Source organism: Kitasatospora acidiphila (assembly GCF_006636205.1).
Classification (GTDB): Bacteria; Actinomycetota; Actinomycetes; order Streptomycetales; family Streptomycetaceae; genus Kitasatospora; species Kitasatospora acidiphila.
Map to the genome: position 1 here is coordinate 1,368,268 of NZ_VIGB01000003.1, position 228,520 is coordinate 1,596,787.

The following is a 228,520-nucleotide window of genomic DNA, read 5'->3' on the forward strand; positions in this document are numbered from 1 at the left end:
CGCGCGGTGCTCTACCGCTACCGGTTCACCACGCGCGCCGAGCGGCGGGCCAGCGGGGCCTGGTGGCACCGGGAGCCGCTGCGCACGTACCTTGCGCCGATGGGGTCACTGGACTCGTAGCACCGGCTTGCCGAGCGCCGCCCGCTGCTCCAGCAGGGCCACCGCCTCGGCGGCGCGTTCCAGGGGGAACTCCACGCAGACCGGACGGACCTTGCCCGCGGCGAGCAGCCGCCACAGCTCGGCACGCACCTCGGCGACCAACTCCGGCCTGTTTCGGGCGAGTTGCCCCATGGACAGCCCGGTGACGGTGGTCATCGAACCGAGCACCGCGCCCGCGTCCAGGGTGCCGCCGTATCCGGCCAGGGTGACCAGCCGGCCGAACGGGCGCAGCGCGGCAAGCGCCTTGGGCAGCACCGCGCCGCCGGCGCCCTCCAGCACCAGGTCGACCGGCGCTCCCCAGCCCTGCTGGTCGTAGCCGATCACCTCGTCGGCGCCCAGACTGCGCAGGAAGTCGGCCTTGCGCTCGGGCGCCGACGTCGCGGCCACCACCCGGCTCGCGCCGAGCGCCTTGGCCAGCTGCACGATCAGGTGGCCGACCCCGCCGGCGGCGTTGGTCACCAGCACCTCCTGGCCCTGCTCGATCTCCCCGATCCGCAGCGCGGCGAGGGCCACCAGGCCGCCGTGCACCAGCCCCAACGCCTCGGCGGCGTCGGCTTCTTCGGGCACGGGGGTGATGGCCGCCGGCATCGCCACCAGCCGGTCCGCGAACACCTCGGCCGCGATCCCGCCGACCCGCCGGCCCACCTGGTAGCCGGTCACTTCGCTGCCGACCGCCTCGATCCGCCCGACGAAGCCCCCGCCCGGCGAGCCGGGCAGCGGGGCGCCGCCGGCCGCGTCGAGCATCTTGAGGAGCATCAGGCTGACGCCTGCCACCTCGGTGCGGACCAGCACCTCGCCGGGCCCGGGTTGCGGTGCGGCCACCTCGTCCAGCCGCAGCACCTCGGCCCCGCCGTACTGGTGAAACCTGACCTTGCGCATGGTGCGCCCCCCCTTTCGTTGGTGATCCCAACGATAGCAGAATTCATTGGGGCCTCCAATGGTTTTAGGATGACCCCATGGTTGACCCCGCCGCCCCCGCGACCGACGCCCCGTTCACCCGCCTGCAGACCCTCCCCAGCTGGTTCCTCGGCCGGGCCGGCGCACTCGGCCACCGCCTGGTCGCCGACGCCCTCGCCGAGGAGGAACTCAAGCTCGGCCACCACGCCGTGCTCTGCGCCGTGGCCGAGTTCGAGCCGCTCGCTCAGGCAGAGCTGTCCCGCACGGTGCGGATCGACCCCAAGGACATGGTCGGCATCATCAACGATCTGCAGGCCCGGGGCTTGATCGTGCGCGGCAAGGACCCGCGCGACGCGCGCAAGAACGCCATCACCCTGGCACCGGAGGGCGCGGAACTGCTGGCGCGACTGCGGTCACGGACGGACGCGGCCAACGAGGAGCTGCTGGCACCGCTCGACCCGGCGGAGCGGCAGATGCTGCTGGCGCTGGTGGCCAGGGTGATCGACGGGCGCACGGGGTGAGGTGGCCCGAGGCCCTGGAACAGGCCTCTCTCGACATCAAGTATCTTGACATCAAGAATATATTTCGACAGGCTGCTCCGCGAACGATCTGATCGGGGGTAGCGATGCGCGCTAAGAACGAAGGACTGCTGGCCCAACTGCGCCGGCCACCGGGTGGGCGGGACGCCCGGCTGATGCTGACCGCACAAGCCGTGGACCGCACCGGCACCGGCGTCTGGGCGGCCGCCTCGGTGCTCTACTTCACCTTCGTCGCCCACTTGGACGCCCGCCAGGTCGGCCTGCTCCTCGGCGTCGCCGCGGTGGCGGGCATAGCCGGCTCCCCCATCGCCGGGCGCCTGGCCGAACGCCAGCCCGTGCGGCGGCTGTTGATGGCCGGCCACCTGCTGCGGCTGGTCACCGTGGCGCTGATGCTGGTCGCGCACAGCTTCGGCGCCCTGCTCGCCCTGGTGGCGATCACCAGCCTGGGTGAGCGCTCGGCGAAGACCCTGGAGATGCTCTTCGCAACCCAAGTCGCGGGCGAGCAGCGGGCCGTGTACCAGGCGCTGTTCCGCAGCGTCGCCAACGCGGGCTACGCGGTGGGCGCGGGCATCGCGGCAATCGGGCTGGCGATCGGGACGGTTGGCGCCTACCGGGCGCTGATCCTCGCCGACGCGCTCTCGTTCGTGGCGGCGGCGCTGCTGGTACGACTCACCAGCCCCGTGCCGGGGGCCTTGGCCCACGCCGCACCCGCTGACCAGCCGGCGCAGGGCCCCAACCCCTGGCGCGACCGCGGCTACCTGCTCTTCGTCCTGCTCGACATCGCCATGAACCTGGACGACGCGGTGCTCAACGTCGGCCTCCCGCTCTGGCTGATCCACCACACCCGCGCCCCGCACGCCTTCGTCCCGGCGTTCCTCATCATCAACACCGTCCTGGTGGTCGCCCTCCAACTCCGCTTCTCCACCTGGGCGTCCCGCACCACGCGCCGCCCGGCCACCTCCGTCGCCCTCATCGGCCTTGCCATGCTGGCCTGTTGCGCCCTGATCGCGCTCACCACGGGCGCCGGCGCCTGGACCGCCGCCATCGCCCTGTCGGCGGCCGCCGTCCTCACCACCCTCGCCGAACTCCTGCGCTCCATCAGCTCCTGGGAGTTGGCCGTCTCCCTCGCCCCCACCCAGTCCCGCGCCTCCTACCTCGGCGTCGCGGGCATGTCCCAGTCCATCGAGAAGGCCGCCGGTCCGCTGCTGCTGACCGGCGCCGTCTTCGCCGGCGGCCCGGTGGGGTGGCTGGCACTGGGCGGTGCGCTCGCGGGGCTGGGCGTGCTGCAACGGCGGGTCTGCTTGCGGCGGTTGGGCGCGATGGCCGGGGTGGCGGTGGGCCGGCCCGTAGCGGTGGAGGCTTGACGGCGAGTTCGCGCGGGTGCGGCGGGATGACCGGATGCTGCATGATCGAACACTGCTGGCCACGGTAGCGACGGGGAGGGCCGACGGGCATGACCACTGGCATGGACAGCGCCACCGAGCAAGCGTCGGCGGAGCCCGCCGATCGCGCGGTGTCGCGGCGGCGGGCGCTGCGGCTCGGGGGCGGCGTGGTGGGCGGCGCTGTGCTGCTCGGGGCCGCCGCCGGGGGCGGGATGCTCGCCGGGTGGCTGCCCGGCGGGGTGGCGCTGAAGAGGGTGCTGGGGCTGACCGGGACGGACGGCACGGTGCCGGACGTGGCGCCGGGGCCGGTGCACATCGAGCAGGTGCGCTCGGCGGCCCGGAGTCGGGAGGTCACGATGGTGACGATGCTGCCGCCCGGCACCGCGGCGAGCACCGACCTGCCGGTCTGCGTGATGCTGCACGGGCGTGGGAACGACGCGCGGGGCATGGTGGCGCTGGGGACGCCGCGCTTCCTGGCGGCCGCGGTCAAGGCCGGCGTGCCGCCGTTCGCCGTCGTCGCACTGGACGGCGGGGACGCCGGCTACTGGCACCAGCGCTCCCCGGGCGACGGCGACGACCCGCAGGCGATGCTCCGCGAGGAGCTCCCCGGCTGGCTGCACGCCCGTCAACTGCCCACGCCGCGCGCCGCGTTGGGCATCTCCATGGGCGGCTCGGGCGCCCTGCAGTACGCCATCGGGCGCACCGCGGGCGGCCGCAACCTCGACGCCGTGGCACTGCTCAGCCCGGCCGTCTTCCGCACCTGGGCGGACGCCCGCACCACCGGCGGGTACGCCGACGAGGCGGACTGGCGAGCCCACGAGCCGACGCTCCGCCTCGACGGGATGCGCACCGGTTCGCTCGGCGTGTGGTGCGGCCAGGAGGACCCGTTCTGCCCGGCCGCCCGCGAGGTCGCACGGCAGGCCCGAGCCCGCGAGGGGCACTTCCCCGACGGGGAGCACACGGACGGCTTCTGGCGGCGGGTGCTGCCCGACGCGCTGACGCTGCTGGGGCACACCCTCGCCACCGCCTAGGGCGCGAAGAGGGTGCTGGCCAGGGCCACGCTGACGGCGGTGCCACCGGCGATGCTCAGCAGGGCGTTGCGGCGCCACAGGTGCAGCGCGACGGTGACGGCCAGGGCCGCCAGGGGTGCGGCGGCGGCATGCGGCCGGGACAGCGGAACGTCGCGCAGGCAGTAGACGAAGAGGATCACCATGACACCGGCGGGCATCCGGGCGCTGAGGTACCGGACGATCGCGCTGGCGCGCAAGGGTGCCAGGACGGTGAAGGGCAGGGCCCGCAGCGCCCAGGTGATGGCGGCCGGGACGGCGACGGCCAGCAGCAGGTAACGGGTGTCAGGCATCGGAGGGCCTCCGGCGGGTGGCGAGGTGTCGGACCAGGAGAGCGGCGGTGAACAGGGCGAAGGCCAGCGGCAGCATCTGCCCGGGGAGCACCAGTCGGGCAGCCAGCGCGCTGAGCAGCGCGAGGACGGGCGTGGGCAGGTCACCGCGCTGCTCCTTGACGGCGTCGAGGGCCAGCACGGTGAACAGCGCGGTCAGGGCGAATCCCAGTCCGGTGACGCTGTCGGGCACCACTGAGCCGAGCAGTGCGCCGACGGCGGCGCCGCCGGCCCAGTACACCTGCATGAACAGTTGCAGCCACAGCAGGCGCGCGCCGGACCAGGAACGGGCCTGCGGGCCGGTGGCCAGGGCGTACGCCTCGTCGGTGAGGGCGAAGGTGCTGTAGCCCCTGGCCAGGCGCCCGCGGACGCGGTCGAGCGGGAAGGACAGCGCGTAGAACACGTGGCGCACGTTGACCAGCAGGGCGGTCAGCGCGACCGTCGCCAGGGGCGCCGCCGCGAGCACCAGGCCGACCAGGAGGAACTCGAACGAGCCGGCGTAGACGACAGCGGTGGACAGGCTCGCGAACCACCACGGCAGGCCGGCGTGGGTGATGAGCACGCCGAGCGCGAGGCCGAGCGGCAGCAGGCCCAGTCCCACGGAGGTGGAGTCCTTCAGCGCGGCCACGGCCTCGGACCGCCGTCGGGGCGGTGGAGCGGGAGCCGGACGAGAGGGATCGCATGCAGCTACCGGGAACGCGGTCATACTGAAACTTTAGACGGATTTACGCCACATATGGTTGCTGATTGTTCCCGTAATATGGGCCTGTGAGCAATGAAATCAGCCTTGACGCGATCGACAAGGACATTTTGTTTCACCTGCGCCAGGACGGGCGGCTGACCAACGTGGAACTGGCCAAGCGGGTCGGCCTGACCCCGCCGCCCTGCCTGCGCCGGCTCAAGCGGCTGGAGGACGCCGGGGTCATCAGCGGCTACCGCGCCGTCATCAACCCGGAGGCCGTCGGCCGCGGCCTGGAGGTCATGGTGGACGTCGAGGTCTATGCCAACGACCTCAAGACCATCGAGACGCTGGAGGAGACGCTGGCCTCCTACGAAGAGGTCACCGAGCTGCGCCGGATGTTCGGCCGCCCCGACTACTGCCTCCGGGTCGCCGTCGCCGACCACGCCGCCTACAACGCCTTCCTCACCAGCAAGCTCACCGGCCTCCCCGGCATCCTGCGCGTCGAATCCCACCTGACCATGAAGAAGGTCAAGAGCAGCGACTGACCGCTGCCCCTGAAGGCAGCTGCCCGCCGCGACCCGTCACCCGTCACCCGTCACCCGGGCAGCGAGTCCATGAACGAACTCACCGAGAACACCGCCTTCCCCGCCCCCGCCGGCCCGTAGCCGGGCGGCGAGGAGAGGCCGAACTCCGCCAGCGTCGCCCGGTAGGTCTGCAGCAGGCGGATGTGGTACTCCAGCGGCGCGCCCTGCGGGTTGGCCTTGCCCAGCGGGGTGGTGGGCTCGGGGCACCAGGTGGTGAAGCGCGGGACGATGCCGTGGGACATGAAGAACCGCAGCCCCTCCCGGGTGGAGGCGATCGCCTCGTCGACCGTCGTGAAACCGAAGGGCTGGGCCATCTCCACGCCCGCGACGAAGTTGGGGATCACATTGGCGGCGCCGAACACCTCGGCCGAGTCGAGGATGCGGCGGTGCCACTCCGCCCGGCCGACGTAGCGCTCCTTGCCGGGGCAGTACAGCTCGAACAGCCGCTTGTCCCACACCTCGAAGTTCGGGTGGTAGATCCGCACCCCGTAGTCGTGGAACCGCTGGACGTCGTCGCGCGGCAGCGCCTGCGCGACCACCTTGCCGATCCACCGCCCGGGGAAGCGGGATTCGATCGCCTCGGCGTACTGACCGTAGAAGTCGGCCTCGTCGCGGCCGCCGACCTGGGAGGTGATCGCACCGCCGGTGAGGGTGTACGCCTGCGAGGTGCGGCCGGTGTCGTGGCGGTCGATCAACTCCAGGGCCTCCAGCACCTCTTCGACCGGCTTGACGCCTGTGTAGGGGCGGCCGGCCGCCTTGTGCTGGCGCCAGTTGTGGTTGATGTCGCAGTACTGGCACTCCTCCTTGGCGCCGAAGTACTGGCAGACCCGGAAGACCGTCAGGTAGATCAGGTAGCCCCACTGGATGGTCGGGGCCACCTCCATCACGGACTTGCCGTTGGCCAGGGTGTGCCGGTAGTAGTCCGGCATCGGGGGCAGGCCCACGTCCGCGATCCGCACGCCGTCGAGGTGGAGGCCGAGCGTGCCGTCCTCCCCCGCGCCCACCCGGTAGGGCGAGTCCGGGTTCACCCGCACCGACACCACCGTGCGGCGCAGCTCGTACGGCCCGCCGGTGAGCACGATCTCCTCGGGCGGCCGGTTGAGCGCGGCCGCACCCAGCTCGGGCAGGGTGCGGTGGTCGAAGGAGAAGATGAAGTACGACTTCGGCTTCACCTCGCCCGCGCCGCCGCCGTCCGTGCTGCCGCTGAGCGCCGACTCGTCGAAGGCCATGCCGCCGCGCAGCAGGTCCTCCTTGATGACGGCCTCCCGGGGCACCTCCGGGTACCGCTCCATCAGGTCCTCGACCAGCTCGGTACGGCTGCGGCCCTGCTCCTCCGGGATCCCCAGGCGGATCTCCATGCGCTGAACTCCCCACTCACGGAACTTGGTTCATCCTGCCGACCAGGTGCCCCGCGACGCCTCGGCCCGTGGTCCCGAACCACGCTACGCCTGCGGTCCTAGGCACCCGCGGCCAGGGACACGCCGGCGAGCAGCATCGTCGTCGCGACCACGCCGTCCAGGACGCGCCAGGACGACGCGCGGCGGAAGAAGCCGGCGAGCAGGCGGGCGCCGAAGCCCAGCGCGGCGAACCAGCAGAGGCTGGCCAGCGCGGCGCCGATCGCGAACTGCCAGCGGTGCGCGCCGTAACCGGCGGCGACCGCGCCGAGCAGCAGGACGGTGTCGAGGTAGACGTGCGGGTTGAGCCAGGTCATCGCCAGGCAGCTCAGCACCGCGCGGCGACGGGAGTGGACGGCCGGGCCGCCGCTGTCCAGGCTGGCGGCGCGGAGCACCCGGCGGGCGGCGAGCAGCGCGTAGCAGAGCAGGAAGGCCGCGCCCACCGCGCGCACCGCCGTCAGCGCCGCCGGCCAGGCCGTGACGACGGCGCCGAGCCCGCCCACCCCGCAGGCGATCAGCACCGCGTCGGAGGCCGCGCAGATCGCGACGACCGGCAGCACCGCCTCCCGTCGTACGCCCTGGCGCAGCACGAAGGCGTTCTGCGCTCCGATGGCGACGATGAGTGACATGCCGGTCCCGAATCCGGCCGCGGCGGCGGTGAGTGCGCTTCCCATGCGGGCCACCGTAGGGAGCACCCAGCGCTAAGGCCAGATAAAGATTTTTACGTATCATTAGCACCCGTGAAGACCGAGCTGCCGTACGACCTGGTCCGCACCCTGCTCGCGGTGGTCGACGAGGGCACCTTCGACGCCGCAGCGGCCGCGCTGCACGTGACGCCGTCCGCCGTGAGCCAGCGGATCAAGGCGCTGGAGCAGCGCACCGGGCGGGTCCTGCTCACCCGGAGCAAGCCGGTGCGGCCGACCGGGTCCGGGCAGATCGTGGTGCGGTTCGGCCGCCAGCTGGCCCGCCTGGAGGGCGACGCCCGGAGCGCCCTGGGGATGGATGCCGAGGGGGTGGGCCCGTCGTGGCTGCCGATCGCGGTCAACGCCGACTCGCTGGCCACCTGGTTCGTGCCGGCGCTGGCCGCGCTCGCCCGGGAGGCCCGGATCCACGTCGACCTGCGGCGGGAGGACGAGGCGCACACGACCACCCTGCTGCGCGCGGGTGAGGTGATGGCGGCGGTCACCTCCTCGCCGGACCCGGTGGCGGGCTGCTCGGTGCGCCGGCTCGGCGCGATGGAGTACCTTCCGCTGGCCACACCGGAGTTCGCCGCCCGCCGGCTCGACGGCGACCCGGCACTGCTGCTGCCCCAGGCACCGGTGGTCGTCTTCGACCGCCGCGACGATCTGCAGGATGCCTTCGTCCGTGAGTTGACGGGCGGTCAACCGGCCAGCGCGCTGCGGCACTTCGTGCCGTCCTGCGAGGGGTTCACGGACGCGGTCACGGCCGGGCTGGGCTGGGGCCTGGTGCCGCGCAGCCACGCCACTGCCCGGCTGGGCAGCGGCGCGCTCGTGGAGTTCCTGCCGGGCCGCACGGTCGAGGTCCCGCTCTACTGGCAGCAGTGGCGCCTCGATTCGCCCGCCCTGGCCACCGTCGCCGCGGCGGTCGCGGCGGAGGCGGCCCGGGCGCTCCTGGCTTAGCGAAGGCAGCGCCGAGGCGGCGCGGGCGGGTTCACCACTGCCCGAAAGGGACGTTCGTGCGCGCCGCAGTGGCGGGGCGCGGGTACCGCGGGCATGCTGGCCCCCTTCACGCAACCCACCGCCCGAGGAGCCGAGTTGTCCCTGCTGTCCACCCACCGCACGCTCACGTCCGCAGCCGTGGCCGTCGCCGCGCTGGCGATCTCCTGCGGCGCGGCCACGCTCCTGAGAGCGATCGTTCGAGAGTTCCCCGCAGGCGGGTCAGGCGCAACCCGTTAGATTCACTTCTTGAAGGCTCAACTGACGAGAGCATCCGGTTTTCCCGGCTATGCTCACTTCGATCAGTTGATAGGAACAACGGTGTTGCCTGTTGCGTTCACTGTCTGAACGACAAGCGCACCCATATGTTCGTCAGGCACAAGGAGTTCAGGTGACCACCAGCAGCGCTCCGGTGCGGTCGGCCGGCAGGCCCGCCGCATCGGACCACCTCGGCCACGTCATCTTCATCACGGCGGCAGCCGCGATGGGCGGGTTCCTGTTCGGCTACGACAGCTCCGTGATCAACGGTGCGGTGGCCGCGATCCGCGAGAAGTACAGCGTCGGCTCCGGCGAGCTCGCCCAGGTGGTCGCCGTCGCGCTGATCGGCAGCGCGATCGGTGCCGCCCTGGCCGGCCGGATGGCCGACCGACTGGGCCGGATCCGGGTGATGCAGATCGCCGCGGCGCTGTTCACCGTGAGCGCGGTCGGCTCCGCGGTGCCGTTCGCGCTCTGGGACCTCGCCCTCTGGCGGGTGCTGGGCGGCATCGGCATCGGCATGGCCTCGGTGATCGGCCCCGCCTACATCGCGGAGGTGGCACCGCCCGCCTACCGCGGCCGGCTCGGCTCGTTCCAGCAGGCCGCGATCGTGATCGGCATCGCCGTCTCGCAGCTCGCCAACTACGGCATCCTGCAGGCCGCCGGCGGCAACCAGCGCGGCCATGTGCTGGGCCTGGAGGCCTGGCAGCTGATGCTCGGGGTGATGGTGATCCCGGCCGTGCTCTACGGCCTGCTCTCCTTCGCCATCCCCGAGTCGCCGCGGTTCCTGATCTCCACCGGCCGGATCGACCGCGCCAAGGCCGTCATCGCCGAGGTCGAGGGCGCCGGCGGCGACCTGGACGCCCGGGTCGCCGAGATCGAGCACGCGATGCGCAGCGAGCACCGCTCCACCTTCCGGGACCTGATCGGCGGGCGCTTCGGCCTGCTGCCGATCGTCTGGGTGGGCATCGGGCTGTCGGTCTTCCAGCAGCTGGTCGGCATCAACGTCGCCTTCTACTACTCCTCGACGCTGTGGCAGTCGGTGGGCATCAACCCGAGCTCGTCGTTCCTGTACTCCTTCACCACTTCGATCATCAACATCGTCGGCACCGTGGTCGCGATGATCTTCGTCGACCGGATCGGGCGCAAGCCGCTGGCGGTGGTCGGCTCCGCGGGCATGGCGATCTCGCTCGCCCTGGAGGCGTGGGCGTTCTCGTACCGCACCGGCGCCGACTCCGCGCTGCCGCACGGTCAGGGCATGCTGGCGCTGATCGCGGCGCACGCCTTCGTGTTCTTCTTCGCGCTCTCCTGGGGCGTGGTGGTCTGGGTGATGCTCGGCGAGATGTTCCCCAACCGGGTGCGCGCCGCCGCGCTCGGGGTCGCCGCGGCTGCCCAGTGGATCGCCAACTGGCTGATCACGGTGACCTTCCCGACGCTGTCGGACTGGAACCTGTCGGGCACCTACGTCATCTACGCCGTCTTCGCGGTGCTCTCGATCCCGTTCGTGCTGCGGTTCGTGCGGGAGACCAAGGGCAAGTCGCTGGAGGAGATGGGCTGATCGCCCACGGAATGCAGGGGCGCCCCGGGGCGGATTCGGCCCGGGGCGCCCCTGCATTCCGTGGACCGGGCCGACTGCCCGACCGTGCGTCACCCGCCTGGCTCGCTGAAGGATGTGAGGGCAGGTCAGCCCGGCAAGTTGGTGCCCGAACTCAAGATCAACTGGTAGCCGACGTTCCGCTATGATCACCGCACGTCAGCGAGGAAGTCGGCTGACGGGGGACGGAGACGTTCCGTCGGTGCTGTTCGCCATGGTGCGGAGAGTCGTGTGGTCAGGTCCGTCGATGCCCGCCACACGCCGTACGTGGTCGCCGAGAACACCGACACCGACCGAGCGGTTCCGAGTCCTACCTCGTACCTCCAGAAAGGCACCACCATGCGCGCGCGCAAGGCCATATCGTCCCTCGTGATCACCGGGCTCACCACCCTGGGCATGGCCGTGGCGGCCCCGGCCGCCCACGCCGGAGGCTACGGCTGCGTCGGCAGCGAGACGTCCGCGAGCCCGCTCACTGTGCCGGACCGCTACGGGAACGTGGCGGGATACATCCACGAGTACTTCGACGGCACCGACAACTGCGCCGTCTTCGTGAAGTCGCAGTACTACGGCACGCCGACCTACATGGAGCTCACGCTCTACAACGCCTCCGGCCCCGGCAAGCCCGACAACGGCACCTACAGCTACTACGCCGGCCCGGTCAAGGTCAACGGCGTTGGCTCGTGCGTCCAGGAGTTGATCGTGGAGGACTACCCGGGCAGCTCCTATGACGTCAACTACTGGACCCCGCAGCACTCCTGCGGATGACGGCCACGGCCGGTCGAGGCACCTCCCACGATGAACCCGCGGGCGGTGCCGCCCGGCAGTGCCGAGGTCCGGCACGGACCGCACGGCCGGGGCCGGCCCGCTGAGCCGTCTGGCGGCTCGGTGACCGGCGCGCCCGTGCGGGTGCGGTGCGTCCCGGGGGCGGCCACGAACGCGTGAACTCGTAGACGGCGGTGGCGATCCGGCAGCGGATCGCCACCGCCGTTCGCTTCTGCGATTGAACGCCTGGACCGCATCTAGGCGTTCATCAGCGCTGCTGGCAGTTGGGGCACCAGAAGAGGTTGCGGGCCGCATGCGCCTCGGTGCGCACCTCGGTGCCGCAGACCAGGCAGGCTCGGCCGGCCCGGCGGTAGACGTAGACCTCGCCGCCGTGGTCGTCGACCCGGGGCGGCCGGCCCATCGCCTCGGGGGTGTGGTCGGGGCGGACGGTGTCGATCCGGCCGATCGCCGCACCCTGGCGCATCAGCTCGACCAGGTCGCCCCAGATCAGCTCCCACTCGGCGCGGGTCAGGTCGCGCCCCGCGCGGAACGGGCTGACGGTGTGCCGGAACAGCACCTCGGCGCGGTAGACGTTGCCCACGCCCGCGAGGATCTTCTGGTCCATCAGCAGGGCGGCTATCGTGCTGCGGCTGCGGGCGATCCGCTGCCAGGCCCGCTCCGGGTCGGCGTCGGTGCGCAGCGGGTCCGGGCCGAGCCGGGCGTGCACCGCGTCCTTCTCGGCCGGGGTGAGCAGCTCGCAGGTGGTGGGGCCGCGCAGGTCGGCGTAGTGGTCGTCGTTCACCAGCCGCAGCCGCACCATGCCGACCGGCTCCGGGGCCGGCGCCGCGCCGAAGGTGAAGCCGCCGTAGAGGCCCAGGTGGATGTGCAGCCAGCCGGCCGGGAACCCGAGGAAGAGGTGCTTGCCGTCGGCCTCGGCCTGCTCCAGCGGCTGGCCGTCGAGCAGCTTGGCGCCGTCGGCGAACCGCCCCTGCGGGCTGGAGACGTCGACCGGGCGCCCGCCGAACAGCCGCCGGTTCTCGGCGGCGAGGCGGTGCAGGATGTGGCCTTCGGGCATGACGGGCAGGGCTCTTTCGGTCGACGAGTGGCGGTCAGCGAACCGGCTGGCCGGCCAGGCGGGCCGAGATCGCCCGGTCCAGGGCGGCGGCCGTGGCGGTCACGTCCAGCTGGGAGTTGTCGATGATCGGCAGGCCGGAGTTGAACCAGCCCGCCATCCGGCCGTGGATCAGCGCCACCTGCTCGTCGCTCAACCGCCGGGTGCCGGAGCGCCGGGCGTTGCGGGCCAGCACGGTGTCGAGGCTGGGCAGCAGCACCACCGGGATCATGCCCGGGCCGATGTGCCGCTTCCAGCCGCCGAGCCCGATCGCCGGCCGGTCCGGGAAGACCGCGTCGTCGATGATGCACGAGATGCCGTTGGCCAGGTAGTTGCGGCAGGCGAAGCCGCAGGTGCGGCGGGCCAGCCGGTACTGTGCCTCGGTGGCGCTGCTCCAACCGGACTGCGGGTTGGCGAAGCCCGCCTGCACCCACTCGCGGACGTCGTCCAGGCTGATGTGCGCGGTCGGCATCGCCCGGCGCTCGGCCCAGTGCCGGGCCACCGTGGTCTTGCCGGCGCCGGCCGGCCCGATCAGCAGCACGGCGAGTGGCCCCGCGCTCTGCGCCAGGCTGTGCGCCGGGAGTTGCACGGGGGCGCCGGTGGGCATCACGAAGTGCCCGGTGCTGCCCGGCGGCACCGCGACGCTGGGCGCGGTGGGGCGGCGGGCGGGGGTGAGCGCCGGGGCGGCGGCGTGGGCGGGCGCGAAGGCGCGGGCGGGCACGGGGGCGAGCGCCGCGCCACGGGTGGGCGCGGGGGCGGCGACCCGGGCCAGGGCAGCGGGGGGCGCGGCGGGGGTGGGTGCCGGGGCAGCGGCCGGGGCTGGTCCTGGAGCTGGGGCAGCAACGGGAGCCTGGGGTGCGGCGGGAGCCGGGGCCGGAGCAGCAACGGGCACCGGAGCAGCCGACGGTGGCTGGGGCGCAGCGGGAGCAGGCGCCGGGGCCGGAGCAGCAACGGGCACCTGGGGCACGGCGGGAGCCGGAGCAGCCGACGCCGGGGCCGCCGGCGGCGGCGCGGCGGGACTCTCGGGCGGGCTCGCGGGCGTGGCCGGCGCCGTGCTCGGCGGGGGCGGCACCGGCGGCTGACCCACCGTCAGGCCTCTGGGGTCCGACGGCAGTGCGCCGACCACCGGCGGCACGGTCGGGGCCACCGGCGGGGCGGGGGGAACCGCGGGAGCAGCAGGCACGGGAGCCAGGCCCTCGTCACCTGCGCCGGCGGGCGCCAGGGGCAGGACCGGGAGGTCGCGCACCGTGGGCGGCCCCTCGTCACCGGCGACTGCGGGCGCCGACTGCGGCGGGCTGCTAGGGGCCGGCGGCTGGGGTTCGGCATCCTGGCGCGGCGGCATCGGCGGCGGACTCGCCGGGCGCGGGGGCACTCCCCCGCCGTACTGCTGCGACACGACACGCACCTCCCGTTGGGGAGACTACACGGCGTCACGGCGGCGAGCCCAGTCCGCCTCCGGGCCGCCGCCGGCCCGCGGCGGCCGACGGCTCGCGCGTCCGCCCAGCTCAACGCCGACCGACCGCTCCCCGCCGCGCCGCCCGAGCACCGCGCCTCGGCGTCGGCGTCGCGCCAACTCCCCCGTCAACGCTGCGTCAGCTGCTCCGCCAGCGCCCGCAGTGCCAGCTCGTACGAGCCGATGCCGAAGCCGGCGATCGTCCCGGAGGCGATCGCGGCGATCACCGAGGTGTGCCGGAACTCCTCGCGGGCGTACGGGTTGGAGATGTGCACCTCGATCAGCGGCGCGCTCCGCTGCGCGGCGGCGTCCCGCATCGCGTACGAGTAGTGCGTGAAAGCACCGGGGTTGAGGACCACCGGGGTCTTCTCGTCGGCCGCCCAGTGCAGCCATTCGACCATCTGCTGCTCGGAGTTGGTCTCCTTGACCTCCACCTCGAAGCCGAGCTCGCGCCCCAGCTTGGTGCAGCGCTCGACCAGGTCGGCGTAGGAGGTGGACCCGTAGACGTCGGGCTCCCGGCTGCCGAGCCGGCCGAGGTTGGGGCCGTTGAGGACCAGTACCCGCTGACCGAAGGGCTGCGTCACGACGACACCTCCGCGTAGGCGGCGACCAGCAGCGACGGGTCGGGGCCCTCCAGCACCGAGGTCTTGGCCAGGCCGTCGAGCACGATGAAGCGCAGCAGGTCGCCGCGCGACTTCTTGTCGACCTTCATGGCGTCCAGCAACTTCGGCCAGGCGTCCGCCCGGTAGCTGAGCGGCAGGCCGACCGAGCCGAGCACGGTGCGGTGGCGGTCGGCGGTGGCGTCGTCCAACCGCCCGGCCAGGCGCCCGAGTTCGGCGGCGAACACCATGCCGATCGAGATCGCGGCGCCGTGCCGCCACTTGTACCGCTCATTGCGCTCGATGGCGTGGCCGAGGGTGTGGCCGTAGTTGAGGATCTCGCGCCGGCCGGCCTCCTTGAGGTCGCCGGAGACCACGTCGGCCTTGACCTGGACCGCTCGCCGGATCAGCTCCACGGTGTGCGGCCCGGCAGGGGTCTTGGCGGCCTCGGGGTCGGACTCGACCAGGTCGAGGATCACCGGGTCGGCGATGAAGCCGCACTTGATGACCTCGGCCAGGCCGGAGACGTAGTCGTGCTTGGGCACGGTCTCCAGGGTGGCGAGGTCGGCGAGCACGCCCACCGGCGGGTGGAACGCGCCGACCATGTTCTTGCCCTCGGCGATGTTGATGCCGGTCTTGCCGCCGACGGCCGCGTCCACCATGCCGAGCAGCGTGGTGGGCATGGAGATCCAGCGCACCCCGCGCAGCCAGGTGGCGGCGACGAAGCCGGCCAGGTCGGTGGTGGCGCCGCCGCCCAGGCCGACGATCACGTCGCTGCGGGTGAAGCCGGTTTGGCCGAGCACCGACCAGCAGTAGGCGGCGACTTCGGCGTTCTTGGCGTCCTCGGCGTTGGGCACCTGGAGGGTGATCGCCTCATAGCCCTCGGCAGCCAGGTCCTCGCGGATCGCGTCGCCGGTGGCGGCCAGCGCCTCCGGGCAGACCACCGCGACCCGCCGGGCCTGCGGCCCGATCAACCTGGGCAGCTCGCCCAGCAGTTGATGGCCGATCAGCACGTCGTAGGGGTCGTGGCCGGCCGAACCGCCGACGTGGATGGTGACGGTGTCGCTCATGCTCAGTTCAGCTCCAAGGATTCCAGCACGGCTGCCGCGACCTGCTCGGGAGTGCGGCCTTCGGTGGTGACCACGGCGGCGGCGACCTCCAGGTAGAGCGGCCGGCGGCGCTCCATCAGTTCGCGCCACTGCTGGCGCGGGTTGACCGCGAGCAGCGGGCGCGGCGCGTCCAGGCCGACCCGCTTCACGGCGTCGGCGAGCGCAACCTCCAGGTACACCACCGGACGGCCCTTGAGCAGGGCCCGGGTGGGCTCGGCCATCACGGCCCCGCCGCCGAGCGCCAGCACGCCCTGATGGTCCGTCAGGGCGCTGGCGACGGCGGCCTTTTCCAGCTCGCGGAAGTGCGGTTCGCCGTCGTCGACGAAGATGTCGGCGATCGGCTTGCCCGCGGTGGCGACGATGTCGTCGTCGGTGTCCCGGAAGCCCGTGCCGAGGTGGTCGGCGAGCAGCCGCCCGACCGTGCTCTTCCCGGCGCCGGGCGGGCCGACCAGGACGACAACCGGACCCCCGATCATCGGATGATCAGGTTGTCGAGGTACCCCTGCACATTGCGGCGGGTCTCGGTGACGTGGTCGCCGCCGAACTTCTCCAGCACCGCGTCGGCCAGCACCAGCGCCACCATCGCCTCGGCGACGATGCCGGCGGCCGGCACCGCGCAGACGTCGGAGCGCTGGTGGTGCGCCTGGGCGGGCTCACCGGTGCGCACATCGACGGTGCGCAGCGCGCGCGGCACGGTGGCGATCGGCTTCATCGCGGCGCGCACCCGCAGCAGCTCACCGGTGGACAGGCCGCCCTCGGTGCCACCCGAGCGGCCGGAGGCGCGCTTGACGCCGTCCGGGGTCGGGATGATCTCGTCGTGCGCCTGCGAGCCGGGGATCCGGGCCAGCTCGAAGCCGTCGCCGACCTCGACGCCCTTGATCGCCTGAATGCCCATCAGCGCGGCGGCCAGCTTGGCGTCCAGTCGGCGGTCCCAGTGGACGTGCGAGCCGAGGCCCACCGGCACGCCGTACGCCAGCACCTCGACCACACCGCCGAGGGTGTCGCCGTCCTTGTGGGCCTGGTCGATCTCGGCGACCATCCGCTTGGAGGCGTCGGCGTCCAGGCAGCGCACCGGGTCCTCGTCGAGCCGGGCCTCGTCGGCGGGCAGCGGCAGCACCCCGGCCGGGGCCTTGGCGGCGCCCAGCTCCACCACGTGGGAGACGATCTCGATGCCGCAGACCTCCTTGAGGAAGGAGCGGGCGACGGTGCCGAGCGCCACCCGGGCCGCGGTCTCGCGGGCGCTGGCGCGCTCCAGGATCGGCCGGGCCTCGTCGAGCGAGTACTTCTGCATGCCGGCCAGGTCGGCGTGGCCGGGGCGGGGGCGAGTGAGCGCCTCGTTGCGGGCCAGGCCGGCCAGCACCTCGGGGTCGACCGGGTCGGCGGCCATCACCTGCTGCCACTTGGGCCACTCGGTGTTGCCGACCATGATCGCGACCGGGCTGCCCAGGCTCTGGCCGTGCCGGACACCGCCGAGGAAGGTCACCTCGTCCTGCTCGAACTTCATCCGCGCGCCGCGACCATAGCCGAGCCGGCGGCGAGCCAGCGCGTCCGCCACATCGGCGGTGGTCACCGGCACACCGGCAGGCAGGCCCTCCAGGGTGGCAACCAGGGCGGGACCGTGCGACTCTCCCGCCGTCAGCCAGCGCAACGTACCCAAGGGTGCTCCTTCATCAGCGATCCGAGCCCGAGACCTACGCCCGGCCGGGCTCCTGTGGGCTCCTGCTCCGAGCCCCGGCTCCGATCCTTTCACGTTCGCGAACGCGGAAGTGCGCAGGTCCGGGTGGCGGACGCGTTGTCCGGGTGACGGACACCGCGGCGCTCATTCCGTGATCGCGGCGCTCCTTCGGTGATCAAAGCGGGGCGTCCGTGCCGAAAGCCCCTGGCGTTCGTCGAATCATCGGGCAAAATGGAAGGCGGACCGCCATCCTGCGGCCACCGGACGAGACGCGCCGTACCCGGACTGACAAGACGACGCAGCCGTCAGGAGGATGCCGTATGGAACAGGCCGTTCAGATCTTCGGGTCGATCCTGATCCTGATCCCGTTCGCCCTCGCCCAGTGGGGCCGGATCAGCGCGCGTTCCAAGCCCTATCTGCTGCTCAACCTGTGCGGCTCGGCGATCCTCGCCGTTCTCGCCGCGCTCACCTCGCAGTGGGGGTTCCTGCTGCTGGAGGGCGTCTGGGCGATCGTCTCCGCGCACAGCCTGGTGGCCTTGGTGCGCGGCCGGGAACCGCGCGCCACGCACTGACCGCCGCGCTGGTGGCGCCCCCCAGCGCCGCGCCGTCAGCGCTCCCCCAGCGCCGCCTCGCCGGCCGCCCGCATCGCCGCGAGCGGACCCTGCGGCACCCCGGTGAACCGCTCGAACTGCAGCACCGCCTGATGCACCAGCAGGTCGAGCCCACCCAGCACGGTCCCGCCGCGGGCCGCGCAGGCCGCGGCCAGCGGGGTCGGCCACGGGTGGTAGAGCACGTCGAAGAGCGCGCCCGGGGTGGCGGTCAGCTGCTCGGCGAAGGCGTCGGTGGCACCCACCGGGGTGGTGGACACGGTCAGCGGGGACTCCAGTGCCGCCGCGCTGTCCGCCCAGTCCGCGGTCTCCACCGCGACCCCGATCCGCTCCCCCAACTCCCGCATCTCCCGGGCTCGTTCGGGCGAGCGCAGATACACGGTCAGCGGGCCGTCGGTCAGTTGGGCGAGCGCGGCCAGCGCCGAGGAGGCGGTGGCGCCCGCGCCCAGCACGGCGGCCCGCTCCACCTTCTCGATGCCGCGCTCCCGCAGCGCCGCGACCAGTCCGGGCACATCGGTGTTGTCCCCGGTGCGCCGCCCGTCGGCCTCGAACACCAGGGTGTTCACGGCGTCCACCGCCAGCGCCGTCTCGCTCACCTCGTCCAGCAGCGGGATCACCGCCCGCTTGAGCGGCATGGTGAGCGAGAACCCGGCCCAGCCCCCGGGCTCCAGCCCCGCCACGAACCCGGGGAGCCCCGCCTCGTCCACCTCGAACCGCTCGTACCGCCAGTCGTCCAGCCCGAGCGCCCGGTAGCCGGCGTTGTGCAGCACCGGGGAGAGCGAGTGCGCGATCGGCGAGCCGAGCACGGCGGCGCGGTGGCGGATGGTCACGGTGTGCCCACTTCTGTTCCGGCGTTTGCTACTTGGACTTGCAGGTGGTGTGTACCGCGTCGAAGGCCATGTTGTTCTGGGCGCAGTACTGCTTCACGTTGTTCGCGAAGTCGTCCTTGTTGGCGGAGAACCGGGTGTCGGTCGAACTCATCGCGATCCAGTACACCCAGTCGCCCTGCGGCGGGTTGAGCACCGCCTTGAGCGCGTCCTCACCGGGGTTGGAGATCGGCGTCGGCGGCAGGCCCGGGTTGACGTAGGTGTTGTACTTGTTGGAGCCGTCGCGGATCTGCGCGTCGGTGAGCTGCTTGGAGCCGACCGAGTACTGCAGCGTGGTGTCCAGCCCCAGGGTGTGGTTGGTGACGCTGGTGGTCAGGCGGTTGTACATGGCCCGGGCCATCTTGCCGAAGTCGGCCGTGTTGTTGCCCTCGGCCTGCACGATGCTGGCCTCGGTGATCACGTCGTAGGCGGTCTTCAGGCCGATCTTCTGGGCGCCCGCGTCCAGGCCCAGCTGGTTGTACTCGTTGACCGCGTTGGTCACCATCTGCTTCAGCAGGTCCTCGGGCTTCATGCCCTGGCTGACCGAGTAGCGGGTCGGCCAGAGGAAGCCCTCGATGTTGCCGTTGGCGTACTGCGGCAGGCCGAAGTTGTTCATGTTCGCCTTGGCCGCGGCCGCGGTGGTGCCGTCGGCCAGCTTCAGCTTCTTGTCGACCAGCTTGTAGGTCTCGGCGGCGGTCTTGCCCTCCGGAATGATCAGGGAGTCACCGCCCGCCTCGCTGACCATCTGCGCCACGGCGGCGTCGCCGGACATCTGGCTCGCCATGATGTAGTAGCCGGGCTGCAGCATCTTGCCGGCCCGGTTGTACGCCGCGGTGAACGCGCCGACGCTCTTCACCACACCCGCATCCTGGAGCACCTTGCCCATGTCGGAGGCGGTGGCGCCGTCCTGGATCTGGACCTGCACCTTGCCGCTGCCGCTGCCCGTGTAGTCCGCCGGCGGGCCGAAGTTGCTCTGGTAGAAGCCGTAGCCCCACCAGCCGGCGCCGCCCAGGCCGCCGAGCAGCACCAGGGCGACCAGCAGGCAGGCACCGCCGTTGCGGCGGCCGGACTTCTTGCCCTTCGCCTTGCGCTTGGCTGCATCCTCGTCGCTGTCGTCCCGGTCGCCGAGGAACGACGAGCGCTCCCCGTCCTGCTCCTCGGACTCCGCGTCGACGTACTCGTCCTCGGCGTACTCGCCCCCGGAGTACGCGGCGGACTCGTCGACGTACTCGTCCTCGGCGTAGTCGCCGGTCCCGGCCGGGTTGTCCAGGGCGGCGGCTTCGGCCTCCCAGTCGATGCCGTCCGGGCCCGGGCCCGCGGGTACGGTCTGCTGCTGGGCCGGCTGGCCCGGCATGGTCTGCCGGCCGGGCATCCCCTGCGGGTGCGGCTGCTGCGGGTAGCCGCCCTGCTGGGGCGGCATCGGCTGCTGCGGGAACGAATCCTGCGGCGGCAGCCCACCCTGGTGCATGCCCCCCTGCTGGGGCATGGCACCCCGGTGCGGCATCCCGCCCTGCTGGGGCATGACGTCCTGGTGCGGCATCCCGCCCTGTTCGGCATAACCCGCTTGCTCGGGATAGCCCGCCTGCTCCGGGTACCCCGTCTGCTGCGGGTAGCCCGCCTGCTGGGGGTATCCGGGGACCTGCTGGTACTGCTGGTAGCCGCCCTGCTGCTGCGCCCACTGCTGTTGCTGCTGGGCGTGCGCGTACGGATCCATCGGCACGTAGGCCTGCTGCTGCCCGTACGGGTCGGCCCCCTGAACGGGGTACTGGCCGCCCTGGCCGTACGGCTGCTGCTGCTCCGGCTGGCCCGGGTAGGCCACCCCGTCCTGGGCGATCGGCTGCTGCGGTTGCTCGCCGTAACCGGGATCCCCGGAGTGCCACGGCTGGGAGCCGTAGCCCCGCCCCAGATCAGTCATCGATTCCCTTAGGCCGACGGAGACGGACGGTTCTGATCGGTGATCGGACCGGCCGTCCGGGACGGCGTCCCGGCAGTACCTCGAACCGGCGTGCTAGCGCAACGCCTGAGGGGAGACGTTACCGTACCGCACTGGTCACCCGAATTTCCGTGCGCGCGGCCATCTTTCGATGTGAGTGCCATGTGTCGGTTGTGATCAACTTCCGTCGGGTCGCGCGGACGGATTGTGTGCCCACCGAAGGACGGATTGTGTGCCCACCGAAAGGCGTGAATTTCGCCGAGACCCCACCGCTTTCACTCACTGTCCGTGAAGCGCGAAAGAGGGGCCCGGCCGGACGCGTCCGGCCGGGCCCTCACCCAGCACCTTACGGCACGATGATCAGCTGATCGGGTCGACACTCTCACCGGGCGGGCGACCGCTCACCCGTTCGGTCTCCAGCGCGGCCTGCAGGATCACCACGGCGGCGGCCTGGTCGATCGCCGAGCGGCCCTTCTTGGCCTTCACCCCGGAGGCCCGCATGCCGGCGGCCGCGGTGACCGTGGTCATCCGCTCGTCCACCAGCCGCACCGGCACCGGCGCCAGCAGCGCCGCCAGCCGGCCCGCGTAGCCGCGCACCTTGGCGGCGGCCGGCCCCTCCTTGCCGCTCAGCGAGCGGGGCAGGCCGACCACCACCTCCAGGGCGTCGTACTCCTCGACGATCTGCTTGAGGCGCGCCTGGGAGCGGCCCCCGGCGGGGACCGTCTCCACGGGCGTCGCGATCAGCCCGTCCGGGTCGCAGCTGGCGACCCCGATCCGGGCGTCACCGACGTCGACGGCGATCCGCCGCCCGCGCCGGAAGACCCGCTCCTGCTCCTCCATCAGCTGGCGCGCTCCGCGACCAGGGCCCGCACGGCCGCGATCGCCTCGCCGACGGCAGCCGGGTTGGAGCCACCGCCCTGGGCGACGTCGTCCTTGCCGCCACCGCCGCCGCCGAGCGTCTTGGCCGCGGTGCGGACCAGCTCGCCGGCCTTGATGCCGCGGGCCCGGGCGTCCTCGTTGGTGGCGATGACGGTGAGCGGGCGGTCGTTCGCCACGGTGAAGGCGGCGACCACGGCCGGGCGCGAGCCCAGCCGGCCACGGATGTCGAGCACCAGCTTGCGCAGCTCGTCCGCGCCGGTGCCGTCAGCCACCTGGGCGGCGACCAGGGCCACGCCCCGGACGTCCTCCGCCGCGTCGGCCAGGCCCGCGGCGGCGGCCAGCACCTTCTCGGCGCGGAACTTCTCGATCTCCTTCTCGGCGTCCTTGAGCTTGGCGAGCATCCCGGAGATCTTCTCCGGCAGCTCCTCCGGACGGCCCTTGACCAGCTCGGTCAGCTGGGAGACCACGGTGTGCTCGCGGGCCAGGAACTTGTAGGCGTCCACGCCGACCAGCGCCTCGACCCGGCGCACGCCGGAACCGATCGACGACTCGCCGAGCAGCTTCACCAGGCCCAGCTGGGCGGTGTTGCCGACGTGCGTGCCACCGCAGAGCTCCTTGGAGAAGTCACCGATGGTGACCACCCGGACCTGGTCGCCGTACTTCTCGCCGAACATCGCGATGGCGCCCTGCTTGCGCGCCTCGTCCATCGTCATCACCTCGGCGGTGACGTCGAGTTCGCGGGTGAGCACCTCGTTGATCTTCTGCTCGACGTCGGTCAGCACGCTGCCGGGCACGGCGGACGGCGAGCCGAAGTCGAAGCGGAAGCGGCCGGGCGCGTTCTCCGAACCGGCCTGGGCGGCGGTCGGGCCGAGCGCGTCACGCAGCGCCTGGTGGGTCAGGTGGGTGGCCGAGTGGGCGCGCGAGACGGCGCGGCGGCGGTCGGCGTCGATGGTGGCGTACGCGGCGGCGCCGAGCACCACCTCGCCGAAGAGCACCCCGCCGGAGTGCACGATCACGCCCGGCACCGGCTGCTGCACGTCGCGGACCTCGACGACCGCGCCGGAGTCCAGCCGGATCCGGCCGTGGTCGGCGAGCTGGCCACCGCCCTCGGCGTAGAACGGGGTGCGGTCGAGGATCAGCTCGACCTCGTCGCCCTCGGTCGCGGCCGGGGCCGGCGAGCCGTTCACCAGCAGGCCGACCACGGTGGCCTCGCCCTCGGTGGCGGCGTAGCCGGTGAAGACGGACGCACCGGCCCGGTCCGCCACCTCGCGGTAGGCGGCAACGTCGGCGTGGCCCATCTTCTTGGCCTTGGCGTCGGCCTTGGCCCGGTCCCGCTGCTCCTGCATCAGGCGGCGGAAGCCGGCCTCGTCGACGGCCAGGCCCTGCTCCTCGGCCATCTCCAGGGTCAGGTCGATCGGGAAGCCGTAGGTGTCGTGCAGCTTGAACGCCTGCTCGCCGCTGAGCGCGGCGTGGCCGCCCTGCTTGGCCTCGGTGACCGCGGCGTCCAGCAGGTTGGTGCCGCTGCGCAGGGTCTGCAGGAAGGCCGCTTCCTCGGCGACCACGACGGTCTCGATGCGCTTGCGCTCGGCCTCCAGCTCCGGGTACTGCGGAGCCATGGCCTTGATGGCGACGTCGATGAGCTCCTTGGCCACCGGCTCGGTGGCGCCCAGCAGCCGCATGTTGCGGATCGCGCGGCGCAGGATGCGGCGCAGCACGTAGCCGCGGCCCTCGTTGCCGGGGGTGACGCCGTCGCCGACCAGCATCAGCGCGGTGCGGATGTGGTCGGTGACCACGCGCAGCGAGATGTCCGCCTTGTGGTCGTCGCCGTAGGTGTGGCCGGTCAGCTCGGCGGCCCGGTCCAGGATCATCCGGCTGGTGTCGATCTCGAAGAGGTTGTCGACGCCCTGCAGGATGGCGGCGAGGCGCTCCAGGCCGAGGCCGGTGTCGATGTTCTTACTCGGCAGGTCGCCGAGGATCTCGAAGCCGTCCTTGCCGTCGCCGTGGCCGCGCTCGTACTGCATGAAGACCAGGTTCCAGATCTCCAGGTAGCGCTCGCCGTTGACCGCCGGGCCGCCCTCCTCGCCGTAGGCCGGGCCGCGGTCGTAGTTGATCTCGGAGCACGGGCCGCAGGGGCCGGGCACGCCCATCGACCAGAAGTTGTCCTTCATGCCGAGGCGCTGGATGCGCTCCGACGGCACGCCGATGACGTCCCGCCAGATCAGCTCGGCCTCGTCATCGTCCTGGTAGACGGTGATCCAGAGCTTCTCCTTCTCCAGGCCGTAACCGCCGTCCGCCACGGGGCTGGTGAGCAGCTCCCAGGCGAACTTGATGGCGCCTTCCTTGAAGTAGTCGCCGAAGGAGAAGTTGCCGCACATCTGGAAGAAGGAGCCGTGCCGAGTGGTCTTGCCGACCTCCTCGATGTCCAGCGTGCGCACGCACTTCTGCACGCTGGTGGCACGCGAGAACTGCGGCTTGACCTCGCCCAGGAAGTACGGCTTGAACGGCACCATGCCGGCGTTGACCAGCAGCAGGGTGGGGTCGTCGGCGACCAGGGACGCCGAGGGAACGACGGTGTGGCCGCGCTCCTCGAAGAAGCGCAGCCAGCGGCGGCGGATCTCTGCCGACTCCATGAGTGGTCCTTCCGGTTAAGGGTGCTGGCCCCGGCGCTGTTCCAGCTGGCGGGGCGTTGACGCGATGATCTGGGGGGTGGGGGTGGTACGCGACGGAGGCAGGGCGGCCGCAGGCGAGCCTGGGGCCGCCTTGATAGCTCGGCCCGCGATCGGCCGGCGGGTGTTCCCGGCCGCTCGGCGCGGCGGCTCCACCACCGCGGTGCCCTCCAGGCCGAGGTCGGCCCGCAGCTGGTCCTCGCGCTCGGCCATGCCGGCGCGCACGTCCTGGGCGAACCGGCGGGCGGCGTCGCCGAGCTGCAGGGCGCCGCGCGCGGCGGTGCCCGACAGGCTGTCAGGGGTGAGCCGGTGGGCGGCCTCGTTGGCCTTGTTCATGGCCCAGACGGCGGCGCCGGCGCCGACCGTCATCCAGAAGATGCGTCGTACCACGGTGTGTCAGCCCTTCACCGCTCGGCGGACCCGGCTCAGCAGCCCGCGCTTGGGGGCCGTGGCGGCCTTCACCTCGGCGCGGATCAGCCGGGCCAACTCCTCGCGCTCCGAGCCCTGTTGAGGCAGCGACAGACCGGTCTGCTGCCGGCTGACGGCCTTGCGGACGCCGTAGCTGAAGGCGGCCATCTTCACCAGCGGGCCACCCAGGGTGGCGGCGACGGTGGAGGAGAGCGCATTGGCGTTGGCGGCGGCGTCCTGCACATTGGCGGTGATGTCGTCGACCCGGACGAGCTGCTCCTGGGCGCTGTGCACCGCGTCGGCGGCGTCGTGCAGCAGCGGGACCGCCTGCTCGGTGACGGCGCTGACCAGCACCGTGGCCTCGCGGAGCACCTTGGACAGGCGCACCAGCACGACGGCCAGCAGCGTCACCAGGACGACCCAGCCGACGGCCACCAGCAGCCCGGCCAGCTCTGAGACGGACACCGCGTGCTCCCTTCACTCCTCAGATGGAAACCCTATCGCGCCCGGGCGCCGGTTCCCGACCGGTATATGCACTGGCGAGGCGCTTTGGGCCCGACCCGGGCGGCGTAACCTACCGGCCGGTCACCTCGTTGGGCCGCCCGGGGCACCGGACGGCGGGCCCAGCACACTTGGAGGGCCGGTGGCACAGCAGAGCACGCTGCGGCGTGGGAACCTGCCCGCGGAACTGACCAGCTTCATCGGACGGCACGCCGAACTGGCCGCCCTGGCAGCGCTGTTGACCGGCCCGCGGCTGGTCACCGTGACCGGCCCCGGCGGCGTCGGCAAGACCCGGCTGGCGCTGCGCGCGGCGGCCACCGCGGCCGAGGACGCCTACCTGGTGGAGATCGGCGAGCTGCAGGATCCGCTGCTGCTGGGCCACGCGGTGCTGGAGGCGCTGGGGCTGACCGACGGCACTGCCCGCCCGCCGCTGGAGGTGCTGGTGGAGCAGCTGGACGGGCGGCGGCTGCTGCTGGTGCTGGACGGCTGCGAGCATCTGGTGGCGGCCTGCGCGGAGTTGGCGGGCACGCTGCTGCGGGCGCTGCCGGGGCTGCGGGTGCTGGCGACCAGCCGGGAGGCGCTGCGGATCGGCGGCGAGCACCTGCTGCCGGTGGTGCCGCTGCCGGTGACCGCGCCGCCGGGGACGCTGCCGGCGGCGGTGCGGCTGTTCTGCGACCGGGCGGCGGCGGTGCTGCCCGGCTTCGAGCCGCGCGGCGAGCGGCAGCGGGCCGAGGTGGGCACGCTCTGCCGACGCCTGGACGGCATCCCGCTGGCGCTGGAGCTGGCGGCGGGCCGGCTGCGCTCGCTCTCGGTGGGGCAGATCGCGCTGCGCCTGGACGACCGGTTCGAGCTGCTGACCGACGGGGATCGCGGCGCGCTGCCGCGGCACCGGACGCTGCGCACCGCGATCGGTTGGAGCCATGAGCTCTGCACCATGCAGGAACGTTTGCTCTGGGCCCGGCTCTCGGTCTTCGCCGGCTCCTTCGACCTGGAGGCCGCCGAGCACATCTGCGCAGGCGACGGGATCGAGGCCGACGAGGTGGTCGACCTGCTCCGCGAGCTGGTCGCCAAGTCGGTGCTGCTCCGCGAGGAATACGCGGGCGCGGTCCGCTACCGGCTGCTGGACACCCTGCGCGACTACGGCGCCGGCTGGCTGCGCGGCAGCGGCGCCGAGTACGGGCTGCGCCGCAGACACCGGGACTGGTACCTGGGGCTGGCCTCCTGGGGCGAGGTCGAGTGGTTCGGGCCGCGCCAGGCGGAGACCGCCGAGCGGACCGCGCTGGCACACAGCAACCTGCGGGCCGCGCTGGAGTTCTGCCTGGGCGAGCCGGGCGAGGAGCAGGTGGCGCTGCTGCTGGCCGGCACCCTCTGGTACTTCTGGGTCGGCTGCGGGCACCTCGGCGAGGGCCGGCACTGGCTGGAACGGGCGCTGGCCCTGGACCGGGCGCCCACCGCGGCCCGGGCCAAGGCGCTCTGGGTGACCGGCTACACCGCCACCCTGCAGGGCGACCGGGCCCGCGCGGAGCCGCTGCTGCAGGAGTGCCGCAGCCAGGCGCTGGCCACCGGCGACGACCGGGCGCTGGCGTATGCGCTGCACCGGCTCGGCTGCTCGGCGCTGATCGGCGACGAACCGGCCCGGGCCGCCGAGCTGTTCGAGCAGGCGCTGCGGCACTACGAGACGGCCGGCGAGCTGAACAGCAATGTGCTGATGGCGATGTTCGAACTGGGCCTGGCCCAGCTCTTCCAGGGCCGGGTGACCGAGGGCGAGGAGTACATGGCCCGGGTCCGGGAGATCTGCGAGGAGCACGGCGAGCAGTGGGCCTACGCCTACGGCCTCTATGCGCGGGCCTACTCGCAGTGGCTGGTCGGCGAGGCCCGGCAGGCGCGGGCCTTCGCCCGGGAGAGCGTCCGGCTGCACTACGGCTTCCGCGACCTGGTCGGGCTGGTGCTCGGCCTGGAGCTGCTGGCGCTGCTGGAGGCGGACCGCGGCGAGCTGGTGGAGGCCCGGGTGCTGCAAGGCGCGGCGCACCGGATCTGGCAGGCCGTGGGGGTGCCGCTGTTCGGCTCGGCGGACTTCAACGCCCCGCACCACGAGTGCGCGCGGCGGGCCCGGGCGGGGCTGAGCGAGCAGGAGTTCCGCGCGGCGTTCGAGCGCGGTGCCCGGCTGGAGCTGGCGCAGGCGGTGCACCGGGCGCTGGACCGGGCCGCGGAGCTGCCGACCGAGCGGGACGACGACGGCGACGGCGAGTCGGACTGCGTGCTGCTCGACCGGGTGAGCGGGCTGGGCCGCCACCAGGCCTGAGCACCAAAGCGCCGACACCAGGCCTGGGCGAAAGAGCGCCGGCACCAAGCCTCGACGAAAAAGCGGCGGACCCCCGCCGCCCGAAGGCGACAGGGGTCCGTGGCGCGAAGGGCGCTACCCGCGGATCAACGCGAGTAGTACTCGACGACCAGCTGCTCGTCGCAGATCACGGGGACCTCACGACGCTGCGGCAGACGGTCCAGGCGGAAGGCCAGGGCCTTGAGGTTGACCTCGAGGTACTTCGGGGTCTGGCCCTCACCCGCGTAGCCACCCTCACGGGCGACCTGGAACGGGACCTTCTCCTTGGACTTGTCCTTGACCGTGACGACGTAGCCCGGCTTCATCTGGAACGACGGCTTGTTGACCTTGCTGCCGTTGACCTGGATGTGGCCGTGCACGACCATCTGGCGGGCCTGGTAGATGGTCCGGGCGATGCCCGAACGCAGCACCAGAGCGTCGAGACGGGTCTCGAGCTCGGCAACCAGGACCTCACCGGTCTTGCCCTCGGCCTTGCGGGCACGGTCGAAGGCGCGGGCCATCTGCTTCTCGCTCAGGTCGTACTGGGCGCGCAGACGCTGCTTCTCGAGCAGACGGACCTTGTAGTCCGAGTTCTGCTTGCGGCCACGGCCGTGCTGGCCGGGCGGGTACGGGCGGGCCTCGAAGTACTTGACGGACTTCGGGGTCAGCGGAACGCCAAGAGCGCGAGCGATCTTGACCTTCGGGCGCTTCTGGTTCGCCATGGAACCGGAACCTCTTTCGTTCTGTGAATACGGCTGTCACCAGGTGTTGACGGAGGTCGCCTCTCGCGGCCCGGAGAAAACCATCCGGGGATGGTCAGCCGCCTCCGGGAGCCGGGCACGATGTGCTTGCACACGTAGCACTGGGTGCTACGTGACACCGAAAACGGTGCGCGACGCTCCTGGTGGCTCCGCGAACGGAGCCACTGGCCACTGCCCCGCTGGTGCGGCCGGTCGACACGATGGCCGCCGGACCCGGGACATGGCACTTCGAGCGAGTATACCCGGTGGTCGATCACCCGTCGGACCGGGCGGTCACTCACCCTTCAGCTTGCCCCTGGTCCACTCCACGACGTCCGCGTAGCGGGCCTCGCCGCCGTTCCTGGTCGGGTGGTAGTAGGCCTTGCCGTGCACCGTGTCGGGGGCGTACTGCTGGGCGGCGATCGAGCCGGGCAGGTCGTGCGGGTACTGGTAGCCCTTGCCGTGGCCGAGCTTGCCGGCGCCGCCGTAGTGCGCGTCCCGCAGGTGCGGCGGAACCGGGCCCGCCAGGCCCTGCCGCACATCGGCCAGGGCGCTGTCGATGGCCAGGTAGGCGGCGTTGGACTTGGGGGCCAGGGCCAGCGCGATGGCGGCCTGGGCCAGGATGATCCGGGCCTCCGGGAAGCCGATCATGGCCACCGCCTGGGCGGCCGCCACCGCGGTGGGCAGCGCGGTGGGGTCGGCCAGGCCGATGTCCTCACTCGCCGAGATCATCAGCCGGCGGGCGATGAACCGCGGGTCCTCCCCCGCCTCGACCATCCGGGCCAGGTAGTGCAGGGTGGCGTCCACATCGCTGCCGCGGATCGACTTGATCAGCGCGCTGGCCACGTCGTAGTGCTGGTCGCCGTCCTTGTCGTAGCGGACCGCGGCCTGGTTGACGGCGGTCTCGGTGACCGCGAGGGTGATCTCGGCCAGGCCCTGCTCCAGCGCGGCGCCGGCCGCCGCCTCCAGCGTGGTCAGGGCCCGCCGGGCGTCACCGCCGGCCAGGCGCACCAAGTGGTCCTCGGCCTCCTGCCCCAGCGCCACCGAACCGTCGAGGCCGCGCTCGTCGGCCACCGCGCGGCGCAGCAGGGCCCGGATGTCGTCATCGGTGAGCGACTGCAGGGTGAGCAGCAGCGAGCGGGAGAGCAGCGGGGAGATCACCGAGAAGTAGGGGTTCTCGGTGGTGGCGGCGATCAGGGTGACCCAGCGGTTCTCCACGGCGGGCAGCAGCGAGTCCTGCTGGGCCTTGGAGAAGCGGTGGATCTCGTCCAGGAAGAGCACGGTCTCCTTGCCGCTCATCCCGACCGCCCGGCGAGCGCCCTCGATCACCGCCCGGACCTCCTTGACCCCGGCGGTGATCGCGGAGAGCTCGACGAACCGGCCCTCGACGGCCTGGCTGATCACATGCGCCAGGGTGGTCTTGCCGGTGCCGGGCGGGCCCCAGAGGATCACCGAACTGGTCGCCGCCGGGCCCTTGGCGCCGGCCACCAGGCGGCGCAGCGGTGAGCCGTCCTTGAGCAGCTGGCGCTGGCCCGCCACCTCGTCCAGGGTGCGCGGCCGCATCCGCACGGCCAGCGGCGCCCGGCCCGGCTCGGCGGCCTGGTGCTGCTCGGCGGCGGCGGTGAAGAGGTCCGGTTCGTCCACCCCGCCACCCTAATGCGCGCCACCGACAGGGCGCGGGGACGACCGCTACTGGCCGCCCTGGGAGCTGTAGAGCGCCAGCAGGATCAGAACGAGGACGATGAGCACCGCCTCGGCGAGCGCCGGCCCGGCGACATAGCCGGTAGCCACCCAGGGCCGGGCCTACTCGGTGTCCGCGTCCAGCACCGGCGCCGTCCAGCTGCCGCCGACCTCCGGGCCGCCGCCACCTCGCGCCGGAACCGGCCCAGGAACTCGGCGTCGGCCGCCAGTTCCGCCTTCACCCGCTTGACCGCCACGGTCCGCCCGCCCGGGCTGCGCCCGAGGTACACCTGCCCCATCCCGCCGGCGCCCAGCCGCCCCAGCAGCCGGTACGGCCCGACCGTCGCCGGATCCCCCGCAACCAACGGTTGCATCCGCCCTGTCCCCCGTGAACGGCCCGAGTGCCGGGCACGATCATCTCGGCGGGCCATCCTCGGCACAAGTCGGCAGGTGGCGCTCAGCGTCGGCCCCGCCGCTCCAGCTCGGCGGCGTGGTCCGGGACGTACTTCTGCAGGTCGCGGGGCGGGCGCTGGTAACCCTCGGAAGCCGGTCGGGGCGGCAGCGACACCGGCGGCTTGGTCACGTCGGTGTAGGGCAGGGTGGAGAGCAAGTGGGAGATCATGTTGATCCGGGCCCGCCGCTTGTCGTCGCTTTCCACCACGTACCAGGGCGAGCGGGGCGTGTCGGTGTGGATGAACATGGTGTCCTTGGCCCGGGAGTAGTCCTCCCAGTGGTTGATCGACTCGGTGTCCATCGGGGAGAGCTTCCAGCGGCGCATCGGGTCGTTCAGCCGGGAGTGGAAGCGGCGCTCCTGCTCGGTGTCGCTGACCGAGAACCAGTACTTGCGCAGCTCGATGCCGGCCTCGATGAGCATCAGCTCGAAGATCGGGCACTGGTGCAGGAACTGCCAGTACTCCTCGTCGCTGCAGAAGCCCATCACCCGTTCGACGCCGGCGCGGTTGTACCAGCTGCGGTCGAACAGCACGATCTCGCCGGCGGCCGGCAGCTGCTCCACGTACCGCTGGAAGTACCACTGTCCGCGCTGCCGCTCGGTCGGCGCGGGCAGCGCCACGATCCGCGCGACCCGGGGGTTGAGGTACTGGGTGACCCGTTTGATGGCCCCACCCTTGCCGGCCGCGTCCCGCCCCTCGAAGACCACCACCAGCCGCACCCCTCGGCCCGCACCCACTCCTGGAGCTTCACCAACTCCTCCTGGAGGTACAGCAGTTCGCCCTCATAGAGCTTCCTGGGGAGGCGGGGCCGCTGGGCGGGGGCTTCGCTCACGTGGCGTCTCCAGGGGAACCGGTGCTGATGATCCCTCAGATTAAGCCGGATCATCGGCTCCCGCCTGTTGGCTGCCCGCTCAGCCCCGCAGCAGCCTCCCGGGGTCGAGGTCCAGCGGGAACGGGTCCGCCAGGCCGGTGCTCTCGCCGACCTGGACCAGGCGGTCGCGGTAGGCACCGAGCTCCAGCCGCCCCAGGTAGAGGCGCGGCGCGGGATCGAGCTCGACCCGCCAGTAGTGGGGGATGCCGGCGGCGGCGTACAGCGAGGGCTTGAGCCGCTTGTCGGCGACCCGGGTGGACGGCGAGGCGATCTCGATGGCCACCGCGACGTCGTGGGCGCTCAGCGTGGTTCCGGCCCTGTCGGCCGCGGCAGCATCGGCGATGACCAGGTCGGGGGTGAGCAGGCCGTCGGGGATGACGACGTTGACCGCCTGAAGTACCTCGAAGGGGGCACCGGCCCTCTTGATGGCCGCGACCAGGAGCATGGCGAGGCTCAGGTTGGTGCGCTGGTGCGGAACACCGGGGTTCGGGCTCATCAGCAACGCCCCCCGACGAGCTCGATCCGGTTTCGGGAGTCCTCGGGCAGCGCCAGAACGTCATCCACGGTCCAGGGCCCGCTGTGGTCAGCGGCCGCAACGCTCACGGTCCTTTCACCTCCTCCGAGTACCTACCCACACTGTCCCCTGGACGGGGCCCGAGGCGGTACCGGCTCACAGTGCCACCTCGATAACGACAACTGGTGATGACCCGTCACGGTCGGACGGGTCATCACCAGCAGTGGATCAAGCGAACGCGGATCAGCCCTCGGCGCCGCCCGCCTTGGCCTCGGCGGCGGCCGCCTTCGGCTGGGCGTCCACGCCGGCCTCCTTGCGCTGGGCGGGCGTGATCGGGGTGGGCGCGCCGGTCAGCGGGTCACCGCCGGTGGACGTCTTCGGGAAGGCGATGACGTCGCGGATGGTGTCGTAGCCGCCGAGCAGCGTGACGATCCGGTCCAGGCCGAAGGCGACACCGCCGTGCGGCGGCGGGCCGTAGTTGAAGGCGTCCAGCAGGAAGCCGAACTGCGAGGCCGCCTCCTCCTCGGAGAGGCCGATCGCGTCGAACGCCCGCTTCTGCACCTCGCGCTGGTGGATACGGATCGAACCGCCGCCCAGCTCCGAGCCGTTGAGCACCAGGTCGTAGGCGTTGGACAGGGCGCTGCCCGGGTCGGTGTCGAAGGTGGCCAGCGACTCGGCGGTGGGCGCGGTGAACGGGTGGTGCACCGCGTGCCAGCCCTGGAACTCGCCCTTCTCGTCCTCGATCGGCTCGAACATCGGGAAGTCGACCACCCAGAGGAAGGCCCACTGCGACTCGTCGATCAGGTCGCAGCGGCGGCCGATCTCCAGGCGGGCGGCGCCCAGCAGCTCCTGGGAGGCGGTGCGCTTGCCGGCCGCGAAGAAGATCGCGTCACCGTTCTTGGCGCCCGCGGCGGCGGCCAGGCCGGCCAGGTGCTCCTCGGAGAGGTTCTTGGCGACCGGGCCGCGCAGCTCGCCGGTCTCGGCGTCGATCAGCACGTAGGCCAGGCCCTTGGCGCCGCGCGCCTTGGCCCAGTCCTGCCAGGCGTCCAGCTGCTTGCGCGGCTGCGAGGCGCCGCCCGGCATCACCACGGCGCCGACGTACGGAGCCTGGAAGACCCGGAACGAGGTGCCCTTGAAGTACTCGGTGAGGTCGGTGAGTTCCTGGCCGAACCGGACGTCCGGCTTGTCGGAGCCGTAGCGCGACATCGCGTCGGCGTAGCTCAGGCGCGGCAGCGGGTTGGGGAGCTCGTAGCCGTGAACCTCGCGCCAGATGGAACCGACGATCTTCTCGCCGAGGGCCAGGATGTCCTCCTGGTCGACGAACGAGGCCTCGATGTCCAGCTGGGTGAACTCCGGCTGCCGGTCGGCGCGGAAGTCCTCGTCGCGGAAGCAGCGGGCGATCTGGTAGTAGCGCTCCATGCCGGCCACCATCAGCAGCTGCTTGAACAGCTGGGGCGACTGCGGCAGGGCGTACCAGGAGCCGGGCTGCAGGCGGACCGGGACCAGGAAGTCGCGGGCGCCCTCGGGAGTGGAGCGGGTGAGGTACGGCGTCTCGATGTCGAGGAAGTCGTTCTCCTCCATCACCCGGCGGATGATGTTGTTGACCTTGGAGCGCAGCCGCAGCGCCTTGGCCGGGCCCTCGCGGCGCAGGTCCAGGTAGCGGTAGCGGAGCCGGACCTCCTCGTTGACGGTGCCCGGCTCGTACTCGGCGACCTGGAACGGCAGCGGCGCGGCCTCGGAGAGCACCTCGATCTCGCTGACCACGACCTCGACGGCGCCGGTCGGGATCTCCGGGTTCTCGTTGCCCTCGGGGCGGACCCGGACGTCGCCGACCACCTTGACGCAGTACTCGGCGCGCAGGCCGTGCACCGAGTCGAGGTCGCGGACCACGACCTGCACGGTGCCGGAGGCATCGCGCAGGTCGATGAAGGCCACCCCGCCGTGGTCGCGGCGGCGGGCGACCCAGCCGGCCAGGGTGACGGTCGCTCCGGCGTGCTCCGCGCGGAGGGTGCCCGCGTCGTGCGTGCGGATCACAGCTGCTTCTCCTTCAGGGTGGTGACGAGTGCTTCGAGTGCGACGGCGGTCTGCTCGCCGGTGGTCAGGTCCTTCAACTGCACGACGCCCTCGGCGAGGTCGCGGTCGCCCGCGATCAGGGCGAACCGGGCGCCGGAGCGGTCGGCGGACTTCATGGCGTTCTTGATGCCCTTGACGCCGAAGGCCAGGTCGGTGGCGACGCCGGCCCGGCGCAGCTCGGTCACCTTGGCGAAGAGCAGGTTCTTGGCCTCCTCGCCGAGCGCCACGGCGTAGACCGAGGTGGCCGGGGGCACGTCCAGGGTGATCCCCTCGGCCTCCAGGGCCAGGTAGATCCGGTCCACTCCCAGGCCCCAGCCGACCGACGGCAGGGCCGGGCCGCCGAGCATCTCCGACAGGCCGTCATAGCGGCCGCCGCCACCGATCGCGGACTGCGCGCCGAGGCCGTTGTGCACGAACTCGAAGGTGGTGCGGGTGTAGTAGTCCAGGCCGCGGACCAGCTTGGGGTCGTCGGTGAAGGCCACCCCGGCGGCGGTCAGCAGCGAGCGGACCTGCTCGTCGTAGGCCTTGCAGTCCTCGCACAGGAAGTCGCGCAGCAGCGGGGCGCCGGTCAGCTGGGCCTGCACGGCCTCGCGCTTGTCGTCCAGCACCCGCAGCGGGTTGATCTCGGCGCGGTTGCGGGTGTCCTCGTCCAGGTCGAGGCCGCGCAGGAACTCCTGCAGCGCGGCCCGGTAGACCGGGCGGCACTGCTTGTCGCCCAGGCTGTTGATCAGCAGCCGGTAGTCGGACAGGCCCAGCGCCTTGAACGCGTCGTCGGCCAGGATGATCAGCTCGGCGTCCAGCGCCGGGTCCTCGGCGCCCAGCGCCTCGGCACCGACCTGGGAGAACTGCCGGTAGCGGCCCTTCTGCGGGCGCTCATAACGGTAGAAGTTGCCCGAGTACCACGCCTTGACCGGCAGGTTGCCGGCCTTGTGCAGGTTGCCCTGGAGCACCGCGCGGACCACCGAGGCGGTGCCCTCGGGGCGCAGTGCCAGCTCCTCCTTGCCGCGCTTGGTGAGGGTGAACATCTCCTTGGTGACGATGTCGGTGGACTCGCCGACGCCGCGGGAGAAGAGCTTCAGGTCCTCGAAGACCGGGGTCTCGATGTAGCCGTAGCCGGCCCGGCGCAGCGGGGCGGCCAGCGCCTGACGGACCGCCAGGAAGGTCGCCGACTCGGGCGGGAGCAGGTCGTAGGTGCCCTTGGGGGCGGTGAAGGTGCTCAACGTCTTTTCCGTCACATTCCTCGTCGCGGGGCCGCGGACGGCGGCGCCGCCTCCGCTGCCTGCCTGAGGTAGGGGTTGGCGGCGCGCTCGCGGCCGATGGTGGTCTGGGCGCCGTGGCCGGACAGCACCACGGTCGAGTCGTCGAGGGGCAGGCAGACCCGGGCCAGCGACCGCATGATGTCGGTCAGGCTGCCGCCCGGGAGGTCCGTGCGCCCGATGGAGCCGGCGAACAGCAGGTCGCCCGAGAAGAGGACTGGCGGGACCTCTTCGGTGGCGGGCGTCCGGAACGTCACCGACCCCTTGGTATGGCCGGGCGCATGGTCGACGGTGAACTTCAGGCCGGCCAGCTCCAGTTCGGTGCCGTCGCCGAGCAGCCGCAGGTCGTCCGGCTCACCGATGGTCAGCTCGCCCATCAGCGGCATCCCGATGGAGCGGCCGAGCGCCTTCTCCGGATCGGTGAGCATGTACCGGTCGTCGGGGTGGATGTAGGCCGGCACGCCCTTGGCGTCGCAGACCGGGACCACCGAGGCCACGTGGTCGATGTGCCCGTGGGTGAGGACCACGGCGACGGGCTTCAGCCGGTATTCGCGGATCATGTCCTCGACGCCGGCCGCCGCCTGGTGCCCCGGGTCGACGATCACGCACTCCTCGCCCGCCGCGGGCGCCACCAGGTAGCAGTTGGTGCCCCAGGCTCCGGCGGGGAATCCGGCGATCAACACGGCTGTCCTCAGGTCGTGGGGTCCCCCCGGCCGGAGGCTGGGGGCGGGCAAGGGGGCGGAAACTCCGTCACCGCAGCCTACCGGCGGTAAGGCGCCCGTTGCGAACCGGATTGGCGCCGCGCCGCGAAGGCGGTGCTCCGAAGGCGCCGAGGAGGTGGTTCGTGGGCGGCGCTGCGCGCTTCTCACGGGGTTCTTAGCCTTCGGGTCCCTACACTTGGCGGCTGGTGGATGCGATGATCCGCCCGACACATCCACACTTCCCGTGCAGCACGGCATCCCCTAGGAGAGACGGCTCGGTGGTCACCAGCGAACAGCGGCGGCGGCAGCTCGCCCGCGAGAAGTACGAGCGGCAGCAGGAGAACCGGGCCGCGGCCGCGGCGGCGACCAAGCGCCGCAACGCCATCATCGCCGGCTCGGTGGCCGTGGTGGTGATCGCCGGCGCCAGCCTGGCGGCCTCCGGCGCCTTCTCGTCGGACCCGAAGAAGCCCTCCGCCGCGCCCGCCGCCGTCAAGGGCTGCACCAGCCCGGCGCCCGGCGCGCCGAACAACAAGCAGTGGTCGACCGAGCCGACGATGAACATCGACCAGAAGGCGACCTACACCGCCTCCCTGGACACCAACTGCGGCGCGGTCACCTTCACCATGGACGCGTCCAAGGCTCCGCACACGGTCAACTCGTTCGTCTTCCTGGCCGGGCAGAACTACTTCGACCACACCAAGTGCCACCGGCTCACCACCCAGGGCATCTACGTGCTGCAGTGCGGTGACCCGACCGCGAGCGGCTCCGGCAGCCCGGGCTACAAGTTCACCGACGAGAACCTGACCGGCGCCACCTACCCGGCGGGCACCGTGGCGATGGCCAACTCCGGCCCGAACACCAACGGCAGCCAGTTCTTCCTGGTCTACAAGGACACCCAGCTGCCGCCGAACTACACCCCGTTCGGCAAGATCACCGGCGGCCTGGACCTGCTGAACAAGATCGCCGGTGCCGGAGAGAACGACGCCAACGGCCCGGGCGACGGCTCGCCCGACCAGACCGTGGTCTTCAACACGGTGACCACCACCAAGAGCTGAGACCGGCGGCGGGAAATCGACCCGGCCCGGATGCGGACAGCACCGGGCCTGGTCCCCTATGTTGCTGTTGTATAGGGTTCCCTGACCCGCTTGCCGTCACCCGCGGCAGCACCGCGAGCACTCAGGGCGGGCAGGAACGGCGGACCATCGGTCCGCCGCACATTCAACTGTGGACGACGGACCCGCGCCCCAGGCGGTGGCGGGACGTCATGTGGAGGAGGCGCTGTGAGCAGCGACCCGTGGGGCCGTGTCGACGAGCAGGGGACCGTCTACGTCAGGACGGCCGAGGGCGAACGCGTCGTCGGCTCCTGGCAGGCAGGCTCCCCGAGGAGGCTCTCGCCTACTTCGAGCGCAAGTACCAGGGCCTGTCCGCCGAGATCGGCCTGCTGGAGCACCGGGTCCGCAAGACGGACCTGGCCGCCAAGGAGGCCCTGACCGCCCTGGACCACCTGCGTTCCCAGGTGGCCGAGCACCACGCGGTCGGCGACCTGGACGCGCTCGCCAAGCGGCTGGACACGCTGGCCGGAGAGATCGAGTCCCGCCAGGTGGAGCGCAAGGCGGCCCGGGCCAAGGCCGCCGACGAGACCCGGTCGGCCAAGGAGGCGCTGGTCGCCGAGGCCGAGCAGCTCGCCGAGTCCACCCAGTGGCGCGAGGCCGGCGACCGGCTGCGGGCCCTGGTGGACACCTGGAAGGGCCTGCCCCGGCTGGACCGCAAGAGCGACGACGAGCTGTGGCACCGCTTCTCGCACGCCCGCTCGGTCTTCTCCAAGCACCGCAAGGCGCACTTCGCGCAGCTGGACTCGGAGCGCGAGCAGGCCCGGCAGATCAAGGAGCGGCTGGTCGCCGAGGCCGAGGCGCTCTCGGACTCCACCGACTGGGGCGACACCGCGGCCCGCTACCGCGACCTGATGGCGCAGTGGAAGGCCGCCGGGCGCGCCCAGCGGGACGCCGAGGACGAGCTGTGGGCGCGGTTCCGCGGCGCCCAGGACGTCTTCTTCCAGGCCCGCTCGGCGGTCTTCACCGAGCGGGACGCCGAGCAGTCGGCCAACCAGAAGCTCAAGGAGGCGCTGGCGACCGAGGCGGAGGCGATCCTGCCGATCACCGACCTCAAGGCGGCCAAGGCGGCACTGCGTGACGTCAGCGAGCGCTGGGAGGCGATCGGCCATGTGCCGCGCGACGCCAAGCCGAAGCTGGACGGCCGGCTGAACGCGGTGGAGCGGGCCGTCCGCGAGGCCGAGGAGGCCGAGTGGCAGCGCTCCAACCCGGAGGCCAGGGCGCGGGCCACCTGCATGACCAGTCTGCTGCAGGCGGCCGTGGACAAGCTGCAGGGCGAGCTGGACAAGGCCCGCGCCGCGGGCAACGCCGGCAAGGTCGCCAAGCTGGAGGGTGAGCTGGCGGGCCGTCAGGCGCTGCTGGACCAGGCGCTCAAGAGCCTGCAGGAGTTCAGCGACTGACGTCGCGTCAGCGGTTGACGAGAGGGGCCCCGCCGCGGCGGGGCCCCTCTCGTCATGCGGTCACCGGTTGCTCGTGCGGTCGCTACTTGCGGGCCGAGGTGACCCGGTAGACGTCGTAGACGCCCTCGACGCCGCGCACCGCCTTGAGCACGTGCCCCAGGTGCTTGGGGTCGCCCATCTCGAAGGTGAAGCGGCTCATCGCCACCCGGTCCCGGGAGGTCTGCACGGCCGCCGACAGGATGTTGACGTGCTGGTCGGAGAGCACCCGGGTGACGTCGGACAGCAGCCGGGAGCGGTCCAGCGCCTCGACCTGGATGGCCACCAGGAAGACCGAGGACTGGGTGGGTGCCCACTCGACCTCGATCATCCGCTCCGGCTGCTGGGTCAGCGAGTCCACGTTGACGCAGTCGGCGCGGTGCACCGAGACGCCGTTGCCGCGGGTGACGAAGCCGACGATCGGGTCGCCCGGCACCGGGGTGCAGCAGCGGGACAGCTTGACCCAGACGTCGTCGACGCCCTTGACGATGATCCCGGGGTCGCCCTTGGCCCGGCGGCGGCGCTGGGCCCGGCCGTCGTGGCTGGGCACGGTGGCGGTCTCGGCGAACTCCTCGGTGGCGCCCTCCTCGCCGCCGAGCGCCTGGACCAGCTTCTGCACGATCGACTGGGCGGAGACATGGCCCTCGCCGATCGCCGCGTAGAGCGAGGAGATGTCGGGGTAGCGCATCTCGTGCGCCAGGGTGACCAGCGAGTCGCCGGTGAGGATCCGCTGGATCGGCAGGTTCTGCTTGCGCATCGCCCGGGCGATGGACTCCTTGCCCTGCTCGATCGCCTCCTCGCGGCGCTCCTTGGAGAACCAGGCCTTGATCTTGTTGCGGGCCCGGGGGGACTTGACGAAGGTGAGCCAGTCGCGGGACGGTCCGGCGCCCTCGGCCTTGGAGGTGAAGACCTCGACGGCGTCGCCGTTCTCCAGGGTGGATTCCAGCGGCACCAGGCGGCCGTTGACCCTGGCCCCTATGCAGCGGTAGCCGACCTCGGTGTGCACCGCGAACGCGAAGTCCACCGGGGTGGCCCCGGCGGGCAGGGCTATCACGTCGCCCTTGGGGGTGAAGACGAAGACCTCGTTGTTGGACAGGTCGAAGCGCAGCGACTCCAGGAACTCGCTCGGGTCCTCGGTCTCCTTCTGCCAGTCGAGCAGCTGGCGCAGCCAGGCCATCTCGTTGACCGCGCCGGCCTTGTCCTCCTTGCGCACCTGGTTCGGGGTGTCGGTGCGGACCTTGGAGGCGCCGGCCACCGCGCGCTGCTTGTACTTCCAGTGCGCGGCGATGCCGTACTCGGCGCGGCGATGCATGTCGAAGGTGCGGATCTGCAGCTCGACGGGCTTGCCCCCGGGGCCGATCACCGTGGTGTGCAGCGACTGGTACATGTTGAACTTGGGCATCGCGATGTAGTCCTTGAACCGGCCGGGGACCGGGTTCCAGCGCGCGTGGATGGTGCCGAGCGCCGCGTAGCAGTCGCGGACCGTGTCGACCAGGACCCGGATGCCCACCAGGTCGTAGATCTCGGCGAAGTCGCGACCGCGGACGATCATCTTCTGGTAGACCGAGTAGTAGTGCTTCGGCCGGCCGGTGACCGAGGCGGAGATCCGGGCACCGCGCAGGTCGCCCTGCACCTGGTCGATCACGGTGGCCAGGTACTCGTCGCGCTTGGGGGCGCGCTCGGCGACGAGCCGCACGATCTCGTCGTACATCTTGGGGTAGAGGATGGCGAAGGCCAGGTCCTCCAGCTCCCACTTGATGGTGTTCATGCCCAGCCGGTGCGCCAGCGGGGCGTAGATCTCCAGGGTCTCGCGGGCCTTCTTCTCCTGCTTCTCCCGCTTGAGGTAGCGCATGGTGCGCATGTTGTGCAGGCGGTCGGCGAGCTTGATCACCAGGACTCGGGGGTCCTTGGCCATCGCCACGACCATCTTGCGAACCGTTTCGGCTTGCGCAGCCTCGCCGAACTTGACCTTGTCCAGCTTGGTGACGCCGTCGACCAGCAGCGCGACCGAGTCGCCGAAGTCCTGGCGCAGCGTCTCCAGGCCGTAGTCGGTGTCCTCGACGGTGTCGTGCAGCAGGCCGGCCATCAGCGTCGCGGCGTCCATGCCCAGCTCGGCCAGGATGGTGGCGACGGCCAGCGGATGCGTGATGTACGGGTCGCCGCTCTTGCGCTTCTGACCGCGGTGCCAGCGCTCGGCGACCGTGTAGGCGCGCTCGATGTCGCGCAGCAGGGCCGGGTCGGCCTTGGGGTCGTTGGCCCGGATGGTGCGGAACAGCGGCTCGAGGACGGGGTTGTGCGTCGCGGTGCGCTGGCCGCCGAAGCGGGCCAGCCGGGCGCGCATGCCGCCGCTGGTGGAGGCCTGGCGCAGCGCGGGTCCGACCGCTCGGGCCAGACCGGAGGGGGGCGTCGGCCGTGCCGGGGTGGCGCCGGGCGGCGTGGTCTTCTGACCCGCCGGCTGACTGGTGGGCGCGGCGGCCGTGGGCACAACCTCGTCGGGCAAGGACACTCCTCGGTACGACCGGATGAACCTTCATGGTACCGAGCGCGCCGGGCCGATGTTCGGTCGGCCGAGCCCGGACATGCCGAGAGCGGCGACCGCTCGTCGCGGTCGCCGCTCTCGGTCACACGGGTGTGTCAGACCGTGACCAGGGTGTCCAGCGGAGCGCCCCCCAGGTGCGGGGTGAGCCGCTCGCGCCCGTCCAGGAAGCCGAGCTCCATCAGCACCACCACGCCGACCAGCCGGGCACCGGCCTGCTGGACCAGGTCCAGCGAGGCGCCGATGGTGCCACCGGTGGCCAGCACGTCGTCCACCACCAGCACCGGCTCGCCGGGCTCGAAGGCGTCGCACTGCACCTCGAGGGTGGCTGAGCCGTACTCCAGGTCGTAGGACTTCTGGAAGACCTCGCCGGGCAGCTTGCCCTTCTTGCGGATCGGCACGAAGCCCAGCCCGGCCGCGAAGGCCGCCGGGGCGGCCAGCACGAAGCCGCGCGCCTCCAGGCCCACCACCTTGGTCGCCCCCAGCTCCTTGGCCCGCTCCGCCAGCGCCCGGGTGAGCGCGCCGAAGGCCTCGGCGTCGGCGAGCAGCGGGGCGATGTCCTTGAACAGCACCCCGGGCTTCGGGTAGTCGGGGACGTCCCTGATCCGGCTGTTGAGCAGGTCGGCCAGGGCGGCGATGTCGGTCACGGGGGTTCCTCTTCGCGATTCAGCGCTTGCCGGACGGCCGGCCCTTGCCACGGGCCCGGCTGACCGGCTGGTTACGCTGACCGACCATACCGGCCGCGGCGACACTGTCCTCGACCGCCTCGTCGGCCTGCTCCTCCACCGCATCGGCGGTGCTGCCGACCGCGGCGGCCGCCTTGGCGTCGGCCGCGCGCCGCTGGGCGACGCGCTTGGCCAGCGCCCGCATCTGCGGGGTCTGCTCCTTGAGCTGCGCCAGCAGCGGGGTGGCGACGCAGATCGAGGAGTAGGCACCGGCCGACAGACCGATGAACAGCGCCAGCGAGATGTCGTTCAGGGTGCCGGCGCCGAGCAGGCCACCGCCGATGAAGAGCAGCGCCGCCACCGGCAGCAGGGCCACCACGGTGGTGTTGAGCGAGCGGACCAGGGTCTGGTTGAGGCCCGCGTTGGCCGCCTCGCTGTAGGTGCGCTTGTTCTGCTTCTCGAGGTCCTTGGTGTTCTCCTTCACGGTGTCGAAGACGACGACCGTGTCGTAGAGGGAGTAACCGAGGATGGTGAGGAAGCCGATCACGGTACCGGGGCTGACCTCGAAGCCGACCACCGCGTAGACGCCGATGGTGATCACCAGGTCGTGGATCAGCGCGACCAGTGCGGCCAGCGCCATCCGCCACTCGAAGGCGATCGCCAGGTAGGCGGTGACCAGGACCATGAAGATGACCAGGCCGAGCAGCGCCTTCTGGGAGATCTCGTGGCCCCAGCTCGGGCCGACCACCTGGGCGTCGATGTTGGCGGCCGGCACGTCCAGGTCGCTGGAGAGCTGCTTGACGACGGCGTCCGAGGACGCCTTCTCCTGGGCGCTGACCTGGATCCTGATCTTGCCGTCACCGGTGGACTGCACCTGCGAGGTGGAGTCACCGATGATCTTGTTGATGTCGTCCTGCGCCTGGCTGACCGTCAGGCCGGGCTTGGCGACGGTGTAGACCGAGCCGCCCTTGAACTCGATGCCCAGGTGCAGCCCGACCGTCGACAGTCCGACGATCGCCACCAGGGCGATGACCCCGGAGATGCTGTACCAGAGCTTGCGGCGGCCGACGAAGTCGAAGCTGACCTCGCCCTGGTAGAGACGGTGGCCGAGGTTGCTGAAGCGTGACATTGCGTCAGGCCTCCTTGACGGCGGCGGAGGTGGTGGAGCGACGACGGCTGCTGCGCAGCGGCGGGCGGGCGCCCAGGCGCTTCGGGTCGAGGCCGGACCACGGGTGGCCGTTGGCGAAGAACTTCCGCCGCGCCAGCAGGGTGATCAGCGGCTTGGTGAAGAGGAAGATCACCACGACGTCCAGCAGGGTGGTCAGGCCCAGTGTGAACGCGAAGCCCTGGACCTTGCCGACCGACACGACGTAGAGCACCGCGGCACACAGGAACGAGACGAAGTCCGAGACCAGGATGGTGCGCCGGGCCCGCGGCCAGGCACGCTGCACGGCCGGGCGCAGCTGGGCGCCCTCGCGGACCTCGTCGCGGATCCGTTCGAAGTAGACGATGAACGAGTCCGCTGTGATGCCGATCGCGACGATGGCACCGCAGACCGCCGGCAGGTCGAGCGCGAAGCCGATGCTGGCGCCGAGCAGCGTCATGATCGAGTAGGTCAGGATGGCGGAGACCACCAGACCGGCGATCGAGACCAGGCCCAGGCCGCGGTAGTAGACCAGCGAGTAGAGCACCACCAGGGCCAGGCCGATCGCGCCGGCCAGCAGGCCCGCGTGCAGCTGGTCGCCGCCGAGCGCGGCGGAGACGGTGGTGACGTCGCTCTTGGTGAAGTCCAGCGGCAGCGCGCCGTAGCTGAGCACGTTGGCCAGGCTGCTGGCCTGCTCCTGGGTGAAGGAGCCGGAGATCACCGCGTTGCCGCCGGTGATCGACTGCTGCACGTAGGGGTGCGAGACGACCTTGCCGTCCAGCACGATGGCGAACTGGTTGGCCGGCGCCTGCATGCCGGCCAGGGTGCCGGTGGTGGTGGCGAAGTCCTTGGAGCCCTTGTCGTTGAAGGTCAGCTGTACCTCCCAGCCCTGGGCGCGCTGGGTGTCGTAGCCGGCCTGGGCCTTGGAGACGTCGGCGCCCTTGACCGCGACCGGGCCGAGGGCGAACTTGTACCAGATCTTCTGCTCGGCGTCGTAGGAGCAGGCGACCGCGTTCTTGGTCTCGTCGGTCTGGTAGTCCTGGCGCTGGCCCGCCTGCGAGCAGTCGAGCGCGGCGAACTGCTGCTGCAGCTCCGGCGGGACGGTGCCCTCGGTCGGGGTGGTCGGCACCGGCGGCAGGGCCGGGGCGCTGGCGGCGGCCGAGCCCGAGGCGGCGGCCGACGGGGCGGCGGAGCCGGAGCCGGTGGCGGCAGCGGACGGGTCGGCGGCCTTCAGGGCGTCGGAGACGGCCCGGCCGGCCTTGGTGGCACTGGCGCTCGGGGAGGCGCTGCCGCCGGCGGAGGCGCTGGCACTGCCACTCGCGCTCGGCGAGGCGCTACCGCTCGGCGAGGCGCTGCCGCTCGGGGAAGCGCTGCCGGAGGGGTTGGCGCTGGGGCTGGCCGGCGGCACCTGGACACCGGTCGGCGCGAGCGCCAGCACCGGGCGGAAGTAGAGCTTGGCCGTGGTGCCGACCTGCTCGGCGGCCTGCTGGCTGTTGGTGCCCTTGGGGATGTTGACAATGATGTTGTTGTTCCCCTGGGTCTGCACCTCAGCCTCGGAGACACCGAAGGCGTTGACCCGCTTCTGGATGATCCCGACCGCGATGTCCATGTTGGACTGGTTGATCGCGTTCTTGTCCTTGGAGCTGGCGGTCAGCGTGATGCTGGTGCCACCGGCGAGATCGATCCCGAGGCGAGGCGTCCTGTGGCCCGTCCCGAACATGAGGGCGACCAATGCGACGGTGACCACCAGGATGAGGGCCAGAGCCCGCCCCGGATAACCGTCGCGCGGACGCGACTTGGGTGTTGCCACCTTGCTCGTTTCTCCCTGTCCCATGCCGCTGATCAGCGCCGCCCGCCTGCCGTGCGGGCAGGTGGGCGGAGCCGGTCGCGGACAACCGTGAAGTGGTGCAGCCCGTCGGTGCTGCGAGGGGTGGTGGTGCTACTTGGCTGCGGCCTGGTCGCCGGCCTTCTCCAGGCTGACGCTCTCCTCCGCAGCCTCCTCGGCGGCCTCGTCCGTGACGACCGCGTCGGCCACGGCCTCGGCGTCATCGGCCTCGTCGGCCGCCGCGGCCTCGTCCTCGGCGGGACGGCCGTTGATGATCTCGTCGTACTCCTGGGCGTCGATCACCGCTGCAACCGCGCTCTTGGCGAAGTGGGTGAAGACACCCGGGGCAATCTCCAGCTCGACGGTGGAGTCACCAATCGACTTCACGGTGGCGTACAGGCCACCGATGGTGCGGACCGCGGCGCCCGGCTCCATGCTCGACTGCATGTGCTGGGACTGCTGCTGGCGCTTCTTCTGCGACCGGAACAGCAGGAACATCACGGCGATCGGGAGGACGAGGATGATGAGGCTCACAGCAGAAAAGTCCTTCTATTGCCCGGCCGATGGGCTGGCCAGTGGCGTGGTCGGCCCGCCAGGCAAGGCGGGACGGTCCGGCGAAGTCTAGGAGACCCGCTGAGATCGGACAACGCCAAGCATCGCATCCTGCCGCCAAAGGTGGCGAGTCTGTGACAAGGTCAGTTCTGCGTGCCGCCTTCGGCGGCTCGGTCCTCCCCGAGGAACTGCTGCTGTCCCGGCACCGCGCCGCGTCCCCCCAGCGGCTGGACCGGCGGGGTCAGGCCCAGGTGCTGCCAGGCGGCGACGGTGGCGATCCGCCCGCGCGGGGTCCGGGCCAGCAGGCCCTCGCGGACCAGGAACGGCTCGGCCACCTCCTCGACCGTCTCCGCCTCCTCCCCCACCGCGACCGCCAGCGTCGACAGACCGACCGGCCCGCCACCGAACAACCGCAGCAGCGCGTCCAGCACGGCCCGGTCCAACCGGTCCAGACCGCGCTCGTCCACCTCGTAGACCTGCAGCGCGCGGGCCGCGATCCGCTGGTCGACCACCCCGTCGTGCTCGACCTGGGCGTAGTCGCGCACCCGGCGCAGCAGCCGGTTGGCGATCCGCGGGGTGCCCCGGGAGCGGCCGGCGATCTCGGCGGCACCGGCCGGGTCGATCTCCACGTCGAGCAGCGCGGCCGAGCGGTGCACCACCCGCTGCAGCTCGGCGGGGGCGTAGAACTCCATGTGGCCGGTGAAGCCGAACCGGTCGCGCAGCGGCGGGGGCAGCAGGCCGGCCCGGGTGGTCGCGCCGACCAGGGTGAACGGCGGCAGCTCCAGCGGGATCGCGGTGGCGCCGGGGCCCTTGCCGACGATCACGTCGACCCGGAAGTCCTCCATCGCCATGTAGAGCATCTCCTCGGCGGGCCGCGACATCCGGTGGATCTCGTCGAGGAAGAGCACCTCGCCCTCGGTGAGCGAGGAGAGGATCGCCGCCAGGTCGCCGGCATGCTGGATGGCCGGTCCGGAGGTGATCCGGATCGGCGCGTTCAGCTCGGCCGCGATGATCATCGACAGGGTGGTCTTGCCGAGGCCGGGCGGGCCGGAGAGCAGCACGTGGTCCGGAGCCGCACCCCGCATGCGGGCGGCCCGCAGCACCAGCGACAGCTGCTCGCGGACCCGCTCCTGGCCGATGAACTCGTCGAGCAGTTTGGGGCGCAGCGCCGCCTCCACCGCCTGCTCCGCGTCATCGGCGACGGCGCCCACCAGGCGGTCCGCGGGGTCGGAGTCATACGGGGTCATCGGAATGCGGCTCCATGTCGACACATTGACGAATGCTCAGATCGCTTTTTCAGCGGGCCTTGCTGAGGCTGCGCAGCGCGGACTTCAGCAGGGCGCCGACATCGGTGCGCTGCTGGGCCTCGGCCTCCGGGGTGACCGCGGCCACCGCCTCGTCGGCCTCGCGCGGCGCGTAGCCGAGGCCGACCAGCGCGGCGTGCAGCTGCTCGCTCCACGGCGCGGGTGCGGCGGCGACCGGGGCGTGCTGGGTGGGCACGGTGCCGTGCGGGGCGCCCAGCTTGTCCTTGTACTCCAGCAGCAGCTTGGCGGCCTTGGCCTTGCCGATCCCGGGCACCTTGATCAGCGCCCGCTCGTCGCCCTGCGCGACCGCGACCCGCAGCGCCTCGGGGCTGTGCACCCCGAGCATCGCCTGCGCCAGTCGCGGACCGACCCCGGGGGCGGCCTGCAGGACCTCGAAGGTGGCCCGCTCGTCGTCGTCGGCGAAGCCGTAGAGGGTGAGCGAATCCTCCCGGACCACCAGCGAGGTGGCGAGCCGGGCCGGCTCGCCGAGGCGCAGGGTGGCGAGGGTGGTCGGGGTGCACTGCACCGCCATGCCGACCCCGCCGACCTCCACCACGGCCAGCCCGGGCGTGAGGGCCGCCACCGGGCCCTGGACGAACGCGATCACGGGCGGTACTCCTTGGATGCTTTGGTGGTCGGGGTGGTGCGGTTGGCCAGGGCCGCGGCTATCCGGCCGTCGGCACTGCCGCGCCAGATGTGGCAGATCGCCAGCGCCAGCGCGTCCGCCGCATCGGCGGGCTTGGGCGGTTCGGCGAGCCGCAGCAGCCTGGTGACCATGGTGGTGACCTGGGCCTTGTCGGCCCGGCCCGACCCGGTGACGGCGGCCTTGACCTCGCTGGGCGTGTGCAGCACCACCGGCAGCCCGCGCCGGGTGGCGCACAGCATGGCGACCGCGCTGGCCTGCGCGGTGCCCATCACGGTGCTCACATTGTGCTGGGCGAAGACCCGCTCGATGGCGACCAGGTCGGGGCGGTGCTCATCGAGCCAGCGCTCCAGGCCGTCTTCGATGGCGAGCAGCCGGCGCGGCACCTCGTCCTCGGCGGGGGTGCGCACCACGCCCACCCCCAGCATCCGCAGCGGGCGGCCCGGCGCGCCCTCGACCACCCCGACCCCGCACCTGGTCAGCCCCGGGTCCACGCCCAGTACCCGCACACTCCCACCCTTCAGTTCATGCCTGCTCAGACCCTAACGAACGGCACTGACAGGCCGCACAACGACACCGGCCCGGCGGTCCGTCGGGGACCACCGGGCCGGAAGGACCGTCAGCTCATCACTCGGCGTCGAGCTGCGCGCCGACCTCGTCCGGGATGTCGAAGTTGGCGAAGACGTTCTGCACGTCGTCGCTGTCCTCGAGGGCGTCGATCAGCTTGAGGATCTTGCGGGCCCCGTCGATGTCCAGCTCGACCTGCATGCTGGGCACGAAGTTGGCCTCGGCCGAGTCGTAGTCCAGGCCGGCGTCGACCAGCGCGGAGCGGACCGCGACCAGGTCGGAGGCCTCGGAGAGCACCTCCAGGGTGTCGCCGAGGTCGTTGACCTCCTCGACGTCCAGACCGGCCTCGAGCACGACCTCGAGGACCTTGTCCTCGTCCACGCCGTCGGCCTTGGGAACGATCACCTGGCCCTTGCGGGAGAACAGGTAGGAGACCGAGCCCGGGTCGGCCATCGAGCCGCCGTTGCGGGTCATCGCGACCCGCACGTCGGAGGCGGCGCGGTTGCGGTTGTCGGTGAGGCACTCGATCAGCACCGCAACGCCGTTCGGGCCGTAGCCCTCGTACATGATCGTGGAGTAGTCGGCGCCGCCGGCCTCGAGACCGCCACCGCGCTTGACGGCGCGGTTGATGTTGTCGATCGGGACGGAGCTCTTCTTGGCCTTCTGGATGGCGTCGTAGAGCGTCGGGTTGCCGGACGGGTCGGGCCCGCCGGTCTTCGCCGCCACCTCGATGTTCTTGATCATCTTGGCGAAGAGCTTGCCGCGCTTGGCGTCGATCACGGCCTTCTTGTGCTTGGTGGTAGCCCACTTAGAGTGGCCGGACATCACCAGCTCCTTTACGTCGCCAACGGGAAATGAAACAGGGGAGATCTTACCGGTGTCGGGGCAGCGCTCCCGGCACCGGTCAGGCCCGGGCGCGGACCGCTTCCTCGACCATCCGCACGAAGAGCGCGTGCACCCGGTGATCACCCGTCAGCTCCGGGTGGAACGAGGTGGCCAGCAGGTTGCCCTGGCGCACCGCCACGATCCGGGACTCGGCACCGTCGGCGGCCGGCAGCTCGGCCAGCACCTCGACGCTCGCGCCGACCGACTCCACCCAGGGGGCGCGGATGAAGACGCCGTGCACCGGCTCGTCCTCGAAGCCCTTGAAGGCGATCTCCGACTCGAAGGACTCGTTCTGCCGGCCGAACGCGTTGCGGCGCACCACCATGTCGATGCCGCCGACGGTCTGCTGGTCGTCCCGGCCGTCCAGGATCTTGTCGGCCAGCATGATCATGCCCGCGCAGGAGCCGTAGACCGGCATGCCCGCCGCCACCCGGGCCCGCAGCGGCTCCATCAGGTCGAAGGCCAGTGCCAGGTTGGACATGGTGGTGGACTCGCCACCGGGGATCACCAGGCCGTCGACCTCGGCCAGCTCCTCGGCCCGGCGGACCGGGCGGGCCAGCGCGTCAGCCTCGGCGAGCGCTATCTGGTGCTCGCGGACGTCGCCCTGCAGGGCCAGGACGCCGATGGTGGGGATGCTGGTGGACAAGGGTGACTACCTCTTCTACTCAGTAGGGCTGAGGGAAAGCAGGGCGGCCCGTCGCGCCGTGGGTGCGCGCGACGGGCCGACGGAGCGCGGGCTGGTTACCAGCCGCGGTTGGCGTAGCGCTCGGTCTCCGGCAGGGTGTCGCAGTTGATGCCGACCATGGCCTCACCCAGACCGCGGGAGACGTCCGCGATGATCTTCGGGTCGTCGAAGAAGGTGGTGGCCTTGACGACGGCGGCGGCGCGCTTGGCCGGGTCGCCGGACTTGAAGATCCCCGAGCCGACGAAGACGCCCTCGGCGCCCAGCTGCATCATCAGCGCGGCGTCGGCCGGGGTGGCCACGCCACCGGCGGAGAACAGCACGACCGGGAGCTTGCCCAGCTGCGCGACCTCCTTGACCAGCTCGTACGGGGCCTGCAGGTTCTTGGCCGCGACGTAGAGCTCGTTCTCGTCCAGGGTGGTGAGGCGGCGGATGTCGGCGTTGATCTGGCGCATGTGGCGAACGGCCTCGACCACGTTGCCGGTGCCGGCCTCGCCCTTGGAGCGGATCATGGCCGCGCCCTCGGCGATCCGGCGCAGCGCCTCACCGAGGTTGGTGGCACCGCAGACGAACGGGGTGGTGAAGGCCCACTTGTCGGAGTGGTTGACCTCGTCGGCCGGGGTGAGGACCTCGGACTCGTCGATGTAGTCGACACCGAGCGCCTGCAGGACCTGGGCCTCGACGAAGTGGCCGATGCGGGACTTGGCCATGACCGGGATCGAGACGGCGTTGATGATGCCCTCGATCATGTCCGGGTCGGACATCCGGGCCACGCCGCCGTCCTTGCGGATGTCGGCGGGGACCCGCTCCAGCGCCATGACGGCGACGGCACCGGCATCCTCCGCGATCTTGGCCTGCTCGGCGTTGACCACGTCCATGATCACACCGCCCTTGAGCTGCTCGGCCATGCCGCGCTTGACCCGGGCGGTACCGATCTGCGGCTGGTCGGCGGAAGCGGGAGTGCTGGTGGACACGTAAGACCTCACTCGAAGACGAACCGGTGTGCTATCGCCCTATGGTAGGCGGTTCACTCGGCGTGTTGATGTGCCACCCAGTCCAGGCCGCACACCTGCAACCTTACAAAGAGGCCGGTACTGACCGGCACTACGCGGGCGAACCTTGCGGCACCAGGGCCGCGGGGGCCTCGTCGTCCATCTCGAAGGCCATCGGGAACGGCGCCCGGCCGGCCAGCCGGAAGTAGCGGACGATCCGGTGCGTGCGCAGGGCACGGGCCGCCCGCACCGCGTCGTTGTGGAACCGCCTGGCCATCGGCACCCGGCGGATCGCCGAGGTCAGATCGCGCAGCACCTCCTCGCCGCCCGGCACCGCGCGCAGCTCCGCCACCTGAACCGGCTCGCCGAAGACCGCGCGCAGCGCCTGGCTGAGCTCGCTCTCCGCCACCTCGCGGTGCTCCTCGTCGGCCTGCCGGGCCGCGTGCGAGGCCTCGTAGAGCAGGATCGAGGCGGCCGGGTCGAGCAGCGAGGAGGTGGCCAGCTCCTGCGCCACCGAGGCCCGGCGCAGCAGCTGGGCGTCCAGCGCCGCCCGGGCGGTGTCCAGCCGCGTGTGCAGGCGGTCCAGCCGCCCGGCCGTCCAGCTCAGATAGACGGCGAACAGCACCACGGCCACACCGGCCCAGATCCAGTCAGTCACGAGGGGCCACGCTACCCGCCGCCCACCGGCCGCTACGCCATCCGTGGCGGTTCGCCCGGATGGCGTCTGGCTGATGATCCGTCAATCTGATGATCTGTGAGAGGGGTCACACATAAGACAGAGAGGATCCGCATGAGCACCGCTCTGCTCCGCCGCGGCGCGATCAGTGGCGTGCGGAGTGCCGCCGTCGCCGCGCTCGCCTTCGCCACCGCGCTCGGCGGCGCCGTCGCCGCACACGCCGACGCACCCGGACACAAGGGGTTCGTCGTCAACGTCAAACTCAGCGCCTCCGGGGTCGTCGAGGCACCCGACGAGCATCCCGGCGGCACCGTCACCTTCCGGGTCGCCACCGACGATCCGAACGGCCGCCAGCTGCAGATCTTCCGTCCGCACGCCGGCGTCACCATCGACCAGGTCCTCAAGGACCTCGGCAACGCCGTCAGCCAGGACCCGCCCACCGCCGCCGCCGGGATCACCGCGGTCACCAACGAGGCCGAGGCGCTCGGCGGTGCGCTGACCACGCCCAGCATTCCGATGATCGTCACCGAGGACATCAAGCCCGGCCCGATCTACCTGCTCGACTTCACGGCCTTCCTCGCCCACCCGACCACCCCGCCGCCGGTCAAGGAGATCGACCTCTGCGAGGACGCGGGCTTCCACATCCCGCACTTCCCGCACGAGATCGTCATCCAGAAGGACACCCCGGACGGCCCGCGCTTCCAGACCGAGAACGTCGACAGCGCGGGCGGTGCGTTCTTCGTCCACAACGCCGCCACCGAGCTGCACGAGATGCAGATCCAGCCGGTCGTCCCCGGCACCACCGACGACCAGATCCAGGCGTACTTCAACGCCATCGCCAGCGGTCAGACCCCGCCGCCCTCGCCCTTCACCGGCCTGCCGGTCGGCCTCGGCGCCATCTCCCCCAACCACGACGCGGTGGTCCACGCGGACAAGCTGCCGCCCGGCGACTACGCGCTGCTCTGCTTCATCCCCGACGACAAGACCGGTGTGCCGCACGCCTTCCTCGGCATGCACAAGGTGGTCCACCTGGCCTGACCCGACTCGACGCAACGCCGGCGGCCCGGCCCTGGATTCGGCGATCCCGGGCCGGGCCGCCGCATCGGGCTCAGGTGAAGCGCGAACCGCGGTCGTCCTCGCGCACCTTCGGCGCGGCGCCTATGGTGCCGGCCATGCCGTCCGCCACCGTCTCGTAGACCGCCAGGATGTCCGCCCCCACGACCGACCAGTCGAACCGCGTCACATGCTCCGAGGCCGCCGTCCGCAGTTCGGCGAGCCGGGCCGGATCGTCCAGCAGCCGCACCGCCGCCCGGGCCAGCGCCGCCGCGTCGCCCACCGGGAACAGCTCCCCGGCCCGCCCGCCGTCCAGCACCTGCGCGAACGCGTCCAGATCGCTGGCCAGCACCGCGGCCGCCGCCGACATCGCCTCCACCAGGATGATCCCGAAGCTCTCGCCACCGGTGTTCGGCGCCACGTACAGGTCCACGCTGCGCAGCAGCCGGGCCTTCTCCTCGTCACTCACCATGCCGAGGAACTCCACCCGGTCCCGCACCTCGGGTGCCAGCGCGGCGGCGGCCTCCGCCTCGTCGCCCTTGCCGGCCACCAGCAGCCGCACGTCCGGATGCGCCGCCAGGATCTCCGGCAGCGCCGACAGCAGCACCGGCAGGCCCTTGCGCGGCTCGTTGATCCGCCCGATGAACCCGATGGTCCGGCCGGACTGCCAGCGCTGCTCCGGCTGGGCCTCGGCGAAGAACGCGACGTCCACCCCGTTCGGGATCACCACCGCGTCACCGCCCAGGTGCTCGACCAGGGTGCGCCGGGCGTACTCGCTGACCGCGACCCGGGCGCTGATCTTCTCGAAGATCGGCTGCAGGATCGGCGAGGCCGCGATCATCACCCGGGAGCGCGGGTTGGAGGTGTGGAAGGTCGCCACCATCGGGCCGGTCGCCGCCCAGCCCGCCAGCATCGACAGGCTCGGCGAGGCCGGCTCGTGCACGTGCAGGATGTCGAACTCGCCGTCGCGCAGCCAGCGCCGCACCCGGGTCGCCGAGATGATCCCGAAGCTCAGCCGGGCCACCGACCCGTTGTACGGCACCGCCACCGCCCGGCCGGCCGACACCACGTAGGACGGCAACCGCGAGTCGTCCTCGGCCGGCGCCAGCACCGAGACCTTGTGCCCCAACTCGATCAGGTGCTCGGCCAGATCGCGGATGTGGAACTGCACCCCGCCGGGCACGTCCCAGTCGTACGGGCAGACGATCCCGATCCTCACGACGCGGCCTCCCCCGCCGCCTCGGGCGCCGCGGACGGCTTGGGCCGGCGCGGCAGGTCGGCCACCCAGAACTTCTGCAGCATGTGCCAGTCCTGCGGGTGCGCCGCGATCTCGGCGGCCCAGATGTCGGCCATCGCCTGCGTCATCTCGGCCTTCTGCGCCTGGCGGTCCGCACCCTCCGGCACCTCGATCGGCGGGTGGATCCGGGCCCGCATCACCGGGCCCTCGTACCAGAGCGAGACCGGCAGCAGCGCCGCCCCGGTCCGCTGCGCCAGCGCCGCCGGGCCGGCCGGCATCCGGGTGGCCTCACCGAAGAACCGCACCGGCAGGCCGGCCTCCGACAGGTCCCGGTCGCCGACCAGGCAGACCAGCTTGCCCGCCCGCAGCCGCTTCGCCAGCGTCGCGACCACCGACAGGTCGCTGCCGGTCAGCGCCAGCACCTCCATGCCCAGGCCCTCGCGGTAGGCCACGAACCGGTCGAACAGCGACTCCGGCTTCAGCCGCTCCGCCACGGTGGTGAACTTGTAGCCGAGGTGCCGCACCACCCAGGCGCCGGCCAGATCCCAGTTGGCCATGTGCGGCAGCGCCAGGATCGCCCCCCGGTTCGCCTCCATCGCGGTGACCAGGTGCTCGATGCCCTCCACCCGCATGCTGTCGGCGATCTTCCGGTCGTTCCAGGCCGGCAGCCGGAACGCCTCCATCCAGTAGCGCAGGTAGGAGCGCATGCCGGCCCGGGACAGCTCGCGCAGCTCCAGCAACGAGGCCTGCGGCCGGACCCGGGCCAGGTTCGCCTCCAGCTGCCGCACCCCCTTGCCCTGCCGCCGCCAGGTGAAGTCGGCCAGTGCGTCGCCCAGCCGCTTCACCAGCGGCTCGGGCAGCACCTTCAGCACCGCCCAGCCCGCCGCGAACCCACCGTCGACCAACCGCTCCCGCAGCTGCGGGGCCCGCTGCGCCTGGGACACCTCGGCCACCCGTCAGCCCTCCCGATCAGCTGCGGCCGCCTCGAAGGCCTCCCGCCGCACCGTCAGCATCCGCTGCAGCACCGTCACCAGGCTGCCTGCCGCGACCAGCCACAGCGCGATCGGCAGCAGCCACTCGATGTACGGCACCCCGAACTTGTGCAGGCCCGCGAAACCGGCCGCCACCAGGCTGATCACCAGCCGCTCGGCCCGCTCCACCAGCCCCGACACGTCACACGGCAACCCCAGGCTCTCGGCCCGCGCCTTGGTGTACGAGACCACCTGCCCGCTCGCCAGGCAGAACACCGCCACCGCGCACAGCAGGTTGTTGTTGCCCGAACCCGAGTACCAGAGCGCCAGACCGCCGAAGATCGCCGCGTCCGCCACCCGGTCCAGCGTCGAGTCCAGGAACGCCCCCCACTTGTTGGAGGTGCCCGCCTGCCGGGCCATGTTCCCGTCCACCAGGTCCGAGAAGATGAACAGGGTGACGGTGACCGTGCCCCAGAAGAACTCCCCGCGCGGGAAGAACACCAGCGCACCCGCCACCGACCCGGCCGTGCCGATCAGGGTCACCGCGTCCGGGCTCACCCCCCAGCGCAGCAGCAGCGCGGCGAACGGGGTCAGAACACGTGTGAAGAAGGCACGCGCGTATTTGTTGAGCATGGCCTTCCCGACCGCTCCGATCTCACTACCGAGTTCGAGCACCGGCGGCCATCAGCGGCGCGCCGGGCGGCCGGGCGGATCAGCCCACCCGGCGTGACCCATGGTATCCAGCCCGACGACACCGCTCGGCCGCCCCGGTCATGATCGGCGGGGCGGCCGAGCGTGCGCCTCAACCGCGGCGCGGCAGCGCACATGCCGGGGTACCGCCCGGCATCCGGTGCCGGTTGGCCGCCACCCAGCGGTAGACCACCGCCGCCACCGGCCGCACCGGCGCCAACCGGAGCGCCCCGCCCAGGTAGGCCCAACCGCCCCCGGCGCGCAGCAGCAACTTCGCCACCGCCTGCGCGCCGCCGTACACCTCCCCCGACGGAGTGATCCACAACACCTCGCGGACCGCCTGCTCCTCGGTCACCCCCAGCCCGGCCAGATCGGCGAACTGGAACGGCTCGGCCCTCCACCCGCCGGCCCGCGAACCGCGCAGCCACCGATCGGCGGCCCGCTCACAGGTGCTGCAGAACGCGCAGTCCCCGTCGAAGACCAACACCGGTTCTGAAAAGCTCATCTGACTGATCCCCTCCCACCTGGATCGAAGCCGGTCGCCCCGGGGAATGAATCCTGGCGTAAACCGTCACCGCCAGGTGACGGTACTTCAGACGATCATCGCCGCAAGGGCCTACGAGCACGGTAACCTGCCGCTGACACGGAGGGAGAGGGGAGGCTGCCATGGCAAAGCTCGACATGACTCCGGGGGCACAGATACCCCTTACGGACGGCGCCGGGCCGCAGAGCGCGGTCACCCAGGCGCTCTCGTCGGTTGCCTACCGCGACACCGAGCTGGACGAGTTCATCGAAAAGGTGGAGGGCGTCAGCAGGAAGACCGGCTGGCACGACCTCTTCCGGCCGAATCTCGGCGAGGCCTGGAGCAAGGCCATCATCACGCGCACCCTCGGTGCCAAACGCAAGCCACTGGTGCCCGCGTTCGGCACCGAGCCCCGGATGGTGGTCGAACACTGCCTCGCCGCCGAGGAGTTGCGCGCCACCCGGGACAAGCGGCTGATGCTGGTCACGCTGGTCTTCGGCCTGCTCTTCCTGCCCGGCACGGTGATCTGGCTGGCCGGCTACGAGCTGCGTCGGCGGACCCAGAACGGCAAGTGGGACAAGGTGTTCGGCCCGCTGATCTGGCTGATCCCGGCCGCGCTGACCCTCTTCCTCGCCTGGAAGCCGCCTTTCAACGGGTTCTGGGGGCTCTACACCCGCATCGTCATGCTCGCCCCGATCGCCGGCTGGTTCATCGCCAAGCAGATCGTGATCAGGTCGGTCAAGGACCTGCGGGCCCGCTGGGCCGACGTGCTCGACGGCAACCTCGGCGCCGCCGTGCTGCCCACCGCCGTCCCCAAGAGCGAGAACGACAAGAAGGCCACCGCGCTCAAGCAGGGCCTCACCCAGCTGATGATGGAGCAGGACACCAACGTCCTGCACTACGCCGGGGTCAAGGGCATACTCGGCCTCGGCCGCCGCTTCTGCTCCTGGGAGATGGTGGAGGACCTCAAGCCCGCCGAGGGCTTCGAGGAGTTCCGCACCTTCCACGTCTGGGACCTGGTCAAGAAGATCACCGACCGGATCAACGGCACCATGGGGCGCAGCCATGTCGCCAACGGCGCCGTGCCGGGCGCCTCGGTCGAGCAGTGGGTGATCCAGGCCATCGGCGCCGGCGCCGACGAGATCAGCCGCCCCAGCGGCCCCGACATGGACGGGCCCCGGATGCGCGACCACGCCGTGGTCAGCATCGCCAACCAGCAGGACTTCGGCAAGGGCGGGCTGCGCCACTACCTGGGCACCCAGTTCGTGCTCAACAGCGGCCAGTTGATCGTCAGCGTCACGGTCACCGTCACCGTGCTTGCCAACACCCTGCGGGTCTCGGTCGCCGGGCACACCCTGCCGCCGCTCGATGGCCCGTTCGGCGACAAGCCCAAGGCGAGGGAGAAGTCGGTGCCCAAGCCCGGCAAGTTCTGGGAGGAGCGCACCGTCCAACTCCCGCTGGTGGACAACATCGAGGTGGTCCGCCAGGCACTGCGGGCACCGTTCCTGTGGGCCCCCGGGCTGCTCAACTGGCTCGGCGGCACCCTGAAGCTCCCGGAGCCGTTCGGCCTGCGCACCGCATGGGTCAGCCGGACCTGGGGCAACCGGTTCATGGCCGACGACTCGATTCGGATCGCCAGCCCCGTGGTCAGCGCGGTGCTGAGCGCCACCCTGGACTTCCTGGCGGACCACGACGTCAACATCGATCGCTTCACCAACCGCGGCCTGATCCTCAAGTCCGAGATGCAGGGCGCCCGGCCGTTCGACGCGGACGAGTACAGCGCCTCGTGACGGACGTGGGGTGAACGATCGAAAGGGCCCGCTCCTCGGAGCGGGCCCTTCGGCTTGGCGTCTCAGGCCTGCTGCGGCCAGGCCTCGGCGAGCATCTTGCGGGTGTCGGCGAGCAGCTGCGGCAGCACCTTGGTGTGGCCGACCACCGGCATGAAGTTGGTGTCCCCGCCCCAGCGCGGCACCACGTGCTGGTGCAGGTGCGCGGCGATCCCGGCGCCGGCCGCCCCGCCCTGGTTCATGCCGATGTTGAACCCGTGGGCACCCGAGGCCGCCCGCAGCGCGGTCATCGCCTGCTTGGTGAGCGCCGCCAGCTCGACGGTCTCCTCGTCGGTCAGCTCGGTGTAGTCGGCCACGTGCCGGTACGGGACCACCATCAGGTGGCCGCCGTTGTACGGGTACAGGTTGAGCACCGCGAAGACGTGCTGGCCGCGGGTGATGATCAGCCCGTCCTCGTCGCTCAGCGAGGGGATCGTGCAGAACGGGCAGCCGTCGTCCGGGGCGGGCCCGGTCGGCTTGTTCTCGCCCTGGATGTACGCCATCCGATGGGGGGTCCACAAACGCCGGAAGCCGTCCGGCTCCCCGACTCCCTGCTGCAGTACCGGCTCACTCGTCATGCTGATCAGCATATTCGTCCGGAGCACCGGACAGACAGGCATGGGCCGGACTCCCGGAAGGAAGCCCGGCCCCACACCTCAGTACTCGACTCGGTACCGGACTGCTCAGACCTGGATCCGGCGCTGCACCGCGTCCACGATCTCGGCGACGGCCTCGGCCGTCGGCACACCGTTCTTCTGCTCACCGTTGCGGTAGCGGAAGCTCACCGCGCCGGCCTCGACGTCGTCGTTGCCCGCGATCAGCATGAACGGGATCTTGGCCTTCTGGGCGTTGCGGATCTTCTTCTGCATCCGGTCGTCCGAGGCGTCCACCTCGACCCGGATGCCGTGCTTCTTCAGCTCCGCCGCGACCTCCTGGAGGTACGGCACGTGCTCGTCGGTGATCGGGATGCCGACCACGGTGACCGGGGCCAGCCAGGGCGGCATCGCACCCGCGTAGTGCTCCAGCAGCACGGCGAAGAACCGCTCGATCGAGCCGAACAGCGCGCGGTGGATCATCACCGGACGCTGGCGGTTGCCGTCCGCGCCCTGGAACTCCAGGTCGAAGCGCTGCGGCAGCTGGAAGTCGACCTGGATGGTGGACATCTGCCAGGTGCGGCCGATCGCGTCCCGCGCCTGCACCGAGATCTTCGGACCGTAGAACGCGGCACCGGCCTCGTCCAGCACGAGCTCGAGGTTCTGCTTCTCGGCCGCCTTGCGCAGCGTCTCGGTGGCCTCTTCCCACTCCTCGTCCGAGCCGATGAACTTCTCCGGGTCCTTGGTGGAGAGCTCCAGGTAGAAGTCGGTCAGGCCGTAGTCGCGCAGCAGGTCCAGCACGAAGGTGAGCAGCGAGTCCAGCTCGCCGGCCATCTGCTCCTTGGTGCAGTAGATGTGCGCGTCGTCCTGGGTGAAGCCGCGGGCGCGGGTCAGGCCGTGCACCACACCCGACTTCTCGTACCGGTAGACCGTGCCGAACTCGAAGAGCCGCAGGGGCAGTTCGCGGTACGACCGACCGCGCGAGCGGAAGATCAGGTTGTGCATCGGGCAGTTCATCGGCTTGAGGTAGTAGTCGTTCTCGCCGTCGAGCTGCATGGGCGGGTACATGCCGTCGGCGTACCAGTCCAGGTGACCGGAGAGCTCGAACAGGGTGCCCTTGGTCGCGTGCGGGGTGTAGACGAACTCGTAGCCCGCCTCCTCGTGCCGCTTGCGCGAGTAGTCCTCCATCGCCCGGCGCATCACGCCGCCCTTGGGGTGGAAGACGGCCAGGCCGGAGCCGATCTCCTCGGGGATGGAGAAGAGGTCGAGCTCGGTGCCCAGCTTGCGGTGGTCGCGCTTGGCGGCCTCCTCCAGGAACTCCAGGTGGGCCTTCAGCTCGTCCTTGGTCGGCCAGGCGGTGCCGTAGATGCGCTGCAGCATCGGGTTCTTCTCGCTGCCGCGCCAGTAGGCGCCGGCCGAGCGCATGATCTTGAACGCCGGGATCATCCGGGTGCTGGGCAGGTGCGGGCCGCGGCAGAGGTCGCCCCAGCAGGTGTCGCCGGTCTTGGCGTCCAGGTTGTCGTAGATGGTCAGCTCGCCGCTGCCCACCTCGACGTCGGCACCCTCGCCGGCGGTGGCCGCGGAGCCCTTGAGGCCGATCAGCTCCAGCTTGTACGGCTCCTTGGCCAGCTCCTCGCGGGCCGCCTCGTCGGTGACCACGCGGCGGGAGAACTTCTGACCCTTCTTGATGATCTCCTGCATCCGCTTCTCGATGGCCTTCAGGTCATCGGGGTGGAACGGCTTCTCGACGTCGAAGTCGTAGTAGAAGCCGTCCTTGATCGGCGGACCGATGCCGAGCTTGGCCTCGGGGAAGATCTCCTGCACGGCCTGGGCCATCACATGGGCGGTCGAGTGGCGCAGGATGTTCAGGCCGTCCGGGCTGGCGATCTCGACCGGCTCGACCTCGTCGCCGTCCTGGAGCTGGTAGCCGAGGTCCTTGAGGGCCCCGGCCACCCGGGCGGCGATCACGCTGCGGTTGTCGGCGAACAGCTCGGCGGCGGTAGTGCCCGTGGTCACCACGCGCTCTTCCCGATCGGGTTCGCGGTTGATGATTACCCGGACGTCCGTCACCGGTCTCTCCTGACGTGCTGGATCTGATGGCCGCAGCTGCTGCTGCTTGCCCCCGATGGTACCGATCCGACCGGTCCCGCCGTGCACCCTGCCCCGCGGTCCCCCACCGGGCTGCCCGACGCGGGCCGGGCACCGGGGTCGACTTCCCGAACCGGCTGGTCAACACGGGGTTGAGCCGGTACTGCCCCGGGGTATCACCTGCTCGGAACCCGCACCGCCGCAGCTCCACGTGGGCGACGGACCGTCAGCGGTGCGCGCAGGGAGCATCCGGGGCTTCTCCCAGGGGATGTGAGGGGTGGTCATCATGCAGGACTCGGAGTGGTACGAAGGTCCGCTCGCCTCCTTCGACACCGAGACCACCGGCGTGGACGTGGAGCGGGACCGGATCGTCTCCGCCGCCCTGCTGCTGCAGTCCGCGCCCGGCGCCCCGGTCGAGCGGCTGACCTGGCTGGCCGATCCGGGAGTCCCGATCCCCGACGGCGCCCGGGCGGTGCACGGCATCACCGACGATCAGGTGCGGGCGCACGGGCGCCCGCCGCAGCAGGTGATAGCGGAGATAGCGGGCGCGCTGGCCGCCCAGGCCCGGGCCGGTGTGCCGCTGGTGGTGATGAACGCACCCTACGATCTGACGCTGCTCGACCGGGAGTTGCGGCGCCACCACCAGAGCACGCTGGCCGCGCGGCTGGCCGGCGCCGAACTGCTGGTGGTCGACCCGCGGGTGCTGGACAAGCACGTCGACCGCTACCGCCGGGGCCGCCGCACCCTCACCGACCTGTGCGCGCACTACGGGGTGGCGCTGGAGGGCGCGCATGACGCGGGCGCGGACGCGTGGGCCGCCCTGCAACTGGTCCGGGTGCTGGGCGAGCGGCACCGCACCGCGCTCGGCCGGTTCTCCCCCGCCGAGCTGCACCTGCGGCAGACCGTCTGGCACGCGGCCCAGGCCCGCGGGCTGCAGGACTGGTTCGACCGGTCCGGCGCCCATGAGCAGGTGGACCGCTCCTGGCCGCTGCGCCCGGCCGCCTGAGGCCGGCCGGGTGACCTGCCGTCAGCAAACACATCGGGCCCAACTGCCTTGGCAGTTGGGCCCGATGTTGTCCGGTGGGCGATACTGGGATCGAACCAGTGACCCCTTCGGTGTGAACGAAGTGCTCTCCCGCTGAGCTAATCGCCCGGGCAACGAGAAGAACAATAGCACCTTCCCCGAGGCGTCCCGCAAACCGGTTGATCTTGAGCGGCCCGACGCCCCGACAGCACCCTTGCCGGCGCGGCCCGGTGACGGCGACTCAGTTCGGAACCGAGCCGGTGGTGCGGACGGCACCTCACAAAAGCGCCCTTGCGCGGAACCGGAAAAAGCGTAGGACCCTGGTCGAAATACCAGGGTCCTACGCCTTGCTGTGCAATCCGGTGGGCGATACTGGGATCGAACCAGTGACCCCTTCGGTGTGAACGAAGTGCTCTCCCGCTGAGCTAATCGCCCGGGTGCAGAGAAAACATTACCGCATCCCGAGGGGTGCTCCGAACCAGCTCTCCGCTCCCCCTCCCGGGCGGCCCGCCACCGGCCCGACCTGCCCAGCTCACCGCCCCGGCCATGATCGTCGATCACTCCCCCAGAGCGTCCGGCAACGCGTCCGGCACCACGATGCGTCACCCCCGATATCCGTCCGGACCGCCGTTCCGGAGGCATTGCCCGGCCGTTCCCGGCTTTGTCCGGCCGTTCCGGGGCTTTGGACAATGCGCCGGACGAGTTACGGGCGGGCCCCGAATCGGGACAGACGGGTTTACATCGCCGCCGGAGGTGGGATGGTCCGTTCGCCGACGTGCGATTCCCCGAGCGCACACTGAGCGAAAGGCCATGGCGCTTATGAACACCACGGTCAGCTGCGAGCTGCACCTGCGCCTCATCGTGTCGAGCGAGTCCTCACTGCCCGTCCCCGCGGGTCTGCGCTACGACACCGCCGACCCCTATGCCGTGCACGCCACCTTCCACACCGGTGCCGACGAGACCGTGGAGTGGGTGTTCGCCCGCGACCTCCTCGCGGAGGGGCTGCACCGACCCACCGGGACCGGAGACGTCCGGGTGTGGCCGTCCCGTAGCCACGGGCAAGGGGTCGTCTGCATCGCGCTGAGCTCTCCCGAGGGAGAAGCCCTGCTGGAAGCACCCGCCCGGGCGCTTGAATCGTTCCTCAAGCGCACCGACGCCGCCGTGCCGCCCGGCACCGAACATCGCCACTTCGATCTGGACCGGGAGCTGTCGCACATCCTCGCTGAGAGCTGACGCCCGAGGGCATCCCTGGGCCCGCTCGATACCGACCGATGGCCGTCCTACTCGGGGGCACGGCCATCGACTCGACCGCGCACACCGTCGCAGCCCGTGCGTGCACCACACCCGCACGTACCGGCCACGGTGTGCGCCGAGTCAATCGCTCCACCGGCTTCACCAGGCAACCGGCGCCCGGTGCCACGCCCCGCCCGCCCACTGCGGCGCAGCGGTGGCGGCGGCTCCGGGCGCCTTCCGGCGTCTGCGGGGCGCAGCCCGGTATTGTTCCGCGGTGATGACCGCCCCCCAGTCTTCGGCCGGGCGGTACCCCCAGTGGGCGGGTCCGACCGCCCCCCGGTGCACGCGAGGAGTTCCCACGTGCTGATCACCCATGACACCGAGTGCGCCCTCGGCATCCTCGTCGAGTTGCTGAACACCGCACCGGAGGTGGCCGGCGAGGAGCAGTTGCCGGATGTGGCCGCCGTCGACGCGTTCGTGGTGCGCTGCGACATCGGTGAGCTGGACGCGGTGGGGCCGGACGACGTGACGGCCGTGCAGCGGCTGCGCGGGCAGCTGCGGGAGGTCTTCACCGCGCCGTCCACCGAGGCCGCCGCCGAGCTGGTGAACAGCCTGGTCGCGGCCGTGAACGCGACGCCGCGCCTGACCAATCACGACGGCCACGGCTGGCACATGCACTACTTCGCCCCGCACGCGGCGCTGGCCGACCATCTGGCGGCCGAGCTGGGCATGGCGCTGGGGCTGATCCTGATGGCCGGCGAGCGGGAGCGGCTGCGGCGCTGCGAGGCGCCGGACTGCGCGCGGGTCTTCGTGGACCTGTCGCGCAACCGGTCGCGCCGGTACTGCGACAGCCGGACCTGCGGCAACCGGATGCACGTGGCCGCCTACCGGGCACGGCAGCGGTCGGCGGCCGACGCGGAGGACCAGGGCGTGCCGGTGGGGGCGTGACCGGGCGGGTGCCCGGCGGGCTCGGGGTGCGGGGCTAGATTCCGCGCTTGCGCAGGATCTCCTCGATGTCGGAGAAGTCGCCCAGTTCCTCGGCCGCGCTCTTGCCGGGGCGGGCCGAGCCGACGGACGGGCGCGGGGCACTGGCACCCGTAGCCGGCGACGCGGGCTTGGCGGTGGCCTTGCGGCGACCGCCGCCGCTGCCGTCGCCCTTGTCGCGGCCGGGCCCCCGGCCGACGCCGGTGGCCGCCAGCAGCAGCGCGGCCAGGCCCAGCAGGCCGATGCCCGTCCAGACGCCCGGGTCGAGCACCAGCTTGGTGGCCCAGTTGCCGAGGGCCCGGCCGATGGCGCTGCCGACCGGGAGGAGATCGGTCAGGTAGAGGCCCGCGGGCACCAGGGCGGCGGCCGCCCAGCGGACCGCGGTGCGCCAGCGGCGGTGCCAGCCGTGCAGGCCGGCGATCACCAGGCCGGCCGCGCTGAGCAGGAAGCAGAGGGTGCCGCTCAGCATGGCCGGTCCTGGCCGGTGCCGTGAACGGTGCTGGACATGGCTCCTCCGGAGCTGGTGTCGGTGCGGGCTCTCCCTTAGTGGAACACTGGGCGCATGATCGAAGGTTCCCTCCCCCCGGTGGAGTTCTGGTGCGAGCTCCAGTGCCCGGACTGCCGCAGCGCGCTCGACGATGTCCGTGCCCTGCGGGACCGCTTCGGTGACGCGCTGACCATCACGCTGCGGCACTTTCCCCTGGAGAAGCACAAGCATGCCTACCCGGCGGCCGAGGCGGCCGAGGAGGCGTTCGCCCAGGGCAAGGGCTGGGAGTACGTCGAGGCGGTGCTGGCGCGGGTCGCGGAGCTGGACCAGCGCGGACCGGAGCTGCTGGTGGAGGTGGCCGCCGAGCTCGGTCTGGACGCCGAGGAGGTCGACCTCGCGTTGATCGACGGGCGGCACATGCTCGTGGTGGACGCTGACCAGGCCGAGGGCAAGGCGATCGGCGTGACGGGTACGCCGACGTATGTGGTGGCCGGCAAGCGTCTGGACGGCGGCAAGAGCCAGGAAGGGCTGCTGGAGGAGATCGTGGCGCTGCTGGAGGGGTGAGCAGCGGGGCTTGCTCGACGCAAGCCCCGCCTCACAGTGACTTTGCGAAGTCCCGCTTGGTCAGCCGGAATCCCAGCGACGCGTACAGCCGCCTCGCCACGTCGTTGGCGACATACACATTGAGGCCGAGCTCCCGCACCCCGGCGGCCAGGCACTGTCGCTCCGCGGCGAGCATCAGCTCGCGCCCGTAACCGTGGCCCCGGCGGTTCGGGGCGACTTCGAGGTTCATCACCCAGCCGCGCGGGCGGCCGTCCGGCTGCCGCCGGTCGCCCAGGGCGACCCAGATGCTGCCAACCGGCTCCCCGTGGGCGAGCAGCCGGCTCATGGCCATGCCCGGGGTGCGGTGGCCCTCGGGGAGCAGCCTGGCGTCGTCGACGGCGACCCGTTCGGCGGCCTGACGATCCGTCATGCCGACCCGCACCAACTGGGCGTGGTAGTCCCCGTTGATCCCGTCCAGCCAGTCGCGGAACTCCTCGTCGCCGATCGGACGGAGCGTCAAACCCGGCCTGCCGTACGGCAGTTCACCCAGGGATTTGCCGAGCTTGTGGCTGGTCTCGGTGTAGCCGAGCGCCACGGCCAGGGCCTGGCCGCCCGCCGACTCGACGGGCACCGAGATCTCGACCCGGGTGCAGCCCCAGCCGCGCAGCACCTCCTCGGCGGCGAGCGCGGCGACGGTCCCCCGCCCGCGCCGCAGTCCCTCGGTGATCTCCAGCGCCTCGATCCGGCCGACCCGGAAGCTGTCGTAGCGGCTGTCGGCGGTCACCACCGAGCCGACCGGCCGTCCGTTGACGCAGACTTGCCAGCGCCGGGTGCGCCCGCCGTCGGGCAGGCCGGCTTCCGGTCCATCGGGACGCAGCGTGGTGGTCACGTCCTCCCCCTTCCCCGCCGCTTGCGGCGGCTAACGATGGCGGCCGACCGGTGCCGTGCGGCAGCGAACCGGCGAGGTGCGGCTAGCGCGGGTCCGGGTCCTCGGCGGCGCGGGTGGTGAAGGTCGCCATGGCGCGCGCGGTGATCGGGCCCGGGGCGTCGCCGAGTTGGCGTCCGTCGACCCGGGTGACGGCCTGGACGTCGCGCAGCGAGGAGGTCAGGAAGACCTCCTCGGCGCGGTCGAGCACGTCGAAGGGCAGCTCGGTCTCCTCCGCTCCGCACCAGTCGACGACCAGGGCGCGGGTGATGCCGGCCAGGCAGCCGGAGGCCAGCGGCGGGGTGAGCAGCTTGCCGTCCAGGACCACGAAGACGTTGGAGCCGGTGCCCTCGCAGAGTCGGCCCGCGGTGTTGGCGAAGAGCGCCTCGGAGGCGCCGGCGCGGTGGGCGGCGGCGAGCGCGATGACGTTCTCGGCGTACGAGGTGGTCTTGAGGCCGGCCACCGCGCTGCGCTCGTTGCGGGTCCAGGGGACGGTCGCGACCGCGGTGGTGTCGGGCCGCGCGGCGACCGCGCTCTGCGCGATGACCAGGGTGGGCGGGGCGTCGCCGCGGTCGGAGCCGAGCGGGCCCAGGCCGCCGGTGTAGGTGATCCGCAGGCGGCCGAGCGGCAGCGGGTGGGCGGCGGTGAGCACCTCGCAGCCCTTGCGCACCGCGTCGAGGTCGGGCGCGGGCAGGCCGAGGCCCGTCGCCGACCGGGCCAGCCGTTCGAGGTGGCGGGTGAGGGCGAAGGTCTGGCCGTGCACGGTCTTCACGGTCTCGAAGACGCCGTCGCCGACGGTCAGCCCGTGGTCGAGGACGGAGATCTCGGCGCGGCTCTCGTCGACCAGCTCGCCATTGAGCCAGATCATGGATCACTCCTCACGCAAGAGTGGGTTGGAGCGGCCCTGCCGGGGCCTACTCCACGTGCTGCCCAGACGCTATCGCGACCAACCGGGCGGCCTTGAGCTCCGTCTCGTCCCATTCGCGTTCGGGGTCGGAGCCCCAGGTGATGCCCGCGCCGGTGCCGAAGCGCAGCGACGGGCCCGCCGGATCGGCCCGGTCGATCCAGAACGTGCGGATGCCGACGGCGAGTTCGGCCCGCTGCCGGTCCGCGTCGACCCAGCCGACGGCGCCGCAGTAGGGGCCGCGCGGGGCGGTCTCCAGGGCGTCGATGATGCGCAGCGCACTGGACTTGGGGGCACCGGTGACCGAGCCGGGCGGGAAGCTGGCGGCGAGCAGTTCGGGCCAGCCGGCGCCGTCGCGCAGGGTGCCCTCGACGGTGGAGACCAGGTGCACCAGCCCGGGGTGCTTCTCGACCACGCAGAGGTCGGGCACCGTGATGCTGCCGGTGGCGCAGGCCCGGCCGAGGTCGTTGCGGACCAGGTCCACGATCATCACGTTCTCGGCGCGGTCCTTCTCGAGCAGGTCGTGCTCGGTGCGGCCGGTGCCCTTGATCGGGCCGGAGGAGACGGTCCGGCCGGTGCGCTGCAGGTAGAGCTCCGGGGAGGCGGTGGCGATCTCGATGCCGTGCTCGGGGAGGCGAATCGTTCCGGCATAGGGGGCCGGGTTGCCGAGGGCGAGCAGGGCGGTGAGGGCGTCGATGTCGCTGTGCGCGGGGTCGGGGTCGGGCAGCGGCGCGCTGAGCACCCGGCACAGGTTGGCCTGGTAGACCTCGCCGGCCGCGATGTGTTCGCGGATCCGGCGGACTCCGGCGGTGTAGGCGGCGCGGTCCAGCGAGCTGTGCCAGCTGTCCGGGTGCGGGCCCTGCCAGCGCGGGCCCATGGGGGCACGCCCCCAGCCTGGCGGCCGGGAGGGACCCCCACCCGGCCGGAGGCTGGGGGAGGGCGCGGGCACCGGGTCGGGACGCACCTCGGCGAAGCGGGCGCAGGTCAGGCGGCCCTCGAAGTCGTGGGCGACGGCCCACCAGCCCTCGGTGTCCAGGGCCGCGGGGTCGTGGCTGACCTCGAGGAGTCCGGTGGCGAGCCGACCGCCGAAGCGGGCCATCGGCTGCTCGGGACCGATCGGGAGACTGGCGTGGGACACGGTGCTCCTGCGGGCGGGTGGGGGGTGGGGGTGATTCGAAGTCTAGGGCGGTGACCAGGCCTGGAACGGTGAGGTGGGCGGCACGCTGCGGGAACGGAATTTGAGCTGGCCGAGGTTTCCGCTAAAGTTCAACACGTCGCCGGGAAACGGAGCCGCAGAAAAGCGGCGAAGGTCCTGGAAGACAGGCGGACGTGGCTCAGTTGGTAGAGCATCACCTTGCCAAGGTGAGGGTCGCGAGTTCGAATCTCGTCGTCCGCTCGACGGAGGAACAGCAAGATCGTTCTTCCTGATATGGTTCAGCTGCGGTTCGGCTGAACCGCGTTGCCTGGTGGAGTGGCCGAGAGGCGAGGCAACGGCCTGCAAAGCCGTGTACACGGGTTCAAATCCCGTCTCCACCTCCAACAGTCCTCGGTTCGCCGAGTGACTGCCCGCGCGATTAGCTCAGCGGGAGAGCACTACCTTGACACGGTAGGGGTCACTGGTTCAATCCCAGTATCGCGCACCGACGCCGGCCCTGGGTTGGGCTGGACAGTTGAACAGGCGCGATTAGCTCAGCGGGAGAGCACTACCTTGACACGGTAGGGGTCACTGGTTCAATCCCAGTATCGCGCACGGTCATCCACCTGCGATGACGTGCAGCACAGTTGGACAGGCGCGATTAGCTCAGCGGGAGAGCACTACCTTGACACGGTAGGGGTCACTGGTTCAATCCCAGTATCGCGCACGGTCACTCGACTCGGGGTGACGTGCACAACGTCCCAACTGGCGCGATTAGCTCAGCGGGAGAGCACTACCTTGACACGGTAGGGGTCACTGGTTCAATCCCAGTATCGCGCACCAACGAAGGCCGGATCCGCACTGCGGGTCCGGCCTTCGGCGTTGTACGAGGCGCTTCGGCGTTGCCGGCCGGCGGTGCCGTGGTCGGGCGCCCTCACCGACGTCCGACCACGGCACTCGTGGCCGCCGGAGCCCGGCACCCTGCCGCCCGGCCGGGGAGTGTCCCCGTGCGGCGCCTGCCTCCGGCCGGCACCCGCTCCCTGTCCCCTGGGAGCCGGTGCCCTCCTCACAGCGGCCGCCGTCCGGCCGGTCGCTGTCCCTGGGATCAACGGTAGGGCCGGGCACGCTCGGTGGCGTCATGCCTCGGTCTCGTCCTGAAGGCATCCGCGAGGATGACGATCACACCTGGGGACTACGTCTTGGGGCGGACGGCCCGACGCGGTGCCCCTCAGGGACAACCCTGATGCGAGGAGTCGGACAATCCCATAGGCGGCTCGGTGTTGCGTATCAGCACACCGCAGCCGACGTTCCGTAAGCTGTGCCCTGCAGGAACTGACGATGCCCCAACACCCGGGGCCCTTCTCACGGGTTGCCCACCTGACGGGCCGACGGGACAGACATGGGCATGATGCGGCTGAGGCGTGAGGACCCCCGCATCGTCGGCCCGTACCGCCTGCACCGGCGACTCGGCGCCGGCGGGATGGGTGTGGTGTACCTGGGATCGGACCGCAAGGGCCAGCGGGTGGCCCTGAAGCTGATCCGGGCCGAGCTCGCCGAGGACGCGGAGTTCCGCACCCGGTTCGCCCGCGAGGTCGCGGCCGCCTCCCGGATCCGGGCCGGCGCCACCGCGCGGGTGGTCGGCTCGGACATCGAGGCGGACCGCCCGTGGCTGGCCACCGCCTACGTGCCCGGTCCGTCGCTCTACAAGCGGGTGGGCGACGAGGGCCCGCTGGCCTGGCCGGAGGTGGCCCGGATCGGTGCCGCACTGGCCGACGGCCTGGTCAAGGTGCACGAGGCCGGGGTGGTGCACCGGGACCTGAAGCCGTCCAACATCCTGCTCTCCCCCAAGGGTCCGCGGATCATCGACTTCGGCATCGCCTGGTCGCGCGGCGCCAGCACGCTCACCCACGTCGGCACCGCGGTCGGCTCCCCCGGGTTCCTGGCGCCCGAGCAGGTGCGCGGCGCCGCGGTCACCCCGGCCACCGACGTGTTCGCCTTCGGGGCGACGCTGGCCTACGCGCTCACCGGTGACACGCCGTTCGGCTCGGGCGCCTCGTCGGAAGTGATGCTCTACCGGGTGGTGCACGAGGAGCCGGACCTGTCCGAGGTCCCGCCCGTGCTGGCCCCCCTGCTGCGCGCCTGCCTGGCCAAGGAGCCGCTGGACCGCCCCGGCGCCTCGCACCTGCACGAGCGGCTGAGCGAGCTGGCGGCCCGGGCCGGGGGCGGCGGGCGGGCCCGCAGCGCCTCGCCGGTGCCGACGCCCGCACCGCGCCCCCGCGAGCAGGGCCTGACGCCCGCCGAGGCGGCGGCGCGCGAGGCCGCGCGGGCGGAGCGGGTGGCCCGGGAATCGGAGGAGGCCCGCGCGCTGGGCCGGCCGCGGTTCGCGCGCTCGCAGCCGGGGCCCGGGCCGGGCCCGTCGGCCGGGCAGGGCCGCCCGGCACCCGGCCCGCGGCCGCAGCGCCCGGCCGGTGCCGAGGCGACCGCGCGGCTGGCCCGACCGCGTCCCGAGGGCGCCGCCCGGCCGGCCCCGGCGCGGGATCGCCAGCACACCCCGCCGCCCGGTCGCGGACCGGCGGCGCGGCGGCGGCTGCTGCGGCAGCGCCTGGTGGTCTTCATCACGGTGACCATCGGGGTGGCGCTGGCGATCGCCGCCGCACAGGGCTGCCAGAACCGGCAGGCGCGCGGGCTGCCGCCGCCGGTGGTGAGCACGGCCCCGACCGCGTCGTCCGGTTCGGTCGGCTCGTCCGGTTCGGTCGGCTCGTCCGGCGCGTCGGCCGGTTCAGCCCCGGCGGGTGGCGCGGCCCCGGCGATCGGGCTGTCGGCGGACGGCGCCCAGCCGTCGGCGCCGGGTGCCGCGCCGCTCGCGCGGGCCAGCGGCGCCACCGGGAGCCCGAGCAGCCCGCTGCCGGGCGGCTTCGGACCGGCCGGCGGGCCGGTGCCGGTGGCGGACTGGCCGAACCGCAGCTACCCGGACCCGGCGGGCGGCCCCGCGATCCAGTTGCAGAACGGGCAGTCGACGGGCCAGCCGCCGGTCGGCCTGACGGCCGTGATGCCGGCCCGCTACCGGGGCGCGCCCGCCGAGGCAGTGGTGCTGCGGCGGACCGAGGGCTCGGTGCCGGTCGACCTGGTGGAGCTGTTCACCTTCAACGGCGACACGCCGACGCTGGCCACGGCCCGCACCTCGACCGCCGACCCGTCCTCGACGGCCACATGGCGGCTGGAGGAGGGCGCCCTGGTGCGGGAGGAGCGGGTCCCCCAGACCGGCGCGACGGCCACCACGCGGTATGCGGTGCGCGGCGACGGCTCGCTGGAGGAGTCCTGGCCCGGCGCCGGGATCTCGGGCGGCACCGGGCTGGGCTCGCCCAGCTCCGCGCCCTAGGCGAACACCGCCGCCGGGCGGTCGGACCGGCCGCACCTCTTGAGGTGTTGGCGCTCGGGGTTGTGCGCCGGGCGGACGCACCCACCAGGCCCGCAGGTGTCCCCGTCGAGCTGGGCGGTGGGGAGCCGGCGGCGCGGGGGCGGCGCTCCGGGTTCGGGGCGCTCGCGCTGGTGGGCGGGGTGGTGGCACCGTACGGGCAGCTGCTGCCGGCGCTGCGCATCGGGTCGCCGAGGGGAGGGCGGCGGCCTGTGACGTGGCCGCCCATCCCGCCCGGTCGGCGCTGCTGCCGCCGGCGGTGCCGCCCGACTGCCGCCCGACATCTTCTGACTGTCAGTCATGGGTGGCACACTCTGCGGCATGGAACGGATCCCGCCCGACCCAGCAGCCAACCCCGACCGGCACCGCGCCGAAAACCAGCGACAGTTGCGCGAGTTCGCCGAGAGCCCGCCCTATCCGGTGCACGGACTGCGGCGCCCGGTCGTGGTGCCCGCGATCCTGGGCGCCTGGGAGACCTTCAACGGCCGGACGACCATGGTGTGCCTGTCCTACGGCTGGTGCAGCGATGCCGCGGAGCCTCCCCCAGCCTTCGGCCGGGCGGGGGCCCCTCCCGGCCTCCCCCGGCCTCCGGCCGGGGGGACCCCCATGGCTGGGGGCGTGCCCCCGTACATCCGGGTCGACACCGGCCCGCCGGGCAGCGCCGGTGAGCCGGCCGATCTGCTGGGTGTGCTGCTGGAGTGGTCGGGTGGGCCGGCCGGGGTCGAGCCGGTCCACGGGCGAATAGCGCAGGGCGAGTTGTGCGTGCTGGGCGACGTCTGGGCGCTGCGGCTGGCGGTCGACGGGCAGGCGGTCACGGTGCTCGGCCGGGGCGTCGACCCGGCGGACGTGGAGCTGGGGCCGGTGGGCGACCTGCTCCCGTACGTGGTCGAGCGCGACCGGTTGCTGGCGCAGCTCTGCTCGGCGCGGTCGGCGCTACCGGAGCCGGAGTTGGCGCCGGCCCACGGGATCGCGGCGGTGCGGGTCTTCCTGGAGACCTTCGTGCCGGGCGGCCCGGATGCCGCCGGGTCCTATGGCGCGCTGGCCCGGCGGGCGGTGGCCGAGCTGGAGGGGGTGCTGCGCTGCGGCCCGGTCCGGGCCAAGTACCTGGTCTACTCGATGGTCAACCAGATCACCGAACTGCGGCAGTCGGTGCCCTGGTTCAGTGCGCCGGACGGGCCGCGGGCGGCGGCCGTGGAGGAGTTGCTGCGCCATCTGGTGCTGGGCCAGCCGGTGGCCAGCGAGCCGGCCCAACTGCTCTGGGAGCAGTACTGGTCGGCCCAGCAGCGGGCCGCCGACGCGGACTTCGACTGGCTGTACGGGCTGTGGGTCGAAGCCTGGACGGATTGGGCTCAGGAGCGCGAACGGGCCGACTGACGGCCGAATATGAGTGTCCGTCACTTTCCGTTGGCGCGATGTTCGCCCGGAGCACTGTTCCGGCGGCTGTACTGGCGCGTAACATCCGGGCAGCCCGATCAGCGGAACCACCGGCCAACCGAAAGGGAACTCCATGTCCTCGATCAACCGCCGCCAGTTCCTGCGTAGGACGGGCCTGGCCGGCCTCTCCGCCGGGGCGGCACTGTCCCTGGCCGGCAGCCCCTTCGCCTCGGCCGCCGGCCTCGACCGGGCGCTCGCGCTGAGCGCCCGCCGGGCCGTGCGGGTCGGTGGCACGACCCTGGAGCAGGTGGCCACCCCCAGCGGCGGCGCGGCCGGCTACCAGCGGCTGGCGGCCGGTCCGGGCTGGCCGCTGGTGGTGCGCGGCGAGCTCGCCGCCGCGCAGTCCGGCCGGGACGACCGCCGCACCGCGCTGGCCAGCTTCGTCCAGTTCACTGACATGCACCTGACTGACACCGAGTCGCCGATGCGCTTCGAGTTCCTGGGCCACCTGGACGACGCCGCGTGCCGCCCGCAGGAGACGCTGACCGTGCGCGGCGCCTCGGCACTGGTCGAGCGGGTCAATGCGCTCGGCTCCGGCCCGTACACCGGCATGCCGTTCAACCTGGTGGTGACCACCGGCGACAACACCGACAACCACGAGCAGATCGAGCTGGACTGGTACCTGTCGGTGATGAGCGGCGGTCTGATCACCCCGAACAGCGGTGACCCCGACCGCTACGAGGGCGTGCAGAACTCCGGCGACCCCGCCTACTGGAACCCCGAGCTGGCCTTCCAGGACACCTACAAGCAGGCCGGATTCCCGCAGCTCCCGGGGTTCCTGACGGCCGCCGGCCGCACCTTCCGCGCCCCCGGTCTGACGATGCCGTGGTACACGACGGTCGGCAACCACGACGACAGCATCGTGGGCACCCTGCCCGACCTCGGGCTACTGGGCGACGTCTACACCGGCAACCGCAAGCTCGAAGGCGTCAACGCGGCGGACGCGGCCCAGATCTTCGCCCTGTTCAAGACCGACCCGGCGGGCGCGCTGCTGAAGATCGGCCAACTGCTGGGCGACGCCAACCTGGTGCGCCAGGTCACCCCGGACGACCGGCGCAAGCCGTTCACGCCCAAGAGCTTCGCGCAGGCCCACCTCGACCCCGCCGTCACCGGCCCGGGCCCGTTCGGCCACGGCTTCACCGCCGACGCCGCCGCCAGCGGCGACCTCTACTACACCTTCCCGATCGCGGACGGCGTGGTCGGCATCAGCGTGGACACCACCAACATGGCCGGGTGGGCGGACGGTTCGATCGGCACCGCCCAACTGCACTGGCTGGAGCACCAGTTGCAGGCGCACAGCGGCCACTGGTACGACACCGACGGCAATGTGGTGCGCGGCGGGGCGGGCGGCGACTACATCATGGTCTTCAGCCACCACACCAGCACCACCATGGGCAACCTGCTGCCCGACCCGCGCAACATCTTCGACGGGCGCCACAACGGCAGCGAGCTGGTCACGCTGCTCCAGCGCTACCCCAACGTGGTCGCCTGGGTGAACGGCCACACCCACATGAACCAGATCACCGCGCACGGCCACGCCGTGCCCGAGCGGTCGTTCTGGGAGGTCAACACGGCTTCGCACATCGACTTCCCGCAGCACGCCCGGGTCATCGAGCTCGCCGACAACGGCGACGGCACCATCTCGCTGTTCACCACGCTGATCGAGTCCGCCGCCCCCTACGCGACGAGCTTCGACGATACCTCGGACACCAACCTGGCCGCGCTCTACCGCGAGCTGTCCTACAACGACCCGTTCGCCAAGCCGGCTGCCAAGATCGGCACTTCGCTCGACCACAACACCGAGCTGCTGCTGGCCAAGCCGAGTCGCTGACGGACCGCCGGGTTCCGCCGGTGGCGGCGAGGAACCGCCGCCGGCGGCGGTCAGCTGACGCGCGGCCGGGTCGCGTAGAAGGCCACGGCTGACGCGGCCGCCACATTGAGGGAGTCGACGCCGGCGTCCATCGGGATGCGGACGTGCGCGTCGACCGCGGCGAGGGTGCCGGGTGCGATGCCGTCGCCCTCGGTGCCGAAGACCAGGGCGAGCCGCTCGTCGTCGCGCGCGGCCAGTTCGTCGAGGGTGATCGCCTGGTCGCTGAGGCAGAGCGCGGCCACCGCGAAGCCCGCCGAGCGGAAGGTCTCGATGCTCCCGGGCCAGGACTCCAGCCTGGTCCACGGCACCTGGAAGACCGCACCCATCGAGACCTTCACGGACCGCCGGTAGAACGGATCGGCACAGCGCGGGGTGAGCAGCACCGCGTCGACGCCGAGGGCGGCCGCGTTCCTGAAGGCGGCCCCGATGTTGGCGTGGTCGACGATGTCCTCGAACACGGCGACCCGCCGGGCGCCGGCCAGCAGCTCGGCCGCGGCCGGCAGCGGCTCGCGGGCCATCGAGGCGAGCGCGCCGCGGTGCACGTGGTAGCCGGTGACCTGTTCGGCCAGGGCCGGCTCCACCACGTGCACCGGCGCGTCGGCCTCGGCGATGACGTCCGCCATCACGGTCAGCCACTTGGGGGTGAGCAGCATCGACCGCATCCGGTAGCCGGCCGCCAGGGCCCGCCGGATGACCTTCTCGCCCTCGGCGATGAACAGGCCCTCGGCGGGCTCGCGGCGCCGGCGCAGCTCGACGTCGGTCAGGCCGGTGTAGTCGGCGAGCCGGGGTCGGCGGGATCGGTGACGGTGTCGGGCTGGGACATGACGGGCTTTCGGTCGGTCGCGGGCTTTCGAGCCGGTCGCGGGCTGTCAGGCGGTCGCGGGCTTTCGGTCGGTCCGGGCTTTCAACCGGTCTGGGCGGCGGGGTCGAGGATCCGTACGACCTCGCCGATCACGATCACCGCCGGCGGGCGGACGCCCTCGGCGACGACGGTCTCGGCGACCGTGCCCAGGGTGGCGTCGATCCGGCGCTGGGCCGCGGTGGTGCCCTCCTGGACCACCGCGACGGGGGTGTCGGCGGACCGGCCGGCGGCCACCAGCTTGGCGGCGATGGCACCGATCCGCTCGACCGCCATCAGCAGCACCAGGGTGCCGCCGAGCCCGGCGGCGGCGTCCCAGTTGACCAGCGAGCGCGGGTCCTCGGGCGCCACGTGCCCGGAGATCACGGTGAACTCCTGGGTCAGCCCGCGGTGGGTGACCGGGATGCCGACCGCCGCCGGGACGCTGATCGAGCTGGAGATGCCGGGCACCACGGTGACCGGGATCCCGGCCTCGACGCAGGCGAGCAGCTCCTCGCCGCCGCGCCCGAAGACGTACGGGTCGCCGCCCTTGAGGCGGACCACGAACTTGCCGGCCTTGGCGTGCTCGACCAGGGCCCGGTTGATCGCCTCCTGGGCCATCTGCCGGCCGTAGGGGATCTTGGCGGCGTCGATCACCTCGACGTGCGGGGGCAGCTCGGCGAGCAGCTCGCGCGGGGCGAGGCGGTCGGCGACCACCACATCGGCGTCGGCGAGCAGGCGGCGGCCGCGCACGGTGATCAGGTCGGGGTCGCCGGGGCCGCCGCCGACCAGCGCCACCCCGGGGGCCCGGTGGCGGTACTGGCGGGCCGACAGGCTGCCGTCCCGCAGCCCCTCGACGATGGCGTTGCGCAGCGCGGCGGAGTGCCGGGGGTCGCCGGTGAGCACCGCGACGGTGGTGCCGGTGTCGTCGTGGCCGCTGGCCGGGGTCCAGGCGGTGGCCGCGGCGGCGTCGTCGCTGCGGGAGCAGAAGATCCGGGCCGCCTCGGCCTCGGCGCTGACCGCCTCGTTGACCTCCGGGTCGGAGCTGGCGACCAGCACGTACCAGGCGTCGGCGAGGTCGCCGGACTGGTAGCCGCGGCGGTGCCAGGTGATCTCCCCAACGTCGGCCATCGCCTGTACGGCGGGGCTGGTGCTCGGCGAGACCAGGTGGACGTCGGCGCCGGCGGCTATCAGGGCGGGCAGGCGGCGCTGGGCGACCTGGCCGCCGCCGACCACGACGACCCGGCGGCCGGTGAGCAGCAGGCCGACCGGGTACGGCGTGAGGCCGGCGGTGCTCGGGTGCGGGCTGGGCGCGTTCATGAGGGGTGCTCCTGGGGGGCTGGGGGCGTTTCGGGTAGAGCAGGGCCCCGTACCGGCGCGCCCTCGGGCCGGTACGGGACCAACAGCGGGGTGACGGAAGAGCGTCAGCCCTTCTCGGTGACCCCGGCGGAGTCGAAGGTGGCTACATCGTGCATCGCCCGGGCGGCACTCTGCACCAGCGGAAGGGCCAGCAGGGCGCCGGTCCCCTCGCCGAGCCGCAGATCGAGGTCGATCAGCGGGCGCAGGCCGAGCTTGGCGAGGGCCGCCTGATGGCCGGGCTCGGCGGAGCGGTGCCCGGCGATGCAGGCGGCCAGCACCTCGGGGGCGATCGCCTTGGCGACCAGGGCCGCCGAGCCGGCGATGACGCCGTCCAGGATCACCGGGGTGCGCAGCGAGGCGGCGCCGAGCAGGAAGCCGGCGATCGCCGCGTGCTCCAGACCGCCGACGGCGGCCAGGACGCCGATCGGGTCGGCCGGGTCGGGCTGGTGCAGCTCCAGGGCGCGGCGGATCACGTCGACCTTGCGGGCGTGGGTCTCGTCGTCGATGCCGGTGCCGCGGCCGGTGACGTCGACCGGGTCGGTGCCGGTGAAGACGGAGATCAGCGCGGCCGAGGCGGTGGTGTTGGCGATGCCCATGTCACCGGTGATCAGGATCTTGTTGCCGGCCGCGACCAGGTCGCGGGCCGTCTCGATGCCGACCTCCAGCGCCTTGAGCGCCTCGTCCCGGCTCATCGCCGGACCCTGGGTCATGTCGTCGGTGCCCGGCTTGACCTTGCGGGGCAGCAGGCCGGTGGTGCGGCCCTGCTGGATCGCCTCCGGCAGCTCGGCCTTGACACCCACGTCGACCACGCAGACCTCGGCGCCGACCTGGGCCGCGAAGGAGTTGACCACCGCTCCCCCGGCCAGGAAGTTGGCCACCATCTGACCGGTGACCTCCTGCGGCCAGGGGGTGACGCCCTGGGCGTGCACACCGTGGTCGCCGGCGAAGATCGCCACGCAGCCGGGCTCGGGGATCGGCGGCGGGCACTTGCGGGACAGGCCGGACAGCTGCGCGGAGATGATCTCCAGCATGCCGAGCGAACCGGCCGGCTTGGTCATCCGCTTCTGCCGGTCCCAGGCCTCGCCGAGCGCCTTGGCGTCCAGCGGGCGGATGGTGCGCAGCGCCTCGGAGAGCACGCTGTGCGGCTCCTCGCCGGGCAGCGCGCGGTTGCCGTACTGCTCCTCGTGCACCACCCAGGAGAGCGGGCGCTTCTTGGCCCAACCCTGCTGCTGCAGCTCGGGCTCGTCGGGGAACGCGTCGACGTAGCCGATGCAGAGGTAGGCGACGACGTCCAGGTGCTCGGGCAGGCCGAGCTCGCGGACCATCTCCTCCTCGTCGAAGAAGCTCACCCAGCCGACGCCGAGGCCCTCGGCGCGAGCCGCCAGCCACAGGTTCTCGACGGCGAGGGCGGCCGAGTAGGGGGCCATCTGGGGCTGGGTGTGCCGGCCCAGGGTGTGCCGGCCGCCGCGGGTGCGGTCGGCGGTGACCACGATGTTCACCGGCGTGTCGAGGATGGCCTCGATCTTGATTTCCTTGAACTGCTTGGCGCGCGCCTTGGGCAGCGAGTCGGCGAACGCCTCGCGCTGCTTCTCGGCCAGCGCGTGCATCTTGCGCCGGGTCTCCGAGGAGCGGATCACCACGAAGTCCCAGGGCTGGGAGTAGCCGACGCTGGGGGCGGTGTGGGCGGCCTCCAGGACGCGGAGCAGCACCTCGTGCGGGACCGGGTCGGGGCGGAAGCCGTTGCGGATGTCGCGGCGCTCGCGCATCACCTGGTGGACGGCCTCGCGCATGGCCTCGTCGTAGGCGGGGGCCGCGGGGGCGCGCGGGGTCTCGGGCTCGGCGGGCTGCTCGGGCTGCTCGGCCTGCTCGAGTTCGGGCTGCTCGGGCTCGGTCGGCTCCTGGGCCGCCTCCGCCACCGGGGCGGCGTCGGGTGCCGGGGCTTCGGGGGCGGCGGGCGCTATCGAGGCGGCGGGGTCGGGCTCGGTGGTGGGCTCCGCGGCAGCTGCGGCGGGCTCCGGCGCGGGGTCCCCGGCGGGGTCCGTGGCGGGCTCGGCTGCGGTGGCGGCCGGCAGCTCCTGCGGGGGCGCGGCGTCCGCCTGCGGCTCCTGGGGGCGGCGGGGGCGGCCGGGTCGGCGGCGGGCTGCTCGGCAGCGGGCTGCGGCTCGGCGGTCGCCTCGGGGGTGTCCGGGGTCTCGGCGGGCTGCGGCTCGACGGGCTGGGCGTCGGCGGCCTGGGCCTCGACCTCAGCCTCGGCCGGCTGCGGCTCGGCGGTAGCGGGCTGCGCGGCCTGGGCCTGCGGTTCGGCGGGCTGCTGGGCCTGCGCCTCCGCGGGCTGCGCCGCGACCGGCTGCTCCGCGACGGGCTGGTCGACGACGGCGAGGCCGAGCGGGGCCGGGTCGGCGAGGAACGCGGCGATCCGGCGCGGGGTGCCGGGCGCGGGCTGCGGCACGGCAGCCGGCTGGGCGGCGACCGGCTGGGCGGCGGCTTCCGGGGCAGTGGTCGGCGGCTCGGCGGCGGCCTCCTGGACGGGGGCCGGGGTGGCGGCAGCGGCCTCCGCGACGGGGGCTTCCTGCGCCTCGGCCGTCGGGGCGGCGGCAGCCACCGGCTGAGCCTCGGTCACCGGCTGCGCCTCGGCGGCCGGCCGGCCCTGGGCCTGAGCGGCGGGCTGCGCCTCGACCACCGGCTGGGCCTCGGCAGCGGCCTGGGCCTCGGCGGCCGGCTCGACGACCGCGGCCTCCGCAGCCTCCGCGGCCTCCGCGACGGGAGCGGCAACCGGCTGCGCGGCGTCGACCGGCACGGCGGTCTCGGCGGCGACCGGTTCGGCGACGGCCTCGGGCGCGCCCACCACGGCGACCGCCTCGGGCACGGCAACCGTCTCGGGGGCCGGAACGGCAGCAGCTGACGCACCATCAGCGGGCGCACCGGCAGCGCCGGCCACCGGCTCGCCCACGACCGGGGCGGCCGGCTGCTCGGCCGGCACCTGCTGCGCCGGCAGCACCAGCGTGGTGTCCACGCCGGCCGCCATGGGCGGCACCGCCTGCGCCACCGCCGGCACCTCGTGCACCGGCGCGCCGCCGGGCGTGGAGGGCCCGCGGTCGGCGAGCGAGCGGACCGGCACCTGACCGGTCATCACCGAGGGGTCCGGAATGGGCGGCCCGGCGTGCAGCGGACGCCGCTGCTGCATGGCGGCCGGCACCGGCTGCGGCGGCACCGGAGCGGGCGCCACGGCCGCGTCGGCAACGGGGGTGACCGGGGCCACCGGCGCGCCGCCCGGCGCCTCGGCGTACCCGGGCGGGGTCACCGGCGGCCAGGAGGGCTCCACCGGCATCCCGGCGGCCGCCTGCTGTACCGGCTCGCCCGGCAGCGGCGCGACCTGCTCGGCGCCCGGGTAGCCGGCCGGCGCGGCGAACCCGCCGGGCGCGGCCTGGGTGAGTGCCTCACCGAGCGGCATGACGGGCGCGGTCGCCGGGTCGGCCCAGGCGCTCTGCGGCCCCGGCATCAGCAGCACGTCCTCTTCGTCGTCCGGCTGGTCGATGAAGTGGTAGGTGGGTCCACCCACCGGTGCCGTCTGGCCGACGAGGTCGCCGCCCCACCCGCCACCTCCCTGCGCCGGATCGTTCCCGGTCTCGGGGAGCAGGTGCTCCGGCCGTCCCTCACTGGGGACGTGACCACCGTCGGTCATCTCAACACTCCTTCCGGGCCGCTTCCGCGACCTTGGCGACCCGGTCGCCGACCGAGGCACACCGCCCGCTCCGGGTCCAAGCCGGGTACCGGCCCACCCCACCGTTCAACCTGCCGACCGCCGGGTGCCGGCGGCCGTGGGCCGTCCGACCGGTCACGGTGGACGGCACCCACTGCCCGTGCGCCCATCGGGGACGCTCGCGCGACGAGCACCGTCACCTGAACTAACGACAGCCCGGGGCATCCGGCACGACCGGCCCGGGCCCCGGGCCATTCTTCCGGTCAGGCGTGCGTCAGTCGAATGCCCACGCACCGATCTCCGTGTGCGTTGCACCACGTCGGCGCGGCTCGCGCCCCCACTGGGAAGGGCAGCAGTCAGATCGTCAGACTACCGGCCGGCACGATCGATTTGGACCCACGCTGTCCGAATCATCCTCATTTGCCGACCCGTCACCAGCGACTTCACGGCACCTCCCCAGCATGCCCAGGTCAGGAGGCGGGCTCCGCCCAGAGCAGCATGGTGCTCTCGAACGGTCCGATGGCGACCTCGGGCTCCGGGTCCAGCGGGGCGGACTGCAGCACGGTGCCCTCGACCCGGTAGCCGGCCGCGGTCACCACCGCGCGGATCGCATGCGCCTCGGCGACCGTGCCGGCCAGCGCCACCAGCCGGGCCGGACGGCGGGTCAGCACCGCGGCCACCACCTCGGCCCCACCCCGCTCCACCACCACGGCGTCCGGCTCGGGCAGCCCGCCCAGCACCTCCGGCGCCCGCCCGGCGGCGGTCTCCAGTTCGACGCCGTAGCGGCGCGCGTTGACGGCGATCCGGGCGCAGGTCGCCGCGTCGTCCTCGATCGCGACCACCGCGGCGCCGAACCGGGCGGTCTCCACCGCCAGCGCGCCGCTGCCCGCGCCCACGCACCAGACCAGGTCGCCGGCGCCCGGGCCGAGCCTGGCCAGCACCACCGCCCGGGTCTGCGGCGAGAGGGTGAGCGGTGAGTCGCCGTCATAGGCGTCACCGGGCAGCGCCCAGCCGCGCTCGGTGCCCGGGTAGCCGACCGGACGGCCGGCCAGCCAGCCGGAGGTGGCGTCCCCGCCCTGGCCCTGCGGGGTGGAGCCGCCGATCACCAGCACCACATTGGGATCGCGCCAGTCGTGGTCCGGCACCCGGTCCGAGGTGAGCACGGTGACGTCCTCGTCCTCGGTGCCCAGCGCCTCGCAGACCACGAAGGTGCGGTGCACTCCGCGCAGCATCAGGGCCAGCTCGCTCGGCCCGGCGTCGGCGCTGGTCAGCACCGCGACCTTGGGATGGGCCCGGCAGATGTTCGCGGCCCGGCGCAGCCGCCCGCCGTGCGTGGAGACCACCTGGGCGTCCTCCCAGGGCATCCCCGCCCGGGCGAAGGCCATCGCGACTGAGGAGACCGCCGGCAGCACCTCCAGTTCGAGGCCGTGCTCGGGCCGGCGCAGCGCGCGCACCACGCCGAAGAACCCCGGATCCCCCTCCGCGACCACCACCGCGGCGCCGCGGTGCTCGGCGATCCGACGGGCCGCCACCTCCACGCTGCCCAGCGCGATCCGCTCGGCCGCGGCCGGTACCGGCAGTTCGTTCAGCTGGTACGGCGCTCCCGCCACCAAGGTGGCGGCGGCGAGCGCGGCGGCGGCCGCCTCGGTCAGCGGCGTTCCGTCCCACCCGATGACCGTGATCCGGTCAGCCATCGCGGCTGCTCTCCCTCGAAGATCCTGGGCGGGAGGCGCTGCGCCCCCGCTGCCTGGGCCGTCCGCCCAGCAGCAGAGGTTACCTGGTGGTTGCGTCAGTGCCGCAGCAACCAGGCATTCTTGATCGTCGGCGTTGCGGCGGGCGGTCTCGCGGCGGACGCGGCGGGCGGCCCCCGGCGGTCACCGCGGGCGGTTCCTCCGGGTCACCGCGGCGGCTCAGTCCTGCAAGGCGTAACGGTCCTGCAGGTGGTCGTCGACCGGTTCGAGGTCCTCGGGCAGCAGGCTCCACAGGATCAGGTCGCTGCGGCTCTCCTCCCCCGGCGAGCCCACCTCGCCGGTGCGCACTATCCAGGCGCTGCGCAGCACGCCCTCGCTGATGCAGCCGATCTTCTGGGCCACCTGCTGGGCGGCGGTGTTGCCGGCGGCGGTGCGCAGCTCCAGGCGCAGGAAGCCGCGGTCCTCGAAGAGCCACTGGGCCACGCCGAGCAGCGCCTCCACCGCGTAGCCCTCGCCTCGCGCCCAGGGCGCGGTGACGTAGACGGCCTCGGTGCTGAGCAGCCGCCAGTCGGTGTGCCGCAGCTCGACCACGCCGACCAGTCGGCGGGTCAGGTGGTCGGTGACCGCGAACGCGATGCCCCGGCCCTGGGCCCGGAGGGCGGGTGCCTGCCGGCGGATCCAGTCCAGCGCGTGCTGGCGGGTGTAGGGCTGGGGCACATCGGTCCAGCTCAGCACCAGGTCGTCGGCCATCATGGCGACCAGCTCGGGCGCGTCGCCCTCCGCCAAGGGGCGCAGCAGCAGCCGTTCGGTGCTGATCGCGGTCTCGGGGAAGCTCGCTGGCATACCGTCTCTCCTCGCCGGGTCGTGGACCCACGGTACGCCCCGTCCGGCCCAATCGGTGCCACGGGGCGACGGAGCGTCAGCCGGCCGAGCCCCCGTCAGCAAGCGGCTGACGGGGGCTCGGCCGGGGTGGGGCGATCAGAAGGCCGGGATCACCGAGCCCTGGAAGGTGCTCTCGATGTACTTCTTGACCTCGTCGGAGTGCAGCAGCTGGGCCAGCTTCTGCACCCGCGGGTCGTTCTCGTGGCCCTTCTTCACAGCAAGCACGTTGGCGTACGGGTTGTTGTCCGCCTTCTCCAGCAGGATCGCGTCGGTGGCGGGCTTGAGTCCCGCGCCGACGGCGTAGTTGCCGTTGATCACGGCGGCGTCCACGTCGCTCAGCGCGCGCGGCAGCTGGGCGGCGTCCAGCTCCTTGAACTTGAGGTGCTTCGGGTTGCCGGTGACGTCGTGGATGGTGGCGCCGGTGCCGACGCCGTCCTTGAGGGTGATCACCTGGTTGTCGGCGAGCAGCTTGAGCGCGCGGCCCTCGTTGGTGGCGTCGTTGGGCACCGCGACCTGGGCGCCGTCGGCCAGGTCGGCGACCTTCTTGACCTTCTTGGAGTAGACGCCCAGCGGCTCCAGGTGGACGGCCTCCACCGGGACGATGTCGGTGCCGTGGGTCTTGTTGAAGTCGGTCAGGTAGGGGACGTGCTGGAAGAAGTTGGCGTCGGCGGAGCCGTCCTGCACGGCGGGGTTCTGCAGCGTGTAGTCGCTCACCTCGCGGACCGTCAGCTTGAGGCCCGCCTTGGCCGCCAGGTTGTCCTTGATGTAGTCGAGGATCTGGGCGTGCGGGGTGGGGCTGGCGATGACGACCAGCGGCTTGTCCGCGCTGTTCGAGGAGGACGAGGAGCCGGAGCAGGCCGTCGCGGACAGGGCGAGGCCGGTGGTTGCGAGGGCTGCGGTGGTGAACTTCAGGACGGTACGCACGAAAAGTGCCTTTCTCCGTTTTCGATGGACCGCGCACCCGGGGTTCCGGGGGCGGAAGTCTCTGCGTGTGCCCGGGTGTTGGGCATCAGGCGCGGCTATTGCGGCAGTTGGCCGTCAGGCGCGGCTACTGCGGCAGTTGGCCGTCAGGCGCGGCTACTGCGGCAGTTGGCCGTCAGGCGCGGCGCAGGCGGGCGAGCAGCCCGGCGGCGGCGCCGCGGTGGCTCAGCCGGCGCACGAGCAGGTCGCCGATCAGCTGGATCAGGGTGACCAGCAGCACCAGCTCGATGACGATCACGACCATGAAGCCGGTCTCGAAGCGCATGTAGCCGTAGGTGATGGCCAGGTTGCCGAGCCCGCCGCCGCCGACCGTGCCGGCCATGGCGGAGTAGCCGATCAGCGCGATCACGGTGGTGGTCAGCGCTGAGACCAGGGCGGGCAGTGCCTCGGGCAGCAGCGCCTTGCGGACCACCGCCCAGGTGGAGCCGCCCATCGCCTGCACCGCCTCGACCAGTCCGCCGTCGACACCGCGCACCGCGGTCTCCACCAGGCGGGCGTAGAACGGGATGGCGCCGACGGCCAGCGGCACGGTGGCCGCCTGCCAGCCGATCGAGGTGCCGACCACCCAGCGGGTGAACGGGATCAGCGCGACCAGCAGGATCACGAACGGCAGCGAGCGGCCGACGTTCACGATCGCGCCGACCACCTTGTTGACCGGCCGGTTCTGCAGCAGCCCGCCCTTGTCGGTGAGCACCAGCAGGATGCCGAGCGGCAGGCCGACCAGCAGGGTCACCAGGGTGGCGATGCCGACCATCTGCAGGGTCTCGATGGTCGCGTCGTGCAGCAGCGGCTGCATGTCGTCCCAGGTCATGCCACAACTCCCGTGGTGCTGTCGGTGTTCGCGCCGGTCTCGGTGACGACGTCCACCTGGAGGCCCTGCTCGCGCAGGTAGCCGATCGGGACGACGTTGTCCTGGTGGCCGCCGGGCAGCTGGACCCGCATCCGGCCGACCTGGCGGCCGCCGATGGTCTCCACGGCGGCGCCCAGGATGTTGATGTCGACCTGGTAGGTGCGGGCCAGTTGGGAGATGAACGGCTGGGTGGAGGTGTCGCCCTGGAAGGTGATCTCCAGGACGGTGCCGTCCGGCCGGCCGGCGCCGGGATCGCCCAGGTCGCCGAGCGGGAACAGCTCGCGGGCCAGCTGGGAACTGTCGTCGGCGAGCAGGTCGGTGAGCGTGCCGGCCTCGACGATCCGCCCGTCGCGCATCAGCGCGGCCGAGTCGCAGACCGACTTGATGACGTCCATCTCATGGGTGATCAGCAGCACGGTCAGGCCGAGCTCCTGATTGAGCGTGCGCAGCAGCTCCAGGATCGAGCGGGTGGTCTCCGGGTCGAGCGCCGAGGTGGCCTCGTCGGAGAGCAGCACCTTGGGGTCGCCGGCCAGTGCGCGGGCGATGCCCACCCGCTGCTTCTGGCCGCCGGAGAGCTGGCCGGGGTAGGCGCGGGCCTTGCCACCGAGGCCGACCAGTTCGAGCAGTTCGGCGGCCTTGCGGCGGCGGCCGGTGCGGTCCAGGCCGGTGATCTCCAGCGGCAGTTCGACGTTCTCCTGGACGGTGCGCGAGGAGAGCAGGTTGAAGTGCTGGAAGACCATGCCGATCCGGCGGCGCGCCTCGCGCAGCTCCCGGCCGGCGCGATGCTCGCTGCCGCGCAGCGCGGTGAGCTCGACGCCGTCCACGGTGACGGTGCCGGAGGTGGGGCGCTCCAGCATGTTGACGCAGCGGATCAGGGTGCTCTTGCCGGCCCCGCTGGTGCCGACGACGCCGTACACCTCGCCTTCGCGCACATGCAGGTCGACGCCGCGCAGGGCGCTGACCTGGCGGCCGCGTGAGGTGTAGACCTTGGTGAGGTCCTTGGTGGTGATCACAGCTGCTTCCGTTGCTCGGGGACGGTGTCCGAAACCGGTTGTCCGGCTTCAAGGGTTTGAATACGAATGGTGCTGGTCGGATTTCCCGGGCACGGGTGTGAATGTGCCCGGGATTCGGCCTTGCGGAGGGGGGAGGCGGGCCGATGGCCGGCCTCGGCGGGGCACGGCGGCGGGTCCGGTGGTGCGACCGTGCAGGTCAACGGGACCGCGGTGGGAACCGCGCGGGGGCTTGGAGCGGCGGGCAGTGGCCCGCGGCGCGCTAACGCCCGATCAGTACTGACACATTCGACAACACATGCCACGCACACCTGCCGGCGTGGTGCCGGTGGCGGTGGTCTTCGTCGTCGCAGTCATGGAAGCTAGTAAAACAGATGAGCTGAGTTAATCCCAGCGAACAGGATGTGGCGTCCATATTGCGGACACGAGCCAGGCGCCACAAGGCTTTCGCGGGTGTGATGGAAACGACGAACGGCCCCACCCGAGGGTGGGGCCGTTCGCTGTGACTGGTTCAGACCGCGGTGGCCAGCGGCTCGTGCACCGGCTTCTCCAGGGTCACGTAGCTGAGCTCGCGGCTCACCTGGCGCACGCCGGTCTGCTCGTAGCCCTGGCCGGCGTACAGCCGCAGGTTGCCGAGGCTGCGGTGGCCGGTGAAGAGCTGGAACGCCCGGACCGGGCCGTCGGCGAGCATCCGCTCCTCCAGCGCGCGCAGCAGCCGGCCGCCGAGGCCGTGGCGCTGCATCCGCGGGTGCACCACCAGGCGGCTTATCCGCCCGACGCCGTCCTCGTCCACCCAGCCGCGCACCGTGCCGACCACCTCGTCGCCGAGGCGGGCGACCACCACATGGCGGTCGGCCAGCTCCGCGCGCAGGCTCTCCAGGGTCTGGGTGAGCGGCTCGATCGACCAGTCGCCGTAGAGCTCGGCCTCGCTCTGGTAGCCGAGGTACTGGAGTTTGAGGATCTGTTCGGTGTCCTGCTCGGTCGCGACCGAGATGTTCACGCTCATGCCCATGTGCGGGGGCCTCCCATCGTCAATGCCCGGCGCGCGCAGTGAGGGTTCACGCCGGGCGGTGTGCCGGAGGTCTGCCCGGCCGGGGATCGGCCCAGACCGGGAGTAGCGCAAGACCGTAGCAGCCGCCGAGGGCTGCCACGTTCGCCAGCGCTCTACCCAGCCTTCAGCTCCCCTCAACCGGCGCGCACCCCGCAGGTGGCGGAAATCACGCAGAAGGCTGCCCCAGCACAGGTCGGCACAGCATGCGGCGGGCGGCGACTCGCGCCGCGCTGCCCGGCCTCAGGCGGCGGGCGCGGCCCAGTCGCGCTGCACCGCCAGGTCGGCCTTCACCTCGGCCAGCTGCACGGCCACCGCGCTGGGCGCCGTGCCGCCGCGGCCGTCGCGCGCCGCGATCGCCCCGTGCACGCTCAGCACCTCGCGGACCTCGGGCGTCAGATGCGGCGAGATCCCGGCGAACTGCTCGTCGGTGAGGTCCCACAGCTCGATGCCCTGGCTCTCGCAGAGCTTGACGCAGGCACCGGCCACCTCGTGCGCCACCCGGAACGGCACCCCGCGCTTGACCAGCCACTCGGCGATGTCGGTGGCCAGCGAGAAGCCGGCCGGGGCCAGCTCCTCCAGCCGCTCCCGATGCACCGTCAGGGTGGCCATCATGCCGGTGAAGGCGGGCAGCAGCACCTCCAGGGTGTCGCAGGAGTCGAAGACCGGCTCCTTGTCCTCCTGCAGGTCCCGGTTGTAGGCCAGCGGCAGGGCCTTGAGAGTGGCCAGCAGACCGGTCAGATTGCCGATCAGGCGGCCGGACTTGCCGCGGGCGAGCTCGGCGATGTCCGGGTTCTTCTTCTGCGGCATGATCGAGGAGCCGGTGGAGAAGGCGTCGTGCAGCGTGATGAAGCCGAACTCCTTGGTGTTCCAGATGATCACCTCCTCCGCGATCCGGGAGAGGTTGACGCCGATCATCGCGGTGACGAAGGCGAACTCGGCGACGAAGTCGCGGGCGGCCGTGCCGTCGATGGAGTTGCCCACCGAGCCGTGCTCGAAGCCCAGGTCGGCGGCGACGGCCTGCGGGTCGAGGCCGAGCGAGGAGCCGGCCAGCGCCCCGGAGCCGTACGGCGAGACGGCCGTGCGGCTGTCCCACTGGCGCAGCCGTTCGGCGTCCCGGCCGAGGGCCTGGACGTGCGCGAGGACGTGGTGCGCGAAGAGCACCGGCTGGGCGTGCTGCAGGTGGGTGCGGCCGGGCATCGCGGTGTCCGGGTGGGCCTCGGCCAGACCGACCAGGGCCTCCTGGAGGTCCAGGATCAGGGCGCCGATGATCCGGGCGTGGTCGCGCAGGTACATCCGGAACAGGGTGGCGATCTGGTCGTTGCGGGACCGGCCGGCCCGCAGCTTGCCGCCCAGCTCGGGGCCGAGCCGCTCCAGCAGCCCGCGCTCCAGCGCGGTGTGCACGTCCTCGTCGGCGATGGTGCCGGTGAACGCACCGGACTCGACGTCGGCCAGCAGCTGGTCCAACCCCGCGTGCATGGCGGCGAGTTCATCGTCCGTCAGCAGCCCGGCCCGGTTCAGCACCCGGGCGTGCGCCTTGGAGCCGGCGATGTCGTACGGCGCCAGCCGCCAGTCGAAGTGGACGGAGGCGGACAGCTTGGCCAGCGCCTCGGAGGGGCCGTCGGCGAAGCGGGCGCCCCACAGGCGCACGTCGGCGGACTCGTGTTGCGACATCGCGGTGACTCCTAGCCTGGTTGAGGGTGAGCCCCGGCCGTGGGGGGAACGGCCGGGGCTCGGGAGGGGACGGGCACGGACGGCGTGGCTCAGCCGAGGTCGCGGCGGGCGGCGATCTTCGAGGACATCCCGAAGATCTCGATGAAGCCCTTGGACATCGACTGGTCGAAGGTGTCGCCGGTGTCGTAGGTGGCCAGGTTGAAGTCGTACAGCGACTGGTCGGACTTGCGGCCGTTCACCACCGCGCGGCCGCCGTGCAGCACCATCCGGATGTCGCCCCAGACGTGCTGGTTGGCCTCGTTGACGAAGCCGTCCAGCGCGCGCTTGAGCGGCGAGAACCACAGGCCGTCGTAGACCAGTTCGGCCCAGCGCTGCTCGACCTGCCGCTTGTAGCGGGCGAGTTCGCGCTCGACGGTGACGTTCTCCAGCGCCTGGTGGGCGGTGATCAGGGCGATCGCGCCCGGAGCCTCGTAGATCTCACGGGACTTGATGCCCACCAGCCGGTCCTCGACCATGTCGAGGCGGCCGATGCCCTGGGCGCCGGCCCGCTTGTTGAGCTCCTCGATGGCCTGGAGGACCGTCACCTTCCGGCCGTCGATGGCCACCGGGACACCGGCCTGGAAGGTGATGACGACCTCGTCGGCCTCGCGCGGGGTGGCCGGGTTCTGGGTGTACTCGTAGACGTCCTCGATCGGGGCGTTCCAGATGTCCTCCAGGAAGCCGGTCTCGACGGCGCGCCCGAAGACGTTCTGGTCGATCGAATACGGCGACTTCTTGGTGGTGGCGATCGGCAGGCCCTTGGCCTCGGCGAAGGCGATCGCCTTGTCGCGGGTCATCGCGTAGTCGCGGACCGGCGCGATGCACTTCAGCTCGGGGGCGAGCGACTGGATGCCGACCTCGAACCGGACCTGGTCGTTGCCCTTGCCGGTGCAGCCGTGCGCGACGGTGCTGGCGCCGTGCTTCTTGGCGGCGGCGACCAGGTGCTTGACGATCACCGGCCGGGAGAGCGCCGAGACCAGCGGGTACTCGCCCTGGTAGAGCGCATTGGCCTTGACGGCCGGCAGGCAGTACTCGTCGGCGAACTCCTCGCGGGCATCCGCGACCTCGGCCTCGACCGCACCGCAGTCCAGCGCGCGCTGGCGGATCACGTTCAGGTCCTCGCCGCCCTGGCCGACGTCGACGGCGACGGCGATGACCTCGGCGCCGGTCTCCTCGGCGATCCAGCCGATGCAGACGGACGTGTCCAGACCGCCCGAGTAGGCGAGTACGACGCGCTCGGTCACGGCTTTCTCCTTCTTCACGGTACGAGTTGTTCACGCGTACGAGCGGGGCGAGCGAGAGAGGGTCTCATGCGCTGGTAGGCATAATTATGCACACCAACGCATGAAACTCCAAGCCCGCCCCGGGATGATCCGGGACGGGCCTGGGAGGACTCGTGGCTACCAGGCCACCGGCAGCTCGTGCAGCCCGTAGATCAGCGCGCTGGTGCGGAACCGGACGTCCTCGAACGGGATCGCCAGGCGCAGCTCGGGCAGCCGCCGCAGCAGGGTCGCCAGGGCGATCTGCAGCTCCACCCGGGCCAGCGGCTGACCGAGGCACTGGTGGACACCGAAGCCGAAGGCCAGGTGCCGGCGGGCGTCCCGGCCGATGTCCAGCCGGTCGCCGTCCCCGAACAGCTCCTCGTCGCGGTTGGCCGCGCCGAGCATCACCAACACGCCCTCGCCGGCCCGGATCTGGAGGCCGTCGTCGAACTCCACGTCCTCCAGGGCGGTTCGGGGCAGACCGTTGTGCACGATCGTCAGATAGCGCAGCAACTCCTCGACCGCGCCCCGGGTCAGCTCCGGCTCGGCGCGCAACCGGGCCAGCTGGTCCGGGTTCTGCAGCAGGGCGAGGACCGAGAGGGAGGTCATGTTGGCCGTGGTCTCGTGGCCGGCCAGCAGGAGCAGCACCGAGTTGGACGCGACCTCCTCGGGCGTGAGGTCGTCCCGGGTCGCCAGCCGCGCCACGATGCCGTCCGGCTCGCCCTTCTTGGAGGCGGCCAACTGGGCCATGTAGTCGGTCAGCGCGTCCAGGGCCTCGGCGACCGCCCCGGGCCCGGCGGTGGAGTCCAGCAGGCGGCGGCTCAGCTCCTGGAAGTACTCGTGGTCGTCGTAGGGGACGCCGAGCAGTTCGCAGATGACCAGCGACGGCACCGGGAAGGCGAAGTCGGCGACCAGGTCGGCGGGTTGGCCCTTGGCTATCATCGCGTCGAGCGCCTCGTCGACGATCCGCTGGATCCGCGGGCGCAGCTGCTCGATCCGCTTCACCAGGAAGTCGCCGGTCATCATCCGGCGCAGCCGCTGGTGCTCCGGGTCGTCCAGGCGCAGGAAGCTGGGCTGCTCGCCGACCAGTTCGCGCCGGCCCGGGGAGAGGAACGGGAAGCCGGGCTGGCGCACGTCGGCGCTGAACCGGCGGTCGGACAGCACGGTGCGGACGTGGTGGTAGTCGGTGAGCACCCAGCAGGGCATGCCGTCCCAGAGGGTGACGCGGCCGGCCGGCTGACGGTAGGCGGGCGGCGGGTCGAAGGGGCAGCCCTCGGCGCGGGGCTCCGGGAATCCGAGCGCCGCCAGCTCGGAGGGCTCGTGGACGCTGGTCACCGGTCCGCCTCCGTGAGCGTGATGGCGCCGCCCGGGCAGAGGGCGGCGGCGGTGCGGAGCCGGGAGTGGAGGGAGGGGTCGGGGTCGGCCTGGAGCAGCAGGACGACCCCGTCCTCGTCGCTCTGGTCGAAGACCGTGGGGGCGGTCAGCACACACTGCCCGGAGCTGCAGCAGCGATCCTGATCAACAGTCACGTGCATGGCGGGACCTCGTTGGACGTGAAGGGGATCGGCCGCCCGAGGCCTGTTGCCTCGGGCAACCAACGTTCCGTAAGGCCAACCTAACGCCGTGCTGCTGTACGTACGAAGGACCAGCGGACGATCGTATGAGAATGGCCGATTCACGACGCTGGGCAGGCGCTCAGTCACCACCCGGAACGGCCGCGGGGTGCCCGGAACGGCCGTCCAGCACCCGCAGCGGCCGTCCTCAGCGCTCCGAGCGGGACTGGGCCAGCTGCAGCAGGTGGTCGGCGAGGGCCTGGCCGCCCGCCGGGTCGCGGCTGATCAGCAGCACCGTGTCGTCACCGGCGATGGTGCCGATGATCTCGTGCACCCCGGCCGTGTCGATCGCCGAGGCCAGGAACTGCGCGGCACCAGGTGGCGTGCGCAGCACCACCAGGTTTCCGGACGCCGTCGCCGAGACCATCAGCTCGCCGGCCAGCCGTGCCATCCGGCCCTCGCTGGCCGACTCCCCCATCGGCGCCCGCGGTGTGGGATCCCCGCCCTCCGCCGGCACGGCGTAGATCAGCGCGCCGTCCCGGTTGCGGATCTTCACCGCACCCAGCTCGTCCAAGTCCCGGGAGAGCGTGGCTTGGGTGACCACCAGCCCGTCGTCGGCCAGCAGCTTGGCCAACTGGCTCTGCGAACGGACGGGTTGACGGGTCAGCAGATCCACGATCCGCCGGTGGCGCGCGGTCCGGGTCTGCGGTACCTGCGGCGTCGGGCCGGCGGGGGTCTGGTCGGATGGGGGAACGCTCATGATGATGATTCTTCCGGACTACTCCGCAGCCTGCGCGGCCGGGTCGTCCTGCCGGGCGTCCGGCCCCGCACCCTGCCCCACCTGCTGCTCGCCCGCCTGCTGTTCGCCCGCCTGCTGTTCGCCCGCCTGCTGTTCGCCCGTCTGCTGCTCGCCCGTCTGCTGCTCGCCCGCGTGCAGCTCGCCCGCCTGCTGCTCGGCTGCCTGGTGTTCGGCTGCCGACTCGGCGCGGACCTCGGCGAGGATGCCGGGCAGCGCCGCCAGGAAGCGATCCGCCTGCTGCTCGGTCAGCACCAGCGGCGGGACCAGCCGCACCGCGTCCGGCACCGCCGCGTTCACCAGGAACCCGGCCCGCTGCGCCGCCGCCTGCACCTGCCCCGCCACCGGCCGGGTCAGCACGATGCCCAGCAGCAGCCCCGCGCCCCGCACCTGCGAGACCAGTGGGTCGCCGATCGCCTCGATCCCGGCGCGCAGCCGGTCGCCGACCTTCTGCACCTGGGTGAGCAGGCCGTCGGACTCGATGGTCCGCAGCACCGCCAGCGCCGCTGCCGCGACCACCGGGTTGCCGCCGAAGGTGGTCCCGTGCTGGCCCGGCTGGAGCAGGTCGGCCGCGGCGCCGTACGCGATCACGGCGCCGATCGGCAGGCCGCCGCCGAGCCCCTTGGCCAGCGTCACCACATCGGGCTCGATGCCTGGCTCGGCCTGGTGTGCGAACCAGTGGCCGGTCCGCCCGATGCCGGTCTGCACCTCGTCCAGGATCAGCAGCACGCCTGCCGCCCTGGTGATCTCGCGGGCGGCCTTCAGGTAGCCGGGCGGCAGCGGGATCGCCCCGTTCTCGCCCTGGATCGGCTCCAGCACCACGGCGGCGGTCGCGGTGGACACCGCAGCCCGCAGCGCCTCGACGTCGCCGAACGGCACATGCGTGACGTCGCCCGGCAGCGGCCGGAACGGCTCCTGCTTGCCGGGCTGGCCGGTGAGGGCCAGTGCGCCCATGGTCCGGCCGTGGAAGCCGCCCTCCAGCGCGACCAACTGGGTCCGGCCGGTCAGCCGGCTGATCTTGAACGCGGCCTCGTTGGCCTCCGCGCCGGAGTTGCAGAAGAACACCCGCCCGGGCCGGGGGTCCAGGGTGAGCAGGCGCTCGGCCAGCTCGATGGTGGGCTCCGCCATGAACAGGTTGGAGACGTGGCCGAGCTGCCCGAGCTGCGCGGTGACCGCCTCGATGATCGCCGGGTGCGCGGTGCCCAGGGCGTTCACCGCGATGCCGCCGACCAGGTCCAGGTACTCGTTGCCGTCGGCGTCCCAGAGCAGCGCGCCCGCGCCCTTGACCAGCGGCAGCCGGGGGGTGCCGTAGTTGTTGGTGAAGGCCCGCTGGTAACGGGCCGTCAGGTCGCTGTTGTTGCTGCTCATGCCAGGCCCCCCAGGACAGCGGCGTCGTCGTCCGGCACCACCATGGTGCCGATCCCCTCGTCGGTGAAGATCTCCAGCAGCAGGCTGTGCGGCACCCGGCCGTCCAGCACGCGCGCGGTGCCCACGCCGGAGCGGACCGCGCGCAGGCAGCCCTCCATCTTGGGCAGCATCCCGCTGGCCAAGTCCGGCAGTATGGCCTCCAGTTCGCTGGCGCCCAGCTGGCTGATCACGTCGTCGGAGTCGGGCCAGTCGGCGTAGAGGCCCTCGACGTCGGTCAGCACCACCAGCATCTCGGCGCCCAGCGCACTGGCCAGCGCGGACGCGGCGGTGTCGGCGTTGATGTTGTAGACGTGGCCGTCGGCGCCGCGCGCGATGCTGGAGATCACCGGGATCCGGCCGTCGGCGATCAGCGCCTTCACCGCACCGGCCTCGATGTTGACGATCTCGCCGACCAGCCCGATGTCCACCTGCTCGCCGTCGACCACCGCGTACCGCTTGACCGCGGTCATGGTGTGCGCGTCCTCGCCGGTCATGCCGACCGCGAACGGCCCGTGCTCGTTGAGCAGTCCGACCAGCTCGCGCTGCACCTGGCCGGCCAGCACCATCCGGACCACGTCCATGGTCTCCGGGGTGGTGACGCGCAGCCCGTTGGTGAACGAGGACTCCAGGCCGAGCTTCTCCAACTGGGCGCTGATCTGCGGGCCGCCGCCGTGCACCACGACCGGGTGCAGGCCGGCGTAGCGCAGGAACACCACGTCCTGGGCGAAGGCCGCCTTGAGGGCCTCGTCGACCATGGCGTTGCCGCCGAACTTGATCACCACGGTCTTGCCGTGGAACCTTTCCAGCCAGGGCAGCGCCTCGATCAGCGTCATCGCCTTGGGCAACGCGGTGTTGTTGCGGGCCTGTTCGCCCTTGGGTGCGATATGCACGGTGGGTTCCCCCGGGGTCAGGTGGAGTAGGCGCTGTTCTCGTGCACGTAGTCGGCGGTCAGATCGTTGGTCCACACGGTGGCCGCCGCCTGGCCGGCGTTCAGCCGGGCGGTGATGACGACCTGACGGTCCGTCATGTCGACCAGCGAGCGGTCCTCGCCGACCGCGCCGCCGCGGCAGACCCAGACACCGTTGATCGCGACGTCCAGCCGGTCGGGGTCGAAGGCGGCACCGGTGGTGCCGATCGCGGCCAACACCCGGCCCCAGTTGGGGTCTTCGCCGTGGATGGCGCACTTGAGCAGGTTGTTGCGGGCGATGGTGCGGCCCACCTCGACCGCCTCGTCCTCGGTTGCGGCGTCGGTGACGTCGATCCGGATGTCCTTGCTCGCGCCCTCGGCGTCGCCGATCAACTGGCGGGCCAGATCGGCGCAGACCTGCTGCACCGCGTCGGCGAACTCGGCCGGCGCCGGGGTGATGCCGGAGGCGCCGGAGGCCAGCAGCAGCACCGTGTCATTGGTGGACATGCAGCCGTCGGAGTCGACCCGGTCGAAGGTGGTGCGGGTGGCGGCGCGCAGCGCCCGGTCCAACTCGGCGCTGTCCACGGCCGCGTCGGTGGTCAGCACGACCAGCATGGTGGCCAGCCCCGGGGCCAGCATCCCGGCGCCCTTGGCCATGCCGCCGACCGTCCAGCCGCCGACGCCGACCTGGGCGGTCTTGTGCACCGTGTCGGTGGTCTTGATGGCGATCGCGGCCGCCTCGCCGCCGGTCTCGCCGAGCTGCTTGACGGCAAGATCGACGCCGGGCAGCAGGATGTCCATCGGGAGGCGCTCGCCGATCAGGCCAGTCGAGCAGACGGCCACCTCGCCCGCGCTGACGCCGAGTTCGGCACCGACCCGCTCGGCGGTGGCGTGGGTGTCCTGGAAGCCGCCCGGCCCGGTGCAGGCGTTGGCACCACCGGAGTTGAGGATCACCGCCGCCAACTGGCCGCCCTTGATCACCTGCTGGGACCAGAGCACCGGCGCCGCCTTGACCCGGTTGGAGGTGAAGACGCCGGCCGCCGCCAGCGACGGCCCGTCGTTGACCACCAGGGCCAGGTCCGGGGTGCCGGAGGCCTTGATGCCGGCCGTCACACCGGCCGCGCGGAAGCCCTTGGCTGCCGTGACGCCGAGGTTGCTGCTGCTCATGGTGCGACTCCGTTCACGGGAAGGCCCAGCTCCTCAGGCAGGCCGAGGGCGATGTTCATGCTCTGCACCGCGCCGCCGGCGGTGCCCTTGACCAGGTTGTCGATCGCGCTGATCGCGATGATCCGGCCGGCGTGCTCGTCCAGGATCACCTGGACCAGTGCACTGTTGGATCCGAAGACCGACTTGGTCTGCGGCCACTGGAGTTCGGGCAGCAGGTGGACGAACCGCTCGTCGGCGTAGGCGGATTCGTAGGCGGCCCGCAGGTCGCCCGCCGTCACGCCCGGCCTGGCCTTGGCGCTGCAAGTGGCCAGGATGCCGCGGGACATGGGCGCCAGGGTCGGGGTGAAGGAGATGTTCACCGGCTCCCCGGCGACCGGGCTGAGGTTCTGCGACATCTCCGGGGTGTGCCGGTGCACGCCGCCGACGCCGTACGGGCTGACCGAGCCCATCACCTCGCTGCCGAGCAGGTGGGTCTTGATCGCCTTGCCGGCGCCCGACGTGCCGCTGGCCGCCACGATCACCGCCTCCGGCTCGGCGAGCCGCGCCGCGTAGGCCGGGAAGAGCGCGAGCGTGACCGCGGTCGGGTAGCAGCCCGGCACGGCGATCCGCTTGGTGCCCTTGAGCGCGGCCCGGTGGCCCGGCAGCTCCGGCAGGCCGTACGGCCAAGTCCCGGCGTGCGCGGAGCCGTAGAACCGCTCCCAGTCGGCCGCGTCCTTGAGGCGGAAGTCCGCGCCGCAGTCGACGATCAGCACGTCCTCGCCGAGCGCCTCGGCCACGGCCGCCGACTTCCCGTGCGGCAGCCCGAGGAAGACGACATCGTGCCCGGCCAGCACCTCGGGCGTGGTCGGCTCCAGCACCCGGTCCGCCAGCGGCAGCAGATGCGGCTGCACCTCCCCCACCCGCTTGCCCGCGTTGGAGTCGCCGGTCAGCGCCCCGATCTCGATCTCCGGGTGCCCCAGCAGCAGACGCAGCACCTCACCGCCCGCATACCCGCTCGCCCCGGCTACGGCGACCCGCAAGGCCATGACTGCCATCCTCCCTGGACCACGACGACGTGGCATGAATATACGCACTGCGGAACATTCATGCAAGCCTATGCATAATTGATCGCGGTCACGTTATGTGACCGAGCGGTTCACGTGGCGGATGAGTGCTTGAGTTGGCGGGTGAGCTTTCCGGTTGGCGCTGCGGGGGCGGGCACTGGTCTCTGTCGCCCGGCGGGGAGCTCGCCGATGACCGCCGCTCCCGGGGGTCAGCCATGTCCGGCCTCGCCGCGGTCGTCGAGGCCCGCATCGCCCGCCTCGCCGAGCCAGTCCCCTTCCCCGGCCAACGCCCACCCTGAGCAGAGCCGCCTGTGCAGAACGGCTCGGCGCGTTCCGCACAGGGCGCGGAGGCGGCGCCCAGGGCGTGCGGCAAATAGCTCGCAACAAAAGTGATTCTGTCGGACTACCGGTTTGTGTACGTGCTTCCGAGCGCTCTTACCCAGGCAGGCGCTTCGCACTGATCCTGTTGCTGGCCAGGTCGCCGCTGAACGGTGGCCCCCGGCCTCCCACGCCAGCTTGTTCCCATGAGAGGAAACTTGTGGCCATCGGAATTCGGCTGCCGCGCGGCTTCGCCGTCCTGGGCGCCGCCCTGCTCGCCGCCGCCGCCGTTCCGCTGACGGCGTCCAGCGCCGCGGCGGCGTCCCCCATCTGCCTGAGCGGCAATCTCCAGTACGACTACCAGTCGGCCGAAGCCGGCCCGGGCAAGCCCACGATGACCAAGCCGGTCCGCAACGCGAACGTCCAGCTGTGGGGCAAGGAGAAGTCCACCGACACCCCGCACCAGCTCACCGCCGACTACCAGTACACCGGCGTCAACGACGGCAGCTTCAACCTCTGCTACACGCCCACCTCCACCACGTCGATGAGCAGCATCTGGGTGCGGTCGCGAACCGAGAGCACCAAGCTGTGGAAGGTCAGCGACACCACCGGTACCCCCTACACCCTGGACTCGCCGACCTTGACCAACGTCGCCGCCAGCACCTCCGTCGGCACCCTCAAGCCGTCCGCCGACACCGCGCGGGCCTGGCACGCCTTCGATACCGTCAACCTCCTGTGGTGGTACCGCAACAACCCCACCAGCGACTGCTGGTCCACCCACGAGCCGAACAGCAACGCCTGCACCGAGCTCAACGTCCAGTGGACCGCCAACTCGACCGACGGTCCGTACTACGACCTGGCGGGCACCGTCCACCTGTCCGCCGCCGACCCCGACTCCGAGCACACCGTGCTCCACGAGTCCGGCCACTTCTTCATGGACCGCCTGTACAACGGACGGTTCCCGGCCGTCGCCAACTGCAGCCCGCACTACATCAACCTGGCCAGCTCCGGTACCTGCGCCTGGGCGGAAGGCTTCGCCGACTCCGCCGCCGCCTACCTCCTCGGGGACTACCGCTACGTGTGGTCCAACGGCAGCAGCTACAGCTTCACCTACACCACCGGCTGGAACACCGGGGACCAGGTCCAGGGCAACGTGGACGGCTCACTGCTCGACCTGTGGAACAACGTCGACGGCGGCTGGAACAGCACCATCGGCGTGATGGCCACGCAGACGCCCTCCACCTTCGCCGAGTACTTCAAGACCGGCCGGCCCGCTGCCAACCCGCCGCTCGCCACCGCCGGAACCGCGCTCACCTACCTGGCCGCCCACGCCATCAACTACGGCCCCACGATCGTGAACGACGGCCGAACCCATGCCCTCTCCAACGGCGGCGGCCTGGCCCTGGAACGTGCCGACCAGTGCGGCGCCTCCGGCAGCTCCCCCGCCATCCTCAACACCTACGACTCCACGCGTGACAAGCAGCAGTGGACGCTGAAAACGTATCCGGACGGCACCACGAAGCTCATCGACGGCTGCCCGGACCACCTCGTGCTGACCGCGCCCAGCACCGCCGGCGCCCAGGCCACCCTGCGGGCCGTCAACTCCTCCAACCCCTACCAGGACTGGCAGGTCACCCAGAACGGCAGTGGCACCCTGACGATCACCAACCCGGCGACCGGATACTCCCTCGACAGCGCCGCCGTCACCACCGGCGCCGCCGTCACCACCAACCCGGCCGGCAACGCCAACACCCAGAACTGGGCCGCCCTTACCTGACAGCCAGCCGCGCGCCGACGCTCCCGCAGCCCCCGGCCGCGGGAGCGCCTCCCACCCGCCAGCACACGAAGCCGCCGTGGCAACGAACCCGAGCATGATGACCCCCCAGCGTCCCGACCACGACCTCAGCATGGACGCGGACAGCCTCCTCAGGCCGTCGACGGCCACGTCCTCGTCGACCCAAGGTGCTCCCGCCGGCCAGACCCGCGCCCAGCCGAGGCTAGCCTCGAACCACACGTCCGAGACGGACCGGACCATGCAGGCCTGCTCCAGCGTGTTGATCCGGCGCTGCTCAACTCGCCAATTGAAGCGCTAAGTCACACCTTAGTGACAGATGGTTTCGATCAGTTAGCCGGTGGCCTGGGCTCGGGGCGCGAGGGTGCGTCAGCGCACGGCGGTGCAGGTCAGCGCTTTGGCGGTGAAGGTCAGCGCCTGGCGGTGCAGGTCAGCGCTTGACGGCGCGCAGGACCGCGAACTTGGGGTTGCCCGCCACGGTGTGGCAGTTGCCGAAGAGGCGGCGGAGCTTGACGTGGTAGCCGAGGTGGCGGTTGCCGACCACCCAGAGCTCGCCGCCGGGACGCAGCGCGCGGCGGGCGCCGGTGAACATGCGCCAGGCGGTGGCGTCGGTGGTGGCCTGGTGGGAGTGGAACGGCGGGTTGTTCAGCACCAGGTCGACCGAGCCGGGCGGGACGGCCGCCAGGGCGTCGCCGGCGAGGAACTCGGCACGGGCGTCCGGGCCGGCGTTCTCCCGGAAGGTGGCCTCGGCGGACGCGACGGCCTGGTAGGACTCGTCGATGAAGGTGACTTCGGCGGCCGGATTGGCCAGGGCAGCGGCCGTGCCGACCACCCCGTTGCCGCAGCCGAGGTCGACCACGTGCACCGGCCCCTGGCGTTCCGGCAGGTGCTGCAGGAAGAACCTGGTGCCGATGTCGAGCCGGTCGGCGCAGAAGACGCCGGCGTGGTTGGTGACGGTCCGGCCGGAGAGCACGCCGATGCCGTCGGGGAGCTGGTAGCGCAGCGGCCAGGGGTTGTCGGGTGCCGACAGCCGCTGGGGGGTGCTGAAGATCAGCCGCGCCTTCTTCGCCGCCAGCGAGGTGCGGGTCGGCCCGATGATCTGCTCGAACAGCTGGAGCGTCGACGTGTGGATCTCGGTGACCATGCCCGTACCGATCACCACGCTCCCGGCGTGCAGCGCGGGTGCCAGCCGGTGCAGCTGGTCCTCCAGGAAGGCCAGGCTCTTGGGCACCCGGACCAGCAGCACGTCGATCCGCTCCGGCGGTGCTTCGACGCTGGTCAGCAGGCGCACCGCGTCGGCGGCCGCGCCGTTGCGGGCCAGGTTGGCGCGGGTCGCCTCACGTCCGAGGTAGGAGTCGCTGATCTGCGTCGCCTCGGAGGCGCCGGCCAGCGCCGTCGCCAGGGCGCCCCAGCGGTCGCCGAGCACCACCACAGTGCCGTCCAGTGGCACCGGCGGGGTGTCGGTGTCGCCGTGCAGGTGGCGCAGCAGGTACTCGTCGGCGGCGTCCCAGGCGCGCAGCTGCTCGCGCGGGTTCTCGGGGAAGCGGGTGAGCTGGTAGTCGCCCCATGACGTGGTGAAGCAGTTCATCGTGCGCCCAGGCTATCCGCTCCCGGCACGGCGCCGCGCCGGTGCCGTCGACGCCGGCCGGGCGGGCCGTGGTTGCCCGGTTTTGTCGGGGTTTCCTGCGAGGATCGTGCCGAGGCCGGACGGCCGTCACCGGGAGCAGGTCGAGCTGAGCGAGCGGAGCACGGCATGGGACACGGCATGGGATTCGACAAGGAGCGGTTGACCGGGCTGCACGACACCCTGGCCGGCCATGTGGAGCGCGGCGGGGTGCCCGGCCTGGTCGCCCTGGTCGCACACGGTGACCAGGTGCATGTGGAGGCGCTCGGCAAGCGTTCGCTGCGCGGCGGGCCGGTCGGGCGCGACACGATCTTCCGGGTCGCCTCGATGACCAAGCCGATCACCGCCGCCGCCACCCTGATCCTGCTCGAGGAGTGCCGGCTGCGGCTGGACGATCCGGTGGACGAGCTGCTGCCCGAGCTGGCCCACCGCCGGGTGCTGCGCCGCCCGGACGGCCCACTGGACGACACGGTCCCGGCCGAGCGGCCGATCACGGTGCGCGACCTGCTGACCTTCCGGATGGGCATCGGGATCCTGCCGACCCCGCCCGACAGCTCCCCGATCCAGCAGGCGATGGAGGTCCTCGAACTCGGGCAGGGTGTGCCCCGGCCCGCTTCGTTCCCCGAGCCGGATGACTGGCTGGCCCGGCTCGGCACACTGCCGCTGATCCACCAGCCGGGCGAGCGCTGGCTCTACAACACCGGCAGCGATGTGCTCGGGGTGCTGATCGCCCGGGCCGGCGGCCTGCCGTTCGAACGGTTCCTCCAGGAGCGGCTGTTCGACCCGCTGGGCATGACGGACACCGGGTTCTCCGTCCCCGCCGACCAGCTCGACCGGTTCACCACCGCCTACTGGCAGGACCCGGAGAACGACAGCGAGCTGAGCGTGTTCGACGAGGCGGACGGCGGCGAGTGGTCGACTCCCCCGAAGTTCCAGAGCGGTGCCGCCGGCCTGGTCTCCACGGCGGACGACTTCCTCGCGTTCAGCCGCATGCTGCTGGCCGGCGGCCGTTACGGCGGCCGCCGGATCCTCTCCAGGGCAGCGGTCGAGCTGATGATGAGCGACCAGACGAGCGATGATCTGATGAGCCGCCAGGCTGGCGGTCCTGAACTGCTTCCCGAGTTCTTCGCGACGCGCGGCTGGGGACTGGGCGGGGCCGTGGTGACCAGGGCGACCGAACTCGGGCACCCGGTCGGCCAGTTCGGCTGGGACGGCGGTCTGGGCACCTCCTGGGCGGTGGATCCGGTGCGGGGTGTCGCAGGTGTGCTGCTCACCCAGCGGCTCTGGAGCTCGCCCGTGGCGCCGCCGGTCTGCCGGGACTTCTGGGTGAGCGCCTACCAGGCGCTGGAGGACCAGGGGTTGGATGACTAGGGTCGGCCCCGGCTCACGCCAGCAGCAGGTTGACGTCACCGAACTCGTGCCAGAGGTAGCGGTGGTCGAGGGCCTCGCGGTAGCAGAGTTCGAGCAGGGGCCGGCCGGCGATCGCCTGGAGCATCAACAGGTGTGAGGCGCGCGGCTCGTGCCAGCCGGTCAGCAGTCCGTCGACGGCCCGTACGCCTCGCGCGGGGGTGATCACCAGGTCCGTCCAGCCGTCGGCGGCTCGCACCCGGCCGTCCGCACCGACGGCCGACTCCAGCGCGCGCACCGCCGTGGTGCCGACCGCGATCACCCGCCCGCCCTCGCTCCGGACGTGCTCGACCAGCCGGGCCGTGGCCGCCGGCACCCGGAAGCGCTCCGGGTACGGCGCCTCGTGCACCTCCGGGGAGGCGACGCCGGTGTGCAGGGTGATCGGTGCCAGCAGGATGCCGCGCGCCACCAGGGCGCTGACCAGCTCGGGCGTGAACGGCCGGGCCGCGCTGGGCATTTCGCTACTGCCGGGCTCGGCGGCGAAGGCGGTCTGGTAGGCGGTCAGCGGCCAGTCCCGGTCCACGTAGCTGTAGCGGATCGGCTTGCCGTAGCGGGTGAGGTAGCCGTTCACCGGGCCGGGCAGGATCAGCCGCGCTACCAGAGCCGCGCGGTGAACGGCACGGTCAACTCGGCCTCGCCGCCCGCCGGCAGGGTCAGTCGCAGGCCGGGGCGGGCGGGGTTCTGCTCGGGTGGCAGGTAGGCGGGGGCGCCTGATGCGGTCGGCCGGCGCAGCTCCACCAGGTGGGCGCCGCGCGGATCGGGGTCGGCGGAGGAGAGGTGCAGGGCGACGGGCCGACCGTCGGGCAGCCGGGCCGGCAGGGCGGCGGGCACGGTGGCCGAGTTGTTGACCACCAGCAGGTCGCCCGGGCGCAGCGCTTGGGGCAGCTCGGTGAAGACCCGGTGCTCCACGGTCGGTTGGCCTTCGTTCGAGCCGCCGCGCCCGACCAGGAGCCGCACGCCGTCCCGCGCCAACCCGCGGGCCTCGGCCGGGGCGTGGGCGGAGAGTTCGGGGGGCACGGTGAAGTCGAACCCGGTCTCCAGCGACGGTGACGCCATCTCAGGCCCCCACCGGGCCGGCGGCAACGGCGGTGAGCAGGTCGGCTGCCCGGTAGCGGCCCGACTCGGGCCGCTCGCGCAGCAGGGCGCGGAACGCGGGCACGACGGATTCGGGCAGCGGCATCCCGGAGAGGTCCTGGCCGGGGCGGCCTCCTGGTAGAGCCGGGTGCGCATCTCGCCGGGGTCGACCGACCACACGCGCAACTGCGGCTCCTCCCGGGCCAGCGTGCCGGAGGCGTGGTCCAGGGCCGCCTTGGCCGCGCCGTAGCCACCCCAGCGCAGGTAGTGCTCGACGGCGGCGTCGGAGCTGAGGTTGATCACCACGCCCGCCCGCTCGCGCAGTTGGGGCAGCAGCAGCTGGGTGAGCGCGATCGGGCCGAGCACATTGACCTCGAAGGTCTCCAGCAACCCGGGCAGCGGGGACTCGGCAAGGGTGGGCATCGGGCCGCCGTCGAGGTCGTAACCGGCAAGCGTGGAGGCGTTGTTGACCAGCAGCGCGGCGCCGCCGAGTTCGGCGGCCGCGTGTGCGAGGTGGGCGCGGTGGTCGTCGTCGACCACGGTGCCGGGCAGCGCGACGACGGTGGTCACCTCGCGCAGGGCGTCGGCGGCGGCGGCGAGTTCGACCGGGTTGCGGGCGGTGACCACCAGCTTCCAGCCGTCCGCGGCGAGTGCCTGCGCGAGGGCCAGACCAAGCCCACGAGAGGCTCCGGTGATGACCGCGACCCGGTGGGCGGGGTCGGTGGTGTTGTTCAGGCTCGAGTTCATACCTGAACTGTCCCTCCGCACCCGGCATCGGCGGATCGGGCAAGAGGTCCGGTCGGGGCGGTCGTTGGGCCTAGGGCGCCTGGTCGGGGACGTTCGACCTAGGCCACCGGACCTGGGTCGCAAGGGAGTTACCGCACGGTTATGGCGCCGCACCGGATGGGCCCGGCACAGTGGAACCCGGCAGTGCGTCAACGGAGCGGCGGAGGCGGAGGCACGATGGGCGAGGCAGCGGCGATCCTGGCCGACTTGCGCGACGAGGGCGCCGAGCTGGATTCACTGGTCGCCGGACTCGATGCCACAGGGTGGCGGACGGCGACCCCGTCGCCGGGCTGGACGATCGCGCATCAGGTCGCCCACCTGGCGTGGACCGATGAGTGGACGCTGCGGGCCGTGCACGACCCGGACGTCTTCCATCCGGCGGCGGCCGAACTCCTTTCGGGGGCGGATGAGTTCGAGACCCTGGTGGACGAGGGTGCGGCAGCCGGCGCCGCGCTGGCACCCGATCGTCTGCTGGCCTGGTGGCGGGACGGCCGGGAGCAGGTGCTGACCGGACTCGCCGAGGTGCCGGAGGGCGTCAAGCTGCCCTGGTTCGGCCCGCCGATGAAGGCCGCCTCGATGGCCACCGCGCGGATCATGGAGACCTGGGCGCACGCCGAAGACGTGGCCGACGCGCTCGGCGTCAAGCGGACCCCGACGGCTCGGCTGCGGAACATCGCCCACCTCGGGGTGCGGACCATGGGGTTCGCCTTCTCGGCGCACGGGTTGGCCGTGCCCGCCCGGCCGGTGCGGGTCGAACTGACCGGCCCTGCGGGAGAGCTGTGGACGTGGGGGCCGGAGGACGCGGCCGACCGGATCACGGGCCCGGCGCTGGACTTCTGCCTGCTGGTGACCCAGCGGCGGCACCGCGACGATCTGGCGCTGGAGGCGACCGGGGTGGTGGCGACGGCCTGGCTGCCGATCGCCCAGGCGTTCGCCGGACCGCCCGGCGAGGGACGCGCACCGCGCGAGGCGTGAGCGCGGGGCGCAAGCGCGCAGGGAGCCCGTCAGCGTACCCCGTGGCGCCGCACCCCCGGGTGGGATTCGCCGAGTCCCCACTCCCCCGCTGAGCAGGCGCTTGCATAGCGGGCGGAAAGGACTTCGCCTTGATACTCAGCCGGTTTCGCGCCCGCAGCACCACGACTCGCGTCTCCCCGGCCCCCGCGCCGACCGCCCCGCACCCCGCCGGCTGCCCGTTCGACCACGGCACCACCTCGGCCTCCGCCCTGGTGCAGACCGAGCCGGGAGAGCCGTTCACCGATCCCGCCCAGGCTGCCGCCTTCCTGCGGCAGTTCCACGCCGAGCACCCCGGCGCCACCGACCCCGAGCCCAGGGTGCGCCAGGTGCTGGACGAGATCGAGCGCACCGGAACCTACCGGCACACCCCGCAAGAGCTGTCCTTCGGTGCCCGGCTGGCCTGGCGCAACTCGGCACGCTGCATCGGCCGGCTGTACTGGCGCAGCCTGGTGGTGCGCGACCTGCGGGAGTGCGGCAGCGCCGACGACCTCGCCGCGCACTGCTTCGAGCACCTGCGCCTGGCGGGCAACGGCGGCCGGATCCGCCCGGTGATCAGCGTCTTCGCCCCCGACCGCCCTGGCCGCCCGGCGCCGCGGATCCTCAACGCCCAACTGGTGCGCTACGCCGGCCATCCCCGCCCCGGCGGCGGCTGGATCGGCGACCCCGCCGGGGGCCGACTCGCCGCCCGCGCCGCCGATCTGGGCTGGAAGCGCGGCGACGGCAGCTTCGACGTGCTGCCGCTGCTGGTCCAGGAGCGGCCGGGCGATGCGCCGCGCTGGTACGAACTGCCGGACGACACCACCTTGGAGGTGCCGCTCAGCCACCCCGACCACGCCTGGTTCGCGGACCTCGGCCTGCGCTGGTACGCGGTGCCCGCGATCAGCGACCTCACCCTGGAGATCGGCGGCATCCGCTACCCGGCCGCCCCGTTCAACGGCTGGTACATGGGCACCGAGATCGGCGCCCGCAACCTGGCCGACGCCGACCGCTACGACCTGCTCGGCACCGTCGCCGAACGGCTCGGCCTGGACACCTCCAGCGACCGCACCCTGTGGCGGGACCGGGCGCTGGTGGAGCTGAACCTCGCGGTGCTGCACTCCTTCGAGGCAGCCGGGGTCACCATGGCCGACCACCACACCGAGTCGCAGCGGTTCCTGCGGCACGTCGCCCAGGAGAAACGTCTCGGCAGACCCACCCCGGCCGACTGGAGCTGGATCGTCCCCCCGGTGTCGGGCGGCCTCACCCCGGTCTTCCACCGCTACTACGACCCGCCCGACCCCGCCCTCCGCCCGGCCTTCGTCCCCCGCCAACCGTGGTGAGCCCTCAGCCCGCCCCCGGGTACCGGCCCGCCAGGCCCGCGAGCAGGGACTCCAGCCCCAGCTCGAAGGCGCCCTCGTCCACCGCCGCGCGGTGCTCTGCCAGGCGGTGCGCCTCGGCGAGGTGCGGGTACTGGGCGGCGTAGAGGGTGGCGTCCTCGGGGAAGCCGGAGGCGAACGAGCCCAGCGCCGAGCCGGTCACGAAGTACCGCATCAGGGCGCCGATCCGGGTGGCCTGGCCGCGCGGCCAGCCGGCGGCGACCAGGCAGCCGAAGACGGCGTCGGCCAGGCGCAGCGCGTTGGGCCGCCGGCCCGGGCCCTGGGCGAGGATCGGTACCACGTGGGGGTGGGCGGCGAGCGCGGCGCGGTAGGACCTGGCCCAGTCGCGCAGGGCCGTCTGCCAGTCGGCGCCGGACTCGAACATCGACAAGTCGACTTCACCCATCACGCTGTCGGCGACCGCGTCCAGTAGGTCGTCCTTGGTGGCGAAGTGGTTGTAGAGCGAGGGGCCGCTGACGGAGAGTTCGGTGGCCAGCCGGCGGGTGGAGAGCGCCTCCAGGCCCTCGGCGTCCACCACCGCCAGCGCGGCGGTGACGATCCGCTCGCGGCTGAGCAGCGGGGTGCGCGGGCGGGCCATGAACGGTTCTCCTCCGGTCGGGTGGCGGATCAGGCATTCTCGCAGGTTGCCCCTTCCCAGGCATGGCCCGGGCGGACTAGAGTCTAAAAACTTGCACCGCTAGTTTAAGGGCCGGCCTTCGGACGAGGAAGACCGAGAGAGGGAGTGCCGATGAACCTGGAGCTCTCCGAGGAGCAGGCGGCCGTCCGCGCCCTCGCCGCCGAGTTCACCGACCGCGAGATCGCCCCGTTCGCCTCCGAGTGGGACCGCGCCGAGTCGGTGGACCGGGCGATCATCGGCAAGCTCGGCAAGCTGGGCTTCCTCGGCCTGACCATCCCCGAGGAGTACGGCGGCAGCGGCGGCGACCACCTGGCGTACTGCCTGGTCCTGGAGGAGCTGGGCCGCGGCGACTCGGCCGTGCGCGGCATCGTCAGCGTCTCGCTCGGCCTGGTCGGCAAGTCCATCAACAGCTACGGCACCGAGGAGCAGAAGCGGCACTGGCTGCCCAGGCTCTGCTCCGGCGAGGCGCTGGCCTGCTTCGCGCTCACCGAGCCCGGCACCGGCTCGGACGCCGGGAACCTGACCACCAAGGCGGTCCGGGACGGTGAGGACTGGCTGATCAGCGGCGCCAAGATGTTCATCACCAACGGCACCTGGGCCGATGTCGCGCTGGTCTTCGCCCGCACCGGCGGCAGCGACCCGGAGAAGCAGGGCCACAAGGGCGTCACCGCGTTCCTGGTCCCGACCGGCACGCCCGGCTTCGAACGCCGTGAGATCCACGGCAAGCTCGGGCTGCGCGGCCAGGCCACGGCGGAGCTCAGCCTGGAGCAGGTCCGGGTGCCGGACAGCGCGCGGCTCGGCGCAGAGGGCAAGGGCTTCACGGTGGCGATGGCGGCCCTCGCCAAGGGCCGGATGTCGGTGGCGGCCGGCTGCGTCGGGATCATCCAGGCGTCGCTGGACGCCGCCGTGCGCTACGCCACCGAGCGCGAGCAGTTCGGCAAGCCGATCGCCGCCCACCAGCTGGTGCAGGAGCTGCTCTCCGACATCGCCGTCGACCTCGACGCGGCCCGGCTGCTCACCTGGCGGGTCGCCGACCACATCGAGCGCGGCCTGCCGTTCGCCACCGAGTCCTCGGTGGCCAAGCTCTACGCCAGCGAGGCGGCCGTGCGCTGCGCCAACAACGCGCTGCAGGTCTTCGGCGGCTACGGCTTCATCGACGAGTACCCGGTCGGCAAGCTGGTGCGCGACGCCCGCGTCATGACCCTCTACGAGGGCACCAGCCAGGTGCACAAGCTGCTGATCGGCCGCTCGCTCACCAACATCAACGCGTTCTAGAACGGAGCTGAACCACGTGCGTCCCGTCTACTTCGCCGCCGCCCGCCGCACACCCATCGGCAGGCTGCGCGGCGCGCTGGCCACCGTCCGGCCCGACGACCTGTCAGCCGCCGTGATCCGGCAGCTGCTCACCGACGTGCCGAACCTCGACCCGGCCCGCATCGACGACGTCTACTGGGGTGCCGCCAACCAGGCCGGTGAGGACAACCGCAATGCCGCCCGGATGGCGGTGCTGCTGGCCGGCCTGCCGGAGAGCGTGCCCGGTGCCACCGTGAACCGGCTCTGCGCCTCCGGCCTGGAGGCGGTCACCACCGCCGCCCGGACCATCGCCGCCGGTGAGGCGGACATCGTGCTGGCCGGCGGCTGCGAGTCGATGACCCGGGCGCCGTTCGTGCTGCCGCGCCCGGACGAGGCGCTGCCGCACGCCATGCAGACCTTCGACACCCGGCTCGGCTGGCGGCTCACCAACCCCCGGATGGCCGACCTGCACGGCGTGCTCAGCATGGGTGAGACCGCCGAGGAGGTGGCCGCGCGCTACGGGATCACCCGCGAGCGGCAGGACGCCTTCGCGCTGCGCAGCCACCAGTTGGCCGCGGCCGCCCGCAAGGACGGGCACTTCGACGCCGAGCTGTTCCCGGTGGTCCGCCCCGACGGGGTGACGGTCGACCAGGACGAGTCGATCCGCGAGGACACCAGCCTGGAGCGGCTCGCCGCGCTCAAGCCGGTGTTCCGCAAGGACGGCACGGTGACGGCCGGCAACGCCTCCCCGATGAACGACGGCGCGGCCGGGCTGCTGCTGGTCAGCGAGGCCGCCCTGCACGAGCTGGGGCTGGAGCCGCTGGGCCGCTATGTGGCGGGCGCCTCGGCCGGCGTGCACCCGGATGTGATGGGGATCGGGCCGGTGCCGGCCACCCGCAAGGTGCTGGAGCGGGCCGGCTGGTCGCCGGCCGACCTCGGCGAGGCGGAGTTCAACGAGGCGTTCGCGGCCCAAGCGCTCGCCTGCATGGACCAGTTGGAGATCGACCCGGAGCTGGTCAACCCGACCGGCGGCGCGATCGCGCTCGGCCACCCGCTGGGCGGCTCGGGCGCCCGGATCCTCACCACCCTGCTGCACCGGATGCGCCGCACCGGTGCCCGCCGCGGCCTAGCCACCATGTGCGTCGGCGTCGGCCAGGGCACGGCCGTGCTGGTCTCCAACGACTGACGATCCGACTACCCGCCGATCCGACCATCTGACAGGGAGCATCACCAATGGCACGTTTCACCGGCAAGGTCGCGGTCGTCACCGGCGCCGCCCAGGGCATCGGGGCGGCCACCGCACGGCGGCTGGCCGAGGAGGGCGCCACGGTCGCCGTGGTCGACCTGACCGCCGAGCGGGCCCAGGGCACCGTCGACGAGATCACCGCCAAGGGCGGCACCGCGCGCGCCTACGGCTGCGACGTCTCCGACTACGACGCGGTCGAGGCCGTCTTCGCCCGGCTGCACGAGGAGTTGGGCGGCCTGCACATCCTGGTCAACAATGCCGGCATCACCCGGGACAACCTGTTCTTCAAGATGCCCAAGGCCGACTGGGACCTGGTGCTGTCGGTCAACCTCACCAGCGCCTACAACTGCAGCCACGTCGCCCAGAAGTACCTGGTCGCGCAGAAGTACGGCAAGATCGTCTCGCTGAGCTCGCGGTCCGCGCTCGGCAACCGGGGCCAGGCCAACTACGCCGCCGCCAAGGCCGGCATCCAGGGGCTGACCGCCACGCTGGCGATCGAGTTGGGCCCGTTCAACGTCAACGTCAATGCGGTGGCGCCCGGTTACATCGTCACCTCGATGACCGAGGCGACCGCCGAGCGAGTGGGTGCCACTCCCGAGGAGCACCAGGCCGAGGTCGCCGCCCGCACTCCGCTGCGCCGCGCCGGGCAGCCCGAGGAGATCGCCTCGGTGGTGGCGTTCCTGGCGAGTGACGAGGCCTCGTACGTCAGCGGCCAGACCCTCTACGTCAACGGCGGCGCCCGCTGACGGACCACCGGGTGGGGTGGCGGGGCATCCGCCATCCCACCCGGTGACCGGCCGTCAGCCGTTGAACTGCGGCTTCAGGGTGACGCTCAGGATGGTGCGGTACTCGGCCGGCTGGGCGGCCGGCACGGTGTACTGGTTCGCCGGGTCGGTGCCGTAGGTCGAACCGGTGGTCGGCAGCGGCTTCGGGGTCGAGTAGCCGGCGAACAGCATGGTCAGGGTGCCGTTGTCGTTCCGCACCACGGTCGGGTCGTAGACCCGGCCGCTGTAGTAGCCGGAGGTGCCCAACGGGGCGCCCGAGGTGGCCTGCTGGGCCAGCGCCGAGAAGGCGTAGTCGGTGCCGATCAGCTTCTGCGGCGCGGACCAGTGCTGCCCGTCCTTGGAGGATGAGTAGAAGATCTGGTTGAACGCGTCGCTGTCGCCGTCCGAGGCGTACGCGCCGGACAGGAAGAGGCCGTAGGAGCCGTCCGGGTTGGTGATCACGGTGCCGCGCGAACCGATCCAGCGCAGCACCGAGTCGCTGGTGCTGGTGGGGTCGCCCAGGCCGCTGACCTGGCCGAGGTCGGTGAAGTGCAGGCCGTCGGTGGTGTAGGCGGCACGGACCACGGTGTAGTCCTCGTTGTTGCCGAAGAGCGTCTTGGGCTTGTTCTTGCCCTCGCCGATCTTGGCGAGCTGGGCGTACGGGGCGACCGCCGCGCCGGGCGCGCCCACGGCGCTGCCCTTGGCCACGGTGCCCGTGCCGCCGGTGCAGCCGGTCAGGTCGGTGGCGTCGGCGCCGGTGCAGCTGACCTGCACGATGCCGTTCGCGGTGCCCAGGCTCACGGTGACCGAACCGCCGGCGGCCGGCTTGAGCGCCGTGGTGTCGCCGACCGGGAGGGAGGCGGCGGGCAGCGTCACGGCGGCCGTGGTGCTGGTCGGGGTGAAGTAGTTGACGATCTTCTCGGTGTAGAGCACCGCGACGCTGCCCTTGGGCGCGCCCGGGTAGTCCGGGACGGTGCTGATGATGCCGTCCGGCGAGACCAGGCCCGAGGTCTGCTGGGCGGTCGCCGGGATCACGCTGTCGGCGCTCACCGCGTCGCCCGCCTTGACGGCCACGCCACCCGGAGTGCGGGTCGTGCAGCCGGTGAAGGCGGTGGCGGTGGCGTTGTTGTCGTTGCAGTCCACTGTCACGCCGTCCACGGTGAAGTGGCCCGGCTGCTCGAACGCGGCGGTGCTGCCCACGGTGATGGTGACGCCGTCGCCGCCCGGGCCGGCCGGCACGGTGACCGCGGCGGTGGCGGCGGTGCTGCCGCCCATGCCGACCGGCTCGGCGGCGGGCAGGCCGGCCAGCGGGTTGCCGTCCTTCGGAGTGAGGTGGTGCACGATCAGGTTGGTGCCGGGGTTGTCGCCGGAGGGGCGGGAGAGGGTGTAGAGCACCTGGCCGCGGTGGCCGGTGCCGTTGTAGTCCGGCACGGTCAGCACGAAGGCGTGGCCCTGGCCGTCGTCATTGGTGTTGCCGTCCGGGCACAGGCCGGCGTTCTGCTCCAGCGCCTCGCCCTGGTAGCGCCAGGTGCGGCCGTGGTCGGTAGAGGTGGCGGCGACGACCGCCTCGTCACCGTCCTTGGGGCGGTAGTCGAACAGGCCGCTGAGGGTCCGGCCGCCGTCCTCGCTGGTGACGAAGGGGAAGTAGTAGGGCTGCATCGGCAGCACGCTGCCCTTGGGCTGGCGCAGCACCGCGCCGGTTTCCGGGGTCGGGCCGCCGCTGGCGCAGTAGCCGGGCAGCGGGCCGGGGGTGCCGGTGACGCCGCTGGCCGCCGGGACGCCGCCGGCGCCCGGGTCCACGGCGGTGTTCGGGTAGGTCACGCCGTTGACCGTGACGGTGGCGCCGGCGGTCGGGTCGCCCTGGGCGAGGGTCCACGGGCCGCCCTTGACCTTGTCCACCACCGGGGTGCCGACGGTGTAGCTGACCGGGCCGTGGTGGTGGCCGTGGCCCCGGCCGTCGGAGTCGGCGAGCGCCGGGCCGGCGGTGCAGGTGAGTGCGGCGAGGGTGGTGACCGCGATGGCGGCGGCAGTCGCGGTACGGCGGTGCGGCATGGGCGAGATCCTCCCGGAGTCGGGCCCGCGCCGGAGGACCGCGCGGGACAGCGGAGATCCTGCACGGCCGTTCGAGGGCCCGGGAGTGGGACGCGGCAGAGTTCACCGCTCGTTCCTCGACCTGCCGCCGATGGCACCCCTGGTCGGCACCAGTGCACCGGTCAGCCGGTCCAGCTGTCCGCTCAGCGGGCGGCCGACAACGCGATTCGGCCTGACTTTACGGTTACTTGACGATCCGTCAGGCTGATTGACGAGGGCAGGACCGGGCATTGACCGAAGGTGGCCTGGACCGCCGGGGAAACGGTGAACATTTCTTCGGATTTTTCCGGCGTGTTCACCCGTCATGTCAAGGGTCCGAAATGACTATAGCTTCATCAGCTCTCCACACGATGGGATACCGGGGCCGACCCAGCGTCGGCCCGACCCTCCATCCAAAAGGAGTTCCATGGGCATCTCCCCCGCCACCGCGGGCTCCCGACGCTCCCTGAGCACCAAGGCCATGGCCATGCTCGCCGTCGGGGCCACCGCTCTGACCACGGGCCTGGTCAGCGCCCAGACCGCGGCCGCGGCCACGAGCTTCCCGCACGTGGCGTTCAAGCTGCACCCCGCGTCCGAAGGCAAGATCAACGCGACGGCGCGCCCCACGCCGCTGAGCACCAGCGACTGCGTGGCCCAGATCGGCATCCACTGCTACTCGCCGCTGCAGTACCGCGCCGCGTATGACCTGAACCCGCTGTACAAGCAGGGCATCACCGGCAAGGGCCGGACGATCGTCATCGTGGACTCCTACGGTTCCCCGACGATCCAGCACGACCTGGAGACCTTCGACAAGCAGTGGGGCATCCAGGACACCAACGTCGACGTCGTCAAGTGGGGCAACGTGCCCGCCTTCGACCCGACCAACGCTGACATGACCAGCTGGGCCGGCGAGACCACCCTCGACGTCGAGTACGCCCACGCGATCGCCCCGGACGCCCACATCGTCCTGGTCGAGACCGCCGTCGCCGAGACCGAGGGCGTCACCGGCCTGCCGGAGATGATGGACGCCGAGAAGTCCATGATCGACAAGGGCATCGGCGACGTCATCACGCAGAGCTTCGGCGCCACCGAGAACACCTTCCCGGGCTTCGACAAGGGCGACTACAAGTCGCTCACCGACCTGCGCTACGCGTTCAAGGACGCCGCCGCGCACAACGTGACGGTGCTCGCCTCCTCCGGCGACAACGGCGTGACGGACTCGGACAACAACAACAACCTGTACCCGTTCAAGGTCAACTCCTGGCCGTCCGCCGACCCGCTGGTCACCAGCATCGGCGGCACCCAGATGACCCTGGACAACAACGGCAACCGCACCGCGGCCGACAAGGTCTGGCACGACAAGTACGGTGCCGGCGGCGGTGGCGTCTCGGCCGTCTTCGACCGGCCGTGGTACCAGGCGGGCGTGGCCAACGTGGTCGGCCAGCACCGCGGCACCCCGGACATCAGCATGAGCGCCGCGGTCGACGGCGCCGCCTGGACCTACGAGTCCTACGTCCCGGCCCAGGCCGGCTGGCACCTGACCGGCGGCACCAGCGAGGCGTCCCCGCTCTTCTCCGGTGTGGTCGCCCTCGCCGACCAGGCCGCGGGCCACCGCCTCGGCCAGCTCAACTGGCGGCTCTACGGCATGTCGATGCTGCCCTCCGACTGGAGCGGCATCACCGACGTGACCACCGGTGACAACGGCTGGAACAACGTCCAGGGCTACCAGGCCACCAAGGGCTACGACCTGGCCTCCGGCCTGGGCACGGTGGACGCCGCCAAGTTCGTCCACATGCTCGCGGGGCGCTGAGCCACTGAGCGGTAGCGGTCCGGGCAGCGGTTTCTGAGCAACCGTCGACCGGGCAACCGCCACGGCGAGCAGGGGCACTCGCGGCGACACGCCGCGAGTGCCCTTTCGCGTGCGCCCGGGCATGTCACACCTACCGTGGCTCGTCGGTCCACTGTCCAGGGGATGACCTCCGCTCCGGAGTGGAGCGGGCCCATTCGAAGGGACGACGACTGCGATGACCACGATCCTGGTGACCGGCGGCACCGGCACGCTCGGCCGGCTCGTCACCGAGCGGCTGCGCACCGACGGGCACGACGTGCGGGTGCTGAGCCGGCACTCCCGGCCCTACGCCGTGGACCTGCGCGAGGGGACGGGGCTGGCCGAGGCCGTCGCGGGCGTGGACACGATCGTGCACTGCGCCACCTCACCTCGCGGCGGTGACGAGCAGGCGGCCCGCCATCTGATCGACGCCGCCCGCGCCGCCGGGGTGCGGCACCTGGTGTACATCTCGATCGTCGGCATCGACCAAGTGCCGCTCGGCTACTACCGGTCCAAGCTTGCCGTCGAGAAGCTCATCGAGGAGTCCGGGCTCGGCTGGACCACCCTGCGCACGACACAGTTCCACGATCTGGTCCGGAAGGTCCTGGAGACCTTCGCCAAGCTGCCGGTGATGCTGCTCCCGGCGGGCGTGACCGACCAGCCGATCGAGGTGTCCGAGGTCGCTGCCCGCCTGACCGAGCTGGCAACCGGCAACCCGACGGGGAGGGTTCCGGACATGGGCGGCCCCGAGGTGCTCACGCTGTCGGAGCTGGCCCGCAGCTACCTGCGGGTGACCGGACGGCGGCGCGGCGTGCTGAACGTGCCCCTGGCCGGGGCGGCCTACCGCCGCATCCGCTCCGGCGGACTGCTGACGCCGGAGCGCGCGGTGGGCGAAGTCACGTTCGAGCAGTACCTGACGGAGCGGCTGCGCAGCCGGAGTTGACGGTTCGACGGCACGTCCGCCTTGCAGTGTGGCTGTGGGGGCAGGCGTGGCGCGATGCTGGGCGGGCGGTGGCTGGCAACCACCGCCCTGCGCACCGGCGTTACCCGGGAGTGCGCGGGACTGCCGTCATGCGCCAGTCTGTTGGGCCAGCTTCGTCGCATAGCGCTCGGTCGAGCGCAGCTTGCGACCGTCCGCGCCGGGGACCTTCGCACGCAACTCCAGAATCCTGGGTGCCAGTTCAAGCGCCACCGCAGGATCGCTGATGGCTCGCCAGCAGGCCTCGGCGTTGGTCGTCACCTGCTGGGTCTCCTGGGCCTCCGGGCCGTCGGCGAGCAGCAGCACCATGGCGACCTCCCGGTACAGCTCCGCCGCTCCCACCAGGTCGCCCGCCAACCGGGCCAGGTGGGCGAGGACTTGGCGGATCATCAGGACGGGAGGGGCGATCGGGCCGTGCGTGGCCACAGCTTGCTGCTCCAGGACGAGCGCGAGCTCCACCGCCTGGTTGTGGTCGCTCGCCTCGGCCATCGCGACGATCCGACCGAGCGCCTCGCGGTAGTCGGCCGGCGGGGCTTCGGTTTCCGTGGGCGGTGCGTCGGGGCCTGCGGGCGGGGTGTCGGTTGCCGCGGGCAGTGCGTCGGTTGCGGCGAGCGCTTCGGCGGGGCCTGCGGGCAGTGCGTCGGTTACTGCGAGCGCTTCGGCGAGGCCTGCGGGCAGTGCGTCGGTTACTGCGAGCGCTTCGGCGGGGCCTGCGGGCAGTGCGTCGGTTACTGCGAGCGCTGCCGGCTCCGCGGCCTGGGCGGGCGCGGGGTCGGTGGCGGGCTCGTGGGCGGCCCCGGCGTGAGGGGCGGGCTCGGGCTCGTGGGCGGCCTCGGCGGCGTGCTCGGGCTGCTGCTCGGGGTCCTGGGCCTGCTGCTGATCAAGCGCCTGCTTTGCCAGCGACACGCCCTCGCCGCTGCCCGCCCCGGAGTCGGGCTCGGACTGGGACTCGGCGGCAGCCTGCTGACCAAGCGCTTGCTCGGTCGGGAGCTCGCCGGTCGGCAGTCCGTCCCCACCCTTGAGCAGGGACACCGGCCGCGTCGTCCGCACCGTCTCAGGCACGCCGGGCTTGAGCAGCGAGACCGGGCCCCCCTTTCCGGGAGTCCGCGGCGGCGGCACGGCACCGCTCGTCTCAACCACCGCACCACCGGCCGCGCCGGTCGTCGAAGCAGCGTCGGCCCCGCCCGCCACCTGCACCGCAGCAGCAGGCGCAGGCGCAGCAACCGAACCAGCCGCAGGCGCGGCAACCGCCGACCCGGTCGTCGGCGTGCCCTGCTGGCGAGCCATGTTCTTGAAGACCGGCCGGTCCGGCGGATAGGCGGCCAGCACCAGCGCATCCGGCCGGAGCACCGAGTGCACCTGGGCACGGAGGTGCTCCGGCGCCAGGACGGGGCCGGCGCCCGGCCGACCGCCGTGCAGGCACTCGATCAGCGCCCGGGTGAAGGTGCCGATCTGCTCCGGGTCGGGCGCGACCACGGCCCAGAGCGGCACGCCCTCCGTGAACTGCGGGCTCTGCACCAGCGGCCAGGCGGCCTGCTCGGCGCTGAGGTCCGCGATCACCAGGGTGTCCCAGTCCGCCGGCCGGGCGCGCAGCTCGCCGACGATCGCCGACCAGGCCAAGCCGTCGGTCCGGACGGTACCGGTCTTGGAGTCACGCAGCGTCAGATACAGCCCGCCGCCGCGCTTGTCGGCGACCAGGTGGCCGCCGAGGTGCACCAGGAGCGGACCCGGGTGGCGGGCGGCGGCGCGCAGGTGGGCGAAGACCGTCTGCGGGTCGCTGGCCGAGGGCAGGTGGACGGCGTCCACGGCGTCGGCGGCGAGCAGGATCTGCGGCGCGACGGCCGCCAGCATCGCGGAGAGCACCGGCGCCTGACCGCCCGAGCCGCCTCGGCCCCAGCCGCGCCGACTTCCGTAGCCGCCCTCGACGGCGAGGATCCGCCCACGCAGGCCGCCACCGACCACCGCTCGCCCGGCCCCACTCGCCGTGGCCACGGCCTCGGCCTGCGCCCTGGCCAGCGCGGCGACGTCGGCCAGCGGCACGTCGGTGGTCCAGCCCGTGGAAACCGCGGGTTCCCCGACCGGGCCGGCCTCGCCCGATCCGCCCGGCGTGCCGGGGGCATCGTGCCCGGCCGCGCCGGTCGCGGGCGCGTCCGCAGGCACCGCCTGGGTCTCCGGTGCGGCGGCCTCGCCCGCTGACGCGTCGCCACCTGCCGAGCCGGGCCCGCCCGCAGACGGGCCACCGGCGCCCGGCCCGGCCTCACTCGGCACCGCACGCAGCACCGCCGTGGCCCGCGCCTGCGGCACCGCGCGCAGCACCGCCGTGGCCTGCGGCGCACCGGTCGGCCCGGCAGCACCCGCCCCCGCCCCCGCCGCCCGGCGGATGGCCTCGGCCTCCTGCTCCTCACCCCACGGCAGTCCGGCGGCCAGGGCCGCCGCCTTCGCGTCCGCCAGGGCCCGGTACTCCTCGGGCACGGCGTCCTCGATCACCGGCTCCCCCGGCCCACCCGGCATGCCCGGCATGCCCGGCACCAGTGGTGGCAGTGGCGGCAACGGCGGCATCGGTGGCAGCGCGCCGTTCGGAGCGGTCGGTACCACGACGTCGGTCGGCACCCCAGCAGTCCCAGCAGTCCCAACGGTCGATCCACTGTCCGCCAACGCCGGTCACCACCCCGCCGCCACCCAGGGCGCCTCGGTCCACCGGGCCGCGGCCCTCGCGGCCGCGCCCCCTTTTGCGCCACCTTAAGGGGTGTGCGCACCAGGGTTCCAGGCGCCTCGTGCACTGCCCGGCCCCGGCGAGCCGGTCGGCGGCCTCGGTACCCTTGAAGTAACCAAGGGGTCTCGCCCTAGCGTTCGACGCGCTGGAACTCACACAAGCAGCGAGGAGCGCGTCATGAGCGGGGTCACGGTACGAAGGATCGCGGTGTTCGGAGCGGGCGGACGGGCCGGGCGCCGGGCCGTCGCGGAGGCGGCGCGCCGGGGGCACGAGGTGACGGCGGTGGTCCGGGACCCTGCCAAGTACCCGGAGCTGACGGCCGACGGGGTGACGGTGGTGGCGGGCGATGTGACCGACCGGGCCTCGGTGGCGGCGCTGACGGCCGGTCACGACGCGGTGATCAGCGCGGCCGGCAACTACGACGTCCCGGCGGACGAGTTCTTCCCGGCCGCCGCGCGAGCCCTCGCCGCTGGACTGGCCGACTCCGGGGTGCACCGGCTGGTGGCGGTCGGCATCGGGACGGTGCTGGAGGCGGCGCCGGGCGTGCCGCTGCACGACACCGAAGGGTTCCCGCCCGAGCACCGGGGCTTCTCGATCGGCCATACGGGCGAACTGACCGTCTGGCAGCAGGCTCCTGAGGCCCTGGACTGGGTGGTGCTGGCCCCGCCGCCCACCTTCCTGGACGCGGACGGCGAGCGCACCGGCCGATACCGCACCGGCGGGACGGGCCTGTTGGAGCTGCCTGCCGACGCCCCGCTGTTCCGCTACGCCGATCTGGCGGTCGCCTTGGTGGACGAGGCGGAGGCGCCCCGGCACCACCGCGCGCTGGTCGCGGTGGCACACGGGTAGCACGCGGCAACGGGCGTCAGGGGCGGGACTCGTACAGCACCGTCTGGAAGAGTCCCGCCTCCTCCAGGCCCGACGGGTCCTCCCCCAGCGCCCGGACCGCGGCGACGGCGTACCGCTGTTCGCGCTCATCGGTGAAGCGGCGCTGCGGGTACGTCCGGGCGGTGTCGGCCGTGGTGCGCAGGCCGTGGGCGGCGAGGGTTTCGGCGATCGGGGCGAACGGCACGGTGCGCAGCCAGAACGCGCTGACCCACACCGGGCGCCCGGCCCCGCTCAGCAGTGCGTCGAAGGTCCGCTCGGTGATGTAGCTGCCGCCGCCGGTCATGGTGATCAGGCCGACGTCGGCCAGTGCGGCGCTCAACCGGGGTCCGGGCGGCTCCAGTTCGAGGTTGTCGGTGCAGGCTGCGTCCAGGAGGCCGACGGCCTGGGCGTAGCGCACCGCGCGCGCCGCGATGTCCAGGCCGATCACCGGGTAGGCGTCCGGACGTCGCCGTTCCTCGTAGAACTCCTTGTCCCAGGCGGCGAGTTCGACCGTCGACAGTCGCTGTGCGCGGCGGCCGGTGTAGTGCTCGTACAGCTCGGCCATGGTCAGGTCGTGGTTGAGCAGCGCGGCGTTGATGCCGTAGGAGCAGCACACGTCCAGTACCGCCGGCCGTCGCCCGCCGCCGTCGCCGGCGCCGGCGCCGGCGCCGGCGCTGCTGCGCAGCTCCGCCGCCCGGCGGAACACCGGTTGCGCGTGCTGCGGGATCTCGTATCCGAGCGGCGCCAGCCGGGTGAAGTACGCCCGTGGATCTGCCTGGTTGTAGATGTCGTAGAAACGCGCCTTGCCGCCGGGCCCGTTCCCGTTCTCCGGGCCTGATGCCTCGTCCTGAACGCTCATACGGCTACTCCCAACCGATCCGTTCCGTCATCTCTACCACCGAAACACCTTCCGCAGGGACATGACACCGAATCGGCACACCACTCGCAGACCGAGCCGAAACCGAACGGGAGGGCGGTGGCGCGAAACAGCAGGGTGCGGAATCCGTGCTTCCGGCCGCCTGATTGACTGAGCGCCGGCCCGACCGTTCGGACGGGCGAGCGTCAACCACCGCCCCCGGCAGCACCGGCACTAGAAGGATCCATGCACTCCCTGCAACCGCTGCTCTCCGCATTCGTCCCGATCTGGATCCTGACCGCGATCGGCTACCTGGTCAGCCGCACGGGGCTGCTCGGCGACCAGGCCGAGCTGGTGCTCGGCCGGTTCGTCTTCCACGTGGCCATGCCGGCGGCCCTGTTCACGATGCTCGCCAAGGCTCCGCTGCGCAGCTTCGCCAACCCGTCGATGGTGGCGTTCGCCGCGGGCACCCTGGCGGCGGGTCTGCTGGGCTGGGCCGCCGCGCGCTGGCTCTTCGGGCGCCGGCCGGCCGATCAGGCGATAGCCGGGATGGCCGCGGGCTACGTCAACTCGGCCAACCTCGGGATCCCGGTCGCGGTGCAGGTGCTGGGTGACGCCTCGTTCGTCGGACCCGTGCTGCTCTTCCAGGTGCTGCTCGTGACGCCGGTGATCCTGGGCGCGCTGGACGCCGGCACCGACCAGGGCGACGGGACGAACCGGCTGCTCCGAATGGTCCGGATGCCGCTGCGCAACCCGATCATCCTCGCCTCCGCGCTCGGCGTCGTCTGCTCGGCGACCGGGTTCCGGCTGCCCGGGGCGCTGGGCCACTCCTGCGAGCTGCTCGGTGCCGCCGGGGTGCCGACCGCGCTGATCACGCTGGGCATGTCGCTGCACGCCCGCCCCGCCGCCGAGCGGGCTCCCGGGGCCGCCACCCACCGTGCCGAGGTAGGGCTCGCCGTCCTCACCAAGAACCTGGTTCAGCCGCTGGTCGCCTTCACCGTCGGCAGCCTGCTGCTGCACCTGACCACCCACCAGCTGCTCGCGGTGGTGGTCTGCTCGGCCCTGCCGACCGCGCAGAACGTCTTCATCTACGCCAGGCAGTACGGACTGAGCACGGCACTGCCCCGGGACTCGGTGCTCTTCTCCACCCTGCTGTCGATGGTCACGCTCTCCGCCGTGGACTGGGCCCTGACCGCCCATTGACCAGCACCGCTGACCTGCGCCGCTGACCAGCACCGCTTACCTGCGCCTCTGACCTGCGTCGTTGTCCGGAGTTGATTGATCGGCGGGCCGACGCCCCCTGATCAATCCCGGGCCGGACTAGAACGGAGGCATGGAGTTCGGAATCCTCGGTCCGCTGCTGGTTCGCGACGAACACGGCGAGCATCCGGTCGCCGCACCCAAGCAGCGGGTGCTGCTGGCCGCGCTGCTGCTGCGCCACGGCCAGGTGACCTCCACCGAGCTGCTCGCCGACTGCGTCTGGGACGGCCGGCCGCCGCGCACCGCCAGGTCCGCCCTGCAGAACAGCGTGATGCGGTTGCGCGCCGGCCTCGGCGCGGCCGGCGCCCGGCTGCAGACCCGCGCCGGCGGGTACCTGCTCGAGGCGGCGCCCGAGGAGTTCGACCTGCACCGCTTCACCGAGCTGCACCGAAGCGGTGCGGCCGCGCTCGACCGCCGGGACGACGAGCAGGCGGTCGAGCTGCTGGAGGCCGCGCTGGCCGTCTGGCGCGGCGACGCCCTGCTGGACGTGCCCTCTGACCGCCTCCACCGCGAGCAGGCGGAACGGCTCGCCGACCACCGGCTGCAGGCGATGGAGGCGAGGGTGACGGCCGAGCTGCGGCTGTGCCGCCGCTCGATGGTCGCCGAGCTGTATGCGCTGACCGCCGCCCACCCGGGCCGGGAGCGGTTCTGGGCGCAGCTGATGACCGCGCTCTACCAGGAGAGTCGGCAGGCCGAGGCGCTGACCGTCTACCAGCGGGTGCGGCGCGCCCTGGACGAGGAGCTCGGGATCCTCCCCGGCGCCGAGCTGCGCGAGCTGCACCAGCGGATCCTGCGCGCGGACCTGGAACCCGCCCCGGTGGACGAGCCGGCGACCGGTCAGCAGTACCGCCCCGCACCCGGCCTCCCCGCACCGCGCCAGGCGCCCCCGTCCCACCGCCAGGTGCCCTCAGGGAACGCCCCCTTCACCCCGCTGACCCCCACCCAGCTCGCCGCTCCGCTGGCCGACTTCACCGGCCGGGTCACCGAGCTGGCCGAGCTGACCCGGCTGCTCACCGTGCAGCGCGGTACCGGCATCTGCGCCACTGTGCTGTCAGGCCCGGCCGGCAGCGGCAAGCGGACGCTGGCCGGGCAGGCGGCGCGTGCGGCGCAGCGGGCGTTCCCCGACGGCGTGCTCCGCGCCGACCTGCGGGGCAGCCGGCCCGACCCGGCCACCCCGCACGAGGTGCTGGCCGCGTTCCTGGCCGCGCTCGGTGTGCCGGCCGACCGGCTGCCGGTGGCGGCCGCGGACCGGGCCGCGCTGTTCCGCGGCATCGTGGCCGGGCGGCGCCTGCTGGTGGTGCTGGAGGACGCGCAGAACGCGGCGCAGGTGCGGCCGCTGCTGCCCACCGACACGGCCGGCGCGGTGCTGGTGACCAGTCGGCGCCGGCTGCCCGAGCTGATCGGCGCAGTGCCGATGGCGCTCGGTCCGCTGCCACTGCCCGATGCGGTGACCTTCCTCCGTCGGGCTGTGGATCCGCGGCAACTGGCGGACGGCCCGGCGGGGGCGGCCGAGCCGGCGGGCGACTCGGTGACGTGGACCGGACGGGCGAGCGATTCGGCAACGCGGACCGAACTGGCGGGCGACGCGGCGGCACTGACCGAACTGGCGGCCCTCTGCGACGGCTTGCCGCTGGCGCTGCGGATCTGTGCGCTGCGGCTGGCGACCCGGCCGGGCTGGACGGTGCGCCGGCTGGCGGACCGCCTGGTCGACCCGCGGCGGCGGCTCGACGAACTGCGGATCGGTGAGCTGGACCTGCGGGCCGCCTTCGCCGGCGCCCTGCGCGCGCTGGACCCGGCGACGGCGGCGGCGTACGGTCGGCTGGCGCTGCCCGGGCTGGCCACGGTCGGCACCCGGACCGCCGCCGAGGCGCTGGGCAGTTCCGCCCCCACGCCGAGCACCTGCTGGAGCGGCTGGTCGACGCGCATCTGCTGACCAGTCGCACCCCGGGCCGCTACCGCTACCCGGCGCTGCTGCACCTCTTCGCCCGTGAGTACGCGCAGCAGCAGGACGGCGCCGCCGCCCGGCCGAGCCAGTCGCTCTGCACGACTCCGCGGTGCTGAGCGGCCCTCAGCTTGCCAGGTGCACCCAGTGGTTGGTGTGGATCAGGCGACCGGCGAACTCGACCCGGCGTTCTCCGCGCAGCGTGAAGCCGGTAGAGCGGCAAATCCCGTTCGACGGAGGGTTGGTGACGGCGGGAAAGGCGTGCACCGCACCCCAGCGTCCGTCGTCGGCAGCCCGGTCGAGCAGCTCTCGGACGGCCAACTTGGCGAGCCCGCGCCCTTGGTAGCGTGGCAGCACCATCCACCCGATTTCGCTGACGAGTGCGCCGTCATCGCCGCGACTCGCGTGGGAGTCCTGTGGAGAGTCCTGGTGGGACCAGAGTGCGACGGTTCCCGCCGTACCGCCATCGACCTCAATCATCTTGATCCAGGAGCGGTCTGACGCTGCTTCGGCGACGTCCCGCTCGACCTTGGCGGCCATCCCTTCCGCAGGCAGCGGGCCGCCGAGCTCGGCCATCATCACCGGATCGCAGCGCATCGCCAGATAGGCATCCAGATCCCGGAGTTCAACGTCTCGTAGCCGAATCCTCATTTTCCCGCTCCCTGTTCAACTACTGGTAAGGCATGAGCACTTCACGTTGCATCGGCCCTGTGCCTTACTTGGGTCTACGCGCGTCGTCCCCCACTTGAGCTCAGCATGCCCGAACATGCCCCACCATGCCCGAACATGTCAGTCAGGAGCATCTGGATGAGCGTCACCCGCCGTCTGCTGACCACTCTCGCAGCAGGCGCCACTTCCATGGCCGCGGTCCTCGTGCCGACCGCCGCCGCCCACGCCGCCACGGGCACCTACTCCCTGGTCGTACTCCCGGACCAGGGCGAGAGCGCCATCTACAACTTCGTCAACTCGGCCACCAAGTCGATCGACGTCACCATCTACGAGCTTCGTGACACCACGCTCGTCAACGACCTGATCGCCAAGCACAACGCCGGCGTCACGGTCAGAGTGCTCATCGACCCCAACCACAGCTCGGTCAACAGCGCCGCCTACAGCGCGCTGCAGTCCGCGGGCGTCGGAGTGACCTACTCCTCCAGTGCGTTCACCTACACGCACCAGAAGACGATCACCGTCGACGGCACCAAGTCGTACATCAGCACGGGCAACTTCGACACCACGTACTACTCGACCTCGCGTGACTACGGCGTCTTCGACACCGACAGCGCCGATGTCGCCGCGATCGAGGCCGTGTACAACGCGGACTACGCCAAGACCTCGATCACCCCCTCCGACGGTGACAACCTGGTGTGGTCGCCCACCGACTCGCAGACCCAGCTGCTGAACCTGATCAACGGGGCGCAGCACAGCCTGGACGTCGAGGAGGAGGAGTTCGGCGACACCGCCCTGGTCAACGCCATCGTCGCGGACGCCCAGCGCGGCGTCGCGGTCCGCGTGGTCGCCGAGAACACCAGCGGCTCCTACACCACCCAGTTGAACCAGGTCACCGCGGCCGGTGGCAAGGTGACCACCTACAGCAGCTCGACGGGCTACTACATCCACGCCAAGGCGATCGTGTCCGACTACGGCACCTCGACCGCCAAGGCGTTCGCGGGCTCGGAGAACTTCTCCGACAACTCGCTCAACCACAACCGCGAACTGGGCATCATCCTCAGTGACTCGGGCGTGGTCAGCGGCCTCGAGTCGGCCATCACCGCCGACTTCAACCACACCGCGGGCAGCGGCAGCGGCACCGTCACTGTGACCACCCCGGGCAACCAGACCGGCACCACCGGCACCGCCGCCAACCTGCAGATCAGCGCCGGCGACACCGCCGGCGGCACCCTGAGCTACTCGGCCACCGGCCTGCCCGCCGGCCTGTCGATCAGCTCCAGCACCGGCCTGATCAGCGGCACCCCGACCACCGCCGGCACCAGCAACGTGACCGTCACCGCCAAGGACAGCACCAACGCCAGCGGTTCCGCCAGCTTCACCTGGACCGTCAACCCAGCCTCCGGCGGCGGCTGCACCTCGGCCCAGCTCCTCGGCAACCCGGGCTTCGAGACGGGTGCGCTCTCGCCGTGGACCGGCTCCTCGGGCGTCATCAACAGCGACCTGGCCTCCGAGCCGTCCCACTCCGGCAATTACGACGCCTGGCTTGACGGTTACGGCACCACCCACACCGACACCCTGGCCCAGTCGATCACCCTGCCGACCGGCTGCACCACCTACAACTTCAGCTTCTGGCTGCACGTCGACACCGCCGAGACCTCGACCACCACGGCCTACGACACCCTCAACGTCCAGGTCCTGAACAGCTCCGGCACCGTGCTCGGCACCCTGGCCACCTACTCCAACCTGAACGCCAACACCGGCTACGCCCAGCACTCCTTCAACCTGTCCGCCTACGCCGGCCAGACCGTCACCCTCAAGTTCACCGGCACCGAGGACAGCGAGTACCAGACCAGCTTCGTGCTCGACGACACCGCGGTCAACGTGAGCTGACAGAACACCAGTTCAGGCCCCCGGTCCGCCCGCCGAACCGGGGCCTCACGCTGCGGCGTCAGCTTGCAAGCAAATCGCCCAGCCGCCGATGCGCCGGGCCGTCGAGCGTGCGGTGCAGCGCTTCGGCCCGCGAACGCACCAGCCCTTCCCGGTAGGCATCAGGGAGTTGCTGCCACACCATCATTGCAAGGTCGGCCGCTCCACCGTGGTCCCCATCCATACCCAGACAGGTCGCCGCATCCAGCTTGAGCAGAGCGTGCGTCATGATGGATGGCGCGCGGGTAAGCACAAGCGCGGCATCCTGTTCGGCCCGGGCATCGCGGGTCCGGCCGAGGAGGGTGAGCGCCTGCGACATGTGGACGTGGTGCTTCTGCGCCGGGTAGCCGAACCAGGTGTCAGCGGCCTGGGTCGCATCGAGGCGCTCAGCAATCGCGCGCGCCTCCGCCACCGCGTCGAGCGCCCCCTGACGCTCGCCGACAGCGGCCAGCGCACGAGCGGCCACCGCGGCAGCCAGTGCACCGGGTGCGCTTGGCCGACGCCCTGCCTCATGGCGGGCCTGCTCCGCGAGTTGGGCAGCGGCGGCAGGAGCTCCGTAATTGAGCGGGACCATCGCATGCCTGGCCAGCACCCACGCCAGCATGGTCCGATCTCCGGCCTCCCTAGCAGCCCGCTCGGCCGTCGCGAACCAACCGTGCGCATCGCGCTGGTCACCACGGTCGTGCTGGATGATCGCCACAAGTCCGGTGATCCCCGCCGCCGTGCGCGCCAACCCTGCCCGGGTACCCGCTGGGTGCGGTCGGGCCAGGACCGAACGCAAGAGGTCGAGATCCTGCCTCATCTCGCCCAGCACGACAACTGGCGACCGACCGTGATAACCGCCCCGGTGACGCTCAAAGGCCGCATCAAGGTAAGCCAGGTCACCAGCATCGGAGCCCGACAGACCGGCGTCGATACCCCGTCGCGCATCCGCCATCCCGGACAGTGGCGCGGCACCGGTCACCGCTGCCGCCGCCGCGAGAAACCGCCGTCGATCCACCTTCTCTCCGCCCTTCGCTCCATCATCGGCCGCGCGCCTCAGCCTCCGCCATCGACGTGATGCCGCCACCGCCGCCATGATCTGTGCCTGCGTCAGTCCGTAGCCCTCGGCCAGCAGACCGTGCCATCGCGGAACCGGCATTCGCCGTTCGGTCTCCCAGCGTTTCAGGTTCTCCGGATCGAACCACTGCCCGTCCTGGAGCTCCTGAAGGAGCAACGCCTGCTCCTCACGCGAACGGCCGTCTGCCTCGCGAATGCCCCTCAGCAGTGCACCGATCCCGTCCGGCGCCATCATGCCTGGCCCCGCGTGACTGACAGTCCCGTTCCCGATTCTGGCACCCCTAAGCGGACCCTCTGCACAGAAACGCACCTCCTCATTGGCACCAGCGGCACAGACACCGAGCGTAGTTGACTTATCACCAGAAGGCTCCTCCCATTGGACCCTTCCCGGTGTCACCTGCCCCCTGCAGCTGCTCATCCCTGCCACCCAGAAGGGTTGCCCTCCCATGCACCTCCACAGCAACCGCTTCCTGCTCCTGCGAGCCCCCTTCGCCGTACCCACCGGCCGCGCCCGAGTGAGCCGATTGCTGCGGCTGTGGAGGGTGCGAACTGACGAGGACAGCCGGTTGGCGGTGGAAACCGTGGCCTCGGAGTTGCTCACCAACGCGGTCGAGCACGGTGCCGGCCTGCTGATCACCGTCGGGGTATACGTCAACCGCCCAGCGCGCAGCCTGCTGATCGACGTCTACGACGCCTCGCCGGTCCAGCCCGTACCGCGCTTGGCTGGATCCGAGGACGAGAACGGCCGCGGCCTGCTGCTAGTGAGCCACCTGGCGGTCGCCCACGGAACGGAACCGACGGACCGAGGCAAGAAGGTCTGGGCGGAGTGCGCCTTGCCTGATCAAGAGCCGCCTCTCTGCCAGTCCGTGATCCGTTCGCGGCACGCCCTCAACGCACCAGGGCGGCAGGACGCCAGCGCCACTATCGGCGGGGCTTTGCCGCCGCCCTCCGCCGCGATCTGACGATCGCCTCACGGCTCCCGCGCGGCTTCTGTGCGGGATGCGGCACCGCAGGTGCCCAGACATGCACAACCACATCACCTTCGTTCCAGGAAAGGACCCTCCATGAACGAGCCGATCTTCGAGACGGACACCGACGACGTGCTGATGGTCGAAATCGGCGAGGCCGTCAACCTCACCGAGGGCCAGGGCAGTGGCCACAGCGAGGACAAGCGCCGCGCCTACAACAGCTGATCTGTCGTCCGCTGGTGTCGCCCGCGCACATGCCCGGGCGGCACCAGCTCCACGTCAACGTTCTCGCTGGAGGAAGTAGCGTGAGCTTCGGTGGTTTCAGTTCCATTCGTCCCAACCTGCGCCCTGACGGCGCACGTTACCTAGCACTGGCTTGCCGCACGTGGCGCCTCGGCTCAGCAACGGCACGTGCGTCGGTCACTCGGAGGCAGAACCGGATCGTCCTAGTCCTTGGCTGGTGCGGCGCCCTGGAGTCCGAAACATCAGCGCTGGCCCACGGGCAAGTCCCGTTCGACGCCACATGGCGCTGGCCAGGCATCTACACCATTGTTGAGGAAGCGGCCGGAAGCACTGTGGTGCACACCGATCCAGCCGGTGCCTATCCGATCTACGCCGCCCGACACAGCGGCACCTGGGCTTGGTCCACCTCCGCGCGCCTGCTCGCCTCCCTGATCACTGCCACGATCGACACCCAGCGACTGGCTTGCGCAGTGTTCGCGCCATCAGCTCCAGCCCTGGCCGGACAACGGAGCTTCTTCACCGGTGTGCGGCAACTGCCACCTGGTGCCCGGGTGGTGCTACCTGCGGATGGATCCGAGCCGCGCTGCGTCCCGGTGTGGCGGCCAGACCCCGCAGCCACGGGGGAGCCAGGACAGCGACTCCGCAATGCGCTCTCCTCTGCCGTGGAGCTGCGCTGCGGCATCGACCCCACCCTGTCCTGTGATCTGTCTGGCGGACTCGACTCCACCAGCATCACGGTACTCGCGGCCCTCGCGCTGCCTTCCGACCGACGCCTCACGGCTGTCACGGTCCATCCGGCAGACCGGCTGGACGGTGCGGACCTTCGCTACGCCCGGCTGACCGCAGAGCACTACGACACGCGCATCTCCCACCAGCTACAGGCGTTGACTGACCGCCACCTTCCTTACACCGGCATCACGAGCGTGCCAGGCACGGACGAACCCGCGCCATCGACCCTCACCCAGGCCCGTCTCCTTGGACAACTCCAATGGATGAGCCAGGAATTCGGCACCCAGCTTCACGTCACAGGTGACGGTGGCGACAGCATTCTATTCCAGCCCCCGATCCACCTTGCCGACCTGGTTCACCATCACCACATGCAACGGGCCGCCAATGAGGCATTTGGCTGGGCCCGGCTTCGAAGGCGCCCGGTCACACCACTCCTGCGCGATGCCATCCGCGCAGCGCTGACCAGCCGACATGCCGCTCTCACTACGCTGCCCCAGACGATCGGACAGCCAGGTCGAGATGACCACGGTCAGGTTCGATGGTTCCCGCTCCCGCCCTTTCCAGCTTGGGGTACCGGTTCGGCCCGCCGGCTACTCGCCCAAGCCGCGTTCGAGGCCGCCCAGACACCTGACGACCTACCTGACCTGGACGCTGCCGTGCGTGTGCTTGTGGACGAGATTCGTGAGGTCGCCCGTACCGCCCGAGCTGATGCAGCCCTGGCAGCCGCCGCCAGCGGTGTTGAGCTGCACAACCCATTCCTGGATGCCCTCGTGATGGATGCGGTCCTCCGGACCCCGCTCGACAAACGCCCACCCATCTATGAGTACAAGCCCCATTTGGTGAACGCCATGTCACAGCTGCTGCCGCCACAAGTCGCAGCTCGCACCACCAAAGGCAGCTTCGATGCCGACCACTTCATAGGCCTTCGGGCCAATCTGGCCGACCTGGTCCGACTGACGGACGGTCACCTCGCTGCCTACGGCCTCCTCGAGCCCGCCCGTTTCCGACAGGCTCTACGCCTGGCAGCCGCCGGCCTACCGATGCCTATGGCCACCATGGAGCAGGCGTTGACGGTCGAAGCTTGGCTCACCGCTCACCACCACTACCCACCCCGAAGTGGATCGCCGAGCCGCAGCAGGAGGAAAGCTGATGAAAGCGATGGCTCGTTACGCCGCCCCGCCGGCCCACGTCCGTGTCATCGACTTCGGCCACGCACTGGTCCTCGTGGACTACCGCACCGGCCGAGTACAGGCATTGCTGGGACGCGCAGCCGACCAGTGGCGGCAGGCGGCCGAAACATCCTGTAGCTCTGCCCTCGCCCCGGCGCTCACCACACGATTGGAAACCCTCGGGCTGCTCGTGGAGACACCCGAGCTCACGTCTTGGCGTTCTACGATCTCGGGTACGACTCCGATCACGAGCTGGGGAAGCTCCGAACACTCGGCCTCAGCTCATCGGCCACGGCTCGTCTCGCCCGGGGCAGCAGTAGCAGCCGGCGCGTCCCTTGCAAGCGTCCTCGCGGTCAGGTACGGCGGGCACCGCGACACGGCGATGCACCGCGTAATCCGACTACTCCGGCAAGTGGAGTCACCCTCGTGCCGCTCCGCCAGCGTGACCCAGGCCGAGGACGCCGTCCACGCCGTCCGGGCGGTCGGCTGGTACTCACCAGGGCGTACTGCCTGCTTGGAGGAGTCAGCGGCGGCCGTCCTCTTCCTCGCCAGCCGCCGATTGGGCGCCATCTGGTGCCATGGGGTCGCGGCAGATCCGATTCGACTGCACGCCTGGGTGCAGACTGAGGACGGCACGCCGATCGCCGAACCCGCAAGCACAGGCGCGTACACGCCCATTCTCACCATCGGAGCCCGCCATCGACAGCACCCCTGAGCCGATCCTGTGGCTCCGCGACGACACCTGCGGTCTCGGGCCGTACCGCGCCGATTTGGTGGAGACCTACTGGCGCTGGGAGCAGGATCCCGCGCTCCTGATCGGGTACGGGCGGCAGCAACCCGAGAGCCTCGAAGCCCGCACGGAGGGCATGGATCACCAATTGCGTGGCGACAACATCCGGTTCACCATCTACGACCTCACCGGGGACGCGCCTGCGCCAGCCGGGGTGGCGACGCTGCTGCCGGATCTCGCGGTGCGGACGGCTGAGTACGTTGTGATGCTCGCTCCTGAGAGGCGAGGCAAGGGGCTGGGAACTGCCGCCACCCGCCTGGTTCTTGACTATGCCTTCCACATCAGCAATCTGCGGATGGTCTGGCTCAAGGTGCTCGCGCCCAACTCTCCGGCGGTCGGGGCCTATCGGAAGGCGGGCTTTCGGGCAGCGGGGACAGTGCGGCAGGCAGGCTACTGGCTCGGGCGAGTGTGTGATGAGCTCGTCATGGATGCCTTGGTGCAAGAGTTCGAGGGGCCGTCGGTTGTGAAACGGCTGGTCTGAGGCCAAGTTGATTGTGAACTGTCCGAGGGCTACCGCGCCCTGCGCATCGCCGAACGTCACGCCGCCGAAGACATCCGGCGTCGTCCGGACATCCGGGAGCTGGTGGCCGACATGGCAGCACGCGACCGCCGCGGTGCCCTGCCGGGGCTACGCCAGTTCAGCCGTGAGTTGGGAGTCCGACCTTGAGCAAGCCGTTCCTCTACGTCGTCGTGTGCGCCTCCGGCATCGCCGACGACGTGGGCCAGCTGATCTCAGCCGCCCAAGCTGAAGGATGGGCGGTAGGCGTGGTAGCGACGCCGAACGCGATGGGGTTCATCGATCAGGCCGCCATCGAGAAGCAGACCGGCTACCCGATCCGCTCGGCCTGGCGCACGCCCGAGGTGCCGGCCTCACTGCCGCCGGCCGACGCCATCGCGGTCGCGCCCGCCACCTTCAACACGATCAACAAGTGGGCGGACGGCCATGCCGACACTCTGGCGCTCGGCATACTCACCGAGGCCTACGGCCTGGGCATCCCGGTAGCCGCCCAGCCGTACGTCAACTCGGCCCAGGCCGCCCACCCGGCCTACCCGGCCAACGTGGAGCGACTGAAGGCGATGGGCGTGCTGTTCGGCGACTACATGCCGCACGAGCCGAAGGCCGGCGGGGGGCGTGACCAGTACGACTGGAGCACACCGTTGCGCCTGCTGCGCCCGGTGCTCGAAGCCAAGACCAAGGCGTAGCCAGCCAGCTCGGGAAGGAGCAGCAGGTGGACGTGGTGGGGACCTGGACGGGCAAGTCCGCCTGTGCGCTCCAAGAGGCGCTGCGCGACACCAACGAGGGGTTCGCGGGCGGCTTGGCATCGGCCTACGGACAGTGGCAAGTTGGCACGCCGATCCGGAGCTGGTCCCCCGCACCGAGATGCGGCAGCTACTCGACCAGATCCTGGAGACCGCGCCGCCGGCAGTGCAGAAGCGGTTCGCGCTGCTGACCGCCGAAGCCAGCCCACGCAACGCGGGCCAGGCCCTGCGCGTGGCCATCGCCGTGGTGGTGCGCGACTCCGAGGTACTGCTCGTCTGCCGTCGGGACGACGAGAGCGCTGGCATCCGCTGGCAGTTCCCAGCAGGCGTCATCAAGCCGGGGGTGAATCCGGCGTCGGCAGCCGTCCGCGAGACGTTAGCCGAGACCGGGATCCACTGCGCCGTACGCCAACTCCTCGGCGGCCGACTCCATCCGGCTACCGGGGTCTGGTGCGAGTACTTCCTGACTGAGTACCTGGCCGGGGAAGCCCTGAACCAGGACACGGTCGAGAACGCCGACGTCGTGTGGGTTCCAAGAAACGCAGTGCCCGTTCATCCCCGTCGATACCATCTTCCCGCCCATCCTGGCCTCCCTGGAGGAGCCGCAGCATGACTGAGCAGATCACCGATAAGCCGGGTATCGCCGCCGCCATCGTGGTCCAGGACGGCCGCGTGCTGATGGTGCAGCGCCGGGTCAAGGAAGGCGAGCTGTCGTGGTAGTTCCCGGCCGGTGAGATCGAGCGGGGAGAGACGGCCGAGGAAGCCGCGGTCCGCGAGACCGCTGAAGAGGTCGGCCTGACGGTCAAGGCCGTCCGGCTGCTCGGTGAGCGCGTCCACCCGAATACCGGCCGGCAGATGTCCTACAGCGCCTGCGAGATCGTGAGCGGTACCGCTTCAGTGGTCGACACCGAGGAGTTGGCAGCGCTGGCCTGGGTCACCCACGAGCAGATCGCCGAGTACGTGCCGTACGGGCTGTTCGAGCCGGTGCAGCAGTACCTGGATGACGTTCTGATCGGACCCGCCACCAGCTGACCGACGAACACTCATTGCCCCCGCAGTTCTGCGGGCAATGAGTGTTCTTGTGCTGGAGCTGCGAGCCCGCCGCAGCGGGCCGAGCAAGGCGACTACCAGGAGTACGTGGTGATGCTCGCTCCCGAGCTGCGCGGCAAGGGGTTGGGAACCGCCGCTAGTGCTGTGACCGGGACGGTCCACCGTGATCGGAAGGCGGCTCGCGGGACGAGCGCGCGCAACGGCTGGTATTACTGGGGCATGCAGGAAGAGACGGCACGCTCCGCGGTCGACACGTTCATCTCCGCGTTCAACGCCTCGGACGACAGCTATGTGACTGCCCTGCTCTCCCAGGCCCTGACCTCAGACGTGGTCTTCTGGGGGCCGTTGGGTCGCAGCGAAGGAATCGCGGCGGTCGAGCGGTTCGTGCTGGACATCCGGCGCCACCCGGCGGGGACCGGCACGATGGCGCGGTGCTCAGCGGTGGACATGCCCGACGAGTGGGCCCGGTACCAGTGGGTCTTCACCACGCCGGATGGAGGCCCCCGCCTGGCGGGAACGGACATCGTCCATCTGCGGCGGAGCCGCATCGACCAGGTCATCGTCTTTGCGGGGGAGATCGAGCCGTCCGCCTCCTGAGTCGTCCTGCTGTCGCTCTCCTTCTGGTGAACTTGTCCCTTTCGGCACTCCGGGGCTGCGGTTCGCGGTCGGTCAGGCTGCGGCGTTGAGGGGGCGTCCGCCCCAGCGGATGCCCTTCTCACCGCGGATGCGGGCGCGTTCCTTGCGTCGGGCGGCAAGTACGGTCGGGGCGTTGCGGCAGGCCGGGTACCGGCTCGGGCGGGTTTGCGATGAGCTTGTCATGGATGCCGTGGCGCCGGAGTTCGAGGGGCCGCCGGTGGTAAAGGGGTTGGTGCGAGGCCGAGTTGGGTTCAGGTATTGGCATGGCCGGGGGCCTCGGGGGCGGTCCCCGGCAGGGGGGGTGTTGGGGCGGGTCAGGGCTCGGGGCTGAGCAGGCCCTTGCGGAGGGCGGCCTCGGGGTCGTCGAAGAGGGCCATTGCGGTGGGCAGCTTCAGGAAGCCGTAGCGCCGGTAGAAGGGCTCGGTGCCGGGCTTGGCGAAGAGGATGACCTTCCGGTGGCCGCTCGATCTCTCGAGCAGGTGTCTGACGATTCTGTCGCCCAACCCCAGCCCCTGGTAGTCCGGGTGGACCGCGATGTCGGCGAGGTAGGCGGTGTCGACCCCGTCGCCCAGCACCCGGCCGGCTCCGATGAGCATGTCGCCCGCATAGACGAAGCAGACGAACATGCTGTTGCTCAGGGCGATGGCCAGCGACTGCGGCGGCTTCTCGCCCATCGACACCATCTTGTAAAGGGCCGACAGCTCGGCCAGGTTGACGCGCTTGGCGTCCTCGACCCAGGTACAGTCAATCGTCTTTGCGGTCAGCGTGTTCGTGTTCATGAGTTCACGCTAGACCTGGTCTGGTACGGGGGAGAGGAACCAGAGCCATGACGGATTTGGGTACCAGAATGTCGGCTGCCGAGGTCTTGATCAGCCTTGACCGCTGCTCGCCGACGCCGCTGCGGCTCCAGTTGGAGCAGCGGCTGCGAGATCTGATCCGCGCCGGTGTGTTGACCGCCGGCACGCTGCTGCCGTCCAGCCGCGTACTCGCTGCCGACCTCGGGGTGTCCCGCCGGTTGGTGGTCGAGGTTTACGAGCAACTCGTTGCTGAAGGCTACCTTATCAGCACCGAACGCTGTGCGACCCGAGTCGGCGTGGTTGCCGCGACAACCGGGTGCGCCACCACCCAGGAACCGTGGACCCCGCGCTACGATCTGCGCCCGGGCCTTCCCGCCCTGGCGGAGTTCCCGCGCACGGCCTGGCTGCGCGCGCTCACCCATGCGGTGCGGCAGGCTCCTGACGCCGCCTTCGGCAATCCCGACCCGCGCGGCTCGGCTGTTCTACGGTGTGCAGTGGCCGACTACCTGAGAAGAGCCCGGGCGGTCGTGGCGCACCCCGACCGCATCATCATCTGCGCCGGCTTCACCCAAGCGCTGTCCCTGCTCACCAGCACACTCGCCACGCTCTCGGGGCGGCCGACCATCGCGCTGGAGAACCCCGGCGCCGCCGGCCGGGACCGCACCATCACTGCGGCCGGCGGCGACTGGGCGCTGTGCCCCGTTGACGAGCACGGCATGCAGATCGACCGACTACCGCACCACGCGCAAGCCGCCGTCGTCACCCCCGCCCATCAGTTCCCACTCGGGGCCACGCTGGCACCGCACCGCCGCACCGCGCTGCTGGACTGGGCCCGCGACGGTCGGCTGGTCATCGAGGACGACTACGACGCGGAGTTCCGCTTCGACCGGCAACCGGTCGGCGCGGTCCAGGGGTTGGCTCCCGAGCACGTCGCCTACGTCGGCACGGTCAGCAAGACCCTCTCCCCCGCGCTACGGCTGGGCTGGCTGGTGCTGCCGTCCGCGCTGGTCGACGCGGTGACGCAGACCAAGAAGGCCTGCGACGTCGGCAGTCCCACCCTCGACCAGCTCGCCCTGGCGCACCTGATCGACAGCGGCGCCTATGAACGCCACCTCCGGCGGATCCGCAAGCAGTACCACTGCCACCGCGACGCCCTGGTCTCGGCACTCGGCCGGCACCTGCCCCATGCGGAGATCACCGGTGTCGCCGCCGGGATCCACCTGGTCGTCCGGTCACCGGGTGCCCCGGATCCGGACCGCCTGGTGATCGCCGCCGCCCACAACGACCTTGCCATCGGCAGCATTTCCCGCTTCCTACTGGGCGAGGCCCGCGAACACGCCGACCGGATCGTCCTCGGCTACGCCAACATCCGACCGAGCGCCATCGACACCGCCGTCCGCACGCTGGCCGCCCTCGTCCGGCCGGTGGAGCCGAGCGAGGGCGGTTCGTGAGGGCGTCCCACAAGGGGGCGGGATCGAGGTCAGCTCTGCGACAGTCGGGCTGTTGACGATCCGTCAGTGACAACCCGGTTGCCCTGGGGCGGAATTGTGAGGGCGGCGGCCTGTTCCAGGCCCATGCCCTTGGTCTCCTCCGCCCAACGCACGCTCACCAGCAGGCCGATCGCCGTCAGGGCGGCGGCCAGCAGCATGGTGGGACCGATGCCGAGGCCGGTCAGGGCAACCGGGAGCAGGAAGGTGCCCACGGCCGCGCCGATCCGGCTGACCGAGGTGGCCAGGCCAACGGCCGTGGCGCGGACGGACGTCGGGAAGAGCTCGTTGGGGTACGTCCAGTCAAGGACGTTGGGGCCGCCGCACAGGAACGCGTAGGCGCAGAGGGCGAGTAGGGCCAGCAGGGCGGGGGCGGTGGGCCAGACGCCGAGGAAGACCAGCGGCACGATCATCAGCGCGAACGACCAGATGATCGTGGGCCGGCGGCCGTGGCTGTCGATGGCCCGCAGCGCTGGGTAGCAGCCGATCAGGAAGACCAGGCTGATCAGGCCGGTGCCCAGGGTGTCCATCACGGTGCCGCCGGGCAGGCCGAAGGAGCCCAGGATGGCCGGGCCGAAGGTCAGCATCGCGAACAGCGGGGCCACCTGGCAGAGGAAGAACAGCCCGCAGAACAGGGTGCGGCGACGGTAGGCCGGGCTGAACAGCACGCGCAGCGAACCGGTGTCCAGCCGTTCACCGTCCAACGCCTGGGCTCCGCCGCCGAGTTCCTCGACGGTGACGTCGCGACCGAGGTGCTTGCGCACCACCGCGACCGCCTCCTCGCCGCGGCCGTGCTGGGCGAGCCAGAGCGGCGACTCCGGCGAGCCGCGCCTGATCACCAGGAAGAACACGCAGAGCACGGCCGAACTCGCCTGCATCCAGCGCCAGCTGCCCGACCCGCCCAGCTGCAGGAACAGGTAGCCGACCACGTACGCCAGCACCGAGCCGGCGTACCAGGCGACGATCTGCTTGCCGAGCAGCCGGCCGCGCTCCTTGATCGGCAGCCATTCTGCCAGCAGGGAGGTGGCGATCGGGTAGTCGGCGGCCACCGCCATGCCGAGCACGAAGCGCAGCGCGACGATCGCCCAGACGTCCGTGGCCCAGAAGGACGCGATCGAGCAGACCACCATCACCAGCAGGTCGAGGGTGTACATCACCTCGCGGCCGATCCGGTCCGTCAGCACGCCGAACACCGCCCCGCCGACGAACATCCCGACCAGCGCCGAGGCGCCGATCAAGCTCACATCGGCCGTGCTCAAACCCAGTTCGGGGGTCATGCCGATCAGGGCCACGCCGACGATGCTGAGGATGTAGCCGTCCAGCAACGGCCCGCCGGAGCAGGCCAGTGCCAGGCGGCGGTGAAAGGCCGAATACGGTGCGTTGTCGATCACTGTGGAGGACATTCCAACCACTATGAGAACCCGAGTGTCTACCCGGCAGGGACCAAAGTCCTCGGAATTACTCACGGAGGTCCCGGGTCCGGCGATATCGCACCGCGATCTGCACCACAGCGCCACCCTGCCAAGGGATGGTGGGAGAGGGCGTGGGGCGGCCCGGATGACAACGAGCCGGGGACCGCGTGGTGCGGTCCCCGACCGTCGAATCAAGCGATCGTGCTGCGCGCCGATCAGGTGTAGCAGTAGTCCAGGGTGCTCTGCTGGCCGTTGTTGTAGGTGTTGGTGGCCCAGGTCGGGTTGCCGGCGCTGTTGTAGAAGACGAAGTTGCCGTCGTTCTGCATCACGGCCTGGCCGCCGGGGGCCGGGTTGAGGGCGCCCAGGGTGCACAGATGCCGTGTTGGCGCCGCCCAGCACATGCAGGCGGCACCTGCGCGCGGGCCGTTATCAACTAATCTGAACCGTAAGTGACTTGGCAACACATCAGGGGTTGGAGAGCAGATCGCGCAGCAGGGCCACGGTGTCCGGGTCCAGGCTGCGGCCGGTACGGCGGCTCAGGGCGTCCAACCGGTTGACGGCCTTCAGGAGTTGGTCGCGGGCGCCGGCCGAGGCGTAGGCGTAGAACAGGTCGCGGTGCAGCAGTTCGACGTCGGGGGCCACGGCGAGGCCGCGGAAGACGGCTGCCTCGGCGCTGCGGTGGTCACCGTACTGCAGCCTCCGGGCGGCCAGTTCATGGGCGGTGTCGATGATCGCGGCGAGCATGTCCTGCCGGGTCGCTTCGGCCCAGCCGTAGCCGGTGGCCGGGGTCTCGGCGAACGGGGCGCCGCGGACCAGGGCGAGGGCGTGGGCCAGGGCGGCGTCGGCGGTGGTGCTGGTGCTGCGCATGCCGCGCCGGTAGAGGCTGCGGAACTCGTCCCAGTCACAGGTGACCGTCGGGGCGAAGCTGCAGTTCTCCAGCTCGTCCCGACGCAGGAACGCCCGGCCGTCGGGGTCGCCGCCGAACCAGGCGGCGAGCTCGCCGACGGTGGCGGCTGCGGGGTGGTCCGGGCGGGCGTGGTCGCCCGGGTGCAGGGCCCGCTGGACGGCCGCCGGGTCGGCGCCCGGGTTGAGCGCCAGGAAGGCGGCCGCTTCGGTCAGGGCGGGCAGGTCGCCGGGTTGGGCCGGCCCGGTGGCGCCGAGCACGTCGACCGGGCCGAGCAGGCGCACCCGGGGGGTGGTGCGGATGGCGTGCGCCTCGGGCGAGCGGAGGATGGCGAGCAGGTCGTCCGCGTCGGTGCGGGCGGCCAAGGGGGTGCCACCGGGCGGGGTTCCGTCGGGCGGGGTGGGGGCGGGATCGGTGGCGGGGATCGGCTCGGGCCGGAACGGCATGCGCGGGTCGGCCGGGGGCGCCGCCTGGGCCGTTTCATGGGTGGGCACGGGCTCGGCGGTGTCGGCGGTCTCGGTGGGGACATCGACGGGCGGCGCGGCATCCGCAGGCAGCTGCGGGTCTGCGGGAGGCAGCGGCTCTGCAGGAGGCAGCAGGTCTGTGGGAGGCTGTGCGCCTGCGGGCGGCTGCGGGGCTGCGGGAGGCATGACGTCCAGGGGCGGCGGTGTCGCCACCAGCGCCGGAAGGTTCTCGATCACCGGCGCGTCCGCCTGCCGCCCCGGCCGCTTTGCGCCACCCGCACCGGCCGGGTCGAGCGAGGCGAACGGGCTGCTGCCGGTGCCGATCAGGCGGGCGATCAGCTTGGGTCCGCTCTCGGACGGGCCGTCGGGCAGCGAACCGCCCACGAAGGAGGCCGTGCCGGCGGCGACGCCGGCCAGCACCGGTACGGGCTTGGGCAGTTCGGCGGGCTCGATCTCGTCCCCGTCGTAGGTCCAGGCGGGCGCCTCCTCCTCGGCGGTTGCGGCAGTGGTGCTGAGCAACTCGCTCCAGTGGGCGAACTGTTCCTCGGTCAGCCGCTGCAACTGCACGGAGAGGTGCAGGCCGGGCAGCACGACGGCGCCGGTGCTGGGCAGCGTCCAGCGGGCGACCGGGCCGGCCCCGCGCTCGGGCGCCCGGGAGATCACGGCCAGGCAGGTGCGCGGGCGGCCGTCCAGCAGCCGTCCGAGCTCTGACGGGACGTCGCCGGTGGGCGGCTGTGCGGAGAGCACGATGTCGGGCACCCAGGCCTCGTCGGCCTCGCCGCGGCTGCGGGCGTCCCGGGGGTGCGCGGCACCGACGTTGACCAGGGCGCCGCGCGCCTCGTCGATGCGCGGGCCGAGTTCGGCGAGCGCCTCGGCGAGGGTCGGGTAGCGGTGCACCCGGTCGGCGACGGTGTCGGAGACCGGCAGTTCCTCGGGGAAGCCGATCAGGTGCAGGTTGAGGTTGTCGGCCAGCGGGCTGTGGGCGAGTTCCAGCGCAATGGTGCGCAGCACCGCCCGGGCGTCGTCGGGGTGACCGGAGAGGTGCATGAGCCGGATGGTCTCCAGGTCGGCGAGGACCGCCGCGCCGTCGGGGGCCGTGCCCAGGGTGACCAGCGCCGGGTAGGGCGCCGGGACCTTGGCGGCCTGCTCGGCGGAGAGCAGGTCGTCGGAGTCGCCCGCGCACCACCAGACGTTGGCGGCGTGCGCGGCCCGGAACGGGGCGATCGGCACGGCGGCGGCGGCCAGGTGCAGTTCGACGACGCCGCCGTTGGTGACCCGGACGGCGGCGAGCGGAGGCAGCCGCTTGCCGGTGCGGCTGACGTTGCGACCCAGGGTGCGCAGTGACCGGTTGAGCAGGTCCAGGCCGGTGCTGCTCTGCCGGGCCTTCAGTTCGGCCTCGAAGGTGGCGGCGGGCAGCGCGGGCATCGGGATCCGGCGCCGGGGGCGGCGGTTCCGCTGCTGCTGGCCGCGCCGGTGGGCCACTGCGCCGATCAGCACGGCGGCGAGCAGCACGCCGATCCCGGAGGCGGCGAGGGCGGCGGTGTAGCTGCTCTTGGCGTCCTCGACCGGCCCGCCGGGGTGGGCGGCGACCTGCGGGGGCGGGGTCAGGTGGGGGGCCGGGTGCGGCGACACGTCCCGCCCTGCGGGTGCCGACGGCGCCGAACCGCCCTGCGGGGTAGCCGAACCCGGCGCGGGCGAGCCCTGCGCGGGCTGTGCGGGCGCGGGCTGTGCGGGCGCGGGCTGGCTGGGTGCCACCGGGCTCGGAGCCGGCGCCGGCTGGGTGGGCGCGGCGCCCGGAATGGTCAGCACCATGCCGGGTTCCAGCGTGTTCGGGTCGGTCAGCTTCTCTCCATCCGGTGCGGTCACGCCCTTGTTGGCGTCGAACAGCTGCGGCCAGGCGTCCGAACTGCCCATCTCCCGCAGGGCGATGGCCGAGAGGGTGTCACCAGGCCGGACGGTCGCGGTGGCGTGCCGTGCCCCGCCCGAACCGCCCGAACCGCCCGCCGGAGCGGTCGCGGTGGTGGACGCGGGCGCGGAGGCGGCGTCGGGCTTGGCGTCGGCAGGCATCAGCAGCCGCCAGCCGGGCTGGATGGGCCGGTCCGCGTCGAAGACGGTACCGGAACCATCCATCACCCGGCCGGCGTTGAGCTTGGCGATCTCCTGCCAGCGGTCCCCCGAGCCGAGTTGGTGTTCCGCGATCGACCAGAGGCTGTCGGCCGGTCGGCTGTCCTTGACGGTGTAGGTCGGCGCCTGCGGACCGGGGTCGGCGGCGGGCGCCGCGGTGGTCGCGGCGGCCGTAGTGAGCGCGGCCTGCTGCGCGGCGGACGCCAGTTGGGCCGGTGCCGTGGCGGCGCTGAGCTGTGCCGGGCTCGCCGTCGCGGCGAACGCGCCCCCGGCCACCGGGAGCAGCGCGATCACCGCACCGACCAGCCCGCCCGCGAGCCGCTGGCTCCACCCGAAGGCCGGCAGCCGCCGCACCACCCGGCCGCGCAGCTGCGCCGGGATCTCCAGCAGCACCGACAGCGCGAAACAGCCCCAGCCGAGCCAGCCGATCGCGACCAGCGCCCAGAGGAAGAGCCGCCCGTCGTCCGGCGAGGTGAGCAACTGCCCGATGTCCTGGTGCCCGACGCCTCCCATCGCGGACACCGCCTGGGTGCCGTAGAGCAGCGCGGCGGGCACCCCGACCAGCAGCACTGCGAGCACCAGCAGCGCGCCCAGCGCGGTCGGCAGCGCGCGCATCGGGCTGCGTCGGCGGCGGTTTGGCGGGCCGACCGGGGCCGGGCGCGGTCGGCCGTTCGAACTCCCGTGTCGCCCCTGGGCCTTGGTTCGTGTCGCGGCCATCAGGCACCCCCCGCATTCTGGCCGCCGACCACCATGGTCGCGGTACCGGTTCCTTGGATCGACAGGGTGGAGACACCGAACAGCCCGAGCAGCGCGGTCCGGTAGACGGGGTGGACGACCACGGTGATGCTGGTGGCCAGCGGGGGCGGCGGTTTGGCCGGGTCCGGGGGTTCGGCGACCAGGCCCCGGTAGGCCGGATCCTTCTGCAGGAAGGCGGTGGCCGCGGCATAGGCGGCCTTGGTGTTGATCAGGTACTGGCCCTGTTTGAACAGGGTCGGCTGATCGATCTGCTGGCCGCCGACCCGGGCCGCCTCCTGGGCCATCTCGTCGGCGTTGACGATGGCCCGCAGTTCGCCGCCGCAGTCCAGCACGATGCCGAGGAACATCAGCATCATGGCGGAGCCGAGCGCCACGAAGATCGAGATGGTGCCGCGGTCGCGGTCACCCCGACGGACCCTCACGTTCCCCTCCCCAGGGCTTGGGACCTCAACTGCCCGGCCCGACGCGCTGCTACGTCGAGCGGTACTGGTCGATGACGGATCGGAAGGTCCCCTGCAACTCCAAGGCGCCGGGTACCCAAATCGGCGACAAATCATTCACCGGAACCTTGCAGGACACGTCCACCCGGACATCCTGCGGCAGCGGATCGGCCGCCAACTGTTCGACGGTGGCCGCGACCTGGAGACCGTCGCAGTGCACCCCGCTCTGGGTGAGCAGCTGGTTGACGGCGTCAGTGGCCGCGGACTGCTCGTGGCCCGCCGGGGCCAGCGAGCCTGCCCTGGCGCCGGTCCTGGCCGCCTCCTGCAGCGTCCCGGCGGTCTGCTCGGCCCGCCCGGCGACCAGGATCAGGCACAGCAGCCCCAGGACCACCGGGACCACCAGCGCCGCCTCGATCGCCAGGCTGCCGCGCTCGCCCTGCAGCAGCTTGGCGCTACCGCGCCCGGCGCGTGGCGGCCTGGCGCCGCCGCGCTCGCCGTGCGGTGGCGGCCCGGAGGGCAGGGCCGTCATGGCTGGTACCTCTCGATCGGAGCCTGGGCGGTCTGGGAGAAGGTCAACTCCCCCGGCAGCACGAACAGCGGGTGCACGGTCACGGTGACCGTGACGACGGTGTCCCCGGGCTGGCGCTTCGGCACCGTGACCACGGTGTCGCCGAGCAGCCCGTTGAAGCGCTGGAGGAACAGCTCGGCCCGGGGCTGGGCCAGGCTGTTGTCCTTGGTGCCGTAGACCCGGGCGGCGTCCGCGCCTTCGCGCGCGGCGGCCAGGGCGACACTGTCCGAGTACCAGATCAGCGCGCCTTGGACCACCAGCATCACCAGGACGATGATGATCGGGAACACCATCGCGAAGCTGATGCTGAGCACCCCTCGGTCAGTGGCTTCCTGACGTGGCGTCAGCTGTTCGCGGGGATCGGCAGGTTCTGCGGAATGTCGCCCTTGGCCTTCTGCCCGAGGGTCGCCACCGCGGCGACGATCGCTCCGGCGATCGCCACCACGACGACCACGATCAGCGCCAACTCGATGCTCAGCGCACCGCGGTCGCCCTCGGCGTGAGCCGCCTTGGCGCGGGCGGCGGTCGCCCGCAGCAGCGCCATCGCCGGCTGCAGCGGTAGGAGCAGCGACACCAGGAACAGGCCCGCCAGGGCACGCAGGTTCTTCATCAGTGGATCTCCTCGGGAGGGGGGACGTCGGGGGTCGGGACGTCTCGGCGCTGAAGTCCGCGCGAGCGGACCGAAGTTCAGAAGACATGGAGCATCTGGTAGAGCGCGGGGTAGGTGATCAGCACGGTCATCAGCATGGTGAGCGCCGCACCGGGCGCCACCATCTGCTCACTGGTGGCACCGGCCTTGGCCAGGTCGTCGGCGAGCAGCTCGTCACGAAGGCCCTTGGCGCGGGCCCGCAGGGTGTCGTAGACGGCGGCGCCGTCACTGCCCGACAGCCGCATGATGTCGGCCACGTCCTGCAGTTGGGGCAGGCCGAGCTCGCCGGCCAGCGCCTCCAGCCCCTCCCAGGGCGGCACCCGGTCGGTGGCGGCGCGCTCCAGGGCGTCCTGGATCCGGCGGAAGACGGCGCTGCGGCCGACCACCGCCGCCCGCCGCATCGCCTCGGCCGGGCCGTGGTCGGAGGCCCGTTCCAGCGCGACCAGTTCGAGGTAGGCGGAGATCGCGTGCAGATACTCCGTCCTGGCCTCCTTGGCCTCGCCCTGCACGATGCCGTCCGGCAGCAGCCAGCCGCCGACGGCCAGCGCCAGGCTGAGCACCACCGGCAGCGCGACCGGCGGGCCGAAGCCGACGAACGCCGCCATCGCGGTGAGGTAGGCCGGCAGCAGCAGGCCGATCAGCGCGAACAGCAGCTTGTGGGCCATGAACCGGGCCGGGCTGCGGCCGATCAACGCCAGTGACTGGGTGGGCAGTCGGGCGCCCACCAGGCCCAGCGCCTTGCTGCCGAGCCGGTCGTACCAGCGCTCGTCCTCGGCCTCGGCGCCGGGCCGCGGCGAGCCGGGAGCGCGGTGCAGCCGGTCCAGCGCCGTGCCCAGATCCGGTGGTGCCGGCCGCAGTTCGGCGATCAGCAGGGCCAGGCCGGCGGCCGCCGCGATGCCCGCCAGCACCGCCCAGGGCGAGATCATCGGACCTCCCCGACCGGTTCGGCCACCGGCTCCTCGGCCGGCGCGGGCAGCGCGGCCACCTGGCTGCGCCGGTCCGGCTCCAGCAGCCGGGGCAGCGGCTTGCCCGCGGCCAGCGAGCGCATCCAGGCGATCACCCCGATGAACGCCAACCCCAGTACGGCCAACACCAGTTGGCCCTGGACAGTGCCGTAGGGCGCGGTGTAGCGGGAGTTGAGCGAGCCGACCACGACGACCAGTAGGATGATGCTGACCAGCCAGCGGACCGTGGTGCGGTGCTTGGACCGGTCGGCCTCGATCGTCCGCCGCTGGCGCACCTCCTCGCGGACCGACTCGGCGAGGTCGGCGAGCGCCCGGGCCAGCCCGGGTCCGCTGTCGCCGGCCCGCAGCAGCAGCGCGGCGAGCACCTTGTCGGCGGTCGCGTCGGCCAGCGTGTCGGCGAAGGCGCGCAGTGCGTCCTCGACGCGCCAGCGGGCCTGCAACCGGGCGGCCAGCTCGTCCACTTCGCCCTGCAGGGCGGCCGGGGCGGTGCGCCGGCTGGTGACCAGCGCCTGGGTGAGGCCGGTGCCGAGCAGCAGCACGTCGGAGAGCCGCTGGGTCCACTCCGCGAGGCCTTCCAGGCGACGGATCTGCCGGTGGTCGGCACGGGTGACCGCGAACAGCCAGGGCAGCCCGAAGACCAGCGCGGGGCCCAGCAGCACGCTGAGCGGGATCCCGCTGAAAAGCCAGGCGAGCGCGGCGGTGATCAGTGCCAGCGCAGCCTGGATCCGGCGCAGCCGCAGGGTGCCGCGATCGGGCGCGCCGGTCGTGCCGTACCAGAGCAGCCGCATCCGCAGGGTCAGCCGGCCCGGCGCGCCATGGCCCGCCGGCGTGCCGGCGGAGCCGCGCAGCCCGACCAGGAGAGCCACCAGGCCACCCGCGATCAGGACGCCGCACAGGGCGAAGAGCAGCATCACCGTTCCTTGAAGTGGATGTGACGGGACATCAGAGGAGGTTTCACCGGGCGCCGCCGATCCGCAGCGACAGCGGCGCGGCCCAACTCCCGTACCCGGACTGCAGCAGACCGGCGTCGAAGCCGGCCCGCCGAAGGTCGTCCAGGCAGTTGGGCGGAGTGTGCGGCACGGCCCGCGGCTCGCCCAGGTCGGGGCGCGGGCCGAAGACGGTGTTCAGGGCCGGTCGGCCGTGCTCGCCGAGACCGGTCACCTCCATGACGTGCGAGACGAACCGGTGCCGACGGCCGCCGAGCGCCGTCTCGTCGACCATGGCGACGTGCACGATCAGGTCGACGGCGTTGGCGGTCAGCCGGTAGGCAAGTGCATCTGTCATATGTGAGCCGTATTCAAGGCAGAGTTCGGCGATGCGGTCCACCACCATGTGCGGACCGCGGGCGTGCAGCGTGCACATCGACCCGCCCTCGCCGTTGGTCATCACCCGCAGCATGGGGACGACTTCGGCGGAGCGGACCTCGCCGACGATGATCCGGGAGAGGGTCATCCGCAGCGCCGCCGGGATCAGCTCGCCGATGGTCAGCTCACCGGCCGGCTTGCCGTCGATCCGCTCGCCGTTGCCCTCCCGGGCCTCCATCGGCACCACCTGCCGCAGGTGGCCGAGGGTGTGCAGCCAGAGCTCGAACTCCGACTCCAGGGTGCCGATCCGCTCATCCGGCGGGATCTCGGCCGCCATCGCCCGCAGCAGGCTGGTCTTGCCGACCCCCTGGGTGCCGGTGATCATCACGTTCTTCCGGGCCCGGATCGCCGCGGCCAGGAAGGCGGCGATGGTCGAGTCCACGGTGCCGAGGTCGACCATGTCGGCGAGGGTGGCCGAGGCGACCCGGTGCCGGCGGATCGCCACATACGGGCGGGGCGTCACCTCGGTCATCGCCTGCAGGCGCATGCCGCCCTCCAGGCGCAGCGCCAGGGTCGGGTTCGCGGTGTTCAGGCTGCGCTCGCCGCCACCGTGCTGGCGGGCCAAGTCCTGGAGCAGCTCGATGAGTTCGGCATCCGAGTCGGCGACAGGCGGAACCTGGCTGAGGGGCTGGTGGACGCGCGAGATCCAGACGTCGTCACAGCCGTTGATCAGGATGTTCTCGATCTCCGGGTCGTCCAGGTAGGGCTGCAGGCGGCCGGCCCGGAACAGCAGGTCGTAGACCGCCTCGGCCAAGGCCCGGTCCTGCTCCCTGGTCGGCGCCACGCCATGGCTCTGCGCGAAGGCATCCGACCAGCGGGCCACCGCTTCCTCGATCAGCGCCCGGCCGCGCTGCCGCCGGGTGGCGCGGTCCACCTCGCTGCCCTGACTGACCGTCAGCTGGGCGAGCTGCTGGTGGAGTTCGATCGCCACCCGGCGCTTGAGCTCACGGGCCACCTGCGGATCCACGGTCGGCGGCGCGGGCTTGGCGCTCCACGGGTCGGGGGCGGGCAGCACGGGCAGCGCCGTGGCGGAGCCGGGAGCCGGGGCGGCGGGGGCGGGCGTTGGGGCAGGTTGGGGCCAGGGGTGGGTGATCCGGGTCGGCTGCGGGCCGGCCGGCGCCACGGTCCACGGCTGGCCGCCGCCCGGGCCGGTGAACTGCCCGGACGACCGCACCGGCCCGTGGACCACCGGACCGGGCGGGACGCCGGGGGCGGTAGGGGTGGGGCCGGGTGCCGGCAGCCGGTACTCGGGCTCCGCGTCCTCCGGCTCGACCGACCACGGCAGGCCCGCCGGGTCGGCGGCCGCACGGTCACGCATGGGGCTACCGCGCACGGAGCACCTCCCCTTGAGTCTCGGTCTCCTCGGTCGGCGCCGGGAACGGTTCGGGCGCCGCCGGGTGCGGAGCTATCCCGGCGAGCGACGGCGCCCCGGCGGTAGGCGGCGGGTACGGCACCGCCGGGTGCGGGGCCACCCCGGCGAGCGGCGGCGCCCCGGCGGTAGGCGGCGGGTACGGCACCGCCGGGTGCGGGGCCACCCCGGCGAGCGGCGGCGCCCCGGCGGTGGCCGGCGGGTACGGCGTCGCGCCCGGTCGTACCTGCACCGGTCCGGCCTGCGGCACGAACACCTGCCCGGCGGGCGAGGCGAATGCCTGCCCGGCGGCCGGAACCCCCGGCACCAGGCCGGGCGGCACCGGCGTGAGCTCGGCCGCGCCACCGGTCGGCACGGCGGCGCCGTCCAACCAGGAGCGCGCGGCCGGCTCCTCGGCCCGGGCGGGAGCGGGCGGCGGCTCCAGGGCGTAGTCCCCCACCACCCGGGCGAGTCCCGCTATCCCGGCGTCGCGACCCTGCGGGGTGGCGGCGGGCTGCTCCTGGCCGCCCCGCACCGTCGGTGCCCAGCCGTCCGGCCACGCCTGCTGCCGCAACGCGGTGTCCATCGCCTCGGCCTCCGGAGCCCGGCGGGCGCCTCCGTCCAGCCACGCCTGCTGCCGCAGCGCCGTGTCCATCGCCTCGGCCTCCGGAGCCCGGCGGGCGCCTCCGTCCAGCCACGCCTGCTGCCGCAGCGCCGTGTCCATCGCCTCGGCCTCCAAGGCCCGGCTGGCGCCGCCGTACGGCGGCGCGACGGCCGGCTCCCCCGTGGCGGCGTCCGTGGTGCCCGGCACCGGGCCGCCCCAGCCGTCACCCGCGCCAGCCCCCGCCGCATGGCCCGGCTCGGGCTGCCGATAGCCCCCGGCCGCCGCATAGCCCTGATAGCCCTCCGACGGCTCGGGCTGCTGATAACCCCCCGCCGCATAGCCCTGAAAACCATCCGACACCTCGGGCGCATGGGCCACGGGCTGCGGCTCGCCCCACGCCGGGACCTGCGGCTGCTCTCCCCACCCGGGGGCCTGCCGCAGCTGCGGCGCCTCCCACTCCGGGCCCGCGCTCGCCTGCGCCGGCGTCAACCGCCGCCGCCGCTCCTGCGCCACCGCCAGTAGCCGGTCCGCGACCGTCCGGGCGGCCCGCATCAGCTCCGATCTGATGAACCGCCGGTCCGTGCTGTCCCCGCCGTCCGAGAGCACCCGGGCGGGCCGCGGGGCGTACGGCAGCTCGCCGTGCACGGGCAGTTGCAGCTCTCGGGTGACGTCCGCGGCGGGGTACGGCCCCTCGGTGACCAGCAGCAGCCCCAGCCCGTCCGCGCCGTTGCCGGCGGCGGCCAGGTCCTCGCGCAGCGCGGCGAGGCGCGGGCGGGCCGTGCTGAGGCCGCGCAGCGTGGTGCGGATGGTGGCGGCCACGCAGTCGGCGCGCCGGGCCAGCACGGCGCCCGGGCCGTGGGCGCCCGAGCGGCCGAGGTCGAGCAGCACGTCGTAGCCCTGGGTGTGCAGCCCGCGCAGCATCTCCACCAGCGGCTCCCAGGTGTAGGCGAGCCCGGCGGCCTGGGCCGGGTCGGTCAGGCCGGGCAGCAGCAGGCGGTCTCCGGTGCCACCGGGCGAGACGTCGATCAGCTGTTCCCAGAGCGCCTCGGCGAGCAGCCCGCGCCGGTCGGCGACGGCGAGGTTGCGCAGCCCGTACACCGCCTCGACCCGGCCCTCCAGCGCGCCGGCCAGTGCGGCCCCGCCGTCGGGGTCGCACTCGACCAGCAGCACCTTGCGTCCGTCGGCCAGCGGCCAGGCGAGCAGCAGGGCGAGCGCGGAGGTGGTGGCTCCCGGCGCGCCCAGGCCGCCGACCACCGCGATGACGGCCATCAGGCGCTCCCCGAGGGGCTGGCGGCCGGGCTGGGGACGGAGCTGGGGGCCGCGCCGCCCGCCTTGGGCGCCAAGATGATCTGGAACTTGCCGCCGGCCGCCCACTGGGCCAGCTTGACGGCGTCGGCGGGCGGCACCGCCACGTCGATCACCTGGTTGTCGCCGCCCTTGCCGGTCTGGGCGACCACCGCGTTCATGGTCTGCGGCGCGCCGCCGCCGCTGTCGCCCAGCTGCACGATCTCGATCTGCTGTCCCAGTTGCAGGCCGACGGCGGGCAGTTGGCCGGCGTGCACGGGCAGGCCGACCTCCTGCATGCCGGGCTGCACCACCAGCGCGCCGGTGAGGTCGGCGGCCAGCAGCAGGGTGCCGCGGTGCAGGTCGGTGGTGGCGCGGCGGCCGACCGCCCGGCTCAGGTCGGAGGCGCTGATCGGGGCGAGCGCGGGATCGCTGGCGATCCGGGCCACCACCAGGTCCTGCGCGGTGAGGGGTTGCCCGTACGGCACGTCACGGGCCAGCGCCAGCACCGCGATCCGCTGCCCGGTGCTGTTGTAGAGCACCGCCCCGCCGAGCCCGCCGGCGGCGATCAGCGCGATGGACATCGCCAGCACCGCCGGTCGCCGTCGGCGCGACCGCAGTGAGCGCGACGGCGCGGTGGGACGGCCGCCGTCGCGGGCCGAAGCGGCGGCGGTGCCGAGGGTCGGCGTGGTGCGGCTGTCCATCGGGCGGCGGCCTTCCTCACGTACGCAGCCGGGCGGTTGTCCCGAACTGACGGTCAGAAACGGTTAGTTGAGCACCTGGAGCTGGTTGACCTGGAGTTGCACGGGCAGGCTGGCGACCTCGAGGGTCAGCGGGTCCCAGGGCGCCGGGCCGTTGGGGTTGTTGTTGTCGACGGTGGTGACGGTCCACGTCTCGGTGGCCACCGGCCAGTACCCGCCGCCGGGGGACGGTGCGGCGCTGGGTGCGGGCGCACCGGTCGGGGGCGCGCCGTTGGCGGGCGAGATCGAGCCGAACCTCCAGTAGCAGGCGCCGGCGGGCGGGTTGTTCTCCATGCCGTCCGCGTACGGCACGCCCGGGCCGTTGCAGTCCGCCTCCGCCTCCTTGCCGTTGGCCTGGTAGCCCATGTCCCAGGCCACCTTGGTGAGCGTGGCGGTGGCGGTGACGCTGATGCCGTTGAGGTTCACGGTCTGGCTCTGCGGGCCGATCGTCTCCGGGTCGGGTGCGTCCGCGGTGCCGTGGTCGTACCAGAGGAAGACGGGGACCGTGACCAGGGACTTGCCGGTGGGGGCGGTGTGGATCACGGGGCGGATGAACTGAAGCTTGCCGATGGCCATTTGGGCCACCGTGCCGGGAGTCGGGGCCGGAGTGCCGGCGTTGGGGGCCTGGGCGAGCCAGCTGATCGTCGAGTACGTGGGGTTCCCGTTGGCGTCCCAGCAGGACTGCAGGTAGGGGGTTTTGCCCGGCTGGGACGGCTGCCCCTGCAGGGCCGGATCCGAGGGGTCGAGCGCCTTGAAGTAGCAGCCCTGGCCGCTGTCACTGCTGTTGTCGAACCACCCCAGGTCAGGGTCCCAGCACGGCTTCTGGATGCCCTTCCAGGAGCAGACCGGCTCGCCGCCCCCACCGCTGGAGCCGTTGTTCCCCTGCCCGCCGCCGGGTGAGCCACCGCTGCCCGACTGGGAGAGTTCCACGCAGATCGCCAGCACCAGGCACTGGTTGATGCCGCCGGTCGGTGCGTCCGCCCGCGCCGGAATGGTGGCGCCGGCCAGCAGGCCGGTCAGCAAGGCGAGTAGTCCGAGGTGTCGTCGCAAGGTCCTCAGCATGTCCGACCCGTCTCACGGTTGAACTCGAAGACTTTCCAGAAGGCGCCGCTGCTCCGCAGCACGGCGGTCGCCGGATACCGGGTCAGGCGCTGTGGCGCGTCCTTCAATGATCCGGTAGTCGCATCGGCCTGGTGCCAGCCGCTGGCATCCACACAGTCGGAGATTACCGCTGTCTGGGAAGTGCCGCTGAGATCAAGACTCTTGACAACAGGATCGAGCACCGGCTGACCGGTCATGACCATTTTGGCGCCTTGCAGCGAACGTAAACTCATAAGAACGTTCGCCAGCGCCACATCGGCGGAGTACACCCGCACCTGGGCCCCCTGGGGATCGCCCCCGGCATACGCCTTCACCTGCGCCGCCCACCAGTCCTGATAGGTCTTCAGCACCACCCGACCGACGGCCTCCTGCGGGCCGCTCGTCGGCGCTTGAGCCCCCCCGCCCGACGCACTGGTCGAACTGCCCGCACCGGGCCCTGTCGAAACCCCGTTCCCCCCACCGGTTTCGCCGCCCCCAACCGTCCCATTGGTACCAATCACCCCACTGGGATCAGCGCTTGACAAATGACTCGCGCTCCCCGCGCCGCCCTGTGCGCAGGCCGCAGTGAAAAGCAGCAGCGCCGCACCGACCCCGATCGCCCGTAGACGTACCCGTAGGCGTAACAAAGCCCTGCCACGGCCCATAGCCCCACCTAGTCGCGACTGCCCGACAGCTGGCCGGAGTTGGCGGCGTCCCTGCTTGACCGAAAGGCGCCGTCCGTTGCCGAATTGCGATGTGAGGCAGATTGTTCGCCACCGCACCCGCCCGCGGCAACACCTCGGGGCTCTGACCTTAGTCGGAACCCGGATCCGTTGTGGTGTTTTCGCGCCACAGAACAGCCAACAGTTCTTCAGAAACCGACAATCCGGCCAGCGCACCCCGCACCGCCGCCCGATTTCGGAGCAACAACCGGCCACCCGAAGGAGGGACGAGCAGTCTGCCCGGGATGCCTGACGCCAGCTCACCCCAGGCGAGTTCGGCGGCCACCGCGTCCTGCATGTCCGCCGGTCCGACGGCCGGCGGAGCCGTCGGCACCCCGCGCTCCAGCACCCGGGAGAGGGCCCAGCTGAACGATCCCTCACCGCCGGGCACGGTCGCGGAGCGGCTGCGGCGGCCGGTCGGGAACGGGCCGATCCGGCCCCAGAGCGGCACCCGGGAGTGGGTGAGCAGCTCGCCCACCTCCTGGGAGCCGCCGGAGAGCAGCGCCCAGGTGTCCGGGCGGGCCACCACGTCCACCAGCAGCAGCGCCTCCGCCTGGGTGCCGTGCACCATGGTGCTCACCACCCAGTCCCAGGCCAGGCCGCGGCGGTAGGCGTTCTCGGCGGTGCTGCCGGCGGTGACCAGCGCCAGCCGGCGCCCGCGCGGGTCGGCGACCAGCTGGCCGAGCAGCCCGACCACCAGGTGGCGCCCCTCCTGCCGGGCCGCCGCCCGCAGCGCCGTCAGCATCGCGTTGGCGTCCGCCTCGGGCGGCACCACGGTGACCCGGCAGCCCCGGCTGCCGGTGTCGAAGCAGACCGGCGGCAGCGCCCGGGCCAGCGCCTCGGCACCGAGGGCGGCCTGCCCCGAACCCGCGAAGGCCTTGTCCGGCCCGCCGTCGGCGCCGATCAGCACCAGGTCGACGCCGCTCGCCGCTCCCGGAGCCCCCGCTGTCCCGGCCGCCCCAGAAGTCCCAGAAGTCCCCGCCGTCATCCGCCCGTACCCCTCGTCACCGTGTCGCCGCCGTTCGCCGGCACTCCGTCGTCCGGCACTCCCTGTGTTCTCCGGTCCGCTCCGGGACCATGGGCCCTACTGTCCCCCGCCGCGCTGGGCGCACCATCGGGTTATGGACCGTGTCGACCGTATCGAGGATCTGGGCGAGGCCGAGTGCCTTCGGCTGCTCAGCACCGTGCCCATCGGCCGGGTGGTGTACACCGAGCACGCGCTGCTGCGGGTGGTGCCCGTCGAATTCCAGGTCGAGGCGGACGGGCGGCTGCTGCTCGCGCTGGTGCCGGACGGCGCGGCGGCCCGGGCGCTGCACGGCGCGGTGACGGTCTTCCAAGCCGATCGACTGGACGAGGCGAGCCGCACCGGCTGGAGCGTGGTGGTGCACGGCCGGGCCGAGGTGGTCCGCGATCCGGTGGTGCACGCACGGCTGCTGCGCACCGGCCTGCGGCCCTGGGCGAGCACGGCCGAGCCGCTGTTCGTCCGGCTGACGACGGACCTGGTGAGCGGCCGACGCCTGCACGGCAGGGCCCTGTCCGCGACTGCTTCCGGCCCAGGGAACAACTGACCGACCGGTAGGACTACGCTCCCCAGCACGGGTGGTAGGCCGTCCGCCCGTCCGTGCCCCCGACCGGCCGTGGAGCGCTCCATGACGTCCTTCGCCTCCCTCGACGAGCTGACCGCGGCGGTCGGCACCGAGCTCGGCACCAGCGCCTGGCACACCGTCACCCAGGAGCAGGTGAACCTGTTCGCCGAGGCCACCGGGGACCACCAGTGGATCCACGTGGACCCGGAGCGCGCCAAGGAGGGCCCGTTCGGCGGCCCGATCGCGCACGGCTACCTGACCCTGTCGCTGATCCCGCTGCTGGCCAAGGAGTGCTACAGCGTCGGCGGGGTGCGGATGGCGGTCAACTACGGCTCCGACAAGGTGCGCTTCCCGGCCCCGGTGCCGGTCGGCACCCCGGTGCGGGCCACCGCCGAGCTGCTCTCGGTGACCGAGGTGCCGGGCGGGCACCAGGCGGTGGTGCGGTTCACGGTCAGCAGCGAGGCCAGCGCCAAGCCGCACTGCGTGGCCGAGACGATCACCCGCTTCTACCTCTGACCCCTCTCCGAGGGCACCCGACGGTGCGTCAGGCGCGCACAACTGACGCACTGTCGGTCCGGGCACGCCCGAACGGCGGTCGTCCCGCGCATCTACCGCGCCCGAACGAGGGCCCTTCGGTACGCTGCGGACGAGATGGTGATCGTATCGAGCGGCTGCCGGACGTCACGGCGCGGCTCCGTTCGCCGCGCCGCCGTCGACGTCCACGCGTCTTGGAGGTGCTGTGCTCGGCTCCGCTCCCGACTCTTCTCCGATCACCCGGCTTCGCGACCTGACGGCCGCCGGCTGGCGGCGAGTGCGGACGGACGCCTTCGGCGCCGAACCGACCGGCGCGCGCCTGGCCCGGATCCTGGCCAGCCCCAACTTCGTGGACGGCGCCTTCCGCAACCCGGTGCCGACCCGCCGCGTGGTCTATGAGCGCTCGCCGCTGGAGATCACCCGGGCCCAGCTGGCGAGCAACCGCGCGCGCCGGGCGCCGGCCCGCCCGATCCCGGTGCACCGGCTGCGGTCGGCGGAGCTGGCGGAGCCGCCGGCCTCGGGGCTGCGGCTGAGCTGGCTCGGCCACGCCACCGTGCTGGCCGAGCTGGACGGGCGGCGGGTGCTGTTCGACCCGGTGTGGGGGCTGCGCTGCTCGCCGTTCCCCGGGATCGGTCCCAGGCGGCTGCACCCGATGCCGATTCGGATCGCCGACCTCGGCCCGGTGGACGTGGTGGTGGTGTCGCACGACCACTACGACCACCTGGACATGACCTCGATCCGGGCGCTGATCGGCAGCGGCGCGCAGTTCGCGGCCCCGCTGGGGGTCGGCGCGCACCTGGAGCACTGGGGCGTGCCCGCCGAGCGGATCACCGAGCTGGACTGGTGGGAGTCGGCCGAGGTGGCCGGTCTCACCCTGACCGCCACCCCGGCCCGCCACTACTGCAGTCGCGGTCCGCGGACCAGCAGCCACTTCCTCTGGGCGTCCTGGGCGGTGGCCGGGCCGCAGCACCGGGTCTTCCACAGCGGCGACACCGGCTACTTCCCCGGGTTCGCCGAGACCGGGCGGCGGCTGGGCCCGTTCGACGCGACCATGGTGCAGGTCGGCGCCTACAGCCCGTTCTGGCCCGAGGTGCACATGACCCGGAGGAGGGCGTGCAGGCGCATCTGGAGCTGCGCGGCGAGCTGCTGCTGCCGATCCACTGGGGCACCTTCAACCTGGCGCAGCACGCCTGGGAGGAGCCGGTGGAGCGGACCCTGGCGGCGGCCGCGGTGCTCGGTGCCGAGGTCGCGGTGCCGGTGATCGGGCGGCCGTTCGAGCCGGCCGCGCCGCCCGCGCTGGAGCCGTGGTGGCACGCGGTGGCCGCGCCCGGCCTGCCGGTTCCGGTGGACGGGCTGGCGCCGGCGGACGCGGAGTCGGCGCTGGCGGCGGCCGGGCGGGAGGACGAGGTCCCGGCCTGACGCGCTTTGGCTACCCACCAGTAACCAGGGTGGGATGATCTGCCAGTATGTCGGGATGACGATCGACGCGCCGGCCCGGGAGCAGCATCCGGGTGACCCCCAGCCCGTGCCCTTCCAATCCCTGCTGCGGATCGAGGAACTGGACGAGAACCTCTACCGCGGCTGGTGCCACGCCGGCGCCCCGCTGCGGGCGTTCGGCGGCCAGGTCGCCGCGCAGGCCCTCACCGCGGGCGGTCGCACCGTCGACCCGGCACGGCACGTGCACTCGCTGCACGGCTACTTCATGCGGCCGGGCGATCCGCGCCGACCGATCGTCTACCAGGTGGAGCGCCTGCGGGACGGCCGCTCCTACGCCACCCGCCGGGTCACGGCGGTGCAGCGCGGCGAGGCGATCTTCACGCTCTCCGCGTCGTTCAAGGTCCTGGAGACCAGCCGCGAGCGCCAGCGCACCATGCCGCCGGTGCCGGGCCCGGAGGGGCTGGAGGACCCGTTCCCCACCTGGGCCGCGAACGACCCGGACGACTTCCGCAGGGCCCTCGGCTACCACTCGCTGGAGATCCGGTTCGTGCCGCCGGAGGCACCGGGCATGCCGCCGGAACTGCCCGGGGTGCCGCAGCAGTTCGTCTGGCTGCGCACCGGCACGCCACTGCCCGCCGACGACCCGCTGATCCAGACCTGCGCGCTGACCTACCTCTCCGACCTGACCCTGGCCTCGACCACCGCGCTGCACCTGCAGAAGCACGCCTTCCAGCGCACCGATCCGACCAAGGTGTCGCTCGCGTCGCTGGACCACGCGATGTGGTTCCACCGCCCGATCCGGGCCGACGAGTGGGTGCTGTTCGCCCAGCGCAGCCCGTCGGCGTCGGACGGGCGCGGGCTGGCGCTCGGCGAGTTCTACGACCGCGACGGGGTGCTGGTGGCCTCCGCCGTCCAGGAGACCCTGCTGCGGGAGCTCAGACACACGGGCGACTGAGGCGGCCCCCGACAGCGGCGGGCCTCATGGGGTGCCGACCCCCGCCGTGCGGTGGCGGGGGCCGGCGGAGCGGGCCCGGCAAGCTGCCGCCACGCTGGCGAAATGACGCAGTGAACGCCGGACTTGCCATGATCCGTTTCGATGTGTGCCACCTGGGCTGCGTTCATCCCGGTGTCGTCATCGTTTAACACCGGAGTGGAATGCTCCTCATCATGGACGAACCGCGCTTCCCCGACCGCTCGCCGCTGAGTGGTCACGACCCCGTTGACCAGGTGCGCTTTCCGCTGCCCAAGCGCCACCGCCGACTGCTGGCGTGCGCCGCGGTGGCCGCCTCGGTGGCGCTCGGCGGCCTCGGCGTGGGCGCCACCGTGGAGACCGTCGGGCACCAGCAGGTCTCGGTCAACGCGGGCGCGGCGCACTGATTTTGACGTTCCGTCAAGCAGTAGTACTGGCGACCCTGACGTTCCGTCAGGCAGCCCTCCTCAGCGACGGGAATGCCGCCCCGTCCCGCCCGCCGGCAGCTCGCCGAGCTCCGCCGCGTAGCGGGCGGCGGGCGCCAGCAGCCGCCAACCGCCCCGGCCGGCCCCGGCCGCCGGGGCCGGGGCGATCAGGCCCAGGTGGTGCAGCAGCTCCAGCACCTCGCGCCGGAACGCGGCGCGGTCCGACAGATGGGCCCGGCGCTCGGCGTCGCCCCCCGACTCCTCCGGGTGCCACTCGTCGGCGACGTCCCCGAGGATCCCGTCTATCAGCGCCTCCGCGATCGGCACCCCGACCTCCGCCGGCTCGCCCGGCAGCGGCCGCAGCTCCTCCACCAGGCGCTCCACCAGCAGCAGCGCCGCCTCCGCCAGCGGCCCGGGGCCGGGCAGCCTGAGGTCGGTCAGCTCGCCGGCCGGGTCGAGCAGCGCCACGCCCTCCGTCCGGATCTCGGCGACCAGGCCGAGGAAGTCGGCGAACAGCTCCGCCTCCCGCTCCCGGGCCTCCCAGAGCCACTCATGCTCCAGCCCGGTGAGCTCCTGCACCAGCAGCACCGGGGTCTCGGCCAGCCGCCGGCGCACCGCGACCGGGATGGTGGTGCGCGGCACCGGCGGGTCCTCCGGCTGGGCCGGCCGGCAGGCGGCGGCCAGCGCGGCGGCCAGCGCATGGTCCGCGCCGTGCCAGGCCTCGGGCAGGTCGGTGATCGCCCGCCACTCGGTCAGCTGGGCGACGGCGGCGGCCAGGTCGGCCGTCTCGACGGTCAGCGACTCGGCGGCGCAGGTCTCAGCGATCCGGGTGGCGAGCTGGCCCGGGGGCCAGCGGTCCGGGCCGAGCAGCACCACCGCGAGGGCCGCCGCGAGCGCCGCATAGCGCCGCGGCGTGCCCGGGGCGCCCGCCAGCAGCAACTGGCGTCCGGCACCCGGGCCGAGCTCGGCCTTGACCAGCCGGGCGAAGCCGTCCCCGGCGATCAGCGGGTAGCCGAGCAGCTCGGCGAACCGCTCGGCGAGCCAGGCGACATGACGGTGGATCAGGGCGAATGCCGGTGCGTCGGCGGTCACCAGCGGCTGGGCGAGCAGTAGCCGGGCGGCGGCGCGCCGCTCGGTGGCCTGCACGGCGCTGGCCTCGCGCTTGCGGTGCCGTCCCGCGCTGCCGCGGACGGCCGGTACGGTGCCCGCGGAGGCCGGGCGGCGGCCCCGCCGGGCCCGGGGCAGCGGTTGATGGACCGTCGGGCCGTGCCACCAGCTGACCGCCGGCAGATCGGCGGCGGCCGGCGCGGGGGCGGTGCCGAAGTGCCGGGCACCGTAGAGGCCGAACGCGTCGGTGAACAGCTCGTGCGCCTGGCACGGCTCGCAGGCGGCGAACCGGCGGGCCAGCAGCAGCAGCTGGTCGGCCTCGGGCTGCCGGCTGCGGGTGGGCTCGGCGGCGGGGGCCGCGAACTCGGTGCGCCTACGGAGGGTCATGGTACCGCCGGGCAGTTCGGTGCCGTGCAGCGCTCCGCCCCCGTTCACGCGCCCCTCCGCCGTGCCGCCCGTCTCGCCTGCCGTCTTGCCTGCCGCCTTGCTGCGGGAGCCACCGATGACTCCCGACGGGACAGCCTAAGGCACCTGACGGGGCGCCCGTGGACGACGCGGGTCGGTGCGCCCTCTACGCGTCGGTAACAATGTCTTCCGGCCGACCCGCCACGTCAATTATCGTGCCGTAGTTCCCGTACCAACTCACGCCGGAGATCCGTTGTCCCGGGATCCCCGTCCTCAGCCCGGAGGGCATCAGCGCATGTTGCACAGCCTCACCACCAGCGGCCGTCTCGCCGGGCGGGCCCGCGGCCTGTTCTCCGCCTTCGCGGCGACCTCGGCCGCGCACCTCGGCTCGCTGCTCACCGGCACCTCGGTGGCCGAGCAGGCGACCAAGCCCGCCCTGATGCCGCTGCTGGCCGCGCACGCGGTCGCCACCGAGGGGCCGACGCCGTCGCTGCTCACCCCCGCGCTGGTGGCCAGCGCAGCGGGCGACGTGCTGCTGCAGTTCGACTCCGAGCCCGCGTTCCTGGCCGGTATGGGCTCCTTCGCGGCGGCACACGTGTGCTACATCGCGATGTTCGCCAAGCAGGGCGCGATGACGGACCGTCGGCGGCTCGCCATCGTGGCGGCCGGCTACGCGCTGGCCTGGGCGGTGCTGCTCAACCAGCTCTGGCCGGGGCTGGGCGCGCTCAAGGTCCCGGTGGCCGGCTACAGCCTGCTGCTGGCCAGTACGGCGGTGGCCTCCACCGGCCTGGGCGTGCGGGCCAGCCTGGGCGGCGGGCTCTTCCTGCTCTCCGACACCCTGATCGCCACCCGCCTGGCCGGCTGGAAGCAGCTCCCGGGCCACGAGTTCTGGATCATGTCGACCTATCTCGTGGCCCAGTACCTGCTGGCCACCGCCGCCCTCAAGGCGGAGGCCCAGCGCGCGCAGTGACTAGAGGTCGAGCTAGAGGTCGAGGTCGACCACGACCGGCGCGTGGTCGGAGGTGCCCTTGCCCTTGCGGGCCTCGCGGTCGACGTAGCTGTCGCTGACGGCGGCGGCGAACGCGGCGTTGCCGTACACCAGGTCGATCCGCATGCCGCGGTTCTTCGGGAACGCGAGCTGGCGGTAGTCCCAGTAGGTGTAGGGGCGGTCGTACTTGAGGGGGCGCGGCACCACGTCGGTCAGGCCGGCCGCGCGCAGGTCGGCCAGCGCCTGGCGCTCCAGCGGGGTGACGTGGGTCTGGCCCTCGAAGGCGGCCAGGTCGAAGACGTCCTCGTCGGTCGGGGCCACGTTGTAGTCGCCGAGCACCGCGAACGGGCGCTCGGCGGCCGCGTCCTCGGCGATGTCCTGACGGAGCGTCGCCAGCCAGTCCAGCTTGTAGCGGTAGTGCGCGTGGCCCACCTCGCGCCCGTTGGGCACGTAGACCGACCAGACCCGCACCGGCCCGCAGGTGGCCGCGATGGCGCGCGGCTCCAGCTCGGGCAGCAGCGCGTCGTCCGCCTGGTAGCCGGGCTGGTTGGGCAGGCCGCGCACCACGTCGGCGAAGCCCACCTTGGAGATGATCGCCACGCCGTTCCACCGCCCGGTGCCGTGCGCCTCGGTCTCGTAGCCGAGCTCCCGCACCGCGTCGTAGGGGAAGGCGTCGGTGGCGACCTTCAGCTCCTGCAGGCAGAGCACATCGGGCTTGGCGCCCTCCAACCACTCCAGCAGCTTGGGCAGCCGCGCGGTCACGGAGTTGATGTTCCAGGTGGCGATGCGCAGGGTCACGACGAAGGCCTTAGCTAGCGGACGGAACGGACATTCAACAACTGAGGACATTGACTACCGACGGGCGCCCGGAGGTCACCCGTCCTCGAATCTACCGCCGCCCACCGACAGGACCGGTCAGGGCCGGCTCCTCAGCGGTCCAGCCGGACCACCGCCGCCGACCCGCCGCCGCGGCGCACCGGCTCGGCGGCGGCCAGCCAGCGCCCGTCCGGCAGCCGCTCCACGCCGGTGGCCCCGCCGATCTCCGGATCGAGCGTGAAGGTCTGCCCCAGCGCCTTCAGCCCGTTCAGCTCGGGCAGCGCCAGGAAGGCCGGCTCGGCCTCGGTGGCGGCCAGGTTGCGCTGGCTGGCCCGGGGCGCGGCGATCGCCTGCTCCAGGCCGAGGCCGCGGTCGATCCGGCCGAGCAGCACCTGCAGCACCGTGGCATGCGCGTCGTAGTAGACGAATTGACTTCCGATCCCCGCGCTAGGGCGCGGGGATTCCTACCACGGCCGGGTGGCCGTCTCGGTGGGCTCCTGCTTCTTCGCGCTGTGCCGGAATGGTTCCGGTCTTACCCGCGCTCGACAGGCTGTCACCGCCACTGATTGCATCGAAGGGGGCCAAGGCCGACTCCTGCTGGGCGTACCCCCCTCGGCGCCTCTCCCGGGAGCAATCAGGTGAACCCCGCGCCCCGGCGGCCCGCGCTGCCACTCGGGCGGCCCGCTCGCGCCCAGACTGGGCCGAAAGGGGACCGAGGAGAGGTGCGCGGCGGATGCGGCGGCGGTTGCGGAACGAGCAGCTGAGGCGGGACAAGGCGGCGCGGGTGACCGAGCTGCGCGGACAGCGGGAGCAGGCCCGGCACGCCGCCGTGGATTCGCGGCACCGGGAGCTGGCCGAGGGCGCCGAGGCCGGGGCCGACTACCTCGACGGGCGGCTGCCGTTCCTGGACGCGGCCAAGGGCCTGGTGCGCAAGGTCTTCCCGGACCACTGGTCGTTCCTGCTCGGCGAACTGGCGCTCTACAGCTTCATCCTGCTGCTGCTCACCGGCGTCTACCTGACGTTCTTCTTCAGACCCTCGATGGGCGAGCTGGTCTACCAGGGCAGCTATCTGCCTTTGCACGGCGTGCGGATGACCGAGGCCTACGCCAGCACCCTGCGGATCAGCTTCGATGTGCGCGGCGGGCTGCTGATCCGGCAGATGCACCACTGGGCGGCGCTGGTCTTCGTGGCCTCGATCGGGGCCCATCTGCTGCGGATCTTCTTCACCGGCGCCTATCGCCGCCCGCGCGAGGTGAACTATCTGATCGGCCTGACACTCTTCCAACTCGCCCTGGTGGAGGGCTTCGCGGGCTACTCGCTCCCCGACGACCTGCTCTCCGGCACCGGTCTGCGCACCGCCCACGGGTTCATGCTGGCCGTCCCGCTGGTCGGCACCTACCTCGCATTCTTCGCATTCGGCGGCGAGTGGCCCGGCCAGGACATCGTGCCGCGCCTCTACACCACCCATGTGCTGCTGCTGCCAGGGCTGTTGCTGGCCCTGGTGACAGTGCATCTGATCCTGGTGTTCTACCTCAAGCACACCCAGTGGGGCGGCCCGGGCCGCAGCGGCCGCAATGTGGTCGGCAAGCCGGCCTTCCCGCACTTCGCCGTGCAGACGGGCGCGTTGCTGGCACTGGTCTTCGGGGTGGTGGCGGTGCTGGCGGCGGTCGGGCAGGTCAACCCGATCTGGAACTACGGCCCGTACCGCCCCGACCAGGCCTCGACGGACGCCCAACCCGACTGGTACATGGGCTTCCTGGAGGGCGCGCTGCGGCTGATGCCGGGAACCGAGACCAGGCTCTGGGGGCACACCGTGTCGTGGAACCCGCTGCTGCCGACGATCGTGTTCCCGATCGTGCTGTTCATCGCGCTGTACGCGTATCCGTTCGTGGAGCAGTGGATCACCGGCGACCGCAGCGAGCACCACCTGTGCGACCGGCCGCGCAACCGGCCGACCCGCACGGCGGTGGGGGTGGCAGGCTTCACCGGGTACGCGGTGCTGCTGATGGCCGGCGGGCAGGACGTGCTGGCGTACTGGTTCGACGTCTCGGTGAACGATCTGAACTGGGCGCTGCGGATCGGTCTGTTCGTGGCACCGGCGGCGGCGTTCTGGCTGACTCGCTGGCTCTGCCTGGCACTTCAGGCGCGGGACCGGCAACGGTTCGACTCCGGGGTGCCGACCGGGTTCGTGCGGCAGTCGGCGGCGGGCGGCTTCGAGCAGGACCACGATCAACTGACCGTTCGTCAGAAGTTCACCCTGGCCATGGACCGGGCACCGGAACCGATGGCGGCCGCCGACGACTCGCGGCGGGAGCGGCTGCGGGCGGCGCTGAGCGGGTGGTACTACCGGGACCGGGCGCGTTGAACACACTGAAACACGTTGAACACCCCCTTGTTTCCAAGGATCTGACTGCGCGAAGCTATCGCGCATGATCAAGGTGTTCTCAGTGAGACTGGGGTCTACGAAAGTCCCGTTCGGGCAGTTCTATGGCGGCCTGGACGGTTGGCGCGGTATGCAGGCGGTCTACCGGTTCGCCACCGACAAGAAGCACTTCATCATCGTCCCGATCCATGCCTACCTGATCGACCACCCCGAGGAGGGGCTGATCCTGGTCGACGCCGGTATCAACTGGCAGCAGACCCATGAACACGGCGACTACTACCGGGGAATCGCCCACTACCTCTTCGACGAGGACGAGTACCAGCTCAGCCGCGAGGAGGAACTCCCCGCCGCACTGGCGCGGTTGGGCTACCGCGCCGAGGATGTCCGCAAGGTCGTGGCGACCCATCTGCACGAGGACCACATCGGCGGCCTCTCCTACCTCCCCAACGCCGAACTGGTGATCAGCAAGGACGAGTGGACCAATCGCCACTGGAAGCTCTTCGGCTTCCTCCCGATGGTCTACCAGCCGTCGCTGGAGGCGGCCCGGAAGATCACCACCATCGACTACGACGCGGGTGCCCACCAGAACTTCGCCGCCAGCCATGACCTCACGGCCGACGGCACCGTCAAGGTGCTGCCCACTCCGGGCCACACTCCGGGACACCTCTGCGTGCTGGTCCAACTCGACGGCTACCAGCTGCTGATCACCGGCGACACCCTCTACACGCTGCGCCACCTCGCCAACGATGACGTCCAGGCCTTCGGGGCGGGCGACTGGGTGCCCAACCAGAACGCCTCGATCCGTCAGATCGCCGAACTCCGGCGACGGATACCGGAGTTGATCCTCGCTCCCGGACACGACCACTCCGACTACCAGTTCAAGCACCTGGCGCCCGGCCTGGCGAAGGGCGGGCTGACGCCCGAGGAGCGGGCCGCCATCCGGGCCTACGAGGAGACGGTCTTCACGGCGGGCGGCCGGCTCCACCCGGAGGCGGTCCCGCGTTACCTCCCGGGCACCGGCGCCGACCACGTGGGGCGGGTCAGCGGCTGAGGCGGATCACGGCGGCCGGGCGGGCCTTCGCGCTACCTGGATCGCCGCGCCCGGTTCACACACCGGCCCGGTGGCCGAGCCTGGCGGGGTAGTCGGGCAGCTCGGCGAGTTCGGCCACCTTCTCGCCCTCCTTGAGCATCCAGTTGAGGATGGCGCGCCGGCTCAGCAGGGTGTTGCGCAGTCGCAGACCGGTGCGGGACTTGGGCGCCAGGAACCTGCCGGTTCGGTCGCCGCCCCGCTGGCAGGTCCTGGCGTAGTCGCGCAGCCGTCGCTCGTAGGCGGGGTAGGCGGCGCGGTGATCGCCGTCGGCGAGGGCGAGTTCACCGGCCAGCACGTAGGCGGCGACGATGCCGGTGCCGGTGCCCATGCCGCCGATGGTGGCGCCGCAGGCCGCGTCGCCGACCAGGGCGATCCGCCCGGACGACCAGCTGGGCAGATCCGCGCGGCTGATCGAGTCGAAGTACAACTCCTGTGCCGCGACCAGGGATTCGAGCATCTGCGGGACCTCCCAGCCGAGACCGGTGAAGGCCTGGGTGATCAGGGCCTTCTGCTGGTCCAGGTCATGGCGGTCGTAGTCGAGCCGGGGCGAGGCGAAGAGCGCGAAGGCACCGGCGGTCTGCGGATCGCGGCGGCCCGCGCCGATGCTGGCGAGCCGGCCGGGGGCGTTGTATCCGACCGAACCGTGCGCAAGGCCGGGGTGGTTGGGGAGTTGCCAGGTGGCCGCGTAGTAGCCGAGGTGGGTGACGTAGCGCTCCTGCGGGCCGAAGGCGAGGCGGCGGACATTGGAGTGCAGCCCGTCCGCGCCGATCACCAGGTCGAACTCGCGCGGTGCGGCGTGCCGGAAGGTGACGTGGACTCCGGTGGCCGTCTCGCTGAGGCCGGTGATCGAGTCGCCGAAGCGGTAGTCGGCGCCGGGGTGACTGTGTTCGTAGAGGAGGTGGGCCAGGTCGCCGCGCTCCACCTCGACCGCGCCGCCCGCGAACTCCGCCGGCAGGTGCAGCAGTTGCCGATTCTTCTGGTCCACGAAGGTGATCGGGTGGCCACCGGTGCTGATCCGGCGCAGCTCGTCCAGCACGCCCATCCGATCCAGCACGGTCAGGTGGGTCTCGCCCCGGAAGTCCACCGCCCGACCGCCGGCGCGGATCGCGGGTGCGAGCTCGACCACGGTGGGTTCGAAGCCGTACCGCGCGAGCCAGTAGGCCAGTGCCGGACCGGCGATGCTCGCGCCGGAGATGAGAACGGTCTTGCCCATGATCCTGCCCCCTCATGTCAACTGTGTCCGCTGGACACTATTCGATGTGTGTACTGTAGACACAGTTTTCGGCGAGCGGCAAGGGGCAGGCAGTGAGCGACGAACCGAATGCGGCCATGCGCCTGCTGTGGGGCCCGCCCCCGAAGCCCACCCGGGGCCCGAAGCCGGCGCTCTCGCCGGCAGGCATCGCAGAGGCCGGCATCGAGATCGCGGACTCGGAGGGCCTGGCGGCGCTGTCCATGCAGCGCATTGCCGGAGCGCTCGGCTACACCAAGATGTCGCTCTACCGCTATGTGCCGGGGAAGGCCGAGCTGATCGCGCTGATGGTGGAGCAGGCGATGGGCGAGCCCCCGGCGAGCCAGGAGGGCGACTGGCGGGGGCAACTCGGCGACTGGGCACGCCGGTTGTACGCCGTCTTCGCGCACCACCCATGGCTACTGGACGCCACCGTCGGCCCGCGCCCGATCGGACCGGCCGAGGTCTCCTGGATGGAGCGGGGCGTCTCGGCCCTAGCCCACACCCGGCTCACCGGCGCCGAACAGCTCGACGCCCTCGCACTGCTGGCCGGTCACGCTCGCGGGATCGCCGTGCAGGCCCGGGCGAGCTCCCAGCCGGAGTCCCAGCTGACCGCTGTACTAGGCGAGTTGATGACCACCCATCGGGACCGCTTTCCGGCCGTGGCCACCGCGATGGCCTCGGTCGCCGAATCCGGGGGCCAGAACCAGGCCTTGGAGTTCGGCCTCGACCGCATTCTGGCAGGACTGGACGCACTGATCGCGGAGCGGGCCGACCCTTGCTGAGCCGGAGATCGTTTGTGATGATCTAGCGCATGTCCGAAGCTCATGGTCTGTGCCGGTGATCGTCCTCGTCCAACTGCTCTTCGTCCTCATGCCATTGGCCTGCTGGCTCGCGCTCGCGCGGACCCGCGTCGCGGGCACCCTGGTCGGCCTGCTGCTGGCGGGCTGCGCGGTACTGGTCACCGGCGTCCACGAGGACTGGTTCACCACCAGGGCGAAGGCCGAGGTCTACGTCGGCCTGCCCCCCGTCGTACTGCTCCTCGTCGCCGCCGGGGCGCTGGCCGAACGGCGGCTCCGCGGGCCGCGCCCCAAGCGGGTGTACTCCGGCCGGTCCGGCGGTGCCTGGGTGGCACTGGTCGCGTACCTCGTCTTCTTCGGCCTGCTGGGCACCCCGGTCTACCTCATGTTCACTCACGACTCCTTCGTCCCGTCCACCGACGAAGTCCTCCCCCTGCCCTCGGGGTTGGCCCTGCTCTCCAAGGACGACAACGGCGTCTGCGGCTCCGGCACCTGCAGCTCGGGGTGGAGGTCGGCAGCCCCTCCGGCCTCTCCGGCGGCGAGATCGCCAGCCGCCTGCGCACCACCCTGACCAACGACCGCGGCTGGCACCTGGACCACGACAACTCCGGCTGCCGCCCCAACGGCTGGCTCCTGGACCGCCGCCGGCTCTGCCTCAACCTCATCGTCCACGACCGCTCGGTGGACGTCTTCCTGGAGGGCGGGGACACCTATCACGGCTGACCTGGCGAGCAGTCGGTGGATCATCAGGCCGCGCTCGCGGCTACGATAGCGCGGGCCGGCCGGAGCACCCGTACTCCTGGAACGGCGACCGGCTGGAGACGGGCATCGCGCCCGCAGGGGGAGCAACGAGCATGCGGTACGTCGACCTTGACGCCACGATCGGCACGTTGACCGGTGTCCTCGACCCCGGGCCCTACCTCGCGAAGCTCCCCGAGCTGGGCGCCGAGCTGCCCGCGGGCGCGGCGGCGTTCGCCAGTGACCCGGAGCATTACAACTTCACCGGACAGCGTTGTGTGAAGGACCTGCGGCTCGACGGGTTCCTGTCCGAGGCGGGCGAGGCCGACGCCCTGGAGCTGCGGTTCCGGCACAACTGCTGGAAGCACGAGGAGGATCTGGTCATCCGCTACCAGGGGGTGACCGACATCCGACTCGAAGGGGCGAGCCGAGAGGAGCTCGGACCGCTCATCCTGGACGAGATCCTCCCTCATCAGCAGGGCTGCACCCACGAGTTGGCCTTCAGGCCGGGGCGGCTGACGATCACGGCCGGCGACCTCGCAGCCGTCTGGGTCGAAGCGAACTGCCCCGAAGCACCCAAGGGTTGACATCAGGGCAGCGCCAACCTCCGGAAGGCATCGCGGAGGTCGGCCATCGGCTGCCGATCCGTCGTGTAGTAGACCTTGTTGGTGAGCAGGACCGCCCAGCGCCCACGCTTCGGGGACAGCCACATCGCGGTGCCGGTGAAGCCGGTGTGGGTCCAGATCCGGTCGGCGGCCGCGGTGTTGGGAACGGGGTGCCAGAACAGGCCGCGCGGCGGTTCGAGGGTGCCGGTGTGGACGGCGAGCGACAGCTCGGTCCAGGCCGCCCCGAACGCGGGCGGCCGTGCGGGCGCGGTGGCGGGGTCGACCAGGTAGCGCAGGAAGCGGGCAATGTCGCCGGCGGTGGCGAAGGCACCCGCGATGCCGCAGACGCCGCCGAGCAGGCGGGCCGACGGGTCGTGGACGATCCCCGTGAAGCGGATGCCCTCGTCCTGGTCGAACTCCGTGGGGGCGCAGCGGGCTGTCAACTCGGCTGGGAGCGCCCCGAATCGCGTCTCGTGCATCCCGAGCGGGCCCCAGATCCCGGTGGCGGCGAGGCGCTCGAGGGGCTGCCCGGCGAGGTGCTCGGCCAGGTAGCCGAGGATCAGCGCGGCACGGTCGGTGTACTCGACGGCCTCGCCGGGCGGCCGGTGCAGCGCTTCGCGCAGGACACCGGCGCGGATGGCGGCGGGGTCGGTGCCGTAGCGCTGCTCCAGCTCGGCCAACAGGGGGACGCCGGCGGTATGGGTGAGGAGGTGGCGTGCGGTCACCTCGCCCAGGGGGTGGGCGACCACCTCGGGCCAGTAGGTGCGCAGGGGCTGGTCGAGCGGCAGGCGGTCGGCCTCCCAGAGCGCGCCGATGGTGGACCAGACGGCGAGGATCTTGGTGAGGCTGGCGAGGTCGAACAGGGTGTCGGGGCGCATGGGTTCACCGGGGCGCTCCGGGTCCAGCAGGCCTACGGCGCCGGCCTCCTGGGTGCCCGCCGTGTCGCCGACGGCCCACACCGCACCGGGGTACGCGCGCCGGGTGACGCCATCGGCGAGGAGATGGCGGATGCGGTCGGTGGTCGCGGTCATCGGTCCCCGGTTCGCGGTGGGTTGGGTCCCCGTCCGGCCAGCGTAGTGCGTCGCGTGCCGGCAGCCGGGCAGGCGCTCACCAGACCGGGGGGCGCTCTACCCGCGGACCGCCGAGATCAGCCCGCCGGGCCCCTTCTCGCCCTTCGGCGGGGTGCTGATCGGGCGGCCGTAGGCGGCAGCGCGCTCGCGCAGGGTGCGGCTGTCGGCCTCCCAGCCGTGTCCGGCCAGCCAGTCCACCGGGTCGTCGGGCATCTCCGAGACCCACATGGACGCCGCCGATCCCGGCGCGGCGTCCCCGGCGAAGCGCTCGAGCACGCCGCGCGAACCCAATGTCAGCCCCATGCGGCTGCCCGGCGCCGACTGTGCACTGATCCGGGCCAGCAGGAGCTCCACCGCGTCCTCGGGCAGATAGATCAGTAGTCCCTCGGCGATCCACGCGGTCGGTTGGGCCGGGTCGTGCCCTGCGGCGGCCAGCGCGGCCGGCCAGTCCTCACGCAGATCCACCGCGACGGTGATCCGCTCGCAGCGGGCGACGGCCCGCTCCTGGCGCAGCACCGACGCCTTGAAGTCCAGCGGCGCGGCGGTGTCGACCTCGAACAGCCGGGTGCCCTCGGGCCAGTCCATCCGGAAGGCCCGGCTGTCCATGCCGGCGCCGAGCAGCACGACCTGCCGGATCCCGGACGCGGAGGCCTGCTGCAACAGGTCGTCGAGGAACTTCGTCCTGATGACGATGGACAACGACACGGCCAGCCGGCGGCGTCGCGCGGCCTCATCAGCGGGCGGCGGTGAGGAGGGCCACAGGCCACCGGCGGCGGCGAAGGCCTGTGCCAGTGGGTCGCGGAACAGCGCGTCCTCCCGCTGGGTCTCCAGCGCCCGCACCCTGGCCACCCCGACCGCCGTGGCCCACACTCCCGACGGCTGCACTCGCTCCTGATCATCAGTCACCGCGCCAGCCTAGGTGACCGTTTCCAAGGGGTCTGAGGAGGGGGCCAGTTGCATGCGCGGCCAGCCCGTCATGCGCGCACTGCGACCTCGGTGGCAGTCAGGGACGGCGCCGCCTGAGCAGGCTGCCGGCAATCAGCGCGGCGGCGGCCACGGTCATGCCGATGGCGATCCCGGTATGGCGGACGTACCTCACGTCCGGACAGACCCGACCCGTCGCGCTCCTAGCGAAGCAGTGCATGCCTGGGAGCGGCTCGGGCACATGGACGAGCGCGATCACCACCGCGCCCAGGAGGAGAACGATCCCCAGACAGAAGAGGAACACACGTGAGGCCGTCATGCCGCTTGGACGGCCGATGCGCGGCATCCGCTCCCGGCCCGCGTGGTGCACTTCGCAGCAGGGCCGTGGCCTGCACCGGTCCCAAGTCCGTTGCGCCGGCCATGCTTTCGCCGCTTCGGTAGGGGCATCGGCCTGCCGATGCCCCTCAGGCCGCGTCTCCCGCCAGCGTGAAGCAGACGACCTTGTAGCCGGCCGCCTCGTTCACGTCGACGTGCCATTCGGCGGCCAGCGCGTCGACCAGTTCGAAGCCCCGGCCGCCGGCGTCGTCCAGGTCGGCCGCACGCGGCTCCGGAAGCCGGAGCGACCAGTCCCGCACCTCGACTCGGACCGGCTGGCCGCGCAGCGCGGCGAAGGTCACCCGGAAGGGTGTATTGGCGTGGTTGACCGCATTGGTGGCCAGTTCGCTTGCCAGGAGTTCGCAGGCATCCGGATCGCCACCGACGGTCTCGCAGCACCATCTGATGAATCGTCGGACCGCTGGGACCGATACGGGCTCGGCTGCGAAATCTTCGGACCGAATCAGGCGGACTTGCTCACCCAGATGAACGTGATCGAGCAGATTGTGCACGACCCCTCCACAGATCCAGCCGGAGGAGTCGTGCACCATCCAGGGCGCATTACACTCCGCAACCGGCTCATCGCGCTTGGTACGGGAGAGATGTTCCTCGTACGAGGGTCTCGTGCGCAAGCCAATCCCTGATGATCCGTCAAAGTTCACTCGTGAGAGTCATGGTGACTTTTCAGCGCGCTACTCTCGTCCCAGAACGTGGCTGCCGGACAAGGAGGTAGAGCGCGTGGTGACGAAGCCACAGACATCCCGCGCCATGGCGAACGTCGGCCGTCGGCTGAAGGCCCTGCGAATGGACGTTCGGCCACGCCTCACTCAGGCAGTGGTGGGCAAAGCCATCGGCAAGAGCCAGGATCTGGTCTCTCTGATCGAGAACGGCGGCCAACTCCCCACGGACCAGCAACTGCGCAAGATGCTCGACCTCTACGACGTGGACCAGGCGACGCGGCTCGACCTGCTGGCCGAGATCCGGCAGGCCAGGGAGACCGAGGCCGTCTGGTGGACGGAGTATGTGGCCCACTTGCCACGGAACTTGGTCAGGCTCATCGAGCTTGAGGACAGTGCGTCGAAGTTCAGCATTGCGACGGGCGGTCTGGTCCCCTGGCTGTTCCAGACCAAGCAGTACATGCAGAGCCTCGACGAGTTCGGCACACGTGAGGTCGGCGCGGAGCGAAATGCCGCACAGCATGCCGTTCGGGTGAGGCGTCGGGAGATTGTCACCCGCGCCCATCGGCCAGTGGTGGTAGACGCTCTGTTTTCAGAGGCCGCCATCCGTGCGCTGGTCGGCGGCGCACAGGTCATGCGGGGTCAGCTGGAACAGATCGTTGAGATGGCGACGATGCCGAACATCGCCGTGCGCGTCATCCCCTTCAGTGCGGGGGCCGCCGCAGCCTCTCAAGTGAACCTCACCATCTTGGACTTCCCCATCCCCGCTGATCCCGGGGTTGCCACCATGGACACCGGAACCGGTCTTGCGATCATGGATGATTCCAAAGAAGTGCGCGCTCGGCGTCGCTTGTTTGACTACCTGCAAGGAAATGCGCTGAGCCCTGCTGACTCCGTAGACCTGATCAGCGCCGCACTCAAGGAACTATGAACATGCAGAAGCAAGAGCTGTACAACGTCACCCCACCCGTCTCCGAGCGCTTCAAGTCACCGCTCAGCCAGACGAACGGCTCGTGCGTGACTTTCGCACCCATCAAGGACACCAGCGGCCGACTCATCGGCATCTACGTGGGCGACAGCCAGAACCCCGACATCCAGGGAACCCGCTACACCCCCGAAGAGTTCATCGCCATGGCCGACGGCATCGACAGCATCCGCAAGCGCCTCGGCCTGTAAGGCAGTTGCCCCCACCCCGCCTCGCCTACCGAGGCGGGGGTGTTGCGGTTCCCGTCACGGCTCGCCGATCCGCTTCTCGAACCAATGGTGGGCGTACGGCTCGTCGTTGAAGGCCGCGACCTCCTGGAAGCCGTACGAGTGGTACAGCCCGATCGCCACCGTGAGCGCCTTGTTGGTGTCCAACCGCAGCACGGTGCAGCCGGCTTGCGCAGCTCGCGCCTCCAACTCGCCCAGGAACCGCCTGGCGAGGCCGAGCCCTCGGGCGTCGGGCGCGACCCACATGCGCTTGATCTCGGCCGGGGCGCCCGGCGGCAGCTTCAGGCCGGCGCAGCCGACGGGCTCGCCGTGCAGCCGGGCGACCAGGAACCGGCCGCGCGGCGGCCGGAGTTCGCCCGCGTCGGGCAGCAGGCTGCGCGCCGGGTCGAAGCCGGTCTCGAAGCACTCCTGCATTTCGGTGTAGTAGGCCCGCAGGCAGTGCCGGGCGTCGGGGTGCTCCGGGTCGACGGTGTCCAGCGTGACGGTGGCGGCGGTCAGCAGCCGGTCGACCTCGGCCATGGCGGCGACCAGTCGGGCGCGCTGGGCGGTGTTGAGCGGCCCCAGCAGGGCGCCGGCCAACTCGTCGCTGCGGGCGTCGAGCGCAGCGCGTTCCACACGGCCGGCACCGGTGAGCCGGACGGTGCGCACCCGCCTGTCCTGGGGCTGCGGCTCCACCGTCACCAGGCCGTCGGCCTCCAGGGAGCGCAGCAGCCGGCTGACGTATCCGGAGTCGAGCCCGAGGCGGTCCCGCAGCCGCCGCACGTCCTGGCCCTGTTCGCCGATCTCCCAGAGCAGCCGGGCCTCGCCGATGGGCCGGTCGCGGCCCAGGTAGTGGTCGTGCAGCACGCCCACGCGTTCGGTGACGGTGCGGTTGAACCGCCGCACCCGGTCGATCTGCAACCTGTCCATCCTCTGACCTTAGTCAGAGGATGGACAGGGCGCCGGCAATTTGGCAGGCACACCGCGCCCCCGCTATAGAAGTCCCATGACCTCCTGGCACCTGGCCCCCGAAGCCTTCGACACCGCGGCTGCGACCAGCCTGCGCCGCGACTACTACGACGAGGTCGCCAGCCGCTACTGGCAGCGGCCCGCGACCTCGCAGGAGATCGACGAGGGCCTGACCAACGACGGCGTGGAGCTGCTCACCCCGCCCACCGGGCAGTTCGTGGTGGGCCGTTACGACGGCGAGGCCGCCGCCTGCGGCGGGGTGCTGATGCTGGATGCCGAGTGCGCCGAGCTCACCCGGGTCTATCTGCGTCCCGCCTTCCGGGGCAAGCAGGGCGCGGGCCTCATGCTGGAGGTGCTGGAGCACGAGGCGCGCCTGCTCGGCGCCTCCCGGATGGTGCTCAACACCCGCCTCGACCTGATCGAGGCCCGCTCGCTGTACGTGCGCAACGGCTACCGCGAGATCCCGGCGTACTGCACGGGTCCGTACGTGGAGATCTGCTACGGCAAGGACCTCGGCCAGGCCGACTGAGCCGGCCCCGCCCCTCACTCCTCCCGCAGCGCGTACTGGAACACGAACCCCGTAACGCCCGGTGCCAGCACCCCGAACCCGATCAGCGTCAGCCACCAGCCGTAGATGACCCCCAGCGCCAGCAGCGCCGCGCCCACCGCCGTCCACAGCGGGTAGATGCTCGAAGGCGCGAAGAAGTCCAACGGGCCCGCGCCGTCTGCGACTTCGGCATTCGGGTCATCGGCGAGCCGCTGCCCCGCTTCGCGTGCTGGGCCCAGCAGAAGGCCGCCACCAGCGACGACATCAGGAACGCCACCACCAACGCGGCCTTCCCTGCGGGCTCGTGGGCGAACACCCCGTAGGCCGTGGCGAGGACGGCGAAGAAGCCGGCCCACCCCGTGAACAGCCATGCCTCCGCCTTCATCAGGCAGTCTCCTCTCGTTCCTCTTCGGCAGCGCGGCTGTGGTCCGGGTAGTGCAGGTCGAAGGCCGGGCATTCGGAGCGGATCCTGGGCATGGCACGGAAGTTGTGGCGCGGCGGCGGGCAGGAGGTGGCCCACTCCAGCGAGCGGCCGTAGCCCCAGGGGTCGTCCTCGGTCACCTTGGGACCGGTTCGGCCGGTCAGCCAGACGTTGTAGAGGAACGGCAGGGTGGACAGGCCCAGCGTGAACGCCCCGATGCTGGAGATGGTGTTGAGCGTGGTGAAGCCGTCCGAGGCCAGGTAGTCGGCGTAGCGGCGGGGCATGCCCTCGGCGCCGAGCCAGTGCTGCACCAGGAAGGTGGTGTGGAAGCTCGGGTAGAGCAGCCAGAAGTGCACTTTGCCGAGGCGCTCGTTGAGCATCCGGCCGGTCATCTTGGGCCACCAGAAGTAGAACCCGCCGAAGGTCGCGAAGACCACCGTGCCGAAGAGTACGTAGTGCAGGTGCGCGACGACGAAGAAGCTGTCGCTGACATGGAAGTCGATCGGCGGGGCGGCGAGCAGCACGCCCGTCAGACCGCCGAGCAGGAACGTCGTCAGGAATCCCAGGCTGAACAGCATCGGGGTCTCGAAGGAGAGCGATCCGCCCCACAGGGTGCCGACCCAGTTGAAGAACTTCACGCCGGTCGGCACCGCGATCAGCAGCGAGGTGAGCGAGAAGAACGGCAGCAGCACCTGGCCGGTGACGAACATGTGGTGCGCCCAGACCACGGCCGACAGTGCGGTGATCGCGATGGTGGCGCCGATCAGGCCGGTGTAGCCGAAGATCGGCTTGCGGCTGAAGACCGGCAGGATCTCGCTGATGATGCCGAAGAACGGCAGCGCGACGATGTAGACCTCGGGGTGCCCGAAGAACCAGAACAGGTGCTGCCAGAGCAGCGGGCCGCCGTTGGCCGGGTCGAAGACATGGGTGCCGAACCGGCGGTCGGCCTCCAGGGCGAGCAGCGCGGCGGCGAGCACGGGGAAGGCGAGCAGCGCCAGGATCGAGGTGAAGAGCACGTTCCAGGTGAAGATCGACATCCGGAAGAGGGTCATCCCGGGGCGCGCAGGCAGACGATGGTGGTGATGAAGTTGACCGCGCCGAGGATGGTGCTCAGGCCGGCGACCACCAGGCCCATGGTCCACAGGTCGGCGCCCGTGCCGGGGCTGCGCACCGGGCCGTTGAGCGGCGCGTAGGCGAACCAGCCGAACGAGGCGGCGCCGTTGCTGGTGAAGAAGCCGCCGACCACCATCAGGCCGCCGAGCAGGAACACCCAGTAGGTGAAGGCGTTCAGCCGGGGGAAGGCGACGTCGGGCGAGCCGATCTGCAGCGGCATCACGGCGTTGGCGAACCCGGCGAAGGTGGGGGTGGCGAAGAGCAGCATCATGATGGTGCCGTGGATGGTGAACAGCTGGTTGTACTGCTCGGCGGTGAAGAACTGCAGCCCGGGGCGGGCCAGCTCGGCGCGCATCAGCATCGCCAGGATCCCGGCGAACAGGAAGAACCCGAAGGCGGTGGTGAGGTAGAGGTTGCCGATCGCCTTGTGGTCGGTGGTGGTCAGCCAGCCGAGCACCCGCTCCCCGCGCCGCACCCGCCGCCGCACCGGATCAGCCGTAGCAGCCTGCACCAGCTGAGCCATCCGGTCTCCCTCGCCTCTCCCGCACCGAGCCACGCGAACCACCAGGCCATGCAACCGACCCGGCCACGCGAACCACCAGGCCATGCAACCGACCCGGCCACGCGAACCACCAGGCCATGCAACCGACCCGGCCACGCGAACCACCTGGCCATGCAACCGACCCGGCCATGCAACCGCCTCGGCGGCCCGCCACGCGCGCGCCGCGCCGCCGGTAAAGCGCTTGATGCACCGTCAGGGCGATCGGGAGACTCGGGACATGAAGCAGATCAACGCACGAGAGGCGGTGCTGGAACACTTCCGCTGGGACGGCGGGCATGCCGACGTCTGGGCGGTCTTCCGGGACGGGGCGGCGCTGGCGGCCGTGGTGCGCGGGCTGGCGGAGCCGTTCCGGCGCGCGGGCGTGACGGCGGTGGTCGGGCTGGAGTCGCGCGGCTTCCTGCTGGGCGCGGCGGTGGCCGTGCAGTTGGGCGTGGGGTTCGTACCGGTGCGCAAGGCGGCCGGGCTGTTCCCGGGTGAGAAGCTCATCCGGGAGACCGACCGGGACTACCGCGGGCTGCGGCACACCCTGCGGCTGCAGCGGGCGGCGCTTGGCGAGCGGGACCGGGTGCTGCTGGTGGACGACTGGATCGAGACCGGCAGCCAGGCGGCCGCGGTGCGCGAGTTGGTGCTGGAGTGCGGGGCGGGCTGGGCCGGTTGCGCGGTGATCGTCGACCAGTTGACGGGGCGCCGGCGGCCCGCGCTGGGCCCGATCCACGGGCTGCTGCGGGCCGACGAACTGCCGGCTGCCCTCCATGCCTGAGCCGACGAACTGCCAACAAGTGCTGGGGAGTTGACGGAGCTACCGCTCCGCCCGTGACCGCTTGACGGTGCGGAACCGGCGGGCCACCGCCCGGGCGAGGTCGGCGGCGCCGATCAGGCCGGCCTCGTTGCCCAGAGCAGCCGGCACGATCTGCGCCTCGGGGCGGAAGCCGCGGCCGGTGAGGGTGCGGCGGAACGCGTCCTGGGCGGGCCCGAGCAGCAGGTCGCCGGCCGCCGAGACGCCGCCGCCGATCACGAACCGGCCGGGGTCCAGGGCAGCCGCGAGGTTGGCCAGGCCCACGCCCAGCCAGCTGCCGATGTCGTGCAGCAGCTCCACGGCCATCGGGTCGCCGGCCCGGGCGGCCTCGGTGACCAGCGGCCCGGTGATCGCGGTGACGTCGCCGCCGACCCGGGCCAGCAGCGGCTGCGCCACCGGCGACTCGGCGGCGGCCAGCTCGCGGGCCTCGCGGACCAGGGCGTTGCCGGAGGAGTACTGCTCCCAGCAGCCCCGGTTGCCGCACGGGCAGCGGTGCCCGCCGGGCACCACCTGCATGTGGCCGAACTCCCCCGCCAGGCCGAACCGCCCCCGGTCCACCCGGCCCTGGCGGACCAGCGCGCCGCCGATCCCGGTGCCCAGGGTGATCATCACCAGCAGGTCCTCGTCCCGCCCGGCGCCGAACCGCCACTCGGCCCAGGCGGCGGCATTGGCGTCGTTCTCGACGACCACCGGGAACTTCAGCCGGTCGCTGAGGGCCTCGCGCAGCGGTTCGTCCCGCCAGTTGAGGTGCGGGGCGAACAGCACCCGGGAGCGGTCGGAGTCGACCCAGCCGGCCGCGCCGATGCCGACCGCGTGCACGTCGTGCCGGTCGGCGAGCTCCAGGACCAGTTCGACGATGACGTCCTCGACCACCTTGGGGCTCTTGCTCTTGTCCGGGGTGTCCGCGCGCAGCTGCTCGACGATGGTGCCCTCGCCGCTCACCACCCCGGCGACGACCTTGGTGCCGCCGATGTCGATCCCGATGGTGGGCAGCCGGAGCACCCCGGCGGGCAGGGTGCGGCGGCGCCGGTCGCGGTAGTCGTCGGTCTGGTGCGGCCGGCCGGCCCGCTGGCCGAGGCCGCGCTGTCCGAGACCGAGGAGGGCGGGCAGGACGGGTTGGCCACCACGGGCGGAGGACTGGTTCACGCGGAGACGATACGCCCCGTCAGATGGGAAGCCGCTGATCGAATCCTGAAGATGGGACCCTCCGGTGCACGAGGAGCCCCCGGACAGGTGTCAAACTAGTGACGGTCACAACGGGGACATTCAAGTACACGTGATCTTTCTCTCAGGTTCCTCTCGGGTTTGAGGTAACCGATCATGCGTTCACCGCGTCCCCGTATAAGTGAGTGCGCACCGGCCATGGGGGTCCGGGCGATTAGGAATCCCGGATACGAGATACATAGATGCAACTGACAGGTCAGCCCTTCCTGATCCTTACGATCATCCTGGTGCCGGTCTCCATCCTGCTGGCGATGCTGCTCTGGGGGCGGGTCGGCGGCCCCAAGCCGGTGCAGTTCCTGGCCCGGCTGATCATGATCCTGTTCTGCCAGGCGACGGCCGTGACCATGGTCTTCGTGATGGTGAACAACGCCAACATGATCTACGGCAGCTGGAGCGACCTGCTCGGTTCGGACGAGCACGTGCAGGCGGTGCCCGCCCCGCCGGCCGACGCCGCGGCCGGTCAGAAGGGCGGGCCGGGGTCGGGCAGCGACGCCAAGCCGGCGAAGGCGCTGCAGCAGTTCAAGGCCGTGGACGACCCGCTGGTGCCGAAGGACGTGCAGACCACCGATCTGAAGGGTCAGCTGTCCGGGGTGACCGCCGAGGTCAACGTGTGGCTGCCGCCGCAGTACAACGACCCGGCGTACAAGGACAAGAAGTTCCCGGTGGTCGAGATGCTGCCGGGCTTCCCGGGGTCCTCGAAGGCCTGGTTCGGCTCGCTGAAGGTCACCGAGCAGCTGAAGCCGCTGATGCAGTCCGGCAAGGTGACGCCGTTCATCCTGATCTCGCCGCGCACCCAGCTGATCAGCACCACCGTGGACACCGGCTGCGCCGATGTGCCGGGCAAGGTCAACGCGGACACCTGGCTCTCCCGTGACGTGCCGCAGATGATCATGGACAACTTCCGGGCCGAGACCTCGGCGGACGGCTGGGCGATCCTGGGGTACTCGGCCGGTGCGCACTGCGCGGACCGGATGGCGCTGCTGCACCCGGACCGCTTCCGCGCCGGGATAAGCCTCTCCGGCTACAACGACCCGCACTCCGAGGAGCTGTCGCTGACCGCCAAGGACCCGCTGCGGCAGACCTCCAACCCCCTCTACATCCTGGAGCACGCCACCACCCCGCCGCACGTCGCGCTCTACCAGAGCGGCGGCAAGGGCGACGGCTACGAGGACGGTCAGGCGCTGGCCGCCGCCGCCAAGTCGCCCACCTCGGTGACCGTGCAGCTGACGCCCGGTTCGCACACCCCGTCGCTGTGGCGCCCGATGATCCCCGGCATCTTCGAGTGGCTGAGCGGCATCATCCCGGCTCCGCGCTGACCTGACAGCAGAGCGGCTGACCTGACGGCAGACACGGCTGACCTGTCAGCGAAACGGCGCCCGGCGGATCATCGGATCCGCCGGGCGCCGTCCTGCGCACAGGGTTCGTCAGGCCAGCTCCAGCGCCAGGTAGAAGTCCACCCGGTCCTCCAGCCGCGACAGGTCACGGCCGGTCAGCTCCTCGATCCGGCCGATCCGGTACCGCAGGGTGTTGACGTGCACGTGCAGTTGGGCGGCGCAGCGGGTCCAGGAGCCGTCGGAGCGCAGGAAGGCCTCCAGGGTGCGGACCAGGTCGGCCTGGTGCTCAAGGTCGTAGCCGATCACCTTGTCGAGCAGCCGGCTGCGGAACGCGCGCCGCACCTCGTCGGGCACGGCGGCCAGCAGCAGTACGTGGGAGGCGAGCGCCTCGGGGCCGGCCACGCAGACCCGGCCGACCCGGGAGGCGGCGATCCGGCGGGCGTGCCGGGCCTCCTCCAGGGCGCCGCGCAGGGCGCCGGCCGCCTGGGCGGGGGCGGAGACGCCGACGGTGATCCGGCCGGCCGAGCCGAGCCCGGCCTCCAGCGGGGCCAGCAGGTCGCGCAGCGCGTCGGCCGGTACGGGCTCCTCGGGCGCGGGCAGCACCACCACGGCGCCGGTGCCGTTGCCCGCGACCAGCGCGCGGTCGGCGGTGTCGGTGAGCGCCTCCTCCAGGACCGCTCGCACCGCGCCTTCCGGCAGGCCCACTCCCTCGGCGCTGAGGACCAGCCAAGTCTCCTCGGGTGTGGGCGAGTTGGCTGCGGAGCTCGGGTATCCGGCCATCACGGCGGAGGCGTGCAGGGTGCGGCTGGTCTCAGCCGGGTCGGCGTCGCGTTGCAGCAGTGCCAGGATCTCGTCGGCGAGGCGGCGGCGCAGCCGGCGGTCCTCGTCGCGGCGGGTGCGTTCGGCGGCGACCAGCCCGGCCAGGTTCTCGGCCAGCTGCTGGCGCTTGGCGGTCCATTCGGTGATGTCGCCGGCGACGGCCAGCAGCCAGTCGGCGAGCGGAGCCGGCGCCTCGGGGTCGGCGGGGGCGGGCAGCAGCGAGTAGGTGCCGGTGGCCGACTGGGCCCGGTGCGGCGGGCGGCGGCGCTGCCGCTGGGCGGCCAGGTGGGCGCGGACCAGCTGGTCGCGGTCGGCGGCGCCGAGGTGCTCGGCCGGCCCGGCGATCACCCGGCCGGTCGGGCTGAGCACCCAGCAGTCCAGGTCGAGGTCGCCGCCGAGCAGCTGCAGGACGGCGTCCAGTCCGCCGCCGCCGGCCGCGGAGACCAGCTGGCGGTGCCGGTCGACCAGTGCGGCCAGGTCGGCGGCACGGTCGGCGGAGACCTGGCGGCCGACGTACTCGGTGAGGGTGGCGAAGGCCATGTCGTCGGGGACGGCCAGCAGCGGCATCCGGTGCCGGCGGCAGGCCTCGATCAGGTCGTCGGGGATCGGGCCGACCTCGGCCGCACCGGCCGCCAGCGCCACCGCCCCGCCGGCCACCAGGGTGCGCACGAAGCGCTCGGAGTCCACCGGTGCGGTGCGCCAGAGCATGCCGGTGATGACCAGCTCGCCGCCGTGCAGATAGCGGCTGGGGTCCTGTAGGTCCGTGGTCATCACCCCGGTGACCTGCCGGTCGAGCTCCTCCTCGGCGGCCAGCAGGCGCAGCCGTGGTGCGCCGGGGGTGAGCAGGTCACGGACGCGCATCCGCTGACTCCTTCGTCTGAACGGTGGGTGACCAGGTGGGTGACCGGGTGGGTCGGGACGGGACGGGTGGACGACGGGAGGACAGTGTGCCCGATGCCGCGGGTCTTCGCTGCGGGCCGGTGCGCGGCGCCGTCGCTTCGGACGTCGTCACCGGATTACGGTCGATAGGGACGGCCGGGGCGTCGGTGCTCGCAGGGCGTTCGCCGTGCTCAGCGGCGCCCTCGGGGCCCTCTTAGAGGAACGTACAGGATCCCGGCTGGCGGCGGCGCACGGGCTTCATGCCATCGGTGACTGCCTCGCCGGCTCCGGACGGCGGTTCACTGGCCGTACGCCGCCGGACACGCCGCGGTGACCGAGGTGAGGAGACACCCGCATGGAGTTCCTGCGGCCCGCCAGTTGGGACGAGGCACTCGCCGCCAAGGCCGAGTGTCCGACCGCGCTGCCGATCTCGGGCGGCACCGACGTCATGGTCGAGATCAACTTCGACGTGCACCGGCCGGCGGCGCTGCTCGACCTGAACCGGATCACCGAGCTGGCCGAGTGGTCGATCGAGGACGAGGTCGTCAGGCTCGGCGCCGCGGTGCCGTACGCGCGGATCATCGAGGAGCTGTCCGGCCCGCTGCCGGGCCTGGCGCTGGCGGCGCACACGGTCGGTTCGCCGCAGATCCGCAACCGCGGCACGGTCGGCGGCAACCTGGGCGCCGCCTCCCCCGCCGGTGACTCGCACCCGGCGCTGCTGGCGGCCGGCCGCGAGGTCTTCGTCGAGGCGGCCTCGCGGGCGCGCGGCACCCGGCTGATCCCGATCGACGACTTCTTCCTCGGGGTGAAGCGCAACGCGCTGGAGCCGGACGAGCTGATCCGCCGGGTGCACATCCCGGTCGCGGACGGCCCGCAGCAGTTCTCCAAGATCGGCACCCGCAACGCCATGGTGATCGCGGTGGCCGCGTTCGGCCTGGCACTGCACCCGAGGAGCCGCACGGTGGGCGCCGGGATCGGCTCGGCGGCCCCGACGCCGCGCCGGGCCCTCGAGGCGGAGCGGTACCTGGAGGGTGTGCTCGCCGAGCGCGGCCTGTGGGAGTCGGGCGAGGTGCTCGGCGGCGAGGTGGTCCAGCGGTTCGGCGAGCTGGTCCGGGCGGCCGCCTCGCCGATCGACGACGTGCGCGGCACCGCCGACTACCGGCGGCACACTCTGGCGGTGATGGCCCGGCGCACCCTCACCTGGTGTTGGAACGACTACGGCAAGCAGATCAGGAGCGCGGCATGAGGGTCACTTTCACCGCCAACGGCAGACCCGTTGAAGCGGACGACGTGTGGGAGGGCGAGAGCCTGCTCTACGTGCTGCGCGAGCGGGTCGGCCTGCCGGGCTCCAAGAACGCCTGCGAGCAGGGCGAATGCGGTTCCTGCACGGTCTACCTGGACGGGGTGCCGGTCTGCTCGTGCCTGGTCGCGGCCGGGCAGGTGCAGGGCCGCGAGGTGCGCACTGTGGAGGGCCTGGCCGATCCGGCGAGCGGTGAAGTGGGCCTGGTCCAGCAGGCGTTCATCGACGCCGGCGCGGTGCAGTGCGGTTTCTGCACGCCGGGGCTGCTGGTGCAGACCGACGCGCTGCTGGCCCGCGACCCGCAGCCGAGCGACACCGACATCCGGGAGGCGCTGAGCGGCAACCTGTGCCGCTGCACCGGCTACGAGAAGATCATGGACGCGGTGCGGCTGGCCTCGGCCCGGAAGGCGGCCGTCAAATGAGCGATCGCACGATCCAGGAGCAGAAGAACCTGCGGAAGCTCAACCAGGCGTCCAAGGACGGCATCGGCGGCTCCCCGCTGCGCCCGGACGGCACCTTGAAGGTGAAGGGCGAGTTCGCCTACTCCTCCGACCTGTGGCACGAGGACATGCTCTGGGGCATGGCGCTGCGCTCGCCGCATCCCCGGGCGAACATCCTCTCGGTGGACGTCTCGCAGGCGCTCAAGCTGCCGGGCGTCTACGCGGTGCTGACCCATGAGGACATCCCCGGCGCCAAGTTCTACGGCCTGGAGATCGCGGACCAGCCGGCGCTGGCGATCGACAAGGTCCGCTACCACGGCGAGGCGATCGCCATCGTGGCGGCCGACCATCCGGAGACCGCCCGCCGCGCGGTGGGCAGGATCGAGGTCGAGTACGAGGTGCTCCCCCGATCGTCACCGAGGAGCAGTGCCTGCACCCGGAGGTCCACGGCTACGTCCATGAGCCGCACGAGTACAAGTCGCACGCCTACGGCAACATCTGCCACCAGCAGAGGCTGGTCCACGGTCTGGGCGTGACCGACGAGGTGCGGGCGATGGCGGATGTCGTCGTCAGGGGCGAGTACGAGGTCGGCATGCAGGACCAGGCCTTCCTGGGCCCGGAGTCCGGTCTCGCGGTGCCGGCCGAGGACGGCGGCGTCGACCTCTATGTGGCCACCCAGTGGCTGCATGTGGACCGGCAGCAGATCGCCCCGGTGCTGGGCCTGCCCGAGGAGAAGGTGCGGCTCACCCTGGCCGGGGTCGGCGGGGCGTTCGGCGGCCGCGAGGACCTCTCGATGCAGATCCACGCCTGCCTGCTGGCGCTGCGCACCGGCAAGCCGGTGAAGATCGTCTACGCCCGGGACGAGTCCTTCTTCGGCCATGTGCACCGCCACCCGGCGCGCCTGACCTACGAGCACGGCGCCACCCGGGACGGCAAATTGGTCTTCTCCGACGCCCGGATCGTGCTGGACGGCGGCGCCTACGCGTCCGCGTCCCCGGCCGTGGTGGGCAACGCGGCCTCGCTGGGCAACGGACCGTACGTGATCCCCAACGTGCGGATGCACGCGCTCGCGCTGTACAGCAACAACCCGTCCTGCGGGGCGATGCGCGGCTTCGGCGCGGTGCAGGCGGCGTTCGCCTACGAGAGCCAGATGGACAAGCTGGCCGCGGCACTCGACATGGATCCGGTGGTGCTGCGCCAGCTCAACGCCATGACGGAGGGCGACCTGATGCCGACCGGGCAGCGGATCGACTCGCCGGCCCCGGTCGCCGAACTGCTGCAGCGGGTCAAGGACATGCCGCTGCCGCCGCCGCTGGACCTGGCCGACCTGGACATCCGCCTGCTGCCCGGCGCGTGCTCCAACACCTCGCACGGCGAGGGCATCGTGCGCGGCGTCGGCTACTCGGTGGGCATCAAGAACGTCGGCTTCTCCGAGGGCTTCGACGACTACTCCACCGCCCGGGTGCGCCTGGAGGTGATCGGCGGCGAGCCGGTGGCCATGGTGCACACCGCGATGGCCGAGGTGGGGCAGGGCGGCATCACGGTGCACGCCCAGATCGTCCGCACCGAGCTGGGCGTCGAGCAGGTGACCATCCACCCGGCCAACACCGAGGTCGGCTCGGCGGGTTCGACCTCCGCCTCCCGCCAGACCTACATGACCGGCGGCGCGGTCAAGCTGGCCGCCGAGGCGGTCAGGCAGGAGCTGATCGCCAAGGGCCGCCGGCGGTACGGCTGGACGCAGCACGACATCGAGCTGGCTGACGGCAAGGTGGTCTCGAAGTCCGCCGGAGTGCTGGTCCCCATGGTGGAGTTGCTCGGTGACGAGGCGATCGAGCTGACCCGCGAGCACCACCACCGCCCCACCGAGGCGTTCGACCCGGAGACCGGCCAGGGTTTCGGCCACGTGCAGTACAGCTTCTGCGCCAACCGCGCGGTGGTGGACGTGGATGTGGAACTGGGCCTGGTCAAGGTGGTGGAGCTGACGGCGGTCCAGGACGTCGGCAAGGCGCTCAACCCGCTCTCGGTGGTCGGCCAGATCCAGGGCGGCTGCACCCAGGCGCTCGGCCTGGCGGTGATGGAGGAGATCATCGTCAGGGACGGCAAGGTGCGCAACGCCTCGTTCACCGACTACCTGATCCCCACCATCCTGGACACCCCGCCGATCCCGGTGGAGATCCTCGAACTGCCTGACCCCAACGCCCCGTACGGGCTGCGCGGGGTCGGCGAGGCGCCCACCGTCTCCGCAACCCCCTCGATCGTCGCCGCGATCCGCCAGGCGACCGGGATCGCCCTGAACCGCATCCCGGTCCGTCCCGAGCACCTCACCGGGACGCTTTGACGCGCTCCCCGGGCCCGAAGGCCGGAGATTCTGGCCCGTACCGCACGTGGCGACACGACCGTGGCTTCCTGCTTCACTGACCAGCGCCGACATTTCTGACGGTCTTACCGAGTCTCCACAGGCTTTCGAGCCCGAAGGCTCCGCTCCCGCCCGTCCGGCGGTACCTGACACACCAATCCTACCGGACCCGCGTCCGACTTGACGGCGAATCGGCTGTTCATGCCCCGCTGCCGCTGGAGGGTCGGCTTCACCTCCGCAGTAAACGGCAGAGCACTGCCGGTTCCCCCATGACCCGCCAGGTCGACTCGCCCACACCCAACCCCCACTGACACTTGGGAGTGGAAATGACCCGAATTCCGACGGAACCCGACCCCACCGACACCAGACCCGCCGCGTCCGGCGCCCCGCCCCGAATCGGCGCCCTGGACGCGTACTTCAGGATCTCGGCCCGCGGCTCGACCGTCGGCGCCGAGCTCCGCGGCGGCCTCACCACCTTCATGGCGATGGCCTACATCATCCTGCTCAATCCGCTGATCCTGAGCGGGCCGGACGCCACCGGCGCCCGACTCGACCACGCCCAACTGACCACCGCCACGGCGCTGGCGGCGGCCGTGACCACGATCCTGCTGGGCGTGGTCGGCAATGTGCCGCTGGCGGCCGCCGCCGGACTGTCGGTCTCGGGCGCGGTCTCGGCGCTGGTGGTCCCGCACACCACCTGGGCGCAGGCGATGGGCCTGTGCGTGGTCTACGGCCTGCTGATCGTGCTGCTGGTGGTCTCCGGGCTGCGCGAGAAGATCATGAACGGGATCCCGCTGCCGCTGAAGCACGCAATCACCATCGGGATCGGCCTGTTCGTCGCGCTGATCGGCCTGCACAAGGCGGGTGTGGTGGAGAGCGGCGGGCCCACCCTGCTGTCGCTCGGGCCGGCGGGCGAGCTGACCGGCTGGCCGGTGCTCTGCTTCGCCGTCACCCTGCTGGCCATCATCGTGCTACTGGCCCGCCAGGTCCGCGGCGCGATCCTGATCGGCATCGCGAGCGGCACCGTGCTGGCCGTGCTCGTCAACTCGGCTGCGCACCTTCCGGCCAAGTCCTGGGGCAGCGCACCGCCCGCCCTGCACGGCAGTCCGGTCGCGGCCCCCGACTTCGGGCTGCTCGGCCGCGTCGACCTGTTCGGCGCGTTCGGCGGCAAGGGCCTGGGGGCGATCAGCGCCTCGGTGGCGGTCTTCACCCTGGTGCTGGCCGGCTTCTTCGACGCGATGGCGACCATCATCGGGGTCGGCACCGAAGCGGGTCTGGCGGACGCCCGGGGCCGGATGCCGGGCCTGTCCAGGGCGCTGTTCATCGACGGGGCGGGCGGCGCGCTCGGCGGCCTGGCCGGCGCCTCGGGGCAGACGGTCTTCGTGGAGTCGGCCACCGGGGTCGGCGACGGCGCCCGCACCGGCCTCGCCTCCGTCGCCACCGGCGGGATGTTCGCGCTGATGCTGTTCTTCGCGCCGATCGCCGGCCTGGTCCCGGTGGAGGTGGGCTCGGCCGCGCTGGTGGTGATCGGCGCGATGATGATGAGCCAGGCCCGCCACATCGACTGGGGCGACCGCGAGACCGCCGTCCCGGCATTCCTGACCTGCGCCCTGATGCCGTTCACCTACAGCATCACCGCCGGGGTGGCCGCCGGGGTCGTCTCCCATCTGGTGATCAAGGCCGGCACCGGCCGGTGGCGGGAGCCCGGGGCGCTGATGTGGGTGCTCGGCGCCGTGTTCCTGGTGTACTTCGCGCTCGCTCCGATCAAGGAATGGCTGGGCGTGCACTGATCCGCCGATATCGGGGCACGGAGGCAACACACTGCGGTATCGATCTTTGAGACCATCGTTGTGTAACGACAGGAGCCGCCGACATGCAGGACATCGCCGAACAGCTGCGGGCGTGGCACGCCGCCGGGCGCCGGTTCGCCGTGGCGACCGTGGTCGGCGTATCGGGCAGCGCGCCGCGCGATCCGGGGGCCGCCTTGGCGGTGAACGACGCCGGGGAGGCGATCGGCAGCGTCTCCGGCGGCTGCGTGGAGGGGGCCGTCTACGAGCTGTGCCAGGCGGCGCTGGAGACCGGGCGGCCGGTGCTGGAGCGGTTCGGCTACAGCGACGAGGACGCCTTCGCGGTCGGCCTGACCTGCGGCGGGGTCCTGGAGGTCTTCGTGCAGCCGGTGGTGCCGGGGGGCGATGCCGGGCTGGACGCCGGAATCGCCCACCTGGGCGCCGGCACCCCGGTGGCACTGGCCCGGGTGGTCGACGGTCCGGCCGGGCTGCTGGGTGCCACGGTTGCCGTCACGGGTGCCGGCCACGACGGCAGCCTCCCTTCGCTGACCGGCGAGCTGGAGCGCTCGGTGGTGGCGCAGGCGCGGGCGATGCTGGACGCCGGCCGCACCGGCACGGTGACCCTGGCGCCGGACGGCCGCCCGTGCACTCCAGCGATGTCAGCGGACACGTCCGCGGGATCGGTCGGCGGAATGGTCACCTTCTTCGTGGAGTCCTTCGTCCCCAAGCCGCGGATGCTGGTCTTCGGCGCGATCGACTTCGCCGCCGCCGTGGTCCGGATCGGCACGTTCCTCGGCTACCGGGTGACGGTCTGCGACGCCCGCCCGGTCTTCGCCACCGCCCGCCGGTTCCCCGAGGCCGACGAGGTGGTGGTGGACTGGCCGCACCGCTACCTGGACTCGCAGCTCGACCGGCTGGACGGCCGCACGGTGATCTGCGTGCTCACCCATGACGCCAAGTTCGACATACCGCTGCTGGAGCGGGCGCTGCGGCTGCCGGTGGGCTTCGTCGGGGCGATGGGGTCGCGCCGCACCCATCTGGAGCGCAACGCCAAGCTGCGCGAGGCCGGCCTGACGGAGCCGGAGATCGCCCTGCTGCACTCCCCGATCGGCCTGGACCTGGGCGCCCGCACCCCGGAGGAGACGGCGGTGGCGATCGCGGCCGAGATCGTGGCCGGCCGGCGCGGCGGCGGCTGCCTGCCGCTGTCGGCCGGCACCGGGCCGATCCACCACGACCTGGAGCGGCCCCGCAGCGGTGCGTTCCGAGTCGCCTGAATCACATCCTGAGCCCTCGTCAGTTCCCAGGAACCTCCCAGTCTGATCATCCGTCAGGCGGGTTTCCTGAGTTTCAGCCCACGCCTTTGGCGCGTGCACGCACTCTGGGGGCTCGGGTGGTCACCCGGACCGCTTCGATGGCGGATGATGTGGCAGTGCAAAACGCAGATCAGTTCGGGTTCGCCGATGCCGCCGGCCCGCCCCCGACCCCGCCAGCCGCTGCACCGCCAGGCGCCGAGCCCGAGGCAGCGGAGGCGCTCGACCGCGCCGTCCGGGCTGCCCAGGCCGGCGACGAGGACGCCTTCAGACAGGTGTTCCGCACGGTGCAGCCGCTGCTGCTGCGCTATCTGCGGGTACTAGTGGGAGGCGATGGGGCCGACGCCGAGGACGTCGCCTCGGAGGCCTGGCTGCAGATCGCCCGTGACCTGCACACCTTCCAGGGCGACGGGGACGGCTTCCGGGGCTGGGCCGCGACCATCGCCCGGAACCGCGCGATGGACCACCTGCGGGCCAAGCGCCGCCGCCCGGCCGCCGACCTGCCGGAGGAGTACCTGACCGAGCTCCCGGCCGGCGACGACACCGAGGGCGCGGCCCTGGCCACCGTCGGCACCCAGGAGGCGCTGGCGATGATCGCCGGTCTGCCCAAGGACCAGGCCGAGGCGGTGCTGCTGCGCGTGGTGCTGCAGCTGGACGCCGAGACCGCCGCCCGCGTGCTCGGCAAGCGGGCCGGTACCGTGCGGATGGCCGCCCACCGGGGCCTGCGTCGGCTCGCCAAGCTGCTGGAGTCCCCCACGACCGCACCCGCACCGCGAGGCGCCGTGGCCCGGCTGCGCGGCGGGCCGAGAAAAAACCCGGCCGAAGGTGTGACACCGCCCGGGGCCCCGACGCTGAAGGACATGAGATGAGCACCAACCGATCCGGTCGGATCGACCGCGACGCCGCCGAGCAGCTGCTCGGCGGTGCAGCCGTCGGTACGGACGGTGGTCACGGCGCCCTCTCCCGAGTGCTCGCGGCCGCGGCTGCCCCGGCGACCGACGGCGAGCTGGCTGGTGAGGAGGAGGCGGTGGCCGCGTTTCGGGAGGCCGCTCGGCTCGCCCCGACCCGTGCCGCCATTCCGATCCAGAGGAGCCGCCCGATGGCCGAGTGCGTCCCGGCGCGCCCGCGCGTGGCCGCGCGGTTCCTCGGCGCCCGCGCCGCGGTGGCGGCGCTCGCGGTGACTGCCCTCGGCGGGGTCGCGGTGGCGGCCGGCACCGGGCACCTGCCCGCGGTGCTCGGCGGCGACTCGCCGAACCTCTCCGCGCAGAACACCGCGGCCTCCGATCCGGCGGGCACCGGGCCCGGCAACGGCCCCCTCCGCTCCTCCACCGCGCCCCGCACCAGCAGCCCGCAGGCCGACCGGCCGCAGCCCGGCAGCCCGACGGTGTCCGGGAAGCCGACCGGCGGGCCCTCGAACAGCCCCTCCGGTGATCCGTCGGCCCAGCTCTCCGGGCCGGCTTCGGCCGCGCTGCTGGCGCTGTGCAAGGCCTGGCCGCAGGACGACCGGCAGGGCAATTCGGACTCCCGGTTCGAGCCGCTGACGCGCGCGGCGGGCGGCTCGAACCGGGTTCGGGCGTACTGCGCCGACCTGGCGCGGCGGTCGCCGGACGCCGACGGGCCGACCGCCGCCGCGACCACGTCCTCAGCGTCCGGCGACCAGCACGGGCCGCCCGGCCACCCGGGGGACGACTCGGGTGGCACCGGCTCGGGCGGTACGCACGGCAAGCCCAGCGCCCCGGCCCCCGGGCCGACCGGCGATCCCGACGGGAACGGCGGCGGGCCCGACCACTCACACCCCGCCCAGGGCCAGAGCCAGCCGGCGGGAGGCCGCAACATGCAGTAGGACCAGCAGACTTCCGACCGCTGGGGGGCTTCCCCGGGCACACCAGCGGTCGGACCTCCGACAGCCGTTCATGCATGGGTTCGGCTGTCGGCACCGCCGCCGTTGATGGTCTCCCCCGAGTCCATCAGGCGCGGCATCGCTCTGGGTCCGGCCCGGCTGGGGTCGGTCGGGCCGGACCCAGAACACCTGACGTCCCATCGGGTCGCCCGACGGCGCCCGGCGCTCCTTGCCACCGGCGACGGCGCGCGCCATGGTGGAGGCAAGGACCGACGACCGGCGCCGCGCGGTCGTGAGGGCGGCGCCGAGGGTCGAAGACGACCGGCGCGCCCGCCGGGTCGCGCCCTGATCGAGGACGCCCACCATGCGCACCCTGCTCCAGGTCGAGTTGGACACCGAGCTCTCCAACAAACTGATCAGCAACGGCAGCGTCCAGCAGACCATGAACGAACTGCTGGGCACGCTCAAGCCGGAGGCCGCCTACTTCTACGCGGCGAACGGGCGCCGGGCGATGACCCTGGTGGTGGACCTGGCGGACGAGAGCGCCATCGTCACCACCTGCGAGCCGTTCTGGCTCAGCCTGCACGCCAAGGTCCAGGCCTACCCCTGCATGAACGCCGAGGAGTTGCAGACCGGAATCGGCCGACTGCCGGGCGCCGCCTGACCGCGTTCCCGATCAGCGAATCGGCTGGCACGGCGTCGGCCGGCACGGCATCGACTGGCCCACGGGCAACTCATCCGTGCACCAAGTCACTACAGACCGTGCACACAATCGGATGACCAGCCGTCGCGGTACGTGTATGGTTCTGAAGGCCGTTTCAGCAACGCACAGTTGTCTCAAATCAGCCTGTCAGGAGCACGACATGACGGGCTCGCCATCCCGTCCCTGACGAACGGTCACCACCCCCCGCCACCATGACCGAGACCGACCAGCTCACGCTGATCCGGAGCAGCTTCGCCCTGTTCCGGGACCACGGCGACAAACTCGCCGCCCACTTCTACGCCACCCTGTTCCTGCACAACCCCCAGCTGCGGGAGCTGTTTCCGGCCGCCATGGACGTGCAGCGCGACCGGCTCTTCCAGGCCCTGGCCGGCGCCGTCCGGATGCTCGACCGGCCCGCCGAACTGACGGTCTTCTTACAGCAGTTGGGGCGCGACCACCGCAAGTACGGGGTGCGCAGCGAGCATTACGCGGCGGTCGGCCAGGCACTGCTGGCCACCCTGGCCAGGTTCGCCGGCCCGCAGTGGTCCCCGGCCCATGAGCGGGCCTGGACGATCGCCTACCACCAGATCGCCGCCACCATGAGCGGTGCCGCCGAGACCGAGGCCGACCGCACCCCGCCGTTCTGGCACGCCGAGGTGGTCGGCCATGAGCGGCGCGGATCCGACCTGGCGGTGCTCACCCTGCGGCCGCACGCCCCGTTCCCCTACCGGGCCGGCCAGTACACCACCGTGGAGACGCCGCGCTGGCCGCGGGTCTGGCGGCCCTACTCGATCGCCAACGCCCCTCGTCAGGACGGCCTGTTGACCTTGCAAGTGCGGGCCGTACCGGCCGGTTGGGTGAGCAACGCCCTGGTCCAGCACACCCGGGTCGGCGATGTGCTGCGGCTTGGGCCGGGCCGCGGCACCCTGGTGCTGCCCGAGCGGCCGGCCCGCCGGGTGGTCTGCGTGGCCGGCGGCACCGGGCTGGCGCCGATCAAGGCGCTGGTGGAGGCGATGATCACGCACAACCGCCCGCTCACCCTGCACCTGTTCGTCGGCGCCCGCCACCAGCGCGACCTCTACGACCTGGACGCGCTGCGGCAGTTGGCCGCGGCCTTTCCCCGGCTGCTGCTGGTGCCGGTGGTGTCCGACGAGATCGGCTGGGCCGGGGTGCAGGGGCGGCTGCCCGAGGTGGTCCCGGCCCAGGGGAACTGGCAGGACCATGAGATCTTCGTGGCCGGGCCGGACGCCATGGTGATCAGCATGGTCGAGCGGCTCCATCGGGGCGGTGTGCCGGCCGACCGGCTGCACTATGAACTCTCCACCACCCCCGAGGTGTTGGACATCACCTCGGGGCTGCTGGAACACACCGAGCCGCCGAAGCCGGGCTCGGGCCGGCCTGCGACGGGTGACATCACCCCGCGTTGAGCTTGGCCAACTGCCGCAGCAGCCCCGGCCAGAGCCGCCCGACCAGCCGCGCCGCCTTGGCCTCCGCGGTGACCGGCACCACCGGCTTGCCGGTGCGCACCGCCTTGACGATCTCCGTCGCCACCTTCTCCGGCGGGAAGCCGCGCCGGGCGTAGAGCTTGCTGACCCGGGCCTGCTTGGCGGCCTGCTGCTCTGCGGTCAGCCCGGAGAACGTGGAGGTGCGGGTGATGTTGGTGTTGACGATGCCGGGGCAGATCGCGCTCACCCCGATGCCACTGGTGGCGAGTTCGGCGCGCAGGCAGTCGGAGAGCATCAGCACCGCGGCCTTGCTGGTGGCGTAGGCGGCCAGCACCTTGGACGGCAGATACGCGGCCGCCGAGGCCAGGTTGACGATGTGTCCGCCCTGGCCGCGCTCGGCCATCAGGCTGCCGAACGCCCGGCAGCCGTGGATCACGCCCCACAGGTTGACGTCCAGGACCCGCTGCCACTCCTTCTCGGTGGTCTGCAGGAAGGTCCCGGAGTGCCCGATGCCGGCGTTGTTGACCAGCACGTCCGGCACACCGTGGGTGGCAGCGACGGTCTGTGCGAAGGCGTCCATACCGGGGCCGTCGCTGACGTCCACCTGGTAGGCGTGGCCCGCGCCGCCGAGCAGGTCGACCAACTCGGCGGTGCGCTGGGCGGCGGCCAGGTCCAGGTCGCAGACCACCACGGTGGCCTGCTGCTGCTCGGCGAAGGCCAGCGCGGTGGCGCGTCCGATCCCGCTGCCGGCCCCGGTGATCACCACCAGTGGCCCGGTGCTGCCCCCAGTGCTGCTTCCCACTCCCGAACTCCCGTTCTCGATCCGGCCGGTGAACTCACGCACCATCCCGGCCACCTTCGGCCCCTGCTCCAGCAGCGCCGACCAGTGGGTGGCGTTCAGCTGACGGCGCGTCAGATCCGGCACCCAGCGCTCCAGGCCCTCGGAGAGGAAGGTGTTGACGTAGTGATCGCGCTGCAGCGTGATCAGCTGCACCGGCACCTTGGTGGGCCGCTCGCGCGGCGAGCGCAGCGTGGGCCGCATGTTGGCCCGGTACAACTCGATGCCGCGCACGGCATCCTGACGGAGCGTCGGCTGCGGGTGGCCCGCCCGGGGGCTGACCTCCTCCAGGTCGCGCAGCACCCGCGGCCAGGCCCGGGCCAGCCCGAACCGCCAGGTGGCGGGTGCCAGGAGCGGCAGGTGGAAGGCGGTGATGTACCAGGAGTGCGCGCCCTGGACCAGCAGTTGGCGCAGGTGCCGGGGGGTCGGGCGGCGCATCCGGTGCCGGATCCAGTGGCCCATGTGGTCCAGGCAAGGCCCGGAGATGCTGGTGTAGGAGGCGAGTCGGCGCTCCGCACCGGGCTCGGTGACGGCCTCCCAGGACTGCAGCGAGCCCCAGTCGTGGGCGACCACGTGCACCGGCCGGTCGGGGCTGACCGCGTCGGCCACCGCGAACAGGTCGGCGGCCAGCAGCGCGAGGCGGTAGCCCTCACGGCTGTCCGGGATCCCCGACTCGCCGGCGCCGCGCACGTCGTAGCGCACCACGTGGTGGTCGGCGGCGAGGTCGGCGGCCACGTCGTCCCACACCACATGGGTGTCCGGGTAGCCGTGCACCAGCAGCACGGTGGGGCCTTGCGGATCGCCCTGCTCGAAGACGGCGAGGTCGATGCCGGCCGAGTGCACGAAGCTGCGGCGGGGTTCGGTCCGGTCGGTCATCGGGCGGCCTCCGCCTGCTCGGTACGGTCGGTCATCGGGCGGCCTCCGCCTGCTCGGTACGGTCGGTCATCGGGCGGCCTCCGCCTGCTCGGTAGGGTCGGTCATCGGGCGGCCTCCGCCTGTTCGGTACGGTCGGACCCGCCGCGGGCGGGCTCGGCCCAGCGCCGCACGTGCGGCAGGTCGTCGTCCAGCCAGTAGGCATCATCCTCGGTGACCACCAGCAGCTCCTCGAACTTGATGCCGGTGTCGCGGAAGCCGATGTGCGGTTCGACCGCCCACAGGCCGGGCGTCGGCGCGTGCCGGGAGGAGCGGCCGTCGGCCCAGAGCGGTGAACGGCCGTGCAGCCGTTCGGCGATGAGCTCGCGGCCCAGGGTCTGCAGGGTGCGCAGGCCGAAGCCGAAGAGGTTCACGCCGGCGGGGGCCCGGCTGGTGTTGCGGGTCACCTGGTGGCCGATCACCCGCCCAGGGTAGACCTGGTGGCGGTTGTCGTAGCCGTGCGCGGCGATCTGCGCGTCGACGGCGGCGTAGATCTCGTTCAGCGGCTTGCGGGCCCTGACCTCGCGCAGGATCAACTCCCGGTAGATCTGGAGGTCCTGGGCGAGCCGGTCCCAGATCCGGTTCTCGCCGACCTTGCCGCCGTAGCCGATGTCGGCGGTGTAGCCGTCCACCACCGGTGCGCAGTCCAGCACGTAGGGCATGCCCTCCTGCAGCACCCGCCCGCCGGCGAAGAACTGCAGCGGGGTGTGGAAGTGCCGGAACGCGGTGCGGTCACCGAACCAGGCGAACGGCACGTGGAAGAAGTCGGTCACCCCAGCGGCCACCAGATGTCGGCGCAGCCGGTCGGTGGCCTGCCGCTCGGTGACCCCGGGCTCGATCCAGGCGGCGGTCTTCTCCGCGCAGTCGTAAGCGAGTTGCTGGATCTCGCGGAACTTCGCCAGGTCGGCGTCGGAGTAGGTGAAGGTGGATGCCATCGGTCAGACCTCCAGGACCAGGGTCTCGCCCTCGGCCGCCCGGGACACGCAGGGCAGCAGGGCTCCGGCTGCGCGCTCCTCGGCGGTGAGCCGGCGATCGCGGTGTTCGGGGGTGCCGGCCAGCACCCGGACCTGGCAGGTGCCGCAGAACCCCTGGTGGCAGGAGTACGGCGTGCCGGGCCGGGCCTCGCGCAGCACGTCGAGCGCGGACTTGTCGGCGGGGACGGCCAGTTCCTCTCCGCTGCCGGAGAGCTTGAGGGTGAACGGCCGGCCGTCGCGCACCGGCGCGGCGCCGAACCGCTCGAAGTGCAGCGCGGTGGCGGGCGAGGCGTCGAAGGCCTGTTGGACAGCGGCCAGCATGGGGGTCGGGCCGCAGCAGTAGACGGCGGCGCCCCGGCCGGCCCGGGCCAGCAGTTGCTCGCCGGTGGGTGTGCCGCCGACCAGCAGGGTGACCCTCCCGGGGCCAGCGCCGTCAGCTCCTCGGCGAACGGCATGGTCTCGGCGCTGCGCCCGGCGTAGACCAACTGCCAGTCGAGATCCTGGTGTTGGGCTTCATGGGCGATCGGCAGCAGCGGCGTGATGCCGATGCCGCCGGCGATCAGCAGCAGCTTGGGTTCGGCGCAGAAGACGAAGCCGTTGCGGGGGCGCCGGACGGTGAGCCGGGCGCCGACGTGGAGTTCGTCGTGGATCTCCACCGAGCCGCCGCCACCGCCGGCGATCCGGCGCACCGCGATCCGGTAGCCGCCGCGGTCGGCGGGGTCGCCGCAGAGCGAGTAGTGGCGCACCCGGCCGGAGGGCAAGGTGAGTCGGAGGTGGGCGCCGGGCTGCCAGGGGGGCAGCGGGCTACCGGCCGGGTCGGCGAGGCGCAGCTCCACCACGTCGTCGGCGACCGGGCGGTGGGCGGTCACCACCAGGACCAGCGGGGCGCGGCCGCGGCTGGGCGGGCGGCGCGGGCTGCGGCGCAGCGGCGGGCTGGCCAGGGCGGGGGTGTAGAGGTCGCTGAACCGGGTGAGCAGGCTGAAGAAGCGGTCGGCCCGGGGGCGGCCGTAGAGGTCCGGCGGCGGGGTGTCCAGGTCGTGGCGGCTGGTGCGGCCGAAGGCCAGGGTGGGGGCGGGGTCGGTGGCCTGCGGGGGTCCGGCGGGGGCGAATTCCGCGTCCCCTGCGCGTTCGGCGGCAGCTCTCGCGGCGGCGGGCTCGGTGGCCGGGTCGGCGGCCGGTGGGGTCATCTCGGGCTCCTGGAGGGTGGTTCAGCGGGCGGCGGCGGCCCGGGCGGCGGGCGAGGTGGCCAGGTAGCCGAGCGCCTGGGCGCTGGACCCCTCCTGGGTGGGGTGGTAGCGGACCTTGAAGTACCGCAGCCCGGAGCGGAGCGACTGGATCGGGTCCGGCAGCATGCCGCGCTGCGCGCCGTCCCAGGCCTGCCGCCAGCTGGGCTTCAGTCGGCCGCGCAGCTCCGGGTCGGCCGCCAGCAGGTAGCGCACGCCGCGCACCCACAGGTGCACCAGCAGCGGCCCGCCGAGCACCATGCCGCGGATCCGCCGACCGTAGCCCCGGTCCAGGTGGACCAGGAGGTCGAAGGCGACGCTGCGGTGCTCGACCTCCTCGGCGCCGTGCCAGCGCAGCAGGTCGAGCATCGTCGGGTCGGCCTTGGCCCGCTCCAGGCCCGGCGAGTTGAGCGCCCAGTTGCCGAGGAAGGCGGTGAAGTGCTCGATCGCGGCGACGAAGGCCACCCGCTCGATGATGTTCTCGCGCCGCTGGCGGGGGCTCAGGTGCGGCTTCGGACCGAGGATCCGCTGGAACAGCCAGGCGATCTGGCGCACGTAGGGGCGCGGGTCGAGTCCCTGGCCGAGCAGGTGGTCCAGCACCTCCTGGTGGGCCTCGGCGTGGATCGCCTCCTGGCCGATGAAGCCGAGCACCTCCTCGCGCAGCTGCTCGTCGGTGATCAGCGGCAGCGCGTCCTTGAAGACCTCGGTGAACCAGCGCTCGCCCTCGGGCAGCAGCAGGTGCAGCACATTGATGGTGTGGGTGGCGAACGGCTCGTCCGGGATCCAGTGCAGCGGCAGCCGGCTCCAGTCGAACTTCACATCGCGGGGCTCCAGCACGAGGTCGGTGTGGACCTCTGCGGCGGTTCTGGGCATGGGGCCCTCCTGACCTGCGGGTGTGGGCAACTGACCTTGAGGTGGCAGCACCTCAAACTACTGGCCGGTACTTCGCCTCACAAGGGTTTGCGGCGTTCTTATCGACAGTGAGTCTAATAAGATCGCGAACGGTCCAACCCCGGTCGCCACCCGCCCTCTCCGCACCTAGCGTGAGGTCGCCGGTACCGTCCGGCAGGAGAGGAGCAGAATTATGATCACCGCCCGTGACATCATGCACGCCAACGCGCAATGCATCGACGCCAACGAGACGCTGCGCGAGGCCTCGAAGATGATGAGGGCCAGCGGAGTTGGCGCGCTGCCGATCTGCGGCCCGGACAAGAAGCTCAAGGGCATCATCACCGACCGTGACATCGTGCTGGAGTGTCTCGGCACCGGCAAGGACCCCGACACGATGCGGGCCATGGACCTCGCCGGTCACCTGCACTGCGTGCGCGCCGACGACGACATGGACGCGGTGCTGAAGAAGATGGAGCAGCACCAGATCCGCCGGATGCCCGTGATCGATGACGGCAAGCTGGTCGGCATCATCACCGAGAAGGACCTGGCGATGGGCCACCGGATGGCCAAGGGTGTGACCGACCAGCAGATCATCGACTTCATGGACAGCATGTTCGCCAAGCACTGAGGCGGAGCGCGGGCACGCGAACAGCGACGCGGGCCGGGGCCCCCGAGGAGGGGTCCCGGCCCGCGCCGCCGCCGTCAGCCGGCCGTCACTCGCCCTGGAGCTTCTCCACCAGCTCGGACAGGCCGCCGCGGGCCTTGATGAAGCCGAGGTGGTCGTGGAAGTCCCGGCTGTGCACGATCAGACCGTCGCGCACCCGGAGCACCTGGATGTTCGAGACCTCGAAGGTCGTGTCGGTCGACTTCTGGTACACCTCGTAGTCGTACTCGGCGACGATCACTTCCGGATCGTCGGTCTCCCGGATCACCTGGTTCTTCCCGGTCAGCGTGAACGGAACGTTCTCGCGCACCATCCCGAAGCGCTCCCGGATCGCGGCCTGGCCCTCGATCCGCCGCGGCGCGAGCGGCTCGAAGACGATCTCCACCACGGCATCCTCGGCATAGAGGTCGGCCAGGCCGGCGAACTCGCCGGAGGTGATTCCGGCGTGCAGCTTCTCGAAGACCTCGCGCGGCGTTGCGGTTTCAGACATGATCAACCCCCAGACATACCGGTCGCTAGAATCGGACTAGCGACTCCGGTTTCTCTGGAGGCGACGATACGGACTGGCGACTCCGGTTGTCCAGCGACGGGAAGGACCAGGACGACGTGAGCACTGACCAGGCGCGCCCACTACGGGCGGACGCAGCCCGCAACCGGGCCCGGCTGCTGGACGTCGCCGCCCAGGTCTTCGCCGACCGGGGAGTCTCGGTGACCACCGAGGAGATCGCGAAGGCGGCGGGCGTCGGCGTCGGCACGCTCTTCCGGCACTTCCCCACCAAGGAGGCACTGCTGGAGGCGGTGCTCCTGCGCCGCCTGGAGACGCTGAGCACCGAGATCGCCCGGCTGCTGGCCGAACAGGACCCGGCCGCGGCCTTCTTCGCCACCTTCACCCTGGTGATCGACCAGTCGGCCGGCAAGAACGAGTACGCCCGCGCCCTGGCAGCGGCCGGGATCGACGTCCACCAGAGCCTCCAGGAGCCGGCCCAGGTGCTCCGAGCCCGGCTGACCGAGGTCCTGACCGGCGCCCAGCAAGCGGGCGCGGTCCGGGCCGACTTGGGCGTCCCGGAGCTGCAGGCCCTACTGGTCGGCACCGCCGACATGGTGGAGCGCCTGAGCGCGGACCCGGCAGGCCGGGAGCGCATCTTCTCGGTGATCTTCAACGGCCTGCGACCGTCCCGCTGAGCGAGCCGCTCGATCGGGGGCTCCGGGCCGGGAGTTCTTAGCCCGGCTCGGACGGGGATCTGGACGCCACCCTTGCAGGCGCTGGCTGACGGGCGGCCACCTCGGGGTGGCGAGGCGGCTTGGCGGGCAGCGTCACCTGCCGCTGTTGCGGATGTGGTCAAGTCCTTTCCGGGCCCCGGCTTGGAGCTGGGGGTCCTTGCAGCGCAGGGCGATTCGCAGGTGGTGCTCGGCGGTACGGGGGTCGCCGGCGTCGATCGAGAGCAGGCCGAGGTGGCCGTGGCCACGGGCGGCGGCGGGCTCGTAGCTGGACGCTGCGGCGAAGCCGAAGAGCTCGATGGCCTCGGCGGCTTCGCCGGCCTCCATGAGTAGGACGCCCAGGTTCAGGGCGCCCTTCGCGGAGAACTCCGGGTCGCTGGACCGACTTGCGGCCCTGAACTGCTCCCGGGCGCCGGCCAGGTCCCCGCGCTCCCGCAGGATGTCGCCGAGGTGGAAGGCGGCCTGTGCGGCGGCCCTGGGGACCGAGGCGCCGGTCGCCTCGCGGTACAGGAACTCCGCCATGTCCATGTCCCCGCTGCGGTCGGCCAGCGTCGCCTGGGCGAGCAGGGCGGAGCCGACGGCTTCGGGGAAGCCGCTGTCGACGGCGGCGCCGAGCACGTCGTAGGCGTCCTGATCCCAGCCCTCGGTCTCGCGCAGGAGCATCTCGCCGAAGGCGAGCGCGCCGCGGCCGATGCTCCGGTACCGCCCGGATTCGGCGACCAGCGCGTACTGGTGGCTCGCGTCGCGGTTGTTTCCGCGCCCTTCCAGGATGAGGCCCCGGGCGAAAGCCACCTCGGCCGCCACGTCCGGGTCGGTCACCTTGGCGGCCTTGCCGGCCCTGGCCCAGGCCCGGCGGTACCGGCCGCGGCTCAACTGGAGCAGGGCGGTGACCAGTTGGCCCGCCGCCTGGACCTTGGCGCTGCGCGAGGCCAGCGCGGCGGTGGCGACGGCCTCGGCGGCGGCCGACTCGCCGCGGTTGACGTAGCCCAGGCCGAGTTCGATCACGAGGTCGAAGTCGAACCACGGTACGTCGGGCTTCAGGCCCAGTGGCACGGCGTGCGGCGCGGCCAGCATGCCCACGAGATCCGCGTCGAACTCCTCGTCCGCAGTGGTGCGGTTCGGCACGTTCGTCCCTCCCCAAGAGCGCAACGGCAAGGTCAAGTCATGGTAATAACTGTTGATTATCCGTCATTCTCCTTGTGGAAACGCCCGATTGCCCAAAGCCAGCCCCAGCCGGGCCGCCCCTCACGGGGTGGCCCGGGTCCGCGGGCGCCGGTGCGGGTCAGTGGGCGGCGGCCGCCAGCAGCTCCAGCACCTTCGGCCAGCCGGCCGCCTGGGCCGCCGCGTCGCCCGCGCGGGTGCCGCCGAGGTCTTCCAGGTCCTTGGTGACCGGGTGGGCCAAGTGGGTGCCCTCCGGGAGGTAGGGGGTCACTCCGACGAAGTGGCCCGCCCCCGGGTAGACCAGGGCCTGGTGCGGCCCCGGGCGGTTCGCGGCCGTCAGCGCGGCGTCGATCTGCCGGGCCCACGGGGCCGAGTTCCACAGCTTGTCGTCCGAGCCGGCGATCGCCAGGACCGGGCCGTTCACCCGGTCGACCGGGATGTCGCCCGTCGGCACGGGGCGCCCACCGAAGGTCCAGGCCGTGTCGCCGGTCGGGAAGCCGCGGTTGACCTGGGCGGAGGGTGCGTAGAGGACCGAGCCGTGGAACAGGTCGGGGTAGTCCTGGGCCAGCAGCAGCGCCGCCTCGCTGCCCCGCGAGTCACCCTCGACGACGATGTGCGCGGGATCGGTCTGGGGCTGGGCAGCCAGCAGGTGCGCGGCGGTGGCGAAGTACTCCAGCGGGATGTTCTGCAGGGTGTCCGGCAGGCCGGGCAGGTGGAAGTAGGCCACGACCAGGGCCGGGTAGCCGTGCGAGGCCAGCTGCGCCGCCGCCAGCTTCCCGACGGAGCTGAACCCGCCCTCGGAGCCGCCCAGCAGCAGCACCGCCGGGTGCCGCCCGGCGGTCGCCGGCGGCAGGAACAGTTCGCCGGTCACCTGGTCGCTCGCCTGCGTGAGCTGCTTCGTGGTCACCCCGGCGCTCATGACCTCGCGCGTGAGGGTGGTGGTGGCGAGTTGGCGCCCGTGCGCGGTGACGGTGATGTCCACCGGGAAGCCGGGGGCCGGTCCTGTGGAGAGCTTCGGGCCGAACGAGGCCTGGTCCGGATCTCCCCCGGCGGGGCCCATGGACCAGAACAGCCCCATGCCGTCCGCCCCTGGTAGGAGCCGCTGACCGGGGCGGTCGCACCGGGATCGACCACCCCGTGGCCGTCCGCCTTGAACAGCGCCTGGGCGCTCCACGCGGTGCCCTGGTAGTCGGTGTCGTGCGAGCTGAGGGTGATCGTGTCACCAGGCGCGAGTCCGGTGATCCGTAAGTGAACCGGCTGGTCCAGCAACGCAGTCGGGGCGTCCACCTCGATCACCGCCCTGCTGCTCTCCGAGCCGCCCGACGAGCACCCCACCAAGCCCCCGGACACCGCCAACGCCAACGCCAGCACGGCAGCGGCAGACCTCTCCCGTATCACGACACCCCCCGGTCGCTCGAATCACAGAAATGATCAGCGAGCCACGATTGCCACTGCCCGAGTCCGTGTCAAGAGCCGACGAGGGCGACGATGTCACGCACTGCCCCGGCCGGTGGACGGCCGGGGCAGTGCGGTGCCGGTTCAGCTCGACGTGCTGAACGCGGCCTGCAGGTGCGGGATGTAGTCGGCCAGGGCCGGCGCCCAGCAGCCGTAGTTGTGGCCACCGTCGCAACTCGGCGCCAGCGAGGAGCCGTTGCCGTAGTCGTCCATCCGGTTGGGGATGCCGAGCTGGTCCAGGCCGGCCTTCACGTTCTCGGTGGCGGTCTCCGTGAAGGAGTCGAGCGGCAGGGTGCTGCCCGTGTAGAGGGTGATGTCGGTGTTGGACAGCTTGGCCAGGTTCACCGGAGCCGCGGGGTTGACCTGGTTCCAGACGTGGTCCGCGTTGAACACCGGGTAGGGCGAGCCGAAGACGGCGTCGCTGTCGACCACGGGTCCGAAGCTCGCGCACTGGAGGGAACTGACGGCGCACAGCCCGCCCGGGAGGTTGAGCTCCGTGGCCAGCACGGCCCCGCGCATCGCCGGCATGCCGAAGTCGATGGCGCCGGACAGCGCAGCGGTGTGGCCGAACAGGTCGGGGCGGTCCTCGGCGTAGTGCAGCGCGCCGTAGCCACCCATCGACAGACCGAGCACGGCCCGGTGCGAACGGTCGGTGAGGGTGCGCAGGTTGGCGTCGATGAACGGCACCACCTGGTCGAGGTGGAAGATCTCCCAATTGGCCGTGCCCACAGCCGTGTTCTGCATGACCCAGTTCGAGTACCAGCCCTTCAGGCCGCCGTCCGGCACCACGGTGATCATCGAGTCCGAGTGCAGGGCGGGAGCGGCCGCCGCGTCGTCCACGTTGCCGGCGGCGCCGTGCAGGAAGTACGCCACCGGCCAGCGCTTGGTCGGGTCGGCCGCGTAGTCCTTGGGCAGGAAGATCCGGATCTGGTGCATGCCGGAGAGCTGCGGGGTGGTCACCGTGATGGTGAAGTCGGTGCTGGAGTGCACCACGGGGACGCCGGCCTGGCTGAGCCCGAAGCCGTCGCTGAGGGTCGGCGGGGCGGTGTCCGCGTGGGCGGCGGGGACGGCGGTGAGCAGGGCGGCCGCGGTCAGCGCGGCGGCGGCCAGCGCCGTCCGAGCGTGCATGCGCAGGGACGTCATCAGCGGGTCCTCATCGAAGAGTTGGTGGGAGCGGTGAGCGGTCAGAGCGCGCAGAAGGCGTTGTTCATGCCGGTGCCGGTGTCGTTCAGCCCTGGGTGTTGAGCGTCAGGTGGTACTCGTCGTTGGCCTCGATCACCTGCTTGCTGCCGTCGTCGTTGCTGAGCCACTGGCTGAAGTAGCCGAGCACGGCGCCGTTGTGGAACCAGACCGTCTGCCCGCAGGGCAGCTTCTGCTGCATGATGCCCAGGCCGTAGCCGACGTTGGGGATCCCGGTGGGCACGGTGGTCTTGAGCTCGGCCTCCTGCGCGGGCGGCAGCAGTTTGCCGCCGATCAGTGCCCGGGTGAAGGTGGCCAGGTCGTCCAGGGTCGACACCATCGCTCCGGCGGTGCCGAAGGCCTGGACGTTGGAGACCGTGACGTCCCGGAGCACCAGACTGGTCCAGTACTCGTAGCCTCGCAGGTAGTTGCCGTGCAGGGTCGGGTCCAAGGTGGGGAAGCTGGTGTTCGTCAGGCCGAGCGGCGTGATGATCCGGTTCTGGACCTCGGTGGCCGCGTCGTTGCCGGTGACGGCCTGGATCACCATGCCGGCCAGCACGAAGTTGGTGTTGGAGTAGGCCCACGTCTGACCGGGCGCCGAGGTGGGCTGCTGCTGCGCAAGCGCCATGTCGACCAGGGTCTGCGGCGCCCACACGCGGTTGGGCTCCAGGTTGGAGCCGTAGGAGGCGGTGAACACCAGGTTGTGCTCGTAGTCCGGCAGGCCGGAGGTGTGGTTGAGCAGTTCCCGGATGGTGATCGTGGTGCCGGTGTAGCCGTTGGCGTTGACCGCGTTCGGCAGCCACTTCGCCACGGTGTCGTCCAGCGAGAGCTTGCCCTCCGCCTCCAGCTGGAGCAGCACGGTGGCGATGAAGGCCTTGGTGTTGCTGCCGATCCGGAACTGCGCCTTGGGGTCGGCTGGTGCGTTGGTGGACCGGTCGCCGGTGCCGTCCGAGATGTACTGGGTGCTGTCCCCGGAGCGGACCAGGCCGACGATGCCCGGGTACCCGTCGGCTATCCCCTTCTGGGCGCCGGCCTGCAACGCGCTCGCCGCACTCGGCACATCGGCACTGGCCGGCCCGGCACCGGCCAGCACGGCGAGCGTCAGCACCGCGCCGACGGCGGTCAGGCGTGCGGACTTGATGGACTTCATGGAACCCTCCTCGTCGCTGGTGATCGGTTGACGTCGCGTCAGTGAGCCCTGGCGTCAGCCGACCCCGATTCGCCTCCGAGCCTCGGTCAACGGCCGCTTGACGTACAGGCCAGATCGGGGGCCATATATGGCCGGTCGTCACCGTGTCCTGCCTGCGGCCCGCTGACCTGCGCTCAACCATCAGGCGGGGCGCTCAGGCCGCCGGCTCGCACCGCTACGGCCGGTCGGCGGGCGCCGTGCCGGCCAGTGAGCGGCTGGCGAGATGGTGCTGCAGCCGGATGTGCCGGAACTGGTAGACCGCGCCGGTCTGGCGCAGCACCCCGCGCTGGTAGGCGTCGTCCAGGAAGGCCACGGTGTCCCAGGGCAGGTGGCCGGTCAGCGGCAGCCAGATCCGGGACAACAGCACCCACTGCCCCCAGGCGGTGAAGCCCAGCACGTAGGAGACCCCGCCGCCCAACCCGCCGACCGCACCGATGAACAGCCCGTCTCGCAGCCCCCAGTTCAGCGGCCCGAAGGTGCCCTGAAAGACCGACATCACCAGCCGGCCCCCGACGCCGATGGCCAGGGTGAGCATCGGCACCAGCACCAGGAGCTGCCGGCTCACCGTCGCGCGGTTGGCGGCCAGCAAGCTGGTCGGGGTGGCCGCGGAGGTGATGTCGACCGGCGCCTCCAGCGCTGCCGTCATCCCGAAGACCAGCCCGCCGGCGAAGCCGAAGATCAGACCGAAGAGCAGCATGTTGATCAGCGCGGCGTCGATCACGCCGGGTCTGCTGAGCGGCACGCCGAAGTAGAGCGTCCGTTCCAGGGTCACGGCGCAGGAGTAGCCGATGCCCAGGACGAAGCCGCCGAGCAGTCCGTCCACAAAGCGGAACATGGCCGTCCGGATCGGGCGGTCGATGATGCCGCGCGTCAGGGGCAGCCTCAGCCGCACCCGGCTCGGTTCGAACACCGCGCCGCCGCGGTACACGATGGTCACCGCGTACACACCGCCGAAGACCACGCCGACGACCGGTCCGATCAGGCTGCCAGCCAGGAAGAAGTCGCCGATCCCGATCCCGCCGCCGCTCGCGAACGGGCTGAGCACCACATCGGCGAGCGTGATGCACAGCGTGGTGGCCAGCACGACGGCGAGGATCCGGCTGGAGTACCGCAGCGAGTCGCCCAGTTGCCACCAGGCCAGGTCCTGCCGGTCGCGGTCGAAGCGCACCAGGTGGTGGGCCAGGTAGCCGAGCCAGCGCTGGGCGCTCTCCGGGTCCCAGCCCCGGCTGCGGCGCCCCGAACCGTCCGGGTTCGGCCGACGGGTCCGGCGCCGGTAGACGGCCGGCACGAAACCCGCCAGCAGGTGCTCCTCCAGGGACGTCGTGGTCGGAAACCGCGTCGCGCGCAGCAGTTCCGCCGGGTCCCGGTCGGGATCGTCGCTGTACATGGTGCGGGCCAGGTTGACCATCAGCGGGGTGGTCAGCACCTCGGCGAGCCGCGCGCTCGCCGGGGACCGGTCGGCGCGCAGCTCGTCGATGACGGCCTGCCACCTCGTGTCCGCCGCCGGGCCGCCGTCGCCGTCGGCAACCGTCCGGTCCGTGCGGGGCAGGTAGTCCGCCAGGTCGTCGACCGTGAGGTCGGCCAGCTCGATGCCGGCCGCCCACACCAGCGGTGCGCGGGCTGCCCGGACGGCCTCGGCGAACTCGCCCCGGCGGCTGGTGAGGACCAGCGGGTGCTGGGTCTCGTTCAGCGCCTCCAGGGCTTCCTGGCGAAGGCCGGCGGCCATCTCGTCGAACCCGTCGAGGACCGGGAGGATGAGGTCGGCGTCGACCAGCGCGGCGGCCAGTGTCGACCCGCCCGGGCTCCTGCGGCCCAGATGCGGGTGGTCGCGCAGCAGTCGGTCGACCAGCCAGTCGCGCAGCTCGATGGCGGTCGGGTCCCAGGCGCCCAGGCTGAGGACGATCGGCACCCGGCCGGGCGCGGGGGCCTGGTCGAGGTAGTCGAGGACGAACCTGATGGTGAGGATCGACTTTCCGGAGCCGGCCCGGCCGAGCACCACCAGACGGGCCGAGTCGATCTGCCGGTAGGCCTCGGTCACCCGGTGGAGGTCACCGCTCAGCTCCCGCCCCCGCGCCACCGCGCCCGGACCGAGGCGCTGGATGTTCTCCTCACGGTCCGTCAGCGGTGCGGGCGCGGGGTGCCAGCGGACCGGCAGCGGGAACGGGTCGTGGACCCGGCGCTGCGCCTCCTCCCGCTGCCAGCGCCGCCTGATCTCCCTCGCCAACTCCTGCACGGCGTCGGCAAGCCCCTCGGGCACGGGCGGCGGCGTGGGCCACGGGGGTGGGGGCGGCGGCTCCTCTGGCTCCTCGGGCGGCGCGCTGGGCCCGGAACGCGGCGTGCTGGGCTCCGAATTCGGCGCGCTGGGCCCTGAATGCGGAGGATCGGGCTCCGGAGAGCCCGTGAGCGTGGCGATCAGCCGCCGGCGCTGCTCCTGGGTGACCTTGAGCGCATCCGCCAACCGGTTCACCGTCGCCAGCCGGTGGTCGCCCGCCTTGCCGCTCTCCAACCGGCGGATGGTGCGCACGCCCAGCTGGGACTCCTCCGCCAGCTGATCCTGCGTGAGCCCCGCCTGCTTGCGGAACTCGCGTAGCAGCGCGCCGAGCTGATCGGCCAACTGGGCTCCCCCTCCTCGCCTCGGCAAGCGCCGGTGAGCCTACCCTGACGGCCGGTCATATATGGCCTCCTCCATGGCCTGTACCCCGACCTGCACAAAAACCCACGATTGACGGTGTGGCGACCGGAAGCGGAGGGAGTGGGTTCGGATGGCACGCACCGGACCAGGCGCAGTGGGACCGGCGGCCGTGGGGCCGCCCTCGCAGACCGTTCCCAGCGCGGTCGACCAGCTGGCCCGAGCACACCGCCTCGGCGAACTCACCGACGTGCGGCGCGGGGTCTCACCGCTGCGCGTGGTCGCCGTGGGCTGGGGCAGCGCGGTCGTCGCCCTGCTGCTGACCGTGCTGATGGGCCACGAGGCGGCCGGTACCACGGCGTTCACCCCCGCCGGCTCGGCGCTGCACGCCCTGAGCATCGCCTTCCTGTTCATCTTCGCCGCCGGAACGGCCTACGGGCTGCGCGGCCTGCTGGCCGGATCCCGGGCGCTCTACCTGTACGACGGCGGGCTCGTGCACGCCGACCGGTCCGGCGCCCGAGCCGTCCCCTGGTCCGAGATCGCCGGCCTCAGGGGCATCCACCAGCAGCCGGCCGGCCAGGGCGCCACCGGCCGCCTGCTCGGCTACCGGCTGCTGACCCGCTCCGGCACCTCGTTCGTCATCCCCCGGATCCCGGCGGACGGCCACGACCCGTTCACCGACCGGATCGTCGACGCCGCGCGCCGGCACCACCGCCCGATCATCTGACCGAGCCACCCGAACCAGGCGTGATCACGGCCGGGGCCAAGGGCCCGCCGCGGCCCGTCAGACCGCCATCGCCAGCATCAGCGGCGCCGCCCGCTCGGCCAGCAACTCGGCGGCGGCGCGCAGCCGGTGCGCGCTGCTGACCGGCAGCGACATCGCCAGGCAGCCCACCGTGCTGCCGGCCGTGACCGGCACGGCGGCGCAGACCGTGCCGAGCGCGTACTCCTGGAGGTCGAGCATCGGGGTGCCGCCCGACTGGCGCTCCAGGCGGTGCAGCAGCTGCTCGCTGTCCGTGATGGTGCGTGAGGTGAGGCGGGCGATCGGGTGCCGGGACAGGTGGTCCAGGCGGCCGTCGTGGTCGAGCTGGCTGAGCAGGCACTTGCCGATCGCACTGGCGTGCGCGGTGGCCTTGAAGTCCACCCACTCGTGCACGGCGGGCGCGTGCTCGCCCTCGGCCACTGCTTCGACCCGCAGTTCGCCGTCGTGGTACCGGCTGAAGTAGACGGCGGCGCCGAGCTCGTCACGCAGTTCGGTGAGCTTGTGCTGGAGGCGGATCCGGACCAGCTGCTCGCGGTTGCTCTGGCCGAGCATGGCGAAGGTGCCGCCGAGCAGCCAGGCGCCGTCCACCGACTGCAGATAGCCCTCCGCGCTGAGCAGGTTGACCAGCTCGCGCACGGCGGGCTCGCTCATCGCCGTCTCGCGTGCCAGGTCGCGCAGGGTGGCGCCGTAGGGGTGTCGGTCGACGGCCTCCAGCAGCCGCAGGGCACCGCGAACCGCGCCCTGTGGTCCCGCCGCCCCCTGGTCCAGCGCGATCTGACCACTCTGGCCGTTTACCGGCATGGTCCGCTCCTTCCGCCGCACTCGACAGCCCCGTCGGCTACCGTCGGCTGCAACCGGCGGGGGCCAACCTCCAGCCTATCTTCCGACGGGCTGTCAGGTTCGTCGGACGGGACGAATTCCCGCAGGTGACGGGTATTGGCCGAATGGCATATGCCAGTCGGGCAAGGGGTCTGGCACCCTTGACAGGTAGGCCGGTGCCCGCTCCCGGCTGCCACCACCAGGGTGCGGGAGCCCCTGGAAGTCGGTCCGGCGAACGAGAATGCACCCGTGGGGATACTGACGGAACGTCAGCCCGTGCGGAGGCGGATCCCTGCTCGGACCAGGCCATCGCAAAGCCACCGCCATTTATGCCGGTGCCTGGAATCCGCCGCGGATTTCCGGGGGCCCGGCCTATTCCATACGTCCATTCGGCCCGCCAAGCGGTGGACGGCAAAAGACGGTCAAGCGTGTCGTCTTGACCACCGGGAGCTCGCGCCGATTCACTTTCGCCTGACCGCTGAGCGGTCTATTCGTGAATCCACCGGCGGCTGTCTTGCTGCGATCGGCCGTGTCGCACCGCACCAGCGAATCGCGGGGCACAGTCATTCGTGCACGGTGAAACGCGGTTCTCCATTCGGCGCGTCGGCCGTCCCACCGAACGAAGGGGCAGTGCATGCCTGTCGAGAACTCCGCCGCGGACACACCACCCGAGGGCGTCTCGCGTCGCCGCCTGATGAGCCAGGCCGCCGCGGTCGGTGCCGCCGGACTGGCGGTCAACCTGCTCGCCGGAACCACGGCCGCCAGTGCCGCGCCGGCCGATGATCGCGCCGTGGGCGCCGGTGCGCCGCACGCGCCCGCCGACCACGACGAACCCGTGATCGTGCACGTACGCGACGTCCGGACCGGCCACCTCGACCTGTTCAGCGGCCACCGGCACCACCGCGTCCAGGACCCGGAGTTGGCCGCCGCCCTGATCCGCGCCCTGGGCTGAACCAGCCACCAGCACCGGCCGGCCCCGGCGGCAGCGCCCGTCGGGGCCGACCGGCCCGCCAACCTGCCAGAAGCCACCACCCACCACCCACCGAGCGAGGCTCCTGTGTCGTCCCACCGCGAAGCCCCCGAGATCTCCAAGGACCCGGTCGCCGACAGCACCGACGTCTACGCCTTCGTCAGCCCCGACGACTGCGACACCGTCACCCTGATCGCCAACTACATCCCGCTGCAGGGCCCGGCCGGCGGCCCGAACTTCTACGAGTTCGGCGAGGACGTCCTCTACGCGATCCACATCGACAACGACAACGACGGCCGCCCCGACATCAGCTACGAGTTCCGGTTCCGCGTCGAGGTCCGCAATCCCGACTCCTTCCTGTACAACACCGGGCCGATCGACTCGCTCGACTCCCCGAACTGGAACCGCCGCCAGACCTACAGCGTCACCCGGGTCGAGGGCGAACGCCGCCGGGTCATCGCCGAAGACCTCAGCTGCCCGCCGTGCAACATCGGACCGCTCTCCACCCCCGACTACACGACCCTGGCGAACGAGGCGGTGCACCGGCTGGCGGACGGCGCCAAGGTGTTCGCCGGGCAGCGCGCCGAAGGCTTCTACGTCGATCTCGGCTCCATCTTCGACCTGCTCACCCTGCGCCCGTTCCAGCAGCTGCACCTGATGCCGGCCTTCACCGAGCCCGCCCCCGGGGTGAACACCCCCAAGGCCCTCAACGTCCACAGCATCGCCCTGCAGGTGCCGATCACCGACCTGACCAAGGACCACCGCAAGCCCACCGGCGTCACGGACCCGCTCGCCACCATCGGGGTGTGGACCACCGCGTCCCGCCGCCGGGCCCGGATCATCGACCCCGACGGGCACAACACGGAGTCCGGTCCGTTCGTGCAGGTCTCCCGCCTCGGCAACCCCCTGGTCAACGAGGTCGTGATCCCGATGGGGAAGAAGGACCTGTGGAACTCCCAGCCGCCGGCCGACGACAAGAACTTCGCCCAGTACGTCGCAATGCCGGAGGTGGCCAAGCTGCTGCCCGTCGAGTACCCGGGCGTCTTCCCCAACCTGGCCGCCTACACCAAGCCGCGCGCCGACCTGCTGGCCATCCTGCTCACCGGCATCCCCACCGGGGTGGTGCCCGGCTTCCAGAACTTCACCGGCGACACCCAGGCCGACATGCTGCGGCTGAACGTGGCCGTGCCCCCGGCCACCAAGCCGAACATCCTGGGCCTGATCGCCGGTGACGCGGCCGGGTTCCCCAACGGCCGCCGCGTCTTCGACGACGTCGTCACCGTCGAGTTGCGCGCCATCGCCGGTGTCACCATCCCGCTGGTGGACAGCTCGTTCACCCCGGACGCGGCTGCCGGCGTGATCACCGACGGCCTGACCCCGGCCGACCTCAAGAACCCCTACCTCGACGTCTTCCCCTACCTCGGCGTCCCGTACGACGGCTACCACAACCCGTCCAACTGAGCCGCCTCCCACCAGCGAAAGCAGCACGCCATGCCGCATTCCCACCCGCACCCGCCGCTGCCCGCACCCTCGCGGGAGGGCAGCGTCGTCCTGGAGATCGGCGGCACCCTCGGCGCCCTGATCATCCACACGGGCCCGGCCGAGGACGGCCTGGAGATCGAGGTCAGCCTCGCCGAGGGCACGGCGGCCCGGACCCACGCGGCGGTCCGCCCCCGCCATCTGGCCGGCCGCACCGTCCACTGCGCGGTCATCTCCCCCCTTCCCGAGGGGGACTACCTGATCTGGCGCACCGGCGGGCTCGTCGAGGCCCGGATCGCCGTCCACGGCGGCCAGGTGAGCGAGTACCGCTGGAAGCCGGGGAACGCGCACGCGTCGGGCGGAACCGTCACCGCGCAGGCGTGAGCACCGACCGGGCGGCCCCGACCCCTGCGAAGGGGCCGGGGCCGCCCCGCGCGGGCGCCCGTACCGCCGCAGCAGGGCGCCAGCCGGGCACCCGGGCGGCATCAGCCACCCAGGTCCCGGCCCTGGGGTGGCTCACCGCAGTGCGGCGGGGAGGTCGGCGGCGCCGGTCAGTGGGCGGGCTGCGGTCAGGGCGGCGGCCTCGGTGCCGGTGAGCCCGGCCGCGACCAGCGCCGCGGTGGCCTCGGCGGCGGGCAGCGCGTTGAACCAGCGCAGCGCCAGGCTCGCCCGCCCGGCCTCGGTGAGCCGGCCGGTGAGGCGCAGCCGGGCGACGCCGCCGTCCGGGTAGACGCCGAGGCGCACATGGGTGGCGGCGCGGGCGCCGGAGAGCCGCAGCCGGTGCCGGGTGTCGGGCTGCAGCCGGGTGCGCGGCAGGATCTCGAACCAGCCCTCGGCGTCGGTGGCCGGATCGCCCCCGCCGGTGGCGTCGTACCCCAGCAGGTCGGCCCAGCCGGGGGCGTTGGCGACGAAGTGGCTGGTGTCCACCTCGACGGCCAGGACCTCACCGCCCCCGGCCAGGGCGATCCGCACCCAGTCGTTGGCCTTGTCGCGCCGACGCCGGGTCTCCCAGCCCTCGCCCATGACGGTGGCGCGGCCGGGAGCGTTGAGGTTGTGCGGGGAGGAGAAGTAGCGGTCGGAGGCGGCCTCGGCCACCCCACCATGCTCCTGGGCGGCCAGGTCGAAGGTGAGGCCGGCCAGGTCGCGCGGGTCGGGCAGCACCTCGCCGTGCACCCGCAGCCGGGCGACGCCGCCGTCCGGCCAGATGTTGAGCCGCACATGGGTGTAGCGGGTGGGGTCGGTGACCGCGAACTCGTGGGCGGTGTCGCCGCGCAGCGGGGTGCGGGGCACGAGGTCGGTCCAGGTGGCGGCCGCCACCTCCTCGGGTGACGGGTGGCCGGGGATCGAGGCGGCCTGCACCGAGCCGCTCTCCGGGTAGTTGCCGGTGAAGTGCGCGGTGTCCACGATCACGCCGTGGATCCGGCCGGCGGCGCCGAGGCGGACGATGGCCCAGTCGTGGTCCTCGTCGGTGGGGTGCGGCTGTTCGGCGCTGCGGCCGCGTCGGCGCCGGGACTCCCAGCCGTCCATGATCTGGCCTTTGAGTCCGAAGGTGTGCGGGCGGAACTCGGCGGGCTCGGCGAGCAGCAGGTGTTCGGCGTCGGCGAAGCTGTCCTCGTTGGTGGCGACCACCCCGGCGCCGAGCAGCCGGGAGGCGAGGTTGACCAGTTCGGTGAAGGTGGGTGTCTGACGCTCGGTCACAGCAGGGCTCTCCTTCAGGTCAGTTGGGGCGGCGCAGCTGCCGGCCGAACGGCTCGGCCTCGACGTCGACCGGTCGGCCGCGCAGCCAGGTGGTGCGCACGATGCCGGTGAGGGTGCGGCCCGCGTACGGGGTGACGGGGTTGCGGTGCTGCAGGCCGGCCGGGTCGACGGTGAAGGTGCCCTCCGGGTCGAAGGCCACCAGGTCGGCGTCGCAGCCCACCGCGATGCCGCCCTTGATGCCGGCGAGGCCGACCAGTTCGGCCGGTCCGGCGGCCATCCAGCGGACCACGTCGGCCAGTTGGTGCCCGCGTCGGCGGGCCTCGGTCCAGATCGCCGGCAGGCCGAGCTGCAGCGAGGCTATGCCGCCCCAGGCCTTGGCGAAGTCGCCGCTGCCGCCGTCTTCTTGACGGAGCTTCAGTTCGCTGGTGGCGGGCGAGTGGTCGGAGACGATGCCGATGAACTCCCCGTTGGCCAGGGCCGCCCAGAGCCGGTCCCGGTTGGCCTCGTCGCGGATGGGCGGGCAGCACTTGAAGGCGGTGTCGCCGTCCGGTATCTCCTCGGCGGCCATGGTCAGGTAGTGCGGGCAGGTCTCGGCGGTCACCCGCACGCCGTCGGCCCTGGCCTGGGCGAGCAGTGGCAGGACGTCGGCCGAGGAGACGTGCAGGATGTGCACCCGGGCCCCGGTTCGCCGGGCGGTGGCCAGCAACCGTGCCACGGCGGCGGATTCGGCGCCGGCGGGGCGGGAGGCCAGGAAGTCGCGGTAGTGGCTGCCGGGCAGTTGGGGTGCCGAGGCCAGCTCGTCGGGATCCTCGGCGTGGATGATCGCCAGGGCGCCGAGCCGGGCCTGCTCGGTGAGCGCCTCGCTGAGTTCGGCCGGGCCGAGGTGCCCGAACTCGTCCACCCCGGACGGTGAGAGGAAGCTCTTGAAGCCGAACGCCCCCTCCTCGTACAGGCCCTGGAGTTCGCCGGTGTTGCCGGGGACGGCGCCGCCCCAGAAGCCCAGGTCCACCCAGGTCTGCCCATGGGCCGCGCGGCGTTTTGCGGCCAGGCCGGCCACCGTGGTGGTGGGCGGTATGGAGTTGAGCGGCATGTCGATGACGGTGGTGACGCCGCCGGCGGCGGCCGCCCGGGTGGCGGTGGCGAAGCCCTCCCACTCGGTGCGGCCCGGTTCGTTGACGTGCACGTGGGTGTCGACCAGGCCGGGCAGCAGGGCGGTGTCCCCGAGGTCGGTGAGTGCGGCGCCCGTGAGCGAACCATGAGCTCCGATCCGCTCGATCCGGCCGTACCGGATCAGTACGTCGGCCGGCCGCTCGCCGTCCGGGAGGACCACGCGGCGGGAACGGATCACCGCACTCGACTGCTGCATCACGAACCTCCGAGAAGGGTTGCCGCGGTGGGATCGGCTGGGAGCCTAGGTCCGCCTTCAACAAAACGTCAATGCATCGACGCACCGGGATTCCCGCCTGCTTCAGGCCCGGGCCAGCAGCTCCCCGGCCAGCCGCTCCCCCGCACGTTCGGCCAGCTCGGCGGCCCTGGTCAGGCTGTCGCCGGGCTGTTCGGCCAGGTCGCCGAGGGCGTAGGCGGCGATGAAGCCGGCCCGGCGCCAGGCGCTCTCGGGCAGGTCGACACGGCCCGCCACCGCGGCCACCGGGACCCCCGCCCTGGTGGCCGCCGCGGCGACTCCGGCGGGCGCCTTGCCGTGCAGCGTCTGCTCGTCAAGGCAGCCCTCGCCGGTCACGACGAGCCGCGCCCCGCGCACGGCCTCGTCGAAGCCCAGCAGGTCGAGCAGCAGCTCGATGCCGGGTCGCATGGTGGCGCCGAGCAGCGCCAGGGCGGCGAAGCCGACCCCGCCGGCGGCGCCGGCGCCGGGTGCGTCGCGCACCTCGCGCCCCGTCGTCTCCCGGACCACGTCGGCCCAGCGCGTCAACCCGGCTTCCAGCAGGGCGAGTTCGACGCCCTCCGCGCCCTTCTGCGGGGCGTAGACGGCGGTGGCGCCATGCGGGCCGAGCAGCGGGTTGTCGACATCGCAGGCGACGGTGATCTCCACCCCGCTCAGGGTGTCGGCCAGTGAGCCGGGTTCCAGGCGGTGCAGCCGGCGCAGGGCCGCACCGCCTGGCGGGAGTTCGGCGCCGTCCTCGTCGTAGAGGCCGGCGCCGAGCGCCTGCACCAGACCGGCCCCGCCGTCAGTGCTGGCACTGCCGCCCAGGCCCAGCACGATCCGCCGGGCGCCGGCGCCGATGGCCCGTCCGATCAGCCGGCCGACCCCGTAGGTGCCGGCGGCCAGCGGTGCGGTGCGGCCGCCGGGCAGCCGGGCCAGGCCGGCGGCCTGGGCCAGCTCGATCACGGCGAGGTCGCCCCGGAGCGCGAAGGCGGCGTCCACCGGCAGGCCGGTGGGGCCGGACACCTTGGCGGGGATCCGGGTGAAGCCGGCTGCCAGGGCGGCGTCCAGGGTTCCCTCGCCGCCGTCCGCGACCGGGAGTTGGCGGACCTCGATGCCGGGCGCCACCCGGTCGATGCCCGCGGCCAGCCGGGCGGCGGCCTCGGCGGCGGTCAGGGTGCCCTTGAACTTGTCGGGGGCGACGACCACATGGCCCTGGACGGGGGTGACGGACATTCGGCGGCTCGCTTCCGGGTCGGACCGATGATGCGGTCCATCTTGCGACGGGCCGGGTGGGCGGCTGAGCAGGTGGTGCCCTCCTGGTGGCGCTGGCACGACCGGACAGGTACACGCCACCAGGAGGAGTCGAGGTCAGCGCGGGTCGCGCCCGGCCAGCCGCTCCACGCCGCGCAGCAGCGCCGAGTGGTCCAGCGAGCCGTCGCCGTTGGCCCGGGCCGAGGCGACCAGTTGGGCGGCGACCGCGCCGAGCGGCAGCGGCGCCCCGACGGCGCGGGCGGCGGCGGTCACGATGCCCATGTCCTTGTGGTGCAGGTCGATCCGGAAGCCGGGCGCGAACTCGCGGCCGAGCATGTTGGCCTTCTTGCGGTTGAGCACCGTGGAGCCGGCCAGGCCGCCGCCGAGCACCTCCAGCGCGGCCGCCAGGTCGACGCCCGCGTTCTCCAGGAAGACCACGGCCTCGGCCAGCACCTGGATGTTGACCGCGACGATCAGCTGGTTGGCCGCCTTGACGGTCTGCCCGGCGCCGGCCGGGCCGACATGGACGACCGTGGTGCCCAGGGCGTCGAGGAGCGGCTTGGCCTCGGCGAAGTCCTCGGCCGCACCGCCGACCATGATCGACAGCACCGCCTCGACGGCCCCTGCCTCGCCGCCGGAGACCGGGGCGTCCAGGGTGCGGATGCCCTTCGCGCCGGCCGCGGCCTCGACCTTGATGGAGGTCTGCGGGGTGATCGAGGACATGTCGATCACCAGGGTGCCGGGCTTGGCGTGCGCCAGTACGCCGCCCGCGCCGAGGATGACCTCCTCGACCTGCGGGTCGGCCGGGACCATGGTGATGACGACCTCGGCCTCCCGCACCGCCTCGGCGATGCTGCCGGCACCGTGGCCGCCCACCGCCACCAGGGCGTCGATCTGGGGCTGGGTCAGGTTGTAACCGGTGACGTGGTGGCCGGCCTTGACCAGGTTGGCGGCCATCGGGCTGCCCATGATGCCGAGGCCGATGAAGGCGATCCTGCGACTCATCGTAAGGTTCCTTCGGTAGGAAAGTGGGCGGTCAGCGCGCGGCGCGCAGCTCGCGCGGCAGCCAGTCGAAGCTGTCGGCGCTGCCCCCCGCGGCGGGCCGGTACTCCAGGCCGATCGGGCCGGTGTAGCCGGCCGCGGTCAGCCGGTCGAGCAGCGCGGCGAGGTCGAGCGAGCCGGTGCCCGGCTGGTGGCGGCCGGGGTTGTCGGCGATCTGCACATGGCCGATCCGGTCCGCATGGGTGTCGATCACGGCTTCCAACTGCTCGCCGTTGACCGACAGGTGGTAGAGGTCGCAGAGGAACTTGGCGTTGCCGAGCCCGGTGGCGGCATTGACCCGGTCGACCACGGCGACCGCGCCGGCGGCGGTGTGCAGCGGGTAGTCGGGCGCGTCGTCGCGGTTGAGGGCCTCGATCAGCAGCACGGCACCGATCGAGTGGGCGGCCCGGGCCGCCAAGGTGAGGTTCTTCAGGGCGAGTTGGTCCTGGGCTGCCGGGTCGGCTCCGGCGATCCGGTTGCCGTAGAGGGCGTTCAGCCCGCCGGCGCCCAGCGATTCGGCCAGCGCCGCGGCCACCGGGAGGTTCTGCCGGAAGCGCTCGCTCGCGGCCGGCAGCGAGACGGTGCCCTTGGCGCCCGCCGACAGGTCGTCCAGCAGGTTCAGGCCGCTGAGGCGCAGCCCGGCGTCCTTGAACGCGTTGCGCAGCGCGTCGAGTTGGGCCTTGCCCGGGACGGCCTGGGTGGCGAACGGCCACCACAGCTCGGCGCTGGTGAATCCGGCGGCGGCCGCCGCGGCGGGGCGTTCCAGCAGCGGCAGTTCGGCGAACAGGATCGACAGGTTGACGGTGGCGCGTCCGCCGATGGACGCGAACGCGGAGGCGGCGGCCATATCCCTCTCCCTCACTCAAATTCCGCAATACGAAAGATGGTTTCTGCTCACCGGAAGCTTGCCATGTCCGCCCGAAGCACTGTCAAGGTCTCTGCAACACTTTGTTGAAGGCGGCAGTGCGCACCGGCTCCCCCCGGACCCGCCGCTCGCTACAGTGAACGCGTGCGATTGATGGTGGAATTCACGACAGAACCGTTTGAACTGGACGCCTTCCCGGACCACGCGGCCGCCGCCCGCCGGGTGGTGGACGAGGCCGGCCTGGAGGTCACGGTCGGCCCGTTCGGCACCAGCGCCACGGGCGAGGCCGAGCGGGTCATGGCCGCGGTCACCCGACTGCTGCACGACAGCCTGGAGGCCGGCGCCAACCGGATCTCGTTCCAGGTGAGCGTGCTGCCGGTCGGCGAGGAGGTGGACGCGCCGTGACCGACGCCCAGGAGCATCCGCTCGCCGCGGCGATCAAGCCGCTGCTGGACGCCGTCGGCGCCACCCCGCTCGATCCGGCCGAGGCCCGGCCCGACGATGTGGTCCTGGAGTGGGAGGGCGTCCAGGCGGTCGCCGTCCGACTGCCGCATCTGAGCAGTGCGCTGGACCGGCTACTGGCCGAGACGACCCGCCAGTTCGGCGGCCGGCCGCTCAGCGAGCTGGACCGGCTGGAGAAGCAGCGCGTGGTGGCCCTACTGGAGGAGCGCGGCGCCTTCACGGTCCGCCACGGCGTGGAGACGGTGGCGTCGGCCCTGGGCGTCAGCCGCTTCACGGTCTACAACTACCTGAATCGCCAAGCCTGATCGGCAAGCTTCAACAAAGTGTTGACGGTCGGGGGTGGCGGATCTACCTTGTGCGAGTGGCACCACTCCCCCAGGAGGTCCACTCGTGACCAACCACCCCCACGCGTCAGTTGACCCACCCGGCGCCCTGAAGGCGCTCGCCACCGCCGAGCCCGCCGAACTGCTGGGGCTCCTGCTGGAGATCTGCACCAGCACAAACTGGGCCGCCGCGGTCGCGGCCACCCGCCCCTGGCCCGACCGGGCCGCCCTGCTGGCCGCCAATGCGGCGGCCACCGCCGCCCTGACCACCGCCGACCTGGCGGAGGCGATGGCCGGCCACGCCCGGATCGGCAGGCCCAGGCCGGGCGACGCCGCCTCCGAGCGCGAGCAGGCCGGCCTCCGCGGCGCGGACCGCGCGCTGCTCGACGAACTCGACCGGGCCAACACCGCCTACGAGGCGAAGTTCGGCCACGTCTTCCTGATCTGCGCCACCGACCGCACCGCGGACAGCATGCTCGCCGCCCTGCGCGAGCGCTACCCGCACACCCCGGCCGCCGAGGCACAGGTCGTGCGCGGCGAACTGCGCAAGATCAACGACATCCGCCTCAACCGGCTTCTCGACGAGACCCGCTGAGCTACCGTCAGTTTCTGACGTCTCATCACATCAGGCACTAGCTAAGGTCGTTCACGCCATGACCGGCATCTCCACGCATGTGCTCGACACCAGCCTGGGCCGCCCGGCCGAGGGCGTCCCGGTCGAGCTGGCGCTCAGCACCGAGGGTGGCTGGACGGTGCTCGGCGCCTCCGCCACGGACTCCGACGGCCGGGTCAAGGACCTGCCGGCCGTGGAGGCGGGCTCGGTCGTCCGGCTGACCTTCGACACCGCGGCGTACTACGCGCGCTCGTCGATCGGGACGCCGTTCTTCCCCGAGGTCACGATCGTCTTCACGGTCGCGCCCGCGCAGCCGCACTACCACGTGCCGCTGCTGCTGAATCCCTTCGGATATTCCGTCTACCGCGGAAGCTAGACACCAAGGAGCCGACCATGGCCCACGTGCTCGGTCAGAACCAGTACGGCAAGGCCGAGAACCGGATCGTCCGCGTCCTGCGGGACGGCACCCGGCACTCGATCAAGGACCTCAATGTGTCGGTGGCCCTCCAGGGCGAGTTCGCGGACGTCCACCTCACCGGGTCGAACGCCAACTGCCTGCCCACCGACACCACCAAGAACACCGTCTTCGCCTTCGCCAAGCAGTACGGCATCGAGTCGGCCGAGGCGTTCGGCATCCTGCTGGCCCGCCACTTCGTCACCGCGACCGAGCGCGGTGTGGTGCACAGCGCCCGGATCCGGATCGAGGAGTACGCCTGGAACCGGATCGAGGTCCCCGACGGCTCCACCGGCTCCAGCGATACCGGCGAGGCCGGCCACTCCTTCGTCCGCGACGGCGGTGAAGTCCGCACCACCGAGGTGGTGTTCGACGGCGAGCGGGTCCAGGTGGTCTCCGGCCTGCAGGACCTGGTCGTGATGAACACCACCGACTCGGAGTTCTGGGGCTTCATCAAGGACGGGTACACCACCCTGCCGGAGGCCTACGACCGGATCCTGGCCACCCAGGTCACCGCTCGCTGGCGGTACTCCTACTCCGGTGCCGACGGCCAGGACCAGCCCGACTGGGACCGCAGCTACCGGCAGGTCCGCCGCCACCTGCTGGAGGCCTTCGCCGAGACCTACTCCTACTCGCTGCAGCAGACCCTGCACGCGATGGGCACCCGGGTGCTCGACAACCGCGCCGAGGTGGACGAGGTCCGCCTGGAGCTGCCGAACAAGCACCACTTCCTGGTCGACCTGGAGCCGTTCGGCCTGACCAACGACAACGAGGTGTACTACGCCGCCGACCGGATGTACGGCTTGATCGAGGGCACCGTGCACCGCGACGGCGTGACCCCCGCCATTCCGGTGCGCTAGAGCCGAGCGCGAGCCCGAGAGCACAGCGCGAGCCCAGCGAGAGCACAGCGAGGAGTCCCCCACATGGCAGTCCAACCGCCGCCCGCCGGTCAGCGGGTCGTGATCGAGAACGCGGCGATATCCACCGTCGACGCCGATGACACCGAGTACGCCCGCGGGCACGTGGTACTCAACGGCAACCTGATCGAGTCGGTCGGCGACGGCCCGGCCCCGCAGTGGCTGGACGGCGTGGTGCGCCGGATCGACGGCGCGGGCCACCTGGTCACCCCAGGGCTGGTCAACACCCACCACCACTTCTACCAGTGGATCACCCGCGGCCTGGCCCAGGACGACATCCTGTTCGACTGGCTGGTCGCGCTCTACCCGACCTGGGCCCGGATCGACGACCGGCTGGTGCACGCCGCCTCGCTCGGCTCGGCCGCCGCGCTGCTGAAGTCCGGCTGCACCACCGCGAGCGATCACCACTACGTCTTCCCGCACGGCGCCGGTGACGTCCTGGGCGCCTCGATCGAGGCCGTCCAGCAGCTCGGCCTGCGCTTCACCGCGCTGCGCGGCTCGATGGACCGCGGCCGCCGGGACGGCGGTCTGCCGCCGGACCACGCGGTCGAGGGGACCGAGGAGATCCTCAGTGCCAGCGAGGCGGCCGTGGACCGCTGGCACGACTCCTCGTTCGGCTCGATGCTGCAGATCGCGCTCGCCCCCTGCTCGCCGTTCTCGGTCTCCACCGAGCTGCTGCGCGAGTCCGCCGCACTGGCTCGCCGCAAGGGCGTGCGGCTGCACACCCACGGCTCGGAGACCGCCGAGGAGGAGCAGTTCTGCAAGGAGCTGTTCGGCATGGGCCCGACCGACTACTTCGAGTCCACCGGCTGGCTCGGCGAGGACGTCTGGATGGCGCACTGCGTGCACATGAACGACTCCGACATCGCCAAGTTCGCCGAGACCGGCACCGGCGTGGCGCACTGCCCGTCCTCCAACGCCCGGCTGGCGGCCGGCATCGCCCGGGTGCCCGACATGATCAGAGCGGGCGTCCCGGTCGGCCTGGGCGTGGACGGCACCGCCTCCAACGAGTCCGGCGAGCTGGGCACCGAGCTGCGCAACGCCCTGCTGATCAACCGGCTGCACGGCCGGCCGGACGCGCTGACCGCCCGCGGAGCTTTGCGCCTGGGCACCATGGGCGGCGCCCGGCTGCTCGGCCGCCAGCACGAGATCGGCTCGATCGAGACCGGCAAGCTGGCCGACCTGGCGCTCTGGAAGGTCGACGGGATCATGCACTCCTCGATCGCCGACCCGGTCGCCGCCCTGGTCCTCGGCGCGCTGCCGCCGCTGGCGGTGCTTTTCGTCAACGGCAACGCGGTCCTCGAGCGGGGCCGGCTGACCACGGCGGACGAGGACCGGATCGCGCTGACCTGCGCCCGCGCCGCCCAGGAGCTGACCGCACGCGGCTGACCTGCGTGAACCCCACAGACTCCGGGCCGCCCAGGGACGGTGCGTGACCCGGACTCCGTCCGCCGCCCTCTCACGGCGGGCGGACCGCGGCCCCGGACCCACGGCGAGGGTCCGGGGCCGCGGCGTGGCCGCGCGGAATCACCACGTAAGTTATTGGGTCGAAACCTTCGACTTCGAGAGAGATCCGCTATGTCCACCGTGGGATCGGCGATTCCCGCCGCCCGGCTGCCCGCACTGCGCAGCTCGCTGCGCCGGACTCTGCGGGCGGCCCCGCGCCACCCGGTGGTCGCCGCGACCGTGCTGTCCGCCCTGCTCCATCTGGTGTGGGTGTTCTGGCTGGCCAATGACGCGGGCGATCTGTCCGCCCAGTACGCCTGGACCGACTTCGCCCGGCAGCATCCGGAGTCGGCCTACAACCTGTCCTGGTACGGCGGGATGCACATCGCGTCCTACAGCGTGCTGTCGCCCTATCTGATGAGCTTCCTCGGGGTGCGGACCACGGGGGCGCTGGCCGGCATCGCCAGTGCGGGCTTCGGTGCGCTGCTGCTCACCCGGTCAGGGGTGTCCCGGCCGATGTGGCCGGCGCTGTTCACGGCCTTCGCGCTCTGGTGCGACGTGGCCTCGGGCCGGGTGACCTTCGCGCTGGGGCTGGCCTTCGGGCTGGCCGCCACCGTGGTCGCCTTCACCTGCGCCGGCCCGCGGCTGCGCGGCACCCTGCTCTTCGTGCTGGCCGCACTGGGCACCATGAGCAGCCCGGTGGTGGGTGTGTTCCTCGAGGTCGCGGCCGCCGGCCTGTTCCTGACCGGGCGGCGCCGGGACAGCTACCCGCTGCTCCTTGCGCCTGCGGTGGTGGTCGGCGCGACCACGCTGCTCTTCCCGTTCAGTGGGGTGCAGCCGTTCTCGTTCCACAACATGGTGCTGGTGGTGGCGGCGGCGCTGGCGGTGATCCTGCTGGTGCCGCGCGAGTGGGCGGCGGTGCGCCGGGCCGGGATCGTCTATGTGATCGGCACGGTGCTGGTCTTCCTGATCCCGTCGCCGGTGGGCAGCAATGTGGAGCGGCTCAGCCTGCTGTTCGCGGGCACCGCGCTGCTGGCCGCGCTGACCAGCAGCGCGCAGAGCCGCAAGCGGGCGGCGCTGACGCTGATCGCCTTCCTGTCGGTGGCCGGCTGGATCACCGGCCGGACGATCGGCGACCTGCTGGCGACGGCGCCGAAGGCCCCGGCGGCGCGGGACGGCGGCGCGCTGATCAGCGAGCTGCAGCAGCTTGGCGCCGACCGGAGCCGGGTCGAGGTGGTGCCGCTCTCCTCGCACTGGGAGGCCAGCGGGGTGGCGCCGTACGTCGACCTGGCGCGCGGCTGGAACCGGCAGGCGGACGTCACCCGCAACCCGCTGTTCTACGCCACCAAGAAGCTCACCGCCGGCGACTACCACGACTGGCTGCGGCAGTGGGGGGTCGGCTACGTGGCGCTCTCCTCGGACAAGCCGGACAACGGCGCGACCGACGAGGCGGCGCTGATCCGGGCCGGCCAGCCCTGGCTGAAGCAGGTCTGGCAGCACGGCGCCTGGACGGTCTACCAGGTGGCCGATGCCACCCCGCTGGCCGATCCGCCGGCCGTGGTGGAGCACGCGGGTGCGGCTTCGATGACCGTTGACATGCCGGTCGCCGGCACGGTACGGCTGAAGGTGCCGTGGTCGCCATGGCTGGGCGTGGGGCACCTCGACAGCAACCACGGCTGCCTGCGCCAGTCGGGCGACTGGACGGAGCTCTACGCGCCGGCTCCCGGCACCTACCGGATCAGCGGCGACTACGGGCTCGGCCGGGGCAATCCCTGCAACTCCTGACGTGGCATCAGAAGATATGACCCGAGGGCCCGTTGGACATCACCGTCCGACGGGCCCTCGGCGTCTTGGGAGCGGCTACACCTTCAACGTCTTGATGGCGGTGGGCGCATGGCCGGGCTCGGTGGCCAGCTCCTCCCACTCGACGACCTGCGCGATGTCGGCGGTCGGGCTCATCGAGATGTTGGTGACCCGCTCCAGGATCGCCTCGACCACCACCGGCACCCGGTGTTCGGCGGCCAGCTTCTTGGCCGCCTCGAAGGCGGCACCCAGCTCGCCGGGGTCGGTGACCCGGATCGCCTTGCAGCCCAGCCCCTCGACCACCTTGACGTGGTCGACACCGTAGCCGCCCAGCTCGGGCGCGTTGATGTTCTCGAACTCCAGGTTGACCTGGAAGTCGATGTCCAGGCCGAGTTGCGCCTGCCGGATCAGGCCCAAGTAGGCGTTGTTCACCAGCACATGGATGTAGGGGATCCGGTGCTGGGCGCCGACCGCGAGCTCCTCCAGCATGAACTGGAAGTCGTAGTCGCCGGAGAGTGCGACCACCGGGCTCGCCGGGTCCGCGGTGGCGACGCCGAGCGCGGCCGGGATGGTCCAGCCGAGCGGCCCGGCCTGGCCGCAGTTGATCCAGTGGCGCGGCCGGTAGACGTGCAGCAGCTGGGCACCGGCGATCTGGGACAGGCCGATGGTGGTGACGTAGCGGGTGTCCGGACCGAAGGCCTTGTTCATCTCCTCGTAGACCCGCTGCGGCTTCATCGGCACGTCGTCGAAGTGGGTGCGGCGCAGCAGGGTGGCCTTGCGCTCCTGGGTCTGCGCGATCCAGTCGGCGCGGTCCGGCAGCCGCCCGGCGGCCTTGAGCTCCTCGGCCACCTCGATGAACAGCTCCAGCGCGGCCCTGGCGTCGGAGGCGATGCCGAAGGCAGGGGCGAAGATCCGGCCGATCTGGGTGGGGTCGATGTCGACGTGGACGAAGGTGCGGCCCTCGGTGTAGACGTCCAGCCGGTAGCCGGTGTGGCGATTGGCCCAGCGGTTGCCGATGCCGAGCACGAAGTCCGAGGCGAGGAAGGTGGCGTTGCCGTAGCGGTGCGCGGTCTGGACGCCCACCATGCCGGCGTTGAGCTCGTGGTCGTCGGGGATGGCACCCCAGCCCATCAGGGTGGGGATCACCGGGGTGCCGGTCAGTTCGGCGAACTCGACCAGCAGGTCGGCCGCGTCGGCGTTGATGATGCCGCCGCCGGCCACGATCAGCGGGCGCTCGGACGCCAGCAGGTGGGACAGCGCCCGCTCGGCCTGGGCCCGGGTGGCGGTCGGCCGGTGGACGGGCAGCGGGTGGTAGGTGTCGGGGTCGAAGTCGATCTCGGCCTGCTGGACGTCGATCGGCAGGTCGATCAGCACCGGTCCCGGACGGCCGGACCGCATCAGGTGGAAGGCCTGCTGGAGCACCCCAGGGACCTGGGCCGCCTCCAGCACGGTGGTGGCGGCCTTGGTGACGGGCCGGGCGATGGCGGCGATGTCGATCGCCTGGAAGTCCTCCTTGTGCAGCTTGGCGACCGGCGCCTGGCCGGTGATGCACAGGATCGGAACGGAGTCGGCGATCGCCGAGTAGAGACCGGTGATCATGTCGGTGCCGGCCGGCCCCGAGGTGCCGATGCAGACCCCGATGTTGCCGGCCTTGGCCCGGGTGTAGCCGTCGGCCATGTGGGAGGCGCCCTCGACGTGCCGGGCCAGGGTGTGCCGGATCCCGCCGCCCTCCTTGAGCGCCTTGTAGAACGGGTTGATCGCGGCGCCCGGCACGCCGAACGCGACCTCGACTCCTTCGCGCTTGAGGATCTCAACTGCCGCGCGGGCGGCTGTCATTCGAGGCATCGGCTGACTCCTGCTCCTACTCGATTCCACATCGCGGAAGCTTGGTTCTGTTATGCGGAATCACGGTAGGCGGCGGCCAGTTGGAGCGTCAAGGCTTCCGGGTGCCGAATTCAACAAGTCGTTGATTCGTATACGGACTCAATGGGCGCGCGGAGCCCGGGAAGGCGAACGCCCTCCCGGCACGGCTCATTCGCGGGGGCGCAGTCCGTCCGTGATCAGCTCCAGCATCCGGTCCAGCGCGATCTCCACGGTGCCCGGCTTGGGCTCGCAGGCCACCACCGCGGCGTGCACCAGTCGCAGCACCTCGGGCGCGGTCACGTCGCCGCGCACCGCCCGGGCCGCCTTGGCGTCGTCGATGAGCTCGTCGGCGGTGCCGAAGACCAGGTCGTGGCAGCTCTCCTTGAGGTCGTCGCGCTCCGCGAAGACCGCGCTCATCAGGGCCCGCAGCTCCCCGATGGCCCGCCAGTGCAGTGCCATCACCTCCAGCCAGGCGTACAGCGCGTCGCCCGGCTCGCACTCGGCCAGCAGCGCCCGGCCCTTGGCGCAGCTCTCCTCCAGGCCGCCCCGGTAGACCGCGGCCACCAGGTCCTCGCGGGCCGGGAAGTGCCGGTAGAGGGTGCCCGCGCCGACACCGGCCCGCTTGGCGATCTCGTCCATCGAGGCCCGCTCGCCGCGCTCGGCGAACGCCACCGCCGCCGCGCTCACCAGCCGCTCGTAGTTGCGGCGGGCGTCGGCGCGCATCGGCCGCGCCGGCGCGGCACCCGACGCCTCGTCAACAGCCGTGCCGGACTTGAGAGCTGACATGGCGTACATACCTCCTTGCTAAGCGGAGAGTGTCTCCGTATATTTCTGACCGTCAACTGGAGACTTCCTCCGCTTATTCTGCCCTGGAGTCCGACCCATGACGACCCTTGCCCCCGTATCCAACACCGCCACGGCGTCCGACCGCGGTTCAGGAGCCACCCTGGCCGTGCTGCTCGGCGCCTACATGCTGATCGCCCTCGACGCCACCGTGGTGAGCGTGGCCCTGCCCGCCCTGCAGCGCCAAATGCACTTCAGCGCCACCGCGCTGTCCTGGGTGCCCAACGCCTACGCCCTGACCTTCGGCGGCTTACTACTGCTCGGCAGCCGGGTCGGCGATGTGCTCGGCCGCCGCCGCGCGTTCAGCGCGGGAGTGGCCCTGTTCACCATCGCCTCGCTGCTCGGCGGCCTGGCCCCCAACGCCGGGCTGCTGCTCGCCGCCCGCGCCGTGCAGGGCGTAGGCGCGGCGCTGAGCACGCCCAATGTGCTGGCGCTGATCGCCGTCAACTTCGACGAGGGCCCGGCCCGCAACCGGGCGCTCAGCTTCTACTCGGCCGGCGCCGGGCTGGGCGGCTCGCTCGGCATGCTGCTCGGCGGGGCGCTCACCAGCTGGCTCTCCTGGCGCTGGGCGCTGCTGATCAATGTGCCGGTGGGCGTGGTGGTCGCACTGGCCGCGCCCCGGGTGATCCGGGAGCCGGAGCGGCAGCCCGGCCGGTTCGACGTCGCCGGCGCGATCACCGGCACCCTGGGCAGCACCGTGCTGGTCTACGGCGTGCTGCGGGCCTCCGACCGCGGCTGGACCGACGCACTGGCGCTGGCCACCCTGACCGCCGCCGCGCTGCTGCTGATCTCGTTCCTGGCCGTGGAGTTGAAGGCCCGCCAGCCGCTGCTGCCGCTGGAGTTCCTCCGCGACCGGGGCCGGATCGGCGCCTACCTCAACATGTTCCTGATCCCGGCCGGCATGTTCCCGACGTTCTTCCTGCTCACCCTCTACTTCCAGGAGGTGCTGGGCTACAGCGCGCTGCGCACCGGGCTCGGCTTCCTGCCGATGACCCTGGTGCTGTTCACCACCGTGCGGCTGATGCCCCGGGTACTCGCCCGCGTCAACCTCCGGGCGGTGCTGGTGACCGGCGCGGCACTGGTGGTGCTCGGCGGCGTCTGGCTCACCCGGCTGTCCGAACACGGCGGCTACCCCGCCCAGCTGCTGGGCCCGCTGGTGCTGATCGGCCTGGGCGGCGGCATGAGCTTCATGCCGATGAGCGCACTGGTGCTGCGCGGGGTGACACCGGCCAGGTCCGGCGCGGCGGCCGGGCTGCTGCAGACCCTGCAGTGGACCGGCGGCACGGTGGGCACGGCGGTGCTGGTCTCGCTCTTCAGCAACACCAGCCGGCACGGCACCGGCAGCGCGGCGCACCGCCTGGTGCAGGGCATCGACGCGGCCTTCGTCCTGGGCACCGCGGTGGCGGCGGCCGCCGTACTGGTGGCGACACTGGTGATCCGCGACCGGAAGGCCTGACACCTCGACCGGAGCTCCCGGTCCCGGCTTCGCGGCCCGCGCGGCCTGTCGGAACGTCAGCCGGTGCCGCCTCAGGCACCGGCGGCGACGGCCGCGCCGACCACGATCAGCACCACCCCGGTGACCGCGCTGAGCCCGCGCTGCACGGCCGGCCGGGAGACCAGCGCCCGGCCCCGGCCGACCGCGAAGGTGAACAGCACGTACCAGGTGGCGTTCACCATGGCCCAGAGCCCCCGAGGGCGAGCCTGGAGAGCAGCACCGGGCCGTTGGTGGTCACGAACTGCGGCAGCACGGAGACCGCGAAGACACCCGCCTCGGGATTGCCCAGGTTGGTGGTCAGGCCCAGCAGGTAGCCCGTCCAGAACCCGGTGCGCGGGCCGGCCTCGGTGCTCGGCGCGGTGGGGGTCGCTTCGCCCGCCCGCCCGCGCGCCGCGCGGCGCGAGTACAGGGTGCTGATCCCCAGCGCGACCAGGGGGACTCCCCCGATGATCCGGATCGCCGCGCTGACTGGGTCATTCAGGGGAGGCCTTTCGGTCCAGGAAGTCCAGCACGAGCGGGCCGGCCAGGTCGCGGAACTCCTCGAAGTACGCATGGCGTGCGCCGGGGATCAGTCGGACCTGCGCGCCGGGGATCCGCTCCGCGAGCAGGGCGGCGTTGGCGGTGGGGTTGAACCGGTCGTCGGTGCCGTGCAGCACCAGGGTGGGCGCGAGGATCTGCGGCAGCGCGTCCCATGCGTCGTGCCCGTTGCTGGCGCGCAGGTGGGCGCGCCGGGCGTGCGGCGGCATGGCCGGGTCGCCGAGGGTGCGGTGCGGTCCCGGGTGGGTGGCCGGCCACTGCGGGGTGTACATCAGGTCGAGCAGGGTGCGCAGGCGCTCGGCCGGGTCCGGCGAGGCGAGTGCGCGGCGCACGCTGTCGTCGCGTTCGAAGGCCTTGGGGCCGCCGGGCGACGTGCAGCCGAGCACCAGCGAGCGGACCCGCTCCGGATGGCGGACGGCCAGCCACTGGGCGACCCGCCCGCCCATCGAGGTGCCGTAGACGTCGGCCCGGTCGACGCCCAGGTGGTCCAGCACCGCGACGGCATCCTCGGCGAAGCCCTGGGTGCTGTATGGCCCTTCGGGCTTGCCGCTGTCGCCGGTGCCGCGGTAGTCGAGGGTGATGGTGCGGCGGGCGGTGTCGAAGTCGTCGCGGACCCGGTCCCACCAGTGGTGGTTGTTCGCCTGGCCGGCGAGCAGCAGCAGCGGGGCGCCCGCGCCCTGGGTCTGGTAGGCGATGCGGGTCCCGTCCGCGGTGATGGCGTGTGGCACGGCGTCCGTCCTTGTCGGCCCGGGCCGGCGTCCACCGGCCTCGCCGACCACCCTACGAGGGCCGCTCGGCCGAACTCGCCCGTGGGCGGGCGAGTTCGGCCGAGCGCGGCCTCGGCTCAGCTCTCGGCGTCCGCCGGCACCTCGTGGGAGAAGTAGCCGGTCGTGGCCTTGCGGTCGGCCTTCAGGTGGGCGCCCTGGGAGTTGCAGTCGGTGCGGGACGTGCCGACGCTCTGGGTCCCGCTGCAGCGGGAGACCGCTGGCCGGGGCGCCGGGGCGCGCAACCCGGCTTCCGCGCCGACGAGGCCGAGTTGCCGATCCTCGCCGAGCTCTGCCGCCAACTCGACGGCCTGCCACGCGCCTTGGAGGCCGCCGCCTGGCTGACGGTCCTCTCCGCCGACCGCCTGGTGGTGACGGCGCGCGACGAGCCCCAGCTGATCGCCGACCGCCTAGGCGTACGGAGGTTCGCCGGTCCGTGCAGCCCGCCTACGGCCTGCACGGCCCGCACGGTCCGCCGGGGAGTGGTCGCCCCGGCGGACCGTGCGGCCTGGTGGCTCAGTCGAGCAGGGCGTAGCCCGGCAGGGTCAGGAAGTCGACGAACTCCTCGGCGAGCGCGACCTGTTCGAAGAGTTCGCGGGTTTCGGTCCAACGGCCGGCTGCGAAGGCCTCGTTGCCCATCTCGGCGCGGATGGTGTCCAGTTCCTCGGAGATCAGCCGCCGGGTGAGGTCGGCGGTGACCTTCTCGCCGGTGTCGGCGAGCACCACGCCGTTGCGGATCCACTGCCAGATCTGCGAGCGGGAGATCTCGGCGGTGGCGGCGTCCTCCATCATGTTGAAGATGGCGACCGCGCCCAGCCCGCCGAGCCAGGCCTCGCAGTACCGCAGGCCGACGGCGACGGCGTTGCGCAGTCCGGCCGCGGTGCAGGAGCCGCCGGCGCCGGCGATGTCCAGCAACTGCTCGGCGGTGACCGGCTGTTCGGTGCCCGGGTGGTCCTTCTGGTGGGGCCGCTCCCCCAGCACCGCGTCAAAGCCGGCGCGGGCCACCGGCACCAGGTCGGGGTGGGCCACCCAGGAGCCGTCGAAGCCGCCGGCCGCCTCGCGGTCCTTGTCGGCCTTGACCTTCTCCAGCGCCGCCGCGTTGACCTCCGGGTCCTTGCGGGACGGGATGAACGCGGCCATGCCGCCGATCGCGTGGGCGCCGCGCCGGTGGCAGGTGCGCACCAGCAGGCGGGTGTAGGCGGCCATGAACGGCGAGGTCATGCCCACGGTGTTGCGGTCCGGCAGGATGAAGTGCTCGCCGGCGTCGCGGAAGTTCTTGACGATCGAGAACAGGTAGTCCCACCGGCCGGCGTTCAACCCGGCGGCGTGGTCGCGCAGTTCATAGAGGATCTCGTCCATCTCGAAGGCGGCCGTGATGGTCTCGATCAGCACGGTGGCCCGGATGGTGCCGTGCGGGATGCCGAGTTCGCGCTGGGCGTGGGTGAAGACGTCGTTCCAGAGCCGGGCCTCCAGGTGGCTCTCGGTCTTCGGCAGGTAGAAGTACGGCCCGGAGTTGGGGTCCGTCTCGCCCTTGGCCAGCAGCCGCCGGGCGTTGTGGAAGAAGTAGAGGCCGAAGTCGAAGAGGGCGCCGGACACCGGGGTGCCGTCGACCAGCAGGTGGCGCTCGTCCAGGTGCCAGCCGCGCGGCCGGACCACCACGGTGGCCAACTGACCGGCGGGCAACAGCTTGTACTCCTTGCCCTGCGGGGAGGTGAAGTCGATCCGGCCCTCGAAGGCGTCGATCAGGTTGAGCTGACCGGAGACCAGGGCCTCCCAGGTCGGCGAGGTGGCGTCCTCGAAGTCGGCGAGCCAGACCTCGGCGCCGGAGTTGAGGGCGTTGATCACCATCTTGCGGTCGGTCGGGCCGGTGATCTCCACCCGGCGGTCCTGGAGCGCCCGCGGCGCCGGGGCCACCGTCCAGTCTCCGGCCCGGATGTCGGCGGTCTCGGGGAGGAAGTCGAGGGAGCCGGTCCGGGCGATCTCGGCCCGGCGCCACCGGCGCCCGGCCAGCAGTTCCTGCCGGCGTGGTTCGAAGGCCCGATGGAGGCCGGCGACGAAGGCGCGGGCCTCCTCAGTGAGCACCTCCTCCGCGCGGGGGACCCGTGGGCCGGCGACAGTGACGACCGGAGCCTGGTCGGTAGCCATGGCAGGACACTCCTTGAACGGCGATTCTGTAAGGTGGAGACTAGTTTCCGCGATACAGAATTTCAACGGTTTGTTGACGGATCGCCAGACTCCCCCAGCACCAGATCCCCGAGAGTTGAGGACTCAAGCCGTGCCCAGCAGCTCAGCACCCGACCGCGCCGGCGGCGGCGTCCAGTCCGTCGAGCGCGCCTTCCAGCTGCTGGAGGCGCTCGCCGACACCGGCGGCATCGCCACCCTGAGCGAGCTCTCCAACATCTCCGGGCTGCCGATGCCGACCATCCACCGCCTGGTACGTACCCTCGCGCAGCAGGGGTATGTCCGCCAGGACAGCGCGCGCCGCTACACCCTGGGCCCGCGGCTGATCCGGCTCGGCGAGACCGCGGGCCGGCTGCTCGGCAGCTGGGCCCGGCCGTATCTGGCCGAGCTCATGGAGGCCACCGGCGAGACCGCCAACCTGGCCGTGCTGGAGGGCGGCGAGGTGGTCTATGTCGGACAGGTGCAGTCGCGCCGCTCGATGCGGATGTTCACCGAGGTCGGCCGCCGGGTGCAGCCGCACTGCACCGGGGTCGGCAAGGCGCTGCTCGCCCAGCTGCCCGAGGCGGAGGCCCGCACCGTGCTCGGCAGCCAACCGCTGCCCGCGCACACCGAGTTCACCGTCACCGACCGGGATGAGCTGTTCGCGCAGCTGGCCCGGGCCCGCGAGGTCGGCTATGTGATCGACGACCAGGAGCAGGAGATCGGCGTGCGCTGCATCGCGGTGGCGGTGCCGGGCGCGCCGACTCCGACGGCGCTTTCGGTGTCCGGCCCGGAGGCCCGGATCCGGGCACTGGAGGAGCAGAGCGGGGCCGAGCCGCTGGTCAGCGTGATGCAGGGGATCGCCGAACGCCTCGGCAGCGTGCTCGCGCCCTGACGCTTCGAATATGTACGGTGGCTTAGAGTGACACCATGCGCTCGCTGCTCGTGCCCCTGCTCAGTGCCGCCGTGCTGGTCGGCCACCCCGCCGACCTCATGGTGGTGCCGCTCGACCCGGATCCGGCCCGGCCGGCGGCACCACCACGGTTCACGCCCTCGTGGCCAACAACGGGCCCGACGTCGCCGGGAAGTTCACCGTGACGGTCCGGCTGCCCGCCCGCACC

198 protein-coding genes, 8 tRNA genes, 17 pseudogenes and 1 riboswitch (2 of these 224 running past the window's edge) are annotated in these 228,520 nt (G+C 72.0%); of the genes and pseudogenes, 94 read left to right on the plus strand and 129 right to left on the minus strand.

Annotation, left to right across the window (positions count from 1 at the left end; all coding sequences use genetic code 11):
• Positions 1-120 carry the end of a lipase maturation factor family protein gene (locus tag E6W39_RS06985; RefSeq protein ID WP_141632786.1) on the plus strand. It extends 1,287 nt beyond the left edge of the window, so the window shows 120 of its 1,407 coding nt (coding positions 1,288-1,407); its start codon lies off the left edge, out of view; it ends in the stop codon at positions 118-120.
• On the opposite strand, the gene E6W39_RS06990 is transcribed toward E6W39_RS06985, so the two are convergent.
• Entirely contained in the window at positions 106-1,038 is a 933-nt protein-coding gene (locus tag E6W39_RS06990; RefSeq protein WP_141632787.1) for a quinone oxidoreductase family protein, read from the minus strand. The two genes, E6W39_RS06985 and E6W39_RS06990, sit on opposite strands and share 15 nt — an antisense overlap.
• Positions 1,039-1,115: 77 nt before the next feature.
• On the opposite strand from E6W39_RS06990, the gene E6W39_RS06995 reads away from it, so the two are divergent.
• The 3 genes from E6W39_RS06995 (at position 1,116) to E6W39_RS07005 (ending at position 4,008) form a co-directional block, all read left to right on the plus strand.
• Entirely contained in the window at positions 1,116-1,577 is a 462-nt protein-coding gene (locus E6W39_RS06995) for a MarR family winged helix-turn-helix transcriptional regulator (protein WP_141632788.1), read from the plus strand.
• Between the two features lie 104 nt (positions 1,578-1,681).
• Positions 1,682-2,959, plus strand: coding sequence for an MFS transporter (locus tag E6W39_RS07000; protein ID WP_228718006.1), 1,278 nt, complete (start codon positions 1,682-1,684; stop codon positions 2,957-2,959).
• An 89-nt stretch (positions 2,960-3,048) separates the two neighbouring features.
• Positions 3,049-4,008: an alpha/beta hydrolase gene (locus tag E6W39_RS07005; protein WP_141632789.1), complete on the plus strand. Its 960-nt coding sequence runs from the start codon at positions 3,049-3,051 to the stop codon at positions 4,006-4,008.
• On the opposite strand, the gene E6W39_RS07010 is transcribed toward E6W39_RS07005, so the two are convergent.
• Both E6W39_RS07010 and E6W39_RS07015 read right to left on the minus strand, forming a co-directional pair.
• The gene (locus E6W39_RS07010; RefSeq protein ID WP_141632790.1) at positions 4,005-4,337 is read right to left on the minus strand and encodes a branched-chain amino acid transporter permease; all 333 of its coding nucleotides are present in this window, start codon (positions 4,335-4,337) and stop codon (positions 4,005-4,007) included. The genes E6W39_RS07005 and E6W39_RS07010 overlap by 4 nt on opposite strands.
• Positions 4,330-4,974: an AzlC family ABC transporter permease gene (locus E6W39_RS07015; protein WP_228718618.1), complete on the minus strand. Its 645-nt coding sequence runs from the start codon at positions 4,972-4,974 to the stop codon at positions 4,330-4,332. Before E6W39_RS07015 ends, E6W39_RS07010 begins: the two co-directional genes overlap by 8 nt.
• Positions 4,975-5,141: 167 nt before the next feature.
• Between E6W39_RS07015 and E6W39_RS07020 the strand changes: the two genes are divergently transcribed.
• A complete protein-coding gene (locus E6W39_RS07020) occupies positions 5,142-5,600 on the plus strand; it encodes an Lrp/AsnC family transcriptional regulator (RefSeq protein ID WP_141632792.1) in 459 nt (152 codons plus the stop codon).
• 50 nt (positions 5,601-5,650) lie between these two features.
• Here the strand turns inward: E6W39_RS07020 and E6W39_RS07025 are convergent, their stop codons facing one another.
• Entirely contained in the window at positions 5,651-6,997 is a 1,347-nt protein-coding gene (locus E6W39_RS07025; RefSeq protein ID WP_141632793.1) for a radical SAM protein, read from the minus strand.
• Positions 6,998-7,095: 98 nt separating this feature from the next.
• The gene (locus E6W39_RS07030) at positions 7,096-7,707 is read right to left on the minus strand and encodes a LysE/ArgO family amino acid transporter (RefSeq protein ID WP_141632794.1); all 612 of its coding nucleotides are present in this window, start codon (positions 7,705-7,707) and stop codon (positions 7,096-7,098) included.
• A gap of 66 nt (positions 7,708-7,773) precedes the next feature.
• On the opposite strand from E6W39_RS07030, the gene E6W39_RS07035 reads away from it, so the two are divergent.
• From E6W39_RS07035 to E6W39_RS07045, 3 genes are all read left to right on the plus strand, one after another.
• Entirely contained in the window at positions 7,774-8,673 is a 900-nt protein-coding gene (locus E6W39_RS07035) for a LysR family transcriptional regulator ArgP (protein ID WP_141632795.1), read from the plus strand.
• A gap of 427 nt (positions 8,674-9,100) precedes the next feature.
• Entirely contained in the window at positions 9,101-10,522 is a 1,422-nt protein-coding gene (locus E6W39_RS07040; RefSeq protein WP_141632796.1) for a sugar porter family MFS transporter, read from the plus strand.
• A gap of 267 nt (positions 10,523-10,789) precedes the next feature.
• The gene (locus E6W39_RS07045) at positions 10,790-11,323 is read left to right on the plus strand and encodes a hypothetical protein (RefSeq protein WP_141632797.1); all 534 of its coding nucleotides are present in this window, start codon (positions 10,790-10,792) and stop codon (positions 11,321-11,323) included.
• 265 nt (positions 11,324-11,588) lie between these two features.
• On the opposite strand, the gene E6W39_RS07050 is transcribed toward E6W39_RS07045, so the two are convergent.
• The 6 genes from E6W39_RS07050 to aroC form a co-directional block, all read right to left on the minus strand.
• Entirely contained in the window at positions 11,589-12,395 is an 807-nt protein-coding gene (locus E6W39_RS07050) for an Fpg/Nei family DNA glycosylase (protein WP_141632798.1), read from the minus strand.
• Between the two features lie 34 nt (positions 12,396-12,429).
• Positions 12,430-13,323 (minus strand): AAA family ATPase, encoded by an 894-nt coding sequence (locus E6W39_RS07055; RefSeq protein ID WP_228718007.1) that lies wholly within the window; start codon positions 13,321-13,323, stop codon positions 12,430-12,432.
• 689 nt (positions 13,324-14,012) lie between these two features.
• Positions 14,013-14,468, minus strand: a complete 456-nt coding sequence (gene aroQ, locus E6W39_RS07060) for a type II 3-dehydroquinate dehydratase (protein WP_141632799.1) — start codon at positions 14,466-14,468, stop codon at positions 14,013-14,015.
• Positions 14,465-15,553, minus strand: a complete 1,089-nt coding sequence (gene aroB, locus E6W39_RS07065; protein ID WP_141632800.1) for a 3-dehydroquinate synthase — start codon at positions 15,551-15,553, stop codon at positions 14,465-14,467. Before aroB ends, aroQ begins: the two co-directional genes overlap by 4 nt.
• A gap of 2 nt (positions 15,554-15,555) precedes the next feature.
• Positions 15,556-16,065: a shikimate kinase gene (locus E6W39_RS07070; RefSeq protein ID WP_141637586.1), complete on the minus strand. Its 510-nt coding sequence runs from the start codon at positions 16,063-16,065 to the stop codon at positions 15,556-15,558.
• Entirely contained in the window at positions 16,065-17,249 is a 1,185-nt protein-coding gene (aroC, locus tag E6W39_RS07075) for a chorismate synthase (protein ID WP_141632801.1), read from the minus strand. The genes E6W39_RS07070 and aroC overlap by 1 nt, the downstream gene beginning before the upstream one ends.
• A 255-nt stretch (positions 17,250-17,504) precedes the next feature.
• Positions 17,505-17,570: riboswitch (guanidine-III (ykkC-III) riboswitch) on the plus strand.
• Between the two features lie 17 nt (positions 17,571-17,587).
• Between aroC and E6W39_RS07080 the strand changes: the two genes are divergently transcribed.
• Entirely contained in the window at positions 17,588-17,839 is a 252-nt protein-coding gene (locus tag E6W39_RS07080; protein WP_101383788.1) for a CBU_0592 family membrane protein, read from the plus strand.
• A 35-nt stretch (positions 17,840-17,874) separates the two neighbouring features.
• Here E6W39_RS07080 and E6W39_RS07085 read toward each other — a convergent pair whose 3' ends face one another.
• From E6W39_RS07085 to E6W39_RS07110, 6 genes are all read right to left on the minus strand, one after another.
• Entirely contained in the window at positions 17,875-18,705 is an 831-nt protein-coding gene (locus E6W39_RS07085) for a shikimate dehydrogenase (protein ID WP_141632802.1), read from the minus strand.
• A 28-nt stretch (positions 18,706-18,733) separates the two neighbouring features.
• Positions 18,734-20,656 carry an endolytic transglycosylase MltG gene (gene mltG, locus E6W39_RS07090; RefSeq protein ID WP_141632803.1) on the minus strand — a complete coding sequence of 641 codons (1,923 nt, stop codon included), beginning with the start codon at positions 20,654-20,656 and terminating at the stop codon, positions 18,734-18,736.
• 378 nt (positions 20,657-21,034) lie between these two features.
• Complete coding sequence (gene ruvX / locus E6W39_RS07095; protein WP_141632804.1) at positions 21,035-21,514, minus strand: Holliday junction resolvase RuvX; 480 nt, start codon at positions 21,512-21,514, stop codon at positions 21,035-21,037.
• The gene (gene alaS, locus E6W39_RS07100; RefSeq protein ID WP_141632805.1) at positions 21,514-24,183 is read right to left on the minus strand and encodes an alanine--tRNA ligase; all 2,670 of its coding nucleotides are present in this window, start codon (positions 24,181-24,183) and stop codon (positions 21,514-21,516) included. Before alaS ends, ruvX begins: the two co-directional genes overlap by 1 nt.
• A 15-nt stretch (positions 24,184-24,198) precedes the next feature.
• Positions 24,199-24,609, minus strand: a complete 411-nt coding sequence (locus tag E6W39_RS07105; protein ID WP_141632806.1) for a DUF6167 family protein — start codon at positions 24,607-24,609, stop codon at positions 24,199-24,201.
• Between the two features lie 6 nt (positions 24,610-24,615).
• Positions 24,616-25,092: a DUF948 domain-containing protein gene (locus tag E6W39_RS07110; RefSeq protein ID WP_141632807.1), complete on the minus strand. Its 477-nt coding sequence runs from the start codon at positions 25,090-25,092 to the stop codon at positions 24,616-24,618.
• A 178-nt stretch (positions 25,093-25,270) separates the two neighbouring features.
• On the opposite strand from E6W39_RS07110, the gene E6W39_RS07115 reads away from it, so the two are divergent.
• On the plus strand, positions 25,271-27,430 hold the full coding sequence (locus tag E6W39_RS07115) for an ATP-binding protein (RefSeq protein ID WP_181799139.1): 2,160 nt from the start codon (positions 25,271-25,273) through the stop codon (positions 27,428-27,430).
• Positions 27,431-27,555: 125 nt separating this feature from the next.
• On the opposite strand, the gene rpsD is transcribed toward E6W39_RS07115, so the two are convergent.
• The 8 genes and pseudogenes from rpsD to E6W39_RS07155 all read right to left on the minus strand — a co-directional run bounded on the left by rpsD (position 27,556) and on the right by E6W39_RS07155 (position 35,717).
• Entirely contained in the window at positions 27,556-28,170 is a 615-nt protein-coding gene (gene rpsD / locus E6W39_RS07120) for a 30S ribosomal protein S4 (RefSeq protein WP_101383781.1), read from the minus strand.
• Positions 28,171-28,482: 312 nt separating this feature from the next.
• Complete coding sequence (locus E6W39_RS07125; RefSeq protein WP_141632808.1) at positions 28,483-29,832, minus strand: replication-associated recombination protein A; 1,350 nt, start codon at positions 29,830-29,832, stop codon at positions 28,483-28,485.
• Between the two features lie 162 nt (positions 29,833-29,994).
• Positions 29,995-30,242, minus strand: a pseudogene (locus E6W39_RS41065) (serine/threonine-protein kinase); the annotation flags it as partial.
• A gap of 83 nt (positions 30,243-30,325) precedes the next feature.
• A pseudogene (ppk2, locus tag E6W39_RS07135) lies at positions 30,326-31,152 on the minus strand (polyphosphate kinase 2).
• A 79-nt stretch (positions 31,153-31,231) separates the two neighbouring features.
• A complete protein-coding gene (locus tag E6W39_RS07140; protein WP_228718008.1) occupies positions 31,232-31,687 on the minus strand; it encodes a Uma2 family endonuclease in 456 nt (151 codons plus the stop codon).
• A gap of 261 nt (positions 31,688-31,948) precedes the next feature.
• The gene (gene aspS, locus E6W39_RS07145; RefSeq protein ID WP_141632809.1) at positions 31,949-33,739 is read right to left on the minus strand and encodes an aspartate--tRNA ligase; all 1,791 of its coding nucleotides are present in this window, start codon (positions 33,737-33,739) and stop codon (positions 31,949-31,951) included.
• Positions 33,736-34,998 (minus strand): histidine--tRNA ligase, encoded by a 1,263-nt coding sequence (gene hisS / locus E6W39_RS07150; protein ID WP_101383776.1) that lies wholly within the window; start codon positions 34,996-34,998, stop codon positions 33,736-33,738. Before hisS ends, aspS begins: the two co-directional genes overlap by 4 nt.
• Before the next feature lie 11 nt (positions 34,999-35,009).
• Positions 35,010-35,717, minus strand: coding sequence for an MBL fold metallo-hydrolase (locus tag E6W39_RS07155; protein WP_141632810.1), 708 nt, complete (start codon positions 35,715-35,717; stop codon positions 35,010-35,012).
• 296 nt (positions 35,718-36,013) lie between these two features.
• Here E6W39_RS07155 and E6W39_RS07160 point away from each other — a divergent pair, with 296 nt between their 5' ends.
• Entirely contained in the window at positions 36,014-36,790 is a 777-nt protein-coding gene (locus tag E6W39_RS07160; RefSeq protein WP_141632811.1) for a peptidylprolyl isomerase, read from the plus strand.
• Positions 36,791-37,015: 225 nt separating this feature from the next.
• A pseudogene (locus tag E6W39_RS07165) lies at positions 37,016-38,244 on the plus strand (DUF349 domain-containing protein).
• Between the two features lie 82 nt (positions 38,245-38,326).
• Here the strand turns inward: E6W39_RS07165 and E6W39_RS07170 are convergent.
• From E6W39_RS07170 to E6W39_RS07225, 12 genes are all read right to left on the minus strand, one after another.
• Positions 38,327-40,780, minus strand: a complete 2,454-nt coding sequence (locus E6W39_RS07170; protein ID WP_141632812.1) for a RelA/SpoT family protein — start codon at positions 40,778-40,780, stop codon at positions 38,327-38,329.
• 134 nt (positions 40,781-40,914) lie between these two features.
• Entirely contained in the window at positions 40,915-41,463 is a 549-nt protein-coding gene (locus E6W39_RS07175; RefSeq protein ID WP_141632813.1) for an adenine phosphoribosyltransferase, read from the minus strand.
• 19 nt (positions 41,464-41,482) lie between these two features.
• Positions 41,483-42,610 (minus strand): protein translocase subunit SecF, encoded by a 1,128-nt coding sequence (gene secF, locus E6W39_RS07180; protein ID WP_141632814.1) that lies wholly within the window; start codon positions 42,608-42,610, stop codon positions 41,483-41,485.
• Between the two features lie 4 nt (positions 42,611-42,614).
• On the minus strand, positions 42,615-44,435 hold the full coding sequence (gene secD, locus E6W39_RS07185) for a protein translocase subunit SecD (RefSeq protein WP_407658367.1): 1,821 nt from the start codon (positions 44,433-44,435) through the stop codon (positions 42,615-42,617).
• 129 nt (positions 44,436-44,564) lie between these two features.
• Complete coding sequence (gene yajC / locus E6W39_RS07190) at positions 44,565-44,984, minus strand: preprotein translocase subunit YajC (RefSeq protein WP_141632815.1); 420 nt, start codon at positions 44,982-44,984, stop codon at positions 44,565-44,567.
• 161 nt (positions 44,985-45,145) lie between these two features.
• Positions 45,146-46,249, minus strand: a complete 1,104-nt coding sequence (gene ruvB, locus E6W39_RS07195; RefSeq protein WP_141632816.1) for a Holliday junction branch migration DNA helicase RuvB — start codon at positions 46,247-46,249, stop codon at positions 45,146-45,148.
• A 49-nt stretch (positions 46,250-46,298) separates the two neighbouring features.
• Positions 46,299-46,913: a Holliday junction branch migration protein RuvA gene (gene ruvA, locus E6W39_RS07200; RefSeq protein ID WP_101383768.1), complete on the minus strand. Its 615-nt coding sequence runs from the start codon at positions 46,911-46,913 to the stop codon at positions 46,299-46,301.
• Positions 46,910-47,458, minus strand: coding sequence for a crossover junction endodeoxyribonuclease RuvC (gene ruvC / locus E6W39_RS07205; RefSeq protein ID WP_141632817.1), 549 nt, complete (start codon positions 47,456-47,458; stop codon positions 46,910-46,912). Before ruvC ends, ruvA begins: the two co-directional genes overlap by 4 nt.
• 118 nt (positions 47,459-47,576) lie before the next feature.
• Positions 47,577-48,341: a YebC/PmpR family DNA-binding transcriptional regulator gene (locus tag E6W39_RS07210; protein WP_101383766.1), complete on the minus strand. Its 765-nt coding sequence runs from the start codon at positions 48,339-48,341 to the stop codon at positions 47,577-47,579.
• Positions 48,342-48,420: 79 nt separating this feature from the next.
• Entirely contained in the window at positions 48,421-49,047 is a 627-nt protein-coding gene (gene pdxT, locus E6W39_RS07215) for a pyridoxal 5'-phosphate synthase glutaminase subunit PdxT (protein WP_323808992.1), read from the minus strand.
• A 95-nt stretch (positions 49,048-49,142) separates the two neighbouring features.
• The gene (gene pdxS, locus E6W39_RS07220) at positions 49,143-50,057 is read right to left on the minus strand and encodes a pyridoxal 5'-phosphate synthase lyase subunit PdxS (protein WP_101383764.1); all 915 of its coding nucleotides are present in this window, start codon (positions 50,055-50,057) and stop codon (positions 49,143-49,145) included.
• 130 nt (positions 50,058-50,187) lie between these two features.
• Positions 50,188-50,733 carry a LemA family protein gene (locus tag E6W39_RS07225; protein WP_101385479.1) on the minus strand — a complete coding sequence of 182 codons (546 nt, stop codon included), beginning with the start codon at positions 50,731-50,733 and terminating at the stop codon, positions 50,188-50,190.
• Positions 50,734-50,865: 132 nt separating this feature from the next.
• On the opposite strand from E6W39_RS07225, the gene E6W39_RS07230 reads away from it, so the two are divergent.
• Positions 50,866-51,789, plus strand: a complete 924-nt coding sequence (locus E6W39_RS07230) for a hypothetical protein (RefSeq protein ID WP_141632818.1) — start codon at positions 50,866-50,868, stop codon at positions 51,787-51,789.
• Positions 51,790-51,859: 70 nt separating this feature from the next.
• On the opposite strand, the gene E6W39_RS07235 is transcribed toward E6W39_RS07230, so the two are convergent.
• The 4 genes from E6W39_RS07235 to E6W39_RS07250 form a co-directional block, all read right to left on the minus strand.
• A complete protein-coding gene (locus tag E6W39_RS07235; RefSeq protein ID WP_141632819.1) occupies positions 51,860-53,023 on the minus strand; it encodes a glycosyltransferase family 4 protein in 1,164 nt (387 codons plus the stop codon).
• Positions 53,020-53,958, minus strand: a complete 939-nt coding sequence (locus E6W39_RS07240) for a phosphatidylinositol mannoside acyltransferase (RefSeq protein WP_141637589.1) — start codon at positions 53,956-53,958, stop codon at positions 53,020-53,022. The genes E6W39_RS07235 and E6W39_RS07240 overlap by 4 nt, the downstream gene beginning before the upstream one ends.
• 39 nt (positions 53,959-53,997) lie before the next feature.
• Positions 53,998-54,645, minus strand: a complete 648-nt coding sequence (gene pgsA / locus E6W39_RS07245; RefSeq protein ID WP_141632820.1) for a phosphatidylinositol phosphate synthase — start codon at positions 54,643-54,645, stop codon at positions 53,998-54,000.
• A 169-nt stretch (positions 54,646-54,814) separates the two neighbouring features.
• Positions 54,815-55,207, minus strand: a complete 393-nt coding sequence (locus E6W39_RS07250; RefSeq protein ID WP_141632821.1) for a thiol-disulfide oxidoreductase DCC family protein — start codon at positions 55,205-55,207, stop codon at positions 54,815-54,817.
• 161 nt (positions 55,208-55,368) lie between these two features.
• Here E6W39_RS07250 and E6W39_RS07255 point away from each other — a divergent pair, with 161 nt between their 5' ends.
• Positions 55,369-57,015, plus strand: coding sequence for a hypothetical protein (locus tag E6W39_RS07255; protein WP_141632822.1), 1,647 nt, complete (start codon positions 55,369-55,371; stop codon positions 57,013-57,015).
• A gap of 62 nt (positions 57,016-57,077) precedes the next feature.
• Here the strand turns inward: E6W39_RS07255 and E6W39_RS07260 are convergent, their stop codons facing one another.
• Together E6W39_RS07260 and thrS are read right to left on the minus strand one after the other, a co-directional pair.
• Positions 57,078-57,641 carry an HIT family protein gene (locus tag E6W39_RS07260; protein WP_101383759.1) on the minus strand — a complete coding sequence of 188 codons (564 nt, stop codon included), beginning with the start codon at positions 57,639-57,641 and terminating at the stop codon, positions 57,078-57,080.
• A 93-nt stretch (positions 57,642-57,734) separates the two neighbouring features.
• Entirely contained in the window at positions 57,735-59,714 is a 1,980-nt protein-coding gene (gene thrS / locus E6W39_RS07265; RefSeq protein ID WP_141632823.1) for a threonine--tRNA ligase, read from the minus strand.
• 304 nt (positions 59,715-60,018) lie between these two features.
• On the opposite strand from thrS, the gene E6W39_RS07270 reads away from it, so the two are divergent.
• Positions 60,019-60,738, plus strand: coding sequence for a 3'-5' exonuclease (locus E6W39_RS07270; RefSeq protein ID WP_141632824.1), 720 nt, complete (start codon positions 60,019-60,021; stop codon positions 60,736-60,738).
• A gap of 75 nt (positions 60,739-60,813) precedes the next feature.
• Here E6W39_RS07270 and E6W39_RS07275 read toward each other — a convergent pair.
• Positions 60,814-60,885 (minus strand) — tRNA-Val (locus tag E6W39_RS07275).
• Between the two features lie 234 nt (positions 60,886-61,119).
• Positions 61,120-61,191, minus strand: a tRNA-Val gene (locus E6W39_RS07280).
• Positions 61,192-61,575: 384 nt separating this feature from the next.
• Here E6W39_RS07280 and E6W39_RS07285 point away from each other — a divergent pair.
• Together E6W39_RS07285 and E6W39_RS07290 are read left to right on the plus strand one after the other, a co-directional pair.
• Positions 61,576-61,989 carry an SsgA family sporulation/cell division regulator gene (locus E6W39_RS07285; RefSeq protein WP_030056266.1) on the plus strand — a complete coding sequence of 138 codons (414 nt, stop codon included), beginning with the start codon at positions 61,576-61,578 and terminating at the stop codon, positions 61,987-61,989.
• 360 nt (positions 61,990-62,349) lie between these two features.
• Positions 62,350-62,937, plus strand: coding sequence for a CGNR zinc finger domain-containing protein (locus tag E6W39_RS07290; protein WP_101383757.1), 588 nt, complete (start codon positions 62,350-62,352; stop codon positions 62,935-62,937).
• A gap of 34 nt (positions 62,938-62,971) precedes the next feature.
• Here E6W39_RS07290 and E6W39_RS07295 read toward each other — a convergent pair whose 3' ends face one another.
• Positions 62,972-63,442 carry a hypothetical protein gene (locus E6W39_RS07295; RefSeq protein ID WP_141632825.1) on the minus strand — a complete coding sequence of 157 codons (471 nt, stop codon included), beginning with the start codon at positions 63,440-63,442 and terminating at the stop codon, positions 62,972-62,974.
• A gap of 93 nt (positions 63,443-63,535) precedes the next feature.
• Between E6W39_RS07295 and E6W39_RS07300 the strand changes: the two genes are divergently transcribed.
• Positions 63,536-64,024 (plus strand): DsbA family protein, encoded by a 489-nt coding sequence (locus E6W39_RS07300; RefSeq protein ID WP_141632826.1) that lies wholly within the window; start codon positions 63,536-63,538, stop codon positions 64,022-64,024.
• A gap of 31 nt (positions 64,025-64,055) precedes the next feature.
• Here the strand turns inward: E6W39_RS07300 and E6W39_RS07305 are convergent, their stop codons facing one another.
• The 3 genes from E6W39_RS07305 to E6W39_RS07315 all read right to left on the minus strand — a co-directional run bounded on the left by E6W39_RS07305 (position 64,056) and on the right by E6W39_RS07315 (position 66,931).
• The gene (locus E6W39_RS07305) at positions 64,056-64,892 is read right to left on the minus strand and encodes a GNAT family N-acetyltransferase (RefSeq protein ID WP_141632827.1); all 837 of its coding nucleotides are present in this window, start codon (positions 64,890-64,892) and stop codon (positions 64,056-64,058) included.
• A gap of 82 nt (positions 64,893-64,974) precedes the next feature.
• Positions 64,975-65,796, minus strand: coding sequence for an aminotransferase class IV (locus E6W39_RS07310; RefSeq protein WP_141632828.1), 822 nt, complete (start codon positions 65,794-65,796; stop codon positions 64,975-64,977).
• Positions 65,797-65,842: 46 nt separating this feature from the next.
• Positions 65,843-66,931 (minus strand): chorismate-binding protein, encoded by a 1,089-nt coding sequence (locus tag E6W39_RS07315; protein WP_141637590.1) that lies wholly within the window; start codon positions 66,929-66,931, stop codon positions 65,843-65,845.
• Between the two features lie 224 nt (positions 66,932-67,155).
• On the opposite strand from E6W39_RS07315, the gene E6W39_RS07320 reads away from it, so the two are divergent.
• The 9 genes and pseudogenes from E6W39_RS07320 (at position 67,156) to E6W39_RS07360 (ending at position 73,647) form a co-directional block, all read left to right on the plus strand.
• A tRNA-Gly gene (locus E6W39_RS07320) sits at positions 67,156-67,228 on the plus strand.
• Positions 67,229-67,297: 69 nt separating this feature from the next.
• Positions 67,298-67,371, plus strand: a tRNA-Cys gene (locus tag E6W39_RS07325).
• Between the two features lie 29 nt (positions 67,372-67,400).
• Positions 67,401-67,472 (plus strand) — tRNA-Val (locus E6W39_RS07330).
• Positions 67,473-67,510: 38 nt separating this feature from the next.
• A tRNA-Val gene (locus tag E6W39_RS07335) sits at positions 67,511-67,582 on the plus strand.
• 40 nt (positions 67,583-67,622) lie between these two features.
• Positions 67,623-67,694, plus strand: a tRNA-Val gene (locus E6W39_RS07340).
• Between the two features lie 41 nt (positions 67,695-67,735).
• A tRNA-Val gene (locus E6W39_RS07345) sits at positions 67,736-67,810 on the plus strand.
• Positions 67,811-68,366: 556 nt separating this feature from the next.
• Positions 68,367-69,707, plus strand: a pseudogene (locus E6W39_RS07350) (serine/threonine-protein kinase); the annotation flags it as partial.
• Positions 69,708-70,703: 996 nt separating this feature from the next.
• On the plus strand, positions 70,704-71,756 hold the full coding sequence (locus E6W39_RS07355; RefSeq protein WP_141632830.1) for a hypothetical protein: 1,053 nt from the start codon (positions 70,704-70,706) through the stop codon (positions 71,754-71,756).
• 133 nt (positions 71,757-71,889) lie between these two features.
• The gene (locus E6W39_RS07360) at positions 71,890-73,647 is read left to right on the plus strand and encodes a TIGR03767 family metallophosphoesterase (RefSeq protein ID WP_141632831.1); all 1,758 of its coding nucleotides are present in this window, start codon (positions 71,890-71,892) and stop codon (positions 73,645-73,647) included.
• A gap of 50 nt (positions 73,648-73,697) precedes the next feature.
• Here the strand turns inward: E6W39_RS07360 and E6W39_RS07365 are convergent.
• From E6W39_RS07365 to argC, 18 genes and pseudogenes are all read right to left on the minus strand, one after another.
• A pseudogene (locus E6W39_RS07365) lies at positions 73,698-74,509 on the minus strand (TrmH family RNA methyltransferase).
• An 81-nt stretch (positions 74,510-74,590) separates the two neighbouring features.
• A complete protein-coding gene (gene cobA / locus E6W39_RS07370) occupies positions 74,591-75,844 on the minus strand; it encodes a uroporphyrinogen-III C-methyltransferase (protein ID WP_141632832.1) in 1,254 nt (417 codons plus the stop codon).
• Between the two features lie 104 nt (positions 75,845-75,948).
• Positions 75,949-79,211, minus strand: a pseudogene (gene cobT, locus E6W39_RS07375) (nicotinate-nucleotide--dimethylbenzimidazole phosphoribosyltransferase).
• An 842-nt stretch (positions 79,212-80,053) separates the two neighbouring features.
• Positions 80,054-81,277 (minus strand): precorrin-6y C5,15-methyltransferase (decarboxylating) subunit CbiE, encoded by a 1,224-nt coding sequence (gene cbiE / locus E6W39_RS07380; RefSeq protein ID WP_141632833.1) that lies wholly within the window; start codon positions 81,275-81,277, stop codon positions 80,054-80,056.
• 216 nt (positions 81,278-81,493) lie between these two features.
• Positions 81,494-82,117 (minus strand): GNAT family N-acetyltransferase, encoded by a 624-nt coding sequence (locus E6W39_RS07385; RefSeq protein WP_141632834.1) that lies wholly within the window; start codon positions 82,115-82,117, stop codon positions 81,494-81,496.
• A 135-nt stretch (positions 82,118-82,252) separates the two neighbouring features.
• Positions 82,253-83,080, minus strand: a complete 828-nt coding sequence (locus tag E6W39_RS07390) for a MetQ/NlpA family ABC transporter substrate-binding protein (RefSeq protein WP_141632835.1) — start codon at positions 83,078-83,080, stop codon at positions 82,253-82,255.
• Positions 83,081-83,252: 172 nt separating this feature from the next.
• Positions 83,253-83,948 carry a methionine ABC transporter permease gene (locus E6W39_RS07395; protein ID WP_141632836.1) on the minus strand — a complete coding sequence of 232 codons (696 nt, stop codon included), beginning with the start codon at positions 83,946-83,948 and terminating at the stop codon, positions 83,253-83,255.
• Positions 83,945-85,000: a methionine ABC transporter ATP-binding protein gene (locus E6W39_RS07400; RefSeq protein WP_141632837.1), complete on the minus strand. Its 1,056-nt coding sequence runs from the start codon at positions 84,998-85,000 to the stop codon at positions 83,945-83,947. Before E6W39_RS07400 ends, E6W39_RS07395 begins: the two co-directional genes overlap by 4 nt.
• A 508-nt stretch (positions 85,001-85,508) precedes the next feature.
• Complete coding sequence (locus tag E6W39_RS07405) at positions 85,509-86,009, minus strand: GNAT family N-acetyltransferase (protein ID WP_141632838.1); 501 nt, start codon at positions 86,007-86,009, stop codon at positions 85,509-85,511.
• Positions 86,010-86,288: 279 nt separating this feature from the next.
• Positions 86,289-87,719, minus strand: coding sequence for an argininosuccinate lyase (argH, locus tag E6W39_RS07410; RefSeq protein WP_141632839.1), 1,431 nt, complete (start codon positions 87,717-87,719; stop codon positions 86,289-86,291).
• Between the two features lie 89 nt (positions 87,720-87,808).
• Positions 87,809-89,002, minus strand: coding sequence for an argininosuccinate synthase (locus E6W39_RS07415; RefSeq protein WP_141632840.1), 1,194 nt, complete (start codon positions 89,000-89,002; stop codon positions 87,809-87,811).
• 156 nt (positions 89,003-89,158) lie between these two features.
• Positions 89,159-90,355 (minus strand): cytochrome P450, encoded by a 1,197-nt coding sequence (locus E6W39_RS07420; protein WP_228718009.1) that lies wholly within the window; start codon positions 90,353-90,355, stop codon positions 89,159-89,161.
• Positions 90,352-90,555 carry a ferredoxin gene (locus E6W39_RS07425; RefSeq protein ID WP_141632841.1) on the minus strand — a complete coding sequence of 68 codons (204 nt, stop codon included), beginning with the start codon at positions 90,553-90,555 and terminating at the stop codon, positions 90,352-90,354. Before E6W39_RS07425 ends, E6W39_RS07420 begins: the two co-directional genes overlap by 4 nt.
• Before the next feature lie 226 nt (positions 90,556-90,781).
• Complete coding sequence (locus tag E6W39_RS07430) at positions 90,782-91,333, minus strand: arginine repressor (RefSeq protein ID WP_141632842.1); 552 nt, start codon at positions 91,331-91,333, stop codon at positions 90,782-90,784.
• Positions 91,334-91,351: 18 nt separating this feature from the next.
• On the minus strand, positions 91,352-92,737 hold the full coding sequence (locus E6W39_RS07435) for an acetylornithine transaminase (RefSeq protein WP_141632843.1): 1,386 nt from the start codon (positions 92,735-92,737) through the stop codon (positions 91,352-91,354).
• On the minus strand, positions 92,734-93,609 hold the full coding sequence (gene argB, locus E6W39_RS07440) for an acetylglutamate kinase (RefSeq protein ID WP_141637592.1): 876 nt from the start codon (positions 93,607-93,609) through the stop codon (positions 92,734-92,736). The genes E6W39_RS07435 and argB overlap by 4 nt, the downstream gene beginning before the upstream one ends.
• A gap of 74 nt (positions 93,610-93,683) precedes the next feature.
• Positions 93,684-94,850 carry a bifunctional glutamate N-acetyltransferase/amino-acid acetyltransferase ArgJ gene (gene argJ, locus E6W39_RS07445; RefSeq protein ID WP_141632844.1) on the minus strand — a complete coding sequence of 389 codons (1,167 nt, stop codon included), beginning with the start codon at positions 94,848-94,850 and terminating at the stop codon, positions 93,684-93,686.
• Positions 94,847-95,875 carry an N-acetyl-gamma-glutamyl-phosphate reductase gene (argC, locus tag E6W39_RS07450; protein ID WP_141632845.1) on the minus strand — a complete coding sequence of 343 codons (1,029 nt, stop codon included), beginning with the start codon at positions 95,873-95,875 and terminating at the stop codon, positions 94,847-94,849. The genes argJ and argC overlap by 4 nt, the downstream gene beginning before the upstream one ends.
• A gap of 556 nt (positions 95,876-96,431) precedes the next feature.
• On the opposite strand from argC, the gene E6W39_RS07455 reads away from it, so the two are divergent.
• Entirely contained in the window at positions 96,432-97,988 is a 1,557-nt protein-coding gene (locus tag E6W39_RS07455) for an RICIN domain-containing protein (protein ID WP_141632846.1), read from the plus strand.
• A 445-nt stretch (positions 97,989-98,433) separates the two neighbouring features.
• Here E6W39_RS07455 and E6W39_RS07460 read toward each other — a convergent pair whose 3' ends face one another.
• Positions 98,434-99,591 carry a methyltransferase gene (locus tag E6W39_RS07460; RefSeq protein ID WP_141632847.1) on the minus strand — a complete coding sequence of 386 codons (1,158 nt, stop codon included), beginning with the start codon at positions 99,589-99,591 and terminating at the stop codon, positions 98,434-98,436.
• Between the two features lie 165 nt (positions 99,592-99,756).
• Here E6W39_RS07460 and E6W39_RS07465 point away from each other — a divergent pair, with 165 nt between their 5' ends.
• Positions 99,757-100,998 (plus strand): serine hydrolase domain-containing protein, encoded by a 1,242-nt coding sequence (locus E6W39_RS07465; protein WP_141632848.1) that lies wholly within the window; start codon positions 99,757-99,759, stop codon positions 100,996-100,998.
• Between the two features lie 13 nt (positions 100,999-101,011).
• Here the strand turns inward: E6W39_RS07465 and E6W39_RS07470 are convergent.
• Together E6W39_RS07470 and E6W39_RS07475 are read right to left on the minus strand one after the other, a co-directional pair.
• Positions 101,012-102,090 (minus strand): annotated as a pseudogene (locus E6W39_RS07470) (S-adenosylmethionine:tRNA ribosyltransferase-isomerase).
• A gap of 1 nt (position 102,091) precedes the next feature.
• A pseudogene (locus E6W39_RS07475) lies at positions 102,092-102,855 on the minus strand (SDR family NAD(P)-dependent oxidoreductase).
• 216 nt (positions 102,856-103,071) lie between these two features.
• Between E6W39_RS07475 and E6W39_RS07480 the strand changes: the two are divergent.
• Complete coding sequence (locus tag E6W39_RS07480; RefSeq protein ID WP_141632849.1) at positions 103,072-103,869, plus strand: TIGR03084 family metal-binding protein; 798 nt, start codon at positions 103,072-103,074, stop codon at positions 103,867-103,869.
• Positions 103,870-103,997: 128 nt separating this feature from the next.
• Positions 103,998-105,227 (plus strand): nitric oxide synthase oxygenase, encoded by a 1,230-nt coding sequence (locus tag E6W39_RS07485; RefSeq protein ID WP_407658368.1) that lies wholly within the window; start codon positions 103,998-104,000, stop codon positions 105,225-105,227.
• Positions 105,228-105,231: 4 nt separating this feature from the next.
• Here E6W39_RS07485 and E6W39_RS07490 read toward each other — a convergent pair whose 3' ends face one another.
• On the minus strand, positions 105,232-105,861 hold the full coding sequence (locus E6W39_RS07490; RefSeq protein WP_141632850.1) for a TetR/AcrR family transcriptional regulator: 630 nt from the start codon (positions 105,859-105,861) through the stop codon (positions 105,232-105,234).
• Positions 105,862-106,011: 150 nt separating this feature from the next.
• Here E6W39_RS07490 and E6W39_RS07495 point away from each other — a divergent pair, with 150 nt between their 5' ends.
• From E6W39_RS07495 to fabG, 3 genes are read left to right on the plus strand one after another with little or no spacing between them, the layout of a single operon-like run.
• On the plus strand, positions 106,012-107,175 hold the full coding sequence (locus E6W39_RS07495; protein WP_141632851.1) for an acyl-CoA dehydrogenase family protein: 1,164 nt from the start codon (positions 106,012-106,014) through the stop codon (positions 107,173-107,175).
• A gap of 16 nt (positions 107,176-107,191) precedes the next feature.
• Positions 107,192-108,379 carry a thiolase family protein gene (locus tag E6W39_RS07500; protein ID WP_141632852.1) on the plus strand — a complete coding sequence of 396 codons (1,188 nt, stop codon included), beginning with the start codon at positions 107,192-107,194 and terminating at the stop codon, positions 108,377-108,379.
• A 47-nt stretch (positions 108,380-108,426) separates the two neighbouring features.
• On the plus strand, positions 108,427-109,185 hold the full coding sequence (gene fabG / locus E6W39_RS07505) for a 3-oxoacyl-ACP reductase FabG (protein WP_141632853.1): 759 nt from the start codon (positions 108,427-108,429) through the stop codon (positions 109,183-109,185).
• A 54-nt stretch (positions 109,186-109,239) separates the two neighbouring features.
• Here the strand turns inward: fabG and E6W39_RS07510 are convergent, their stop codons facing one another.
• A complete protein-coding gene (locus tag E6W39_RS07510) occupies positions 109,240-111,255 on the minus strand; it encodes a hypothetical protein (RefSeq protein ID WP_141632854.1) in 2,016 nt (671 codons plus the stop codon).
• A gap of 445 nt (positions 111,256-111,700) precedes the next feature.
• On the opposite strand from E6W39_RS07510, the gene E6W39_RS07515 reads away from it, so the two are divergent.
• Complete coding sequence (locus tag E6W39_RS07515) at positions 111,701-113,083, plus strand: S53 family peptidase (protein WP_141632855.1); 1,383 nt, start codon at positions 111,701-111,703, stop codon at positions 113,081-113,083.
• Positions 113,084-113,297: 214 nt separating this feature from the next.
• Positions 113,298-114,044: an SDR family oxidoreductase gene (locus tag E6W39_RS07520; protein WP_141632856.1), complete on the plus strand. Its 747-nt coding sequence runs from the start codon at positions 113,298-113,300 to the stop codon at positions 114,042-114,044.
• Positions 114,045-114,170: 126 nt separating this feature from the next.
• Here the strand turns inward: E6W39_RS07520 and E6W39_RS07525 are convergent, their stop codons facing one another.
• A complete protein-coding gene (locus E6W39_RS07525; RefSeq protein WP_141632857.1) occupies positions 114,171-116,690 on the minus strand; it encodes a ribosomal eL19 family protein in 2,520 nt (839 codons plus the stop codon).
• A 280-nt stretch (positions 116,691-116,970) separates the two neighbouring features.
• On the opposite strand from E6W39_RS07525, the gene E6W39_RS07530 reads away from it, so the two are divergent.
• The gene (locus tag E6W39_RS07530; protein ID WP_181799140.1) at positions 116,971-117,642 is read left to right on the plus strand and encodes an NAD(P)-dependent oxidoreductase; all 672 of its coding nucleotides are present in this window, start codon (positions 116,971-116,973) and stop codon (positions 117,640-117,642) included.
• A 16-nt stretch (positions 117,643-117,658) separates the two neighbouring features.
• Here the strand turns inward: E6W39_RS07530 and E6W39_RS07535 are convergent, their stop codons facing one another.
• On the minus strand, positions 117,659-118,519 hold the full coding sequence (locus tag E6W39_RS07535) for a hypothetical protein (RefSeq protein ID WP_141632858.1): 861 nt from the start codon (positions 118,517-118,519) through the stop codon (positions 117,659-117,661).
• Between the two features lie 243 nt (positions 118,520-118,762).
• Here E6W39_RS07535 and E6W39_RS07540 point away from each other — a divergent pair, with 243 nt between their 5' ends.
• Both E6W39_RS07540 and E6W39_RS07545 read left to right on the plus strand, forming a co-directional pair.
• The gene (locus tag E6W39_RS07540) at positions 118,763-119,719 is read left to right on the plus strand and encodes an AEC family transporter (protein ID WP_141632859.1); all 957 of its coding nucleotides are present in this window, start codon (positions 118,763-118,765) and stop codon (positions 119,717-119,719) included.
• Positions 119,720-119,849: 130 nt separating this feature from the next.
• A complete protein-coding gene (locus E6W39_RS07545; RefSeq protein WP_141632860.1) occupies positions 119,850-121,709 on the plus strand; it encodes an AfsR/SARP family transcriptional regulator in 1,860 nt (619 codons plus the stop codon).
• Positions 121,710-121,844: 135 nt separating this feature from the next.
• On the opposite strand, the gene E6W39_RS07550 is transcribed toward E6W39_RS07545, so the two are convergent.
• A complete protein-coding gene (locus E6W39_RS07550; protein WP_141637595.1) occupies positions 121,845-122,363 on the minus strand; it encodes a GNAT family N-acetyltransferase in 519 nt (172 codons plus the stop codon).
• 213 nt (positions 122,364-122,576) lie between these two features.
• On the opposite strand from E6W39_RS07550, the pseudogene E6W39_RS43985 reads away from it, so the two are divergent.
• A pseudogene (locus tag E6W39_RS43985) lies at positions 122,577-123,020 on the plus strand (phospholipase D-like domain-containing protein); the annotation flags it as partial.
• A gap of 60 nt (positions 123,021-123,080) precedes the next feature.
• Positions 123,081-124,277: a putative Ig domain-containing protein gene (locus E6W39_RS43425; RefSeq protein WP_407658598.1), complete on the plus strand. Its 1,197-nt coding sequence runs from the start codon at positions 123,081-123,083 to the stop codon at positions 124,275-124,277.
• A gap of 58 nt (positions 124,278-124,335) precedes the next feature.
• Here the strand turns inward: E6W39_RS43425 and E6W39_RS07560 are convergent, their stop codons facing one another.
• Positions 124,336-125,607, minus strand: coding sequence for a transcriptional regulator (locus E6W39_RS07560; protein ID WP_228718011.1), 1,272 nt, complete (start codon positions 125,605-125,607; stop codon positions 124,336-124,338).
• Between the two features lie 211 nt (positions 125,608-125,818).
• Between E6W39_RS07560 and E6W39_RS07565 the strand changes: the two genes are divergently transcribed.
• From E6W39_RS07565 to E6W39_RS07605, 9 genes and pseudogenes are all read left to right on the plus strand, one after another.
• A complete protein-coding gene (locus E6W39_RS07565; protein WP_141632861.1) occupies positions 125,819-126,334 on the plus strand; it encodes an ATP-binding protein in 516 nt (171 codons plus the stop codon).
• A gap of 102 nt (positions 126,335-126,436) precedes the next feature.
• Positions 126,437-126,565: an albusnodin family lasso peptide gene (locus tag E6W39_RS07570; RefSeq protein ID WP_141632862.1), complete on the plus strand. Its 129-nt coding sequence runs from the start codon at positions 126,437-126,439 to the stop codon at positions 126,563-126,565.
• Positions 126,566-126,645: 80 nt separating this feature from the next.
• Positions 126,646-128,619 carry an albusnodin/ikarugamycin family macrolactam cyclase gene (locus E6W39_RS07575; protein ID WP_141632863.1) on the plus strand — a complete coding sequence of 658 codons (1,974 nt, stop codon included), beginning with the start codon at positions 126,646-126,648 and terminating at the stop codon, positions 128,617-128,619.
• 244 nt (positions 128,620-128,863) lie between these two features.
• Positions 128,864-129,196 carry a lasso peptide biosynthesis B2 protein gene (locus tag E6W39_RS41070; RefSeq protein ID WP_228718013.1) on the plus strand — a complete coding sequence of 111 codons (333 nt, stop codon included), beginning with the start codon at positions 128,864-128,866 and terminating at the stop codon, positions 129,194-129,196.
• Positions 129,197-129,203: 7 nt separating this feature from the next.
• Positions 129,204-129,752: a GNAT family N-acetyltransferase gene (locus E6W39_RS07585; RefSeq protein WP_228718620.1), complete on the plus strand. Its 549-nt coding sequence runs from the start codon at positions 129,204-129,206 to the stop codon at positions 129,750-129,752.
• A 182-nt stretch (positions 129,753-129,934) separates the two neighbouring features.
• The gene (locus E6W39_RS07590) at positions 129,935-130,474 is read left to right on the plus strand and encodes a flavoprotein (RefSeq protein WP_141632285.1); all 540 of its coding nucleotides are present in this window, start codon (positions 129,935-129,937) and stop codon (positions 130,472-130,474) included.
• A gap of 26 nt (positions 130,475-130,500) precedes the next feature.
• Positions 130,501-131,148: pseudogene (locus E6W39_RS07595) on the plus strand (NUDIX hydrolase).
• Positions 131,141-131,563: pseudogene (locus E6W39_RS07600) on the plus strand (NUDIX hydrolase). The pseudogenes E6W39_RS07595 and E6W39_RS07600 overlap by 8 nt, the downstream one beginning before the upstream one ends.
• Positions 131,564-131,800: 237 nt before the next feature.
• Positions 131,801-132,178 carry a nuclear transport factor 2 family protein gene (locus tag E6W39_RS07605; protein ID WP_141637599.1) on the plus strand — a complete coding sequence of 126 codons (378 nt, stop codon included), beginning with the start codon at positions 131,801-131,803 and terminating at the stop codon, positions 132,176-132,178.
• Between the two features lie 353 nt (positions 132,179-132,531).
• Here E6W39_RS07605 and E6W39_RS07615 read toward each other — a convergent pair whose 3' ends face one another.
• The gene (locus E6W39_RS07615; protein ID WP_141632866.1) at positions 132,532-132,996 is read right to left on the minus strand and encodes a GNAT family N-acetyltransferase; all 465 of its coding nucleotides are present in this window, start codon (positions 132,994-132,996) and stop codon (positions 132,532-132,534) included.
• 47 nt (positions 132,997-133,043) lie between these two features.
• Here E6W39_RS07615 and pdxR point away from each other — a divergent pair, with 47 nt between their 5' ends.
• Positions 133,044-134,465, plus strand: a complete 1,422-nt coding sequence (gene pdxR, locus E6W39_RS07620; protein ID WP_141632867.1) for a MocR-like pyridoxine biosynthesis transcription factor PdxR — start codon at positions 133,044-133,046, stop codon at positions 134,463-134,465.
• Positions 134,466-134,494: 29 nt separating this feature from the next.
• Here the strand turns inward: pdxR and E6W39_RS07625 are convergent, their stop codons facing one another.
• From E6W39_RS07625 to E6W39_RS07690, 15 genes are all read right to left on the minus strand, one after another.
• On the minus strand, positions 134,495-135,904 hold the full coding sequence (locus E6W39_RS07625) for an MFS transporter (RefSeq protein WP_141632868.1): 1,410 nt from the start codon (positions 135,902-135,904) through the stop codon (positions 134,495-134,497).
• Positions 135,905-136,128: 224 nt separating this feature from the next.
• Positions 136,129-136,314, minus strand: a complete 186-nt coding sequence (locus tag E6W39_RS07630; RefSeq protein WP_141632869.1) for a hypothetical protein — start codon at positions 136,312-136,314, stop codon at positions 136,129-136,131.
• 64 nt (positions 136,315-136,378) lie between these two features.
• Entirely contained in the window at positions 136,379-140,020 is a 3,642-nt protein-coding gene (locus tag E6W39_RS42700; RefSeq protein WP_141632870.1) for a LysM peptidoglycan-binding domain-containing protein, read from the minus strand.
• Between the two features lie 101 nt (positions 140,021-140,121).
• Entirely contained in the window at positions 140,122-140,583 is a 462-nt protein-coding gene (locus E6W39_RS07640) for a hypothetical protein (protein WP_101383702.1), read from the minus strand.
• Positions 140,584-140,632: 49 nt separating this feature from the next.
• Positions 140,633-141,130, minus strand: coding sequence for a TadE/TadG family type IV pilus assembly protein (locus tag E6W39_RS07645; RefSeq protein WP_141632871.1), 498 nt, complete (start codon positions 141,128-141,130; stop codon positions 140,633-140,635).
• Positions 141,127-141,483 carry a TadE/TadG family type IV pilus assembly protein gene (locus E6W39_RS39105; RefSeq protein WP_181799143.1) on the minus strand — a complete coding sequence of 119 codons (357 nt, stop codon included), beginning with the start codon at positions 141,481-141,483 and terminating at the stop codon, positions 141,127-141,129. The genes E6W39_RS07645 and E6W39_RS39105 overlap by 4 nt, the downstream gene beginning before the upstream one ends.
• 29 nt (positions 141,484-141,512) lie before the next feature.
• The gene (locus E6W39_RS39110; RefSeq protein WP_181799144.1) at positions 141,513-141,779 is read right to left on the minus strand and encodes a hypothetical protein; all 267 of its coding nucleotides are present in this window, start codon (positions 141,777-141,779) and stop codon (positions 141,513-141,515) included.
• Positions 141,780-141,856: 77 nt separating this feature from the next.
• Entirely contained in the window at positions 141,857-142,744 is an 888-nt protein-coding gene (locus E6W39_RS07655) for a type II secretion system F family protein (protein WP_141632873.1), read from the minus strand.
• A complete protein-coding gene (locus E6W39_RS07660) occupies positions 142,741-143,694 on the minus strand; it encodes a type II secretion system F family protein (RefSeq protein ID WP_141632874.1) in 954 nt (317 codons plus the stop codon). The genes E6W39_RS07655 and E6W39_RS07660 overlap by 4 nt, the downstream gene beginning before the upstream one ends.
• 43 nt (positions 143,695-143,737) lie before the next feature.
• The gene (locus tag E6W39_RS07665) at positions 143,738-145,465 is read right to left on the minus strand and encodes a CpaF family protein (protein WP_228718014.1); all 1,728 of its coding nucleotides are present in this window, start codon (positions 145,463-145,465) and stop codon (positions 143,738-143,740) included.
• Positions 145,466-145,469: 4 nt separating this feature from the next.
• Positions 145,470-147,368, minus strand: coding sequence for a hypothetical protein (locus E6W39_RS39115; RefSeq protein WP_181799145.1), 1,899 nt, complete (start codon positions 147,366-147,368; stop codon positions 145,470-145,472).
• Complete coding sequence (locus E6W39_RS07675; RefSeq protein ID WP_141632875.1) at positions 147,368-148,087, minus strand: SAF domain-containing protein; 720 nt, start codon at positions 148,085-148,087, stop codon at positions 147,368-147,370. The genes E6W39_RS39115 and E6W39_RS07675 overlap by 1 nt, the downstream gene beginning before the upstream one ends.
• Before the next feature lie 63 nt (positions 148,088-148,150).
• The gene (locus E6W39_RS07680) at positions 148,151-149,173 is read right to left on the minus strand and encodes a hypothetical protein (RefSeq protein ID WP_141632876.1); all 1,023 of its coding nucleotides are present in this window, start codon (positions 149,171-149,173) and stop codon (positions 148,151-148,153) included.
• Between the two features lie 5 nt (positions 149,174-149,178).
• Entirely contained in the window at positions 149,179-149,577 is a 399-nt protein-coding gene (locus E6W39_RS07685; protein WP_141632877.1) for a hypothetical protein, read from the minus strand.
• Between the two features lie 439 nt (positions 149,578-150,016).
• The gene (locus E6W39_RS07690; protein ID WP_141632878.1) at positions 150,017-150,913 is read right to left on the minus strand and encodes a serine/threonine-protein kinase; all 897 of its coding nucleotides are present in this window, start codon (positions 150,911-150,913) and stop codon (positions 150,017-150,019) included.
• Between the two features lie 133 nt (positions 150,914-151,046).
• Here E6W39_RS07690 and E6W39_RS07695 point away from each other — a divergent pair, with 133 nt between their 5' ends.
• The 5 genes and pseudogenes from E6W39_RS07695 (at position 151,047) to E6W39_RS07715 (ending at position 154,859) form a co-directional block, all read left to right on the plus strand.
• Entirely contained in the window at positions 151,047-151,493 is a 447-nt protein-coding gene (locus E6W39_RS07695; RefSeq protein WP_141632879.1) for a pyridoxamine 5'-phosphate oxidase family protein, read from the plus strand.
• An 81-nt stretch (positions 151,494-151,574) separates the two neighbouring features.
• The gene (locus tag E6W39_RS07700) at positions 151,575-152,027 is read left to right on the plus strand and encodes a MaoC family dehydratase (RefSeq protein ID WP_141632880.1); all 453 of its coding nucleotides are present in this window, start codon (positions 151,575-151,577) and stop codon (positions 152,025-152,027) included.
• Positions 152,028-152,280: 253 nt separating this feature from the next.
• Positions 152,281-153,464, plus strand: a pseudogene (locus E6W39_RS07705) (MBL fold metallo-hydrolase).
• A gap of 55 nt (positions 153,465-153,519) precedes the next feature.
• The gene (locus tag E6W39_RS07710; RefSeq protein ID WP_228718015.1) at positions 153,520-154,437 is read left to right on the plus strand and encodes an acyl-CoA thioesterase; all 918 of its coding nucleotides are present in this window, start codon (positions 153,520-153,522) and stop codon (positions 154,435-154,437) included.
• A gap of 212 nt (positions 154,438-154,649) precedes the next feature.
• On the plus strand, positions 154,650-154,859 hold the full coding sequence (locus E6W39_RS07715) for a hypothetical protein (RefSeq protein WP_141632882.1): 210 nt from the start codon (positions 154,650-154,652) through the stop codon (positions 154,857-154,859).
• Between the two features lie 60 nt (positions 154,860-154,919).
• On the opposite strand, the gene E6W39_RS07720 is transcribed toward E6W39_RS07715, so the two are convergent.
• A complete protein-coding gene (locus E6W39_RS07720) occupies positions 154,920-156,419 on the minus strand; it encodes a DUF2398 family protein (RefSeq protein WP_141632883.1) in 1,500 nt (499 codons plus the stop codon).
• A 265-nt stretch (positions 156,420-156,684) separates the two neighbouring features.
• Between E6W39_RS07720 and E6W39_RS07725 the strand changes: the two genes are divergently transcribed.
• Entirely contained in the window at positions 156,685-157,359 is a 675-nt protein-coding gene (locus E6W39_RS07725) for a lysoplasmalogenase (protein WP_141632884.1), read from the plus strand.
• Positions 157,360-157,371: 12 nt separating this feature from the next.
• Here the strand turns inward: E6W39_RS07725 and E6W39_RS07730 are convergent, their stop codons facing one another.
• Together E6W39_RS07730 and E6W39_RS07735 are read right to left on the minus strand one after the other, a co-directional pair.
• Positions 157,372-158,169 carry an exodeoxyribonuclease III gene (locus tag E6W39_RS07730; protein WP_141637601.1) on the minus strand — a complete coding sequence of 266 codons (798 nt, stop codon included), beginning with the start codon at positions 158,167-158,169 and terminating at the stop codon, positions 157,372-157,374.
• 137 nt (positions 158,170-158,306) lie between these two features.
• Positions 158,307-158,597: pseudogene (locus E6W39_RS07735) on the minus strand (gamma-glutamyltransferase); the annotation flags it as partial.
• A 329-nt stretch (positions 158,598-158,926) separates the two neighbouring features.
• Here E6W39_RS07735 and qcrB point away from each other — a divergent pair.
• Together qcrB and E6W39_RS07745 are read left to right on the plus strand one after the other, a co-directional pair.
• Positions 158,927-160,558 carry a cytochrome bc1 complex cytochrome b subunit gene (gene qcrB / locus E6W39_RS07740; RefSeq protein ID WP_181799146.1) on the plus strand — a complete coding sequence of 544 codons (1,632 nt, stop codon included), beginning with the start codon at positions 158,927-158,929 and terminating at the stop codon, positions 160,556-160,558.
• An 82-nt stretch (positions 160,559-160,640) separates the two neighbouring features.
• Positions 160,641-161,627, plus strand: coding sequence for an N-acyl homoserine lactonase family protein (locus tag E6W39_RS07745; protein WP_181799147.1), 987 nt, complete (start codon positions 160,641-160,643; stop codon positions 161,625-161,627).
• A 55-nt stretch (positions 161,628-161,682) separates the two neighbouring features.
• Here E6W39_RS07745 and E6W39_RS07750 read toward each other — a convergent pair whose 3' ends face one another.
• A complete protein-coding gene (locus E6W39_RS07750; protein WP_141632886.1) occupies positions 161,683-162,879 on the minus strand; it encodes an FAD-dependent monooxygenase in 1,197 nt (398 codons plus the stop codon).
• Between the two features lie 92 nt (positions 162,880-162,971).
• Between E6W39_RS07750 and E6W39_RS07755 the strand changes: the two genes are divergently transcribed.
• The 4 genes from E6W39_RS07755 (at position 162,972) to E6W39_RS07770 (ending at position 165,019) form a co-directional block, all read left to right on the plus strand.
• Positions 162,972-163,679, plus strand: a complete 708-nt coding sequence (locus E6W39_RS07755) for a TetR/AcrR family transcriptional regulator (RefSeq protein ID WP_228718016.1) — start codon at positions 162,972-162,974, stop codon at positions 163,677-163,679.
• 55 nt (positions 163,680-163,734) lie between these two features.
• Complete coding sequence (locus E6W39_RS07760) at positions 163,735-164,265, plus strand: hypothetical protein (RefSeq protein WP_141632887.1); 531 nt, start codon at positions 163,735-163,737, stop codon at positions 164,263-164,265.
• Complete coding sequence (locus E6W39_RS07765) at positions 164,199-164,417, plus strand: hypothetical protein (RefSeq protein WP_141632888.1); 219 nt, start codon at positions 164,199-164,201, stop codon at positions 164,415-164,417. The genes E6W39_RS07760 and E6W39_RS07765 overlap by 67 nt, the downstream gene beginning before the upstream one ends.
• A gap of 131 nt (positions 164,418-164,548) precedes the next feature.
• Positions 164,549-165,019, plus strand: a complete 471-nt coding sequence (locus tag E6W39_RS07770; RefSeq protein ID WP_141632889.1) for a hypothetical protein — start codon at positions 164,549-164,551, stop codon at positions 165,017-165,019.
• A 2-nt stretch (positions 165,020-165,021) separates the two neighbouring features.
• Here E6W39_RS07770 and E6W39_RS07775 read toward each other — a convergent pair whose 3' ends face one another.
• The 4 genes from E6W39_RS07775 to E6W39_RS07790 form a co-directional block, all read right to left on the minus strand.
• A complete protein-coding gene (locus E6W39_RS07775) occupies positions 165,022-166,068 on the minus strand; it encodes a serine hydrolase domain-containing protein (RefSeq protein WP_141632890.1) in 1,047 nt (348 codons plus the stop codon).
• Positions 166,069-166,164: 96 nt separating this feature from the next.
• Positions 166,165-167,013 (minus strand): class I SAM-dependent methyltransferase, encoded by an 849-nt coding sequence (locus E6W39_RS07780; RefSeq protein WP_141632891.1) that lies wholly within the window; start codon positions 167,011-167,013, stop codon positions 166,165-166,167.
• Between the two features lie 97 nt (positions 167,014-167,110).
• On the minus strand, positions 167,111-167,377 hold the full coding sequence (locus tag E6W39_RS07785) for a hypothetical protein (protein ID WP_141632892.1): 267 nt from the start codon (positions 167,375-167,377) through the stop codon (positions 167,111-167,113).
• A gap of 118 nt (positions 167,378-167,495) precedes the next feature.
• Positions 167,496-167,813: an ATP-binding protein gene (locus E6W39_RS07790; protein ID WP_228718623.1), complete on the minus strand. Its 318-nt coding sequence runs from the start codon at positions 167,811-167,813 to the stop codon at positions 167,496-167,498.
• Here E6W39_RS07790 and E6W39_RS41085 point away from each other — a divergent pair.
• From E6W39_RS41085 to E6W39_RS07800, 3 genes are all read left to right on the plus strand, one after another.
• A complete protein-coding gene (locus E6W39_RS41085) occupies positions 167,727-168,050 on the plus strand; it encodes a hypothetical protein (protein WP_228718789.1) in 324 nt (107 codons plus the stop codon). The two genes, E6W39_RS07790 and E6W39_RS41085, sit on opposite strands and share 87 nt — an antisense overlap.
• A 97-nt stretch (positions 168,051-168,147) precedes the next feature.
• Complete coding sequence (locus tag E6W39_RS07795; protein ID WP_181799148.1) at positions 168,148-169,014, plus strand: helix-turn-helix domain-containing protein; 867 nt, start codon at positions 168,148-168,150, stop codon at positions 169,012-169,014.
• A gap of 2 nt (positions 169,015-169,016) precedes the next feature.
• Positions 169,017-169,259: a DUF397 domain-containing protein gene (locus E6W39_RS07800; RefSeq protein ID WP_181799149.1), complete on the plus strand. Its 243-nt coding sequence runs from the start codon at positions 169,017-169,019 to the stop codon at positions 169,257-169,259.
• 54 nt (positions 169,260-169,313) lie between these two features.
• Here E6W39_RS07800 and E6W39_RS07805 read toward each other — a convergent pair whose 3' ends face one another.
• On the minus strand, positions 169,314-170,204 hold the full coding sequence (locus E6W39_RS07805) for a bifunctional helix-turn-helix transcriptional regulator/GNAT family N-acetyltransferase (RefSeq protein WP_141632896.1): 891 nt from the start codon (positions 170,202-170,204) through the stop codon (positions 169,314-169,316).
• 76 nt (positions 170,205-170,280) lie between these two features.
• On the opposite strand from E6W39_RS07805, the gene E6W39_RS07810 reads away from it, so the two are divergent.
• Positions 170,281-170,772 carry a GNAT family N-acetyltransferase gene (locus tag E6W39_RS07810; protein ID WP_181799150.1) on the plus strand — a complete coding sequence of 164 codons (492 nt, stop codon included), beginning with the start codon at positions 170,281-170,283 and terminating at the stop codon, positions 170,770-170,772.
• A 14-nt stretch (positions 170,773-170,786) separates the two neighbouring features.
• Here the strand turns inward: E6W39_RS07810 and ctaF are convergent.
• Positions 170,787-171,247, minus strand: a pseudogene (ctaF, locus tag E6W39_RS07815) (aa3-type cytochrome oxidase subunit IV).
• A pseudogene (gene ctaD / locus E6W39_RS07820) lies at positions 171,175-172,847 on the minus strand (aa3-type cytochrome oxidase subunit I). Before ctaD ends, ctaF begins: the two co-directional pseudogenes overlap by 73 nt.
• 256 nt (positions 172,848-173,103) lie before the next feature.
• Between ctaD and E6W39_RS07825 the strand changes: the two are divergent.
• On the plus strand, positions 173,104-173,646 hold the full coding sequence (locus E6W39_RS07825) for a phosphoribosyltransferase family protein (RefSeq protein ID WP_141632897.1): 543 nt from the start codon (positions 173,104-173,106) through the stop codon (positions 173,644-173,646).
• A 39-nt stretch (positions 173,647-173,685) separates the two neighbouring features.
• Here the strand turns inward: E6W39_RS07825 and E6W39_RS07830 are convergent, their stop codons facing one another.
• Positions 173,686-174,792: an ROK family glucokinase gene (locus tag E6W39_RS07830; RefSeq protein WP_141637605.1), complete on the minus strand. Its 1,107-nt coding sequence runs from the start codon at positions 174,790-174,792 to the stop codon at positions 173,686-173,688.
• Positions 174,793-175,133: 341 nt separating this feature from the next.
• Between E6W39_RS07830 and E6W39_RS07835 the strand changes: the two genes are divergently transcribed.
• Positions 175,134-176,222, plus strand: a complete 1,089-nt coding sequence (locus E6W39_RS07835) for an alpha/beta hydrolase (protein WP_228718018.1) — start codon at positions 175,134-175,136, stop codon at positions 176,220-176,222.
• A 108-nt stretch (positions 176,223-176,330) separates the two neighbouring features.
• On the opposite strand, the gene E6W39_RS07840 is transcribed toward E6W39_RS07835, so the two are convergent.
• Complete coding sequence (locus E6W39_RS07840; protein WP_141632899.1) at positions 176,331-177,920, minus strand: PucR family transcriptional regulator; 1,590 nt, start codon at positions 177,918-177,920, stop codon at positions 176,331-176,333.
• A 373-nt stretch (positions 177,921-178,293) separates the two neighbouring features.
• On the opposite strand from E6W39_RS07840, the gene E6W39_RS07845 reads away from it, so the two are divergent.
• The 9 genes and pseudogenes from E6W39_RS07845 (at position 178,294) to E6W39_RS07885 (ending at position 189,101) form a co-directional block, all read left to right on the plus strand.
• Positions 178,294-179,184, plus strand: coding sequence for an FAD binding domain-containing protein (locus E6W39_RS07845; protein ID WP_141632900.1), 891 nt, complete (start codon positions 178,294-178,296; stop codon positions 179,182-179,184).
• Positions 179,181-179,660 (plus strand): (2Fe-2S)-binding protein, encoded by a 480-nt coding sequence (locus E6W39_RS07850; protein WP_141632901.1) that lies wholly within the window; start codon positions 179,181-179,183, stop codon positions 179,658-179,660. The genes E6W39_RS07845 and E6W39_RS07850 overlap by 4 nt, the downstream gene beginning before the upstream one ends.
• A pseudogene (gene pucD / locus E6W39_RS07855) lies at positions 179,657-182,016 on the plus strand (xanthine dehydrogenase subunit D). The gene E6W39_RS07850 and the pseudogene pucD overlap by 4 nt, the downstream one beginning before the upstream one ends.
• 344 nt (positions 182,017-182,360) lie before the next feature.
• Positions 182,361-183,824: an NCS2 family permease gene (locus tag E6W39_RS07860; protein ID WP_141632902.1), complete on the plus strand. Its 1,464-nt coding sequence runs from the start codon at positions 182,361-182,363 to the stop codon at positions 183,822-183,824.
• Positions 183,825-183,907: 83 nt separating this feature from the next.
• Positions 183,908-185,095, plus strand: coding sequence for an XdhC family protein (locus E6W39_RS07865; RefSeq protein ID WP_141632903.1), 1,188 nt, complete (start codon positions 183,908-183,910; stop codon positions 185,093-185,095).
• Positions 185,096-185,250: 155 nt separating this feature from the next.
• Complete coding sequence (locus E6W39_RS07870; RefSeq protein WP_228718020.1) at positions 185,251-186,000, plus strand: RNA polymerase sigma factor; 750 nt, start codon at positions 185,251-185,253, stop codon at positions 185,998-186,000.
• Complete coding sequence (locus E6W39_RS07875; protein WP_141632905.1) at positions 185,997-186,974, plus strand: hypothetical protein; 978 nt, start codon at positions 185,997-185,999, stop codon at positions 186,972-186,974. The genes E6W39_RS07870 and E6W39_RS07875 overlap by 4 nt, the downstream gene beginning before the upstream one ends.
• A gap of 361 nt (positions 186,975-187,335) precedes the next feature.
• Positions 187,336-187,635: a hypothetical protein gene (locus E6W39_RS07880; RefSeq protein ID WP_141632906.1), complete on the plus strand. Its 300-nt coding sequence runs from the start codon at positions 187,336-187,338 to the stop codon at positions 187,633-187,635.
• 251 nt (positions 187,636-187,886) lie between these two features.
• Entirely contained in the window at positions 187,887-189,101 is a 1,215-nt protein-coding gene (locus tag E6W39_RS07885) for a globin domain-containing protein (RefSeq protein ID WP_141632907.1), read from the plus strand.
• Here the strand turns inward: E6W39_RS07885 and E6W39_RS07890 are convergent.
• The 4 genes from E6W39_RS07890 to E6W39_RS07905 all read right to left on the minus strand — a co-directional run bounded on the left by E6W39_RS07890 (position 189,088) and on the right by E6W39_RS07905 (position 193,939).
• Positions 189,088-190,833 (minus strand): SDR family oxidoreductase, encoded by a 1,746-nt coding sequence (locus E6W39_RS07890; protein WP_141632908.1) that lies wholly within the window; start codon positions 190,831-190,833, stop codon positions 189,088-189,090. The two genes, E6W39_RS07885 and E6W39_RS07890, sit on opposite strands and share 14 nt — an antisense overlap.
• A 101-nt stretch (positions 190,834-190,934) precedes the next feature.
• The gene (locus E6W39_RS07895; RefSeq protein WP_141632909.1) at positions 190,935-191,804 is read right to left on the minus strand and encodes a M24 family metallopeptidase; all 870 of its coding nucleotides are present in this window, start codon (positions 191,802-191,804) and stop codon (positions 190,935-190,937) included.
• 3 nt (positions 191,805-191,807) lie between these two features.
• Positions 191,808-192,164, minus strand: a complete 357-nt coding sequence (locus tag E6W39_RS41090; protein WP_228718021.1) for a 2Fe-2S iron-sulfur cluster-binding protein — start codon at positions 192,162-192,164, stop codon at positions 191,808-191,810.
• A gap of 887 nt (positions 192,165-193,051) precedes the next feature.
• Positions 193,052-193,939, minus strand: coding sequence for a metal-dependent hydrolase (locus E6W39_RS07905; RefSeq protein WP_141632910.1), 888 nt, complete (start codon positions 193,937-193,939; stop codon positions 193,052-193,054).
• 211 nt (positions 193,940-194,150) lie between these two features.
• On the opposite strand from E6W39_RS07905, the gene E6W39_RS07910 reads away from it, so the two are divergent.
• Positions 194,151-194,585 (plus strand): CBS domain-containing protein, encoded by a 435-nt coding sequence (locus E6W39_RS07910; protein ID WP_141632911.1) that lies wholly within the window; start codon positions 194,151-194,153, stop codon positions 194,583-194,585.
• A gap of 85 nt (positions 194,586-194,670) precedes the next feature.
• Here E6W39_RS07910 and E6W39_RS07915 read toward each other — a convergent pair whose 3' ends face one another.
• The gene (locus tag E6W39_RS07915; protein ID WP_141632912.1) at positions 194,671-195,111 is read right to left on the minus strand and encodes a nuclear transport factor 2 family protein; all 441 of its coding nucleotides are present in this window, start codon (positions 195,109-195,111) and stop codon (positions 194,671-194,673) included.
• 116 nt (positions 195,112-195,227) lie between these two features.
• On the opposite strand from E6W39_RS07915, the gene E6W39_RS07920 reads away from it, so the two are divergent.
• A complete protein-coding gene (locus E6W39_RS07920; RefSeq protein ID WP_141632913.1) occupies positions 195,228-195,803 on the plus strand; it encodes a TetR/AcrR family transcriptional regulator in 576 nt (191 codons plus the stop codon).
• Between the two features lie 132 nt (positions 195,804-195,935).
• Here E6W39_RS07920 and E6W39_RS07925 read toward each other — a convergent pair whose 3' ends face one another.
• From E6W39_RS07925 to E6W39_RS07945, 6 genes and pseudogenes are all read right to left on the minus strand, one after another.
• Positions 195,936-196,964, minus strand: coding sequence for a tetratricopeptide repeat protein (locus E6W39_RS07925; RefSeq protein WP_141632914.1), 1,029 nt, complete (start codon positions 196,962-196,964; stop codon positions 195,936-195,938).
• Between the two features lie 157 nt (positions 196,965-197,121).
• Positions 197,122-198,078, minus strand: coding sequence for an acyl-CoA thioesterase/bile acid-CoA:amino acid N-acyltransferase family protein (locus tag E6W39_RS41095; protein WP_267286677.1), 957 nt, complete (start codon positions 198,076-198,078; stop codon positions 197,122-197,124).
• 59 nt (positions 198,079-198,137) lie between these two features.
• Positions 198,138-198,398 (minus strand): annotated as a pseudogene (locus E6W39_RS43435) (acyl-CoA thioesterase/BAAT N-terminal domain-containing protein); the annotation flags it as partial.
• A 141-nt stretch (positions 198,399-198,539) separates the two neighbouring features.
• The gene (locus tag E6W39_RS07935) at positions 198,540-199,598 is read right to left on the minus strand and encodes an alpha/beta hydrolase (RefSeq protein WP_141632915.1); all 1,059 of its coding nucleotides are present in this window, start codon (positions 199,596-199,598) and stop codon (positions 198,540-198,542) included.
• Positions 199,599-199,683: 85 nt separating this feature from the next.
• Positions 199,684-200,784 (minus strand): serine hydrolase domain-containing protein, encoded by a 1,101-nt coding sequence (locus E6W39_RS07940; RefSeq protein WP_228718022.1) that lies wholly within the window; start codon positions 200,782-200,784, stop codon positions 199,684-199,686.
• A gap of 214 nt (positions 200,785-200,998) precedes the next feature.
• Positions 200,999-203,437 carry an XRE family transcriptional regulator gene (locus E6W39_RS07945; protein ID WP_141632916.1) on the minus strand — a complete coding sequence of 813 codons (2,439 nt, stop codon included), beginning with the start codon at positions 203,435-203,437 and terminating at the stop codon, positions 200,999-201,001.
• A gap of 148 nt (positions 203,438-203,585) precedes the next feature.
• On the opposite strand from E6W39_RS07945, the gene E6W39_RS07950 reads away from it, so the two are divergent.
• The gene (locus E6W39_RS07950; protein ID WP_141632917.1) at positions 203,586-204,179 is read left to right on the plus strand and encodes a hypothetical protein; all 594 of its coding nucleotides are present in this window, start codon (positions 203,586-203,588) and stop codon (positions 204,177-204,179) included.
• A 57-nt stretch (positions 204,180-204,236) separates the two neighbouring features.
• Here E6W39_RS07950 and E6W39_RS07955 read toward each other — a convergent pair whose 3' ends face one another.
• The gene (locus E6W39_RS07955; RefSeq protein WP_407658600.1) at positions 204,237-204,989 is read right to left on the minus strand and encodes an IclR family transcriptional regulator; all 753 of its coding nucleotides are present in this window, start codon (positions 204,987-204,989) and stop codon (positions 204,237-204,239) included.
• A 679-nt stretch (positions 204,990-205,668) separates the two neighbouring features.
• Between E6W39_RS07955 and E6W39_RS07960 the strand changes: the two genes are divergently transcribed.
• The 3 genes from E6W39_RS07960 (at position 205,669) to E6W39_RS07970 (ending at position 207,867) form a co-directional block, all read left to right on the plus strand.
• Positions 205,669-205,986 (plus strand): hypothetical protein, encoded by a 318-nt coding sequence (locus tag E6W39_RS07960; protein ID WP_141632919.1) that lies wholly within the window; start codon positions 205,669-205,671, stop codon positions 205,984-205,986.
• Between the two features lie 105 nt (positions 205,987-206,091).
• A complete protein-coding gene (locus E6W39_RS07965; RefSeq protein WP_141632920.1) occupies positions 206,092-207,465 on the plus strand; it encodes a DUF4331 domain-containing protein in 1,374 nt (457 codons plus the stop codon).
• A gap of 30 nt (positions 207,466-207,495) precedes the next feature.
• Complete coding sequence (locus E6W39_RS07970) at positions 207,496-207,867, plus strand: phospholipase (RefSeq protein ID WP_141632921.1); 372 nt, start codon at positions 207,496-207,498, stop codon at positions 207,865-207,867.
• 132 nt (positions 207,868-207,999) lie between these two features.
• On the opposite strand, the gene alc is transcribed toward E6W39_RS07970, so the two are convergent.
• From alc to E6W39_RS07995, 5 genes are all read right to left on the minus strand, one after another.
• Complete coding sequence (alc, locus tag E6W39_RS07975; RefSeq protein WP_141632922.1) at positions 208,000-209,181, minus strand: allantoicase; 1,182 nt, start codon at positions 209,179-209,181, stop codon at positions 208,000-208,002.
• A gap of 19 nt (positions 209,182-209,200) precedes the next feature.
• Positions 209,201-210,547 carry an allantoinase AllB gene (allB, locus tag E6W39_RS07980; RefSeq protein WP_141632923.1) on the minus strand — a complete coding sequence of 449 codons (1,347 nt, stop codon included), beginning with the start codon at positions 210,545-210,547 and terminating at the stop codon, positions 209,201-209,203.
• A gap of 102 nt (positions 210,548-210,649) precedes the next feature.
• On the minus strand, positions 210,650-211,795 hold the full coding sequence (locus tag E6W39_RS07985) for a glycerate kinase (RefSeq protein ID WP_141632924.1): 1,146 nt from the start codon (positions 211,793-211,795) through the stop codon (positions 210,650-210,652).
• Between the two features lie 135 nt (positions 211,796-211,930).
• Positions 211,931-212,818, minus strand: a complete 888-nt coding sequence (locus E6W39_RS07990) for a 2-hydroxy-3-oxopropionate reductase (protein ID WP_141632925.1) — start codon at positions 212,816-212,818, stop codon at positions 211,931-211,933.
• A 31-nt stretch (positions 212,819-212,849) separates the two neighbouring features.
• Positions 212,850-213,701 carry a hydroxypyruvate isomerase family protein gene (locus tag E6W39_RS07995; RefSeq protein ID WP_141632926.1) on the minus strand — a complete coding sequence of 284 codons (852 nt, stop codon included), beginning with the start codon at positions 213,699-213,701 and terminating at the stop codon, positions 212,850-212,852.
• A 171-nt stretch (positions 213,702-213,872) separates the two neighbouring features.
• Between E6W39_RS07995 and E6W39_RS08000 the strand changes: the two genes are divergently transcribed.
• The 7 genes from E6W39_RS08000 (at position 213,873) to E6W39_RS08030 (ending at position 219,719) form a co-directional block, all read left to right on the plus strand.
• Complete coding sequence (locus tag E6W39_RS08000; protein ID WP_141637606.1) at positions 213,873-214,124, plus strand: thiamine-binding protein; 252 nt, start codon at positions 213,873-213,875, stop codon at positions 214,122-214,124.
• On the plus strand, positions 214,121-214,486 hold the full coding sequence (locus E6W39_RS08005; RefSeq protein WP_141632927.1) for a helix-turn-helix domain-containing protein: 366 nt from the start codon (positions 214,121-214,123) through the stop codon (positions 214,484-214,486). Before E6W39_RS08000 ends, E6W39_RS08005 begins: the two co-directional genes overlap by 4 nt.
• 85 nt (positions 214,487-214,571) lie before the next feature.
• Entirely contained in the window at positions 214,572-215,099 is a 528-nt protein-coding gene (gene uraD / locus E6W39_RS08010; RefSeq protein ID WP_228718023.1) for a 2-oxo-4-hydroxy-4-carboxy-5-ureidoimidazoline decarboxylase, read from the plus strand.
• Positions 215,100-215,157: 58 nt separating this feature from the next.
• Positions 215,158-215,493: a hydroxyisourate hydrolase gene (gene uraH / locus E6W39_RS08015; protein WP_141632928.1), complete on the plus strand. Its 336-nt coding sequence runs from the start codon at positions 215,158-215,160 to the stop codon at positions 215,491-215,493.
• A 17-nt stretch (positions 215,494-215,510) separates the two neighbouring features.
• Positions 215,511-216,431, plus strand: a complete 921-nt coding sequence (gene pucL / locus E6W39_RS08020; RefSeq protein WP_141632929.1) for a factor-independent urate hydroxylase — start codon at positions 215,511-215,513, stop codon at positions 216,429-216,431.
• A 63-nt stretch (positions 216,432-216,494) separates the two neighbouring features.
• A complete protein-coding gene (locus E6W39_RS08025) occupies positions 216,495-217,877 on the plus strand; it encodes an 8-oxoguanine deaminase (protein WP_141632930.1) in 1,383 nt (460 codons plus the stop codon).
• A gap of 189 nt (positions 217,878-218,066) precedes the next feature.
• Positions 218,067-219,719 (plus strand): MFS transporter, encoded by a 1,653-nt coding sequence (locus E6W39_RS08030; RefSeq protein ID WP_220140175.1) that lies wholly within the window; start codon positions 218,067-218,069, stop codon positions 219,717-219,719.
• A 75-nt stretch (positions 219,720-219,794) separates the two neighbouring features.
• On the opposite strand, the gene gcl is transcribed toward E6W39_RS08030, so the two are convergent.
• Complete coding sequence (gcl, locus tag E6W39_RS08035) at positions 219,795-221,582, minus strand: glyoxylate carboligase (protein ID WP_141632931.1); 1,788 nt, start codon at positions 221,580-221,582, stop codon at positions 219,795-219,797.
• Between the two features lie 186 nt (positions 221,583-221,768).
• Positions 221,769-222,386 (minus strand): TetR/AcrR family transcriptional regulator, encoded by a 618-nt coding sequence (locus E6W39_RS08040; RefSeq protein WP_181799152.1) that lies wholly within the window; start codon positions 222,384-222,386, stop codon positions 221,769-221,771.
• 97 nt (positions 222,387-222,483) lie between these two features.
• Here E6W39_RS08040 and E6W39_RS08045 point away from each other — a divergent pair, with 97 nt between their 5' ends.
• On the plus strand, positions 222,484-223,899 hold the full coding sequence (locus E6W39_RS08045) for an MFS transporter (RefSeq protein WP_141632933.1): 1,416 nt from the start codon (positions 222,484-222,486) through the stop codon (positions 223,897-223,899).
• Between the two features lie 71 nt (positions 223,900-223,970).
• Here E6W39_RS08045 and E6W39_RS39120 read toward each other — a convergent pair whose 3' ends face one another.
• The 5 genes from E6W39_RS39120 to aceB form a co-directional block, all read right to left on the minus strand.
• Complete coding sequence (locus tag E6W39_RS39120) at positions 223,971-224,120, minus strand: hypothetical protein (RefSeq protein WP_181799153.1); 150 nt, start codon at positions 224,118-224,120, stop codon at positions 223,971-223,973.
• On the minus strand, positions 224,114-224,491 hold the full coding sequence (locus E6W39_RS08050) for a LysE family translocator (RefSeq protein ID WP_141632934.1): 378 nt from the start codon (positions 224,489-224,491) through the stop codon (positions 224,114-224,116). The genes E6W39_RS39120 and E6W39_RS08050 overlap by 7 nt, the downstream gene beginning before the upstream one ends.
• On the minus strand, positions 224,412-225,203 hold the full coding sequence (locus tag E6W39_RS08055) for an alpha/beta fold hydrolase (RefSeq protein ID WP_141632935.1): 792 nt from the start codon (positions 225,201-225,203) through the stop codon (positions 224,412-224,414). The genes E6W39_RS08050 and E6W39_RS08055 overlap by 80 nt, the downstream gene beginning before the upstream one ends.
• Before the next feature lie 116 nt (positions 225,204-225,319).
• Entirely contained in the window at positions 225,320-225,541 is a 222-nt protein-coding gene (locus E6W39_RS08060) for a hypothetical protein (protein ID WP_141632936.1), read from the minus strand.
• Positions 225,542-225,755: 214 nt separating this feature from the next.
• Positions 225,756-227,384, minus strand: a complete 1,629-nt coding sequence (gene aceB / locus E6W39_RS08065) for a malate synthase A (RefSeq protein ID WP_141632937.1) — start codon at positions 227,382-227,384, stop codon at positions 225,756-225,758.
• 130 nt (positions 227,385-227,514) lie between these two features.
• Here aceB and E6W39_RS08070 point away from each other — a divergent pair, with 130 nt between their 5' ends.
• Together E6W39_RS08070 and E6W39_RS08075 are read left to right on the plus strand one after the other, a co-directional pair.
• Positions 227,515-228,294: an IclR family transcriptional regulator gene (locus tag E6W39_RS08070; RefSeq protein WP_228718024.1), complete on the plus strand. Its 780-nt coding sequence runs from the start codon at positions 227,515-227,517 to the stop codon at positions 228,292-228,294.
• Between the two features lie 160 nt (positions 228,295-228,454).
• Positions 228,455-228,520: the 5' portion of a hypothetical protein gene (locus E6W39_RS08075; RefSeq protein WP_141632939.1), read on the plus strand. Its footprint extends 237 nt past the window's final position; only the first 66 of its 303 coding nucleotides appear in the window; the start codon lies at positions 228,455-228,457; the stop codon falls past the right edge of the window.

Coding starts and splice junctions, on each gene's coding strand:
- E6W39_RS06990 (WP_141632787.1), bottom strand. CDS start 1,038: ATGCGCAAGGTCAGGTTTCACCAGTACGGCGGGGCCGAGGTGCTGCGG.
- E6W39_RS06995 (WP_141632788.1), top strand. CDS start 1,116: ATGGTTGACCCCGCCGCCCCCGCGACCGACGCCCCGTTCACCCGCCTG.
- E6W39_RS07000 (WP_228718006.1), top strand. CDS start 1,682: ATGCGCGCTAAGAACGAAGGACTGCTGGCCCAACTGCGCCGGCCACCG.
- E6W39_RS07005 (WP_141632789.1), top strand. CDS start 3,049: ATGACCACTGGCATGGACAGCGCCACCGAGCAAGCGTCGGCGGAGCCC.
- E6W39_RS07010 (WP_141632790.1), bottom strand. CDS start 4,337: ATGCCTGACACCCGTTACCTGCTGCTGGCCGTCGCCGTCCCGGCCGCC.
- E6W39_RS07025 (WP_141632793.1), bottom strand. CDS start 6,997: ATGGAGATCCGCCTGGGGATCCCGGAGGAGCAGGGCCGCAGCCGTACC.
- E6W39_RS07030 (WP_141632794.1), bottom strand. CDS start 7,707: ATGGGAAGCGCACTCACCGCCGCCGCGGCCGGATTCGGGACCGGCATG.
- E6W39_RS07050 (WP_141632798.1), bottom strand. CDS start 12,395: ATGCCCGAAGGCCACATCCTGCACCGCCTCGCCGCCGAGAACCGGCGG.
- aroB (WP_141632800.1), bottom strand. CDS start 15,553: ATGAGCGACACCGTCACCATCCACGTCGGCGGTTCGGCCGGCCACGAC.
- E6W39_RS07080 (WP_101383788.1), top strand. CDS start 17,588: ATGGAACAGGCCGTTCAGATCTTCGGGTCGATCCTGATCCTGATCCCG.
- mltG (WP_141632803.1), bottom strand. CDS start 20,656: ATGACTGATCTGGGGCGGGGCTACGGCTCCCAGCCGTGGCACTCCGGG.
- ruvX (WP_141632804.1), bottom strand. CDS start 21,514: ATGGAGGAGCAGGAGCGGGTCTTCCGGCGCGGGCGGCGGATCGCCGTC.
- alaS (WP_141632805.1), bottom strand. CDS start 24,183: ATGGAGTCGGCAGAGATCCGCCGCCGCTGGCTGCGCTTCTTCGAGGAG.
- rpsD (WP_101383781.1), bottom strand. CDS start 28,170: ATGGCGAACCAGAAGCGCCCGAAGGTCAAGATCGCTCGCGCTCTTGGC.
- E6W39_RS07140 (WP_228718008.1), bottom strand. CDS start 31,687: ATGAGCCCGAACCCCGGTGTTCCGCACCAGCGCACCAACCTGAGCCTC.
- secF (WP_141632814.1), bottom strand. CDS start 42,610: ATGTCACGCTTCAGCAACCTCGGCCACCGTCTCTACCAGGGCGAGGTC.
- ruvB (WP_141632816.1), bottom strand. CDS start 46,249: ATGACCCCGTATGACTCCGACCCCGCGGACCGCCTGGTGGGCGCCGTC.
- E6W39_RS07210 (WP_101383766.1), bottom strand. CDS start 48,341: ATGTCCGGCCACTCTAAGTGGGCTACCACCAAGCACAAGAAGGCCGTG.
- E6W39_RS07230 (WP_141632818.1), top strand. CDS start 50,866: ATGAGCACCGCTCTGCTCCGCCGCGGCGCGATCAGTGGCGTGCGGAGT.
- pgsA (WP_141632820.1), bottom strand. CDS start 54,645: ATGCTCAACAAATACGCGCGTGCCTTCTTCACACGTGTTCTGACCCCG.
- E6W39_RS07250 (WP_141632821.1), bottom strand. CDS start 55,207: ATGAGCTTTTCAGAACCGGTGTTGGTCTTCGACGGGGACTGCGCGTTC.
- E6W39_RS07255 (WP_141632822.1), top strand. CDS start 55,369: ATGGCAAAGCTCGACATGACTCCGGGGGCACAGATACCCCTTACGGAC.
- E6W39_RS07260 (WP_101383759.1), bottom strand. CDS start 57,641: ATGCTGATCAGCATGACGAGTGAGCCGGTACTGCAGCAGGGAGTCGGG.
- E6W39_RS07270 (WP_141632824.1), top strand. CDS start 60,019: ATGCAGGACTCGGAGTGGTACGAAGGTCCGCTCGCCTCCTTCGACACC.
- E6W39_RS07285 (WP_030056266.1), top strand. CDS start 61,576: ATGAACACCACGGTCAGCTGCGAGCTGCACCTGCGCCTCATCGTGTCG.
- E6W39_RS07295 (WP_141632825.1), bottom strand. CDS start 63,442: ATGCTGAGCGGCACCCTCTGCTTCCTGCTCAGCGCGGCCGGCCTGGTG.
- E6W39_RS07300 (WP_141632826.1), top strand. CDS start 63,536: ATGATCGAAGGTTCCCTCCCCCCGGTGGAGTTCTGGTGCGAGCTCCAG.
- E6W39_RS07310 (WP_141632828.1), bottom strand. CDS start 65,796: ATGATCTGGCTCAATGGCGAGCTGGTCGACGAGAGCCGCGCCGAGATC.
- E6W39_RS07315 (WP_141637590.1), bottom strand. CDS start 66,931: ATGGCCCGCTTCGGCGGTCGGCTCGCCACCGGACTCCTCGAGGTCAGC.
- E6W39_RS07355 (WP_141632830.1), top strand. CDS start 70,704: ATGGAACGGATCCCGCCCGACCCAGCAGCCAACCCCGACCGGCACCGC.
- E6W39_RS07360 (WP_141632831.1), top strand. CDS start 71,890: ATGTCCTCGATCAACCGCCGCCAGTTCCTGCGTAGGACGGGCCTGGCC.
- cobA (WP_141632832.1), bottom strand. CDS start 75,844: ATGAACGCGCCCAGCCCGCACCCGAGCACCGCCGGCCTCACGCCGTAC.
- cbiE (WP_141632833.1), bottom strand. CDS start 81,277: ATGGCTGACCGGATCACGGTCATCGGGTGGGACGGAACGCCGCTGACC.
- E6W39_RS07385 (WP_141632834.1), bottom strand. CDS start 82,117: ATGCCAGCGAGCTTCCCCGAGACCGCGATCAGCACCGAACGGCTGCTG.
- E6W39_RS07395 (WP_141632836.1), bottom strand. CDS start 83,948: ATGACCTGGGACGACATGCAGCCGCTGCTGCACGACGCGACCATCGAG.
- E6W39_RS07405 (WP_141632838.1), bottom strand. CDS start 86,009: ATGGGCATGAGCGTGAACATCTCGGTCGCGACCGAGCAGGACACCGAA.
- argH (WP_141632839.1), bottom strand. CDS start 87,719: ATGTCGCAACACGAGTCCGCCGACGTGCGCCTGTGGGGCGCCCGCTTC.
- E6W39_RS07425 (WP_141632841.1), bottom strand. CDS start 90,555: ATGCACGTGACTGTTGATCAGGATCGCTGCTGCAGCTCCGGGCAGTGT.
- E6W39_RS07430 (WP_141632842.1), bottom strand. CDS start 91,333: ATGAGCGTTCCCCCATCCGACCAGACCCCCGCCGGCCCGACGCCGCAG.
- E6W39_RS07435 (WP_141632843.1), bottom strand. CDS start 92,737: ATGAGCAGCAACAACAGCGACCTGACGGCCCGTTACCAGCGGGCCTTC.
- argB (WP_141637592.1), bottom strand. CDS start 93,609: ATGACGCTGATCGAGGCGCTGCCCTGGCTGGAAAGGTTCCACGGCAAG.
- argJ (WP_141632844.1), bottom strand. CDS start 94,850: ATGAGCAGCAGCAACCTCGGCGTCACGGCAGCCAAGGGCTTCCGCGCG.
- argC (WP_141632845.1), bottom strand. CDS start 95,875: ATGGCCTTGCGGGTCGCCGTAGCCGGGGCGAGCGGGTATGCGGGCGGT.
- E6W39_RS07460 (WP_141632847.1), bottom strand. CDS start 99,591: ATGAACTGCTTCACCACGTCATGGGGCGACTACCAGCTCACCCGCTTC.
- E6W39_RS07465 (WP_141632848.1), top strand. CDS start 99,757: ATGGGACACGGCATGGGATTCGACAAGGAGCGGTTGACCGGGCTGCAC.
- E6W39_RS07480 (WP_141632849.1), top strand. CDS start 103,072: ATGGGCGAGGCAGCGGCGATCCTGGCCGACTTGCGCGACGAGGGCGCC.
- E6W39_RS07490 (WP_141632850.1), bottom strand. CDS start 105,861: ATGGCCCGCCCGCGCACCCCGCTGCTCAGCCGCGAGCGGATCGTCACC.
- E6W39_RS07495 (WP_141632851.1), top strand. CDS start 106,012: ATGAACCTGGAGCTCTCCGAGGAGCAGGCGGCCGTCCGCGCCCTCGCC.
- fabG (WP_141632853.1), top strand. CDS start 108,427: ATGGCACGTTTCACCGGCAAGGTCGCGGTCGTCACCGGCGCCGCCCAG.
- E6W39_RS07510 (WP_141632854.1), bottom strand. CDS start 111,255: ATGCCGCACCGCCGTACCGCGACTGCCGCCGCCATCGCGGTCACCACC.
- E6W39_RS07515 (WP_141632855.1), top strand. CDS start 111,701: ATGGGCATCTCCCCCGCCACCGCGGGCTCCCGACGCTCCCTGAGCACC.
- E6W39_RS07520 (WP_141632856.1), top strand. CDS start 113,298: ATGACCACGATCCTGGTGACCGGCGGCACCGGCACGCTCGGCCGGCTC.
- E6W39_RS07530 (WP_181799140.1), top strand. CDS start 116,971: ATGAGCGGGGTCACGGTACGAAGGATCGCGGTGTTCGGAGCGGGCGGA.
- E6W39_RS07535 (WP_141632858.1), bottom strand. CDS start 118,519: ATGAGCGTTCAGGACGAGGCATCAGGCCCGGAGAACGGGAACGGGCCC.
- E6W39_RS07540 (WP_141632859.1), top strand. CDS start 118,763: ATGCACTCCCTGCAACCGCTGCTCTCCGCATTCGTCCCGATCTGGATC.
- E6W39_RS07545 (WP_141632860.1), top strand. CDS start 119,850: ATGGAGTTCGGAATCCTCGGTCCGCTGCTGGTTCGCGACGAACACGGC.
- E6W39_RS07560 (WP_228718011.1), bottom strand. CDS start 125,607: ATGATGGCGCCGGACGGGATCGGTGCACTGCTGAGGGGCATTCGCGAG.
- E6W39_RS07565 (WP_141632861.1), top strand. CDS start 125,819: ATGCACCTCCACAGCAACCGCTTCCTGCTCCTGCGAGCCCCCTTCGCC.
- E6W39_RS07570 (WP_141632862.1), top strand. CDS start 126,437: ATGAACGAGCCGATCTTCGAGACGGACACCGACGACGTGCTGATGGTC.
- E6W39_RS41070 (WP_228718013.1), top strand. CDS start 128,864: ATGCACCGCGTAATCCGACTACTCCGGCAAGTGGAGTCACCCTCGTGC.
- E6W39_RS07605 (WP_141637599.1), top strand. CDS start 131,801: ATGCAGGAAGAGACGGCACGCTCCGCGGTCGACACGTTCATCTCCGCG.
- E6W39_RS07615 (WP_141632866.1), bottom strand. CDS start 132,996: ATGAACACGAACACGCTGACCGCAAAGACGATTGACTGTACCTGGGTC.
- pdxR (WP_141632867.1), top strand. CDS start 133,044: ATGACGGATTTGGGTACCAGAATGTCGGCTGCCGAGGTCTTGATCAGC.
- E6W39_RS07625 (WP_141632868.1), bottom strand. CDS start 135,904: ATGTCCTCCACAGTGATCGACAACGCACCGTATTCGGCCTTTCACCGC.
- E6W39_RS07630 (WP_141632869.1), bottom strand. CDS start 136,314: ATGTGCTGGGCGGCGCCAACACGGCATCTGTGCACCCTGGGCGCCCTC.
- E6W39_RS42700 (WP_141632870.1), bottom strand. CDS start 140,020: ATGCGCGCGCTGCCGACCGCGCTGGGCGCGCTGCTGGTGCTCGCAGTG.
- E6W39_RS07645 (WP_141632871.1), bottom strand. CDS start 141,130: ATGACGGCCCTGCCCTCCGGGCCGCCACCGCACGGCGAGCGCGGCGGC.
- E6W39_RS39110 (WP_181799144.1), bottom strand. CDS start 141,779: ATGAAGAACCTGCGTGCCCTGGCGGGCCTGTTCCTGGTGTCGCTGCTC.
- E6W39_RS07655 (WP_141632873.1), bottom strand. CDS start 142,744: ATGATCTCGCCCTGGGCGGTGCTGGCGGGCATCGCGGCGGCCGCCGGC.
- E6W39_RS07660 (WP_141632874.1), bottom strand. CDS start 143,694: ATGCTGCTCTTCGCCCTGTGCGGCGTCCTGATCGCGGGTGGCCTGGTG.
- E6W39_RS07665 (WP_228718014.1), bottom strand. CDS start 145,465: ATGCGTGACCGTGCGGCCGCCGACCCGGCGGGCCTGCCGTGGTCGGTC.
- E6W39_RS39115 (WP_181799145.1), bottom strand. CDS start 147,368: ATGGCCGTCATCGCGGTGGTCGGCGGCCTGGGCGCGCCGGGAGCCACC.
- E6W39_RS07675 (WP_141632875.1), bottom strand. CDS start 148,087: ATGGACAGCCGCACCACGCCGACCCTCGGCACCGCCGCCGCTTCGGCC.
- E6W39_RS07690 (WP_141632878.1), bottom strand. CDS start 150,913: ATGACGGCGGGGACTTCTGGGACTTCTGGGGCGGCCGGGACAGCGGGG.
- E6W39_RS07695 (WP_141632879.1), top strand. CDS start 151,047: ATGGACCGTGTCGACCGTATCGAGGATCTGGGCGAGGCCGAGTGCCTT.
- E6W39_RS07700 (WP_141632880.1), top strand. CDS start 151,575: ATGACGTCCTTCGCCTCCCTCGACGAGCTGACCGCGGCGGTCGGCACC.
- E6W39_RS07710 (WP_228718015.1), top strand. CDS start 153,520: ATGACGATCGACGCGCCGGCCCGGGAGCAGCATCCGGGTGACCCCCAG.
- E6W39_RS07715 (WP_141632882.1), top strand. CDS start 154,650: ATGGACGAACCGCGCTTCCCCGACCGCTCGCCGCTGAGTGGTCACGAC.
- E6W39_RS07725 (WP_141632884.1), top strand. CDS start 156,685: ATGTTGCACAGCCTCACCACCAGCGGCCGTCTCGCCGGGCGGGCCCGC.
- qcrB (WP_181799146.1), top strand. CDS start 158,927: ATGCGGCGGCGGTTGCGGAACGAGCAGCTGAGGCGGGACAAGGCGGCG.
- E6W39_RS07750 (WP_141632886.1), bottom strand. CDS start 162,879: ATGGGCAAGACCGTTCTCATCTCCGGCGCGAGCATCGCCGGTCCGGCA.
- E6W39_RS07770 (WP_141632889.1), top strand. CDS start 164,549: ATGCGGTACGTCGACCTTGACGCCACGATCGGCACGTTGACCGGTGTC.
- E6W39_RS07775 (WP_141632890.1), bottom strand. CDS start 166,068: ATGACCGCGACCACCGACCGCATCCGCCATCTCCTCGCCGATGGCGTC.
- E6W39_RS07785 (WP_141632892.1), bottom strand. CDS start 167,377: ATGCCGCGCATCGGCCGTCCAAGCGGCATGACGGCCTCACGTGTGTTC.
- E6W39_RS07800 (WP_181799149.1), top strand. CDS start 169,017: ATGCAGAAGCAAGAGCTGTACAACGTCACCCCACCCGTCTCCGAGCGC.
- E6W39_RS07805 (WP_141632896.1), bottom strand. CDS start 170,204: ATGGACAGGTTGCAGATCGACCGGGTGCGGCGGTTCAACCGCACCGTC.
- E6W39_RS07810 (WP_181799150.1), top strand. CDS start 170,281: ATGACCTCCTGGCACCTGGCCCCCGAAGCCTTCGACACCGCGGCTGCG.
- E6W39_RS07825 (WP_141632897.1), top strand. CDS start 173,104: ATGAAGCAGATCAACGCACGAGAGGCGGTGCTGGAACACTTCCGCTGG.
- E6W39_RS07840 (WP_141632899.1), bottom strand. CDS start 177,920: ATGCGCGTCCGTGACCTGCTCACCCCCGGCGCACCACGGCTGCGCCTG.
- E6W39_RS07845 (WP_141632900.1), top strand. CDS start 178,294: ATGGAGTTCCTGCGGCCCGCCAGTTGGGACGAGGCACTCGCCGCCAAG.
- E6W39_RS07850 (WP_141632901.1), top strand. CDS start 179,181: ATGAGGGTCACTTTCACCGCCAACGGCAGACCCGTTGAAGCGGACGAC.
- E6W39_RS07860 (WP_141632902.1), top strand. CDS start 182,361: ATGACCCGAATTCCGACGGAACCCGACCCCACCGACACCAGACCCGCC.
- E6W39_RS07865 (WP_141632903.1), top strand. CDS start 183,908: ATGCAGGACATCGCCGAACAGCTGCGGGCGTGGCACGCCGCCGGGCGC.
- E6W39_RS07875 (WP_141632905.1), top strand. CDS start 185,997: ATGAGCACCAACCGATCCGGTCGGATCGACCGCGACGCCGCCGAGCAG.
- E6W39_RS07880 (WP_141632906.1), top strand. CDS start 187,336: ATGCGCACCCTGCTCCAGGTCGAGTTGGACACCGAGCTCTCCAACAAA.
- E6W39_RS07885 (WP_141632907.1), top strand. CDS start 187,887: ATGACCGAGACCGACCAGCTCACGCTGATCCGGAGCAGCTTCGCCCTG.
- E6W39_RS07890 (WP_141632908.1), bottom strand. CDS start 190,833: ATGACCGACCGGACCGAACCCCGCCGCAGCTTCGTGCACTCGGCCGGC.
- E6W39_RS07895 (WP_141632909.1), bottom strand. CDS start 191,804: ATGGCATCCACCTTCACCTACTCCGACGCCGACCTGGCGAAGTTCCGC.
- E6W39_RS41090 (WP_228718021.1), bottom strand. CDS start 192,164: ATGCTGGCCGCTGTCCAACAGGCCTTCGACGCCTCGCCCGCCACCGCG.
- E6W39_RS07905 (WP_141632910.1), bottom strand. CDS start 193,939: ATGCCCAGAACCGCCGCAGAGGTCCACACCGACCTCGTGCTGGAGCCC.
- E6W39_RS07910 (WP_141632911.1), top strand. CDS start 194,151: ATGATCACCGCCCGTGACATCATGCACGCCAACGCGCAATGCATCGAC.
- E6W39_RS07915 (WP_141632912.1), bottom strand. CDS start 195,111: ATGTCTGAAACCGCAACGCCGCGCGAGGTCTTCGAGAAGCTGCACGCC.
- E6W39_RS41095 (WP_267286677.1), bottom strand. CDS start 198,078: ATGGGGCTGTTCTGGTCCATGGGCCCCGCCGGGGGAGATCCGGACCAG.
- E6W39_RS07935 (WP_141632915.1), bottom strand. CDS start 199,598: ATGACGTCCCTGCGCATGCACGCTCGGACGGCGCTGGCCGCCGCCGCG.
- E6W39_RS07940 (WP_228718022.1), bottom strand. CDS start 200,784: ATGAAGTCCATCAAGTCCGCACGCCTGACCGCCGTCGGCGCGGTGCTG.
- E6W39_RS07950 (WP_141632917.1), top strand. CDS start 203,586: ATGGCACGCACCGGACCAGGCGCAGTGGGACCGGCGGCCGTGGGGCCG.
- E6W39_RS07960 (WP_141632919.1), top strand. CDS start 205,669: ATGCCTGTCGAGAACTCCGCCGCGGACACACCACCCGAGGGCGTCTCG.
- E6W39_RS07970 (WP_141632921.1), top strand. CDS start 207,496: ATGCCGCATTCCCACCCGCACCCGCCGCTGCCCGCACCCTCGCGGGAG.
- allB (WP_141632923.1), bottom strand. CDS start 210,547: ATGCAGCAGTCGAGTGCGGTGATCCGTTCCCGCCGCGTGGTCCTCCCG.
- E6W39_RS07985 (WP_141632924.1), bottom strand. CDS start 211,795: ATGTCCGTCACCCCCGTCCAGGGCCATGTGGTCGTCGCCCCCGACAAG.
- E6W39_RS07990 (WP_141632925.1), bottom strand. CDS start 212,818: ATGAGTCGCAGGATCGCCTTCATCGGCCTCGGCATCATGGGCAGCCCG.
- E6W39_RS07995 (WP_141632926.1), bottom strand. CDS start 213,701: ATGGCCGCCGCCTCCGCGTTCGCGTCCATCGGCGGACGCGCCACCGTC.
- E6W39_RS08000 (WP_141637606.1), top strand. CDS start 213,873: ATGGTGGAATTCACGACAGAACCGTTTGAACTGGACGCCTTCCCGGAC.
- uraH (WP_141632928.1), top strand. CDS start 215,158: ATGACCGGCATCTCCACGCATGTGCTCGACACCAGCCTGGGCCGCCCG.
- pucL (WP_141632929.1), top strand. CDS start 215,511: ATGGCCCACGTGCTCGGTCAGAACCAGTACGGCAAGGCCGAGAACCGG.
- E6W39_RS08025 (WP_141632930.1), top strand. CDS start 216,495: ATGGCAGTCCAACCGCCGCCCGCCGGTCAGCGGGTCGTGATCGAGAAC.
- E6W39_RS08030 (WP_220140175.1), top strand. CDS start 218,067: ATGTCCACCGTGGGATCGGCGATTCCCGCCGCCCGGCTGCCCGCACTG.
- gcl (WP_141632931.1), bottom strand. CDS start 221,582: ATGCCTCGAATGACAGCCGCCCGCGCGGCAGTTGAGATCCTCAAGCGC.
- E6W39_RS08040 (WP_181799152.1), bottom strand. CDS start 222,386: ATGTCAGCTCTCAAGTCCGGCACGGCTGTTGACGAGGCGTCGGGTGCC.
- E6W39_RS08045 (WP_141632933.1), top strand. CDS start 222,484: ATGACGACCCTTGCCCCCGTATCCAACACCGCCACGGCGTCCGACCGC.
- E6W39_RS39120 (WP_181799153.1), bottom strand. CDS start 224,120: ATGGTGAACGCCACCTGGTACGTGCTGTTCACCTTCGCGGTCGGCCGG.
- E6W39_RS08050 (WP_141632934.1), bottom strand. CDS start 224,491: ATGCGTACTTCGAGGAGTTCCGCGACCTGGCCGGCCCGCTCGTGCTGG.
- aceB (WP_141632937.1), bottom strand. CDS start 227,384: ATGGCTACCGACCAGGCTCCGGTCGTCACTGTCGCCGGCCCACGGGTC.